Annotated in this window: 192 protein-coding genes, 1 tRNA gene, 2 pseudogenes and 1 riboswitch (2 of these 196 only partly in view); of the genes and pseudogenes, 78 read left to right on the forward strand and 117 right to left on the reverse strand. The window is 57.4% G+C overall.

Features of this window, described 5'->3' with window-relative positions:
- The 3 genes from baeR to yegS form a co-directional block, all read left to right on the forward strand.
- Positions 1-144, forward strand: the 3' portion of a protein-coding gene (gene baeR / locus MT962_RS18255) for a two-component system response regulator BaeR (protein WP_247366177.1). 579 nt of this gene lie to the left of the window's left edge; only the last 144 of its 723 coding nucleotides appear in the window; the start codon falls outside the window, past its left edge; its stop codon occupies positions 142-144.
- Between the two features lie 618 nt (positions 145-762).
- Positions 763-2,124 carry a tRNA 5-hydroxyuridine modification protein YegQ gene (yegQ, locus tag MT962_RS18260; RefSeq protein ID WP_024560734.1) on the forward strand — a complete coding sequence of 454 codons (1,362 nt, stop codon included), beginning with the start codon at positions 763-765 and terminating at the stop codon, positions 2,122-2,124.
- A gap of 247 nt (positions 2,125-2,371) precedes the next feature.
- Entirely contained in the window at positions 2,372-3,271 is a 900-nt protein-coding gene (gene yegS / locus MT962_RS18265; RefSeq protein WP_247366178.1) for a lipid kinase YegS, read from the forward strand.
- 140 nt (positions 3,272-3,411) lie between these two features.
- Here yegS and fbaB read toward each other — a convergent pair whose 3' ends face one another.
- The 3 genes from fbaB to thiM form a co-directional block, all read right to left on the reverse strand.
- On the reverse strand, positions 3,412-4,464 hold the full coding sequence (fbaB, locus tag MT962_RS18270) for a class I fructose-bisphosphate aldolase (protein ID WP_188724302.1): 1,053 nt from the start codon (positions 4,462-4,464) through the stop codon (positions 3,412-3,414).
- Positions 4,465-4,608: 144 nt separating this feature from the next.
- Positions 4,609-5,409, reverse strand: a complete 801-nt coding sequence (gene thiD / locus MT962_RS18275) for a bifunctional hydroxymethylpyrimidine kinase/phosphomethylpyrimidine kinase (RefSeq protein ID WP_247366179.1) — start codon at positions 5,407-5,409, stop codon at positions 4,609-4,611.
- Positions 5,406-6,194, reverse strand: a complete 789-nt coding sequence (thiM, locus tag MT962_RS18280; protein ID WP_247366180.1) for a hydroxyethylthiazole kinase — start codon at positions 6,192-6,194, stop codon at positions 5,406-5,408. The genes thiD and thiM overlap by 4 nt, the downstream gene beginning before the upstream one ends.
- Positions 6,195-6,228: 34 nt before the next feature.
- Positions 6,229-6,325: riboswitch (TPP riboswitch) on the reverse strand.
- 278 nt (positions 6,326-6,603) lie between these two features.
- Here thiM and MT962_RS18285 point away from each other — a divergent pair.
- The 3 genes from MT962_RS18285 to MT962_RS18295 all read left to right on the forward strand — a co-directional run bounded on the left by MT962_RS18285 (position 6,604) and on the right by MT962_RS18295 (position 8,211).
- On the forward strand, positions 6,604-6,930 hold the full coding sequence (locus tag MT962_RS18285; RefSeq protein ID WP_024556355.1) for an RcnB family protein: 327 nt from the start codon (positions 6,604-6,606) through the stop codon (positions 6,928-6,930).
- A gap of 169 nt (positions 6,931-7,099) precedes the next feature.
- Positions 7,100-7,705, forward strand: coding sequence for a hypothetical protein (locus tag MT962_RS18290; protein WP_024556354.1), 606 nt, complete (start codon positions 7,100-7,102; stop codon positions 7,703-7,705).
- Positions 7,702-8,211: a surface-adhesin E family protein gene (locus tag MT962_RS18295; protein ID WP_029697003.1), complete on the forward strand. Its 510-nt coding sequence runs from the start codon at positions 7,702-7,704 to the stop codon at positions 8,209-8,211. The genes MT962_RS18290 and MT962_RS18295 overlap by 4 nt, the downstream gene beginning before the upstream one ends.
- 38 nt (positions 8,212-8,249) lie before the next feature.
- Here MT962_RS18295 and MT962_RS18300 read toward each other — a convergent pair whose 3' ends face one another.
- The 3 genes from MT962_RS18300 to MT962_RS18310 form a co-directional block, all read right to left on the reverse strand.
- Entirely contained in the window at positions 8,250-8,714 is a 465-nt protein-coding gene (locus MT962_RS18300; protein ID WP_024556352.1) for a DUF1456 family protein, read from the reverse strand.
- A gap of 69 nt (positions 8,715-8,783) precedes the next feature.
- Positions 8,784-9,512: a two-component system response regulator BtsR gene (gene btsR, locus MT962_RS18305; RefSeq protein ID WP_024561007.1), complete on the reverse strand. Its 729-nt coding sequence runs from the start codon at positions 9,510-9,512 to the stop codon at positions 8,784-8,786.
- The gene (locus tag MT962_RS18310; RefSeq protein WP_024556350.1) at positions 9,509-11,194 is read right to left on the reverse strand and encodes a sensor histidine kinase; all 1,686 of its coding nucleotides are present in this window, start codon (positions 11,192-11,194) and stop codon (positions 9,509-9,511) included. Before MT962_RS18310 ends, btsR begins: the two co-directional genes overlap by 4 nt.
- Before the next feature lie 113 nt (positions 11,195-11,307).
- On the opposite strand from MT962_RS18310, the gene MT962_RS18315 reads away from it, so the two are divergent.
- Entirely contained in the window at positions 11,308-11,733 is a 426-nt protein-coding gene (locus MT962_RS18315) for a GNAT family N-acetyltransferase (protein WP_024556349.1), read from the forward strand.
- 20 nt (positions 11,734-11,753) lie between these two features.
- Here MT962_RS18315 and apbC read toward each other — a convergent pair whose 3' ends face one another.
- Positions 11,754-12,863 carry an iron-sulfur cluster carrier protein ApbC gene (gene apbC / locus MT962_RS18320; protein ID WP_024556348.1) on the reverse strand — a complete coding sequence of 370 codons (1,110 nt, stop codon included), beginning with the start codon at positions 12,861-12,863 and terminating at the stop codon, positions 11,754-11,756.
- 221 nt (positions 12,864-13,084) lie between these two features.
- Here apbC and metG point away from each other — a divergent pair, with 221 nt between their 5' ends.
- The 3 genes from metG (at position 13,085) to MT962_RS18335 (ending at position 16,173) form a co-directional block, all read left to right on the forward strand.
- Positions 13,085-15,118, forward strand: coding sequence for a methionine--tRNA ligase (metG, locus tag MT962_RS18325; RefSeq protein WP_024556347.1), 2,034 nt, complete (start codon positions 13,085-13,087; stop codon positions 15,116-15,118).
- 139 nt (positions 15,119-15,257) lie between these two features.
- Entirely contained in the window at positions 15,258-16,004 is a 747-nt protein-coding gene (locus tag MT962_RS18330; protein ID WP_024556346.1) for a MerR family transcriptional regulator, read from the forward strand.
- Between the two features lie 58 nt (positions 16,005-16,062).
- Positions 16,063-16,173, forward strand: a complete 111-nt coding sequence (locus tag MT962_RS18335; RefSeq protein WP_024556345.1) for a membrane protein — start codon at positions 16,063-16,065, stop codon at positions 16,171-16,173.
- On the opposite strand, the gene MT962_RS18340 is transcribed toward MT962_RS18335, so the two are convergent.
- From MT962_RS18340 to bglX, 5 genes are all read right to left on the reverse strand, one after another.
- Positions 16,151-16,882 (reverse strand): ABC transporter permease, encoded by a 732-nt coding sequence (locus MT962_RS18340; RefSeq protein ID WP_024556344.1) that lies wholly within the window; start codon positions 16,880-16,882, stop codon positions 16,151-16,153. The two genes, MT962_RS18335 and MT962_RS18340, sit on opposite strands and share 23 nt — an antisense overlap.
- Entirely contained in the window at positions 16,866-17,819 is a 954-nt protein-coding gene (locus MT962_RS18345) for an ABC transporter ATP-binding protein (RefSeq protein WP_024561006.1), read from the reverse strand. Before MT962_RS18345 ends, MT962_RS18340 begins: the two co-directional genes overlap by 17 nt.
- Entirely contained in the window at positions 17,812-18,969 is a 1,158-nt protein-coding gene (locus MT962_RS18350) for an ABC transporter permease (RefSeq protein WP_247366181.1), read from the reverse strand. Before MT962_RS18350 ends, MT962_RS18345 begins: the two co-directional genes overlap by 8 nt.
- Before the next feature lie 22 nt (positions 18,970-18,991).
- A complete protein-coding gene (locus MT962_RS18355; RefSeq protein ID WP_024556341.1) occupies positions 18,992-19,903 on the reverse strand; it encodes an ABC transporter substrate-binding protein in 912 nt (303 codons plus the stop codon).
- Positions 19,904-20,086: 183 nt separating this feature from the next.
- On the reverse strand, positions 20,087-22,384 hold the full coding sequence (gene bglX / locus MT962_RS18360; protein ID WP_024556340.1) for a beta-glucosidase BglX: 2,298 nt from the start codon (positions 22,382-22,384) through the stop codon (positions 20,087-20,089).
- 197 nt (positions 22,385-22,581) lie between these two features.
- Here bglX and dld point away from each other — a divergent pair, with 197 nt between their 5' ends.
- Together dld and MT962_RS18370 are read left to right on the forward strand one after the other, a co-directional pair.
- The gene (gene dld / locus MT962_RS18365) at positions 22,582-24,333 is read left to right on the forward strand and encodes a D-lactate dehydrogenase (protein WP_024556339.1); all 1,752 of its coding nucleotides are present in this window, start codon (positions 22,582-22,584) and stop codon (positions 24,331-24,333) included.
- Positions 24,334-24,442: 109 nt separating this feature from the next.
- On the forward strand, positions 24,443-25,000 hold the full coding sequence (locus MT962_RS18370; protein WP_024556338.1) for a GNAT family N-acetyltransferase: 558 nt from the start codon (positions 24,443-24,445) through the stop codon (positions 24,998-25,000).
- Here MT962_RS18370 and pbpG read toward each other — a convergent pair.
- Both pbpG and MT962_RS18380 read right to left on the reverse strand, forming a co-directional pair.
- Entirely contained in the window at positions 24,997-25,944 is a 948-nt protein-coding gene (pbpG, locus tag MT962_RS18375) for a D-alanyl-D-alanine endopeptidase (RefSeq protein ID WP_247366182.1), read from the reverse strand. The two genes, MT962_RS18370 and pbpG, sit on opposite strands and share 4 nt — an antisense overlap.
- Before the next feature lie 170 nt (positions 25,945-26,114).
- Positions 26,115-26,702: a Yip1 family protein gene (locus tag MT962_RS18380; protein WP_024556336.1), complete on the reverse strand. Its 588-nt coding sequence runs from the start codon at positions 26,700-26,702 to the stop codon at positions 26,115-26,117.
- 167 nt (positions 26,703-26,869) lie between these two features.
- On the opposite strand from MT962_RS18380, the gene MT962_RS18385 reads away from it, so the two are divergent.
- Positions 26,870-27,445, forward strand: coding sequence for a DedA family protein (locus tag MT962_RS18385; RefSeq protein WP_024561004.1), 576 nt, complete (start codon positions 26,870-26,872; stop codon positions 27,443-27,445).
- Here the strand turns inward: MT962_RS18385 and MT962_RS18390 are convergent.
- Together MT962_RS18390 and MT962_RS18395 are read right to left on the reverse strand one after the other, a co-directional pair.
- A complete protein-coding gene (locus MT962_RS18390) occupies positions 27,436-28,209 on the reverse strand; it encodes an SDR family oxidoreductase (RefSeq protein WP_247366183.1) in 774 nt (257 codons plus the stop codon). The genes MT962_RS18385 and MT962_RS18390 overlap by 10 nt on opposite strands.
- Positions 28,210-28,290: 81 nt before the next feature.
- A complete protein-coding gene (locus MT962_RS18395) occupies positions 28,291-28,860 on the reverse strand; it encodes a TetR/AcrR family transcriptional regulator (protein WP_024561003.1) in 570 nt (189 codons plus the stop codon).
- 105 nt (positions 28,861-28,965) lie between these two features.
- Here MT962_RS18395 and MT962_RS18400 point away from each other — a divergent pair, with 105 nt between their 5' ends.
- Complete coding sequence (locus MT962_RS18400) at positions 28,966-29,433, forward strand: nuclear transport factor 2 family protein (protein WP_024561002.1); 468 nt, start codon at positions 28,966-28,968, stop codon at positions 29,431-29,433.
- A 282-nt stretch (positions 29,434-29,715) separates the two neighbouring features.
- On the opposite strand, the gene MT962_RS18405 is transcribed toward MT962_RS18400, so the two are convergent.
- Positions 29,716-30,669, reverse strand: a complete 954-nt coding sequence (locus tag MT962_RS18405; protein WP_188724310.1) for an MBL fold metallo-hydrolase — start codon at positions 30,667-30,669, stop codon at positions 29,716-29,718.
- A gap of 76 nt (positions 30,670-30,745) precedes the next feature.
- Here MT962_RS18405 and MT962_RS18410 point away from each other — a divergent pair, with 76 nt between their 5' ends.
- A complete protein-coding gene (locus MT962_RS18410) occupies positions 30,746-31,660 on the forward strand; it encodes a LysR family transcriptional regulator (RefSeq protein ID WP_024556330.1) in 915 nt (304 codons plus the stop codon).
- Here MT962_RS18410 and dusC read toward each other — a convergent pair.
- On the reverse strand, positions 31,657-32,589 hold the full coding sequence (dusC, locus tag MT962_RS18415) for a tRNA dihydrouridine(16) synthase DusC (protein ID WP_024556329.1): 933 nt from the start codon (positions 32,587-32,589) through the stop codon (positions 31,657-31,659). The two genes, MT962_RS18410 and dusC, sit on opposite strands and share 4 nt — an antisense overlap.
- A gap of 365 nt (positions 32,590-32,954) precedes the next feature.
- Here dusC and MT962_RS18420 point away from each other — a divergent pair, with 365 nt between their 5' ends.
- From MT962_RS18420 to sanA, 4 genes are all read left to right on the forward strand, one after another.
- Positions 32,955-33,350, forward strand: a complete 396-nt coding sequence (locus MT962_RS18420) for a CidA/LrgA family protein (RefSeq protein WP_024556328.1) — start codon at positions 32,955-32,957, stop codon at positions 33,348-33,350.
- Positions 33,350-34,045, forward strand: coding sequence for a CidB/LrgB family autolysis modulator (locus tag MT962_RS18425; RefSeq protein ID WP_024556327.1), 696 nt, complete (start codon positions 33,350-33,352; stop codon positions 34,043-34,045). Before MT962_RS18420 ends, MT962_RS18425 begins: the two co-directional genes overlap by 1 nt.
- 130 nt (positions 34,046-34,175) lie before the next feature.
- The gene (gene cdd, locus MT962_RS18430; RefSeq protein ID WP_247366184.1) at positions 34,176-35,060 is read left to right on the forward strand and encodes a cytidine deaminase; all 885 of its coding nucleotides are present in this window, start codon (positions 34,176-34,178) and stop codon (positions 35,058-35,060) included.
- Between the two features lie 125 nt (positions 35,061-35,185).
- The gene (sanA, locus tag MT962_RS18435; protein ID WP_024559675.1) at positions 35,186-35,899 is read left to right on the forward strand and encodes an outer membrane permeability protein SanA; all 714 of its coding nucleotides are present in this window, start codon (positions 35,186-35,188) and stop codon (positions 35,897-35,899) included.
- Positions 35,900-35,992: 93 nt separating this feature from the next.
- Here sanA and MT962_RS18440 read toward each other — a convergent pair whose 3' ends face one another.
- The 8 genes from MT962_RS18440 to MT962_RS18475 form a co-directional block, all read right to left on the reverse strand.
- Entirely contained in the window at positions 35,993-38,926 is a 2,934-nt protein-coding gene (locus MT962_RS18440) for an autotransporter outer membrane beta-barrel domain-containing protein (RefSeq protein WP_247366185.1), read from the reverse strand.
- 507 nt (positions 38,927-39,433) lie between these two features.
- On the reverse strand, positions 39,434-40,444 hold the full coding sequence (gene mglC, locus MT962_RS18445; protein ID WP_024556324.1) for a galactose/methyl galactoside ABC transporter permease MglC: 1,011 nt from the start codon (positions 40,442-40,444) through the stop codon (positions 39,434-39,436).
- A gap of 15 nt (positions 40,445-40,459) precedes the next feature.
- Positions 40,460-41,980: a galactose/methyl galactoside ABC transporter ATP-binding protein MglA gene (gene mglA / locus MT962_RS18450; RefSeq protein WP_024556323.1), complete on the reverse strand. Its 1,521-nt coding sequence runs from the start codon at positions 41,978-41,980 to the stop codon at positions 40,460-40,462.
- An 84-nt stretch (positions 41,981-42,064) separates the two neighbouring features.
- A complete protein-coding gene (gene mglB, locus MT962_RS18455; RefSeq protein ID WP_024556322.1) occupies positions 42,065-43,060 on the reverse strand; it encodes a galactose/glucose ABC transporter substrate-binding protein MglB in 996 nt (331 codons plus the stop codon).
- Positions 43,061-43,348: 288 nt separating this feature from the next.
- Positions 43,349-44,374 (reverse strand): HTH-type transcriptional regulator GalS, encoded by a 1,026-nt coding sequence (galS, locus tag MT962_RS18460; protein WP_024556321.1) that lies wholly within the window; start codon positions 44,372-44,374, stop codon positions 43,349-43,351.
- A gap of 154 nt (positions 44,375-44,528) precedes the next feature.
- A complete protein-coding gene (yeiB, locus tag MT962_RS18465; protein ID WP_247366186.1) occupies positions 44,529-45,686 on the reverse strand; it encodes a DUF418 domain-containing protein YeiB in 1,158 nt (385 codons plus the stop codon).
- 18 nt (positions 45,687-45,704) lie between these two features.
- A complete protein-coding gene (folE, locus tag MT962_RS18470) occupies positions 45,705-46,373 on the reverse strand; it encodes a GTP cyclohydrolase I FolE (RefSeq protein WP_024556319.1) in 669 nt (222 codons plus the stop codon).
- A 104-nt stretch (positions 46,374-46,477) separates the two neighbouring features.
- Entirely contained in the window at positions 46,478-47,626 is a 1,149-nt protein-coding gene (locus MT962_RS18475; protein ID WP_247366187.1) for a YbfB/YjiJ family MFS transporter, read from the reverse strand.
- Positions 47,627-47,755: 129 nt separating this feature from the next.
- Between MT962_RS18475 and fghA the strand changes: the two genes are divergently transcribed.
- Complete coding sequence (fghA, locus tag MT962_RS18480) at positions 47,756-48,586, forward strand: S-formylglutathione hydrolase (RefSeq protein ID WP_247366188.1); 831 nt, start codon at positions 47,756-47,758, stop codon at positions 48,584-48,586.
- Positions 48,587-48,638: 52 nt separating this feature from the next.
- Here the strand turns inward: fghA and MT962_RS18485 are convergent, their stop codons facing one another.
- On the reverse strand, positions 48,639-50,108 hold the full coding sequence (locus MT962_RS18485) for an amino acid permease (RefSeq protein WP_247366189.1): 1,470 nt from the start codon (positions 50,106-50,108) through the stop codon (positions 48,639-48,641).
- Positions 50,109-50,289: 181 nt separating this feature from the next.
- On the reverse strand, positions 50,290-51,156 hold the full coding sequence (gene yieE / locus MT962_RS18490) for a DNA-binding transcriptional regulator YeiE (protein WP_024556315.1): 867 nt from the start codon (positions 51,154-51,156) through the stop codon (positions 50,290-50,292).
- Positions 51,157-51,273: 117 nt separating this feature from the next.
- Between yieE and MT962_RS18495 the strand changes: the two genes are divergently transcribed.
- Positions 51,274-52,323: a YeiH family protein gene (locus MT962_RS18495; RefSeq protein ID WP_024556314.1), complete on the forward strand. Its 1,050-nt coding sequence runs from the start codon at positions 51,274-51,276 to the stop codon at positions 52,321-52,323.
- Positions 52,324-52,397: 74 nt separating this feature from the next.
- Positions 52,398-53,255, forward strand: coding sequence for a deoxyribonuclease IV (nfo, locus tag MT962_RS18500; RefSeq protein WP_024556313.1), 858 nt, complete (start codon positions 52,398-52,400; stop codon positions 53,253-53,255).
- Between the two features lie 59 nt (positions 53,256-53,314).
- Here the strand turns inward: nfo and fruA are convergent, their stop codons facing one another.
- The 3 genes from fruA to fruB are packed head-to-tail and all read right to left on the reverse strand — an operon-like array spanning position 53,315 to position 57,100.
- Positions 53,315-55,015: a PTS fructose transporter subunit IIBC gene (gene fruA / locus MT962_RS18505; protein WP_024556312.1), complete on the reverse strand. Its 1,701-nt coding sequence runs from the start codon at positions 55,013-55,015 to the stop codon at positions 53,315-53,317.
- A 16-nt stretch (positions 55,016-55,031) separates the two neighbouring features.
- Positions 55,032-55,970 (reverse strand): 1-phosphofructokinase, encoded by a 939-nt coding sequence (gene fruK, locus MT962_RS18510; RefSeq protein WP_024556311.1) that lies wholly within the window; start codon positions 55,968-55,970, stop codon positions 55,032-55,034.
- Positions 55,967-57,100, reverse strand: coding sequence for a fused PTS fructose transporter subunit IIA/HPr protein (gene fruB / locus MT962_RS18515; protein WP_048888127.1), 1,134 nt, complete (start codon positions 57,098-57,100; stop codon positions 55,967-55,969). The genes fruK and fruB overlap by 4 nt, the downstream gene beginning before the upstream one ends.
- 369 nt (positions 57,101-57,469) lie before the next feature.
- Here fruB and setB point away from each other — a divergent pair, with 369 nt between their 5' ends.
- Positions 57,470-58,651, forward strand: coding sequence for a sugar efflux transporter SetB (gene setB / locus MT962_RS18520; protein ID WP_024556309.1), 1,182 nt, complete (start codon positions 57,470-57,472; stop codon positions 58,649-58,651).
- Here the strand turns inward: setB and MT962_RS18525 are convergent.
- Positions 58,648-58,902 (reverse strand): YkgJ family cysteine cluster protein, encoded by a 255-nt coding sequence (locus MT962_RS18525; RefSeq protein ID WP_247366190.1) that lies wholly within the window; start codon positions 58,900-58,902, stop codon positions 58,648-58,650. The genes setB and MT962_RS18525 overlap by 4 nt on opposite strands.
- A 169-nt stretch (positions 58,903-59,071) precedes the next feature.
- On the opposite strand from MT962_RS18525, the gene yeiP reads away from it, so the two are divergent.
- On the forward strand, positions 59,072-59,644 hold the full coding sequence (yeiP, locus tag MT962_RS18530) for an elongation factor P-like protein YeiP (protein ID WP_024556307.1): 573 nt from the start codon (positions 59,072-59,074) through the stop codon (positions 59,642-59,644).
- 108 nt (positions 59,645-59,752) lie between these two features.
- Here the strand turns inward: yeiP and uxuA are convergent, their stop codons facing one another.
- Positions 59,753-60,943, reverse strand: coding sequence for a mannonate dehydratase (gene uxuA, locus MT962_RS18535; RefSeq protein WP_048888128.1), 1,191 nt, complete (start codon positions 60,941-60,943; stop codon positions 59,753-59,755).
- A gap of 206 nt (positions 60,944-61,149) precedes the next feature.
- Between uxuA and MT962_RS18540 the strand changes: the two genes are divergently transcribed.
- The 9 genes from MT962_RS18540 to yejF all read left to right on the forward strand — a co-directional run bounded on the left by MT962_RS18540 (position 61,150) and on the right by yejF (position 72,816).
- Complete coding sequence (locus tag MT962_RS18540; protein ID WP_247366191.1) at positions 61,150-62,616, forward strand: fructuronate reductase; 1,467 nt, start codon at positions 61,150-61,152, stop codon at positions 62,614-62,616.
- 116 nt (positions 62,617-62,732) lie between these two features.
- Positions 62,733-63,719: a GTP-binding protein gene (locus tag MT962_RS18545; RefSeq protein WP_247366192.1), complete on the forward strand. Its 987-nt coding sequence runs from the start codon at positions 62,733-62,735 to the stop codon at positions 63,717-63,719.
- A gap of 35 nt (positions 63,720-63,754) precedes the next feature.
- Complete coding sequence (locus tag MT962_RS18550; protein ID WP_035895805.1) at positions 63,755-64,459, forward strand: phosphatase PAP2 family protein; 705 nt, start codon at positions 63,755-63,757, stop codon at positions 64,457-64,459.
- A gap of 424 nt (positions 64,460-64,883) precedes the next feature.
- Positions 64,884-65,453 carry a bifunctional murein DD-endopeptidase/murein LD-carboxypeptidase gene (mepS, locus tag MT962_RS18555; RefSeq protein ID WP_247366193.1) on the forward strand — a complete coding sequence of 190 codons (570 nt, stop codon included), beginning with the start codon at positions 64,884-64,886 and terminating at the stop codon, positions 65,451-65,453.
- A gap of 171 nt (positions 65,454-65,624) precedes the next feature.
- Positions 65,625-67,187 (forward strand): cyclic di-GMP phosphodiesterase, encoded by a 1,563-nt coding sequence (locus MT962_RS18560; RefSeq protein WP_024556301.1) that lies wholly within the window; start codon positions 65,625-65,627, stop codon positions 67,185-67,187.
- Between the two features lie 110 nt (positions 67,188-67,297).
- A complete protein-coding gene (locus tag MT962_RS18565) occupies positions 67,298-69,103 on the forward strand; it encodes an extracellular solute-binding protein (protein ID WP_247366194.1) in 1,806 nt (601 codons plus the stop codon).
- An 8-nt stretch (positions 69,104-69,111) separates the two neighbouring features.
- On the forward strand, positions 69,112-70,209 hold the full coding sequence (locus MT962_RS18570) for a microcin C ABC transporter permease YejB (protein WP_048888130.1): 1,098 nt from the start codon (positions 69,112-69,114) through the stop codon (positions 70,207-70,209).
- Complete coding sequence (locus tag MT962_RS18575; RefSeq protein ID WP_024559663.1) at positions 70,206-71,228, forward strand: microcin C ABC transporter permease; 1,023 nt, start codon at positions 70,206-70,208, stop codon at positions 71,226-71,228. The genes MT962_RS18570 and MT962_RS18575 overlap by 4 nt, the downstream gene beginning before the upstream one ends.
- Position 71,229: 1 nt before the next feature.
- On the forward strand, positions 71,230-72,816 hold the full coding sequence (gene yejF / locus MT962_RS18580; RefSeq protein WP_247366195.1) for a microcin C ABC transporter ATP-binding protein YejF: 1,587 nt from the start codon (positions 71,230-71,232) through the stop codon (positions 72,814-72,816).
- A gap of 5 nt (positions 72,817-72,821) precedes the next feature.
- Here the strand turns inward: yejF and MT962_RS18585 are convergent, their stop codons facing one another.
- The 3 genes from MT962_RS18585 to rsuA form a co-directional block, all read right to left on the reverse strand.
- Complete coding sequence (locus MT962_RS18585) at positions 72,822-73,166, reverse strand: YejG family protein (RefSeq protein WP_024556296.1); 345 nt, start codon at positions 73,164-73,166, stop codon at positions 72,822-72,824.
- Between the two features lie 346 nt (positions 73,167-73,512).
- Entirely contained in the window at positions 73,513-74,703 is a 1,191-nt protein-coding gene (locus MT962_RS18590; RefSeq protein ID WP_024556295.1) for a Bcr/CflA family multidrug efflux MFS transporter, read from the reverse strand.
- A gap of 15 nt (positions 74,704-74,718) precedes the next feature.
- A complete protein-coding gene (gene rsuA / locus MT962_RS18595) occupies positions 74,719-75,426 on the reverse strand; it encodes a 16S rRNA pseudouridine(516) synthase RsuA (protein WP_247366196.1) in 708 nt (235 codons plus the stop codon).
- 172 nt (positions 75,427-75,598) lie between these two features.
- On the opposite strand from rsuA, the gene MT962_RS18600 reads away from it, so the two are divergent.
- The gene (locus MT962_RS18600; protein WP_247366197.1) at positions 75,599-77,353 is read left to right on the forward strand and encodes a DEAD/DEAH box helicase; all 1,755 of its coding nucleotides are present in this window, start codon (positions 75,599-75,601) and stop codon (positions 77,351-77,353) included.
- 8 nt (positions 77,354-77,361) lie between these two features.
- Here the strand turns inward: MT962_RS18600 and MT962_RS18605 are convergent, their stop codons facing one another.
- The gene (locus tag MT962_RS18605) at positions 77,362-78,261 is read right to left on the reverse strand and encodes an SDR family oxidoreductase (RefSeq protein ID WP_247366198.1); all 900 of its coding nucleotides are present in this window, start codon (positions 78,259-78,261) and stop codon (positions 77,362-77,364) included.
- 103 nt (positions 78,262-78,364) lie between these two features.
- Here MT962_RS18605 and MT962_RS18610 point away from each other — a divergent pair, with 103 nt between their 5' ends.
- Both MT962_RS18610 and rplY read left to right on the forward strand, forming a co-directional pair.
- Positions 78,365-79,189, forward strand: a complete 825-nt coding sequence (locus MT962_RS18610; protein ID WP_024556291.1) for a helix-turn-helix transcriptional regulator — start codon at positions 78,365-78,367, stop codon at positions 79,187-79,189.
- A 129-nt stretch (positions 79,190-79,318) separates the two neighbouring features.
- Positions 79,319-79,603 (forward strand): 50S ribosomal protein L25, encoded by a 285-nt coding sequence (gene rplY, locus MT962_RS18615; RefSeq protein WP_024556290.1) that lies wholly within the window; start codon positions 79,319-79,321, stop codon positions 79,601-79,603.
- 93 nt (positions 79,604-79,696) lie between these two features.
- On the opposite strand, the gene yejK is transcribed toward rplY, so the two are convergent.
- Entirely contained in the window at positions 79,697-80,704 is a 1,008-nt protein-coding gene (gene yejK, locus MT962_RS18620; RefSeq protein WP_247366199.1) for a nucleoid-associated protein YejK, read from the reverse strand.
- A gap of 157 nt (positions 80,705-80,861) precedes the next feature.
- Here yejK and MT962_RS18625 point away from each other — a divergent pair, with 157 nt between their 5' ends.
- From MT962_RS18625 to MT962_RS18635, 3 genes are all read left to right on the forward strand, one after another.
- The gene (locus MT962_RS18625) at positions 80,862-81,089 is read left to right on the forward strand and encodes a YejL family protein (RefSeq protein WP_024559658.1); all 228 of its coding nucleotides are present in this window, start codon (positions 80,862-80,864) and stop codon (positions 81,087-81,089) included.
- An 18-nt stretch (positions 81,090-81,107) separates the two neighbouring features.
- A complete protein-coding gene (yejM, locus tag MT962_RS18630) occupies positions 81,108-82,868 on the forward strand; it encodes an LPS biosynthesis-modulating metalloenzyme YejM (protein WP_247366200.1) in 1,761 nt (586 codons plus the stop codon).
- 77 nt (positions 82,869-82,945) lie between these two features.
- A tRNA-Pro gene (locus MT962_RS18635) sits at positions 82,946-83,022 on the forward strand.
- A 179-nt stretch (positions 83,023-83,201) separates the two neighbouring features.
- Here the strand turns inward: MT962_RS18635 and MT962_RS18640 are convergent.
- A pseudogene (locus tag MT962_RS18640) lies at positions 83,202-83,470 on the reverse strand (IS3 family transposase); the annotation flags it as partial.
- Between the two features lie 5 nt (positions 83,471-83,475).
- Positions 83,476-84,015: pseudogene (locus MT962_RS18645) on the reverse strand (IS3 family transposase); the annotation flags it as partial.
- 364 nt (positions 84,016-84,379) lie between these two features.
- On the opposite strand from MT962_RS18645, the gene MT962_RS18650 reads away from it, so the two are divergent.
- The 6 genes from MT962_RS18650 (at position 84,380) to MT962_RS18675 (ending at position 91,512) form a co-directional block, all read left to right on the forward strand.
- Positions 84,380-86,584 carry a M23 family metallopeptidase gene (locus MT962_RS18650; protein ID WP_247366201.1) on the forward strand — a complete coding sequence of 735 codons (2,205 nt, stop codon included), beginning with the start codon at positions 84,380-84,382 and terminating at the stop codon, positions 86,582-86,584.
- On the forward strand, positions 86,581-87,273 hold the full coding sequence (locus MT962_RS18655) for a hypothetical protein (RefSeq protein WP_024556285.1): 693 nt from the start codon (positions 86,581-86,583) through the stop codon (positions 87,271-87,273). Before MT962_RS18650 ends, MT962_RS18655 begins: the two co-directional genes overlap by 4 nt.
- A gap of 151 nt (positions 87,274-87,424) precedes the next feature.
- Positions 87,425-87,826 (forward strand): hypothetical protein, encoded by a 402-nt coding sequence (locus tag MT962_RS18660; RefSeq protein ID WP_152527551.1) that lies wholly within the window; start codon positions 87,425-87,427, stop codon positions 87,824-87,826.
- A gap of 278 nt (positions 87,827-88,104) precedes the next feature.
- Positions 88,105-88,497, forward strand: a complete 393-nt coding sequence (locus tag MT962_RS18665) for a hypothetical protein (protein ID WP_247366202.1) — start codon at positions 88,105-88,107, stop codon at positions 88,495-88,497.
- A 292-nt stretch (positions 88,498-88,789) separates the two neighbouring features.
- On the forward strand, positions 88,790-89,242 hold the full coding sequence (locus tag MT962_RS18670) for a terminase (protein ID WP_247366203.1): 453 nt from the start codon (positions 88,790-88,792) through the stop codon (positions 89,240-89,242).
- 776 nt (positions 89,243-90,018) lie between these two features.
- Complete coding sequence (locus tag MT962_RS18675; RefSeq protein ID WP_247366204.1) at positions 90,019-91,512, forward strand: SulP family inorganic anion transporter; 1,494 nt, start codon at positions 90,019-90,021, stop codon at positions 91,510-91,512.
- A 17-nt stretch (positions 91,513-91,529) separates the two neighbouring features.
- Here MT962_RS18675 and MT962_RS18680 read toward each other — a convergent pair whose 3' ends face one another.
- The 6 genes from MT962_RS18680 to MT962_RS18705 all read right to left on the reverse strand — a co-directional run bounded on the left by MT962_RS18680 (position 91,530) and on the right by MT962_RS18705 (position 107,307).
- Positions 91,530-92,699, reverse strand: coding sequence for an HlyD family efflux transporter periplasmic adaptor subunit (locus MT962_RS18680; RefSeq protein ID WP_024556281.1), 1,170 nt, complete (start codon positions 92,697-92,699; stop codon positions 91,530-91,532).
- Positions 92,696-94,840, reverse strand: coding sequence for a type I secretion system permease/ATPase (locus MT962_RS18685; RefSeq protein WP_024561830.1), 2,145 nt, complete (start codon positions 94,838-94,840; stop codon positions 92,696-92,698). Before MT962_RS18685 ends, MT962_RS18680 begins: the two co-directional genes overlap by 4 nt.
- A gap of 26 nt (positions 94,841-94,866) precedes the next feature.
- Positions 94,867-96,198, reverse strand: a complete 1,332-nt coding sequence (locus MT962_RS18690) for a TolC family outer membrane protein (RefSeq protein ID WP_247366205.1) — start codon at positions 96,196-96,198, stop codon at positions 94,867-94,869.
- A gap of 12 nt (positions 96,199-96,210) precedes the next feature.
- Positions 96,211-105,180 carry an Ig-like domain-containing protein gene (locus tag MT962_RS18695; RefSeq protein WP_247366206.1) on the reverse strand — a complete coding sequence of 2,990 codons (8,970 nt, stop codon included), beginning with the start codon at positions 105,178-105,180 and terminating at the stop codon, positions 96,211-96,213.
- A gap of 138 nt (positions 105,181-105,318) precedes the next feature.
- A complete protein-coding gene (locus MT962_RS18700; protein ID WP_024556278.1) occupies positions 105,319-106,080 on the reverse strand; it encodes a general secretion pathway protein GspB in 762 nt (253 codons plus the stop codon).
- A 9-nt stretch (positions 106,081-106,089) separates the two neighbouring features.
- On the reverse strand, positions 106,090-107,307 hold the full coding sequence (locus MT962_RS18705; protein WP_247366207.1) for a peptidoglycan-binding domain-containing protein: 1,218 nt from the start codon (positions 107,305-107,307) through the stop codon (positions 106,090-106,092).
- Positions 107,308-108,451: 1,144 nt separating this feature from the next.
- On the opposite strand from MT962_RS18705, the gene gspD reads away from it, so the two are divergent.
- The 14 genes from gspD to iagB all read left to right on the forward strand — a co-directional run bounded on the left by gspD (position 108,452) and on the right by iagB (position 124,951).
- Positions 108,452-110,431 (forward strand): type II secretion system secretin GspD, encoded by a 1,980-nt coding sequence (gene gspD, locus MT962_RS18710; RefSeq protein ID WP_024561812.1) that lies wholly within the window; start codon positions 108,452-108,454, stop codon positions 110,429-110,431.
- A gap of 15 nt (positions 110,432-110,446) precedes the next feature.
- Positions 110,447-111,928, forward strand: coding sequence for a type II secretion system ATPase GspE (gene gspE / locus MT962_RS18715; RefSeq protein WP_188724235.1), 1,482 nt, complete (start codon positions 110,447-110,449; stop codon positions 111,926-111,928).
- Positions 111,928-113,133: a type II secretion system inner membrane protein GspF gene (gspF, locus tag MT962_RS18720; RefSeq protein ID WP_024561811.1), complete on the forward strand. Its 1,206-nt coding sequence runs from the start codon at positions 111,928-111,930 to the stop codon at positions 113,131-113,133. The genes gspE and gspF overlap by 1 nt, the downstream gene beginning before the upstream one ends.
- A gap of 10 nt (positions 113,134-113,143) precedes the next feature.
- The gene (gspG, locus tag MT962_RS18725) at positions 113,144-113,620 is read left to right on the forward strand and encodes a type II secretion system major pseudopilin GspG (RefSeq protein WP_024556271.1); all 477 of its coding nucleotides are present in this window, start codon (positions 113,144-113,146) and stop codon (positions 113,618-113,620) included.
- Positions 113,617-114,135 (forward strand): type II secretion system minor pseudopilin GspH, encoded by a 519-nt coding sequence (gene gspH, locus MT962_RS18730; protein WP_247366208.1) that lies wholly within the window; start codon positions 113,617-113,619, stop codon positions 114,133-114,135. Before gspG ends, gspH begins: the two co-directional genes overlap by 4 nt.
- A complete protein-coding gene (gene gspI, locus MT962_RS18735; RefSeq protein ID WP_024556269.1) occupies positions 114,122-114,496 on the forward strand; it encodes a type II secretion system minor pseudopilin GspI in 375 nt (124 codons plus the stop codon). Before gspH ends, gspI begins: the two co-directional genes overlap by 14 nt.
- A complete protein-coding gene (gene gspJ / locus MT962_RS18740) occupies positions 114,489-115,211 on the forward strand; it encodes a type II secretion system minor pseudopilin GspJ (RefSeq protein ID WP_024561810.1) in 723 nt (240 codons plus the stop codon). Before gspI ends, gspJ begins: the two co-directional genes overlap by 8 nt.
- Positions 115,208-116,260, forward strand: coding sequence for a type II secretion system minor pseudopilin GspK (gspK, locus tag MT962_RS18745; RefSeq protein ID WP_028020005.1), 1,053 nt, complete (start codon positions 115,208-115,210; stop codon positions 116,258-116,260). The genes gspJ and gspK overlap by 4 nt, the downstream gene beginning before the upstream one ends.
- A gap of 13 nt (positions 116,261-116,273) precedes the next feature.
- The gene (gene gspL / locus MT962_RS18750; protein ID WP_247366209.1) at positions 116,274-117,440 is read left to right on the forward strand and encodes a type II secretion system protein GspL; all 1,167 of its coding nucleotides are present in this window, start codon (positions 116,274-116,276) and stop codon (positions 117,438-117,440) included.
- Entirely contained in the window at positions 117,437-117,916 is a 480-nt protein-coding gene (locus tag MT962_RS18755; protein ID WP_028020006.1) for a type II secretion system protein M, read from the forward strand. The genes gspL and MT962_RS18755 overlap by 4 nt, the downstream gene beginning before the upstream one ends.
- Positions 117,913-118,716, forward strand: coding sequence for an A24 family peptidase (locus MT962_RS22255; RefSeq protein ID WP_281732752.1), 804 nt, complete (start codon positions 117,913-117,915; stop codon positions 118,714-118,716). Before MT962_RS18755 ends, MT962_RS22255 begins: the two co-directional genes overlap by 4 nt.
- 213 nt (positions 118,717-118,929) lie before the next feature.
- Positions 118,930-121,650, forward strand: coding sequence for a glycosyl hydrolase family 18 protein (locus MT962_RS18770; protein ID WP_247366210.1), 2,721 nt, complete (start codon positions 118,930-118,932; stop codon positions 121,648-121,650).
- Between the two features lie 229 nt (positions 121,651-121,879).
- Positions 121,880-124,459 (forward strand): glycosyl hydrolase family 18 protein, encoded by a 2,580-nt coding sequence (locus MT962_RS18775; protein ID WP_024556262.1) that lies wholly within the window; start codon positions 121,880-121,882, stop codon positions 124,457-124,459.
- A 57-nt stretch (positions 124,460-124,516) separates the two neighbouring features.
- Positions 124,517-124,951, forward strand: a complete 435-nt coding sequence (gene iagB, locus MT962_RS18785; RefSeq protein WP_024556261.1) for a type III secretion system invasion protein IagB — start codon at positions 124,517-124,519, stop codon at positions 124,949-124,951.
- Between the two features lie 94 nt (positions 124,952-125,045).
- On the opposite strand, the gene MT962_RS18790 is transcribed toward iagB, so the two are convergent.
- From MT962_RS18790 to MT962_RS18815, 6 genes are all read right to left on the reverse strand, one after another.
- Complete coding sequence (locus MT962_RS18790; protein ID WP_247366211.1) at positions 125,046-125,495, reverse strand: type II secretion system protein N; 450 nt, start codon at positions 125,493-125,495, stop codon at positions 125,046-125,048.
- A 278-nt stretch (positions 125,496-125,773) separates the two neighbouring features.
- On the reverse strand, positions 125,774-127,420 hold the full coding sequence (locus tag MT962_RS18795) for a multidrug ABC transporter permease/ATP-binding protein (RefSeq protein ID WP_024556259.1): 1,647 nt from the start codon (positions 127,418-127,420) through the stop codon (positions 125,774-125,776).
- Positions 127,421-127,498: 78 nt separating this feature from the next.
- Complete coding sequence (gene alkB, locus MT962_RS18800; protein WP_247366212.1) at positions 127,499-128,146, reverse strand: DNA oxidative demethylase AlkB; 648 nt, start codon at positions 128,144-128,146, stop codon at positions 127,499-127,501.
- Entirely contained in the window at positions 128,146-129,216 is a 1,071-nt protein-coding gene (gene ada, locus MT962_RS18805) for a bifunctional DNA-binding transcriptional regulator/O6-methylguanine-DNA methyltransferase Ada (RefSeq protein WP_247366213.1), read from the reverse strand. The genes alkB and ada overlap by 1 nt, the downstream gene beginning before the upstream one ends.
- Before the next feature lie 73 nt (positions 129,217-129,289).
- Positions 129,290-130,333, reverse strand: coding sequence for an FAD:protein FMN transferase ApbE (gene apbE, locus MT962_RS18810; protein WP_247366214.1), 1,044 nt, complete (start codon positions 130,331-130,333; stop codon positions 129,290-129,292).
- 107 nt (positions 130,334-130,440) lie between these two features.
- Complete coding sequence (locus MT962_RS18815; RefSeq protein ID WP_247366215.1) at positions 130,441-131,562, reverse strand: porin OmpC; 1,122 nt, start codon at positions 131,560-131,562, stop codon at positions 130,441-130,443.
- Positions 131,563-132,409: 847 nt separating this feature from the next.
- Here MT962_RS18815 and rcsD point away from each other — a divergent pair.
- Both rcsD and rcsB read left to right on the forward strand, forming a co-directional pair.
- Positions 132,410-135,079: a phosphotransferase RcsD gene (gene rcsD / locus MT962_RS18820; RefSeq protein WP_024556254.1), complete on the forward strand. Its 2,670-nt coding sequence runs from the start codon at positions 132,410-132,412 to the stop codon at positions 135,077-135,079.
- A gap of 16 nt (positions 135,080-135,095) precedes the next feature.
- On the forward strand, positions 135,096-135,746 hold the full coding sequence (rcsB, locus tag MT962_RS18825; protein WP_024554072.1) for a response regulator transcription factor RcsB: 651 nt from the start codon (positions 135,096-135,098) through the stop codon (positions 135,744-135,746).
- Between the two features lie 77 nt (positions 135,747-135,823).
- On the opposite strand, the gene rcsC is transcribed toward rcsB, so the two are convergent.
- Together rcsC and gyrA are read right to left on the reverse strand one after the other, a co-directional pair.
- Positions 135,824-138,673 carry a two-component system sensor histidine kinase RcsC gene (gene rcsC, locus MT962_RS18830; protein ID WP_024556253.1) on the reverse strand — a complete coding sequence of 950 codons (2,850 nt, stop codon included), beginning with the start codon at positions 138,671-138,673 and terminating at the stop codon, positions 135,824-135,826.
- Positions 138,674-138,800: 127 nt separating this feature from the next.
- Positions 138,801-141,446, reverse strand: coding sequence for a DNA topoisomerase (ATP-hydrolyzing) subunit A (gene gyrA / locus MT962_RS18835; protein WP_024556252.1), 2,646 nt, complete (start codon positions 141,444-141,446; stop codon positions 138,801-138,803).
- Positions 141,447-141,604: 158 nt separating this feature from the next.
- On the opposite strand from gyrA, the gene ubiG reads away from it, so the two are divergent.
- The 4 genes from ubiG to yfaE all read left to right on the forward strand — a co-directional run bounded on the left by ubiG (position 141,605) and on the right by yfaE (position 146,496).
- Positions 141,605-142,339: a bifunctional 2-polyprenyl-6-hydroxyphenol methylase/3-demethylubiquinol 3-O-methyltransferase UbiG gene (gene ubiG / locus MT962_RS18840; protein WP_048888501.1), complete on the forward strand. Its 735-nt coding sequence runs from the start codon at positions 141,605-141,607 to the stop codon at positions 142,337-142,339.
- A 343-nt stretch (positions 142,340-142,682) separates the two neighbouring features.
- Positions 142,683-144,968 carry a class 1a ribonucleoside-diphosphate reductase subunit alpha gene (gene nrdA, locus MT962_RS18845; protein ID WP_024556250.1) on the forward strand — a complete coding sequence of 762 codons (2,286 nt, stop codon included), beginning with the start codon at positions 142,683-142,685 and terminating at the stop codon, positions 144,966-144,968.
- A 141-nt stretch (positions 144,969-145,109) separates the two neighbouring features.
- Entirely contained in the window at positions 145,110-146,240 is a 1,131-nt protein-coding gene (gene nrdB / locus MT962_RS18850; RefSeq protein ID WP_024556249.1) for a class Ia ribonucleoside-diphosphate reductase subunit beta, read from the forward strand.
- 1 nt (position 146,241) lies between these two features.
- Complete coding sequence (yfaE, locus tag MT962_RS18855) at positions 146,242-146,496, forward strand: class I ribonucleotide reductase maintenance protein YfaE (protein ID WP_024556248.1); 255 nt, start codon at positions 146,242-146,244, stop codon at positions 146,494-146,496.
- A gap of 38 nt (positions 146,497-146,534) precedes the next feature.
- Here yfaE and glpQ read toward each other — a convergent pair whose 3' ends face one another.
- The 4 genes from glpQ to MT962_RS18875 form a co-directional block, all read right to left on the reverse strand.
- Entirely contained in the window at positions 146,535-147,593 is a 1,059-nt protein-coding gene (gene glpQ / locus MT962_RS18860) for a glycerophosphodiester phosphodiesterase (protein ID WP_048888502.1), read from the reverse strand.
- A gap of 9 nt (positions 147,594-147,602) precedes the next feature.
- Positions 147,603-148,955 (reverse strand): glycerol-3-phosphate transporter, encoded by a 1,353-nt coding sequence (gene glpT, locus MT962_RS18865; protein ID WP_024556246.1) that lies wholly within the window; start codon positions 148,953-148,955, stop codon positions 147,603-147,605.
- A 348-nt stretch (positions 148,956-149,303) separates the two neighbouring features.
- Entirely contained in the window at positions 149,304-150,500 is a 1,197-nt protein-coding gene (locus tag MT962_RS18870) for a nicotinamide mononucleotide deamidase-related protein YfaY (RefSeq protein WP_247366216.1), read from the reverse strand.
- A 92-nt stretch (positions 150,501-150,592) separates the two neighbouring features.
- Positions 150,593-151,135 carry a YfaZ family outer membrane protein gene (locus MT962_RS18875; protein WP_024556244.1) on the reverse strand — a complete coding sequence of 181 codons (543 nt, stop codon included), beginning with the start codon at positions 151,133-151,135 and terminating at the stop codon, positions 150,593-150,595.
- A gap of 279 nt (positions 151,136-151,414) precedes the next feature.
- On the opposite strand from MT962_RS18875, the gene MT962_RS18880 reads away from it, so the two are divergent.
- Positions 151,415-152,863, forward strand: coding sequence for a catalase (locus MT962_RS18880; protein WP_024556243.1), 1,449 nt, complete (start codon positions 151,415-151,417; stop codon positions 152,861-152,863).
- 18 nt (positions 152,864-152,881) lie between these two features.
- On the opposite strand, the gene menE is transcribed toward MT962_RS18880, so the two are convergent.
- The 8 genes from menE to MT962_RS18920 form a co-directional block, all read right to left on the reverse strand.
- Positions 152,882-154,261, reverse strand: a complete 1,380-nt coding sequence (menE, locus tag MT962_RS18885) for an o-succinylbenzoate--CoA ligase (protein ID WP_247366217.1) — start codon at positions 154,259-154,261, stop codon at positions 152,882-152,884.
- Complete coding sequence (menC, locus tag MT962_RS18890; RefSeq protein ID WP_247366218.1) at positions 154,258-155,223, reverse strand: o-succinylbenzoate synthase; 966 nt, start codon at positions 155,221-155,223, stop codon at positions 154,258-154,260. Before menC ends, menE begins: the two co-directional genes overlap by 4 nt.
- The gene (gene menB / locus MT962_RS18895; protein WP_024556240.1) at positions 155,223-156,080 is read right to left on the reverse strand and encodes a 1,4-dihydroxy-2-naphthoyl-CoA synthase; all 858 of its coding nucleotides are present in this window, start codon (positions 156,078-156,080) and stop codon (positions 155,223-155,225) included. The genes menC and menB overlap by 1 nt, the downstream gene beginning before the upstream one ends.
- Positions 156,077-156,859, reverse strand: a complete 783-nt coding sequence (gene menH / locus MT962_RS18900; protein ID WP_247366219.1) for a 2-succinyl-6-hydroxy-2,4-cyclohexadiene-1-carboxylate synthase — start codon at positions 156,857-156,859, stop codon at positions 156,077-156,079. The genes menB and menH overlap by 4 nt, the downstream gene beginning before the upstream one ends.
- The gene (gene menD, locus MT962_RS18905; RefSeq protein WP_247366220.1) at positions 156,856-158,526 is read right to left on the reverse strand and encodes a 2-succinyl-5-enolpyruvyl-6-hydroxy-3-cyclohexene-1-carboxylic-acid synthase; all 1,671 of its coding nucleotides are present in this window, start codon (positions 158,524-158,526) and stop codon (positions 156,856-156,858) included. Before menD ends, menH begins: the two co-directional genes overlap by 4 nt.
- Positions 158,527-158,608: 82 nt before the next feature.
- Positions 158,609-159,898 (reverse strand): isochorismate synthase MenF, encoded by a 1,290-nt coding sequence (gene menF, locus MT962_RS18910; protein ID WP_024560393.1) that lies wholly within the window; start codon positions 159,896-159,898, stop codon positions 158,609-158,611.
- Between the two features lie 111 nt (positions 159,899-160,009).
- Positions 160,010-160,318, reverse strand: coding sequence for a stress response protein ElaB (gene elaB / locus MT962_RS18915; RefSeq protein ID WP_024556236.1), 309 nt, complete (start codon positions 160,316-160,318; stop codon positions 160,010-160,012).
- 70 nt (positions 160,319-160,388) lie between these two features.
- Positions 160,389-160,838, reverse strand: a complete 450-nt coding sequence (locus MT962_RS18920) for a GNAT family N-acetyltransferase (RefSeq protein ID WP_028020009.1) — start codon at positions 160,836-160,838, stop codon at positions 160,389-160,391.
- Positions 160,839-160,911: 73 nt separating this feature from the next.
- On the opposite strand from MT962_RS18920, the gene rnz reads away from it, so the two are divergent.
- Positions 160,912-161,826 (forward strand): ribonuclease Z, encoded by a 915-nt coding sequence (gene rnz, locus MT962_RS18925; protein WP_024560394.1) that lies wholly within the window; start codon positions 160,912-160,914, stop codon positions 161,824-161,826.
- A 52-nt stretch (positions 161,827-161,878) separates the two neighbouring features.
- On the opposite strand, the gene nuoN is transcribed toward rnz, so the two are convergent.
- From nuoN to lrhA, 14 genes are all read right to left on the reverse strand, one after another.
- Entirely contained in the window at positions 161,879-163,366 is a 1,488-nt protein-coding gene (nuoN, locus tag MT962_RS18930; protein ID WP_024556234.1) for an NADH-quinone oxidoreductase subunit NuoN, read from the reverse strand.
- A 6-nt stretch (positions 163,367-163,372) separates the two neighbouring features.
- Positions 163,373-164,902 (reverse strand): NADH-quinone oxidoreductase subunit M, encoded by a 1,530-nt coding sequence (gene nuoM, locus MT962_RS18935; protein WP_024556233.1) that lies wholly within the window; start codon positions 164,900-164,902, stop codon positions 163,373-163,375.
- A 116-nt stretch (positions 164,903-165,018) separates the two neighbouring features.
- Positions 165,019-166,857 (reverse strand): NADH-quinone oxidoreductase subunit L, encoded by a 1,839-nt coding sequence (gene nuoL / locus MT962_RS18940; RefSeq protein ID WP_247366221.1) that lies wholly within the window; start codon positions 166,855-166,857, stop codon positions 165,019-165,021.
- A complete protein-coding gene (nuoK, locus tag MT962_RS18945; RefSeq protein ID WP_024556231.1) occupies positions 166,854-167,156 on the reverse strand; it encodes an NADH-quinone oxidoreductase subunit NuoK in 303 nt (100 codons plus the stop codon). The genes nuoL and nuoK overlap by 4 nt, the downstream gene beginning before the upstream one ends.
- On the reverse strand, positions 167,153-167,716 hold the full coding sequence (nuoJ, locus tag MT962_RS18950) for an NADH-quinone oxidoreductase subunit J (RefSeq protein ID WP_247366222.1): 564 nt from the start codon (positions 167,714-167,716) through the stop codon (positions 167,153-167,155). Before nuoJ ends, nuoK begins: the two co-directional genes overlap by 4 nt.
- A gap of 10 nt (positions 167,717-167,726) precedes the next feature.
- On the reverse strand, positions 167,727-168,269 hold the full coding sequence (nuoI, locus tag MT962_RS18955; protein WP_024556229.1) for an NADH-quinone oxidoreductase subunit NuoI: 543 nt from the start codon (positions 168,267-168,269) through the stop codon (positions 167,727-167,729).
- A gap of 14 nt (positions 168,270-168,283) precedes the next feature.
- Positions 168,284-169,261 (reverse strand): NADH-quinone oxidoreductase subunit NuoH, encoded by a 978-nt coding sequence (gene nuoH / locus MT962_RS18960; protein WP_024556228.1) that lies wholly within the window; start codon positions 169,259-169,261, stop codon positions 168,284-168,286.
- The gene (gene nuoG / locus MT962_RS18965) at positions 169,258-171,984 is read right to left on the reverse strand and encodes an NADH-quinone oxidoreductase subunit NuoG (RefSeq protein ID WP_024556227.1); all 2,727 of its coding nucleotides are present in this window, start codon (positions 171,982-171,984) and stop codon (positions 169,258-169,260) included. Before nuoG ends, nuoH begins: the two co-directional genes overlap by 4 nt.
- Positions 171,985-172,112: 128 nt before the next feature.
- Positions 172,113-173,450 (reverse strand): NADH-quinone oxidoreductase subunit NuoF, encoded by a 1,338-nt coding sequence (gene nuoF, locus MT962_RS18970; protein ID WP_024556226.1) that lies wholly within the window; start codon positions 173,448-173,450, stop codon positions 172,113-172,115.
- On the reverse strand, positions 173,447-173,947 hold the full coding sequence (nuoE, locus tag MT962_RS18975; RefSeq protein ID WP_024560395.1) for an NADH-quinone oxidoreductase subunit NuoE: 501 nt from the start codon (positions 173,945-173,947) through the stop codon (positions 173,447-173,449). The genes nuoF and nuoE overlap by 4 nt, the downstream gene beginning before the upstream one ends.
- 2 nt (positions 173,948-173,949) lie before the next feature.
- The gene (nuoC, locus tag MT962_RS18980) at positions 173,950-175,761 is read right to left on the reverse strand and encodes an NADH-quinone oxidoreductase subunit C/D (RefSeq protein ID WP_024556224.1); all 1,812 of its coding nucleotides are present in this window, start codon (positions 175,759-175,761) and stop codon (positions 173,950-173,952) included.
- Between the two features lie 88 nt (positions 175,762-175,849).
- Positions 175,850-176,524 (reverse strand): NADH-quinone oxidoreductase subunit B, encoded by a 675-nt coding sequence (locus MT962_RS18985; protein WP_024552772.1) that lies wholly within the window; start codon positions 176,522-176,524, stop codon positions 175,850-175,852.
- 15 nt (positions 176,525-176,539) lie between these two features.
- Positions 176,540-176,986, reverse strand: coding sequence for an NADH-quinone oxidoreductase subunit NuoA (gene nuoA / locus MT962_RS18990; protein WP_034882306.1), 447 nt, complete (start codon positions 176,984-176,986; stop codon positions 176,540-176,542).
- Between the two features lie 640 nt (positions 176,987-177,626).
- Positions 177,627-178,562, reverse strand: coding sequence for a transcriptional regulator LrhA (gene lrhA, locus MT962_RS18995; RefSeq protein ID WP_024560396.1), 936 nt, complete (start codon positions 178,560-178,562; stop codon positions 177,627-177,629).
- Positions 178,563-179,521: 959 nt separating this feature from the next.
- Here lrhA and alaA point away from each other — a divergent pair.
- Together alaA and yfbR are read left to right on the forward strand one after the other, a co-directional pair.
- Positions 179,522-180,736, forward strand: coding sequence for an alanine transaminase AlaA (gene alaA, locus MT962_RS19000; RefSeq protein ID WP_024556220.1), 1,215 nt, complete (start codon positions 179,522-179,524; stop codon positions 180,734-180,736).
- A 79-nt stretch (positions 180,737-180,815) separates the two neighbouring features.
- Positions 180,816-181,415: a 5'-deoxynucleotidase gene (gene yfbR, locus MT962_RS19005; RefSeq protein WP_024556219.1), complete on the forward strand. Its 600-nt coding sequence runs from the start codon at positions 180,816-180,818 to the stop codon at positions 181,413-181,415.
- Positions 181,416-181,428: 13 nt separating this feature from the next.
- On the opposite strand, the gene MT962_RS19010 is transcribed toward yfbR, so the two are convergent.
- From MT962_RS19010 to yfbV, 4 genes are all read right to left on the reverse strand, one after another.
- Positions 181,429-183,258: an SLC13 family permease gene (locus MT962_RS19010; RefSeq protein ID WP_024560399.1), complete on the reverse strand. Its 1,830-nt coding sequence runs from the start codon at positions 183,256-183,258 to the stop codon at positions 181,429-181,431.
- 139 nt (positions 183,259-183,397) lie between these two features.
- On the reverse strand, positions 183,398-184,063 hold the full coding sequence (locus MT962_RS19015; protein WP_024556217.1) for a sugar phosphatase: 666 nt from the start codon (positions 184,061-184,063) through the stop codon (positions 183,398-183,400).
- Between the two features lie 12 nt (positions 184,064-184,075).
- Complete coding sequence (locus tag MT962_RS19020; RefSeq protein WP_024552764.1) at positions 184,076-184,570, reverse strand: YfbU family protein; 495 nt, start codon at positions 184,568-184,570, stop codon at positions 184,076-184,078.
- A gap of 89 nt (positions 184,571-184,659) precedes the next feature.
- Positions 184,660-185,115, reverse strand: a complete 456-nt coding sequence (gene yfbV, locus MT962_RS19025; RefSeq protein WP_024556216.1) for a terminus macrodomain insulation protein YfbV — start codon at positions 185,113-185,115, stop codon at positions 184,660-184,662.
- A gap of 334 nt (positions 185,116-185,449) precedes the next feature.
- On the opposite strand from yfbV, the gene ackA reads away from it, so the two are divergent.
- Entirely contained in the window at positions 185,450-186,652 is a 1,203-nt protein-coding gene (gene ackA, locus MT962_RS19030; RefSeq protein WP_024556215.1) for an acetate kinase, read from the forward strand.
- A gap of 84 nt (positions 186,653-186,736) precedes the next feature.
- Positions 186,737-188,875, forward strand: a complete 2,139-nt coding sequence (pta, locus tag MT962_RS19035; protein WP_024556214.1) for a phosphate acetyltransferase — start codon at positions 186,737-186,739, stop codon at positions 188,873-188,875.
- Between the two features lie 65 nt (positions 188,876-188,940).
- Here pta and yfcD read toward each other — a convergent pair whose 3' ends face one another.
- The 3 genes from yfcD to yfcF are packed head-to-tail and all read right to left on the reverse strand — an operon-like array spanning position 188,941 to position 190,794.
- Positions 188,941-189,483 (reverse strand): NUDIX hydrolase YfcD, encoded by a 543-nt coding sequence (yfcD, locus tag MT962_RS19040; RefSeq protein ID WP_024556213.1) that lies wholly within the window; start codon positions 189,481-189,483, stop codon positions 188,941-188,943.
- 55 nt (positions 189,484-189,538) lie between these two features.
- On the reverse strand, positions 189,539-190,090 hold the full coding sequence (gene yfcE / locus MT962_RS19045) for a phosphodiesterase (RefSeq protein WP_024556212.1): 552 nt from the start codon (positions 190,088-190,090) through the stop codon (positions 189,539-189,541).
- A 59-nt stretch (positions 190,091-190,149) separates the two neighbouring features.
- Positions 190,150-190,794 (reverse strand): glutathione transferase, encoded by a 645-nt coding sequence (yfcF, locus tag MT962_RS19050; protein ID WP_024556211.1) that lies wholly within the window; start codon positions 190,792-190,794, stop codon positions 190,150-190,152.
- A gap of 153 nt (positions 190,795-190,947) precedes the next feature.
- On the opposite strand from yfcF, the gene yfcG reads away from it, so the two are divergent.
- The 3 genes from yfcG (at position 190,948) to MT962_RS19065 (ending at position 192,932) form a co-directional block, all read left to right on the forward strand.
- Positions 190,948-191,577 (forward strand): GSH-dependent disulfide bond oxidoreductase, encoded by a 630-nt coding sequence (yfcG, locus tag MT962_RS19055; protein WP_247366223.1) that lies wholly within the window; start codon positions 190,948-190,950, stop codon positions 191,575-191,577.
- Between the two features lie 77 nt (positions 191,578-191,654).
- Entirely contained in the window at positions 191,655-192,020 is a 366-nt protein-coding gene (gene folX / locus MT962_RS19060; protein WP_024556209.1) for a dihydroneopterin triphosphate 2'-epimerase, read from the forward strand.
- Positions 192,021-192,038: 18 nt separating this feature from the next.
- Positions 192,039-192,932, forward strand: coding sequence for a TIGR01777 family oxidoreductase (locus MT962_RS19065; protein ID WP_048888511.1), 894 nt, complete (start codon positions 192,039-192,041; stop codon positions 192,930-192,932).
- A 28-nt stretch (positions 192,933-192,960) separates the two neighbouring features.
- Here the strand turns inward: MT962_RS19065 and MT962_RS19070 are convergent, their stop codons facing one another.
- The 3 genes from MT962_RS19070 to dalD all read right to left on the reverse strand — a co-directional run bounded on the left by MT962_RS19070 (position 192,961) and on the right by dalD (position 197,186).
- Complete coding sequence (locus tag MT962_RS19070; protein ID WP_024556207.1) at positions 192,961-194,241, reverse strand: MFS transporter; 1,281 nt, start codon at positions 194,239-194,241, stop codon at positions 192,961-192,963.
- 69 nt (positions 194,242-194,310) lie between these two features.
- Positions 194,311-195,780: a xylulokinase gene (gene xylB, locus MT962_RS19075; protein ID WP_247366224.1), complete on the reverse strand. Its 1,470-nt coding sequence runs from the start codon at positions 195,778-195,780 to the stop codon at positions 194,311-194,313.
- An 11-nt stretch (positions 195,781-195,791) separates the two neighbouring features.
- A complete protein-coding gene (gene dalD, locus MT962_RS19080; protein WP_024560403.1) occupies positions 195,792-197,186 on the reverse strand; it encodes a D-arabinitol 4-dehydrogenase in 1,395 nt (464 codons plus the stop codon).
- Between the two features lie 191 nt (positions 197,187-197,377).
- Here dalD and MT962_RS19085 point away from each other — a divergent pair, with 191 nt between their 5' ends.
- On the forward strand, positions 197,378-198,325 hold the full coding sequence (locus tag MT962_RS19085) for a sugar-binding transcriptional regulator (RefSeq protein ID WP_188724211.1): 948 nt from the start codon (positions 197,378-197,380) through the stop codon (positions 198,323-198,325).
- Positions 198,326-198,358: 33 nt separating this feature from the next.
- Here MT962_RS19085 and hisP read toward each other — a convergent pair whose 3' ends face one another.
- The 15 genes from hisP to pdxB form a co-directional block, all read right to left on the reverse strand.
- A complete protein-coding gene (gene hisP / locus MT962_RS19090) occupies positions 198,359-199,132 on the reverse strand; it encodes a histidine ABC transporter ATP-binding protein HisP (protein ID WP_024556203.1) in 774 nt (257 codons plus the stop codon).
- 10 nt (positions 199,133-199,142) lie between these two features.
- Positions 199,143-199,862, reverse strand: a complete 720-nt coding sequence (locus MT962_RS19095) for an ABC transporter permease (protein ID WP_024556202.1) — start codon at positions 199,860-199,862, stop codon at positions 199,143-199,145.
- On the reverse strand, positions 199,859-200,545 hold the full coding sequence (locus MT962_RS19100; RefSeq protein WP_024556201.1) for a histidine ABC transporter permease HisQ: 687 nt from the start codon (positions 200,543-200,545) through the stop codon (positions 199,859-199,861). Before MT962_RS19100 ends, MT962_RS19095 begins: the two co-directional genes overlap by 4 nt.
- A gap of 115 nt (positions 200,546-200,660) precedes the next feature.
- Entirely contained in the window at positions 200,661-201,443 is a 783-nt protein-coding gene (hisJ, locus tag MT962_RS19105; protein ID WP_247366225.1) for a histidine ABC transporter substrate-binding protein HisJ, read from the reverse strand.
- A 280-nt stretch (positions 201,444-201,723) separates the two neighbouring features.
- A complete protein-coding gene (gene argT / locus MT962_RS19110; RefSeq protein WP_024556199.1) occupies positions 201,724-202,506 on the reverse strand; it encodes a lysine/arginine/ornithine ABC transporter substrate-binding protein ArgT in 783 nt (260 codons plus the stop codon).
- 301 nt (positions 202,507-202,807) lie between these two features.
- Complete coding sequence (locus MT962_RS19115; RefSeq protein ID WP_024561364.1) at positions 202,808-203,377, reverse strand: UbiX family flavin prenyltransferase; 570 nt, start codon at positions 203,375-203,377, stop codon at positions 202,808-202,810.
- A 126-nt stretch (positions 203,378-203,503) separates the two neighbouring features.
- Positions 203,504-205,021 carry an amidophosphoribosyltransferase gene (gene purF, locus MT962_RS19120; RefSeq protein WP_024556197.1) on the reverse strand — a complete coding sequence of 506 codons (1,518 nt, stop codon included), beginning with the start codon at positions 205,019-205,021 and terminating at the stop codon, positions 203,504-203,506.
- A gap of 39 nt (positions 205,022-205,060) precedes the next feature.
- Complete coding sequence (gene cvpA, locus MT962_RS19125) at positions 205,061-205,546, reverse strand: colicin V production protein (protein ID WP_024556196.1); 486 nt, start codon at positions 205,544-205,546, stop codon at positions 205,061-205,063.
- A 230-nt stretch (positions 205,547-205,776) separates the two neighbouring features.
- Entirely contained in the window at positions 205,777-206,496 is a 720-nt protein-coding gene (gene dedD / locus MT962_RS19130) for a cell division protein DedD (protein ID WP_247366226.1), read from the reverse strand.
- Positions 206,486-207,754, reverse strand: coding sequence for a bifunctional tetrahydrofolate synthase/dihydrofolate synthase (folC, locus tag MT962_RS19135; protein WP_188724210.1), 1,269 nt, complete (start codon positions 207,752-207,754; stop codon positions 206,486-206,488). The genes dedD and folC overlap by 11 nt, the downstream gene beginning before the upstream one ends.
- Positions 207,755-207,825: 71 nt before the next feature.
- A complete protein-coding gene (accD, locus tag MT962_RS19140) occupies positions 207,826-208,749 on the reverse strand; it encodes an acetyl-CoA carboxylase, carboxyltransferase subunit beta (protein WP_024556193.1) in 924 nt (307 codons plus the stop codon).
- A 151-nt stretch (positions 208,750-208,900) separates the two neighbouring features.
- Positions 208,901-209,560, reverse strand: coding sequence for a DedA family protein (locus MT962_RS19145; RefSeq protein ID WP_028020010.1), 660 nt, complete (start codon positions 209,558-209,560; stop codon positions 208,901-208,903).
- Between the two features lie 25 nt (positions 209,561-209,585).
- The gene (truA, locus tag MT962_RS19150; RefSeq protein ID WP_247366227.1) at positions 209,586-210,398 is read right to left on the reverse strand and encodes a tRNA pseudouridine(38-40) synthase TruA; all 813 of its coding nucleotides are present in this window, start codon (positions 210,396-210,398) and stop codon (positions 209,586-209,588) included.
- Complete coding sequence (locus tag MT962_RS19155; RefSeq protein WP_024561728.1) at positions 210,398-211,411, reverse strand: aspartate-semialdehyde dehydrogenase; 1,014 nt, start codon at positions 211,409-211,411, stop codon at positions 210,398-210,400. Before MT962_RS19155 ends, truA begins: the two co-directional genes overlap by 1 nt.
- 67 nt (positions 211,412-211,478) lie before the next feature.
- Positions 211,479-212,615 carry a 4-phosphoerythronate dehydrogenase PdxB gene (gene pdxB, locus MT962_RS19160; protein WP_024558234.1) on the reverse strand — a complete coding sequence of 379 codons (1,137 nt, stop codon included), beginning with the start codon at positions 212,613-212,615 and terminating at the stop codon, positions 211,479-211,481.
- A 121-nt stretch (positions 212,616-212,736) separates the two neighbouring features.
- On the opposite strand from pdxB, the gene flk reads away from it, so the two are divergent.
- Positions 212,737-213,738, forward strand: coding sequence for a flagella biosynthesis regulator Flk (flk, locus tag MT962_RS19165; protein ID WP_024561727.1), 1,002 nt, complete (start codon positions 212,737-212,739; stop codon positions 213,736-213,738).
- Positions 213,739-213,788: 50 nt separating this feature from the next.
- On the opposite strand, the gene MT962_RS19170 is transcribed toward flk, so the two are convergent.
- Positions 213,789-216,620: an autotransporter serine protease gene (locus MT962_RS19170; RefSeq protein ID WP_247366254.1), complete on the reverse strand. Its 2,832-nt coding sequence runs from the start codon at positions 216,618-216,620 to the stop codon at positions 213,789-213,791.
- Between the two features lie 799 nt (positions 216,621-217,419).
- Positions 217,420-218,637 carry a beta-ketoacyl-ACP synthase I gene (gene fabB, locus MT962_RS19175; RefSeq protein WP_024558231.1) on the reverse strand — a complete coding sequence of 406 codons (1,218 nt, stop codon included), beginning with the start codon at positions 218,635-218,637 and terminating at the stop codon, positions 217,420-217,422.
- Positions 218,638-218,793: 156 nt separating this feature from the next.
- On the opposite strand from fabB, the gene mnmC reads away from it, so the two are divergent.
- Positions 218,794-220,794, forward strand: a complete 2,001-nt coding sequence (gene mnmC / locus MT962_RS19180; RefSeq protein WP_247366228.1) for a bifunctional tRNA (5-methylaminomethyl-2-thiouridine)(34)-methyltransferase MnmD/FAD-dependent 5-carboxymethylaminomethyl-2-thiouridine(34) oxidoreductase MnmC — start codon at positions 218,794-218,796, stop codon at positions 220,792-220,794.
- A 112-nt stretch (positions 220,795-220,906) separates the two neighbouring features.
- On the opposite strand, the gene MT962_RS19185 is transcribed toward mnmC, so the two are convergent.
- The 6 genes from MT962_RS19185 to prmB form a co-directional block, all read right to left on the reverse strand.
- Positions 220,907-221,185, reverse strand: coding sequence for a YfcL family protein (locus MT962_RS19185; RefSeq protein WP_024558229.1), 279 nt, complete (start codon positions 221,183-221,185; stop codon positions 220,907-220,909).
- Between the two features lie 28 nt (positions 221,186-221,213).
- Positions 221,214-221,762 carry an elongation factor P hydroxylase gene (locus tag MT962_RS19190; protein WP_024558228.1) on the reverse strand — a complete coding sequence of 183 codons (549 nt, stop codon included), beginning with the start codon at positions 221,760-221,762 and terminating at the stop codon, positions 221,214-221,216.
- Complete coding sequence (locus MT962_RS19195) at positions 221,762-222,559, reverse strand: sulfite exporter TauE/SafE family protein (protein ID WP_024558227.1); 798 nt, start codon at positions 222,557-222,559, stop codon at positions 221,762-221,764. Before MT962_RS19195 ends, MT962_RS19190 begins: the two co-directional genes overlap by 1 nt.
- A 10-nt stretch (positions 222,560-222,569) precedes the next feature.
- A complete protein-coding gene (gene mepA, locus MT962_RS19200; protein ID WP_247366229.1) occupies positions 222,570-223,394 on the reverse strand; it encodes a penicillin-insensitive murein endopeptidase in 825 nt (274 codons plus the stop codon).
- A gap of 4 nt (positions 223,395-223,398) precedes the next feature.
- Positions 223,399-224,484 (reverse strand): chorismate synthase, encoded by a 1,086-nt coding sequence (aroC, locus tag MT962_RS19205; protein ID WP_024561607.1) that lies wholly within the window; start codon positions 224,482-224,484, stop codon positions 223,399-223,401.
- A gap of 73 nt (positions 224,485-224,557) precedes the next feature.
- Positions 224,558-225,490, reverse strand: coding sequence for a 50S ribosomal protein L3 N(5)-glutamine methyltransferase (gene prmB, locus MT962_RS19210; protein ID WP_247366230.1), 933 nt, complete (start codon positions 225,488-225,490; stop codon positions 224,558-224,560).
- A gap of 165 nt (positions 225,491-225,655) precedes the next feature.
- On the opposite strand from prmB, the gene smrB reads away from it, so the two are divergent.
- Positions 225,656-226,207: an endonuclease SmrB gene (gene smrB, locus MT962_RS19215; protein ID WP_024561606.1), complete on the forward strand. Its 552-nt coding sequence runs from the start codon at positions 225,656-225,658 to the stop codon at positions 226,205-226,207.
- Positions 226,208-226,312: 105 nt separating this feature from the next.
- Here smrB and sixA read toward each other — a convergent pair whose 3' ends face one another.
- The 4 genes from sixA to MT962_RS19235 all read right to left on the reverse strand — a co-directional run.
- Entirely contained in the window at positions 226,313-226,801 is a 489-nt protein-coding gene (gene sixA / locus MT962_RS19220; RefSeq protein ID WP_024558222.1) for a phosphohistidine phosphatase SixA, read from the reverse strand.
- Between the two features lie 193 nt (positions 226,802-226,994).
- Positions 226,995-229,157, reverse strand: a complete 2,163-nt coding sequence (gene fadJ, locus MT962_RS19225) for a fatty acid oxidation complex subunit alpha FadJ (protein WP_024561605.1) — start codon at positions 229,155-229,157, stop codon at positions 226,995-226,997.
- A complete protein-coding gene (fadI, locus tag MT962_RS19230) occupies positions 229,157-230,467 on the reverse strand; it encodes an acetyl-CoA C-acyltransferase FadI (RefSeq protein WP_048888519.1) in 1,311 nt (436 codons plus the stop codon). Before fadI ends, fadJ begins: the two co-directional genes overlap by 1 nt.
- Before the next feature lie 174 nt (positions 230,468-230,641).
- Positions 230,642-230,686 carry the 3' portion of a YfcZ/YiiS family protein gene (locus MT962_RS19235; RefSeq protein WP_024558506.1) on the reverse strand. Its footprint extends 240 nt past the window's final position, so 45 of the gene's 285 nt are visible here — the last part of the coding sequence; its start codon lies beyond the right edge, outside the window — the gene reads right to left on this strand; it ends in the stop codon at positions 230,642-230,644.

The raw sequence follows: 230,686 nt of genomic DNA on the forward strand, positions 1-230,686 counted from the left end.
CGCGTGGTAACGGACCGCACCATCGACAGCCACATTAAAAACCTGCGCCGCAAGCTGGAGGCGCTGGACGCCGAGCAGTCGTTTATTCGCGCCGTGTACGGCGTGGGGTATCGATGGGAGGCGGACGCCTGTCGGATGGGGTGACGCGCCCTCTTCGACAGCGGTGCTTCAAAGGCGGGCAGCACGGTACTACCCGCCCCTCCCCCTCTCAGCCCTTCCCCCTTTCAGCCCTTCCCCCTTTCAGCCTTCAGCGAAAACTTCGGCCTGTTCATTATCGGCCCTTGAAGCGCGGACGTTATCCGGCCTCAAAATTGCCTCAGCTTTTTTACGGTGGCCGGGTCACGCCGGCTGGACCCGGCGTGAGGGCATGTCGGCACAAGGATGTGCCGTCATGCCCGACCCGAAGCCAACGAAAAAAAGATGAGGTTTCCCGCTTAGCGGGCAATTTTGCGAGCCGGGAGCCGGGGTCGCCAGGGGGCTGGCGGCGAAGCCCCCTGGCACGTTCGCAGGAGTAGCACTTACATAGTGAAACAGCGCATCGCGAACGTAACACTAACTGCCCCAGCATAGAGTGATAGCCCCATAGCCCCATAGCCCCATAGCCCCATAGCGTTATAAATCTACAACAACCGTGGCTAACCGAAGCCCCGTTTGCACCGCGCTGCGCCTGGCGCTACAATTCCCGCCCTTAACGTGGGGGTAAAGGTGCCCCCGTCCGCCTTATTTCAGGCGGGTCTGACCTGTCATCAGAACGAGAACGCCATGTTTAAACCGGAACTCCTTTCGCCTGCGGGCACGCTGAAAAATATGCGTTACGCCTTCGCTTACGGCGCCGACGCCGTCTATGCGGGCCAGCCGCGCTATTCCCTTCGCGTGCGCAATAACGAATTCAACCACGAGAATTTACAGCTCGGCATTAATGAAGCGCACGCGCTGGGCAAGAAATTCTACGTGGTGGTGAATATCGCCCCGCACAACGCCAAGCTGAAAACCTTTATCCGCGATCTTAAGCCAGTGGTGGATATGGGTCCGGACGCGCTAATCATGTCCGACCCGGGGTTAATCATGCTGGTGCGCGAGCATTTCCCGCAGATGGATATTCACCTCTCGGTGCAGGCGAACGCCGTTAACTGGGCGACGGTGAAGTTCTGGAAACAGATGGGCCTGACCCGCGTTATTCTCTCCCGCGAGCTTTCGCTGGAAGAGATTGCCGAAATCCGCGAGCAGGTGCCGGATATGGAACTGGAGATCTTCGTCCACGGCGCCCTCTGCATGGCCTACTCCGGCCGCTGCCTGCTTTCGGGTTATATCAACAAGCGCGACCCGAACCAGGGCACCTGCACCAACGCCTGCCGCTGGGAATATAAAGTGCAGGAAGGCAAAGAGGATGAGATTGGCAATATCGTGCATATCCACGAGCCGATTCCGGTACAAACCGTTGAACCGACGCTTGGCGTCGGCGCGCCTACCGATAAGGTTTTCATGCTGGAAGAGGCGATGCGTCCGGGCGAGTACATGACCGCATTCGAAGACGAGCACGGCACCTATATCATGAACTCCAAAGACTTGCGCGCTATCCAGCACGTTGAGCGGCTGACGAAAATGGGTGTGCATTCGCTGAAAATCGAAGGTCGCACCAAGTCGTTTTACTATTGCGCCCGCACCGCGCAGGTTTATCGTCGCGCTATCGACGACGCCGCCGCTGGCAAGCCTTTCGACCCAAGCCTGCTCGAGACGCTGGAAGGGCTGGCGCACCGCGGCTACACCGAAGGTTTCCTGCGTCGTCACACCCATGACGACTACCAGAACTATGAATATGGCTACTCGGTTTCCGACCGTCAGCAGTTTGTCGGCGAATTTACCGGCGAGCGCAAAGGCGACCTCGCCGCCGTGGCGGTGAAAAATAAATTCTCCCTGGGTGATAGCCTGGAGTTGATGACGCCGCAGGGCAACGTGAGCTTTACGCTGGAGCACCTGGAAAACGCGAAAGGCGAGAAAATGGAGGTGGCGCCGGGGGATGGTTATACCGTCTGGCTGCCGGTTCCGCAGGATATGACGCTGGAATATGCGTTATTAATGCGCAATCTCGCTGGACAGACCACCCGCAATCCGCACGGTAAATAATTAATCTTAGTTATTTTTTCGGCGTGAATGATTTTAGAATCGGATCACACACGGTTACGATTGATCCGGTTATTATCCCAGCGCTGAAAAACATAACCGATAAATGCCAGCAGTACCAGGAACCACCTCCTTCGCCTGCGTAATCTCCCTTACGCAGGCTTATTTTTTTCTTCCATTTTCAGCCTCTTCTGACTGGCTGCGATAAACTCTGCGGTAGACTCTTTTCAGTGGGCTTTCAGAGGTCGCAATGGAAAATTACCCGGTGTCACTCATTATTCTTAACGGCAAGAGCGCCGATAACGACCTGCTGCGCAGCGCCGTTGAAATGCTCCGTGAAGAGGGCTTTACGCTGCACGTTCGCGTAACGTGGGAAAAAGGCGATGCTATCCGCTTTGTCGCCGAGGCGGCCAGGCTCGGCGTCGATACCGTTATTGCCGGCGGCGGCGATGGCACTATCAACGAAATCGCCACGGCGCTGGCGAAGCTCCCTGCGGATAAGCGTCCGGCGCTGGGCATCCTCCCGCTCGGCACGGCCAATGACTTCGCCACCAGCACCGGTGTTCCCGCTGAGCTGGATAAAGCGCTACAGCTGGCGATTATCGGCAAAGCGACGCCGATTGATATCGTGCAGGTTAACGACGACGCCTTTTTTATCAACATGGCGACCGGCGGCTTTGGCACCCGCATCACCACCGAAACGCCGGAAAAACTCAAGGCCGCGCTGGGCGGCGTCTCTTATTTAATCCATGGTCTGATGCGCATGGATACCCTTAAGCCGGACAGTTGCGAGATTCGCGGCGATAACTTTCAGTGGCAGGGCGACGCGCTGGTGATTGGCATCGGCAACGGGCGTCAGGCGGGCGGCGGCCAGCAGCTTTGCCCACAGGCGCTTATTAATGACGGCCTGCTGCATCTGCGGATTTTCACGGGCGAAGAGTTGCTGCCGGCGCTGCTGACGACGCTTACCCGCCCGGAAGAGAGCCCAAATATTATTGATGGCATATCGTCGTGGTTTGAAATCACCGCGCCGCATGAGATTACCTTTAATCTCGACGGCGAGCCGCTAAGCGGCCAGCATTTTCGCATCCAGGTGCAGCCCGGCGCGCTGAGCTGCCGTCTGCCGCCTGATTGCGAACTGTTAAAGTAATCCTGTTGTCTGGCGGGTGGCGCGTCTGAATACCCGGCCGCTTTCCCCGTCGGGAGGAGCGCTGCGCAGGCGCGTAACGCATCCTGTTTCATCGCCAAAAAAAACGCGCCCACAGGCGCGTTTTCTTCTGAGCAGGTCTGTCAGGCAATCGTTACTTTAGCGTCGAGGTAAACATCCTGCACCGCGTTAATCAGCTTCACGCCGTCGGCCATCGATTTCTTAAACGCTTTACGGCCGAGAATAAGGCCCATGCCGCCCGCGCGTTTATTGATAACCGCCGTACGCACCGCCTCTTCCAGGTCGGTATCGCCGCCTGCCGCGCCGCCTGAGTTAATCAGCCCCGCCCGGCCCATATAGCAGTTCGCCAGCTGGTAGCGCACCAGATCGATAGGGTTATCGGTAGTCAGCTTGCTGTAGACGCGCTCGTCGGTGTAACCGAATTTGACCGCATTGTAGCCGCCGTTATTTTCGGCCATTTTCTGCTTAACGATATCGGCGCCGATAGTGGCGGCAAGGTGGTTCGCCTGGCCGGTGAGATCGGCGCTCACATGGTAATCCACGCCATCTTTTTTAAACGATGAGTTACGCAGGTACGCCCACAGCACCGTCACCATGCCAAGCTCATGCGCGCGCTCGAAGGCGCTCGCGATCTCTTCAATCTGGCGGCGGGATTCTTCAGAGCCAAAATAGATGGTCGCGCCTACCGCCACCGCGCCCATGTTGAACGCTTGCTCAACGCTTGCATACAGCGTCTGGTCATACTGGGTCGGGTAGCTCAGGGTTTCGTTATGGTTAAGCTTCACAAGGAAGGGAATGCGGTGGGCGTAGCGGCGCGATACGGAGGCCAGCACGCCATAAGTGGACGCGACGCAGTTACAGCCCGCCTCGATAGCCAACTCAACAATGTTCTTCGGGTCGAAGTAGCGGGGGTTAGCGGCAAACGACGCGCCTGCCGAGTGTTCCACGCCCTGGTCGACCGGCAGGATTGAAAGGTAGCCGGTTCCCGCCAGGCGGCCGGTGTTGTACAGCGTTTGCATGTTACGCAACACCGCGGGCGGACGGTTGTTGTCGATCATTACCCGGTCAACATAATCCTCGCCAGGCAGGTAAAGCTGATCTGCCGGAATAGTCATACAACGATGCTGTAACAGGCTTTCGGCATCTTTGCCGAGCAACTGCGCAATATCTGTCATAACTCTCTCCCGTAATTTCGACGGGCTCCATACCCGTCGGCATGATGGTTCCCGCCCACGCAATCATGGGCAGAATCATCATGATACTGAACAGCAAGAATTGCCATACGAAAGAAGTTTTTCAGTTCATTCTGCTGGCACGCTTCACCACCAGGCATGAAAATGATGAACAGGCCCGATGCCTTCGCCGACTTCCAGCGTGTCCGCCTGCGCGAGCGCTTGCGAAAGCCACGTTTTCGCGGCCGCCACGGTCTCTTCCCAGCGTGGATAGCGCGGACGCAGCGCCGCTAACGCGCTGGAAAGCGTGCAGCCGGTGCCGTGCGTATTTTTGGTAACAATGCGTGGCGCGGTAAACCGGCGGGCGCCTTCGCGGGTAAACAGCCAGTCGGGACTTTCCGCATCGTCCAGATGCCCGCCTTTCATCAATACCGCTTCGCAGCCCAGCGTGAGCAGCGCCTCGCCCTGCTGATGCATCTCCTGTTCATTGCGCGCATGCGTGGTGCCAAGCAAGGCGGCCGCCTCCGGCAAATTCGGCGTGATGATTGACACATGCGGCAGCAGACGCTCGCGCAGCGTTTTCACCGCTTCAGCCGAGAGCAACGGATCGCCGCTTTTCGCCAGCATTACTGTATCCAGCACCACGTTTTTCACCTGATAGCGCGACAACCGCTCCGCCACGGCTTCCACAATATCGCTTTGCGCCAGCATGCCGATTTTGGTGGTATCGATACGCACGTCGCTGAACACCGAATCAAGCTGGGCGGCAACAAACGCAGGCTCGATACGGTAAACGGACTGCACGCCGCAGGTGTTTTGCGCCACCAGCGCGGTAATGACCGAGCAGCCGTAAGCGCCCAGCGCGGAAAAGGTTTTCAAATCGGCCTGGATGCCCGCGCCGCCGCTCGGGTCGGTGCCGGCGATAGTTAAGGCGTTGATGCGTTTCATGCGCAGGCCTCCCTATTCAACTGGTATAGCGCGTCGAGGAAAGCGGGTGTGAACGAGCCGGGCCCGGCGCAGCGTGTAACCGCCAGGCTGCCAGCGCGCTTCATCATCCAGCAGCCTGCTGCCACGTTTTCAAGCTGGCTGCCGGGCAGCGACGCGCAGGCGGCGACCACGGCGGAAAGCGCGCAGCCGGTGCCGACAACGCGCGTCATCAGCACATCGCCGCCGCGTACTGCCAGCGTGCGTTCGCCGTCTGTCACATAATCCACCTCGCCCGTCACGGCGACGACCGCGCCGCTGCGCCCGGCCAGTTCCCGCGCGGCGTTTAGCGCCGCTTCTGCGCGGTGCGTGCTGTCAACGCCGCGTCCGCCGCCGCGCTCCCCCGCCAGCGCGAGGATTTCAGAGGCGTTGCCGCGTATCGCCGCCGGGCGCAGCGCCAACGCTTCGCGGGCGAAACCGGTGCGAAAATCGAGCGCGCCGACGGCGACCGGGTCCAGCGTCCAGGGTCGGCTCGCCTGGTTTGCGCTCTCGATAGCCGCGAGCATCGCCCCGGCCCGCTCGCGGGTAAGCGTGCCGATGTTAATCAGCAGGGCGTCGGCAAGACGAGCAAACTGCGCGGCTTCATCAGGTTCAATGACCATCGCCGGCGACGCGCCAAGGGCGAGCAGCACGTTTGCGGTAAAGGTTTGCACTACCTCATTGGTCATGCAGTGAACGAGCGGGGAACGGGTACGAAATTGGGTTAAAACCGCGGCCGCTTGCGGGCCGGACAGCAGGTCAGGTTGCATCACGCTCTCCTGCCAGGCTTAAAAGAAGGGATACCGGGCAGGCATCTGACTTCCCTACGCTGGCATTATCCAGATCAGGTGGTACGGGTATTTCTCAGCCTTCACAAAGAAGGGCACCCCGAGTCATTAAAACAGCTTATTGTTCCGGCTTTTTGCCGTGGTGAATCAGGATATTCGCGAAGACCCGGGAAGTAAAGGCGCGGTCGCGGCTGGCACTCGTCCGCCGCCAGGATAACTCTCAAAAGGGAGCGACAGCGCAGCGCAGAGCCCGCCGGCCGTGGTAAATATCCCTTTCACTTTTTTATGTCATATTTCTATACACAGAAGCCCTTGCAACGCTTTGGCATGGCAAGGAAAGATACGCTGTCTTGCGAACCGTGAAACAAGCCCTGTACAACGTGGAGAGTATATGAACAAAACTAAAATGATGATTCTGGGCGCGCTGCTGACCGTAGCGGGAACCACTTTTGCCGCGCAGCCTGCGGCGCCAAAGGGGCTGGACGCCTATGAAGTCAAAGAATTTCATTCTGACTCGCGCAAGTTCGTCATCGGCGACATTGTGCCGGACATGTATCGCACCGAAGAGTACAACATCAAAAAATGGCAGCTTCGCAACCTGCCTGCGCCGGAAGCCGGAAGCCACTGGACCTACATGGGCGGCAACTATGTGCTGATAACCGACGCCGAAGGCAAAATCCTTAAGGCGATGAACGGTGATATTTTTTATCACCACTAACCGGGCCAGTCTGGCTTTACGCGTTTAGCCTCCCTCCTCAGGCCGCGCTCATTAAAGCGCGGCCTTATCGTTATCCTCTCTCCTCCTTCGCTGCTGCACCTTCCTTTTCCATTAAAGCAAATCGTTAAAATGCCGATACGTTTTAAATGATTAACAGTAAGGATGCTCTATGAAACGCGTGCTCGTTTTCCTTGCGCTGCTGTCTGGCGCTGCCAGCACCGCCGCCGCGAAACCGCTTACCGAAAGTTTACTGCGCTGCGACAGCCAGTTTTTTAATGCGCTTTATGCCGAACAGGCGAAATTCACCCATGCCGCCCCGCTCGTAAAAGACAACCAGGGCCACGCCTGGTTTGCCCCGCCCAAAGATAACGCCGGGATAGTCTGGTTCGCCCAGCCAGTCCACCTACAGCAGTTAACGCTTTCGGGCTACTACACGCAGCAGTCCGATCTGGATGAGTTTGGCAAATATTTCTTCTGGGGATGGGTTATTGAAGAGTCGCCGCAGGCGGTGATGGCGGCCCTTCCCGCGGCGCACTGGCAATCGGCAGGCGACGATTATATCACCAACGCAATGATCAAACGCCCGGGCGACAGCGCATGGCAGGTGAACAACACGGCGGTAAGCGGCATCGCGCCCGCTAAAGGCAGCGTGGAGAAACTGGCGATGTTGAGCGTGACCAAAGGCAAAACGACGCTGCTGTGTTCGTTGCAGGGAAGTGTTACCGAGGAAATTTTACTGCCGCTACGCCCGGATTTAACTGGAGGCAAAAAATGATTAAACCCCTTTTACTCTGTAGCGCCGTCGCGTTACTGACCGCGTGCGCAGGGGCAGGCAAACCGCAGCCGGTCGTGGCAGGCGATCCGCCGCACGGCGTGATTAAACTGCTGCTTGATGATAAAGGCGGCACGTACGCCGATCTGCGCGCCGTCTCCACCTGGCAGGGCAACGCCCGCCTGCGCCGGTTTTATCTTATCAATAATTACAGTGAGCAGACCGTTCTCAACAAGGACCCACGGCTTGTTATCACCAGCTCACGCGCAAATAACGTGATTAACTGCGATACGCAGGAGCGCACCCTGTTTGAGCGTATCTATTTTTCACAACCGTATGCGCAGGGTGAAGCCATCGCCGCGTCCAGTAAAGACGCCATCGGACAGTGGCGTTCTTTTCCTAAAGAGTCGCTTATCGGTATCGTCGCGGAGATGGTTTGCCAGATTGATCCCTCTCGGCTGAAGCCTGAGCCTGCGAAAAGCGAGCCGACGCTGTTGGGCGAGCTGTAAAAAATGCGATAAAGCCGCTAAACAGCGGCTTTATCGTCTCAGGCTGGCCGTAGCCGCGCCGCCAGACCGCGCAGGAAGTTACGCAGGAACTGGTCGCCGCACTCACGGTAATTTTTGTGGTCTTCAGCGCGCATCATGGCGGTCACTTCAGGCAGGGAGATACGGAATTTCTGCTCCAGCATGATAGCGACGATATCGTCGGTTTTCAGCGCGAACGCCACGCGCAACTTCTTGAGAATGAGGTTGTTATTGGTCTTACGCTCGGCGCGCAGCGCCGGTTTGCTCTCATCTTTGCCGCGGCGGGAGTAAATAAGCCCGTTGAGAAAGGCGTTCAGCACCACGTCCGGGCAGCGCAAAAAGCCGGGCTCTTCCTCTTTTTTGGCAAAGCCGACCATCTGCTCCACCGGCACGACGCTGTCCGCCAGCGCCAGAATAGCGACCATGTCATTGTTGTTGAGTTTCAGCATGTAGCGCAGGCTACGTATTACATCGTTATTAATCATTGCGGGCGTGTCTCACCGTTTTAGCTTTGCCGGGGGGCGGCAGTATAGCCCCATGACAGCGAAATACTACTACGCCGTTTTTAGCCCCAGCGTCTCTTTGAGCTTTTTCAGGTAGCGACGGCTTACCGGCACCGTCTGCCCATGGCGCAGCAGCAGCTCCGCCTGGCCGTTCTCCTCAAGGCGAATCTCTTTCAGGTGCGACATATTCACCAGATACTGACGATGGCAGCGCAGCAGCGGCGTGCGGCTCTCCAGCGTGCGCAGCGTGAGTTCGGTAAACCCCTCCTGCCCTTCGCTGTTAGTGACAAACACGCCGCTCATCCGGCTGGTGACAAACGCCACCTCTTCCATTTGTAGCAGGTAAATGCGGCTGTGTCCGGTACAGGGAATATACCTAAGCCCCTCTTCGCCAGGGCTTAGCAGCGAAATATCCTGCGTATGACGCTCGCTGCGCAGCCGGTTCAGCGTGCGGGAGAGTCTTTTAGTCTCAATCGGTTTCAGCAGATAATCAAAAGCGTGCTCTTCGAACGCTTGCACCGCGTACTCATCGAACGCCGTTAAAAAGACGATATAGGGGCGCTGCTCCGGGTCGAGCATGCCGACCATCTCCAGCCCTGAAATGCGCGGCATCTGGATATCCAGAAACAGCACGTCCGGGCGCAGGCGATGTACTGCGCCGATAGCCTCCACCGCGTTGGCGCATTCGCCGACGATGTCGATATCGCTCTCGTCCTGCAGCAACAGGCGCAGGTTCTCGCGCGCCAGTGGTTCATCATCCACGATCAGCACTTTTATCATGCTGTCTCCTCCAGAGGTAAACGTAGGGTAATACGGGTAAAACAGTCGGTTTTATAATCCACTGAGATGCCGCACTCGTCGCCGAAGCGCGCGCGCAGGCGTTTATCCACAAGGCTCATCCCAAGGCCGCTCTGGCCGGGCGTTGGCTGATAAAGCCCGGCGTTATCTTCTATTTCCACCAGCAAGTGGCCGCCTTCGCAGCGGGCGTTAAGCCTGATCTCTCCCGGCCCGAGCAGTTGCGACGTGCCGTGCTTGATGGCGTTTTCCACGATCGGTTGCAGCGTAAAGGCCGGCAGCCGCACATGGGCGTGTTCCTGCGGCAGGTCGAGCCGCACTTTGAGATGTGACTGAAAGCGCGCCTGCTCAATTTGCAGGTAAGCGTTCACATGCTCAATTTCATCGGCCAGCGTGACGATTTCCGCCGGACGCTTAAGGTTTTTACGAAAGAAGGTCGAAAGATACTGCACCAGCTGGCACGCCTGGTTGCTGTCGCGGCGGATAACCGCCATGAGCGTGTTGAGCGCGTTAAACAGGAAATGCGGGTTCACCTGAGCGTGCAGCAGCTTAATTTCAGACTGCGCCAGCAGCGCGTTTTGCCGCTCATACTGCCCGGCCAGGATCTGCGCGGAAAGCAGCTGCGCGATGCCCTCACCCAGCGTACGGTTGATAGAACTAAACAGGCGGTTTTTCGCTTCATAAAGCTTGATGGTGCCGATAACCCGGCGGTTTTCGCCGCGCAGCGGAATAACCAGCGTCGAGCCAAGCTTGCAGTTCGGGTGCAGCGAGCAGCGGTACGGCACTTCGTTGCCGTCAGCGTAAACCACCTCGCCGGTTTCCAGCGCGCGCTGCGTCCAGCGCGAAGAGATGGGGTTGCCGGGAAGGTGGTGATCGTCGCCGATGCCGGTGAAGGCGAGCAGCTTTTCGCGATCGGTGATAGCCACCGCGCCGATATCCAGCTCCTTATACAGCACCTGCGCCACCTTCATGCTGTTCTCCACGTTAAACCCCTGGCGCAAAATCCCCTCGGTGGAGGCGGCGACCTTCAGGGCGGTGGCGGAAAAAGCGGTAGTGTATTTTTCAAACATGGCGCGCTTGTCGAGCAGGATGCGCATAAAAAGCGCCGCGCCGACGGTGTTAGTGACCATCATCGGCGCGGCGATGTTTTTCACCAGTTCCAGCGCATCGGCCCACGGACGGGCTATCAGCAAAATGATCCCCATCTGCACCAGCTCCGCCACGAAAGTGATGGCGCCCGCGGTCAACGGCGTAAAGACTTTGTCGCTGCGCCCGCGGCGCACCAGAAAGCTGTGCACCAGCCCACCGAGCAGCCCTTCTACAATGGTGGAGACCATACAGCTCAGCGCCGTCATGCCGCCCATGGAATAACGATGCAGCCCGCCGGTCAGCCCGACCAGGCCGCCCACCAGCGGGCCGCCGAGCAGGCCGCCCATCACGGCGCCGATGGCGCGGGTGTTGGCGATGGAATCCTGAATATGCAGGCCGAAATAAGTGCCCATGATGCAGAAAATGGAAAAGGTGACATAGCAGAGCAGCTTGTGCGGCGGGCGTACCGTCACCTGCATCAGGGGAATGAACAGGCGGGTTTTGCTCATCAGCCAGGCGATGACCAGAAAGACACACATCTGCTGAAGCAGCAACAGCACCAGATTGAACTCGTACATCATCCCACCCCTTCGTTCGAAAGGGCGTAAAATACTCCGCCGCGCTATAACTTTCTATGAAGGTATACAAAAAATTGATGTCATTACGCCTCACTTAAGAAAAAGGAGTGGTTGTGGAGATAAGAGCCTGGCAGGAGAGCGACAGACCTTTTTTACGCACGCTTTATCTGCATGCGCGACGTGAAAGCTGGCCCTGGCTTCAGGGGGAGCGCTGGCGGCTTGAGGATTTTGATGCCGAAACGCTGGGAGAGAAAATTTGGGTGGCGCTGGACGAGGGGCGTCGGGTGGGGTTTGCGTCCGTGCTTGAAAGCGACAATTTCCTCCACTGCCTGTTTGTCGACCCGGACGCCCAGCGTCGCGGCGTGGGCAGCGCGCTGCTTAAACACGTGCAGCGCCAGTTCAGCGGCACGGGCGCGCTGAAGTGCCTCGCGAAAAACGAACGGGCGCTGGCTTTTTACGAACGACACGGCTGGCAGCCGCAGGCGCGGGGGGAGAGCGAACAGGGAGAGTATGTGCTGATGCATTACCGGCTGCCCTGAAGCCAGGGCAGCCGCGAAGGTTACACCGCGCGGAAGGCGATATCGCCGGGGATGACTTCCCCCTGCCAGTAAAGCTGAGCCGCCACGCGTCCCGCCAGCTGGCGGTAGAGGGTGGTGAACTCGCTGTCCGGACGGGCGATAACGGTCGGCGTGCCGTTATCGAGATCTTCACGCAGCGAAATGTGCAGCGGCAGCTGGCCGAGCAGCTGCGTATGGTAGGTTTCCGCCAGCTTCTGCGCGCCGCCGGTGCCGAAAATCGGCTCGTGGTGGCCGCAGTTGCTGCAAATGTGCATGCTCATGTTCTCGACGACGCCGAGCACCGGCACTTCTACCTTTTCGAACATCACGATGCCTTTTTTGGCGTCGATCAGCGCGATATCCTGCGGCGTTGTCACTACCACCGCGCCGGTGACCGGAATATTCTGCGCAAGCGTCAGCTGAATGTCGCCCGTGCCCGGCGGCATATCCAGCACCAGATAGTCGAGATCCGGCCACATGGTTTCCTGGAGCAGCTGCATCAGCGCTTTGCTCGCCATCGGCCCGCGCCACACCATGGCGTTGTCGTCGGTGACCAGATAGCCGATGGAGTTAGTGGCAAGCCCATGCGCCACGATCGGCGCCATGTGCGTGCCGTCCGGCGACGTCGGGCGTTGTCCTTCCGCGCCAAGCATCGTCGGCACGGACGGACCGTAGATATCGGCATCAAGAATGCCGACTTTCGCCCCTTCCGCAATAAGCGCCAGCGCCAGGTTAACGGCAGTGGAGGATTTCCCCACCCCGCCCTTGCCGGAGCTGACGGCGATGATATTTTTCACGCCGTTCACGCCCGGCTGGTTTTTCACTCGCTTTAAGGTGGCGATGCTGTGAGAAAGCTTCCAGTCGATAGCTTTCGCACCAGTCATGCGCAGCAGTTCGGCGCTGCATTGCTCTTTGAGATCTTCAAAAGCGCTGTTCCAGGCGAAGGGCATTTGCAGCTCGATGTGAATGGTATCGTCGAGCCATGCCACATGGTGCAACGCTTTCAGCGCCGTGAGGTTGTGCTTCAAAGTCGGGTGTTGAAAATTGGCCAGCGTCCCGGCAACCATGGCGCGCAGGGCTTCCGGTGAAGTGGTCTGGGATTGCGAACTCATCCCGTCTCCTTTGTTTTAGGCTTGTTCTGGGGTTGTGCTACGAATTTGTTAAGCATACCAAAGAATGCGCCAGGGTCTGGAGAGAAAAAAGTGCCGCGTCGAGGATAACATCGCCCGCAAGGCACGCCGCGACGCATTTTCCCCTCGCTTTGCATACCCAACGCGCCCCTTTTCGGGTAACATCGAAAGCCCTTTTTACAACTGAAGATGCAATATTCACTATGGATCAGGTCGCAAAAAAAATTCTGGTAACGTGCGCGCTGCCGTACGCCAACGGCTCCATTCACCTCGGTCATATGCTGGAGCACATCCAGGCTGATGTCTGGGTGCGTTACCAGCGAATGCGCGGCCATCAGGTGAATTTTATCTGCGCGGACGATGCCCACGGCACGCCAATCATGCTCAAAGCCCAGCAGCTTGGCGTTACCCCCGAGCAGATGATTGCCGAAATGAGCCAGGAGCATCAGACCGATTTTGCTGGCTTCAACATCAGTTACGACAACTATCACTCCACCCACAGCGACGAAAACCGCGAGCTGTCGGAGCTTATCTACTCACGCCTGAAGGAGAACGGTTTTATTAAAAACCGCACCATCTCCCAGCTTTACGATCCGGAAAAAGGGATGTTCCTGCCGGACCGTTTCGTAAAAGGCACCTGCCCGCGCTGCAAATCGCCGGATCAGTATGGCGATAACTGCGAAGTGTGCGGCGCTACCTACAGCCCGACCGAGCTTATCGAGCCGAAGTCGGTGGTCTCCGGCGCGACGCCGGTGATGCGTGAATCTGAGCACTTCTTCTTCGACCTGCCCTCCTTTAGCGAAATGCTGCAGGCGTGGACCCGCAGCGGCGCGCTGCAGGAGCAGGTGGCGAACAAAATGCAGGAGTGGTTTGAATCCGGCCTGCAGCAGTGGGATATCTCCCGCGACGCGCCGTATTTCGGTTTTGAGATCCCGAACGCGCCGGGCAAATATTTCTACGTCTGGCTCGACGCGCCGATTGGCTACATGGGTTCGTTCAAAAACCTGTGCGACAAGCGCGGCGATACCGAAAGCTTCGATGCGTACTGGAAGAAAGAGTCCGACGCCGAGCTGTATCACTTTATCGGTAAAGATATCGTCTACTTCCACAGCCTGTTCTGGCCGGCAATGCTGGAAGGCAGCGGTTTCCGTAAGCCGACCAACCTGTTCGTTCACGGCTACGTGACGGTGAACGGTGCGAAGATGTCTAAATCGCGCGGCACCTTCATCAAGGCCAGCACCTGGCTGAACCATTTCGACGCCGACAGCCTGCGCTACTACTATGCGGCGAAGCTCTCTTCCCGCATCGACGACATCGACCTGAACCTGGAAGATTTCGTGCAGCGCGTGAATGCCGACATCGTTAACAAAGTGGTGAACCTGGCGTCGCGCAACGCAGGCTTTATCGCCAAACGTTTTGACGGCGAGCTGGCGGCTGAACTGGCCGACCCGGCGCTCTACAAAACCTTTACCGACGCCGCGTCGGTGATTGGCGAGGCGTGGGAGAGCCGCGAGTTTGGTAAGGCTATCCGCGAAATCATGGCGCTTGCCGATCTCGCTAACCGCTATGTCGATGAGCAGGCGCCGTGGGTCGTGGCGAAGCAGGAAGGCCGCGACGCTGACCTGCAGGCTATCTGCTCCATGGGCATTAACCTGTTCCGCGTGCTGATGACCTACCTCAAGCCGGTGCTGCCTTCCCTGAGCGAGCGCGCAGAAGCCTTCCTCAATACCACACTTGAGTGGAACGCCGTGGCCGAGCCGCTGTTGAACCACAAAGTCAACAGCTTTAAAGCGCTCTATAACCGTATTGATATGAAGCAGGTGGAAGCCCTGGTGGACGCGTCCAAAGAAGAAGTGAAAGCGGCGGCGGCCCCGGTAACCGGCCCGCTGGCGGACGATCCTATCCAGGAAACCATCAGCTTTGACGATTTCGCCAAAGTGGATCTGCGCGTTGCGCTGATTGAAAACGCCGAGTTTGTGGAAGGATCCGACAAGCTGCTGCGCCTGACGCTGGATCTTGGCGGCGAGAAGCGCAACGTCTTCTCCGGCATCCGCTCCGCCTATCCGGACCCGCAGGCGCTGATTGGCCGTCTGACGGTGATGGTGGCGAACCTTGCGCCGCGTAAAATGCGCTTCGGCATTTCTGAAGGCATGGTGATGGCCGCAGGCCCCGGCGGGAAAGATATCTTCCTGCTGAGCCCGGACAGCGGCGCGCAACCTGGTCAACAGGTGAAATAAAACCGTCACATTCTTGCCAGCGCCCCCATTCCGGAGGCGCTTTTTTGGCACTTCTTACAAAAAATTAAGCTTTTTTCCTGGTACACAAACAACCGTCTACAGTTAAAGAGGGGTGTCCCGGGCGAAACGAGAAACCAATATGGCGCTTTACACCATCGGTGAAGTGGCGGAACTTTGTGAGGTCAATCCTGTCACCTTACGCGCGTGGCAAAGGCGTTATGGCCTGCTCAAACCGCAGCGAACGGACGGCGGTCACCGGTTATTCAACGACCAGGATATTGACCGCATCCGCGAAATCAAACACTGGATCGATAACGGCGTTCAGGTCAGTAAAGTCAAAGCCTTGCTCAGCAGCGAAACCCAGGACGCCCACGATGACGGCTGGCGCGAGCGCCAGGAAGCGTTGTTGCACCTGCTGCGCGAAGGCAGCCCCGCTCAACTGCGCCACTGGATAAGCGACATCGGGCGCGATTATCCCGCCGATGCGCTGGTCAACCATCTTTTTAACCCGCTTCGCCGCCGCCTGCAGTGCCAGCAAGGCACGCTGCTGGCGCTGCTGAGCCTGCTTGACGGCGCGCTTATTAACTACATCGCCCTGTGCCTTAACTCCTCACGCAAGAAGCCCGGCAAAGACGCGCTGGTGGTGGGATGGAATGTTAACGACGGTACGCGACTGTGGCTTGCGGCGTGGGTCGCCGCGCAGCAAGGCTGGCGCGTTGATGTGTTGGCCAATCCCCTTTCGCAGTTACGCCCGGAGACCTTTAACGGCAGAACGTTGCTGGTATGGTGCGGCGAAGCGCCAAACCAGCAGATGCTCGTCCAGCTCGAACGTTGGCGCGAAAAGGGCCATGCGCTGATCCCGTTGCATGAGCTGAGCGCCATTTAAGGGTTCATTAACAGCCCCGCTTCACCTTATAATCATCCGGCTAACAAAGGAGCACAGGATGAAATTAGTCAGAATGAGCCTGGTCACAGGCATGGTCCTCATGGCCATTGGCGGTATCGGCGGCGTAATGCTGGCAGGCTACACAATTATCCTGCATTCCGTGTCATAACCCGCTCCAGCCGGTCAAAGGCGCGGTCGACGATAATCGCCGCCAGCCCTACCAGAATCGCTCCCTGCACCACATAAGCGGTGTTAAAACCGCTTAAGCCCATGATGATTGGCGTGCCAAGCGTATTCGCCCCCACGGTAGAGGCAATGGCGGCGGTGCCGATATTTACAATCGTAGAGGTGCGAATCCCCGCCAGTATCACCGGCGCGGCGAGCGGCAACTCAACCTTAAACAGACGCTGCGTATCGCTCATGCCCACCCCTTTCGCCACCTCTTTTACGCCTTGCGGCACGCTGGCAAGCCCGGCAAGGGTGCCCTGTAGCACTGGCAGCAGCCCGTAGAGGATAAGCGCGATGATCGCAGGCTCGCGGCCAAAGCCCATTACCGGTACCGCGATAGCAAGCACCGCCACCGGGGGAAAAGTTTGCCCCGCCGCCGCGATGGTCTCCACCAGTTGGCGGAATTCCGCCCCGGCCGGGCGCGTGACCGCCACGCCAAGCCCCACGCCGAGAAGCGTCGCCGCCAGACTTGAAACGCCCACCAGCAGCAGATGCGCCAGCGTCAGCGTGACGAAACTTTCCTGCTGATAGAGCGGACGCGGCTGTTCAGGGAACAGCCAGCCAAACAGCGCGCCGCTGTGCGGTAGCAGGAAAAGCAGCGCAACGTAAGTCGCAATAAGCCATAACAGCGGATCAAGATAGCGGCGCATCGGCGTTCTCCCGCTCGTCTTTCAGCAGATCGCGAAAATGCAGCACGCCTGCGGGTTTGCCCGGCGCGGATAGCACAGGCAGCTGTTCACTCTGACGTTCGACAAAAACGGACAGCGCCTCGCGCAGGGAGAGGCTTTGCTCAATAGCGTCTCCGGCGCAAACGCCGGGCCTCATCGCGTCGCCCACCGTGCGCAAAGAGAGCAGCCGCACGCCGCGTTCGCTGCGGCCAAAAAAGTCGCTGACGAAGCCGTTGGCGGGGCGCAGTAATATCTCCAGCGGTTTTCCCTGCTGCACCACCTGGCCTTTATCCATCACCACCAGATGTTCCGCCAGCAACAGCGCCTCGTCGATATCATGCGTCACCAGCACGATAGTGCGGCCAAGCAGCCGGTGAATGCGGCGCATCTCCTGCTGCAGCGCACTGCGGGTGACCGGGTCGAGCGCGCCGAAGGGCTCGTCCATCAGCAAGACTTCCGGGTCCGCCGCCAGCGCCCGCGCCACGCCGACGCGCTGCTGCTGTCCGCCGGAGAGCTCATGAGGCGCGCGATGGCGAAACGCATCCGGCGCCAGGCCCAGCAGGTCGAGCAGTTCATCCACCCGCGAGTTGATGCGCGCCTTCGGCCATTTCAGCAACTGCGGTACGGTGGCGATATTCTGCGCCACCGTCCAATGGGGAAAGAGGCCGATAGACTGAATGGCGTAGCCCATCCGCCTGCGCAGGCTCTCGGGCGAAAAGCGGCGGATCTCCTCGCCCGCAAAGCGTATGCGCCCTTCATCGTGTTCCACCAGCCGGTTGATCATCTTGAGCGTAGTGGATTTGCCGGACCCGGAGGTGCCCACAAGCACCGAAAACGCGCCTTCGCGAAAGGTGAGCGACAGATCTTTTACCGCAGGCTGGCCCTGAAAATATTTACTGACGTTATCAAACTCAATCATGGCGCTTCGCCTCCAGCCCTGCGATCAGCAGGTTAAATAGCGCATCCACAATAACCGCCAGCGCGATCGTCGGGATCACGCCGAGCAACACTAAATCAAGGGCGCTGCTGAGCAGCCCCTGGAAGACCAGCGCGCCGAAGCCGCCTGCGCCGATAAGCGCCGCTACCACTGCCATGCCGACAGTTTGCACTGCCACCACCTTCAGGCCGCGCAGCAGCACCGGCAGCGCCAGCATAACTTCTACCTGCCAGAATATCTGGCTGCGGGTCATGCCCATGCCGCGCGCGCTTTCGCGCACCGTCTCCGGCACCTGATTCAAGCCCGCCACCACGCTCCTTGCCAGCGGCAGCAGCGCGTAGAGCACCAGCGCAATCAGCGCCGGCGCCATGCCGATGCCGGAAACGCCCAGTTCGCCAAGCCAGGGCAGCGCCCGCGCAAGCCCGGCGAGCGGCGCGATAAGCAAGCCAAACAGTGCGACCGAAGGCACCGTCTGAATCACATTCAGCACGCCGAAGATGGCGGGTCGCAGGCGTCGGTTGCGATAAGCCGCAAGTCCCAGCGGCACGCCGAAAAGCAGCCCCGGGATAAGCGTGCCGAAAAGCAACGTAAGGTGGCGCGCCAGCGCGTCATTAAAAACATCCTGACGGTTGGCATACTCTTTTAGCAGCGACAGATCGTGAAAGTGACCAGACAGCAGCAAGAAGGTGGGAATAATCCAGAGCTGCGCTTGCAGCAGCCAGCGCCGCAGCGGCCGCGTCGTCAGCCGGGCAATAGCGTCGCTGCACAGTAAAAGCGTCAGCGCGAGCATCAACCACAGCCCGCTGCCAAATGAGGTGCGCGCCAGCGCGCTGCCCTCCTGCGCAAGCCTGGTCGCCGACGCGCCGCCGAGAAACAACAGCAGGATAAAAAGCAATTGCGAGACCCCAAGCGTTGCCGCGAGCGCCGCCCGGCCCGGCGTAAAAGCGAGGACCAAGAGCAGCGCCACGGGTATCGCGAGCCCGCCATAAAAAGCGGGAAAAGCCTGCGGCAAACTTAAGGCGGCGCCGGAGACCAGCCGGTTCGGCGCGTAAGTAAGAATGGGCAACAGGGCGGCTGCGGCCAGCAGTAAAGCCAACAGCAGCGCCACCCGGTTATAGCAGCGTAAAGACAAAAGCCGTTCCTTGTACGTTCGCTTACTTCACGAAGCCTTTCTGTTTCAGGTAATCCGCCGCCACTTTTTTCGCATCCAGCCCTTCCACCGCGATGCTGGCGTTAAGCTTCTGCAGCGTTTTTTCATCCAGCGACGCGAAAACCGGGTCCAGCCACGTCGGCAGTTCCGGATAGGCTTTCAGCACCGCATCGCGTACGACCGGCGCCGGCGCGTAAATAGGCTGAACGCCTTTCGGGTCGGTCAACGTTTGCAGCCCCAGCGCCGCGACCGGGCCGTCGGTGCCGTAGGCCATCGCCGCGTTAACGCCGGACGTTTGCTGCGCGGCGGCTTTAATGGTCACCGCCGTGTCGCCGCCGGCGAGCGACAGCAGCTGGTTCTGCTTAAGATCAAACCCGTAGGCTTTTTCAAACGCAGGCAGCGCGTCGGGGCGTTCGATAAATTCCGCCGACGCGGCGAGCTTAAAGTCGCCGCCCGCTTTCAGGTAGCGGCTTAAATCGTCAAGGGACGTAAGCTTGTTTTTCTTCGCCAGATCGTCGCGCACGGCGATGGTCCAGGTGTTATTAGCGGGCGCCGCGGCAAGCCAGGTCAGCTTATTTTGCTGCTGGTCGAGCTTTTTCACTTTTTCATAGCCCTGCTGCGCGTTCTTCCACGCCGGGTCGTTTTCATCTTTGAAAAAGAAAGCGCCGTTGCCGGTGTACTCCGGGTAGATATCCAGCTCGCCGGACGTAATAGCGCCGCGCACGACAGGCGTCGTGCCAAGCTGGACCTTATTAACGGTTTTAACGCCGTGGCTTTCCAGCACCTGCAAAATGATGTTGCCGAGCAACGCGCCTTCGGTGTCGATTTTAGAGCCAACCTTGACCGGCTCCGCCGCCTGCGCGCTCGCAGCCAGCATCAGCAGTCCTGCCGCGCTCCATTGCTGAAGTGATTTCATGTCGATTCCTCTTTGTTATTGTCTCCCCTGGATTCGGGGCTTTGCAAAAAGCGTAGTTGAGAATCGCACGGGAAGATATTTTCAGCTCATAATTTGCGGTTTCAGGTTAGACGAAGCGGTTATATCGCTGAAAAACCGCAATAAAAAAGGCCGGATTAACCGGCCTTAACGTTGAGCGTGAAATTAAAGCAACTCGAAAGCGCCCTGCTTCACGCGGGCGGAATCCAGCCCGATGAAGACGTTGAATTTGCCCGGCTCGGCGTCGTACTTCATGCGCGCATTCCAGAACTTCAGCGCTTCGACGTCAATCGGGAAGCTGACGGTCTGGCTTTCGCCAGGCTTCAACGTCACTTTCTCAAAGCCGCGCAGCTGCTTGACCGGACGGCTGATAGAGGCGGTCACGTCCTGCAGATACATTTGCACCGCCGTCGCCCCTTCCCGTTTGCCGGTGTTAGTGACCGTGACGCTTGCGGTAATGCTGCCGTCGCGCTTCATGGTCGGTGCGGAGAGCTTCACGTCAGAGACGCTGAAAGTGGTGTAGCTCAGGCCGTAACCGAACGGATAAAGCGGACCATTGGCTTCGTCAAAGTAGCGCGAGGTGTATTTGTTGGGGTTCTCCGGGTTATACGGGCGACCGGTGTTCAGGTGGCTGTAGTAAACCGGGATCTGCCCGACGGAGCGCGGGAAGGACATCGGCAGCTTGCCGGAAGGGTTGTAGTCGCCGAACAGCACGTCGGCGATAGCGTTGCCGCCTTCAGTGCCCGCAAACCAGGTTTCCAGAATGGCGTCCGCCTGCTGGTTCTCTTTCACCAGCGCCAGCGGGCGGCCGTTCATCAGCACCAGCACCAGCGGCTTGCCGGTCGCTTTCAGGGCCGCTATCAGGTCGCGCTGGCTTTGCGGAATAGTAAGGTCGGTGCGGCTCGACGCTTCATGCGCCATGCCCTGCGCCTCGCCCACAGCGGCCACTACCACATCCGCCTGCTCAGCCGCTTTCACCGCTTCGTCAATCATCGCCTGTGGCGTGCGCTCGTCCACCTTTACCGCCTCTTCATATTTGTTGAGGAAGGCGACGATGTCTTTATCGTTGGTCAGGTTGGCGCCCCTGGCGTAGATGATTTTCGCCTTGTCGCCCACCGCATTTTGCATCCCGGTCAGCAGGGTCACGGACTGATCGACCACGCCCGCGGCGGACCAGCTGCCCATGATATCGCGCTTGCTGTCGGCAAGCGGCCCGACGAGCGCGATGGTGCCCGATTTTTTCAGCGGCAGCGTTTCAAGACGGTTTTTCAGCAGCACCATGCTTTCACGCGCCACCTTGCGGGCGTCGTCACGGTGCAGGCGGCTCTCCGCATTGGTGTCCTGCGGGTCGGACGCTTTCGGCCCGAGGTGGCTGTAGGGGTCGTTAAACAGGCCCATATCATATTTTACGTTCAGCACATGGCGGGCGGCTTCGTCCAGCTCCGCCATGGTGACTTTTCCGCTCTTGATAAGGTTCGGCAAATACTTGCTGTAGTACTCGTCGGCCATGCTCATGTCGACGCCCGATTTAATCGCCACGCGCACCGCGTCTTCCGGGTCGGAGGCAGTACCGTGCTTGATGAGTTCTTTAATAGCGCCATGATCGGAAATGGTGATGCCCTTAAAGCCCCACTCGCCGCGCAGCAGATCTTTAAGCAACCACGGGTCGGAGGAGGCAGGCGAACCGTTCAGCGAGTTAAGGGCTATCATCACCCCGCCGCTGCCCGCGTCCAGCGCCGTTTTGTAAGGCGGCATGTAGTCATTGAAAAGGCGCTGCGGACTCATGTCTACCGTGTTGTACTCTTTCCCCCCTTCCACCGCGCCGTAGGCGGCGAAGTGCTTCACGCTGGTCATGACCGAGTAGCGGTCCGCCGGGCTTTTGCCCTGCATCGCCTCAACCATAGTTTTGCCCATCATGGCGGTAAGGTAAGTGTCTTCGCCAAATCCTTCCGAGCCGCGGCCCCAGCGCGGGTCGCGCGAAACGTCCACCATCGGCGCCCAGGTCATGTTCAGGCCGTCGTCCGCCGCTTCATAGGCAGAAACGCGGCCTACATTTTTCACCGTCTCCAGGTTAAAGGTGGAAGCGAGGCCAAGGCTAATCGGGAAAACGGTGCGCTGGCCGTGCACGACGTCATAGGCGAAGAAGAGCGGAATTTTGGTGCGGCTCAGTTCCATCACCTGGTCCTGCATCACGCGAATATCCGGGCGGGTGACGGTGTTGAAAATCGCCCCCACCTGGCCATTTTTAATCATTTCTCGAACGGCTTCTTTTGGGGTATCCGGACCGACGCTGATTAACCGCAACTGGCCGATTTTCTCATCGACCGTCATTTTTTTGAGCAAATCGGTTACAAACGCATCCCGCGCTTCGGGCGTCAGCGGGTGGTTGCCGAACATATCGGAAGCCAGAGCCGGTTGCAGCGCAAGGCTTACGGCCACACCTACAGAACAAAGCCATTTCATAGGATTAACTCTCTTAGGTAAACATCCGCCTCGCGAACCGAGGCGGTGAAAATCAGACACGCAGTGTGCCATAAGCATAACAAGGTAAGAAGATTCCTCTCGATTTGTACGCTGATTTTTCGACGTTTTAAGACTCCTGACCAAATTCAGCGCTATGCTTAGAGACGATGATTTTTACCCGCCACAAGGAGTGGAACATGTCCCTTAGCGCACAGCACAATCCGCATCCCTTTATCACCGAATTAACCCGTCTCGTTGGCGCCAACCAACTGTTGACCGACCCGGCGAAAACCGCCCGCTATCGCAAAGGCTTCCGCTCAGGCCAGGGCGACGCGCTGGCCGTGGTTTTTCCGGGTACGCTGCTCGAATTATGGCGCGTTCTGAACGCCTGCGTGCAACATGACAAAATTATTCTTATGCAGGCGGCCAATACCGGCCTGACGGAAGGCTCCACGCCGAACGGCAACGACTATGACCGTGAAATCGTCATTATCAGTACGCTGCGCCTGGACAAACTGCACTTGCTGGATAACGGCAAACAGGTTCTGGCTTACCCCGGCACCACCCTCTATCAGCTGGAAAAAGCCCTGAAGCCGCTCGGGCGCGAGCCGCACTCGGTGATCGGTTCCTCCTGCATCGGCGCGTCGGTGATTGGCGGGATTTGCAATAACTCCGGCGGCGCGCTGGTGCATCGCGGCCCCGCTTATACTGAAATGTCGCTTTACGCGCAAATCGACGCGCAAGGGAAACTGCACCTGGTCAACCATCTTGGCATCGATCTGGGCGCGACGCCGGAGCAGATCCTCGGCGCACTGGATGACGATCGCCTGAAAGAGGACGCGGTGCGCTATGACAACCGCCAGGCGTCGGATCATCACTATATCGAGCGCGTGCGCAACATTGAGGCTGACACTCCGGCGCGCTACAACGCCGATCCGGATCGCCTGTTTGAAGCCTCGGGCTGCGCCGGCAAGCTGGCGGTTTTCGCCGTGCGTCTGGACACGTTTGAAGCCGAGAAGCGCCAGGGGGTCTTTTATATCGGCACCAACCAGCCGGAAGTGCTGACCGAAATTCGCCGCCATATTCTGGCGAACTTTAAAAACCTGCCGGTGGCCGGCGAATACATGCATCGCGACATCTATGACATCGCCGAGCGTTACGGCAAAGACACGTTCCTGATGATAGACAAGCTCGGGACCGACAAAATGCCGTTCTTCTTTACCGCCAAAGGCCGCACCGACGCCTGGCTGGAAAGGGTGCCGTTCGTGAAGCCGCACTTCACCGACCGCGTGATGCAGACGCTTGGCAATCTCTTCCCGCGCCATTTACCGCCGCGCATGAAAAGCTGGCGGGATAAATATGAACATCATCTGCTGCTGAAAATGGCGGGCGACGGCATTACCGAAGCGCGCGACTGGCTGGCGGACTATTTCAAAACCGCCGAAGGCGACGTGTTCGCCTGTACGGCGGAAGAAGGCAGTAAAGCGTTCCTGCACCGCTTCGCGGCGGCGGGCGCGGCGGTGCGCTACCACGCGGTACATGCCGATGAAGTGGAGGATATTCTGGCGCTGGATATCGCCCTGCGGCGTAACGATACCGACTGGTTTGAAACCCTGCCGCCGGAAATCGACAGCAAGCTGGTGCATAAGCTCTACTATGGCCACTTTTTCTGCCACGTTTTCCACCAGGATTACATTGTGAAAAAAGGGGTGGATGTGCATGAGCTTAAAGAGCAGATGCTCGCCCTGCTGCGCGAGCGCGGCGCGCAATACCCTGCCGAACATAACGTTGGCCACCTTTATGAAGCTCCGGCGAGCTTAAAACAATTTTATAAGGCGAACGATCCGACAAACAGCATGAATCCCGGCATCGGCAAGACCAGCAAACAGAAATACTGGGGTGAAGAGGCTACAGGCTCTGAAGGTGCTGAGAAAACTGGGGCGATATAGTGCTCCCGGCAGCGTTCGCGCTGTTTTCCGCGTATTTTTCATACTAGAGTAACTGCTCCTGCCGCAGACGCCTTGTCTGCGGCTCACACAGCAAGGGAAGGAGCATAATATGTCCGTTGTCGAAATCCTGCCGACGACTGAGATAGCAATCCGCGACGTTACAGCGGAAGACGTAGATGCTATTACCGCAATTTATGGCTGGCACGTACGCCACGGGCGCGCCTCGTTTGAAGAGATGGCGCCGGACGCCGTGCAGATGGCCGAACGCATACAACAGATCCAGCGTCAGGGGCTGCCCTGGCTGGTCGCCACCCTGCACGGGGTGGTGGTAGGTTACTGTTACGCTACCCTTTACCGTTCCCGCCCCGCCTATCGCTATACGGTGGAAGAATCCATTTATGTGGAAAACAGTATGCGCGGACGCGGAATCGGCAGCGAGCTGCTGGCGGCGTTAATCCACCGCTGCGAGCAAGGCCCCTGGCGGCAAATCATTGCCGTTATTGGCGATGGCGAGAACAATCACGGATCGCATCGTTTACACCTGCAGCAGGGGTTTGAGGTGGTGGGACACCTTAAGAGCGTAGGGTTCAAGCATGGCGACTGGCGCGATACGCTTATCATGCAGCGTCCACTCAATAAAGGCGACTGGACGCTGCCGGGCAATTAATCGTCCTGGGCGTCACCACCCGCGGCGCTGTTGCTTGCCATCTGCGCCGCTTTTTGCCGTTTATAGCTGAGGGCCGAGGCGGGAACCGGGGTCGCCTTGCCGGTTTCAAGCCAGGTGCGCAGGCGGCTGGCGTCGGCAAAGTGGGTATATTTGCCAAAGGCGTCCATGACCACCAGCGACACCGGTCGGCCTTTAATCACCGTACGCATCACCAGACAGTGGCCCGCCGCGTTAGTAAAGCCGGTTTTGGTCAGCTGAATATTCCAGTTCGGGCGATACACCAGGTGGTTAGTGTTGCGAAACGGCAGGGTATAGGCCGGATTCGAGAAGGTCGCCATATCTTCATGCGTGGTGCTGAGCTGGCCTATCAGCGGATACTGCTTGCTGGCGATTAACAGCTTAGTCAGGTCGCGCGCCGTAGAGACGTTATGAATGGAAAGGCCAGTAGGCTCCACATAGCGGGTGTGCGTCATCCCCAGCGCTTTCGCTTTGGCGTTCATGGCGCGGATAAACGCGTCATAGCCCCCCGGGTAATGGTGCGCAAGGCTCGCCGCCGCGCGGTTTTCCGAGGACATCAGCGCCAGCAGCAGCATATTCTTGCGGCTTATTTCGCTATTGAGGCGCACGCGGGAATAGACCCCTTTCATTTCCGGCGTATGGCTGATGTCGACCTTAAGCTTCTCATCCAGCGGCAGACGGGCGTCCAGAACCACCATCGCGGTCATCACTTTGGTAATGGAAGCTATCGGGCGAACCAGATCGGGATGGCTCGAATAGAGCACCTTATTGGTATCAAGATCGATGATCATGGCGCTGCCGGAGGCGATCTCCGGCTGGGCCGCCGTTACGGCGGCGGGCGTTTTAGCGGCAACAGCTTGCGGCGCAAAAGGCGCGGCCAGCATCAGCGTCAGTGTAAACAGCGAAAGGCGAAATTTTATCGGCATGGTGTTTGTTCAGATTATTATTCACAAGCGTAATGACGCACACCGCAACCGTTTAGAAAATCAATAACGGCAGCAGGCGCCGCATGATACTCCGGCGTACCGCTACACCGCTACTGGAGAATCGTGTCGAAAGCTTACGTTGCTGGCGATGAAGCCAGCAACGCGCCCCCTCAGAATAGCCGATAGCCGTAACCCCACAGCACCACGGTTAACGCCAGCAGAACTTCCAGTACCAGCACGCCGATGGCGAGCGTCGAACCGGAAAAATTAAGCCCCTCTTCCCGGTTGATATTAAGGAAGGTTGGAATGCCGACATAAAGCAGATAGCCGGTATAAAACAGCGCAACGGTGCCTACCAGAGCGCACAGCCATACGACCGGATAAAGCGCCACTATGCCGCTTAAAAAGAGCGGCGTGGCGACATAGCCGGCAAAGACCATGCAGCGCGCCAGCGAAGGACGTTGCGGCAGGCTGCGCGCCATCCACCAGATGACGCGGCCCATGACAGCCACGCCCGCCAGCATCAGCGCGTAGAAGAGAATCGCCAGCGCGAAGCCGGTGCCGAGCGAGAGCCGTACGATGTTGCCATCGTCAAAATCCCAGCCAATCTGCGTCGTGCCGATAAAGGCGCAGACCACCGGGATTGCGGCCATTAACAAAACATGATGGGTGTAGTGATGCGAAACGGTTTCGTTTTCGCGCCGGATACTTTGCATTTCACGATCGGGATGGGAGAAGAGTCCCCAGACATGGTTCATATAGCCCCCTTAGTTGCTTAAGCAACGCGCTGTTAAGTATAACGCACGCGGCGATTAAAAAATAAACAGAGCGCATTTTCCAGGCGGGCAGACCCTTCGTTGAAGGCGCAGTGAATATCAGGGTGTATGCTTTAAAGAAAGCCTTACGAGGAGAGCTGATTACACTCATGGATATCAACGCGTTAATTGCCCAGTACGGCTACGCGGCGCTGCTGATTGGCAGCCTTGCGGAAGGCGAGACCATTACGCTTTTAGGCGGGGTGGCCGCGCATCAGGGATTGCTTAAGTTCCCGCTGGCGGTGCTGGCGGTGGCGCTTGGCGGCATGATTGGCGATCAGGCGCTTTACCTTTTCGGCCGCCGCTTCGGCAACCGCGCGCTGACGCGCTTCTCACGTCATCAGAAAAAGATCGATCGCGCCCAGCGGCTGATTTTGCGTTATCCGGTGTGGTTTGTTATCGGCACGCGCTTTATGTATGGTTTTCGCGTTATCGGCCCGCTATTGATTGGCGCCAGCCGCGTGCCGCCGAAGCTGTTTATTCCGCTGAATATTGCAGGCGCGCTGCTGTGGGCGCTGATTTTCACCACGCTTGGCTACCTGGGCGGCGAGGTGATAGCCCCCTGGCTTGCGCGTGTCGACCAGCATCTGAAGCATTATATCTGGGTGGCATTGGCGGTCGCGATTGTGGTGCTGCTGCGCCTCTTCTTAAAGCGGCGCAGCAGACGGCGGGAAAATCAGGACTGAGGTTTGAACTGCGGGTTGGCGAGCATAAAGCCGCCATCGACGATAAACGACTGGCCGGTGGTATAGCTGGCGTCTTCAGAACAAAGCCATGCCACCAGACTTGCGATTTCTTTGGTCTCGCCCGGACGCGCCAGCGGCACGTTCGGCAGCGAACCCGGTTCGGCGTCCCCTTCATCCATGTCGTTCATCGGCGTCGCAATCGCGCCCGGCGCCACCGCGTTCACAAGTATGTTGTAACTAACAAGCTCCAGCGCCATTGATTTGGTCAGACCGCCAAGCGCATGTTTCGCGGCGGTGTAAGCGCTCGCCTCCGGCAGCGGCGTATGTTCATGCACCGAGGTGATGTTAACGATACGACCGCCCTGCCCCTGCTTCACCATCGCCCAGGCGGCAATTTGCGAGCAAAGAAAAGCGCCATGCACGTCTACGGTAAATATTTGCTGCCAGTCGTTGAAATCCACCTCAAGGAAGGGCGCTTTGTTCATGGCGCCAGCGTTGTTCACCAGCGCATCAATGCGACCAAAGCGGTCAATCAACTCCTGAATGGCGTTCGCCCCTTCCGGCAGGTTGCTCAGGTTGAGCTGGATAAGCTCGGCGCGCCGACCAAAGCTTTCCACTTCTTTCGCCGTCTCCTTCGCCCCGGCGTCATCTTTATGCCAGGTGATGCCAACGTCATACCCCTGCTTTGCAAGGTAAATCGCGCACTTCTTGCCTATACCCGAATCTGACGCGGTAACAATCGCCACCTTGTTTGCAGAACTCATTGCGACCTCCGGTGTTTTCCATAGAAGGAGTAAGTATAGGAGAGCGATGAGAACTGACCGGGTAAAGGGAAGATACGCGTTTCAGCCCGCCTGCAGCAGGGGCTCAAGCGCCAGCCATTCCCGCAGCAGAGCGACGGCCGCGTTGCCGTTACCCTCGCGCTGCGCCATGACAATGGCTCCGTCCACCAGCAGAGCCACACGCTGCGCCAACTGCCTGCCCTGCGGCGTATCCGGCAGGTGAGCGGCAAGCGCCTGCGTCATCTCTTCTTTATGAGCGCGTATCAACGCGAGGCTCTCCGGCAACGCCTGGGCAAGCTCGACCGTCGTGTTAATAAAGGCGCACCCCCGGTAGTGCTCGTCGGCAAACCACTGTTCCAGGGTTGCAGACAGCCCGGCGGCAAGCGAGCCGCCTTGCTGTCGCTGCGCGGCAAGCGACTGGCGAAACCAGCTTATCCAGCGCTCGTGGCGATACTGCAAAAAAGCGAGGATTAAGTCATTTTTTGCCGGAAAGTGCCGGTAAAAAGTCACTTTTGTTACGCCCGCCTCTTTAATGATGCGGTCGATGCCTGTGGCGCGAATGCCTTCACGGTAGAAGAGATCGTGCGCCGTTGCGAGGATGCGCTCGCGAGCGCTTACGTTTTCACTGGTCATTTTGGCTCCTTGTGTAAAGAGTATCACGCATGTAGACAATTCTGTCTACATGTGCCAGATTAGATGTAGACAGACCTGTCTACCACACTAAAGAGGAGCACCATCATGGAAATCCGCCCGCCTTTGCCGCCTTTTACCCGCGAGTCGGCTATTGAGAAAACCCGTCTGGCGGAAGACGCCTGGAATAGCCGCGATCCGCTGCGCGTTTCCCAGGTTTATACGCCCGATACGCGCTGGCGCAACCGCAATGAAACCGTCATCGGTCGCGATCGGGTTGTCGGGTTTTTACAACGCAAATGGGCCCGGGAACTGGAGTACCGGCTGATCAAGGAGCTCTGGGCGTTCGAAGGCAACCGCATCGCGGTGCGATTTGCTTACGAATGGCACGACGACTCCGGCACCTGGTATCGCAGTTATGGCAACGAAAACTGGGAGTTTAACGAGCAAGGACTGATGGCGCGCCGCTTCGCCTGTATCAACGACCAACCGATAACAGAAAGCGAGCGCCGCTTTTTCTGGCCTCTGGGTCGTCGCCCGGACGATCATCCGGGCCTGAGCGAATGCGGGTTTTAATACCGGAGCGCGTAAAAACAGACGTTAATCTGGCAGGGCAGCGTGGGTCAGATCTGTCTGTTTTTCGCGCAACCAGGCCGCACCGACACGGCAAGCTCGCCATGAAAGACTACGCTTTCCTTGTAGCATCAATATTTTGCTCATTACCACAAGGAGAATTAGAGATGATGAAGCTACTGCTGTGGGCCATTCTGATTATTTTTATTATCGGGTTACTGGTGGTCACAGGCGTCTTTAAGATGATCTTCTGACCCGAAGGGCGCCGCCTGCGCGGCGGCGTCCTTACTCCTTCACCTGCAGGCTGCTGTAGTTAACAGGCACCCAACGGTATCCCTCCTGCGCTTTCTTCACTTTGCCTATGCCCGGGAACGCGATATGCGCCGAGGCTACCCAGGCGTTGCTCCGTGCGGCCATGTCGAGCGCTGTCTGGCGTTGCTCCACCGCTTTTGCCTGATCGACATCAAAGTGAATAGCCACTTCCGGTTGCGGCATCTGCACCGCCTGTACATGGATAATATCGCCCCATAGCAGCAAGGTTTCACCGCCGCGGCTGACTTTATACATTACGCTGCCAGGCGTATGCCCTCCTGCGGGCAGCGCTTCGATATCCGGCATAATCTTCGCAGGCGCCGTGAAGGGTTCAAGCTTTCCGGCATCGATAACCGGACGCAGCGACCGTTCCGACTCCTCAAACGTGTGCCGCTGGCCTGGCTCCACGTCACTCGCATGCGCCGGATCCAGCCAGAAATCGACGTCGCGCTTATCCACCCGCACCGTTGCGTTAGGGAAAGCGGGTTTACCGTCGTGCTGTACGCCGCCGGAATGGTCGGCATGAATATGGGTCAGCAGCACAGTATCAATCTGTTCAGGCGGAATGCCCGCCGCCCGCAGGTTTTCCAGCAAATGGCCGCCCGCCTTGCCAAAGAGCGGCCCGGCGCCGCTGTCGACCAGGATAAGCCGCTTGCCGGTATTAATGACGTAAGCGTTGATGGAGGTTTCGGTGCGGGGCGTCATCGCCTGCTCCGCCATCCGGCGCGACAGGGTCGCCGGGTCGATGTGCGTGAGCAGTTTTTCACTGTCAATAACCACCGTGCCGTCGGAAACGGCGGTTATCTGCCAGTCGCCCAGCATCATCCGGTAATAGCCTGGCGCCTGTTTATCCGCAATCGGCACCGGTTGCGCGCTGGTGGTGAAGGCGCAAAGCAGAAAAGTGGAAAGCGCTATCGCAAGCTTCATTGGGGTTCTCCGGGTTGATTTACCTTGTCGAAGTATCTGCCCGGCGCTAATATCAATCCAATTGATTGGAGAGATTATGACTATCAAAGAAAATGATTTTCGTAAAATCGACCTGAACCTGCTTATCGCTTTTGCCGTGCTTTTTCGTGAACAAAGCGTTTCGCTGGCGGCGGATAAGCTGCATCTCGGCCAGCCGGCGGTAAGCGGCGCGCTGTCGCGGCTGCGGGAGATGTTCGACGATCCGCTGTTTGTGCGCAGCGGCCACCGCATGCAGCCTACCGCCCGGGCCCAGGCGCTGCACAGCGAACTAATGCCCCTGCTGGAGCAGCTTCAGAGCGCGCTGTTTCAGCAGGCGGAGTTTCATCCGCAACAGGCCAACGCCACCATCACGCTTGGCATGACCGACTGGGTAGAGATGTGGCTGATGCCGCAACTGATTCCGGCATTACGCGACGCCGCGCCAGGGCTGCGCCTGAACGTGGTGGCGAGCGATCCCTTCACCGACGCCCAGCGTCTGGAAGGCGGCGAACTGGATATGGCGATAAGCGTGGCGCAGGCTTCCGCCCGCTGGCAGGAGCGCGAGGCGCTGACGCAAATGCCGTTCGTTACCCTCTGGCACCCGGAGCAAATTACGCTGAACGCCCCGCTCTCGCTGGAAAGCTATGCCGCTCATCCTCATCTTTTAGTCACCTATCGCGAAGCGTCCAGCAGTCAGATAGATACGCTGCTGGCTAAACAGGGGCGGCGGCGCACGGTGTGCTATACCACGCCGCACTTCGCCGCTCTGCCCGGCCTGCTGCGCCAGATGCCCGCGCTCGCCACCGTTCCCGCCGGGCTATCGGAAAACTGGCAGCGCAGTTGGGGCCTTGCCGCAAGTCCCGTGCCGCTGGACGTGCCTTGCATCGAGGTGGCGATGCTCTGGCATCAGCGGCATAACAGCGACCCGGCGCTAATGTGGCTGCGGGAATTTATTCGCCAGCGTTTTGGTTAATGGCGGTTGATGGCGTCGGCAATGGCCGTTGACGTGGTTAAGGTGCGAATTTCGCGGAAAAGCGTGGTCGCTTCGCTGTATTCCTGACGCAGATAGCCGAGCCACTGCTTGATGCGCGCAACGTGATACATGCCGGTGTCGCCCTGCTTTTCCAGCCGGGTATATTTTTGCAGCAGCTTTACGACGTCCGGCCAGGCCATACGCGGCTCGTTATATTTAATGACCCGGCTCAGGTTAGGCACGTTCAGCGCGCCGCGTCCTATCATCACCGCGTCGCAGCCGGTAGCCTGCATGCACGCCTGAGCGCTTTGCCAGTCCCAGATTTCGCCGTTGGCGATAACGGGAATGGCAAGCCGCTCGCGAATTTCGCCAATGGCCTGCCAGTTAATGCGCTCGGCACGGTAGCCATCTTCTTTTGTACGGCCATGCACCACCAGCTCGCTGGCCCCCGCCTGCTGCACGGCGTCAGCGATTTCAAAACGCCGCTCGCCGCTGTCCCAGCCAAGACGCACTTTTACCGTTACCGGCAGGTGCGCTGGTACGGCTTCGCGCATCGCTTTAGCGCCGCGGTAAATCAGTTCCGGATCTTTTAAGAGCGTCGCCCCGCCGCCGCTGCCGTTCACGAGCTTTGACGGGCAGCCGCAGTTTAAATCAACACCCCAGGAGCCAAGCTCCACCGCCCGCGCCGCATTTTCGCCCAGCCACTGCGGATGTTGGCCAAGCAACTGCACCCGCACCCGGGTGCCGGAAGGCGTACGGCTTTGCTGATGCAGCTCCGGGCAGAGTTTATAGAAGGATTTCACCGGCAGCAGCTGGTCCACCACCCGTAAAAACTCGGTGATGCAGAGATCGTAATCGTTCACTTCCGTCAGGAGTTCGCGCACCAGCGAATCGAGCACGCCTTCCATCGGCGCCAGTAAAACACGCATATCGTTACCCGTAAGAAAAAGAGGCGCTATGGTAGCGCCTGCGGCGGCTGGCTGAAAGAGGCTAACCGCGCCGCGTTGCGGTTGCTCAGACCGTTAAGCCAGCGTGTTTGCCATCAGAAAATCGCCCGTCCAGGCGCAGCGTACCGCCCAGCGCTTCTACGTAACGCTTTTTTCGGTTTCGTTTGTTGTAATAACGAGTGCGAAGAGACACGCTTTGCACACCTGTCGCGATTTAGCGAAGCCGTAACGCTGTTCACCACTGTGCCTTGCGGGAATATCAAGTATGCTGACAATTCATGGTGTGATCGGTAGCACAGTTTACGCTTTAATTGTATGATGAATGCATTCCGCAAAGGGTGACTTTCATGAGTATTACGCTGACGACTCTCTGGCAATTCATACGCGCTTTTTTGTTAATTTACGCCTGCTTATATGCGGGCATCGCTATCGCCGCCCTGCTGCCGATAACCATTCCCGGCAGCATTATCGGCATGCTGATTCTCTTCCTGCTGCTCTCTTTGCAGATCCTTCCCGCGAAGTGGGTTAAGCCTGGCTGCCATGTGCTTATCCGCTATATGGCGCTGCTGTTTGTGCCGGTCGGCATTGGCGTGATGCAGTATGTGGATGTGCTGCGCGCCCAGTTTGGCCCGGTAGTCGTCTCCTGCTTTATCAGCACGCTTCTGGTGTTTCTGGTGGTGAGCTGGAGCTCGCACCTGGTCCACGGCGAGCGCAAGGTCATCGGGCAGAAGGAGAAAAAGTGATGCTTGAGAATATCTGGTGGTCGCTGCCGCTGACGCTGGTGGTCTTCTTCGGCGCACGCAGGCTGGCGGCGAAACTCAAATCGCCGCTGCTTAATCCGCTGCTGGTGTCGATGGTTATTATCATTCCGTTTCTTGTGGCGACCGGCATCTCCTATGAACGCTATTTCGCGGGCAGCAAGATCCTGAATGACCTTCTGCAACCGGCGGTGGTGGCGTTAGCGTTTCCGCTTTACGAACAGCTGCACCAGATCCGCGCGCGCTGGAAATCGATTATCACCATCTGTTTTATCGGCAGCGTGGTGGCGATGATAACCGGCACCTCTGTCGCTCTGCTGATGGGCGCAACCCCCGAAATCGCCGCGTCGGTACTGCCGAAATCCGTAACGACGCCTATTGCGATGGCGGTAGGCGGCAGCATCGGCGGCATTCCGGCTATCAGCGCCGTGTGCGTTATCTTTGTGGGGATTCTCGGCGCGGTATTCGGCCACAGTTTGCTGAATTTAATGCGTATTCGCACCAAAGCCTCCCGCGGACTGGCGATGGGCACTGCCTCGCACGCCCTGGGTACGGCGCGCTGCGCGGAGCTGGATTACCAGGAAGGGGCGTTCAGTTCTCTGGCGCTGGTGATCTGCGGCATTATCACCTCGCTCATCGCGCCCTTTTTATTCCCGGTTATTCTGGCCGTTTTTGGCTAAAAGTTGCGATACGTCGCGCAAATTCATTTTAAATTTCATTTGTTGCATAGGCAGTGAGACGAAAATCACATATAAAGCCCAGCGAGGCCCGTAAACTACGGCTCCAGTAAACTGATAAGAGGCTTAGCCCATGCATTCACGTTTTGAATCTGCTTTTGCACAGCTTCCCGCCGCGCTCCAGGAGTCCCTGGCGCCGTGGCTCGCCGATGCGCATTTCCCGGCCATGCTGAGCGCAAGTCAGGTTGAAGAGGTAAAACGCCACAGCGGGCTGGATGATGAAGCGCTCGCCTTCGCGCTGCTGCCGCTGGCGGCCGCCTGCGCGCAGACTGACATCTCCCATTTCAATGTCGGCGCCGTAGCCCGCGGCCTAAGCGGCGCGCTCTATTTCGGCGCGAACATGGAGTTCTCCGGCGTGGCGATGCAGCAGACCGTGCATGCGGAGCAAAGCGCAATTACCCACGCCTGGATGCGCGGCGAAAGCGGCCTTTGCGCCATCACCGTGAACTACACCCCTTGCGGCCACTGCCGCCAGTTTATGAACGAGCTGAACAGCGGCCTGACCCTGCGCATTAACCTGCCGGGACGCGCCCCTTCTAAGCTTGGCGACTATCTGCCCGACGCTTTCGGCCCACGCGACCTTGATATTAAAACGCTGATTTTCGACGCCGAGGATCATGCATTCGCCTTAAAAGGCGAAGCGCTCGGCGACGCGGCGATAAAAGCGGCTAACCGCAGCCACGCGCCTTACAGCCAGTCGCCTTCCGGCGTCGCCCTGCAAACTCATGACGGGCAGATTTTTACCGGCAGCTATGCTGAAAACGCCGCGTTTAATCCCTCGCTGCCTCCCCTGCAGGCGGCGCTGAATCTGCTGAGCCTGAACGGCTATGGCTGGCGTGATATTCAGCGGGCGTCGCTTGCAGAAAAAGCGCAGGCCAATATCGTTCAATGGGACGCAACCGTTGCTACGCTTCGCGCCATTGGTTGCAACGCCGTCGAACGCATCGAACTCGCCTGATGCCCACCCTGCGGATAAAACATCCGCAGTGGTGAAAATTGCTTCAACCGATACGCTGATTCTTGCTCTTGTCCAACGGGTAAAGTAGCCTTGGATGAAATTTCACCCCTGCTCCGAGTACCTGAATGTTGAAGCGTTTGTTATACAGCCTGCTGGTTCTGATTAGCTTATTGCTGTTAACTGCGCTGGGGCTTGACCGCTGGATCAGCTGGAAGACCTCTCCCTACGTTTATGATGAACTGCAGGACCTGCCCTACCGTCAGGTTGGCGTGGTGCTGGGCACGGCCAAGTATTACCGCACCGGGGTCATCAACCAGTATTACCGCTACCGCATTCAGGGCGCGCTGAACGCGTATAACAGCGGCAAAGTGAACTACCTGCTGCTTTCCGGCGATAACGCGCAGCAGAGCTATAACGAGCCGATGACGATGCGCAAAGATTTCATCGCCGCAGGCGTCGACCCGGCGGACATCGTGCTGGACTACGCGGGCTTTCGTACGCTGGATTCGATAGTTCGCACCCGCAAAGTGTTTGATACCAACGATTTCATCATCATCACCCAGCGCTTTCACTGCGAGCGGGCGCTGTTTATTGCGCTGCATATGGGCATCCAGGCGCAGTGCTACGCCGTTCCCTCGCCTAAAAATATGCTCCCGGTGCGCATTCGCGAGTTCGGCGCTCGCCTCGGCGCGCTGGCGGACCTCTATATCTTCAAGCGCGAACCGCGCTTCTTAGGGCCGCTCATCCCGATTCCTTCGCTGCATGAAGTCCCGGATGACGCGCAGGGATACCCGGCGGTAACGCCGGAGCAGCTGTTAGAGTTACAAAAGAAGAAGTAACGACGATAATCGCAAAAAAAGAGGCCGCAATGCTATGCACTGCGGCCTCTTTCACAACGTTAACGCCCTGGTATTAGCGGAACACACGCTTTCTTACCAGACGTATTTCACACCAGCCATACCGGTAACTTCGCTGAAGTCATTACCACCCGTCTGGTAGCCGACATTTACCCATGAATGGAAATTATCGCTGATTTTACCTTCCACGCCGCCTTTAACTTCATAACGGTTGGCAGGCGTTTTATCATTCAGCTTATCTTCATTCATTTTAATCGAGTTTTCTGCAGTATCGTGCCACCAGTTCGCTTCAACAAACGGCTCAATTGCCGTGTTATTGTTCAGTACACGTCCAAATACACGCATCCCTAAACGAGTGGTATAGCCTGAAGCATCCGCATCATGAATCCGGGTACCATTTGCTTCATGGAAGTCATCTGTATTCATCGATGAATAAATGACCTGTGCCTGAGGTTCTACATACAGTGATTTTTCAGCTTTCTGAAGAGCAAGCATGGTGTAACCCGCTTCCATAGAAGCCTGTAACAGATCGCTGTTGTATTTTTCTGATGCCAGTTGCTCACCTTTGGTCTCATTATCGAACCAGGAATATTGCAGTGAAGAATCAAGATACAGTCCCTTCATCTCTTTTGCATCGGCATACCAGGTGCCGTAAAGCCCGGCGTTATATCCTTTTACTTTACCGGTCGCGTTGCGAGAGCCAGCCTTAGATTTAGCGGAATAAGAGTCTGTTTTCGCATAACCATAACCGAACATAAACCCAAGGTGGCCTCTGTCCGAACCATTCGCAGACCATGCGGTAATATCATTACCTAACTGGAACATCGTTGAATCGGTTGAGTTATCGATATTGCCAGCAGTCTTACTCTTAGTACGAGAGCCGGAGGTACGAACCCATGTCGACGGCATTACATCGTCAGATGATTGAGCTTGCATAAAGTTTTGCTCACCCATTCGGTCATGCATGGTGCTCATAAACATTGATTTTGCTGCAGCCTGGTTGCCCATATAAGCGCCAGCTTCTGGGCGAACCGGTACCGGCTCAGGCGCCGGAGTTGGCGCTGGCTCAGGTGCCGGAGTTGGCGCTGGCTCAGTTTCAGAACGAAGATACCAACTACCATCCTCTGGATTACTGGTCGTTCCTTTAGTCAGGTAATAATCATAAGCACCCGCAACGATACGGCCTTGCTGTATAAAATCACCGTTTGACTGACCATTGACATCAATGACTTTGATGCCTTCGATAGTCTGGCCACCCATTCCGCCAGCATTATTCACAGTGACATACGTCGTCCCTGCGGTATCTCCTTCAACCACCATCAGATCGCCGCTAGAGGTCGTGTCGTCATTAAGCACCATGTCCATGGTCAATAAGCCATTATTACCGGTGTAATTACCTTGCACCGTTAATGTACTGCCCGGATTAGCGCTGCCCAAGCGCAGTTCACCATTGTTGGTTAAGTCACCACCAATAATGAAATTACTGCTTTGATCATTTTCATAACCAGGCGCTGCATCAGCGACGGCAATTAAACCGTTGTTAATAACATTACCGGCAAGGCTACCATAACCGCCTAACGTGGCATTGCTGTCGACAGTGACATTTGCCGATTGAAGCTCAATATCATTAGTGAGGATCATCGCGCCCGATTTAATTGTCGTGTCGCCAGTATAAGTCTGATCTTTTGTCAGAATTACGTTGCCTGCGCCTTGTTTTTCAACTGCACCGGTACCGCTAATGACGTTGTCATAGGTATAGTTATCAGCGCGATCGAAGACTAAAGTACCATTGTTAGTGACATCGCTAGCAATCGCGCCACCCGTACCTTCCTGGCCATCACCAATATAAAGGGTGCCCTTATCAATATTGACTGCCTGGTCAATTGCGCCAGTACCCGTTAAATAAACGTTACCCGCACCGACTTTTACCCCGCCTTTGCCAAGAGAGGCACCGGTATTATAAATAAGCTGGTTATCTGTGTTGCTTTCAAAATCAATCGCGGCGTCATCACCGTTATCAATTTTACCGTTCATTTCCAGAGTGGTATTTTCAGTCACGTCTTTGGAAACCAGAACACTGCCTTTTACAACCGCATCTTTTGCGACCTTAAGCGTACCCGCGTTCAAGTTCCAGTCTGAAGTCTCACCTGACGCATTTGTGCCGGTCAACTCCCAAGTTCCTTTACCATTTTTATTGAAGGTTTCGAAACCCGTGTACTGGGAAAGATTAATAGACCCTTCACCTGTATCACCCTGAAGGGTCAGTTTGTCTGTACCGCCACCAGCTTTAACGTTACCTGTAATTTGTGACGTCGTTTCAAGCTGTAATTCGTCATTCTGACTACCTAACACAATAGCATCAGTACCAGAAATTTTCCCCGCGTTATGGATAGTTGTTTTACCCTGGGATTTAATCGCGGTATTTCCAGAGCTAATTTCCCCAAGGTTATCAATAGCGACAACTCCAGAAGAGTTTGAGTAATCCAAAACCGTTCCGGTTTCTGAAGATATTTTGCCTGTAGCGGTATTATCAAAGTTTAAAGTCGTACTTCCCGAGGTTCCAATCTCGAATAATGTTGCGCTTTTACTTGTTATTGTACCACTATTCGAAATATTGAAATTTTGGGAGGCTGCAGTGGCATCTAAAAAAGTTTTCCCGCCGGTAATTTCTATAGTGCCAGTGTTAACAATATCATAATCACCCGACCTACGAATGTGTAACGAATGGCCACTGGCCTCAGAACTTTTAAATGTACCATTATTAGTAAATGACCAACTCGCATCAACGTCATACATACAGTTATTTGTATTATCTGTTAATACGCCATCCTCGGTAATAATAAGCGATGAAGTGGTATCGCTAATGGTAACCGTAGAGGTTTGATTGGTATTACTATCAATTACGGTTTGGGAGGCCATAGCGCTAACAGAAAACAAACCGGCAAGCAATATGGGAAATTTAACACATAATGATTCAGTTAAGGCATTAACCTTAAAATTTTTCTTCATAAAAATCTTAGCTCTACTATTAATTTAAGTGAACAAACACAAAACCTTTATTAATTACCTTAGAAATCACAGCTCAATAACAAAGCATTTAGAAATGCCATGATTTATAAAAGCGATTATAGACATACAAAATTGACTATCAATTTAGCAATGCTAAAACATCTTTTTAGATTAAAAAACCATCTAATGTGGTATAGCCTCTAAAAATACTTAAAGAGAAAGGCACAATAAAATTATGACGCTTCATGAGATGTATTTTTATAATATCATCGATCTTATCTCATAAAAAACTGGGCAGTACTATCTTGTTTTTGACTTGTGATAAACCAGGAAGGAATTGATGAAACGGGTTCAGAGCGCCACGGAAAATTTCTGGCGTAATGTTCGAGCAGGCATAGAGGTGATCACCTGGAATTTGTCAGCGTAATCAGTAGATCACAAAACTCTATGCCGGTCTTTTTTCTGAGGATGCCTCAGCCTTTCGGAGGCTGGACGAATAATGCCTTATTACTTCTTACGGGCGTATTTCAATGAATCCAGCGCTACCGCGAAGATAATGATGGCGCCCTTGATGATGTACTGCCAGTACGGGTTCACGCCGATATAAGTCAGGCCGTAGTTGATAACGGTGAAGATTATCACACCAGTTACCACGCCGAGCACCGTACCCACGCCGCCGCTGAAGGAAACCCCGCCCACCACGCAGGCTGCGATGGCGTCGAGTTCGTACATGAAGCCGAGGTTGTTGGTGGCGGAACCGATACGGCCCGCTTCCAGCATCCCGCCGAAGGCGTAAAACACGCCGGAGAGCGCATAAATCATCAGCAGGTTCAGCGCCACGTTCACGCCGGAAACCTTCGCCGCTTCCGGGTTTCCGCCGATGGCGAAGATATTTTTACCGAAGCGAGTTTTGTTCCACAGGATCCAGACAAACACGACGGCGATCAACGCATAGAAAGTGATGTAAGAGAGCCTGAAGCTGCCTATCGCCAGGAACCCTTGCGTAAAGGTTGAGAAACCGCTGTCGAAACCAGAGATCGGCGAAGCGCCCACAAAATCGTAGTACAGGGAGTTGATGCCGTACACGATGATCATGGTGCCGAGCGTGGTGATAAACGGCGTTACGTTCAGGTAAGCGATAACGATGCCGTTAATCAGGCCGATGATGGCGCCGATAGCGCAGACAATCAGGATAACCAGCGCAATCGGCATGGTCGCCATTTCCGGGAACACCTTGTTGGCGTTTTCCATTGATTGCAGCAAGGTCGCCGCGACTACCGCCGCGAGCCCTACCTGACGACCGGCCGAAAGGTCCGTGCCCTGGGTAACAATAAGCCCCGCGACGCCCAGCGCGATAATAATACGCACCGAGGATTGGGTCAGAATGTTACTTAAGTTAAGCAGACTTAAAAAAGTGGGATCCTGGAAAATAATAATGGCCAGCAACACTAAAAGAACGACGTAAATACCGCCTTCTTTCAGATAAGTGAGAAAACTCTTCTTATTTAACGCACTCATGAGGAGCCCCTGATATTAAAGGTGCAAAGACGCAAGACGTAAAATTTCGTTTTGCGTTGTCGTTTTAGTGTCAACAATTCCAGCGACGAGGCCATTGCTCATTACCAGAATACGATCGGTTATCCCTAACAGCTCTGGCATTTCGGAAGAGATAATAATGATCCCTTTGCCTTTTTTCGCCAGCTCAGCGATAAGCTGATAAATTTCGAACTTCGCGCCTACGTCAATACCGCGCGTCGGTTCATCCAGCATTAATATTTCCGGTTGCGTCAGCAGCCAGCGACCGATAATCACCTTTTGCTGGTTGCCGCCGGAAAGCGAACCGATTTGCGTCCGGTGCCCTGGTGTTTTCACGCGCATGGAATCGATAACCCACTGGGTATCGCTTTTCATGCGGGAATTATCCAGCAGACCGACTTTATTTTTGTAGTTGCGAATATTGGAGATCAGGGAGTTAAAACCGATATCCAGATAAGCGTAAATCCCCGTTGAGCGACGCTCCTCGGTCACCAGCGCGAAACCGTGGTTAATGGCTTCGTTGGCGGTGTGGTTATTAATCTGTTTGCCGTGCAAGGTAATGGTGCCCGCCGATTTTTCACGGATACCAAATAACGTTTCCACAATATCAGTGCGCTTGGCGCCCACCAGTCCCGCGATGCCGAGAATCTCCCCTTTATGCAGATCAAAGGAGACGTCACGGATAGAGGGCTGGCGCAGCGAGGTCAGGTTGCGCACTTCAAGGATAACTTCACCCGGTTTGTTTTCTTTATCCGGGAACCGCTGATTGAGCGAACGGCCCACCATCATGGCGATGATCTTATCCATATCCAGCCCTTCAAGCGGCTGGGTGGCGATCCACTGCCCGTCGCGCAGGATAGTAATTTCATCGCACAGCTGAAATATCTCTTCCATTTTATGGGAGATATAAACAATACCGCAGCCGCGCTCTTTCAGCTTACGGATAATTTTAAAGAGATGATTCACCTCTTTTTCCGTTAGTGAAGAGGTGGGCTCATCCATAATGACGATTTTCGCGTCATAGGAGAACGCTTTGGCGATTTCAATCATCTGCATCTGCGAGACAGAAAGCGTCCCCACGCGCGCGCGCGGATCGATATCAATATCCAGCTCGTCGAAAATCGCTTTGGTATCGCGATACATTTTGTCCTGATCGACAAATACCCCTTTGGTGGGGTAGCGACCAAGCCACATATTGTCCATAACAGAGCGCTGCAAAACCAGGTTTAACTCCTGGTGCACCATGGAAATACCATTTTCCAGCGCTTCTTTGGCCGAATGAAAATCAATTTCTTTTCCCTGGAAAAGAATGCTGCCGGAATCTTTCTGGTAGATCCCAAAAAGGCACTTTAATAACGTTGACTTGCCTGCGCCGTTCTCCCCCATTAACGCGTGGATGGAGTGAGGACGAACTTTTAAATTTACGTTATCGAGTGCCTTAACGCCGGGGAATGACTTGTTGATATTGGTCATTTCCAACAGGTATTCGCCTGACGTCTGCGTAGTATTGCTGACCATAATTACACCTGGCTGCGAGAGTATTGTCTGAGCATGGCACGGTTTAAAAGGGGCGCTTGCGCGCCCCGGAAAAGCATTTAACTATTATTTATCGCTGAACTGCGCCAGGTTGTCTTTATCAACGCCGACGTAAGGAATACGAACCACTTTGTTTTCAATTTTCCAGTTCGTGCCGTCAGCGGCGCCTTTACCCTGCGCCAGGTTTTTCGCCAGATCGAACGTCGCTTTCGCCTGGTTGTTGGCGTCGTTCAGCACGGTACCGGCCATCGCACCGGATTTCACCAGCGCCAGCGCTTCCGGCAGGGCGTCAACGCCGAATACCGGGATTGAAGATTTGTTATGCGCCTTCAGCGCTTCTACCGCGCCCATCGCCATCGCGTCGTTGTTGGCGATCACGACTTCAATTTTGTTGGCGTTCGGACCAGAGAGCCAGGCGTCCATTTTGTCTTTCGCCTGAGCGGTATCCCACATGGCGGTATCTAACTGCAGCTGCTGAGTTTTGATGCCTTTATCGTTCAGCTCTTTAATCACGTAGGTAGTACGCGCTTCGGCATCCGGGTGGCCCGGCTCGCCTTTCAGCAGTACGAACTGGATCTGGCCGTCTTTGTTCAGGTCCCAGTTTTTGTTCGCAGCCCAGTGCTTGGCGATCAGGTCGCCCTGGATAACGCCGGATTCTTTGGAGTCGGTCCCTACGTAGTAAGCTTTGTCGTAGCTGTCGAGCGCTTTGCGTGAAGGTTCTTTGTTATAAAACACAACCGGTACGTTCTGCCCGCGCGCTTTTTCGATGACGGTACCCGCAGCGGCCGGGTCAACCAGGTTGATGGCAAGGGACTTCACGCCTTTCGCCAGCAACACGTCAATCTGGTCGTTCTGCTTGGACTGGTCGTTCTGCGAGTCGTTCATCAGCAGCTCAACGTCTGGCGTGGCTTTTGCTTCTTTCTCAATGGCCTTGCGTACTACGGACATGAAGTTATCGTCATACTTATAGATAGTCACGCCGATACGGTCAGCGGCCTGGGCTGCGGCGCCAAACAGCATGCAGGACATAACGGCAGACAGAGTAAGGACCTTCTTATTCATGGTATCTCCGGTTTTATGCAGGGTAGTTCTTGTGAAAAACGGGCGGCGGGGTAGTAATGTTAGAAAAGTGTTACTGACCACCGAAGCTCACTTTAAAATTTTCTTCCTTGATCGGTAACGCTCCAGTACTGCGTCTTTTTGTTTGTTTTCGGCCCTTAACCCATGCTCTTAGCGCAACGTTGCTGTTACATAGTGTTTCAGCCTTTAAAACGCTGACATCATAGACCAGCGCAATGTTAATATACTGTGAATTTACTCACAGATTGAAAGCGGTTACATCACTCTCATTTATAAACTAGTGATCGGCCCCACACTTTGCTTTCCGGCGACGGAATGGCGGCGCACCAGCGTCGGCATAAAGCAGTGACTGGCCTGCAAATCGAGCTCTCCTGCGGCGCCCTGCAGCGCCAGCTCGGTCGCGAGTCGCGCCATGGAAACAATGGGATAGCGCACCGTGGTGAGTTGCGGATCGGTGTAGCGGGCGATTGGAATATCATCGAAACCAATGAGTGACAAATGCTGCGGCACGGCGATGCCATTATCTTTAAGCGCCGTTAGCGCGCCTGCCGCCATGCTGTCATTGTAGGCAAACACCGCCGTGAGCTGCAGGTTGCGCCCCAGTAACTCCACCATTGCCGCCTCGCCGCCCTGCATGTCGGGGCTGCCCGTACCGACCCAGCTTTCCGGCGGCGTTATCCCCTGCTCCGCCAACGCCCGCAGCCAGCCCTCTTTACGCTGGTCATCATCTTCAATACGGTGAGCGGAAGCCAGATAGCCGATGCGCTGATGGCCATTGCTTTGCAGCATGCGGGTCGCCATCATCGCGCCGGTGACATTGTCCAGACCGACGCAGCGATGCGCGTAGCCGGGCACGATACGGTTAATCAGCACCATGCCGGGGATTTGGTCGAGAAAGCTTGCCAGCTCTGCGTCGCCGAGCGCTTTGGCATGAACGATTAAAGCGGTGCAGCGCTGGCGAATCAGCACTTCTATGGCATGGCGCTCTTTTTCCGCTTCATGGTAGCTATTGCCGATGAGCACATATTTTTGATGCTGCTGGGCCACAGTATCCACCGCTTTTACCAGCGCGCCGAAGAAGGGATCGGAAACGTCCATCACCACCACGCCAATGGTATCGCTGACCTGGGTGGCCAACGCCTGGGCATTGGCGTTCGGCCGGTAGCCTAGCTGACTGACCGCCTGCATAACGGTTTCACGCGTTTCAGGGCTTACCAGCGCGCTGTTGTTCAGAACGCGGGAGACCGTAGCGACAGAGACGCCCGCAAGTCTTGCGACGTCACGAATAGTGATCATAACGATCACCTTTAAGTAGTTGGCAGCAGTTCACAAATACCCCCTGTGTAAGCCTGGGGGCTATTCTGGCAGCGAGCAGAAAGGCGCTACGTGAAGCACATCACAGCGCTGGAAACGGTTACATACGAAATGTTAACGATTGTGATCCAGATCGTTATCTTGTTGTTTGCGATAACGGCACGCCTGACGCTCTGGCCGTGAGCTGCCGCCAGAGCCACTCCACCGGCCCCTGGCGAAAGCGACGCAGCCAGAGTACGGAGATCAATATGTTAACCGCCCAGACGGCGGGAACGAAGGCGAGCAATTGCAGGCGGTCAAACTTCATAAACAGCCCGAAGCGATGAAACAGCGTAATGCAGATTAACGATTGCAGCAGGTAGTTGGTGAGTGCCATGCGGCCAACGCAGGCCAGCGCGCCGGTTAACCTGAACCTGGCAAGTGATGGCCAGAAACCATAAATCAGCGCCGCGTAGCCGATGGTCTGCAAGGGCGCGCTGAGTTCACGCGGCGCCTGCAGATAAAACGCGGTCCAGCGGTAATCCCAGCCGATTCGCCACTGCGCGATAACCGCAGGCAGGTTAATCAACAGCCCAGCCAGCACCAGGATGAGGCCCGTACGGCGATAGTGCTGCAGGCTGAACTCGCCGCGCAGCCAGCCGCTACGCATCAGCGCCGCGCCGATAAGCATCATTCCCGCCAGCTCCCAGCCGTACTGCGCGCCGAGCGCCAGCAGGCTTGAAGAGAGAAGATCGAGCCGATTATCGATAGCTTCCGCTCCGCCGTTCAGCTTCCAGAACTGCTCATATTGCAGGTGCGCGACGTCCGGCACCCACGAACGGTTGATCTGGTCGCCAGTGATAGCGCCGAGCAGAAGCAGCACGCCCACGCCCATCAGGTACAGCAGCACCCCGGTGTTAAACAGCGATTTAACGCCCGAGGCGTCGCGCACTATTCGCCAGCTGATAAGCCCTACCAGCCCATAGGCAAGCAGGATATCGCCATCCCACAGAAAAACCGCATGCAAAAAACCGAAAATCACCAACAGGCTCAGGCGCGCCTGAATCCAGCGTTTGCCACGGACGAGCAGCATTTGCAGGCCGGCGCCAAACAGCAATGCGAAAAGCGTGAGGAATTTAACCTGCGCGAAGAGGTCCAGCAGCGCCCAGGTCCAGGCGTCGCGCAGGGTCGCTTCGCCATACCAGGCAGGGTTGAGGTAAGCCGCCTTCGGCAGACCGAAGGCGGTGATATTCAAAAGCAGGATGCCCAGGATGGCGACGCCGCGAACCACGTCCAGCGTGACGTTTCTTGCCATGGCGGCCTGCCTTATCAATTAGCTGGGGTGGCGTACCGCGCGCAGGAATTCCTGGCGCGTATTCTGGCTGGACTTAAACAACCCGCCAAGCGACGTCGTCGTGGTGGCGCTGGTTGCGTCGCGAATGCCGCGCGCTTTTACGCAATAGTGCACCGCGTCAATGGACACCGCCACGTTGCTCGTGCCAAGCAGCGTTTGCAACGCCACCAGGATCTGCTGCGTTAAACGCTCCTGCACCTGTGGGCGCTGGGCGAAAAACTGCACAATGCGGTTAATCTTCGACAACCCAATCACCGAGTCTTTCGGAATGTAGGCCACCGTGGCTTTGCCGTCGATGGTTACAAAGTGGTGTTCGCAGGTGCTGGTCAGCGTGATGTCGCGAACCGTGACCATCTCATCCACTTTCATCTTGTTCTCGATGACGGTGATTTTCGGGAAATTAGCGTAGTCCAGGCCGGAGAAAATCTCGTCGACATACATCTTGGCGATGCGATGCGGCGTTTCCATCAGGCTGTCATCGCTCAGATCAAGATTAAGCAGCTGCATAATCTCGGTCATATGACCGGCGATAAGGCGCTTGCGGGTTTCGTTATCAAGCTCGTGCAACGGCGGACGCAGCGGCGTCTCCAGGCCACGCGCAACCAGCGCCTCATGTACCAGGGCAGCTTCTTTTGAGAGTAATGACATCTTATTTTTTCTCCAGCAGGTGTAACCAGCCTTTACCGCAGGGGGCAAAGTGAGCGTTCATTGTGCGTGAGCGGGCGCACATAATCCAGTAGCGGGACCGATAATTATTGGGATTGTTGATTCCTTTCTTCGTCGCGCCGCCAGACCAGCGCGCCGCCGATAACCAGCGCCACGCCAGCTATCCACAGCGCCGGCTCCAGCCTGCCGGTGAGAAAGCTGGCAACCGCAGAGGTCATCGGGCCGACAAGCTGCCCCACGGCATAACCGGTCGTGAGCAGCCCGGCCAGATAGCGGGTGTGCTCCGGCGCCAGCTCTCGCCCGTAGTGCAACGAAAGCTGCACGGCGCAGAGAAAGCCGCCGCCTACCAGCAGCGCGCCGATAACCAACCCGTTTATACCCGGCAGCCATGCGGCGGCCACCACGCCTGCGGCCTGCAGCCACAGCACTATTGCCAGCCGCTGATTGCTTTGCAGCACCCCGCGAAGCAGGATGCTAAGCGCAATGCCGATAACCGAAGCGCCGCCAAAAACAGGCCAGACAAACTGTGCAAACAGGCTGCCTGGAAAGCGCGCCGCCGCCATTTGGGAAAGAAACGTCGCGGGCAGAATATAACCAAACCCGGCGAGACTGTAGCTCCAGACCAGCTTTTTCAGTCCGCGCGTCAGGCGCAGCGGCTCAGGCTGGTTGCCCGGGCGGTGGAGATGCCCCCGGCGCGGCAGGTTGCGGGCAATCAGCGCGATAAACAGCAGCGCCAGCGCGCCGTAGATAAGCCAGCCCTGCTGCGCGCTGAGCCCGGCGCCGTGGATCCAGACCGCCAGCAGGCCGCTGATGGCGATGCCGGCGCCCGGCCCGGCGAACACCGCGGCGCTAAGGCCCGGCCTGCCGAAATGGGCGAGCTGTTCGTTGGTCCAGGCGGCCATCAGCACCAGCCCCCAGCCGCTCATGCAGCCGATAACGAAGCGCAATACGGCGTGCGGCCAGGGTCCGTCGACAAAAGCGGAAAGCAGCGTCAGCAGCACCGCGCCGCCGACGCCCGCCCAGAGCCGAAGCTCAACGTGACGCTGCGCGCGCATCGCATCCCATGCGCCGACCAGATAGCCAAGATAGTTTGCAGCGGCGACCAGTCCGGCGCTGGTGAGCGTTAACTGCCCCTCCCCTACCATCAACGGCACCTGAGGCGTAAACGCGAAACGCCCAATCCCCATTACCACAATCAGCGCGAGAAACCCGGTCAGTGCAATACGCAGCGCCACAGCGCCTCCATTTGTTAAAATAAAGTTATGGCTATGATGCGGCATGAGTTTTCTAAGGTGAAGTGAAACTTGTTCACTCGTTAATGCGCGTTTGCGCTATTCTGTTCAGCCAATTATAAGGAGCCGCCTATGGAACTGCTCGACGAGCATCGCTGTTTTTCCGGCCAGCAGCAGCGCTGGCGACATCATTCTCAGGCGCTCAATTGCGCCATGACCTTCAGCATTTTTCTGCCGCCTGAAACCGACGCGCCGCCGCCTGTGCTTTACTGGCTCTCCGGCCTGACCTGTACCGATGAAAACTTCACGACCAAAGCGGGCGCGCAACGCGTGGCTGCTGAACTGGGCATTGCGTTAGTGATGCCGGACACCAGCCCGCGCGGTGATGAGGTGGCGGACGCGGAAGGGTACGACCTCGGCAAAGGCGCCGGTTTCTACCTTAACGCCACCGTTGCGCCCTGGGCATCCCACTATCGCATGTATGATTACCTGCGCGATGAACTGCCCAAAGTGATTGCGGAAAACTTTAAGGTAGCGGACCGTTGCGCCATCAGCGGCCACTCAATGGGCGGCCACGGGGCGCTTATCATGGCGCTAAAGAACCCCGGGCGTTTCCGCTCGGTTTCCGCCTTCGCGCCAATCGTCAACCCGTCTGCCGTGCCGTGGGGGAAAAAAGCGTTCACCGCGTATCTTGGCGAAGATGAAAGCCAGTGGCACCAGTGGGACAGTTGCGCATTGCTGGAAAAGGCCGATCCGGCGCACGCTATCCCCACGCTTGTCGACCAGGGCGACAGCGACCCGTTCTTTGGCGAGCAACTCCAGCCGGAGCGGCTTGATGACGCGGCGCGCAAGGCAGGCTGGCCGCTGACGCTGCGCATGCAGCCGGGCTATGATCACAGCTATTATTTCATCGCCACCTTTATTGAAGAGCATTTGCGCTTTCACGCGCAGCATTTGCGCTGATGCATCCATGCCAAACCGGCAATAAAAAAGGGCGCTTAAGGCGCCCTTTTCGTTATTTCTTCAGATGGTCAGGAAACGTCATTTCGCTGTAACGCACGAAATGCGTGCCTCTGGTCCACTTGTAACCAAACCAGATTATCAGGAACAGCGGAATGCCGATGTAGGTTGCCGCAACGGCCGTCCAGTCAATCGTATCTTCCAGGAATGCCTGATAGTTCTGGCCGAGCGTGATAATAAGACACAGCACGAAGGCGAAAATCGGGCCCAGCGGGAAGAAGCCGGAGCGGTACGGCAGGTCGTTGATATCGTTGCCCTGCATGACATAACCGCGACGGAAGCGATAATGACTAATGGCAATACCGAGCCAGGCGATAAATCCGGTCATCCCCGAGGTGTTCAGCAGCCACAGGTAAACCGTCTGGTTACCGAACATGGAGGTGAGGAAGCACAAGCCCGCGACCACGGTCGTCGCATAAAGCGCGTTGCGCGGCACGCCGCCTTTAGACAGCGTTGAGAAAATACGCGGCGCTTTGCCGTCGCAGGCCAGGGTGTAGAGCATGCGGGTGGAAGCGTACATGCCGGAGTTGCCCGCAGAGAGCACTGCCGTCAGGATCACCGCGTTCATGATGGCCGCCGCAGAGAGCAGACCCGCGTGCTGGAACACCAGAGTGAACGGGCTGACGCTGATATCTTTCACGTCGTTGCGCAGCAGGCTCGGGTCGGTGTAGGGGATAATCAGGCTGATAATCAGAATGGCGAACACATAGAACAGCAGGATACGCCAGAAAACCTGACGCACCGCGCGCGGAATATTCTTCGCCGGGTCTTCCGATTCGCCCGCCGCGATGCCGATAAGCTCGGTGCCCTGGAAAGAGAAGCCGACAATCATCGCCACGCCAATCATCGCCGAGAAGCCGCCCGCGAATGGCGCCTCATCAATGCTCCAGTTGCTCCAGCCTGCCGGTTCAGCGCCTTTGAAAATGCCGACAATCATCGCGATGCCGACCAGAATAAAGATAATCACGGTCGCCACTTTAATCAGCGAGAACCAGTACTCCGCTTCGCCAAAGCCTTTTACGGAAATGTAGTTCAGCAGGAACATGATGCCGAGGAAGATGGCGCTCCAGATCCAGCCTGGCGTATCCGGGAACCAGTAGCTCATCACAAGCTGCGAGGCCACAAGGTCGACCGCGATGGTGACCGCCCAGTTGTACCAGTAGTTCCAGCCCAGCGCGAAGCCGAATCCCTCTTCTACGTAGTTCTGCCCGTAGGTAGCGAACGAGCCGGAGACCGGCATATAGGCCGCCAGCTCGCCAAGGCTCGTCATCAGGAAATAGACCATCAGGCCGATAAGAATATAGGAAAAAAGCGCGCCGCCCGGGCCCGCCTGAGAAATCGTCGCGCCGGATGCGACAAACAGCCCTGTGCCGATAGAGCCGCCGATGGCGATCATCGTCAAATGACGCGCCTTTAATTCGCGACGTAGCGCAGGCGCTTGTGTGGTTTTAGATTCGGAAACCATATAAAAATAATGCCCATCCATCAAAAGAGGCGCGATTGTAGCAGACTCAAACCGAAGCGCCTGGTGGAAATACGCAGTTATAAGAGACGTTCATGATAGCCGCTGGATCATAAGTAAAGCAGCGGGCCTGCGGGAGAGCGAAAATTTTTTCTTATGACTGACGCCCGATTTGCCGACTCGCTCAGGGTTCGCAGTAGCGTAAAAAACGCTGCAGGGCGTTGGACAGGTGCTTCTGGCGATGATGGATCCGGTAGAGCGTTCGCGTCAGCCGCGGCAACGGGGCCTTCACTTCGACCAGCGAGCCGGTTTCCAGCTGCTCGGCTATCACCCTGCGTGAAAGACAACTGATGCCCAGCCCGTGGCGCACCGCATGTTTAATCGCTTCAGAGTTGCCAAGCTCCATCGCCAGCACAAACTGCGGCAGGTGCGAAAGCAGAAGGTAATCGACAATTTCCCGCGTGCCGGAACCTTTCTCACGCAGGATCCAGGGCGCGGCGGCAAGGCGTGCCAGCGTTACTTCCCCGTTTAAAAGCGGGCTTGCGGGAGAGGCGAAGACCACCAGTTCATCCTCAAGCCAGGGTTCAGTGACGATTTCCGCCATATGGCACGGCCCTTCGATAAGCCCGATATCGACGCGAAAATCCGCGACGGCGTTAATCACATCCTGACTGTTGCCAACGCTCATTTCCAGCGGCAATGACGGAAAGTCGCGGCGGTAGCGGGCAATCACTTCCGGCAAAATATAGTTGCCGATAGTGCTGCTGGCATAAACGCGGATAGCGCCGTTATCTTCACGAAAAAGCTGCTCTATCTCTCCCGCCTGCTCCAGCAGCGCCACGGTGCGCGGGTAAAGCAGCCGCCCGTGCTCATTGACCACCAGCCGTTTGCCCACCCGGTCAAAAAGCTGCACGCCAAGCTGGCCTTCCAGATCGGTTAACGCTGCGCTGACCGCCGATTGCGACAGCGCCAGCATTTGCGATGCCTGGGTGGTGGAACCGCTTTTCAGCACTTCGGCAAACACTTCCAGCTGACGCAGGGTGATATGCATGACTCGCCTCAATAGTAAGAGCTCTCTTACCACTTATGATGATTAATTATAAATATATAATCAATTTTATTTTTAAGTCGCCTCGCCTTACGCTTTCCACACAGTAAGGAGAAGGCTATGACAATACTCACACTACGCAAACCGCAGCATCACCTGATGCATTATGCGCCCGGTCTGGCGCTCACTGCCCTGGTGGCAGGCGCAGCCCTGTGGGCTGGTGCTATCCCGGCGGTCGCTGGCGCAGGGCTTAGCGCGCTGACGCTTGCTATCCTTGCCGGCATGCTTGTCGGCAATACGGTTTACCCTCGCCTCTGGCAATCCTGCGACGGCGGCGTGCTGTTCGCCAAACAGCATTTGTTGCGACTGGGCATTATTCTTTATGGCTTTCGCCTGACATTCGCGCAAATCGCGCAGGTGGGCGCAAGCGGCCTGCTGGTGGATATGCTCACGCTCAGCAGTACTTTTTTTCTTGCCTGCTGGCTTGGTCAGCGCGTTTTTAAGCTCGATCGCGAAACGAGCTGGCTGATTGGCGCCGGCAGCAGCATTTGCGGCGCGGCGGCGATTCTCGCCACCGAACCGGTTATCAAAGCGCAAGCCAGTAAAGTGACCGTGGCGGTGGCGACGGTGGTAATTTTCGGCACGCTGGCGATTTTTCTCTATCCTCTGATGTGGCCGTGGCTAAACGCCTTTTTCTCGCCAGAAACCTACGGCGTCTATATGGGTTCTACCATGCATGAAGTGGCGCAGGTCGTGGCGGCGGGCCATGCGGTGGGGCCGGATGCGGAAAATGCGGCGGTTATTGCTAAAATGCTGCGCGTGATGATGCTCGCCCCGTTCCTGATTTTTCTGGCGGCGCGGGTAAAACAGCTGGCGCCGGCAAATGACGGCAAGCGCAGCGCCATCACTATTCCCTGGTTCGCTATCCTGTTTATTCTGGTGGCGGTGTTCAACTCCTTCCATCTGCTGCCGAAACCGCTGGTGGATGCGCTGGTGACGCTCGATACCGTTCTGCTGGCAATGGCGATGGCGGCGCTTGGCGTGACAACGCACCTCAGCGCGCTGAAAAAAGCGGGCGTACGGCCGCTGCTGATGGCGCTCCTCCTCTTTTTCTGGCTGATTGTAGGCGGCGGGGTGATTAACGTTATCGTTGAGCGGCTAATGGCATAAACCGGCACGCGCTTTCCTGGACGTTGCCGCTATGATAAAACGTTCCCCCTTTGCGGGTATGACAGGAGAGAAAGATGAAGTTTATTGGAGCGCATGTCAGCGCCTCCGGCGGGCTCGCCAATGCCGCCACCCGCGCCGCCGAGCTGGAAGCGACAGCTTTCGCGCTGTTCACCAAGAACCAGCGTCAATGGCGTGCCGCCCCGCTCACCCCGGCGATTATCGATGAATTCAAAGCCGCCTGTGAAAAACATGGCTACGGGCCGGGGCAGATCCTGCCACACGACAGCTTTTTGATTAACCTCGGCCATCCGGAAGCGGAAGCGCTGGAGAAATCCCGTAAGGCTTTTATTGACGAGCTGACGCGCTGTCAGCAACTTGGGCTGACGCTGCTGAACTTTCACCCGGGCAGTCACTTACAGCAAATCAGCGAAGAGGCCTGCCTCTCGCGCATCGCCGAATCGGTGAACATCGCGCTGGAGCAAACGGAAGGCGTGACGGCGGTCATTGAAAACACCGCAGGCCAGGGGAGCAACCTCGGCTTTCGCTTCGAGCATCTGGCGGCGATTATCGACCAGGTGGACGACAAGAGCCGTGTCGGGGTCTGTATTGATACCTGCCACGCCTTCGCCGCGGGTTACGACCTGCGCACGGAAGAGGCGTGCGAAGAGACTTTCGCTGAGTTTGACCGTATTGTCGGCTTTCAGTATTTACGCGGCATGCACTTAAACGACGCGAAAAGCGCTTTCGCCAGCCGGGTGGACCGCCACCATAGCCTCGGCGAAGGGAACATCGGCCATACGCCGTTCCGCTGGCTGATGCGCGACAGCCGCTTCGACGGCATCCCGATGGTGCTTGAGACCATTAACCCGGATATCTGGGCTGAAGAAATCGCCTGGCTTAAGGCGCAGCAAACGACTACGGCAACGGTATAACCGCTGTTTTCAGCAATAAAAAAAGCTCCCCGCAGGGAGCTTTTTTCTTACCGTAACGCTCAGGCGGTTTTCGCCGCCAGTTCCGCTTCCGGACGCTTAAGGAAAGCGTAAGCCAGACCCGCCACCAGCGTACCGGCGACGATAGCAAGAAGGTAGCCCAGCACCGGCGTGATAGCGCCAGGAATCAGCAGCACGAACAGACCGCCGTGCGGCGCCATTAGCTTCGCGCCTACCGCCATAGAGATAGCGCCGGTGATAGCGCCGCCCACGATGCAGCAGGGAATAACGCGCATCGGGTCGCGGGCGGCGAACGGAATCGCCCCTTCGGAGATAAAGCACAGGCCCAGCACCAGCGCCGCTTTGCCCCCTTCCTGCTGGCCTTTGTCGAATTTACGACGCGCCACCATCGTCGCAATGCCCATCGCCAGCGGCGGAACCATACCGGCCGCCATGATAGCCGCCATCGGCGCGTAAACCTGGGAACTCAGCAGCCCCACGCCAAAAGCGTAAGCCGCTTTGTTCACCGGGCCGCCCATATCGGTACACATCATGCCGCCAAGAATGGCGCCCAGCAGCACCGCGTTGGCGGTTCCCATCCCCTGCAGCCAGGCGGTCAGGCCCGCCAGGATTTTCGCGACCGGCGTGCCGATAACGTAAATCATCGCCAGACCGACAATCAGGCTGGAGAAGAGCGGAATAATCAGGATAGGTTTCAACGCCTCCATGCTTGGCGGCAGCTTCAGCTTGCCGCTGATCGCTTTGGCAACATAGCCTGCGAGGAAGCCCGCAAGAATACCGCCGATAAAACCGGAGCCGGTGCTGACAGCGAGCATGCCGCCAATCAGGCCCGGCGTCAGGCCCGGACGGTCAGCGATAGAGAAAGCGATGAAACCAGCCAGTACCGGCACCATCAGGGCGAAGGCGGAACCGCCGCCGATTTTCATCAGCGCCGCGGCAAGCGTGCCTTCCTGTTTAAACGCTTCGATGCCGAACACAAAAGAGAGCGCGATTAACAGACCGCCCGCCACCACCATCGGCAGCATGTAGGAAACGCCGGTCAGAAGATGACGATAGGCGCCTGCCCCGCCCTGCTCTTTCTGGCCTGCGGAAGCGGAAGCCGCCTGGCCGGAAGGCTGATAGGGCTTAGCCTCGGCGAGGGCTTTATCGAACTCCTGCGCGGTTTTCTTCAGCGCGAGGCCGGTAGAGGTGCGGTACATTGGCTTGCCGGCGAATTTCGCCAGGTCCACTTCGATATCCGCCGCCACGATAACCAGATCCGCCTGCGCCACCTCTTCCGGCGTGATGGCATTGCCTGCCCCCACGGAGCCGCGGGTTTCCACTTTCGCCCACCAGCCGCGTTTTTTCGCTTCGGTTTCGATAGCTTCCGCCGCCATAAAGGTGTGCGCTACGCCAGTCGGGCAGGCCGTAACCGCCACAATGCGTTTTTGACCGCCCGCCGTCGGCGCGCCAATCGGAGCCGCCGCAACCGGCGCGCTGTACGACTGCGCTTTCTCTTTGGCTTCGCCAAGGAACAGCTCCGGGTGCGCTACGGCGCGATCGATTTCGCCAACAAACACCTTTTTGCCGTTGAGCGCGCTATCCGCCGGCAGGTTTTTGCCCAGCGCAATGACCAGCTCCGCGTCGTTCGGGTTATCGGTAAGTTCCAGATGCGCTTTCTGCGCCGCCGCACCGAGCAGGGTCTTCGCCATATAGGCGCGGGCCTGGCCGAGCGCGGAGTCAATAATCAGCAGCGTTTTCATTATGCCTCTCCTGCTGTCAGTTAAAAGGTTGTAAGTCGACGCGCGCCATCATCGCCGCCAACTGTGTCCTGTCGGTGATGCCGACATTGCTCTGGCTGACCGCCAGCGCCGCCACCGCCGTAGCAAGACGTAGCGTGTGCTCGCTGGATTCGCGCATCAGCAGGCCGTAGATGAGACCGCCGACCATTGAATCCCCGGCGCCTACCGTGCTGACCACTTCACAGGCGGGCGGTTTGGCTATCCATTCGCCAGAGGCGTTGACCCACAGCGCCCCTTCTGCACCCAGTGAAATCACCACGTGGGCGATGCCTTGCTCGCGCAGCGCGTGGGCGGCATCAATAACATCTTTCATTTCCGGCAGCTTGCGGCCTGCCCAAATTTCCAGCTCGCGGCGGTTCGGTTTCACCAGCCACGGCGCGGCTTTCAGGCCCGCCACCAGCGCCTCGCGGCTGCTGTCGAAAATAATGCACGGGCACTGGCTGCGCAGGCGCGTCATCCAGTCGGTGAACGCTTCCGGGCTGACGCCCGCCGGCAGGCTGCCGCTGACGCAGACCATGTCAAACTGCCCAAGCCAGCTCAGGGAATCGTTAACAAAACGTTCCCAGTCCGCCGCGGTGACTTCAAAACCGGAGAAGTTAAAATCGGTCACTTCGCCATCTTTTTCCGTCAGCTTCACGTTAATGCGAGTACGGCCCTGCACCACCTGAAAACGGTTGGCGATGCCAAGCTCGCTGAAGAGTTGCTGAAAGCCATCCTGATTATCTTTGCCGAGGAAACCACCGACGGTGACATCAATCCCTAAATCCTTGAGCACCTTCGCAACGTTAATGCCTTTGCCCGCAGCGTGCAGGCCGGTGGTGCGTACGAGGTTGACTTCGCCGCGTTCGATTTCCGGCGTAAAGCCGACCAGGTCATAAGCCGGGTTTAGCGTAATGGTGGCAACACGTCTGCTCATGCTGCGCCCTCCCCAAGACCGGCGGCGATGGCTTCGCCAATCGCTTTCAGCGCCGCTTCAGCATCCGCTCCCTGTGCGGTAAAGCGCAGGCGATGCCCCTTCTTAACGCCGAGCGCCACCACTTTCATCAGGCTGCGGCCGTTAGCCGGCTTGCCGGTGCCGTCGAGGTTAGCGACGGTGATATCGCTGTTAAATTGCTTGATAGTGTTTACCAGCATCGTGCCGGGACGAGCGTGCAGGCCGTGCTCGTTGCGCACGGTAAACTCGGCGCTCAGCACGTCTTCGGTTAACGCCTCGTCGCTGGTCAACAGCGCAAGCAGCGTAGAAGCGTCGGCGCTAAGCAGGCGGTCCGCTTTCTGATTCAGCAGGAGGTCGCCCAGGCGCTTGAGCACCGGCAGCGGCTGCTGGTCAACCATGGCGACGGTCATCAGCAGGCCAACTTTTTCGCCATTCGCTTCAAACGCGTTTGCCGGGCGGCTCACCGCGACGGCGCTCGCAAGGTTGCCCTGCGCGCTGTCAGCCAGCCACACGCCCTGCCCCAGATTCAGCGGCGCGTCGACAATCGCCTGGCTGACGAAAGCGGCGTCCACCGCGCCCGCCGCCTTCAGACGACCGGCGTTCAGCGCCTGCAGCGTAACCAGGTCGCTTGCCGCTACATCAAGGCTGAACATTTCGTTATCCAGCTTCAGCGCATCGCTCTGTTTTTCGCCCATCAGCAGCGCGCGCAACTCTTCAGCGCTGTTGGTGGTTTTAAGCTGTTCGGCGATGGCGTCATCGCTCAGCACGTGCGTTAACTGACGCAGCAAGCCGAGGTGTTCGTCTGAACTGGCGGCGATGCCGATAGCCACATACGCCACCTGATCGTCGCCCCAGCGGATCCCCTGCGGGAACTGGAAGACCTGCACGCCGGTTTTCAGCACCTGGTCGCGGGTATCGGTGGTGCCGTGCGGAATGGCGATGCCATTGCCTAAGTAGGTGGAGGTTTGCTGTTCGCGAGCAAGCATGCCGTTAACATAGCCGTCAGCTACATTGCCCGCTTTCACCAGCGCGTCAGCAACCTGACGGATGGCTTCTTCTTTATTGTTGGCGCTGGCGCCGGGATGGATATCCTGAACAGATAACTGGAACATGGTCTCCTCGCTTGCTGAAAGTGAATCGTTTCAGCCTTTCTGAGAAAAAAGGCGTTACCTGACGGCTGAAAAAACCCGAAGATAACGCTGAAACGTTTCAAGAAGTGTGAGGACTTCTGCTGCGCGGCGCAAGAAAAGCCGTAAACGGGATGTACATTTTTAGATGTGTCGCACATTTCATACCTTTCAGGTCCCATTTGCTGAAGTTACTTCTGCCTTTTTCAGGCTGGTCAGCTCCGGGTTCAGCGCTCCGTCAGCAAAAAATAAAACAGCTTTTTGATTATTCGTGTGGCGTTTAATACAGGCCGCTGTTTATTTGCGCACGAGGCGCGTAAACTTCGCCTTCCCTTTTGAAAGCGTTCATTTGTTATGCAAAACCTTCCTGCTGCGTCCCGCTTGCGAATGCCTGACATGGCTTCCGCCTCTTTTTTAATTGTAGCTTTTTTAACCGGCATCGCCGGGGCGCTGCAAACGCCTACGCTCAGCCTGTTTCTCACTGAAGAGGTGCATGCGCGACCAGCGATGGTCGGCTTCTTTTTTACCGGCAGCGCCATTATCGGCATTCTGGTCAGCCAGTTTCTGGCGGGCCGTTCGGATAAAAAAGGCGACCGCAAATCCCTTATCTTCGTCTGCTGTCTGCTGGGGGCGCTGGCCTGCGTGTTGTTCGCCTGGAACCGCAACTATTTCATTCTGCTGTTTATCGGCGTGTTCCTGAGCAGCTTCGGCTCTACCGCCAACCCGCAGATGTTTGCCCTGGCGCGTGAGCATGCCGACCGCACCGGCCGGGAAGCGGTCATGTTCAGCTCAATTCTTCGCGCTCAGGTTTCACTGGCGTGGGTTGTCGGGCCGCCGCTGGCGTATGCCCTGGCGATGGGCTTTGGCTTTCAGGTGATGTACCTGAGCGCGGCGGCGGCGTTTATCGTCTGCGGCCTGATGGTGTGGGGCTTCCTGCCTTCGATGCGCAAAGAGCCGGTAGCCACCTCCACGACGCTTGAGGCGCCGCGCCGCAACCGTCGCGACGCCCTGTTGTTGTTTGTCATCTGCACCCTGATGTGGGGCACCAACAGCCTTTACATCATCAATATGCCGCTTTACATCATTAATGAGCTGCATCTGTCGGAGAAGCTGGCTGGCGTGATGATGGGCACCGCCGCGGGGCTGGAAATTCCGACCATGCTGGTGGCGGGCTACTACGCAAAGCGGTTCGGCAAACGCTTTTTAATGCGTGTGGCGATTGTGGGCGGCGTGCTGTTTTATCTCGGCATGCTGATGCTCAGCAGCCCCGTCATGCTGCTCGGCCTGCAGTTGCTTAACGCCATTTACATCGGCATCCTGGCCGGCATCGGCATGCTCTATTTTCAGGATCTGATGCCGGGTCAGGCGGGCGCCGCGACCACGCTTTATACTAATACGACGCGCGTGGGCTGGATTATCGCCGGTTCGCTTGCGGGTGTGATTGCGGAAATCTGGAACTATCACGCTGTGTTTTACGTGGCGTTGGTCATGACGGCCGCCGCTGTCTGGTGCCTGTGGCGGATTAAGGATGTTTAGGGCGCGGTAAGCGCCTCGAGATGGATGAGGTAGTCCATCGCGTGCTGGCGATGTATGCCGCACATCTCGGGGGAGGGTTGCAGGCCGCCGCACACTTTTGGCCGCAGCGGCGAGCCGAACAGCTTGCAGCGCTTATGCTCATCAAGCTGCACGCAAGGCGTGTTCGCCGGCTTGCCGTCTGGCATGCCCGGAATGGGGCTCGATATTGAAGGCGCGGTACAGCAGGCACCGCAGTCGGGACGACATTCCATAATGACCTCGGCCAGGCAGACAGGCGCGGACTTTATCAGGCGCCGCCTGGAAACACTAACGACTTTTTCGCGCCATGCAGCGAAAGCGGTGAAATCCGCTTGCCTGGCTGACGCCTCGCGAGTAATTTGTCGCGATATTTTTGCTATCCCAAATTAACAGGACACTTCGATGCCAAGAGCTAACGAAATCAAAAAAGGTATGGTGCTCAATTACAACGGCAAACTGCTGCTCGTAAAAGACATTGATATTCAGTCACCCAGCGCTCGCGGCGCGGCCACGCTTTATAAAATGCGCTTCTCCGATGTGCGCACCGGCCTGAAGGTGGAAGAGCGTTTTAAAGGCGACGACATTGTCGATACCGTTACCCTGAACCGCCGCTTTGTGGACTTCTCCTACGTAGACGGCGACGAATATGTGTTCATGGATAAAGAAGACTATACGCCCTATACCTTCACGAAAGATCAGATTGAAGAAGAGCTGCAGTTCATGCCGGAAGGCGGCATGCCCGATATGCAGGTGCTGCTGTGGGACGGCCAGCTGCTGGCGCTGGAGCTGCCGCAGACGGTAGACCTGGAAATCGTGGAAACGGCGCCGGGCATCAAAGGCGCTTCCGCAAGCGCGCGCAACAAACCGGCGACGCTGACGACCGGTCTGGTGGTGCAGGTACCGGAATACCTCTCGGCGGGCGAGAAAATCCGCATTCATATCGAAGAGAAACGCTATATGGGCCGCGCAGACTAACAGGCCTGCTCACCTGGCGGCGCTTCGCTGTCAGGCCCCCAAAAAAACCGGCAAGCATGCCGGTTTTTTTATCTGCGTTAACGGCGAGCTACGCCGTTCCCATCAGAGTTACAGCAACTCAGGGTATTTCGTCATCTTCAGCGCCAGCTCAACGCCGCGCACTTCCGCCATGCCTTTGAGGCGGCCGATTGCCGAATAACCCGGGTTGGTTTTCTTGCGCAGATCGTCAAGCATCTGGTGGCCGTGGTCCGGACGGAACGGGATAGGACGCCGATCGCCCGCCTTTTTACGACGCAGCTCTTCACTCAGAATAGCGTCAACTACCGCCACCATGTTCACGTCACCCTGCAGATGCGCCGCTTCGTGGAAGGTTTTCGGGTTCGCTTCACGGCAGGTGGAGCGCAAATGGGTAAAGTGAATGCGATCGCCGAACGTTTCTATCATCCGCACCAGGTCGTTATCAGCGCGCACGCCGTAGGAGCCGGTGCACATGGTGAAGCCGTTGTTAATGCTGTTCACCGTCTCTTTCAGCCACTGCATATCGTCGATGGTAGAGACAATGCGCGGCAGCCCAAGAATAGGACGCGGCGGATCGTCCGGGTGCACCGCCAGCCGCACGCCCACCTCTTCCGCTACCGGTACAATGGCGCGCAGGAAATAAGCCATGTTTTCACGAAGCTGGGCTTTATCGATGCCGTGATATTCCGCAAGGCGCGCGCGGAACTGGTCAAGCGTATAGCCCTCTTCCGCGCCTGGCAGGCCGGCGATGATGTTGCGCGTCAGCTTCTCAATCTCCGCTTCGCTCGCGTTAGTGAAATAGTCCTGCGCCTGACGCTGCTCTTCTTCGCTGTAATCCGCCTGCGCCCCTTCACGTTTGAGAATATGCAGTTCAAACGCAGCAAAGGCTATCTGGTCAAAGCGCAGCGCTTTTGAGCCGTCCGGCAGGACGTACTCGAGGTCGGTGCGCGTCCAGTCGAGAATAGGCATAAAGTTATAGCAAACGGTGTCGATGCCGCAGGCTGCGAGATTGCGGATGCTTTGCTGATAGTTAGCGATGTGCTTATCGTAATTACCGGTGTGGGTTTTAATTTCTTCATGCACCGGAATGCTTTCCACTACCGACCAGACCAGCCCTTTTTCCGCCAGCAGCGCCTGGCGCGCGCGGATCTCTTCCACCGGCCAGACGTCGCCATTTGCAATGTGATGCAGCGCGGTAACGACGCCGGTCGCGCCTGCCTGACGCACATCATCCAGTGATACCGGATCGTTTGGGCCATACCACCGCCAGGTTTGTTCCATGACCATCCCCTCGTTAAGTTGTTATACCAATCATACCAGAACCAATGACGACTACCATACAGGTTTCCACTAAGCGATCAAACCGCCCGCCACCATTGATTGATCCAGCTCACAAACCCCGGATATTTACGGCATACCAATTCAATTTGCTGTCATATAACTTTACACTGGTTTTGTTAAATGATGGTTAATAAGGTATGTACTAAATGAATACAATTGCCTCCGTAACGCTGCCCGATTCGGTTAAGCGCCCCCGCTACGATCGTCATCGTTTACAAAGCCGCATCGTGCATTTCGGCTTCGGCGCTTTTCACCGCGCGCACCAGGCGCTGTTAACCGATCGCGTGCTGAATCAACAGGGCGGCGACTGGGGAATTTGCGAAATCAGCCTGTTCAGCGGCGACAAGCTAATGAGCGATCTTCGCGCCCAGGACCATCTTTATACCGTGCTGGAAAAAGGCGCGGACGGCAACCAGGCATACCTCATTGGCGCCGTGAAAGAGTGCCTGAACGCAAAGCTTGACGGTATGGAAGCGATTGTCGAAAAGTTCTGTGAACCGCAGGTGGCTATCGTCTCCCTGACGATTACCGAGAAAGGCTATTGCATCGACCCGGCGACCGGCAAACTGGATACGCGCAATGAGCGCATCGTTCACGATCTCGAAAACCCGCACCAGCCGCATTCCGCACCCGGTCTACTGGTGGAAGCGCTGCACCGCCGCCGCGAGCGGGGTCTCGCGCCGTTTACCGTGCTTTCCTGCGACAATATCCCGGATAACGGCCACGTCGTGCGTCAGGCGGTGCTCGGCATGGCGCAAAAGCGCAGCCCCGAACTGGCGCAGTGGATAGGCGAACATGTGACATTTCCGGCGACGATGGTGGACCGTATCGTGCCTGCCGCCACGCCGGAGTCGCTTGCGGAAATCGCCGACGCGCTGGGCGTGGAAGACCCGTGCGCCATCAGCGCCGAGCCGTTTATTCAATGGGTTATCGAAGATAATTTCGTCGCCGGCCGGCCCGCATGGGAAACGGCGGGCGTCCAGCTTGTTGAGGATGTGCAGCCCTGGGAGCAGATGAAGCTACGCATGCTGAACGGCAGCCACTCTTTTCTGGCCTATCTGGGCTACCTGGCGGGTTATCAGCATATCAGCGATTGCATGCAGGATGCGCGTTTTCGCCAGGCGGCGCGCCAGTTAATGCTCAAAGAGCAGGCGCCGACGCTTCGCATCACCGGCGTGGATTTAACGGCCTATGCCGACAGCCTGATTGCCCGCTTCAGCAATCCGGCGCTTAAACACCGCACCTGGCAGATTGCGATGGATGGCAGCCAGAAGCTGCCGCAGCGCATGCTGGAGAGCATTCGCTGGCATCTGCAACACGGCGGCGACTGGTCGCTGCTTGCGCTGGGTGTGGCAGGCTGGATGCGCTACGTCAGCGGCGTGGATGAACAAGGCGACGCCATCGACGTGCGCGACCCGCTGAGCGAAAAAATTCGCGGGCTGGTTGAGAACTGCCCGCAGGAAAACCGCGTTGAAGCGCTGCTCTCTTTACAGGAAATTTTCGGCGCCGACTTACCGCAGAACCCGATTTTCGTGCATAGCCTGAAAGCGGCCTGGCAAAGCCTTTCCCGCAATGGCGCGAAAGAGGCGGTCGCCCGTCTTGCCGGTCGTTAAGTTTTAACTATCCATGCTTTATAGGGGGCGGCGCTCAGCGTCGCCCCCTCTTCTTTCTTCTCTTTGCTAAGGTTTTTAGACACTATTGGCGTTTTCTCTTTTGTCCGGGAGCGCGCGTGACTAAAACCAATCTCATTACCGGTTTTCTCGGTAGCGGTAAAACCACCACCATTTTGCATCTGCTGGCGCAAAAAGATCCGGCGGAAAAATGGGCCGTGCTGGTCAATGAATTTGGCGAAGTGGGCATTGACGGCGCCCTGCTCGCCGACAGCGGCGCGCTGCTGAAAGAAATTCCCGGCGGCTGCATGTGTTGCGTCAACGGCCTGCCGATGCAGGTAGGGCTTAACACGCTGCTGCGCCAGGGCAAACCGGATCGCCTGTTGATAGAGCCCACCGGCCTGGGACATCCCAAACAGATTCTGGATATGCTGACCGCGCCGGTCTACGAGCCGTGGATAGATTTACGCGCCACCCTTTGTCTGCTCGACCCACGTCAGTTGCTGGATGAAAAGTGCCTGAGCAATGAAAACTTCCGCGATCAGTTAGCGGCGGCGGACATTATTATCGCCAATAAAAGCGATCACGCGGACGAGGATAGCCGTCAGGCGCTGGATAAATGGCGGGTGGAACAGGGAGAGGGCCGCGAAGTGGTTTTCGCCACGCAGGGAAATATCGACGGCGCGTGGCTCGATAAACCGCGCGAAAACCAGCGTGAATTGCCGGCAAGCGTGGAACACAGCCATGCTCATCCCAGCAGCCGGGGGCTTGCGGCGTTAAGCCTCGCACAAAACCAGCGCTGGCGGCGCAACCTTAATCATGGCCAGGGCTATCACGCCTGCGGCTGGATTTTTGATGCCGACACGGTGTTCGATACCATTGGGCTGCTGGAATGGGCGCGGCTCGCGCCAGTAGACCGCGTAAAGGGCGTGCTGCGCATTCCTGAAGGGCTGGTGCGAATCAACCGACAGGGTCTCGACTTGAATATTGAAACCCAGAACGTAGCGCCGCCTGACAGCAGAATTGAACTGATTACGCAGAATGAAGCGGACTGGAACAGCCTGCAAGCCGCTTTGTTGAAGCTTCGTTTAAGTTCACAGGTCTAACGTTGCCCTTTTTCTAATAAACTGTGACTCCGATCATGAAGATTCGTTTGCCGCTTATCCTGCTGCTGAACGTCGCGGGCGTAGCGTTATTCCTTTCCTGGTTCCTGCCAGCTAACCATGGTTTCTGGTACGCCATTGATACGGGCGTCTTTACCTTTTTTAACCAGCAGCTGGCGGTGAACCGACCGTTTCTGTGGTTTGTGGCTATTACCAATAACCGGGCTTTTGACGGCTGCTCATTGCTGGCGATGGGGGCACTGATGCTCTGGCACTGGCGCCGCGCCGCGCCTGCGCAGCAACGCCGCATCGTACTGATGGGTCTGGTGATGCTGCTGACGGCAGTGGTGCTAAACCAACTCGGTCAGCGTTTACTGCCCGTTACCCGTCCCAGCCCGACGTTAACGTTTACCGGCATTAACCGCGTCAGCGAACTTTTATCTATTTCGACCAAAGATGCGTCGACGGACAGTTTCCCTGGCGACCATGGCATGATGCTGCTTATTTTTGCGGGATTTATGTGGCGATATTTTGGTCAAAAAGCGTTTGCTATCGCCTTACTTATTTTTGCCGTGTTTGCCCTTCCCCGCATGATGATTGGCGCGCACTGGTTTACCGATATATTTGTAGGTTCACTTTGTGTGGTGCTGACAGGGTTGCCCTGGTGTTTATTAACCCCTGTTTCCGACAAGGTTATTGCGTGGTTTGACCGCACGCTCCCCGGTAAAAAACAAACAATTTGATAACATTTAATTAAAATATTAAAACCGTTTCATCAGGGATCGTTTTCGATCCCTGATTGTTTCCGGGAGGTTAATTTCGGTTAAATATCATTACCAGCGTAATGATTATTTAATAACGCAATGAATAGCCTGTTTTTTACCCTTTTCAGGCCATTGTTACACAACTACACACTTTCCTCTTTTCACATCACAATTTCTTATAAAAAAAGCGATAAAACCACTCGCCATACAGGGTTTGATCGGGTAATCTCGGTCTCGTTTTGCTTTCAAGACCGCGTCCGCGGCGCTGAAAATAAAAATGTGCGTTTCTGCACAATTTCGTTCATTCGGAATTGTCTCAACACGCGCGGGTATTTAGTCTCGTCACGTTTGGCATTTTTATAACGATATTTATCGTTAAGGACATCAAGGGAAAATAAATAATATGGTCAAATCTCAGCCGATTTTGAGATATTTTCTGCGGTTCGTACCCGCAGTCGCAGTCGCGGTACTGCTGTCAGCATGTAGCTCCACTAACACCGCAAAAAATATGCATTCTGAGACGCATGCAGTTGGCAATAATGATGGTTTTTTACTGCAAGCCTCTCAGGATGAATTTGAAAATATGGTTCGTAATCTCGATGTTAAATCGCGACTTATGGATCAATATGCCAGCTGGAAAGGCGTCCGCTACCGTCTGGGCGGCAGCACCAAAAGCGGCATCGACTGTTCCGGTTTCGTACAGCGTACTTTTCGTGAACAGTTTGGCTTAGAATTACCGCGTTCTACTTACGAACAGCAGGAAATGGGCAAAAGCGTTGACCGCACAAAATTGCGGACCGGCGATCTGGTGCTGTTCCGGGCAGGCTCTACCGGCCGCCACGTAGGTATTTACATTGGCAATAACCAGTTTGTACATGCCTCCACCAGCAGCGGCGTCATGATTTCCAGCATGGACGAACCGTACTGGAAGAAGCGCTACAATGAAGCGCGAAGAGTATTAAGCCGCAGTTAATGTTGCTTTCCCCCTTGATGGCCAACGTTGACGAACAATAAAAAAACGCTGCTCCGGCAGCGTTTTTTTATTATTTGCGGCTGTGTAAGATGGTCCGCACGTCCCTTTATCCGGCCACAGTCATCAGCATTACGCTAAGCGCCAGCCTTGTCTTTGCGGGAGCCAGACCCAATGCCGTTACCCCACTTTTCTTCAAGGCTGTCGACGCCAAAAAAGATAGCAGCGACCAGCCTGGCCGCAGGGTTGCTTATCGCCCTGCTGGTGAGCAGCCTTTACACAATCTATCTTCATCATAAGCGTGAACAAGCCTGGACGCTGCTGACAAGCGACATTCAACATTACCTCGCCCATTATTTTCACGATCTTAAAACCACCGCGGACAGTTTACAGCCGCTGACGCTGGCTGACTGCTCGATGGTCTCAGCCGACCTCACCTCCCGCGCCGCGTTTAACGTCAACGTGCGGGCGTTCTTGTTGATTCGTGACGAAATCGCCTACTGCTCTTCGGCTATTGGCGCGATACGCGTACCTCTGATGGACCTCATGACGGATATCGATCCTGATAAAGAGGTTGATATGGATATCGTTAAAGGTACGCCAATGTTGCCCGGCAAACCGGCCATCGCCATGTGGTTTCGCAATCCGACGGACAGCGGGCGCGGCGTTTTCACTATCCTTAACGTTAACCTCACCCCCTACCTGCTCTTTACCGCTCGCCAGCGCGACATTACCGGCATCGCGCTGGTGGTGGGCAACGAAGCGCTGACCACGTTCGAAAACGGACTCAGGGGCACCAAAGACCTTCCTCCTGAGCCCTTGCGTACCGCCAGCATCGCAGGCTATCCCATGCAGATTTACCTCTACGGCAACGTCTGGCCTGCGCAGGACATTCAGCTTTCCGTGCTGCTCGGGATCCTGAGCGGTCTGCTCGGTGGCGTGCTGACCGGCTATTTGCTTTACACCCGCTCCCGCTCGGGCAAAGAGATTTTAATCGGCATCAAACGTCACCAGTTCTTTGTGATGTATCAGCCGGTGGTGGAATCCCGTGAATTGCGCATGACGGGCGTGGAAGCGCTGATGCGCTGGGAGCATCCCGAAGCGGGCATGATCCCGCCAGACGCATTCATCAGCTTCGCCGAAGCGCAGCAGCTGATTGTGCCGCTCACTCGCCACCTGTTTAAGCTGATTGCCGCCGATGCGCCGCAGCTGCAAAAAGTGCTGCCGCGCGGCGCCAAGCTTGGCGTAAACATCGCGCCAGGTCATCTGCACTCCGCCACTTTTAAAGAGGACATACGCCAGTTTGCCGCCTCGCTGCCGCCCGATTACTTTCATATCGTCTTTGAAATTACTGAGCGCGACATGATTCAGGAAAAAGAGGCGCTGGGCTTGTTTCAGTGGCTGCATGATGAAGGTTTTGAGATTGCGGTGGATGATTTTGGCACCGGCCACAGCGCCCTGATTTATCTTGAGCGCTTTAAGCTTGATTACTTAAAAATTGACCGTGGTTTTGTTAATGCCATCGGCACGGAGACCGTTACTTCACCCGTGCTGGATGCGGTGATTACCCTTGCGAAACGGCTTAATATGAACACCGTAGCCGAAGGGGTTGAAACCGCAGAACAGGCGAAATGGCTACGCGAGCAGCATGTAACCTATTTACAGGGTTACTATTTCAGCCGCCCGCTGCGCCTTGCGCAGCTTACCGAAGGCGTGACATTCTCAGAAGACGATTAACCGTCAGAGTATTTCCCTCATCCGCGCCCTCCCTTATTATGCTCAGACCCGCCAGTCTGCGGTTAAGGCCCCGGGCTGGCGATAATAAGGATTTTTTAACAGGCTATCTCATGTTTGCACGCGCGCTTGTAGTACTGCTGATCCTGTATGGTGCGGTTTGTCAGGCCGAACCGATAAAAGAGAGCTACTCCCTGGCCATTCTGGGAGAGCCTAAGTACGCCGTAAATTTTACCCACTTCGATTACGTCAACCCGGCAGCGCCTAAAGGCGGCAACGTCACGCTTTCAGCCATCGGCACCTTTGATAACTTCAACCGCTACGCCCTGCGCGGCAACGCGGCCATACGCACCGAGGCGCTTTACGATCCGCTGTTTACCACCTCGGATGACGAGCCGGGAAGTTACTATCCGCTGGTCGGCGAAATGCTGCGCTACTCGCCTGACTTCGCCTGGGCGGAGGTGGAAATTAACCCGCGCGCGCGCTTTCATGACGGCTCGTCCATCACGGCGGATGATGTCGCCTTTACCTTTCACAAATTCATGACTGAAGGGGTGCCGCAGTTCCGTCTTTATTATAAAGGGGCGACGGTAAAAGCCATCGCGCCGCTGACGGTGCGGATTGAGCTGGCGAAACCGGGCAAAGAGGATATGCTGGGACTGCTTTCGCTGCCGGTAATGCCGCATAAATACTGGAAAGATCATAAGCTCAGCGACCCGCTCTCCCGTCCGCCGCTGGCAAGCGGCCCCTATCAAATCACCGATTTTCGCATGGGCCAGTACGTGGTTTATTCACGCGTAAAAGATTACTGGGCGGCAAACCTGCCGGTAAACCAGGGCCGCTGGAACTTCGATACCCTGCGCTACGACTATTACCTGGACGATAACGTAGCGTTTGAAGCGTTCAAAGCGGGCGCCTTTGATTTTCGACTTGAAAGCAGCCCCAAAAACTGGGCGACACGCTATAACGGCAAAAACTTCGACAGCCGTTATATTGTCAAGGAAGAGCAAAAAAACGAATCGGCGCAGGATACCCGCTGGCTGGCGTTTAATATCCAGCGCCCCCTGTTCGCCGACCGTCGGGTGCGGGAAGCGATAACCCTCGCCTTTGATTTTGAATGGATGAACAAGGCGCTGTTTTATGGCGCTTACAGCCGCCCCGTCAGCTATTTCCAGAATACCGAATACGCCGCGCGAAATTACCCGGATGCCGCCGAACTCACCTTACTCGCGCCGCTGAAAAACGACGTGCCTCCGGAGGTCTTTACTACCATCTACCAGCCGCCGGTTTCTCACGGCGATGGCTTTGACCGCAACCATCTGCTGAAAGCGCTTACATTGCTGAAGGCGGCAGGCTGGACGCTGAAAGATCAAAAGCTGGTTAACGAGAAAACGGGGCAGCCTTTCAGCTTCGAGTTATTGCTTTCGGCGGCAGGCAATAACCAGTGGGTGCTGCCCTTCCAGCACAACCTTGAGCGGCTTGGCATCACCATGTCTATTCGTCAGGTGGATAATTCACAACTTACCAATCGCCTGCGCAAGCGCGATTACGACATGATCCCCACGCTTTATCGCGCCATGCCATGGCCGAGCGGCGACTTGCAGATCTCATGGGCTTCCGCCTACATTGATTCCACCTATAATTCCCCCGGTGTTCAAAACCCGGCGGTGGATAAACTTATCGCGCAAATTCTCGAAAACCAGGGCAACAAAGAGAAACTGTTGCCGCTGGGCCGCGCGCTGGACAGGGTGCTGACCTGGAACTATTACATGCTGCCGATGTGGTATACCTCCGCCGACCGTTTTGCCCGCTGGGATAAATTCTCCCGTCCCGGCATCCATCCTGTTTATTCGCTGGGTTTCGATACCTGGTGGTATGACGTAAACAAAGCGGCGAAGCTGCCTGCGGCGCGGCGCTAAGGAACGACATGGGCGCATATCTGATTCGGCGTTTACTACTGATTATCCCGACGCTGTGGGCCATCATTACCCTTAACTTTTTTATTGTGCAGATAGCCCCCGGCGGACCGGTGGACCAGGCTATCGCCGCAATTCAGTTTGGCCACGGCAGCGGCGTGCCGGGGGTGAGCGCGGAAGGCGCAGGCGCCACGCATGCGCAAACGGGCGTCGGCAACATTGGGGATAGCCAGTATCGCGGCGCGCGCGGGCTGGACCCGGAAATCATCGCGGAAATTACCCATCGTTACGGATTCGATAAGCCGCTTCACGAGCGTTACCTGAAGATGCTCGGCGATTATCTGCGTTTCGACTTTGGCGACAGCTTGTTTCGCAGCGCGTCGGTGGTGCAACTGATTGGCGATAGCCTGCCGGTTTCCGTTACGCTTGGGTTATGGAGCACTTTGATTATCTACCTGGTTTCCATTCCGCTTGGCATTCGCAAGGCGGTGCATAACGGCAGCGGGTTCGATATCTGGAGCAGCGCGTTTATTATCGTCGGTTATGCCGTACCGGCATTTCTGTTTGCCATTCTGCTGATTGTGCTGTTTGCGGGCGGCACCTGGTTTGATATTTTCCCGCTGCGCGGCCTGGTGTCGGCGAATTTCGATACCCTCCCCTGGTATAAGAAAATCGCCGATTATCTCTGGCATATCACCCTGCCGGTGCTGGCAACGGTCATTGGCGGCTTCGCGGCACTGACGATGCTGACGAAAAACGCGTTTCTGGACGAGATCCGCAAGCAGTACGTAGTGACCGCCCGTGCGAAGGGCGTAGGGGAAAAGCAGATCCTCTGGAAACATATCTTTCGCAACGCCATGCTGCTGGTCATCGCGGGCTTTCCGGCCACCTTCATCAGCATGTTTTTTACCGGTTCGCTGTTGATTGAAGTGATGTTCTCGCTCAACGGCCTGGGGCTGCTGGGCTATGAAGCCACCGTCTCACGCGATTATCCGGTGATGTTTGGCACGCTTTACATCTTCACGCTGATCGGCCTGCTGTTGAATATCCTGAGCGATATTACCTATACGCTGGTCGATCCGCGCATCGATTTCGAGGGACGCGGATGAGTCGATTAAGCCCGGTAAACCAGGCGCGCTGGGCGCGGTTTCGTCGTAACCGTCGCGGTTACTGGTCGCTCTGGATCTTTGCAATACTCTTCACCCTGAGCCTGTTTTCTGAACTGCTCGCCAACGACAGACCGTTGATAGTCCATTTTCAGGACCGCTGGTATTTCCCGGTAGCGGTGGATTACAGCGAAAGCGATTTCGGCGGCCCGCTCGCCACCCGCGCCGACTATCAGGATCCCTGGCTCCGCCAGCAGCTGGCGTCCGGCTGGACCCTGTGGGCGCCTGTCCGCTTTGGCGCCAACGCCATTAATTACGCAACCACGAGCCCTTTCCCCTCGCCTCCTTCAGCGCAAAACTGGCTGGGCACTGACGCGAACGGCGGCGACGTGCTGGCGCGCATTCTTTACGGCACGCGCATTTCGCTGTTGTTCGGTCTGATGCTGACGCTAAGCTCAAGCGTTATCGGCGTGCTGGCGGGCGCGGTGCAGGGCTATTACGGCGGCAAGGTGGACCTGTGGGGCCAGCGCTTTATTGAAGTCTGGTCCGGCATGCCGACGCTGTTTTTAATTATCCTGCTTTCAAGCGTGGTGCAGCCGGGTTTCTGGTGGTTGCTTGCCATCACCGTGCTGTTTGGCTGGATGAGCCTTGTGGGCGTGGTGCGCGCTGAGTTTTTACGCACCCGCAATTTTGACTATATCCGCGCAGCCCAGGCGCTGGGCGTCAGCGACAGAGCTATTATGTGGCGGCATATGCTGCCTAACGCGATGGTGGCGACCCTCACTTTTCTGCCGTTTATCCTTTGCGGGTCGATTACCACCCTCACCTCACTCGATTTCCTCGGCTTCGGTCTGCCGCTCGGCTCTCCTTCGCTGGGTGAACTGCTGCTGCAGGGCAAAAACAATCTGCAGGCGCCCTGGCTTGGCATTACCGCCTTCTTTTCGCTGGCGATTTTACTTTCGCTGTTAATCTTTATTGGCGAAGCGGTGCGCGACGCCTTCGATCCGGGCAAGGCGGTCTGATATGGCGCAACCTTTACTCTCCATCGAACAGCTTTCCATCGCGTTTCGCCAGCAGGAAACGGAACGTCGGGTGGTGAATACGCTCTCCTTGAGCATCAACGCCGGTGAGACGCTGGCGCTGGTGGGGGAATCGGGCTCCGGCAAGAGCGTGACCGCGCTTTCCGTGCTGCGTTTGCTCCCCTCGCCGCCCGTTGTTTATCCAGAAGGCGATATTCTCTTTCACGGCCAGTCGCTGCTTACCGCTTCTGAACAACAGCTGCGCAGCGTGCGGGGCAACCGCATCGCAATGATTTTTCAGGAGCCGATGGTTTCACTCAACCCGCTGCACAACGTCGAGCGACAGCTTTATGAGGTGCTTTCGCTGCACCGGGGAATGCGCCGCGAGCCGGCGCGCGCGGAAATTATCACCTGTCTTGAGCGCGTCGGCATCCGTCAGCCTGCTAAGCGGCTCAATGATTTTCCACACCAGCTTTCAGGCGGCGAGCGCCAGCGCGTAATGATAGCGATGGCGCTGCTGACCCGTCCCGAGCTGCTGATTGCTGACGAACCCACCACGGCGCTGGATGTGTCTGTGCAGGAGCAAATCCTGACGCTGCTGGATGAGCTGAAGCGCGAGCTGAATATGGGGCTGCTGTTCATTACGCATAACCTCAATATCGTGAAGCGGCTGGCGGACAATGTGGCGGTAATGCAGAGCGGCGAATGTGTGGAGCGTAACCGCACTGCCGCACTCTTTCTTGCGCCGCAGCACGACTATACGCGCCGCCTGCTGGATGCCGAGCCCGCAGGCGAACCGGTGCCGGTGGCGCCAGCCGCGCCGCTGTTAACCGTGGATAAGCTTCAGGTCGCCTTTCCCATCCGGCGCGGCTTGCTAAAGCGAGTGGTGGATAATCACTACGCGGTAAAAGAGATTAGCTTTACGCTGCGCCCCGGCGAGAGCCTTGGGCTGGTGGGCGAATCGGGTTCTGGTAAAAGCACTACCGGGCTCGCGCTGCTGCGGCTGCTGCCCTCTAAAGGAGAAATTATTTTTGACGGCCAGCCGCTGCATGCGTGGAATCGCAAACAGATGCTGCCAGTGCGCCATCGCATCCAGGTCGTGTTCCAGGATCCTAATTCCTCACTCAACCCAAGGCTTAATGTGCTGCAAATAATCGAAGAAGGATTACGCGTACATAAGCCCGGTTTATCCGCCGCTGAGCGGGAAGCGCACGTCACAGCCGTTATGCAGGAAGTGGGGCTGGACCCGCAAACGCGTCAGCGCTACCCGGCGGAATTTTCCGGCGGACAGCGCCAGCGTATCGCGATTGCAAGGGCGCTTATTCTTAAACCCGACCTGATCGTACTCGACGAGCCGACCTCTTCGCTTGACCGCACCGTGCAGGCGCAGGTGCTGGCGTTGCTCAAAACGCTGCAGGCCCGGCATCGCCTGGCTTACATTTTTATCAGTCACGATCTTCAGGTGGTGCGCTCGCTATGCCATCAGGTGGTGGTGCTGCGCCAGGGTGAAGTGGTGGAACAAGGAAACTGCCAGCAAATTTTTACCGCCCCGCAGGCGGACTATACGCGTCAGCTGCTTACGCTGCGCTGACGCGTTCAGAAGGGATTCTGGCCAGAAAACGTCTCTGCAATAGCCACGCCGAAATTCTTCAGGCGGCAGGTAGCGGCAAATTCATCCTGACCGTTTACAAACAGCGTAGGTTCGCCTTCGCACTCCACTACGGAGCAATCCACTTCGATATCGCTCAGCGCCTGGCTTAACTTGTGCATCACCGGCCAGGCTTTTTCGCCATCCGGACTCAGCAGCTTCAGACCCACAAGGCAATTTTCGCACGGGCCGTTTTGCTGCGGAATCGGTTCAACTTTTGAACCCGTAAAACCTGCCCGCCAACGATAGCTTTGCGGCAAGCGATGGACGATGGAGAGTTGTAACATGTTCAAATTTTGTTCCCCGAAGCCAGTAAATTTCACAAACGGTTTACATACAGGTTAACACAATGTTGAAAAAAGGTGATCAAATCAACAAAGAAACCGCTTACATGTCTTACCGCTGCGACATTACTCTTTCATTCATAAGTACTATTTTATGTGCGACAGATCGCATTTTGGCGCTATATGTACCCCTTTCTGCGATCTAACTCAACCTTTTTTACTACAGGGTTGTGACTTTTTCACCGCTTTACTTTTACATTCGCGAAACAAATTACCGCATACAAAAGACGCGCGCGTTGATATCAAATAAAAAAGGGCGCGTTTCGCGCCCTCTGTGTCACTTTGATGAAGCCGTTTACGTGCGGCGCGGCCGGCTGGCGTAAAGGTAGAAAAGCATGGAGCAGGTCGCGCAAAACGCGATAGACCAAATCATCGGCCAGGCGGAGGTAAAGGTTGATAAAGAGAGCAGTGCGCCGGTAATGGCGCCAATGCCAAAGCGGAAGGTGCCCGCAAGCGAAGAGGCGGTTCCCGCCATATGAGGAAACTCATCCAGAATAACCGCCATCGCGTTAGAGGCCACCAGCGATACGCAGCCGACAAAGGCCGCCACGCCCAGCACCAGCGCCCAGAAACCGAGGTTCAACTCGGCGCTGACCACCATCCACAACGCCATTAAGAACTGCACGTACAGCCCGTTGCGAAACATTTTAACTGCGCCAACGCGGCGAACAAAGCGGCTGTTAACGATGGTCATCAGGAACAGAAAGACGATATTCAGCGCGAAATAGTAGCCAAAGTGCTGCGGCGAAACATGGTTAAGCTCAATGTAAACAAACGGCCCGGCGCTTAAAAACGAGAACATTCCCGCAAAGCTGAAACCGCTTGCAAGCATATAGCTAAGCACGCGCTTATGGCGAAACAGCGTAGCGAAATTACCAAGCGTGGTGCGAAAGTGAAACTTCTGGCGACGTTCGACAGGCAGCGTTTCGCGTATAAGAAAGAAGATGGCGACGGAGGCGAGCAGCGCCAGTAGCGCCAGGATCCAGAAAATTGCATGCCAGTTAAACCAGACCAGCACCGCCCCGCCCGCCATCGGCGCCACCAGCGGCGCGATAGTGGTAACCAGCATAACGAAAGACATCATGCGCGAGAACTCTTCTTTCGGATAGATATCGCGCATCAGGGCGTTTATCACCACGCTTGCCGCCGCCGCAGCCAGACCGTGCAGCAGACGCATGGCGATAAGCTGGTCAACGGACTGCGACAGCGCGCAGGCGACCGCCGCCGCGGCGAAAATCAGCGTGCCGCCGAGAATCACCGGCTTGCGCCCGATACTGTCGGCCATCGGCCCGTAAAAGAGCTGGCCGATAGCGAAGCCCAGAATATAAGAGCTTAGCGTCATCTGCGTCCTGCCTGCGTCAACGCCATACTCCTGCGCAATCACCGGCAGCGCAGGCAGGTACATATCGATAGAAAGCGGCATCAGCATGGCCAACAGGCCAAGGATCAGCACAATACCCAGCGATGAATTTTGCCTCGCGGTCACAAGGTTCTCCTGAAATTAGCGTGTCGGCGCGCCGACGCTGGCGATTTCTTCTTCGGTAAGCGGGCGGTATTCGCCAGGCTCCAGCGCCGGATCCAGCGCAATCTCGCCGATGCGCTCGCGGTGGAGCGCCACCACATGGTTGCCAACCGCCGCAAACATCCGCTTCACCTGGTGATAGCGCCCTTCGCTGATGGTCAGCCGCACTTCGGTGGGCGTGATGACCTCAAGCTGCGCCGGTTTGGTGAGATCTTTTTCATTGTGCAACTGGATGCCTTGCGCAAAGCGCTCGGCCGTATCGTCCGCGACCGGCGATTCCAGCGTTACAAGATAGGTTTTCTCACAGTGATGGCGCGGCGAAGTGATGCGGTGCGACCACTGACCGTCATCGGTCATCAGCACCAGCCCGGTGGTGTCGATATCCAGGCGGCCTGCGGCATGCAGCTTGTGGGCCACCGGCACGTCAAGAAAATAGAGCACCGTCGGATGATCCGGGTCATCCGTTGAGCAAACGTAGCCCTGGGGCTTGTTGAGCATGAAGTAACGCGGGCCGGTCTGCTGCGTTAGCGCATTGCCGTCATACTCCACATCATGGTCGGGGGAGAGTTTAAAAGCGCTGTCTTTGATGATGTCGCCATCTACCGTTACCCGGCTGGCGCGAATTTCACGGCCAGCAATAGCGCGGCTGACGCCAAGCTGCTGGGCGATAAACTTATCGAGTCGCATGCGTTTTAATTGCCTGTCTTATCTGGAAAATCCAGCCTGGGCTGGTTGAGCTAACGCCTGTTGGTGAGTGAGCGGCGGAGCAAGCCGCTCAGTATAACGGGCTGTAACCGTCTCACAAGACGAAATTAATTCATGGCATAATATTAGCGTGATTCCTTTATTCAGTAAGCCAATGTTTACCCTACGCCCCTATCAGCAAGAAGCGGTGGACGCCACCCTCAGCTACTTTCGCCGTCGTCGCGATCCCGCCGTGATTGTCCTGCCGACCGGCGCAGGCAAAAGCCTGGTTATCGCCGAACTGGCGCGCGTTGCCCGCGGCCGCGTGCTGGTGCTGGCGCACGTTAAAGAGCTGGTGGCGCAAAACCACGCCAAGTATTGCGCGCTCGGACTCGAGGCGGATATTTACGCCGCCGGCCTTGCCCGTAAGGAGAGCCATGGCAAGGTGGTCTTTGGCAGCGTGCAATCCGTTGCCCGAAACCTGGACCATTTTCAGGGCGAATTTTCACTTTTGATTGTCGATGAGTGCCATCGCATCAGCGACGATGACGAAAGCCAGTATCAGCAAATCCTGACGCACCTGAAAAAGGTGAATCCTCACTTACGTCTGCTGGGGCTGACTGCGACGCCTTACCGCCTCGGCAAAGGCTGGATTTACCAGTTTCACTACCACGGCATGGTGCGCGGCGCCGAAAACGCGCTGTTCCGCGACTGCATTTATGAGTTGCCGCTGCGCTATATGATTAAGCATGGCTACCTCACGCCGCCGGAGCGGCTTGATATGCCCGTGGTGCAGTACGATTTCAGCCGCCTGCAGGCGCAGTCCAACGGCCTGTTCAGCGAGGCGGATCTCAACCGCGAACTGAAAAAGCAGAAGCGCATTACGCCGCATATCATCAGCCAGATTGAGGAGTTTGCGCAAACGCGCAAAGGGGTCATGATTTTCGCCGCCACGGTGGAGCATGCCAAAGAGATAACCGGCCTGCTGCCCGCCAGCGACGCGGCATTGATTACCGGCGAAACGCCCGGCCCGGCGCGCGACGAGCTTATAGAGGCGTTTAAAGCGCAGAAATTCCGCTATCTGGTTAATGTGTCAGTGCTTACTACCGGTTTTGATGCGCCGCACGTGGACCTGATAGCCATTCTCCGCCCTACGGAGTCTGTGAGTCTTTACCAGCAAATCGTCGGGCGCGGCCTGCGCCTGGCGCCGGGCAAAACCGACTGCCTGATACTGGATTACGCCGGCAACCCGCATGACCTTTACACGCCCGAAGTGGGAAGCCCGAAGAAAAAGAGCGACAACGTGCCTGTGCAGGTGTTCTGCCCCGATTGCGGCTTCGCCAATACGTTCTGGGGTAAAACGACCGCCGACGGCACCATCATCGAGCACTTCGGCCGCCGCTGCCAGGGCTGGTTTGAAGATGACGACGGGCGCCGGGAACAGTGCGATTACCGCTTTCGCTTCAAAAACTGCCCGCAGTGCAATGCGGAAAATGACATCGCCGCCCGCCGCTGCCGTGAATGCGATCACGTGCTGGTGGACCCGGACGATATGCTGAAAGCGGCGCTGAAGCTTAAAGACGCGCTGGTGCTGCGCTGCGGCGGCATGCAGCTGCAGCCGGGCGGCGATGAAAAAGGCGAATGGCTGAAAATTACCTATTACGATGAAGACGGCGCGGACGTTTCTGAGCGTTTTCGCCTGCAAACGCCCGCCCAGCGCACGGCTTTCGAACAGCTCTTTATCCGCCCTCATACCCGCGCGCCGGGCATCCCGCTGCGCTGGAATAAGGTAGCGGATATCGTGGCCCAGCAGGCGCTGCTGCGCCACCCCGATTTTGTGGTGGCGCGTCTTAAAGGCCAGTACTGGCAGGTGCGTGAAAAAGTCTTCGATTACGAAGGGCGCTTTCGGCGGGCAAACGAACTGCGTTGACAGGCTGATTAACGCAGCGCGGCGGTGTAATCCATCGCCTGCAAATCCTCGATAAGCGACGGCCCCTGCGGCGTCCAGCCAAGCTGTCGCTGCGTCCAGTCGCTGCTGGCGCGAAGATCGAGCGAGGCGAAGGCGGCGAACCAGCCAAAATGTTCCGCCGCCGCGGCTGGCGGCAAGGAAACCGCCTCAACGCCGAGCCCTTTCGCCACCGTCCGGGCGATATCGACAAACGCCACCGCCTGCTCCGCCACGGCGTGATAACGCTCGCCGCGGCGCCCCTGCTCCAGCGCCAGCCGGTAAAGGCGCGCCACATCGCTTACGTGCGCCGCCGACCAACAGTTTGCGCCGTCGCCGCTGTACGCCGCTACGCCTTTCTCCTTCGCCAGCGCAATATAGTAAGAGATAAGGCCTTGCCTGCGCGTATCATGCACCTGCGGCAGGCGAACGACGCGCACATCTACGCCGCTCTCCAGCGCCGCTTTGCCCGCCTGTTCCGATGCAATGCGCGGGTTAGGATGCGCAGGATTAAATACCGCCTCCGTCGCCGGGCGCCCATCGGCCCCGTCGCCCATGCCGGTGCCGGAGGTAATGATTAACGGACGGGAGCTGTCTTTCAGCGCCGCGCCAAGCGTTGTAATCACGCGCCGGTCTTTTTCGCAATTTTCAGCGAAACGGCTGAAATCGTGATCGAAAGCGGTATGAATAACGGCGTCGGCGCTTTCAAGGCCAGCAAGCAGGCTTTCGGGCTGCTCCAGCGTGCCGAGATGCACCCCAGCGCCCGCCGCCCTGAGCGCCCGGGCGCTGGCATCCGTTCGCGCCAGGCCCGTTACCTGATGTCCGGCCTTTTGCAGTTCAGGGATAAGATGGGAGCCGATAAACCCTGTCGCTCCGGTGATGAACAGACGCATAGCAGACCTCCTGAAGGAATCGTCAGGACAGGCTATACCACCGCTGATACGATAAAAGTAGTGACATTATCAGGGTATAAAACTTAACAGGATAACGAAGCCTATGGATAACCAGAATCCACTCGGCCATTTTCTTAAGGCCTGCCGGACGCGGCGCGACCCCATAGCGTTCGGCTTCCAGGCGCAACGCCGCCGTACGCCTGGCCTGCGTCGTGAAGAGGTGGCGCTGATGGCGAACATCAGTCCCACCTGGTATACGTGGCTTGAGCAAGGGCGCGGCGGCACGCCGTCGAGAGAGGTGCTTAACCGCATCGCCGCCGGCCTGCGGCTCACCGAGGCCGAGCGTGAGCATCTCTTTCTGCTCGCCTTCGGTCATCCGCCTGAATCGCGCTACCCGAGCTCAGAAACGATAACGCCCCGCCTTCAGCGCGTGCTGGATGCGCTGCCGACAAGCCCCGCCATTATCAAAAACGTGACCTGGGATGTGCTGGCATGGAATCGCGCCGCCGCCGTCATTTTGACCGATTACGCCAGGCTTACGCGGGAACAGCGCAATATTTTGCGCCTGCTGTTTAGCGACTCTCGCGTCCGGCATGGACAAAAAGAGTGGGAGCGCGTCGCAGGTCTGGTCGTCAGCGCTTTCAGAGCCGATATCGCGCGGGCCGGAGACTCGCAAGCCATGACGAAGCTGGTGGATGAGCTGTGCCAGAGCAGCGCTGAATTCGCCGCCCTGTGGCGCCGTAATGATGTGACAAGCCACGGTGAAGGCCTTAAGCAATTGCAGCATCCCGATATCGGCGAGATTGCGCTTGAGTTTTCCACCTTTGTGGTCGAAAGCCGTCCCGACCTGACAATGATGGTTTTTAATCCCGCGTCGCAAGAGAGCCAGCGGCGCATTGAAGCGCTGATAGCCGCCGCGCAGAGGTAACGAAACCGCTGTTTTGATTGTCACCGGCGTCGTTCGCGGCTATAATGCCGCCCGCTTTTGCATCCGCAAAGCCGATCATCTACCTGTTGCTGGGTCGCCTGTAACAGGATTATTTATAGAGAGACAGTCATGTTTACTATCGAAGCACAAGCACGTAAAGAGCAGGGTAAGGGTGCGAGCCGCCGCCTGCGCACAGCTAACAAATTCCCGGCCATCATCTATGGCGGCGAAGAAGCTGCAATCGCTATCGAACTGGATCACGACAAACTGATGAACATGCAGGCTAAACCTGAGTTCTACAGCGAAGTTCTGACCCTCGTTGTTGATGGCAAAGAAGTAAAAGTTAAAGTTCAGGCTGTTCAGCGTCACGCTTACAAGCCGAAACTGCAGCACATGGACTTCGTTCGCGCTTAATTGCCGCAATGATGTTCAGAAAAAACGCCGCTTAATGCGGCGTTTTTTTATGGCTGCGGTTTAGCTTACCCGCCTTGCGGCGGATAAGGCTGGTTACGATTTGCCGCTGGTGCGGCGCTGTAGCTGGTCGCGCAGGTTCGGCGGCGTGCCTTTAATGGTCAGCGTGTCGGTAGCCGGATCCCAGAAAATCCGCTCGCCAAGCAGCGTCGCATCAAAATTGATCGTCAGCCCGCCGCCGCTGCCGGCATATTTCGTCAACTGGCGCAGCGTGCTGCGATCCGCCGGGAAGCTCTCTTCCAGCTCATAACCCTGCTCGGCGGTAAACGCCTCAAAGCTCTTCTCGCCGAAATTGGACAGCTCTTTTGACAGCTCGGAAAGCGTGATTTCTTCACCCGCCTGCAGCTGCTCGTTGCAGTAGGTGTACACCTGCGCCCGCACGTTTTGTCGCTCGTTTTTATCCAGCTGCGCTTCGGCGGTGAAATCGTCCACCGCCTGCAACAGGCCGCGGTTTTGCGCTTTGGCGTTAAGCCCTTCGCTGGCGCCGAGGAAATCCATAAAGAAATCGGCGACTTTGCGCCCTACCCGCCCTTTCAGGAACGTCAGATAACGGGTCGACTCCGGATTGGTTTCCCACTCGGTCAGATCGATGCGCGCCACAATATCGGCATGGTTGATATCCAGATAATGCGTGGAGCTGATATCCAGATTTTCATTGACCCGCATGCTGCTTAAGTTATTCAGCACGGCAACCAGCAGATACTCCACCGCCAGATAACGATACTGGCAAAACAGCACTACGCCGCCGTCGGCAAAGGGGTATTTCGCCAGCTCGTCGCGCAGGCGGCCGGTGGCCGCGCGGCTGAAGGCGAGAAAATCATCTTCCCCCTTGCGGCACTGACGCAGCGCCTGGGCAAGCTCGCTCTCTTCGTTAAACAGACCATAAGCTTTGCTTTTCGCGCTATAGACGCGGTGCAGCTCGGCCATCATCTCGGAAACCGTTACGTTTGGCTCAAGCAGCGAGTCGCGCAGCACCAGCTCCAGGTTCTGCTCGTCGCGCTTAATTAACTGATGTAAGGCAATCTGGTCGATATCCAGACTCATGATAAACTCTCCTGTCAGACAGGACGGTATTCAACCACTGCCTGTCGCGCTGCGCAACCGCAGATGTTTCCTGACGTCCACCGTTGATAAAATGCGGGAAAAATGGCGGTTGCTACGGTAAGATATCGCACTTTACTGATTAAACTGATGTCGAGTTATGCCACAACTGTCCCGCTATAGTGATGAACGCGTTGAAGAACTGCTGAGTGAACTGGTGAATGTGCTGGAAAAGCACAAAGCGCCCACCGATCTGTCTCTGATGGTGCTTGGCAATATGGTCACCAATCTGATTAACACCAGCGTAGCGCCTGCGCAGCGTCAGGCGCTGGCTCGCTCCTTCGCCGAGGCGCTGCAGTCCTCCGTCCGCGAAGATAATGCGCATTAAGGGATACCGTAAACAAGCATGGTGACTAACCGTCAGCGCTACGCCGAAAAAGTCTCCCAGATGATAAGCTGGGGGCACTGGTTCGCCCTGTTCAACATTCTGTTGGCCATGGTGATGGGTAGCCGCTACCTGTTTATCGCCGACTGGCCGACTACGCTTACGGGTCGCGTTTACTCTTACGTAAGCCTGGTCGGCCACTTCAGTTTTCTGGTTTTCGCCACCTATCTGTTAATTCTCTTCCCGCTCACCTTTGTGGTGATGTCGCAGCGGCTGATGCGGTTTCTCTCCGCCCTGCTCGCGACCGTCGGGATGACGCTGCTGTTAATCGACAGCGAGGTCTTTACCCGCTTCCACCTGCACCTGAACCCGGTGGTGTGGCAACTGGTGGTCAACCCCGAACAGGGCGAAATGGCCCGCGACTGGCAGCTGATGTTTATCGGCGTGCCGGTTATTTTCCTTATTGAGATGCTCTTCGCTACCTGGAGCTGGCAGAAGCTTCGCAGCCTTACGCGGCGGCGGCGCTACGCAAGACCCGTGGCGGGACTATTCTTCGCGGCGTTTATCGCCACTCATGTGATGTATATCTGGGCGGACGCCAACTTCTACCGCCCCATCACCATGCAGCGCGCTAACCTGCCGCTCTCTTATCCTATGACGGCGCGCCGTTTTCTGGAAAAACATGGTCTGCTGGACGCGCAGGAGTACCAGCGCCGCCTCGTGGAACAGGGGGATCCGGAAGCGGTGTCGGTGCAATATCCGCTAAGCGACCTGCGTTATACCGATATGGGCGCAGGTCATAACGTGCTGTTTATTACCGTGGATGGTCTTAACTATTCGCGCTTTGAAAAGCAGATGCCAGGGCTTGCGCAGTTCGCCCAACAGAACGTGAATTTCACCCAGCACATGAGCTCAGGCAACTATGTCGATAACGGCATCTTCGGCCTGTTCTATGGCATTTCGCCGTCTTATATGGATGGCGTGCTGTCGGCGCGTATTCCGGCGGCGCTGATTACCGCGCTGAACCAGCAGGGCTACCAGCTTGGCCTGTTCTCGTCGGACGGCTTCAACAGCCCCCTCTATCGCCAGGCGCTGCTTTCAGATTTCTCGCTGCCTGCGTCCCGTCGCCAGAGCGATGAGCAGACCGCCTCGCAGTGGATAAGCTGGCTTGATAAATTCGCCTCCGAAGATAACCGCTGGTTCTCCTGGGTCGCGTTCAACGGCACGGCGATTGAAGATACTCAGCAGGCTAACTTCACGCGCCGCTATAGCCGCGCGGCTGAAAACGTCGATGCGCAGATTCAGCGCGTGCTGTCGGCCCTGCAGAGCACCGGCAAGCTTGATAATACGGTGGTGATTATTACCGCCGGGCGCGGCGTGCCGCTGGGCAGTCAGCAGGAGAGCTTCGGCTGGAGCCGCCCGCGCATTCAGGTGCCGCTGGTTATCCACTGGCCGGGCACACCTGCCCAGCGCGTAACCAAGCTCACCACGCATCAGGATGTGATGACAACGCTGATGCAGCGTCTGCTGCATGTGCGCACGCCCTCTTATGAATATTCACAGGGTGAAGACTTGTTTGCGCCGGTGCGCCGCAATAACTGGGTCGTAAGCGCCGACAGCAACACGCTGGCGGTGACGACGCCGCAGATGACTTTAGTGCTGGATAATAACGGCAACTACCGTCTCTATGACCTGAGCGGCGAGCGCATGAACGAAGATAAACCGCAGTTGGGCTTGCTGCTGCAGGTGCTGACGGAAGAAAAACGCTTTATCGCTAACTGATTGATTATTTATAAATCAGTCAGCCAGCCGCACCCTTGCAATCAGCGAAGAAACGGGTAGTATAAGCCTCCACGTGTCGGCACGTAGCGCAGCCTGGTAGCGCACTGTCATGGGGTGTCAGGGGTCGGAGGTTCAAATCCTCTCGTGCCGACCAAAAAATCCCAAAAAAAACCAACCCATTGCGGTTGGTTTTTTTATGCCTGCGATTTGGCAATGGCAAAATGATGGTAACACCTCTGTAATTTCTTCCTGAATACCCCGTATTTAGAACTTGCTTAGTTGCCACACGCACAGCAGGTGAGATGATCGAAGCGTCTTTAGAATGCGGCGCTAGCCAAAACGCCTGCGCTCCAGTGCCAGCTCAATAATGCGCCCTGATATATCCGGACGCTGAGCCTCGTAGCGGCAGGTCGGCAGAGACAAAGCTGTAAGCCTGCAGGCACGACGTTGCGACAGACCGGTCGCATCACACATAAATTCAACGGCTTCCCGCTTCTGGTCTGTCGTCAGTACTTTCGCCCCAGAGCCATCTAAAGTGCCTCCTTATCCGGCATGGCTTCGGCAAGCAGCTTCCTGAGTCTGGCGTTCTCTTCCTCAAGTGAAGTGGTCAAGTAATATTGGCCACGGTTTTACAGTAAAAATGGTATCCGTTCTCTGACTCTTCCGGCGTCAGCCCACCGTTATAATGGTGAGGTCTGACGCTATTGTAGTAGTTCAATATATAATCATTGATCTGCTGCCGGGCCTCGTCCTTACCTGCGTAACCAGTCACTGGTACCCATTCTGTTTTCAGGCTGCGGAAGAAGCGCTCCATGGGGCTATTATCCCAGCAGTTTCCCCGTCGACTAACGCTTTGTTTTATTCTGTAACGCCAGAGAAGTTGTTGATATTGCTAGTCTGTATACTGGCTTCCCTGACCGCTATGGAACATGACATCACGTGGTTAACCACGCGTCTCATATGCCATCCGCAGAGCGCTGCTTATCAGTGCGGTATCGGCATTTGCTGACAGACTCCAACCGATAACTCTGCGGGCAAAAAGATCCATGACAACCGCCAGGTAGCACCAGCAGTTTCCGGCCTGGACATACGTAATATCTCCGCACCACACCCGGTCTGGTTCCGGTACAGGGAACTGACGCCCGAGCCATAAAGCAGGTCGCAAAGGAATACCGCAGCCAGTATCTGACCTGGCGCATCAAAGGCAGAACGCAGACCAATGTGAATCTGAATGACCAGGCGGACGAATTTTTACCCCGCGGAATTAAAAAATTCCACTAGATATATTCATTGAAAATATGAACGACGCGTTAAACATAATTTAATTCAATTCCTGTTAATTTTCATTACAGTAAAGCCATTGTACATTCTTTCGGCACGGCTAATGTATTGACTGTTAATGCTTTCTGAAAGGAATACAGAATGAGCCATTCGTACATATACAACCGCGTTCCCCCTTCCCGAAATATCTCCTGGCAATACATCCTGCTGCAACTTGCAGGGAGGGGATTATGATAATCAGCCCGCCATTTATCCGCGAACAGAATGCCAGTGACAGTGATTATGCCTGGGTAAACAGTATGCTTCCCATCGATGCACGCCGGAGTTTTCCGCTCAACGCGCATGGCTCCTGGCATGGTGGCGTACACGTCACTCATACCGACGCGACCAGCCGCCCGGAAATGCTTCGGGCTATTGCCGACGGGGTGGTGGTCTCCTTTCGCAAACCTTCAGCGCTGGAAAAACGCGATGCGTTCCCGCTGAACTACAACGGAAAAACCGATGACGGTTATGTGCTGCTGAAGCATGAAACCGCCATTGGTAGCGGAGACAGCGGCAGCATTGTTTTCTATTCCCTTTACATGCATCTTCAGAACCGGCTGGATCCGGCCATCGTGGAAGGGGCCAAAATCTGGCGTAAGGATGTTATTGGACAGAGTGGCATGGTGGACGGCGCGAATGCCTTCCATTTTCAGGTATTCTGTGACGACGAGAACATGATGAAGCTGACCGGACGAACCACTCCGGGGCTGAATATTGCGGCAGATGGCAGAACGGACACCGTATACGGTGATATTCATTTTTATCTGCCTGCCGGGACGGTATTTTACGATCAGATCCCGGACATGGCTTCCCCGAATGTTTCTCAGCTCAAAGTCGTTTATATCAGCACCGAGCCGCTGTACGTCAGTATGACCTTCGAAAAAGGTAGCTGTACGATGGTCACACGCAGGAAAAATGCGACCTATGATTTTGTTTATGACAAAGTTGGCGATCCCTTAGTGGATACTGACTACGTTAAACATAGCGGTAACTCTGAGGGATACGAATACAGCCTATACCGCACAGCGCTTCATCTATACCCGCAAAATCCATCTGCCGGGTTTGAGTTACTACGCTTTGGTCGAGTTATCAGCACAGATACCACTCTGACACCCGTAAATGCCCCGTTATGGCGAACCGTTAGCTTCCCCGGTGGCACAGGCATGGTCAATCTGGCCGTCCCTGAGATAAAAAAATTCAGCGATGCGGATTTCCCCCACTGGACAGGGTGGTGGATGGTGGACGACGACACCGACAACAACAGCCAGTGCAATTCGTTATTTGTGAAGTCATTACAGAAAGACGGGCATTTCAGTGCGATAAGCAGCCGGCTGGTTTGCCGGTTCCCGCTGGAATGGAACGCAGCCACCTTTGACCAGCGTTATTCGTGGTTAAAATCAGGTAATGACGATATTCCGGCCATGCAGGATGCGGACTATGAAAAAATTAAAACCCATGCATCCGCGCTGTGTTTCGACCCGGGAGCGCTTGGCTCAGGTCACTTGTGGCATTTTCACCCGGCAGAATTTATCAGCCACTTTCGCAAATGTGGCTGGCTGAGCAAACAGGAGCTGAAACAGCTTGTTCCCATGCACGGCATCCGCAACGCAGGGAAAGCAAAAGGCATGGTATGGGAGTCCATCCCTTATCATGACGGGGAAAAAAATCTGGCTGAGCGCATCAATGTCCCACTTAATCAGGCGATGCAGAAATACCTTATAACTACGCCTCTGCGTGTCGCCTGTTTCCTGGGAAATGCCATTCAGGAGACCCAATGGTTAACCCGTACGGAAGAAGGTGGAAGCACCCAACTCTGGTACTACCCGTGGCACGGCCGCGGACTGCTACAACTGACGAACCCGCGCAACTATTTCCGTTATTTCACCTTCTGCGGTAAATCATATCCGGAAAAGGTCAGTCAGGACCTGATAACGGAATACATCCGATTATCGAGACTGTCGGGAGAACAACGACATAAAGGTAATAAGCTGGCTGATACAGATCATCCTGCCTTACCTGTAAATGTGATTGAGTTGAGAGATACAGTAGCCAGTTCTGACGAAACAGTGGCAGATAGTGCAGGGTTCTACTGGTCTATGAATCCAATGGCTTCTTACGCAGATGAAGAACACACTCTGGAACGATGCATCGTCAGCGCCGGTATGCGAACACGAATTTACTACCGCAGCCCGGCATTCTGGAAAGCCTGCGCCACGGTGAATCTACCCGGAAAGAGAGATGATTTATATTCAACCGCCCTGAATGGTTTTGAAGCCCGTTGCTGTGTGTATGGTAATGCCATATCGGTACTAACTGAAATGAAGCTCCCAGCAGAAAATCAAAAGACAGTGAATGACCAGCCAGAATCTGGTCAGCTAAGGAGAGCAAAATGAATAAACAACTTCTACTACTTATACTGGTGATTTGTCCTTCTGTTGTATGGGGAGAAATAACACCAGAAGTAAATATGCCGGATAACATCAGCGAAACGCAACCTGTCATGAACAGATTAGAGGAACAGTATAGCGATTATAACGCTATTACTAACAGCGGTTGCGGCGATGTCACCTTCAAAGACTTCACGCCAGAACCCTATCGCTCCCAAAAAGATAAGAAAAATAACCCTGTATATAAGGGGATAACTTTTTGGGTCTGCGATTTTGAGAACACTGTGAAAGAAGATGGTTTCGGCCCTGGCCGACTGCTCCCGGAAAAGGTCTATTTTGATAAAAAAAGTGGGACCTGGAAGAAAAAGAAATACCACCTGAGCAAGGACGAAACGAAAGAGTCATTACGCCGTTACGGGATCAGTAATATAAGCGACCTGCAACCAGTGGCTTTGTACAACATCGAGTCCGTAAACGCCAAAGGGTATGCCGTCATTAACAGCAACATCCCCAAAGAAGACAGGGACCACGGAGTAAAAGGCAAAACAATTTCATTCTGCCTGATGCACGATGGTGATGCTCTGTGCGGCTCTGGCCCGATGGTTTACACGTTTGACGGCAAGGATGTTGATTTCAGCCCCTATGTGCTCAAATCCCTTGAGACTATTGAAATGGGCCTCCCGTCAAATCTGTAAGCAAGTCGCTCCGATAGAGTCATTATTAAAAAGCCCTGCGGGGCTTTTTTGACGGTGGTGTTATTTCAATACCTACTGAACAGAGGTTCCCCAACGTTCGTGGTGAATTAGCAAATGAAAAACCAGAATCAAACTAGCTTCGGAGAGAAATATGAAATTATTAATCTCATTAATTGCAATACTTGCATCTTCCTTATCGATTAATGCAAGAGCGAATGAGCTAATATTTAAATGCTCAACACAAAATAATAAATCAATCTCTATCTATCAAGATGGGTATAACTTAACGTATAAATTCGGAAAAAAATTCCAAACCAGAAATGGATTTAACAAAAAACACCTAAGTATTACGCAAGAAATTCCTGTTGGTACGGGGCTAAACAGCTCAGTAGAGTTTAAAAATGGTATCTATAGCTACACGATAAACGAAAGTTTAAACAGAGTTAGTGATGAACATGAGGCATCTGCATGGCTGGATGTATCGAAAAATAAAGACATTATTAGTTCAATAGACTGTAACATCGACTACGGCTCGCTTTCTGATATCAAGTAAATTGATGTAGCCCCCTTATCGCGAGGGGATTAAAGCCGGTATTGCGGATGTATCCGCCGTTGAATCCTAAAGCCCTGCGGGGCTTTTTTATGCCTTTCACCGGATACTATTTAACATAGCCCCCGCGCTCTCTGGCCGTTCTTCATACAGCGCGTTAAGCTGACAGAAAGGCAACCCGGAGCAATTACATGCTAATGACTAAAGCCGCCTACGCCCGCCACAAAGGTGTAAGCCGCCAGACCGTCTAGGACTGGATAGCTAAAGGTGAGGTTGTGCTGGTGGGCAGTAAAATCGATGGTGCTGCCATACAACAAAAGGCAACAGGATTAGTTGCCCCTGCTGCATGGTGTGACGATAGCAAGCGGGTAAACATTTCATCGAAGGCTGCGCTGTTTTCTCAGGATAGCGATTATCTGGAAGAGAAAAATCAGATGATCCCCGTTAACCCTGACGAAGCGGCGGCAATCGTGCTGGCGCTCGATGACATTTATCCACCAGCAACGGACTACGAGGAACTACAGGCCCGCATTTTTGATGCTGTGGACGCGCTTGGGCTTGGGATCAAAACGCTGGATATTAAAGGCGATGAAGAACATATCACAGGGATAGCCATTTATGACCCTGAGCAGTGCCGCGAAGTGCAGACATTGCGCTGGTCCAGCAGCCGGTGAAGGTCGCTCGAGGTGCGCCGCCTGTCAGCATCGCATGAAAAACCCCGGTTTTATGCCAGAGTGAAGCACCCCGCGAGCGAGAATTACGCCGGGTGCGGGGGTTGTGCACTGCCCTGTGGGGCGAGGATGAACCGGAAGTAAATAATCTGTTACGTAGACCAAGCTCTTTCCCGAAGCCCAAAGGGATGCACTGGCGCGCCTATGAGAAAAAGTGCAAACAGATAGTACAGAGTGAAGACCATTATTTTCGTGGTCTGCTGGTGGTGCTGGATCGTCATTACTGGGGCAGACGATGAGCAGACCGACAAAATACCGTGATGAATTTGCCGATATGGCGTTGAGGTTGTGCCGTATGGGGCTGACCGATGCGGAAATGGGTACAGTGCCTGGTGTCGATGAGCGCAAGATAAATCACTTTAAAAAGCGCTTTCCACAGTTTTTTTTCAGTCCCAAAAGAGGAAAGTTATTTGCAGATGCGCTCGTGGTCGAGGCGCTGTACCAGAAAACCACAGGCTACCAGCATCCGGAAGACGATATACGGGTTATCAATGGTAAAGTGGTGAAAACGCAAACCGTCCGGCACTACCCGCCAGATACCGCCGCCTGTATTTTCTGGCTGAAGAACCGCCGGGGTGAATACTGGCAGAACAAGCCCCAGCCACCGGAGCGGGAAATTGTTATTGTCCACAATGCGCTGCAAATTTCCGAAGCCGTGCAACCACCAGCCCCTACAGGCGAAGATTAAAACAGCAAGAATTTCGGGGTTTAACGGGTCTGACCGGTTTTTTCCGAATCTTTTGCGTGTTTTAACTTACGGTTGTGCAATGTTTTCAAAGGTACTTCTGGTGAGATGGCCTCGCCACGGAGGCACGGACGCGCGGGGAAAGGCTGATTTTTCGTGTTTCATCGTCATCATCATCTGACTAATTGTTTGATTCTGTGGAGATTGGTTTTACCCGGATGATGATTTATATATTTTTTGTTCATTATCATTTGCTAGTACAGGAGGAGGTGATCATTTTCGCAGGGCAGTAGTGCGAAAACCAAAGTGATCAAGATTGCAAAAAATGCCCGGATTCTGGTCAAGATTGATCATTCAGTCCATGAAAATGTGCAAAGTGCGACGCCCATTTCATCGGATCACGGACGAATTTTGCACGAAAGGCTGCAGGCGATAACTGGAGCGAAAGAGAGATGACTTTTTGCTGATGTTATACGTTAAGTTATATCTAACAATATCGAAAAATATTTGTTGCATTTAAAAGAGTTGGTTATGCGATTGATTCAAGCCTTTTCATGCCGACCAAAAACGCCCAACGACACTCACCCGTTGCGGTTGTTTTTATATCTGCGATGCGGCCGAAAAGCGGCTATCGGCGCGCGGATGAAATTCGTCCGACCGCTTTCGCCAGTATCTAAGCGTGGATAACCGCTGGAAATCGCCCGCCTGTGCCGCTACTATCCCTACCCTTCACGCCGCCCCACAGAATGGGCGTTTGACAACAACACCTGCGAATTCCTATGGCTGAAACTCATACTGTCGCGCCGCACGCGCGCGAGCTTTCCTTTGCGCACGTAGTGCGTACACCGCGCCTGCTGCTGCGCGAAACCCTGGCGGGGGTGATTACCGCGCTGGCGCTGATCCCGGAAGTTATCTCCTTTTCGGTTATCGCGGGCGTCGACCCGAAAGTGAGCCTTATCGCCTCGATTGTGCTCTGCTTTTGCATGTCGCTGCTGGGCGGCCGCCCGGCGATGGTGACCGCCGCCGCGGGTTCGGTTGCGCTGGTGATTGGGCCGATGGTGCACCAGCACGGCGTCGGCTACATTCTGCCCGCGGTGGCGCTGGCCGGGATTATCCAGATCCTGTTTGGCGTACTCGGCCTTGCGCGCATGATGCGCTATATCCCCCGCTCGGTGATGACCGGCTTTGTGAACGCGCTCGGTATCCTCATCTTTATGGCCCAGGTGCCGCACGTATGGGGACAAAACACCACCGTTCTGCTGCTGTTCGCCCTCACGCTGGTTATCGTGCTGCTGCTGCCGCGCGTGCTGAAAAGCGTCCCCTCCCCGCTGGTCGCCATTGTCGCCGTTACGCTTATCGCCGTATATGGCGGCTATACGCTGCCGACGGTTGGCGACGAAGGGCCGATGACGGCAGGTCTGCCAGGCTTTACCGAACTGCTGGTGCCGCTGAACCTGCAAACGCTGCAAATTATCTGGCCCTGCGCGCTCAGCGTGGCGTTTGTCGGGCTGATGGAGTCGCTGCTGACGGCAAAGCTTGTGGATGACATTACCGATACCCCATCGAGCAAGCGTCGCGAATGCTGGGGCCTGGGCATCGCCAATATTCTCGCCGGCTTTTACGGCGGCATTGCGGGCTGCGCGATGATTGGCCAGACGGTGGTGAACGTGGAGCTTGGCAAAGCGCGTTCGCGCTTTTCCACCATCGCCGCAGCGCTGGTGCTGTTGCTGCTGGTGACCGGGCTCAGCGCCGTGATGGCGAAAATCCCGATGGTGGTGCTGGCGGGCATCATGATGATTGTGGCGGTGAAAACCCTTAACTGGCACAGCATTGCGCCAGCCACCCTCAAGCGCATGCCGCTTTCGGAAACGCTGGTGATGGCGACGACCGTAGTCGTCACCGTCTGGACCGGCAACCTCGCGGTGGGCGTCGCAGGCGGGGTTATCTTCGCCATGGTGCTTTTCGCCCGCCGCGTCGCGCATGTGGTACATGCCGACCGCGAAGTGGTCGACGAGGATAAAGCGGTGCGTTATACCGTGCGCGGCCCGCTGTTCTTTGCGAGCAGCAACGATCTCTACGAGCATTTTCGCTATGCCGACGATCCCTCGTGCGTAACCATTGACCTCACCCACGCGCAAATCTGGGACGCCTCCACCGTCGCGGCGCTCGACGCCATTGAAACCCGCTATCGCCACCACGGCGCAAAAGTAAAAATCGAAGGGCTGGATTTGCGCAGCCACGATTTCCACCAGCGCCTGAGCGGCAAAATCTAATCAGCAGCCCGGCGGCGCTAGCGTTCGCGCAGCGCCTCCCGGGCCTTGTTGAGCGGTTTGATTAAGTAATCCAGCACCGATTTCTGGCCGGTTTTTATCTCCACGTCCGCCACCATGCCCGGCAGTATCGGGAAGCTTTTGCCCGCTTTATTGATCAGCGCCGCGCGTTGGGTGCGGATATAGACGCGATAAAACCACTGGTCGCGCTTGACCTCATCCTGCAGCGTGTCGGCGGAAACCATCTCTACCTCTCCTGGCAGCGCGCCGTAAATCGCCGGATCGTAGGCCGTAATCTTTACGCTTGCTGCAAGCCCCGGGCGAATCCAGGCGATGTCGCGCGGGCTGATGCGCGTTTCGACTAAAAGCCGGTCTTCCACCGGAACGATCTCCATTAGCTTGTCCCCCGGCGCCAGCACGCCGCCTGGCGTATTAAGCTGGATATCTTTGACGATGCCGCGCACCGGCGAATGGAGCGTCGCCCGTGTAAGTTGATCGCGCTTGCCCGCCACGATCTGCCGCTGGGCGTCGAGATCAGCGTTGTTTTTCACCTGCTCCTCACGGGCGCGCACCGCGTAGTCGTTACGCGCTTCGTCCATTTTGCCCTGCAACGCGCTGAGCTCTTTACGCAGCCGGATAACCTCCACCTTGCCCGCTGCGCCCTGCGTCACCAGCGGCTCGGTCATGCGCAGCTCATCCTCCACAAGCCGTGCCGACTGCTGAAGATGGCTTAGCGTCTCCTCAAGGTTGCGGCGGCGTGATTCATAAAGCTGCCGTTCACGGGCGACCAGCGCGGCGTCCTGCTCAATCTCAGGACTAAAGCGCAGCGGTTCGCCGCTTAGTTCGGCGCGCAGCCGCTCGGCGGAAGCCTGCAGGTTGCGCGCTCGCGCTTGCGCCTCGCCAAAATTTGACTGAAAGCGCACCGGGTCCAGCCTCGCCAGCAGCTGACCCTGCGCCACCATCTGCCCTTCCTGAACAAACACCTTGTCGATAACGCCGCCGTCCAGGCTTTGAATAACCTGCGCTTTGCTGGAAGGCGTAATTTTGCCGCTGCCGAGCGTCACCTCGTCGAGCACCGCAAACCAGGCCCAGACCAGAAACAGCGCAAGCGTCAAACTGCACGCCCAGATGATGCGCGTGGCGTTGCGCCTCTCATGGCGCAGCTTACGATAGAGAATAAATTTGCTCATGCTGCATGCTCCTTGCCGGTGGGCTTCGCAGGCAGGAAGCTGTTCAGCACCTCCTCGCGAGCGCCATCGGCGATAATGTGACCGTTATCCATCACCACCACCCGGTTGGTAAGCCGCAGCAGCGCGGGACGGTGCGTTACCAGCACCAGCGTGCGCCCTTCAAGCCAGCCGCCAAGGCGATGGATCACCTGCTGCTCCAGTTGCTCATCCATAGAAGCCGTCGGCTCATCAAGCAGCACAATGCGCGGGTTGCGCAGTATCAGCCGGCTTAACAAAATCATCTGCCTTTGCCCCCCGGAAAGCCCGCGCCCCCCCTCCAGAATCATGCGGTCGAGGCTTGCGGCGTCTTGCTCAATCAGGCTCAGCGCGCCGCTGATGCGCAGCGCGTCGAGAATCGCCTGCTCGCTGGCGCAGGGGTTGCCAAGCAGCAGGTTCTGGCGCAGCGTGCCGAAAAAGAGCCGCGACTCCTGCGACAGCCAGCCTACCGCCTGGCGCACCTCCAGCGGGTCGAGGCAGCGCATATCCACGCCGTCAAGCAACACCTTGCCTTGCGTCGCCTGCACCTGGCCTGCGAGCAGCTTCAGCAATGTGGATTTGCCCGCGCCGACGCGCCCCAGGACCGCCACGCGCTGGCCGGGAATAATTTGCAGTTGATTGATATGCAGATCCTGCTTACCGCTTTCCGGCGCCCAGGCGTACTGCACCTGACACAACCGATAATGACCGGGCAGCGCCGGACAGTGCGCCCGCCGCTCTTCTTCCGGCGTATCGAGGGGTTTTTTCAGCAGTTCATCAAGCCCCTGCAGCGCGCTGCGGGCGTGCTGCCAGCGCGAGAAGAGCAGCGTGAGTTGTAATAAGGGCGCGATAGCGCGCGAAGAAAGCAGGCTGCAGGCCACCAGCGTTCCGGTGGTTATCGTGCCGTCGATAATCAGAAATACGCCGTAAACCAGCATCGCCGCGTAGGTCATCTGCTGCACCGCCGACACCCAGCCATTAAAACGCGCCGCCCATTCCCGCTGCCGAATGGCTATCTGCGCGCTCACTTCATGGGTCTGCTCCCACTGGCGCTGAAACCACGGCTCCGCCTGGAGCGCTTTGATATCCTCAACCCCTTCGACGGCCTCCACGAGCACCGCGTTGCGAATTGCCCCTTCGCGCATCCCCTCGCGTGTCAGGCGCGCCAGCGGCAGCTGGATGAGCAACCCGGGAATGAGAATAAGCGGCAGCGCCAGCAGCGGGATCCACGCCAGCCCGCCGCCGATAAACGCCAGCAGCAGTAAAAACAGCGCGATAAAAGGAATATCCGCCACGGCGCCCAGGGTGGTGGAGGTCAGCAGTTCACGCAACTGGTCGATTTCCCGCAACTGGGAGATAAAAGAGCCGGTGGCTTTGGGGCGATGTTCGTTACGAATAGCGAGCGTGCGGGCAAACAGCATCGCCGAAATGCGCAGATCTATCTGCTTGCCGGTGACGTCCGCAAGGCGATTGCGCATCAGCCGCAGGACAAACTCCATTATCACGGCGCACAGCACGCCGCCCGCCAGCACCCACAGCGAAGGCCAGGACTGCGCCGGGATCACCCGGTCGTAAACCTGCATAGAAAAGAGAATGCCCGCCAGCGTCAGGGTATTGGCGACCAGCGAGGCGAGCACAATATCGCCCATGACCCCGCTCATGGCGCGAAAATGCTTCCAGAACCAGTGGCGCTGCCATGGCTTAAGAAACGCATCGATACGCTCATCGCGCACGCGCTGCACCAGCCCTATCAATACCACTTCGTCCCGGGCGTGGCTCAATAGTTTACGCAGCGGCGCCTGGCGCACCACATCGCCACCCCGGCAGAGCCAGTAGCTGACCAGCCCCTGGCGGTTTATGCTCTCGATAAGGACAGGCGTGCCGTCGTTCAGCATCAGCACGGCGGGCAATATTTCATCGTGCCAGCTTATCTCACCCGGGCTTACCTGGCTTAGCTGCAACCCCATTAGCGCCGCCAGCTTTTCCCGCGCCTCGCCATCATGCGGCGCGTGGTGCCAGCGCATCTGCTGGCGAATAAGTTCAGCATTCACCGGACGACCAAAAGCGGCGGCGCTTCGGGCGAGCAGTTGCAGCCAGCATTCGTTTTCATTTATGGATATCGTCATAATCCATCCTCATGCTCTCGCCTGGGTCAGAGTGAAGGCAGCGTGTCGCCGCTCTGCGCGCTTCTGTCGATGTCGAACCAGTCGAGCAGCGTGTCTGCCGCCGCCGCATAGTTAACGCTCGCCACGGCGGCGTCAAAACGCGCCTCTTCACGGGTGATTTGCGCCTGAAAAAGATCCTGTTCGCTACTGAGCAGGTCGTTCAGGCTGCGCTTGCCCAACTGATATTCGTTCCGGTAAACCTCCCGGGTACGCACGGCGCTCTGGTATTGCCGCTCGCCCGCTCGCAGACGGGCCTTAGCGCCGGTCAGCGCCGCATTCGCATTTGCAGCGCTCTGATCGATAAGCCGCTGCGCCTGCTCTACCTCGGCCCGTGCCGCTTCCCGCTCGCCTTCGGCCGCCTGCACCCGCGCGTTGATGGCGCCGCCCTGATAGAGGGGCGCGTTGACGCGCAGCTGCACGCTGTCATCCCACCAGCCATCACCGTTATTGATGTAGCGGGTGCGTCCCGCCTCCGCTTTTAACGTCGGCCAGCGGTCGGCCTGCGCCTGGCGCACCCGTTCGTCGCTGGCGCGCTGTTTTTCGCGGGCGCTGCGCACCGCCGACGTGCTTTCGTAATCAATACGCTTTAGCGGTTCGCGGGCGAACAGCGGCGGCAATGGCCCGAGCTGCGGGTTCGCGTCGCCGGTCAATACCGAGAGGCGCGCCAGCGCCGCCTGTTCCAGCGCCTGATACTGCGCTTCACTGGCCCGCATGCCGTCGATGCGCGTCTGCGCCTGGAGTTTATCGGAGTCGGAGTTAAGCCCGGCCTCGGCGCGCAGCGTCGCCAGCCGTGCAATATCCTCAAGCCCGCTGAGCTGCTCGCGGCTGGCCTGCGCCAGCGTCTGCTGCCGCTTAGCATCAAGCCAGGCGAGCAGCGTCTCCTGCGCCACGCGGGTAAGCGTGTCGTAGAGGGCGAAGCGGTTCGCTTCCGTCAGCCGTTCCTGTTCGTCAACGCGGCCGCGAGTTTTGCCAAAATCATATAAAAGCTGGCTGAGCGTCACGCCGCCGGCGCCGTCGCTGCGGGTGCTGTCGGCGTGTCCGGCGCTGCCCTGCAACGCTATCTGCGGGTACCAGCCGCTTTTCGCCTCATCGAGCCGGGCGCGGCTGACTTGTATTTGCGCCGCCGCCTCGGCAATACGGGGATGCCGGGCGAAGGCGCGCAGGATAGCCTCGCGCAGGCCGCTGTCGTCGGCGCGCATTGGCTCTGCCGGCGGCGCGCTGAAAGCGGGTTCAGCAGAGGTCGTCAGCAGGCCGCTCGCCGCTGGCAGCGGCAGAGCCAGCAGAAGCAGCCAGAGGGAAGAAAGAGGTAGCTTCATCATACGCCTCGCCCTTTACTGGACTCGCACATGCATGTTCTGCTCCAGGAGCGCGTCGCCCAGCGGATCGCCGTTGCTTAACGCGCCGTTATGCCAGACGTCGGTCAACTGAACGTCCACCGTCCGCTGGCTGCTGAAGTCCCACATTCCTTCCGGCGCATTCAGCAGCGTCACGCTCTCGCCCTGCGAGGCGCTGAACGTCGGGCTCTGGCTCTCTTCTTGCGCGCTGTCCCCCCCAGGCGCGATCGCGCCGCTTTCCTCTGTGGCGCTTTCCAGCCCCAACAGGCTGAAGCCATAGCGTTGCGCGGCCGTTTGCGGCTCGTCCGGCATAAAAACCGCGTCGTCGGCGCCTGCCGCTGTCGAAGCGCCGTCGGCCTGGATAACACTCATCCCGCCGATGCTGTAGCCAGGATTTTGCGGCGTAATCGCCTGGTCGGATTCGCTTGTGGGGAGCGCCTCAGCCTGCCAGTCCTCCTGCGCGAGAGCGCTAACGCTCTCAATCGCAGGCGCGGCCGCCGTGCGGTCAATCGTCACATTCCGCGCAGGCGAAATGCTGTTGCCCGCTTCATCGGTCAAAGAGGCTTGCAACGGATAGGTGCCATCAGCCAGGGCGTTCAGACTGGCGGCAGGTATGATGGTGCTCCAGCTGCCGTCACCCTGAATAGTCGCGGTCCATGACTGGCCGTTTAAGGTAACGACGACCTCGCCGCCTTCATCCACCGGCGAAGCGCTGCCGCTCACCGTCACATCCGCCAGGCTTTCCGCCTGGTTGATAAGGTCGTCTGAGGCGATGGGATCGATAGCAAGCGTTATCTGCGTGTCTACGGTAAAACCGCCCCCAGCATCAACAGCGTTGCCGCTGGCGTCGCTGACCGAGCCGACCAGCGTGTAAACGCCATCGTCCAGAGCGGCGATAACATCCGCAGGGATAACGGTGCTCCAGACGCCAGCCGCGCCAACCGTCGCGGTATACGTGTTGCTATTTAAAGAGAGCGTAACCGTTTGTCCTTCTTCTACATTAAAGGCGATGCCGGTGACGGCCAGCGGCTGGTTCGCTTCGATAGCATTGATGTAATTATCGTCAGAAGCCGCATTGATAAGCAGCGTCGGCAACGTGGCGGCGGCGGCGTCCAGGGTAAAGCTATGAGGCACGCTAATGCTGTTGCCGACGACATCGGTGAGCGAGGCGTTCAGCGTATAAGACCCGTCGGCAAGCGTGGCTAAATCTGTGGAAGGCAGCGTTGCGCTCCAGCTGCCGTCACTCTGCACCGTTGCGGTATAGACGAAACTGCCGAGCGATACGGTGACGGTGCGGCCGACATCCGCACTGTCCGCCGTACCGGTTATCGCCACATCAGATCCCGCTTCAGCGGCATTGATGATGTCATCCGACGCCACAGGATCGACCGTGAGCGTTACCGTTTTGTCGACTATAAGATTGGGTTGTACCTCGCCCGTATTTCCCTGGTTATCCGTTAAATCGACAGTAACCTGATATGCCCCGTCGGGTAATGCCAGCAACACTGAAGAAGGAAGCTCAATACGCCATGTGCCGTCGGCTTGCAGCGTTGTCGTATAAGTCACGCCGTTTAGCAGGAGCGTTATCGGCGAACCGACATCTTTCGTTTCTCCGGTGCCGCTTATCGTTATCCCGGCCTGCGCTTCCGTGGCGTTGATAATGTTATCGGCTGCAATAGCATCAATATTCAAACTGGCATGCGTATCTATCTCAACGTCGCGTGAAACCGTTATGCTGTTGCCCACCGCATCCGTCAGCGCGGCGGTAAACTGCCATAGCCCATCCGCCAGTAAACGTAGATCCTGCCCCGCTACGCCAACGCTCCAGCTCCCGTCCGGCTGCACCACCGCGGGGTAATCAACGCCTCCCACGTCTACCGTTACCGTTAGTCCGGCATCGGCAGGGCTTGCCGTACCGCTGATCGTAATACCCGCATCCCTCTCAGTCGCGTTAACAATGTCATTGGTGGCGACCGTGTTGATGGCGAGCGCAACCGTAGCGTCAAGCGTAATAGTGCGCGGCACAGAGATGCTGTTGCCAGCGGCATCGGTCAGGCTGGCGTTCAGCGTATAAGGCCCGTCGGCGAGCGCGGTTAAATCAGCGGCCGCAAGCGTGGCGCTCCAGCTGCCGTTGCTTTGTACGGTGGCGGTGTAGGTTTTACCGTTCAGGCTTATGTTCACCACCCGCCCTGCATCCAGAATCCCCGCCGTACCGCTTACTATGACCCCGGCCCCGGCTTCAGCGGCATTGATAATATCGTCCGTAGCGACTGGATTGATGGTCAGATCGGCGGTGAGATCGACAATAAATCCGCCTGTTGCGTTTGACTGGTTGCCGCTGGCATCGCTCACCAGCCCCATCACCAGGTGAACGCCAGGCGTCAGCGCGCTGACGATGCTCGCCGGCACTTCCACGCTCCATGCGCCATTCGCCCCCACCACAGCGGTTAAAGGGTTGCCGGAAAAGGACAGCGTTACTATCCGGCCAGTTTCCACATTGGTGGTGTTGCCGCTCAGAATCAGCGGCTGGCTGATTTCGTTGCCGTTAATGTAGTTATCAGTAGAAACGGCATTAATGGTCAGCGTGGGTAACGCAGCGGCGGCGTCCAGCGTCACGGTATGCGGCACGGTAGTACTGTTGCCTGCGGCATCGGTAAGAATGGCGTTCAGGGTGTAAGCACCATCAGAAAGCGCCGCGAGGTTAGCGGCGGGGATCGTGGTGGCCCACGTCCCGTTCGCCTGCACCGTGGCGCTGTAAATCACGCCGTTCAGTACGATGGTCACCGTCAGCCCGGCGTCCGCCGGGTTTGCCGTACCGCTCACCGCCACGCCCGCCCCCGCCTCAGCGGCATTAATAATGTCATCGCCCGCCACCGGGTTAACGGTGAGCGTCACCTCGGTGTCCACCGTCAGGCTGTCGTTAAGCTGCGCCGGGTTGCCGGCGATATCGGTGGAAGAGACGGTGAACGGCACATTCCCCTGCGCCAGCGCCTGGGCGTCCGCCGCCGGAATGTTCACGCTCCAGCTGCCGCCTGCGCCCACCGTGGCGCTGTAAGTGATGCCGTTCAGCACCACGCTGACTGGCTGGCCGGGCTGGAGGTTAACGCTGGCGCCGCTGAGCGTGACGCCTGCCCCCGCCTCGCTGGCGTTGATGACGTCATCGGCAGTCACCGCATTGACCGTCAGCACCGGCAGGCTGGCGGCATCGGTAATCAGCGTGATGTCGCCGCTCGCCGTCGCCGGGTTACCGGCGGCATCCGTGACGCTGCCCTGCACCGTCTGCAGCCCGTCCGCAACCGCGTCCAGGTCAGCCACCGGCACCTCCACGCTCCAGCTGCCGTCCGCCTGCACGGCGGCGCTGTAAGTGATGCCGTTCAGCGTCAGCGTCACGGTCCGCCCCGCCTCCACGTTGGTGGTGACGCCACTTAAGAGCAGCGGCGAAGCGGCTTCCGCCGCGTTCAGGTAGCCGTCGCCGGAAAGCGGCGCGATGGTGAGCGTCGGCAGGGTCGCGGCGGCGGCGTCGAGGGTCACGCTGCGCGGTACGGTCGTGCTGTTGCCCGCCGCGTCGGTGAGGCTGGCGTTCAGGGTGTACGCGCCGTCGGCAAGCACCGCCAGATCCGCCGCCGGAACCGTGGTGCTCCACGTTCCGTCCGCCTGCACCGTGGCGCTGTAAATCACGCCGTTCAGCGCAAGGGTCACCGTCAGCCCGGCGTCCGCCGGGTTTGCCGTACCGCTCACCGCCACGCCTGCGCCCGCCTCGGCGGCGTTGATAATGTCGTCGCCCGCCACCGGGTTAACGGTGAGCGTCACCTGGGTGTCCACCGTCAGGCTGTCGTTAAGCTGCGCCGGGTTGCCGGCGATATCGGTGGAAGAGACGGTGAACGGCACACTCCCCTGCGCCAGCGCCTGGGCGTCCGCCGCCGGAATGTTCACGCTCCAGCTGCCGCCTGCGCCCACCGTGGCGCTGTAAGTGATGCCGTTCAGCACCACGCTGACCGGCTGGCCGGGCTGAAGGTTGACGCTGGCGCCGCTGAGCGTGACGCCTGCCCCCGCCTCGCTGGCGTTGATGACGTCATCGGCAGTCACCGCGTTAACCGTCAGCACCGGCAGGCTGGCGGCATCGGTAATCAGCGTGACGTCGCTGCTCGCCGTCGCCGGGTTACCGGCGGCATCCGTGACGCTGCCCTGCACCGTCTGCAGCCCGTCAGCAACCGCGTCCAGGTCAGCCACCGGCACCTCCACGCTCCAGCTGCCGTCCGCCTGCACCGTGGCGCTGTAAGTGATGCCGTTCAGCGTCAGCGTCACGGTCCGCCCCGCCTCCACGTTGGTGGTGACGCCGCTCAGGAGCAGCGGCGAAGCGGCTTCCGCCGCGTTCAGGTAGCCGTCGCCGGAGAGCGGCGCGATGGTGAGCGTCGGCAGGGTCGCGGCGGCGGCATCGAGGGTCACGCTGCGCGGTACGGTCGTGCTGTTGCCCGCCATGTCGGTCAGGCTGGCGTTTATCGTATAAGGTCCGTCGGCAAGCGCCGCCAGATCCGCCGCCGGAATGGTGGTGCTCCACGTTCCGTCCGCCTGCACCGTGGCGCTGTAGTTCACGCCGTTCAGCGTCACGGTAACGGTTTGCCCGACGTCGGTGTCCGAGGCCGTGCCGCTCACCGCCACGCCTGCGCCCGCTTCGGCGGCATTAATAATGTCGTCTGTGGCGACAGCATCGATCGTCAGACTGATCGTGGTATCGACGATAAACTCGCCCGTCGCGCTGCTCGGGTTGCCGCTGGCATCGCTGACCTGCCCAGTCACAGCGTATAAGCCTGGCCCCAGCGCGCTGATAATGATCGCTGGCACCTCCACGCTCCAGGTCCCATCCGCGCCGACTACCGCGCTCAGGCTGTTACCCGCAAAATCGAGCGTGACCGTCTGTCCTTCCTCAACGTTCGTTGCCGTGCCGCTGAGCGTCAGCGGCTGGCTGATTTCGCTGCCGTTAATGTAGTTATCGCCAGAAACGGCGTTGATAAACAGTACGGGCAACGTCGCGGCGGCGGCGTCGAGGGTCACGCTGCGCGGTACGGTCGTGCTGTTGCCCGCCGCGTCGGTGAGGCTGGCGTTCAGGGTGTACGCACCGTCGGCAAGCACCGCCAGATCCGCCGCCGAAATGGTGGTGCTCCACGTTCCGTCCGCCTGCACCGTGGCGCTGTAAATCACGCCGTTCAGCGCAAGGGTCACCGTCAGCCCGGCGTCCGCCGGGTTTGCCGTACCGCTCACCGCCACGCCTGCGCCCGCCTCGGCGGCGTTGATAATGTCATCGCCCGCCACCGGGTTAACGGTGAGCGTCACCTCGGTGTCCACCGTCAGGCTGTCGTTGAGCTGCGCCGGGTTGCCGGCGATATCGACGGAGGAGACGGTGAACGGCACATTCCCCTGCGCCAGCGCCTGGGCGTCCGCCGCCGGGATGTTCACGCTCCAGCTGCCGCCTGCGCCCACCGTGGCGCTGTAAGTGATGCCGTTCAGCACCACGCTGACCGGCTGGCCGGGCTGAAGGTTGACGCTGGCGCCGCTGAGCGTGACGCCTGCCCCCGCCTCGCTGGCGTTGATGACGTCATCGGCAGTCACCGCATTGACCGTCAGCACCGGCAGGCTGGCGGCATCAGTAATCAGCGTAATGTCGCCGCTCGCCGTCGCCGGGTTACCGGAGGCATCCGTGACGCTGCCCTGCACCGTCTGCAGCCCGTCAGCGATAGTGTCCAGGTCAGCCACCGGCACCTCCACGCTCCAGCTGCCGTCCGCCTGCACCGTGGCGCTGTAAGTGATGCCGTTCAGCGTCAGCGTCACGGTCCGCCCCGCCTCCACATTGGTGGTGACGCCGCTCAGGAGCAGCGGCGAAGCGGCCTCCGCCGCGTTCAGGTAGCCGTCGCCGGAGAGCGGCGCGATGGTGAGCGTCGGCAGGGTCGCGGCGGCAGCGTCAAGGGTCACGCTGCGCGGTACGGTCGTGCTGTTGCCCGCCGCGTCGGTGAGGCTGGCGTTCAGGGTGTACGCGCCGTCGGCAAGTGCCGCCAGATCCGCCGCCGGAATGGTGGTGCTCCACGTTCCGTCCGCCTGCACCGTGGCGCTGTAGTTCACGCCGTTCAGCGCGACGATAACCGTCAGCCCGGCGTCCGCCGGGTTTGCCGTACCGCTCACCGCCACGCCTGCGCCCGCCTCGGCGGCGTTGATAATGTCGTCGCCCGCCACCGGGTTAACGGTAAGCGTTACCTCGGTGTCCACAAGAAAGCTGCGGGCGGCCACCCCCGGGTTGCCGCTGGTGTCGCTCACTTGCGCTGAGATGGTCTGCTCCCCCTGGCCAAGCGCACTGACAATAGCGGCGGGCACTTCCACGCTCCAGCCGCCGTCGGCCCCTACGACGGCGGTGAACGTAGTGCCAGCCACATTAAGCGTCACAATCTGCCCCGCCTCCACATTGGTGGTCGTGCCGCTTAAGAGCAGCGGCAGGCCCGCCTCGGCAGCATTAATTATGTTGTCGCCTGAAACCGGGTTAAGCGTGAGCGTGGGCAAGGTTGACGGGTCAGCATCCAGCGTAAAACTATGCGGCACGGTGAGCGTATTGCCGGCAAGGTCGCTGAGCGTTGCATTAATGGTGTAAACGCCATCTGTCAGCCCGGCCAGATCTTCTGCCGGCACGACGGTGCTCCAGGTGCCATCGCTCAGCACGCTGGCGGTGTAGTTCACGCCGTTCAGCGTCAGCGTCACCGTGCGTCCCGCCGCATCCGCCGACGCTGCGCCGCTAATGGTAATGGGGGAATTGCTTTCCACCGCGTTGATGATGTCATCGCCCGCTACCGGGTTAAAGCTCAGCGACAGTTCGGTATCGACGGTAATTACGTGATTCAGGCTGCTGGCATTGCCCGCCACATCCTGGGTGGCGAGCACTATCTCCATTACCCCTTGCGGCAAACTGGCCAGAGCGGCGTTGGGCACCGTCACGCTCCAGTTGCCGCTGGCGTCCACGGTGGTGTTGTAAACCACGCCGTTAAAGGTGACCGTCACCGGCTGGCCGCTCTCAAGATCGATGCTGCCGCCGCTGAGAAGAAGGTCGCTCTGACTCTCGGCGGCGTTGAGGATATCGTCGCCGGTAACGGGGTTAATGGTGAGTTCCGGCGGCGTGGTGTCGACCTCAAACTCAGCTTGCGGCGCCGCGCCGAGGTTGCCCGCGCCATCCGCCGCCACCACCGTAATGGAAACCTCGCCATTGTTTAGCTGCTGCAACACGTCAGGCGGCAGCTCCAGCACCCAGTTGCCGTTAGCGTCTACGGTAGCGATATAATTATTTCCGCCTGCCGCCACATCCACCACCAGCTGCCAGCGGCCGTCGCTGCCCAGCAGCGACGAGGTATGCTCGCGCACGTTAAACCCGCCGATATTGACCAGAACCTGCTGGCTGTCGCCAAACGCCCCGGAGGTGCCAGTCAGCAACTGTGGCTGTTGCACCTCGGCGCTGTTAAGCGCGCCGTCGCCAAAGGGCGTGTTCAGCGTGGGCTCAGGCGGCGTCAGCGCCATAGTAATGGTTTCGCTGACCGCGGCGCGGTTGCCTGCGGCATCGGTCGCACTCACGGTTAAAGGATAAAGCCCGTTGGCCATCTCACTCAGCGTATCGGCCGGTATGGTTACCAGCCAGTTGCCTTCGCCATCCGCCGTAGCGCTCCAGCTCTGGTTGTTATAGCTGACGACAACCTGCGCCCCGGGTTCAGCGGTGCCGGTAACATCAATGGGCAGCCGCGTTTCAACAAGATTGAGCAGGTTATCATTGGTGAGCGCCGTCACCGTCACCGGCGGCGGCAGGGTATCTACCAGCAGCGAGGCGCTGTTGCCCCCGCTGTTGCCAGCGGCGTCGGTTGCGGTCACGCTCACCGCGAGTCCTCCCTGCGCCAGCTGGCTCAGCACCTCTGGCGGCAGCGTTAGCGACCAGCGGCCGTCGTTATCTACCGTGGCGGTATAGGTTGTCCCGTTCAGGGAAACAAGCACCGTCTGCCCCGCGCCGCTGACGCCGGTCGAACCGGTGAGCGGCTGCGCCGTCTGGCTCTCCGCCAGGTTTAAAAGGTTATCGCCAAATGCGGTATCGATGGTGGGCGCCGGTAGTGTATGGGTTATCACCAGCAGCGAGCTTTCGGCAGTCACCGTTTTGCCCGATTCATCGGTGGCGCTGACGATTACCGGTAACGTGCCATCGGCCAGTGCCTGCGCATCCTCAGGCGAGATGGTTACTTGCCAGTCGCCATTTTGCTGCACCGGCGCGGTATAGGTTTTATCGCCAAGCGTAATGGTCACCAGCGAACCGGGTTTGAGATTTGCGCTGGTGCCGCTGATAACGAACCCGCTCGCCGCTTCCGCCGCGTTAAGGGCGTTGTCGCCAGCAATAACGCCAGGGGTGAGCACGCCTGCAGGCGTTGGCGGTTCAGGAGCAGGCGGCTGCGGCGTAGGGTTGCTGTCTCCATCGCCGCCTCCCCCGCCGCCGCCCGAGCCTGCCGCGGCGGCGATGCCGCCAAGCGCGAGCGCGCCCAGGGCGCTGGTCAGGTACGTCATCGTATGGCTGTGAGAGATAAGCAGAGGCTCGATGTTGGGCAGCACCTCAAACTGCGGTGTGACGACGCCCTCGCCTGCGGTCGGAAACGTCGCATGAGCGACTGACGTGCCGTCGTCAAAAACCAGCTCGCTGGTTTGCCCTTGCGCTTCCAGAAAATAGTTTTTACAGATGACCGTAGAGCCATCCTGCAAATGCAGGATCAGGTCGTCGCCCTGTCGCTCATAGCGCACCACACTTTGCGACGTGGCGTGCACGCGAACAATGGAGGGCTGCGTCAACAGCAACGTCCGCGTGCCGCCGCTTTGCAGCGTGCTGATAGTCTGCCCCCCGTCGCGGGCCAGCGTCTCGATGGTTACAGGGGAAGGTTGAACTGCATCACTCACAAAGGTCGCCATAGATCTCTCCTTAAAATCGCACCGGGCCGCCTGGCGCGGTGCGTTATGCCGCTAATTTTTAGTGACGCCAGCACGCGAGCCCGATACGTCCGCAGCCGCTATGCGCGTTTAACTGTTGTGTTCGTAACGGTTGACGTTTTAAGGCTTCCAGTCCTTCAGCGAAGGCAGACTATAGGGTTTGCCGTCGATGTTAACGATGAGCTTGTCGGTGGCGATTTTGCTTATCACCACGTTGCGCGCGAGGCTGTCGCCTTCTTTATAAAAATGGTTATTGAGCTTCACGCGGCTGTTTACGCCGTCAGATGAATACATGTGCTGTTGATATTTGAGGTAAGGCAGACGCTGGCGCAGCACCGTCTGGTCGTCGTCGCGCGCTTTGTCCGGTTCACGCTCCGCCTGCGGCTGCGATTCGTCCATCGCCCCTGGCGGGACATCAGAGTTGAATTCCCGGCTCTGCTCGCGCAGCGCCATCGCCAGTTTTTCCCGCAGCTTCGCCGCGTCTGCGCCCCCTTCCGGCGGCAGCATCAGCGCGCTTTCCTGGAACAGCGGTTCGCTCTCCGGCGGCGTGTTAAGCGGGTTTTGCAGCGGCGAGCGGGCGAAAAGCGCGTTTTTCAACTCATCGACCTGCGGCTGCGTGGTGGGCAGCGCTTTGGTGGTGTAGACGTAGTGAACCTCAGAAATAAACGTTTCCGGCTGCTCCACTTTCACCACCGGCGCAGGCGGGGGATTGCGAAAATTCCAGTAAAGATGGAGATAACTGCCCCCGACGCCGGCGGCGATAGCGCCAGCGCCAAACGCCAGCAGCGCCAGCGCCAGACGCTTAACGGGACGGCGGCGGCTTAAGCGCACGCGCTGGTTGGTTTGCACGCTCTCATAGGCGGCGGTGAAAATTTCAGACATGGTGGCTCCTCACTGCCTGGTGGTCATAGCGACCGTGGCCTTTTGCAAGGGCAGCGCTTCTGCGAGCGCCGTGCCGGGCGGCTGCGCTGCGGGTTCGCGGTTCTGCACTTTCTGAATAGTGTTTTCGGTTTCTTTATCGCGGATAAGCCCCGGCGATTCGCCAGACAAAATAAGCAGCCGCATTAGCGTGCTTTCGCCAATCTGGCCATCCGCTTTTAACCCCACCTTGCGTTGAAACTCTTTAATGTTGTCGACCAGCGCTTGCGACCAGCCGGGCGCGCTGTTTTTCGGCTTCATCAGCGCCCGGCTGAGCATTTTGTTAAGCCAGTTGATTTCGCTGGCGTCGCTTTTCGCGTCTACTTTGCTGTTGCCCTGCGGGGTAAGGCGATAAAGCAGCACATAGTTGCCGGTGGCGGCGTTTTTGAACCAGTCGCGAGAGACCTGCCAGGTTTTGTTGCCCATCAGCAAGTCCATATCTTGCGGCCCGCTGCGTACCACGCTTGCGTAGCCGATGCGACCACCCACCTTCAGCTCCGCAATCCACGGATAACCGTTTTTCTCCAGCGTCGAAACAGGGCTCTCCCCTCTCTTGCACTGCAGCTTCGCGCGGTTCGCCTCTTCGCAGAACGCCTCTTCCAGCGGCACGTCATAGCCCCAGACGCGGTAAAGCTGGCGCATGGCGTTAACGGGCTTGTCGAGGGAATCTTCAATTCTGACCAGCGGTTTTTCTTCCGGCGGCGCGGGCCTCTGCGCCCAGGCGGCGGGGAGCGGCAGCAGCGGCGAGGTATGCGGCAGCGTCTGCCAGCCGACGGCGATAAACACACCCAGCCACAGTGAGCCCGCCAGCAGAGGCAGCGCAACGTTCCGCCGCGGCGCGGTGAGTTCCGCAAGCGCCATTTTTACATGGCGAAATTTCACCTTCCTGCTGCGTTCAGCGAAAGCGGCGAGCAGCGCGTAGTGCGCCACCTGGGCCATTTGTGAAAGCCGTCCCTCGCAGCGTGAAGCGATCCTCATGATTTGCAGCGTGGAAAAGCGCGAAGTGGTGGCCCCGTTCCATAACTGCTGATGATGAAACCAGTCGCGTATTTCCTGATAAGTGGGGGGCCGGATAATAATCTGCGAGCGCAGCGGTCCGATGCCTGCCAGACTATTTATTTTTTCTGCCAATAAAGGATTTCCCGCCAGCAATAGCGTTATCTCAACGCCCTGCTCCTGCGCTTTATCCATAACTTTTCGTAAAATGCGCCTGTGCAACGACGTAAGCTCATCCTGTATCTGTAATATCAGCAGTTTTTTTGGCTTTGCATTTTTGTCACGTTTCATTACATCAAGTAAAAACTCGGAAATACGTTTTTCAAACTCCCGAATCTGCAACCCTTTATTGATAACCATCAAGCAGCTTTGCTTATCATTTTGCTGGCGAAGCATTGTAATGAAGGCGGAAATAACCTCATCATCATTACTAAAAAGCCCAACAGCGCCTGGATTATTGCAGGCGTGCGCCAGCATCAACTCCACACCCGCAAAATAATTAATAAAACAGCGCTGCTTAAGATTGTGATAAACCAGTTCTTTGAATGGCGTATCAGTAAAACCGAAATGTGTAAGATACATAATCGTTTTTACCTCGCGAACATTTATTGAAAACGACGAATAACAAAACGCTAAATTAACGCGCTTAATTCATTTTGTTTTCTACAGGCAAAGCCTCCCCCTCCCATTCTCAGAAGAGAAGAACAGCCAGGCCGGGTGATGTTTTGAAAGCGAAACCCCTTGTACCTATAGGAGCAATGAAAAGGTGTGTCAAGAAATGTCACGTCAAATAAAAATTGATAATTATCAATAAACTATACAAATACGTGATTTATATCACTGGCCGTAACGCCTTTTTTCAGGTTTATTTTTTTGTTAAAAAAGCGCGGCAAACCCCTTATAAACCCAGCCTTAGGCCGCTATTTTTCGTCCTTTTTAGAAAGATCGAAAAAAAAACTGCGCATGTCATTAAAAAAAACTTGCCGTCTCGCCAGACGCGGTTAATTAATCATCAACTTAAACGTTAAGATATCTATTAACCGTCTAAAAAAACACACTTGAAAACTATTTAACCCGCTTATAAAGCTGAATAAAAAACAGTTATACAACGTCTTTTTGTTGTACAAGTTAATTTTTTATCGTGATATTAATAAGCAGAGAAAGTAAAAAATCCGAAAATTTAATTTCGTTTAAATCAGCAAGATAGCGCGTAAGCGAAGCGAAAGTTAATTTATTAAGTAGACAGCCAAATAAACTTCAGCTAGAAAAATCTTTACATTCAACTTACGCAATGTCACCCATTATGAACGGTAAATTCAGACGAATTACTCTGTTCTGCATGGCGGCGCTTTCCTGCTCTTCGCCCGCCTTTGCAGCTGACTTTAGCGCCAGTTTTAAAAACACTGACATTCATGAATTCATCGATATTGCAGGCCGCAATCTGAATAAAACGATTCTGGTCGACCCTTCAGTTCAGGGAACCATATCCGTGCGCACTTATGATTTATTAACGGAAGAGCAGTATTACCAGTTCTTCCTGAGCGTGCTGGATCTCTACGGTTTTACCGCAATTCCGATGGATAACGGCATGCTGAAAGTGGTGCGCTCGTCAATGGCGAAAACCGCCGGGGTGCCGATTGCCGACAGCCAGAACCCGGGCAAAGGGGATGAAATTATCACTCGCGTCGTGCAGATGGTAAACGTCCCGGTTCGCGATCTGGCGCCGCTGCTTCGTCAGCTTAATGACTCTTCCGGCATCGGCAACGTGGTGAACTACGAGCCTTCGAATGTGCTGCTGCTCACCGGTAAAGCCTCGGTGGTAAACCGACTGGTGGATCTGGTCAGGCGCGTCGACGCCTCCGGGGTACAGCAACGGGAAACGTACACCCTGCGCTACGGCACGGCGAAAGAAATTGCCGATATGCTCAACAACCTCACCAACGAAGAGCAAAAAGGCCAGAGCGCGCCGCAGCTTGCCGCCAAAGTGGTGGCCGATAACCGTACCAACACGCTGATTTTAAGCGGTTCGCAGCAGGCGCGTGACCGCACGCGGCGGCTGATTACGCAGCTTGACCGCTACGAAGTGAGCGAAGGCAAAACCCGCGTCTTCTACCTTAAGTACGCAAACGCCACCAAAATCGCCAACGTGCTGAACGGCATCGGCGACAAGATCCAGGCGGAGAAAGGCAAAGCGGGCGGCGCCAAAGGGCCGGGCTCCCCGGCGGGTGGTACTGCGGGAAACGACTTAAATATCACCGCCGACGATCAGAACAACGCGCTGGTCATTAGCGCCCAGCCGGATGTCATGCAGTCGCTGGAGCAGGTCATCGCCCGTCTTGATATTCGCCGGGCGCAGGTGCTGGTGGAGGCAATTATCGTCGAGGTGCAGAACGGCGAAGGGCTCAACCTTGGCGTGCAGTGGATCCAGAAGCACGGCATCGCCCAGTTCACCGGCACCGGTCTTGGCATTAATCGCGTGCAGATGGGGCTTGATCAGCGCGATCAGGATGGGCGGCTGACGGTCACCAACCCCTTAACCAACGTACTGAACAACTATAACGGCATCGCCACCGGCTTTTTCAACGGCGACTTCGGCGTGCTGCTGACCGCTATCGCCTCCGACAGTAAAAACGACATTCTTTCCACCCCAAGCGTGGTGACGCTCGATAACAAAGAGGCGTCGTTTAACGTCGGCCAGGATGTGCCGGTGCTCTCTGGCTCGCAGGCCAGCACCACCGGCGACAATGTCTTCAACACGGTTGAGCGTAAAACCGTCGGTACCAAGCTGAAGGTAACGCCGTTAATCAATGACGATAACTCCGTGCAGTTGAAGATAGAGCAGGAGGTGTCGAGCGTAGACCCCACCTCCAGCAACAGCGCGCTCGGACCGACGTTTAACACCCGCACCATTAGCAACGAAGTGCTGGTGCGCGACGGCCAGACGGTGGTGCTGGGCGGCCTGGTGGAAGACCTCACCACCCAGACGGTGCAAAAAGTGCCGCTGCTTGGCGATATCCCTTTGATTGGCCAACTGTTCCGCTACACCAGCAACACCAAGGGCAAGCGTAATCTGATGGTATTTATCCGCCCGACCGTATTGCGTAACGACACCGATTACCGCACCTCTTCCCGTACCCAATACAACAGCACGCGTGATGCGCAGCTTCAGCGGCTGGAAGATCGCAAATTAGGCATTCTGCCGCCAACGGATCCGAAAACGCTGCCGACTTACCCCGACAACGCGCCTGCTACCGTTTCACCCACGGTAACGCCGACGTCGTCCGCGACGCCGCGCGGCCGCAACCCGTTCCGTAACTAGCTTTCTGGGGGAGATATGGAGACGACCAGCAAATCATTCTGCTCTTACGGCTATGCCCGGGAGCACGGGATAGTGATGGCCGATGAGCAGATCTACATCCGCGAGAACACGCCGCTTAGCGCCGTGCTGGAGATGCAGCGCATGATCCACCGCCCTTTCGCACCGGTCACACTCAGCGCCGAAGCGTTTGATGAAATGCTCTCGCGCATCTGGCAGCAGAGCAGCGGCATGTCGCAACAAATCATGGAAGACATGGATGCCGACATCGATCTGATGGCGCTTACGGAGGAGATCCCGGATAACGAAGATTTGCTGGAAAACGACGAAAACTCGCCGGTTATTCGCCTGATCAACGCCATTCTTGGCGAAGCGGTAAAAGAGAACGCGTCGGACATCCATATTGAAACCTTTGAGAAAACGTTAAGCATCCGCTTTCGCGTGGACGGCGTATTGCAGTCGATCCTGCAACCGGCGCGCAAGCTCGCCCCGCTGCTGGTATCGCGCATCAAGGTAATGGCGAAGCTGGATATAGCAGAAAAACGTCTGCCGCAGGACGGGCGCATCTCGCTGCGTATCGGCAAACGCGCCATCGACGTGCGCGTCTCCACCATCCCCTCGCAATATGGCGAGCGCGTGGTCATGCGTCTGCTCGATAAATCGAAAATGAAGATGGATTTGAATCAGCTCGGGCTGTCGGAGCAGGACCTGAACTACATGCGCGGGCTTATCGACAAACCGCACGGCATTATTCTTGTCACCGGCCCGACCGGCTCCGGGAAAAGCACCACGCTTTACGCCGTGCTCTCCTCGCTCGACCGCAACCAGCGCAACATTCTGACGGTGGAAGACCCTATCGAATATGAACTGGAAGGGGTCGGCCAGACGCAGGTCAACCCGCGCGTGGATATGACTTTCGCCCGCGGCCTGCGCGCCATTTTGCGCCAGGACCCGGATGTGGTGATGGTGGGGGAAATCCGCGACAGCGAAACGGCGCAAATCGCGGTGCAGGCTTCGCTTACCGGCCACCTGGTGATGTCGACGCTGCATACCAACAGCGCCAGCGGCGCGGTCACCCGCCTGCGCGATATGGGCCTTGAGTCCTTTCTTATCGGTTCATCGCTGCTGGGGGTCGTCGCCCAGCGTCTGGTCCGCCGCCTCTGTCCGCACTGCAAACAAGAAGTGGAACTCACGCCCCAGGAGGCGGAGATGTTCACCTTTTTGCCCAATCCGCCCGAACGCGTCTGGGGGCCAGGCGGATGCGAGAAGTGCCGCAACAGCGGCTATGCAGGCCGCGCCGGCATTCACGAACTGCTGGTGATGGACCCGGAACTGCGGCGCGCCATCAACGACAACCTGGATGAGATGTCCATGGAGCCGATTCTGCGCAAAAGTACCCGCAGCCTGCGCCAGAACGGGCTGCTTAAAGTGGTCCAGGGCATCACGTCGCTTGATGAAGTGATGCGCGTTACCACCACCGGCCAGGGAGATGAAGCGTAATGGCCTGGTATGCGTGGCGAGCCACGGCGCCGAACGGCAAAGCCGAGCGCGGAACGATGCAGGCGGACACGCCGCGCCAGGTGCGCCAGCAGCTGCGCGAGCAGGGTTTAACGCCGGTCAGCATTCAGGAGAGCAGCGCGCCCGGTGCAAGCAAAGCGGGCAGCGGCAAGAAGTTTTCCAGCAATTCGCTGGCGCTTTTTACCCGCCAGCTCGCCACCCTGACCAACGCCGCGCTGCCGCTGGAGAGCGCCCTGCGGGTTATCGCCCGCCAGACCGAGGATAAGAAGCTCGCCCAGGCGCTCACCCTGATCCATGAAAAGGTGGTGGAAGGCCATTCGCTCTCCGAAGCGCTGGGAGAATATCCGCAGGCGTTCGACAACCTGTACCGCACGCTGGTCACCGCCGGGGAAAAAACCGGCCATCTCGGCGGCGTGCTGGATAAGCTTGCGGATTACAACGAAATTCGCCAGCAGATGAAAAGCAAACTGACTCAGGCGATGGTCTACCCCATCACCCTGACGATAGTGGCTATCACGGTTATCTCCATATTGCTGGTGGCAGTGGTGCCGCAGGTGGTGGGCCAGTTTGTGCAGATGAAGCAGACGCTGCCGGTCACCACCCGCACGCTTATCGCCGTGAGCGACTTTTTGCAGGCGTACGGGCTGTTCATCGTGGCGGCGATTGTCGGCTCGCTGGTGGGCTTTCGCTTCTGGCTGAAAAAAGGAGATAACCGGCTGCGCTATCACCGCTGGCAGATCCAGTCTTCGCCCCTGCAGAAGCTCTCCCGGGCGACCAACAGCGCCCGCTATATCCGCACCTTGAGTATCCTGCAGGCCAGCGGCGTGCCGCTGCTGGAGGGGATGATTATCTCGGTGGAGGGGCTTGAGAACCTCTTTGTCCGCCAGCGGCTGATGGAGGCCGCCGACAAAGTGCGCCAGGGGGCGACGCTCAACGCCTCTTTAGAACAGACCCAGCTCTTTCCGCCAATGATGCTTTACATGGTCGCTTCCGGTGAGGAGAGCGGCGAGCTCGGACCGCTGATGGCGCGGGCGGCGGATAACCAGGACAAGGCGCTGCAACACCGCATTACCCTGACGCTCTCTATCTTCGAGCCGGTGCTGGTGGTCTCGATGGCAAGCATCGTGCTTTTTATCGTGATGTCGATTCTGCAACCAATACTGCAACTTAATAACATGGTGGGGTGAGAGAAACGGTATGAACAGAGAAACAGCCAGCCTTCAGACAATGTTCCGCCAGCGCGGCTTCACCCTGCTGGAGATCATGGTGGTCATCGTCATCCTCGGCATTCTCGCCAGCATGGTGGTGCCGAACCTGATGAGCAACAAAGAGCGCGCGGATAAGCAAAAAGCGGTGAGCGACATCATCGCCATGGAAAACGCGCTCGACATGTACAAGCTCGATAACCATCGCTACCCCACCACCGAACAGGGGTTGCAGGCGCTGATAACCAAGCCGGAGCTGTCGCCGGTGCCGGAAAATTATCGCCCGGACGGCTACATCAAACGGCTGCCGCAGGACCCCTGGGGCAACGATTACCTGATAGTCAGCCCCGGCGAGCACGGCCCTATCGACATTTTCTCCGCCGGTCCCGACGCGGAGCCAAACACCCCGGATGACGTTTCCAACTGGACGCTGGATAAGAAGTCCGCTGATGAATCGCAGCAAAAATGATGCGCGCGCGGCAACGGGGCTTCACCCTGCTGGAGGTGATGCTCGCCATCATGATTTTCGCCAGCAGCGCCCTGCTGGTGGTGATGACCCTGCCGGAGCGCAGCGGGCCTGGCATCTTCGGCCAGCAGTTTAAAACGCTGCTGGAGTATGCCTCCACCCGCGCGGTTATGGAGGGGAACGTGATTGGCATGGTGATAACCGACCGCGAGTTCCGGCTGGTTGTGCTTAACGCCAGCGAGGCGTCGGCGGAACAGCCCGCGGCGTGGAAGCCGCTTGATGCCGGACGCGTTACCACCCGGGGCGATTTTCCGGAAGAGTTGCGCGTATCGCTTGCGCCGCAAAGGCTCGCGGAGTCGCTGGTATCGCCGCCGCAGATCCTCTTTTTGCCGGATGGGGAGAGCAGCGTTTTTACCCTCACCCTGAGCGCGACTGGCGATCAGCAGAGTTTTGATGTGATTTCAAAAGGGGCGATGCCGGTAACGCTGGCATTAAGGAATGAACATGGCACACCGTGAAACGGGCATGACGCTGCTGGAGGTAATGGTCGCGCTGGCCATTTTCTCAACCGCCGCGCTGGCGCTGATGAACACCATCAGCGTGAGCAGCAATTACACCGGGCGGCTTGGCGACGTGCTGCGCGCAAGCTGGGTGGCGGAGAACGTCATTGCTGAAGCCCACCTTGCCAGCAACCGTTTTAGCGAGCAGCCGCAGGAGGGGACGGTGAAAATGGGCGGACAAATGTGGCTGTGGCGCACGCAGGCGGTAAAAGACGCCGACGGCGCCAGCAAAAACCAGGTCACGGTTTATATCCCGGAGGAGAAAACGCGCCCGCTGGCGACGTTAACGGACGCCTCCGTCTGGAGCAGCGATGAATAGCCGCCTGCGCCTGCAACAGGGTTTCACCCTGCTGGAAGTGATGATCGCCCTGATGGTGTTCGCGCTTATCAGCATGATGGCCTGGCAGATTATCCATGGCGCGATGGAGAACTCGGCGTTCACCGATAAACAGACGGCGAACCTGAGCCAGCTGCAGCTGACCTGGAGCCGCCTTGAGCGCGACCTCACCCAGATGCTGCCGCGCGCCGTCAACGGCGATGACCAGGCGCTGCGTCTTAGCGAAAACGCACTCTCCTTTACTACCCAGGACGGGCTGGCGAGTTTTGGCAGGCCGCAGGAGCCAGATATTTTGCGCGTCACCTGGCGGCTGAAAGACAACACGCTGTGGCGCGAGGTTGCGCCGGCGCTCGACTTAGCCAGCCCCGTCGAAGGGGTGCAGGTGCCGGTGCTGGAGCATGTGAAAAGCGGGCAATGGCGCTTTTTCGCCGAGGGCTGGCGTAGTGACTGGACCTCGAAAACCGCCATTCCGCAGGGCGTGGAGTTGACCGTCACGCTGGAAAATAACGAAGAGTGGCGCTGGGTGTTTGTCGTCACCGACGGCTGGCCGATAACGACCGAGGCGGCAGGCGCGCAAGGGGATACGCCGACAGAGCCTGCGCAGGATCCGAACGCCAGCCCGCAGGAAACTCAACAGCCAGATGCCGCGGGCAACGCGCCCGCTCAACCCACCACCAACACAGGAGCGCAACCATGAAGCTGAGAAGCGACCGGCGCCAGCGCGGCGTGGCGCTGCTGGTAGTGCTGATCCTGCTGGTGTTGATGTCGGTAATGGCGGCGAAAATCAGCCAACAATTTAGCGGCAATCTGCAGCGCATTCAGTATCAGCTGAGCCAACAGCAGCTGCGCTGGGCCATCCTCGGCGCGGATAAACAGGTGCTGAACGCACTGGCGAAAGATATCGCCGACCCGCAAAAAGCGGGCTCCATCCAGCAGCTTTGGAAAGAGCCGCTGGAACGTATCGACGGCGAAGTGACGCTGAAGAGCGAACTGGTGGACGGACAAAACTGCTTTAACGTGAATTCGCTGCTGGCGACCGATAGCGCCGCGCCCGCCGCCAGCGCCGCTGGCGAAGCGTCCGGCGCGCCGAACGATGCGGGGGCGCTAACGCCCGAAGCGCAGCAGGCGAAAATCGTGCAGTCCCTGCTCACCAGCGCCGGCATTAACCCGGCGAGCGCGGAGACGGTTTATCAACAGCTGGAGGATTACCTGGGTGTGGAGAACAGCGCCCCGAACGCCGCGCCGCGGGATTTCGCTCCGGCCTACGCCGCGCGCAAGCCGCCCCGCGTTCCGGCGCGCCAGATGATGTTTTCCATCAGCGAGCTGAAGCTGTTGCCCGATTTTCCGCTGACCTATTACGCGAAAGTCAAAACGCTGCTGTGCGCGCTGCCCGCCACCAAAACGGCGATTAACGTCAATACGCTGACGCGCGACGAAGCCCCTCTGCTTTCGGCGCTCTTTTTCGGCAGCCTGACGGCGGAAGATGTGATGCGCCTTATCGACCAGCGCCCGGAAGCGGGCTGGGAGTCGCTCGAGGCGTTTAAGACACAGCTTGAACAGCAGTTTCCGGTGAAGAGCCAGGCGGCGAGCCTTGATAAGTACCTCACCTTAAACAGCCAGTTTTACACCCTGTATCACACGGGGAACACAGAGGCGTTAACGCTTCGCAGCGCGGACGCCCTTTATGTCGATACCGCCTCGGGCAACCAGCTGCTCTGGTCCCGCCGCTATCGCCTCGTCGATTAAAAGGAATGCGCTGATGAAAAACGCATTAATAATAAGAGCGGGCTCCAACCCTGAACAGGCCGTCTGGTGGTGGCCTATGGGCGCGGCGGACGAACCCGCTAAGCTTGCAGGCTGGGCGCAGCTTAGCGAACTGGCGTCCCATCCGCTGGCGAACGCGGTCTGCTTGCTTATTCCGGCAAGCGAGGTGGTGTTTCGCGACTTCACGTTGACAAAAAAAGGCCCGTTCGCCCAGCTGCCGCAGTTTAGCTGGCTGGCGGAAGAGTCGCTGATGGGCGACGTGGAAGACCTGCACTGGACGGTGGTGCGTAAAGTGGGCAATGAAGTCACCGCGGCGGCCATCAACGCCACCCTGCTCCAGCAAATGCTGGATGCCTGCCATGACGCCGGTTTGCAGGTAGTGAAAGCCGTGCCAGACGCCCTGCTGCTGCCCTTTAATCCCGATGGCGCAACCTTTGCTTCACTGGAAGAGGAGTGGTGGATCCGCCCGGGCGAGGCGCAAGCGACCGTAGTCAGCGACACGCTGTTGCCCGCCGTCATGGCGCGCCTTGGCGAGGGAAATCACCAGTGCTATGGCGACATGATCCCCGCCTGGCGCGACTCGGTAGAGCCGCAGCCCTGGCAGCACCCGCTGCGCCTTATCGTCCCGGAACTGCGGGCGAAAAAATTTACCCTGCTGCACGGCGCGTTCAGCCAGCAGGCGGATATTAAAGAAGAGGTGCGCCGCTGGCGCAAACCGCTTATCGGCGCGGTGGCCCTCGCGCTGCTGTTAAGCCTGCTGCCGCAGCTTGCCAACTTATGGCAGATAAAAACGCAGCAAAAAGCGGCGGAAGCGAGCGTGCAGGCGCTGTTCAAGGCTTATTTTCCCCAGTCGTCCTTTACCAGTAATTTGAAGTATCACTTCACACAGCAACTTAAAACGCCGCAACACGATTTCTTTCAGCATATTGCGCAGCTGGATCAGATAAAAAGCGCGTTTAACGACATCGAACTGGGCGTGGTGCGCTATGACGCCGCGCAGAGCGCCTTTACTCTGAACGTGACCGCCCCCGGCAAGGCGCGCGTCGAGGCTTTCGTCAACCAGGCGAAACCCGCTTTCGCCTTCGCCATTACTGAAGAAAAAAGCGCGGCGGCGGGCAAACCGTTCTCCGCCGTACTGAAAGGGGAGGCGGTGAAAAAATGAAGCAGAAACTTATCGCCTGGTTTAGCGCGCGCAACGCGCGCGAGAGAACCCTGGTGCTGCTGATGGGCTTCGCCCTGCTGTGGCTCATCCTGTGGTACGGGGTCTGGCTGCCGCTGCAAAACGCCATCGACGAGGGCAAAGCGGCCATCAATCGCGCCCGCGATACCCAGACCTGGATGCTAACTCAGGCGCAGCAGCACGACCTGCGGGTGCGCCGGGCGCTGGTTGAAAACCCCCAGCAGGCGTTGACCGAAAGCCTGAAGGCAAACAAGCTCGCGCCGAGCCAGCTCGCCATTCAGGGACAAAAAGCGACGCTTACGCTTGAGCCTGTCGCCTTCGCCGCGCTCTTTCAGTGGTATGTCGCGCTTAATCGCGCAAGCGGCATTCAGCTTGAGTCGATTACCCTGACGCCGCTTGCGAAAAACGACAACGCGCTAAAGGTAGAGATGACGCTGTTCTGGGGGAAAGGCTCATGAGTACGCCGCAGCAACTCTTCTTCCTGATGCGCGAAGAGTACACCCTGCTTTTTTATATGCAGTGCCTGTTGCTGGGGGCGATTGTTGGCAGTTTTCTCGGCATGGTGATTTCGCGAGGGCCGCGGCTTGCGCAAGCGGACAGCGCGGTGCTGTATCACCTGAGCTTTCCCGCTTCCCACTGCCACCACTGCCATCATTCATTGAGCTGGTGGGAAAATATTCCGGTGGTGAGCTGGTTTATTTTGCACGGACAGTGCCATCACTGCGGCGAGCCTATTCCGCGCTGGCTGCCCGGCGTGGAAATAAGCTGCGGGTTGCTCTTTGTTTTAATGGCGATGGTATTTCACCACCCTGGCGATATTATGGCCGGATGGTTATTGGTGAGCTTCCTGATTATTTTAAGCGTGCTTGACTGGCAATATTTATTATTGCCCGACTGCTTCACCCTGCCGCTATTATGGCTCGGCTTATTGTTTAATACCTTTTCCGACAGCGTCGCGCTGCATGACGCTATTCTCGGCGCAGCGGCAGGTTACGGATTTTTATGGGCGCTTTACTGGTTTTTTCGCTTAGCGATGAACAAAGAGGCGCTGGGCTATGGCGACTTCAAGCTGCTGGCGGCGCTTGGCGCCTGGCTGGGCTGGCAGTCGCTGCCTTACATCTGCCTGATAGCAAGCTGCATCGGGTTGCTGTTCGCGGCGAAAGAGAGACGGCTTAATACCGCACTGCCCTTTCCTTTCGGCAGTTATTTAAGTTTCGCCGGACTGTGGGTTTTTATCTGTTATCACTACGGCGGGTAATAACGCTTCGACTTATTACGGCTTTATTACGACATGGGCCACGAACCTTGTCTTAATAATGCCTCACCATCTTTATATTAAGGAGGCCAGGCACCACTAAATTAAGAACTTCCGTTTTATAGCATTTATCAGGCAAGTCGTTAGGATGCATGCTTTTTCTGAATCCCTCAGAAAATGGCAGGCCGGTAACTTATCTGAATATGGGGCTTACTAATGAAACGAATGAAGTTAACTCTGCTGGCGATGGCTATCGCTTCCGTCACCGGGCCTGCCTGGGCGGCTTTACCCAGCAAGCCGATCATCAGCAGCGGTACGGATAAATTCGCCCTGGTGGAGGTGGACCAGTCCGCCACCGCCTATAACCAGTTGGTCAAGCGAAACGACTCCGTCAACGTGGTTATTGAATGGAATATCTGGAGCGGCGATACCGGCACCAGCGCAAAAGTGCTGATGAACGGTAAGCAGGTGTGGAGCGGCGCAGCCGGCGCCAGCGGCAGAGCCTCCTTTGCGGTAAACAAAGGCGGACGTTACCAGACGCAGGTTGAAGTCTGTAACGCCAGCGGCTGCACGAAGAGCGACAGCAAGCTGATTCTCGTGGCGGACACCGACGGCAGCCACCTGACGCCGCTCGTCGCCACGCCGGGTGAGAAGAACAAAAAATACTCGACTCACCCCAATAAGATAGTCGGCGCCTATTTCCCGGAATGGGGGGTCTATGACCGCAACTATCCCGTGGACAAAATTCCGGCGGATAACCTGACCCACCTGCTGTACGGCTTTATCCCGATTTGCGGCGGCGACGGGATTAACGACAGCCTGAAATCTATCAGCAACAGCTTCGAAGCGCTGCAGCGTTCCTGCTCCGGGCGTCAGGATTTCCAGGTTTCGATTCATGACCCCTGGGCGGCTATTCAGAAGCCGCAAAAAGGCGTCACCGCCTGGGACGACCCCTACAAAGGCAACTTCGGTCAGTTGATGGCGCTGAAACTCGCCCATCCTAACCTGAAAGTCTTGCCTTCCATCGGGGGGTGGACGCTTTCCGACCCGTTCTTCTTCCTGAGCGATAAAACCAAGCGCGATCGCTTTGTCGCCTCCGTCAGAGAGTTCCTGCTGACCTGGAAATTCTTTGATGGTGTGGATATCGACTGGGAATTCCCGGGCGGCGGCGGGGAGAACCCCAACCTTGGCGGGCCACAGGATAAAGAGACTTACACAGCGCTGATGCGCGAACTGCGCACCATGCTTAACGGTCTGACGTCGCAAACCGGCAAAACGTATATGCTCACCTCTGCAATCGGGGTGGGTAACGACAAGATTGCCAATGTCGATTACCGTACCGCCAGCCAGTATCTCGATAACATCTTCATGATGAGCTACGACTTCTACGGCGCCTGGAGCATGACCGACCGCGGTCATCAGACAGCGATATATGCGCCGTCGTGGAAGCCGGATACGCAGTACACCGCCGATAACGGCCTGAAACTGCTGCTCGACCAGGGCGTGGACCCGAAAAAACTGGTGCTGGGCGTGGCGATGTATGGCCGCGGCTGGACCGGCGTTTCCGGCTACACCAACAACAACCCGTTCACCGGCGGCACCGCAACCGGCGCAGTGAAAGGGACCTGGGAAGCGGGTGTGGTGGATTATCGCCAGATTGCTAATGAATACCGTAATGGCTCAGGCTGGGAGTATAACTACGATGCGACTGCCGAAGCGCCTTACCTGTTCAAAAAATCAACCGGCGATTTGATTACCTATGACGACGCCCGTTCCGTGGCCGCGAAGGGTAAATATGCCCTGAGCAAAGGCCTGGGCGGCCTGTTTGCCTGGGAAATTGACGCCGACAACGGCGATATCCTCAACGCAATGCAGGAAAGCCTGATGAGCAGCAGCGGTGGCGGCGGAACGCCAACCCCGGCCAACCAGCCACCGGTAGCCAGCGCTACCGACCAGCAGGTGACTGGCCCGGCGCAGGTTACGCTTGACGGTTCTGCATCACACGATCCGGAAGGCGGCGCGCTCACCTATCTGTGGAGCCAGACTTCCGGCACGACCGTGACGCTTAACAATAAGAACACGGCCACAGCGACCTTTAACGCCCCTGCCACCACCACTGACAAGACGTATGGTTTCCAGCTTAAAGTCACTGACAGCGGCGGCCTGAGCAGCACCGCCAATATTCAGGTGCTGGATAAGGCGCCTGCGCCAAACCATGCGCCAACGGTGAATGCGTTTGAGGCTGTCACGCTTCAGGCGGGCCAGCAGTTGAACCTCCATGCTCAGGCGCTGGACGAAGACAACGATCCGCTGACTTACCAGTGGACCGTACCGTCTGAGTTTGCGCCGGAAGGCAACAATACGGCGGATCTGAGCATTACCGCGCCGGATGTGACTGCCAACCAGTCGTTTAACATCTCGGTTAACGTCAGCGACGGTAAGACCAGCACTCAGCAGTCGGTCAGCATTACCGTTACGCCACGCCAGAACGATGAAGAGCCGTTGCCATCGCCGGATCCGACCCCGGGCCCGTCGCCAGAACCGACACCTGAACCGGAACCGACCCCGGATGACGGTACAGGCACCGGCGGCACCGGAGGCTCCGGCGGCAGTTGCGCTACCCCAACCGACCCGAACGCCAGCAAGTACCCGGCCTGGTCTGCCAGCAAGGTGTATAACGGCGGCGAAACGGTCAGCTACAACAACCTGGTCTGGAAAGCTAAATACTGGACGCAGAACAACGCGCCGGGCTTTGACGCCGACCAGTGGCAGCTGGTTAGCCAGGTGAAAATGTCCTGGCGGGCAGATGTGGTTTACAACGGCGGCGAGACCACCGACTACGCCGGTTCGCAGTGGCGTGCTAAGTGGTGGACCAAAGGGGACGAACCCGGCAAAGCTGATGTCTGGGTGAAAACAGGGACGTCGGAGTGTCAGTAACCTGCCAGCCGGGCGTGTTGCGCCACGAAGCACACGCCTGAACGTTGGCACGCCGGCGCGAAGACGCGCTCGCGCCGGCAAAGGTGAATGACAGGTCTGACGCGGGCGGCGCTGCGGAAGTCTCGCAGCGTTGCCTGTCACCCTGCCGCGTATAGCCCCCTTCGGGCGGACTACGCACAACACCTCAGCCAACCCCGCAGTTAAGTCAACCAAACAAAGGTCATTCGCTATGAAAAGAAAACTATTAGCCCAGGCCATTGGCATACTGAGCCTGTGCGGCGCGGCGGCCCCGGCGCTGGCGCTGGAAGCGTGGAATGGACAGGAAGGCGGCGATACGTATCAGGTTATTTTCGCCGGCAACGTGTATAGCAACGCCTGGTGGGTCGGCGCCAGCAACTGCCCGACCTCCGACGACCCGAGCAACCCGTGGCGTCAGGTACGCGCCGCGACGGCCATTGAAATTACCCAATTCGGCAACCCTTCAAACTGCGATATTGCAAGCGGCGCGCCCGCGACAAAGCTGCCCGATTACAGCAGCGCCCAGAGTTACCAGAAAGATGACAAAGTTTCTAAAGATGGCGTGAGCTATAAAGCGCTGATGCCCATTCCGCCCTCCTCGTTCGCGCCCGGCGAACCGAACCCGTGGATGGCGTATGTCGCCGTGCCGCAGTGGCAGGCGGGCAAGGTGTATCAACAAGGCGATGTGGTGATGGTGAACGGCCAGGGCTACAAAGCCTGGTTCTACAACGTCGACCAGGATCCGTCAAAAGAGCAAAACCAGAACCCCACCGGCGACAACAGTCAGCCCTGGAAGCCGCTTGGCACGCTGAAGGTATGGACCGATCAGGAGCTGGCGAGCGCGCCGACGCTGGATGTACAAAAACTGTACCCGGCCGGATCGCTGGTGAGATTCCAGGGGCAGCCTTACGTTTCGCTCGCCACGGTGCAGCATGTGCAGCCGAGCGATCCTTCCCCGTGGGGCATTTTCATTGACTGGGCAGGCACCAAAGAGCGGGTCGGCACGCCGAAGTCGGAGTGGCCTGCGCACGTTTACGCCCCGTATGTCGACTTCACCCTGAATACCATTCCCGATCTCGCCTCGCTGGCGTCGAGCAAAAAGATAACCCACTACACGCTGGCGTTTATCGTCGCCAAAGATGCGAACACCTGTCTGCCCACCTGGGGGACAGCCTATAATATCAACGATTACACGCAGTACAGCAAAATCAAGGCGCTGCGCGACGCAGGCGGCGACGTGCAGGTCTCTATCGGCGGCGCCAACAACTCGCCGCTGGCCGCAGCCTGTAAGAACGTCAACGACCTGCAACAGCACTACTACGATATCGTCGATAACCTGAATCTGAAGGTGCTGGATTTCGATATCGAAGGCAACTGGGTCGCCGACCACGAATCTATCCAGCGGCGCAATACCGCGCTGAAGATGGTTCAGGAGCGCTGGAAACAGGAAGGCCGCAAGGTGGGGCTGCTGTTTACGCTGCCTATTTTGCCGACCGGCCTGACGCCGGAAGGCATCTATGTGCTGGAAGACGCGAAAGCCAAAGGCGTGGAATTGACCGGCGTAAACGTCATGACCATGGATTACGGCAACACCGTTTGTCAGTCTTCCGGTAAAGAGGGGCAGAATATTCACGGCAAATGCGCCACCTCCGCTATCGACAACCTGTTCCAGCAGGTGAAGAAGATCTGGCCGGAGAAGAGCGACAGCGCGATTAACGCGATGCTCGGCACCACGCCGATGATTGGCTACAACGACGTACAGGGTGAAACTTTTTACCTCTCCGATGCGCGCCTCGTCATGCAGCAGGCGCAGGAGCGGCAGCTTGGGATGATAGGCATCTGGTCGATAGCCCGCGACCAACCGGGACAGCAAGGTTATGTCGGCCCGGAAAACAGCGGCCTGACCGCCCAGCAGGCGCCGCTCTATGCCTTCAGCGACGTCTTCTCGCCGTTCACTTCGGCAAGCAGCAGCAGCGGCGGCGGTAGCCAGCCGACACCAACCCCAACGCCAACACCGTCTAACGTTGCGCCTGTGGCTAACGCCGGGGTTAGCCAGACGGTGCAGGGCGCGCAGGCGGTTACCCTTGACGGCTCCGGCTCAGCCGACGCGGACGGCGATACGCTGACCTACCAGTGGCAGCAAACCAGCGGGCCGAGCGTAACGCTCAGCAATGCGAATCAGGCGCGCAGCACCTTCACGCCGCCTTCTTCGCAGCATGCCGAGTATGGCTTCCGCCTGACGGTCAACGACGGGCAGCACAGCGCCTATGCGGACACCTCAGTCACGGTGCTGGAAGCGTCTCAGCCCGTCGCACCCACGATTAATCTGGCCTCCTCCTTCCAGGGACAAAGCGGCAGTACCATTGTGGTTACCGCCACCGCCGCCGACCCGGACAGCAGCAGCGAACAATTGCGCTGGAGCTGGACGGTGCCGAGCGGAATTGGCCAGGTTACGGGGCAGGACAGCAATACGCTGACCATCGTCGCTTCGAACGTCACCGCCACGCAGTCGTTCCCGCTGGCGGTAAGGGTAACTGACCAGAGCGGCCTGAGCGCTAACGCGTCGACCACGCTGCAGATAAACCCGCTGCCGCAGCCTTCAGGCGGCGACTTCCAGTACGTTTATCCGCAGAACATCAGCCAGTACAAGGCGGGCACTCGCGTGAAAGGTAAAGACGGCAATATTTACGAGTGTAAACCGTTCCCTTATGCCGGCTGGTGTAAAGGCGCAGCCTGGTCATACGCGCCGGGCGCAGGTCTGAACTGGGCTGATGCCTGGATCAAACGTTAATCAGAAGTCTGCCCAGGGCGCCGCGCGCGGCGGCGCCCTGTCAGTCAGGAGAAAAGCATGAAAGCCTGTTTCGCATTGCCGCTTTACGCCGTGAGCCTGATGGCGCAGGCTACCTGCTGGGACGAGGCGGCTTACTATTTTAATCTCGACCCGAAGCTGCTTAACGCCATCGCGCAGGTGGAATCGGGCATGAACCCTGAAGCGATAAACGTCAACACGAACGGCAGCTATGACGTGGGGCTGATGCAAATCAACAGCACCCATTTTGCGCGATTGCGTAAGCTTGGCGTTGATGAAGTTTTGCTGATGCAGGATCCGTGCGTGTCGGTGCTGGTCGGCGCCTCCATCTTATCGCAGATGGTAAAAACCTACGGCTATACCTGGGAGGCCATCGGCGCGTATAACGCAGGCACCAGCGAAAGCCGCCACGGTTTGCGTATGCGCTATGCCTGGAAAGTGTGGCAGCGCTATCAGCGCTTGAAGGGATTATAACCGGCAAGCATTTCCCCACCGGTTATGTTATTAACAGGCTCGCTAAAACCCACTCTCTGAATTTTCTGTCGCCACCAGTTTTAGCGAGAAGCGATTATGCGCTCTGTTTTTGATAGTCCGGCGCCGGCAATTTAATATCCTGATCGACGCCCTGATAATTCACCTGAATATGATCTTTGCTGATGCCGGTCACCCGGGCATTTTCGTACCCTTTCAGCGTTTCCCCGACATGATAAATAACCTGCTCGTTTCCTTGTTTAACCACCGTGGCGGAAAGATCTTTATCATCGCTGAAAATAATACCGCTGATATCCAGCGCCAGCTGCGGCGCACTTGCCTGAACGTCAGGCGTGGTCGGCGCCGCGTTAAAGAGCGCAAGCGTGACGGGCGATGCGGGTGTACTGGCCACGACCGGGGCGGCTGCAAGCTGCTCGCGCGTCTGCGACCAGCTCAACCAGCCGCTGGCGGTCTGCGCCACTCCGGCCAGAGCGATAATGCCGCATAATGCCGGCGCGAAATATTTTTTAATAGCAGGGGTCATCATATTCTTCACTATTTAAATTTAAGCTGGAATTATTGCCGTAATTCACTTGAGGATTTACGACGTCATATTTAATGAGAGAATTCTAACAACCCCGAATTTTATTAGCCAGCGAATCATTCACCAGCACAATAAATCAAAAAAGGACCTTTTCCCTAATTAATAGAAGAAGTTAACCAAAAAGGAACAATTAAGCAGCGCAGAATTCGTCTTTCAGAAAGAGTGAATAAATAAATCGGGATGATATTGCGGCCGGTTAACAGCCAGCCGCCTCGTTACGATTAACTGCCGGTGCGCGCCACCGCATCGCGGCTCGCCAGCGCCCGCTCGTCGCCGGTCAACTCGCTTAAATGGCCCTGGCGCATCTCCAGCAGACGGTCTGCGTGAATAAAATAGTGATCGTCGTGGCTGATGGCGAAGATGGTTTTACCCATCTGCTGCATCAGCGGCAGCAGTACCTGATAAAACTCGCGGCGGAAATGAGGGTCCTGATCCGCCGCCCATTCATCCAGCAGGATAATATCGCGATCTTCCGCCAGCGCCAGCAGCAGCGCCACGCGCTTTTTCTGCCCTTTCGAAAGCTTAAGGTTAAGAATTTTGCCGTTATCCAGCTCCAGCTTCCCGGCCATTTTCAGCCGGTTCAGCCACGCGTCCACCAGCGCCGGGTCGGCCTCTTCGCCCTGCGGCCCCAGCAGCTTGTCGAAAAGCCAGACGTCGGTGAAGACCGCCGAGAAGTGCTGGCGATAAGCCTCCATTTCGCTTGCGGCAATCACCTCGCCATCGAGCAAAATGTCGCCGCTGGCAGGCTCATAAAGGCCAGTGAGCAGCATGGCGAGCGTGGATTTGCCGCTGCCGTTGCCGCCAATCAGAAACAGCAGTTCGCCGCGCTTGATCGTGAGATTCAGCGGCCCAACGCCGAAGCTGCCGTCGCTGTATTTAAAGGTGACGTCGCGAAGCTCAAGCGTTTGCCAGTCGGCAAACTTTTGCGGGCGTTTAAAGGCGGGCTCGTAATCAGCCAGCTGGAACTGCTTCAGTTTGTTAAACGCCACCTGAGCGGTAAGCAGCGTCGGCAGCGCCCCCATGGCGGAAAGCAGCGGCGTGCGTAAAAAGAGCAGCGCCAGCGAGTAGGTCGCCGCTACGTTGGTATCGGCCCAGCCAAGGCCGTTCGCCATCCAGAACACCAGCCCAATCACGCCAAGCATCATGATGTTGGACCAGTTCACTGCGCTCAGGTGGAAGGTGTCGGCGCGAATAATGTGCTGGCGGTAGCTTTGCGCATCCGGCTTGTAAACCTGGTCGAAAATGTATTCGGCGCGCTCGCGGTTGAGCGCCAGCTCCTTACGCCCTTCCAGCAGGGTCTGGAAGTCGTTGTAAAGGCTCTCTTCCACTTCACGAAGCGTGGCGATGTGCTTATAAACGCGCTGCACCAGCAGGTAGCCTATCCACAGCGTGATAGCTATCCAGACGGCGGTGACCAGCAGCATTTTCGACGACAGCCAGCCTAAGTAAACGGCGCTGCCGATCGTCAGAATTATCCCCTGCACCAGCTCCGGCAAACGCACAAAGGCGACCGTGATATTACGAACGTCGCTGGTAAGCCCCGCCAGCAGCGTGGCGCTGCCGAGCTTTTCCACTTGTTCAACCGGCGTATCCATAATGCGCTTGATGAATTCGCTGCGCAGGCGATAAACAAAATGGTGGCCGAGCATCGTTAACGCCAGCTGCGAGGCGAGCGTCACGGCCATCAGCAGCAACAGCAGGCCGAGAAACGCCGGCAATACCGCAAGCGATAAATCGACGGTCGCGATGAGACGTTGGTTAATAAAAGCGATAAGGCCAATACCCAGCGCGGCGCTGGCGAGGCTTAACGCCAGCACCAGCACAAACGGCAGACGGTACTGGCGCCAGACAAGGCGCAGAAGTTCCATAAAAGCGGCTACCCACAGAAAACAAAACAGCGAGCAGTTTAAACGGCGTGAACGCGACGGCAAGAATAATTCTTATTTTTATTCGCCGTCGCCCGCCTGGCGGAAGGTAAGGTTGTAACGCCAGGGCCCGGTATCGGGATGGCAGCCAGGCTTCAACGGCTGGACGCCATGATAATAAAGGCGCGACGGCCCGCCCCACACCACGACGTCGCCGTGCTCAAGCAGCAGCCTTTTAAGCGGATCGCTGCGCTTGAGGCCGCCCCACTGAAACACCGCAGGCAGCCCAAGCGAGACGGAAACAATGGGCGCGCGCAGGTCAGGCTCGTCCTTATCCTGATGCAGCGAGAGCTTCGCCCCCGGCGCGTAGCGGTTAATCAGACAAGCGTCCGGCTGGAAATCGGGATAGCCTGCCGCCCGGGCCGCGTCGTCGCAAAGCGTGCGAAAGGCGGGCGGCATTTCAGGCCAGGGTTTACCGGTAAGCGGGTCGTGATGCGCGTAGCGGTAGCCGCTGCGGCTGCTGGTCCAGCCGAGCGGGCCGCAGCTGGTCATCGCCACCGACATGGTATAGCCGCCTGGCGTAACCATCTGGCGAAACGGCGACTGCGCCGCCACCTGCGCGATAGTCGCCAGCAGTTCAGCGGCGTTGGCGAAGGCGAACCGGCGCAATATCACCGCGCCGTCATCAAGCGGCTCCCGCCAGGGTGGCTGGTCGGCAAACAGATCCATTAGCTCTCCTTTTTCTTTATTTTTGCTTCGCGCGCCAGCAATGCGGCCTTGCGCTCAACGCCCCAGCGGTAGCCCGAGAGCGCCCCGTCGCTGCGCACAACACGGTGACAAGGGATCGCCACCGCCAGTTTATTGGCGGCGCAGGCGCTCGCCACCGCCCGCACGGCGCCAGGCTTGCCAATCTTTTGCGCCAGTTCGCTGTAGCTGACCGTGCTGCCGGCGGGAATGGCGCGCAGCGCCTGCCAGACCTGCTGCTGAAAGGCGGTGCCGCGAATGTCGAGCGGCAGCGTCCACTCTCCTGCCGGTGCGTCAAGAAACGCCACCACCTGCGCGACGCGCTGGTGAAAATCGGCGTCCTGCGAAGGTTGCGCATGGGGAAAGAGCGTTAATAGCTCAGACTCAAGCCGCTCGCGGCTTTCGCCAGGCAAAATAGCGCAGACTCCCCGTTCGCTTTGCGCCACCAGACACAGGCCCAACTGGCAGGAAACTATCGTCCAGTCGACCGGGGCGCTTTCGCCGCCGCGTAAATATTGCCGCGGCGTCATGCCAAGCGCCGCGTCGGCTTCGCGATAAAAAGCGCTGCCGGAGGCATAGCCGGAGGCGTAAATCGCCCCGGTCACGCTCTCACCGTCGCGCAACGCCTTACGCAGCTTTTGCCCCCGCAGCGCCTGCTGCCAGGCTTTGGGTGTAAGCCCGGTTACCGATTTAAACAGCCGATGAAAGTGGTAAGGACTCATCGCAGCGCTTTGCGCCAGCTCCGCGAGGGTTAACGGGGCGATGCTCGTCTCCATTTGTCGGCAGGCGGCGGCGATACGCATCGCCTTCTGCTGCTGCGGCGGCGACTTATCGGGCTGGCAGCGCTTGCAGGGACGAAACCCCGCGGCCAGCGCGCCGGCGGCATCGGGGTAAAAACGAACATTGTCGCGCAGCGGGCGACGGGCGCGGCAGGAGGGACGGCAGAAGATGCCGGTGGTCACCACCGCGAAGACAAAGCGCTCGTCCGCACGGGCATCGCGGCTTTCCACCGCCTGCCAGCGCGCCTGCTCAGACGTAAAATCGTCGCGTTTCATAACAGACTCCTCTTTTATAAGGTAGCCCTACTCTGCCCTTACGGCACGCGTGAAAAACCCGCCTTCTTGCTTTTTAATTTTTATCACTCAGCAGAAAAGCGTGAAACGACGGCGACATCCAGGCCGAGAACCCGTCCTCCTCTTTAGTGACCAGATAGACCGCAAGGCCCTCTTTCAACGCCACCGCTTTGGCTTTCTCCGGCCCCAGGACCATGAGCCCGGTATCCCAGCCATCCGCCTCCAGCGCCGTGGGCGCGATAACGGTCGCGGAAACCAGCTTATGGGTGATTGGCCGTCCGGTGGCGGGGTCGATAACGTGCGAAAGCCGTTTACCGTCGAGCTCATAGTAGTTGCGGTAGCTGCCGGAAGTGCTGATGCCGTGGCCGTTAATATCGACAATCGCCTGAACGGCGTTTTGCTGGTCGGTCGGCTTCTGGATAGCCACGCGCCACGGCTGCCCCTGCGGGTTGTCGCCCCGGCTTGAGAGCGCGCCGCCGACAGAGACCAGATAGCGGCTTATCCCTTCGCGCTCCATCAGGCGCGCCAGGCCATCGGCCGCGTATCCTTCGCCGACGGTTGAAAGGTCCACATAAAGATCCGGCAGATCTTTTTGCAGATACTGCTGTCCTGCGCGGTTTATCACCGAAAGATGCTGCAGGCCGGTGCGCGCCTTCGCCGCCGCGATTTGTCTGTCATCCGGCGTTTTCACCGGCTGCTTGTCGGGGCCGAACCCCCATAAATTCACCAGCGGGCCGACGGTGATGTCCATAGCGCCATCGGTTTTTGCGCCGATGCGCAACGACAGCGTCACGATATCGCTCATCGACTCGTCCACCGGCCAGGGCTGCGTGCTGCGGGAATGGTTAAAGCGCATCAACGCCGAGTCGTTTTTCCAGGTAGAAAGCCGCTGGTCGTCGCCGTCGAGCTGCGCCTGGATTTTCTTGCGCAACTCTTCTGCGCGTGCGCGCTCAACGCCCGCCAGACTTACGCGCCAGAACGTGCCCATGGTTTTGCCTTCCAGCACAAGGGGCTGCGCTTCGGTTGATGATGAATTGTCGCAGCCGGCAAGAAGTAATGCGCAGGCCATAAGGCTCGCGCAAAGAGAGTGAAACTTCATTTTATATCCTCAAACTTACGCGGCGACAGGGTACAACAAAAGTGGGCGACGTTGGCGGCGGAGCAATAAAAAAGGGGCCCGCAGGCCCCTTACGCAGATATACAAGCTTAGAACTGGTAAACCAGGCCCAGCGCGACGATATCGTCAGTACCAATGCCGGTGGCACGGGTAAAGTCGTTGTCGTCCACCAGGTTGATTTTGTAATCCACATAGGTGGACATATTTTTGTTGAAGTAGTAGGTCGCGCCCACATCAACATATTTCAGCAGATCCTGATCGCCGTAACCGCCTTCGATGTCTTTACCTTTGGACTGCAGGTAAGCCACGGAAGGACGCAGACCGAAGTCGAACTGGTACTGCGCAACCACTTCGAAGTTCTGCGCTTTGTTAGCAAAGCCGTAACCCGCAGTACGACCGCTGCCGTTAGACGTACCAAAACGGGTAGCGTTGTAAGTCTGAGAGTACTCCGCCGCCAGGTAGATGTTGTTAGCGTCGTATTTCACGCCGCCGCTATACACATCAGCACGGTCGCCGTTACCGTAAACGCCCGCCGCATTCTGGTCAGAGGTACGCTTGGAGGAGGTAGCTGCAGCGCCGATGGCGAAGCCTTCGCCCAGATCGTAGGTCAGAGATGCGCCGTAGCCATCGCCGTTCTGTTTCAGCAGGCTGCGGCCGCCAGCCGCGTCGTTCTCACCGCTGACGCTGCCGTTTTTACCCTGATACTGCAGCGCGAAGTTCAGACCATCAACCAGACCGAAGAAATCGGTGTTGCGGTAGGTTGCGAAGCCGTTGCCGCGCTGCTGCATGAAGTTATCCGCGCCGTACGTGTCGCCGCCGAATTCCGGCAGAACGTCGGTCCAGGAAGTCACATCGTAGATAACGCCGTAGTTACGACCGTAGTCGAAAGAGCCCGCGTCGCCGAATTTCACGCCCGCGAAAGCCACACGCGTCCAGGAACGGTTACCGGTTTCCGCATCGTTACCCTGAACCTGGTACTCCCACTGGCCGTAACCGGTGATCTGGTCGTTAACCTGGGTTTCGCCTTTGAAACCAATACGCATGTAGGTCTGATCGCCGTCGTTACCCGCGTCGTCAGAGAAATAGTGCAGACCGTCAACTTTACCGAACAGATCTAATTTGTTGCCGTCTTTGTTATAAATTTCAGCCGCCTGTGCGGTACCTGCTACCAGCAGAGCTGGGATCAGGAGGGATAGTGCTTTAACTTTCATCTTATTAACCCTCTATTGTTATATGCCTTTTTATTTGCCACTGCGTACTGACGCTTTTTAGGTCAGCCGGCGAAACCATTCTCCGCAAAAAATCGGAAGAATCCAACGCGAATATGATACGAAAACTTTGAAGATGTATCTTTTGTGCCTGCAGGTGTAACTAAATATTAATAAGAGGGAACTTTTTATTCGCACTAATTGCTAAAAACATCCGCACTAAATATCAAAAAACATAAAATAAAATATATAAATCATGAGCATAGTGCATGATATTTTTTACCGCACTGATTGCCAAAACATCTGGCGCGTTCGCGACTAAAATTACTCTCGCTATCATCATTAACTTTATTTATTACCGTCATTCAAATCTGAATGTTCGTTTTACCCCTATTATATCCGGATGCACGCATCCGGTTTTTTTTTGCTGAATTTACCCGCCTCGTTATTTCCCCGCCATATTGAGATAAATCTTAACGACTATTAAACAATCAACTTAGGGTTTAAGGTAAATTTCCTGCACATACTCTATAATTGCTTGTTTGTTATTTAGTGCTTTTCCGTCTGGCTTAATCGCAACCGCTCGCTTTTCATCCTCACTTTGTTTTTTTATTGCGCAACGTGCCAAGGCGTTACACCTTGCGCAGCCGCTTTTTATTTAGCGCAGTTATCATCCATCTGGAAAATCATACGTTTCGCTTTATACTGCATGATTTGCGATACTGGCGAACGTCCGGAAACGCCCTGCCCTTTGCCGCCCCGTGCTGTAACAGTGAGACGTTTTCCCGATACAGGCAGCAAGCAGAGTTCTTTTTGATGACGGCGTATGGCCGGTGGATTGCACACAACGATGAGTCAGTCAGACGCGATGATCCCCAACAAGTTTTCCCTGATGCCGGGCAGCATTACCCGTTTCTTTTTATTGCTGATCGTGGTGCTGCTGGTCTCGCTGGGCGTGATGGTGCAGAGCGCGGTTAACGCCTGGCTGAAAGACCGAAGCTATCAGATAGTGGATATCACCCGCGCCATGCACAAACGGGTCGATACCTGGCGTTACGCCACCTGGCAGATTTATGACAATATCGCCGCCTCGCCTTCCGCCCCTGAAGGCGCCAATCTTCAGGAAACCCGGTTACGTCAGGATGTCTATTATCTGGAAAAGCCGCGCCGGAAGACCGAAGCGCTGATTTTCGGCTCTCATGACAGCTCTACGCTGGAGATGACTCAGCGCATCTCAACATACCTTGATACGCTGTGGGGCGCTGAAACCGTGCCCTGGTCGATGTACTACCTGAACGGCCAGGATAACAGCATGATCCTCATCTCTACCCTGCCGCTGAAAGATCTCTCCTCCGGCTTTAAAGAATCTTCTGTCGGCACTATTGTCGATTCTCGCCGTGCGGAAATGCTGCAACAGGCTAACGCGCTGGACGAGCGAGAAAGCTTTTCGCCGCTGCGCCGTCTTGCCTGGCAAAACGGCCTTTACTTTACGCTGCGCACCACCTTCAACCAGCCCGGGCACCTCGCGACCGTGGTGGCGTTTGATTTGCCCATCAACGATCTGATCCCGCCGGGCATGCCGCTGGAAAGCTTCCGCCTTGAGCAGGACAACAGCCAGGCCACGTTGTCCGGTACGGACAAAGAAACGCCCGATAGCGTCACCATTAACTTCAACAGCTCGCGCATCGAAATCGCCTCGCCGTTGAGCTCCACCAGTCTGCGGCTGGTATGGGAAGTGCCGTTCGGCACGCTGATGATGGACACGCTGCAAAACATTTTGCTGCCGCTGCTGCTGAACCTGGGCCTGCTGGCGCTGGCGCTGTTCGGCTACACCACGTTTCGCAACCAGCCTGCGCCCCGCGCCCAGGAAACGCCGGGTGGCAATAATAAAGAACTGCATATGCTGCGCGCGTTAAATGAAGAGATTGTCTCTTTGCTGCCGCTCGGCCTGCTGGTGCATGACCAGGAAACTAACCGTACGGTTATCAGCAATAAGATTGCCGATCACCTGTTACCGCATCTTAACCTGCAGAACATCACCTCAATGGCGGACCAGCACCAGGGGGTGATTCAGGCGACGGTGAATAACGAACTTTATGAGATTCGCCAGTTCCGCAGCCAGGTCGCTTCGCGCACGCAGATTTTTATCATTCGCGATCAGGACCGCGAAATTCTGGTGAACAAAAAGCTTAAGCAGGCGCAGCGTCTGTATGAGAAAAACCAGCAGGGCCGCGTTGCCTTTATGCACCACATGGGCGAGGCGCTAAGCGCGCCGGTGAAGCAACTGGCAGAGCAGGCTACCGCGCTGCATACCCAGGAAAGCCTGGCGCTTGCGGATCAGGCCGACCGCATTGTGCGCCTGGTGGACGAAATCCAGCTGGCGAATCAACTGGAGGCGGATAACTGGAAGAGCCACAGCAGCGCCTTCGTCATTCAGGATCTTATTGACGAAGTCGTGCCGGAAGTATTGCCCGTTATCAAACGCAAGGGGTTGCAGCTGCTTATCAATAACCAGTTGCCCGCCAATGAAGAGCGCCATGGCGACCGCGAAGCGCTGCGTAAGATCGTACTGATGCTGCTGCACTATTCCGTGACCACCACGCAGATGGGCAAAATCACGCTGGAGATTAGCGCCGAAGAGCATGAGAAGGAGCGGCTGCTGCTGCGCATTCTCGATACCGGCGACGGCATTCATAACGCAGAAATCGATAACCTTCACTTCCCGTTCCTGAATGACACCACGGGCGACCGCTTCGGCAAGGCAAACGGCCTGACCTTCTGGCTGTGCAACCAGCTGGCCCGCCGTCTTGGCGGCAGCCTGAACATTAAATCGCGTCAGGATCTCGGCACCCGCTATTCACTGCACGTTACGATGGCGGCGGAGCCGGTTGATGAAACCGAGCGTGAAGAAGGCCTGCTGGATGACGTGGTAGCGATGGTGGATGTCACCTCCAACGAGGTGCGAAATGTGGTGGTTCGCCAGCTTGAACAGTGGGGAGCGACCTGCATCACGCCAGATGAAAGACTGGCAAGTCAAGAGTTTGATATCTTTTTAACAGATAATCCGTCTAATCTTACTGCCAATGGCCTGCTTTTAAGCGATGATGAGGACGGCGTGAAGCGAATCGGTAACGGTAAGTTCCGCGTCAATTTCAACATCAGTAATGCTATGCAGGAAGCAGTGCTACAACTTATAGAGGAGCAGCTGGCACAGGAAGAAGTTCCCGAGTCACCTTTGGGCGGCGATGAGAATACGCAGCTCCATGCCAGCGGCTATTACGCGCTGTTTGTCGACACGGTACCGGACGATGTTCAGAGGCTGTATACTGAATCAGCAGCAGGCGACTTTGCTTCGCTTGCGCTGACAGCGCATCGCCTGAAAGGGGTGTTTGCGATGCTGAATCTGATACCCGGCAAGCAGCTATGTGAAACGCTGGAGCATCACATTCGCGAGAATGATGCACCAACCATAGAAAAATATATCAGCGACATTGACGCTTACGTCAAAAGCTTGCTGTAGCAAGGTAGCCTAATACATGAACAATATGAACGTAATTATTGCCGATGACCATCCGATTGTTCTGTTCGGCATTCGTAAATCTCTTGAACAAATCGAGTGGGTGAACGTTGTCGGTGAGTTCGAAGATTCCACAGCATTGATCAATAACCTGCCAAAGCTTGACGCACACGTCCTTATCACCGATCTCTCTATGCCGGGCGATAAATATGGCGATGGCATTACTCTTATCAAATACATTAAGCGCCATTTCCCGAACCTGTCCATTATCGTTCTGACCATGAACAATAACCCGGCTATCCTGAGCGCCGTACTGGATCTGGATATCGAAGGCATCGTGCTTAAGCAAGGCGCGCCGACCGATCTGCCGAAAGCGCTGGCTGCGCTGCAAAAAGGCAAAAAGTTCACGCCGGAAAGCGTTTCCCGTCTGCTTGAGAAAATCAGCGCGGGCGGCTATGGCGATAAACGCCTGTCGCCGAAAGAGAGCGAAGTGCTGCGCCTCTTCGCAGAAGGTTTCCTGGTGACGGAAATCGCCAAGAAGCTAAACCGCAGCATCAAAACCATCAGTAGCCAGAAGAAATCGGCGATGATGAAGCTTGGCGTTGATAACGATATCGCCCTGCTTAACTACCTCTCTTCCGTAAGCCTGACGCCTGCGGACAAAGACTAAAAAAAAGCCCTCGCTACTCTGCGAGGGCTTTTTTATCGAAGCGCGACGTTCACCCGCCGCGCTTTTTTTATTCCCGCTTATCCTCGCGCCCGGCGCACCCGCTCGGCATAGACGGCAAGCGTCTGCTTAAGCACATCCAGCGTAACCGGCTTGGACAAACAGCTGTCCATGCCCGATTCGATACAGCGTTGCTTCTCTTCCGCCAGCGCGTTAGCGGTCACGCCAACTACCGGCAGCGTCAGCCCCAACTGGCGGATGCGCTGCGTCAGGCGATAACCATCCATGTTCGGCATGTTAACGTCGCTCAGCACAATATCGATATGATTTTTACTGAGTACGTTAAGCGCATCCACGCCGTCATTGGCGGTTTTGCACTGATAGCCGAGCGAACCAAGCTGGTCGGCCAGCAGGCGACGGTTAATAGGATGATCGTCAACCACCAGAATCATCATATCGTCGTTCTGCTCGGTATTGCTGGCGGCAGCCTGCAACGCAGACGCGCCCGCAGGCACCGCGACATTAATGCTGTAAATGCGCCCAAGCAGCGTGATGACTTCATGCGGCGAAGCGACGCTGTGCAGCCAGACGCCGGCGGCTCGCTCAAGCGGGATGCCGATATGGCGACGGCAGAAGATAATCGCGGCGCGGCCGCGCCAGGCGCCGTCAAGCTCATCGTCGGTAATCAGCACGTCTTCTTTATCTGGCTCTTCGCCTTCATAGCACTGCACCCGAATCCCGTTTTGCTCAAGCAGCGTCTGGAGATAGTGGTTCAGCGAGGCGTTTCGCACGGCGAGCCAGCAGCGTTTATCCGCCAGACCGTCGATGCTCGCTTTCGGCGGCGTCTGCGCGTCATAAAGCGGAATGCGCACGGTGAACTGGCTGCCCATGCCAGGTTCAGTATCTACCGAGATATCGCCATCCATCATGCTGATGAGTTTTTCGCAAATCGCGAGGCCCAGCCCGGTGCCCTGGAAGTTGCGCTGCACGCCCGTGCCGACCTGGAAGAACGGGTCGAAAAGACGCACCACCTCTTTCGCCGGGATGCCGACGCCGGTATCGCGCACGCGGAAGCTCAGGTAATCCCCTTCGACCTGCACATGCAGAATAATGCAGCCGATGTCGGTGAACTTGATGGCATTGCTTAACAGGTTGGAGATGACCTGTTGCAGACGCATCGGGTCGCCCTGCAGCGTCAGCGGCACATCCGGCTCGATAAAACAGTAAAGGCCGAGCTGTTTGCGCACCACCAGCGGCAGATAGTTGGCGGTGATATGGCTCATCACTTCCCGCGGGGAGAACTCGCGCGGCTCGATTTTCAACTGCTCGGACTCAATTTTCGAGAAGTCGAGAATATCGCTGATGATTTTAAGCAGCAGGCTCGACGAGTTGTTCATCGCCGTCACCAGCCTGTCGACCCCTTTCGGCAGCGCTTTGGTTTGCAGCAGGTCGAGGTTACCGATAATGCCGTAAAGCGGGGTGCGCAGTTCGTGGCTCACCGTCGCGAGGAACATCGATTTCGACTGGCTCGCCTGCTCCGCCGCCTGCGCCATATCCTGCAGCGACTCTTCCATCTTCACGCGTGCGGAAACATCCACCAGTACGCAGATAGCCACGTTCTCATTACGGTAGCGCGAATGCACGAAGCTGATTTGCAGGTTGGTGTTATTGCTGGTCAACACGTCGACGAAGTTAACCTGCTGGCCGCAAATAATCTGCGTAAGGCGCTGGCGGTCTTCATGAGTGAGCATGTTGAGGTAATTGTGCGCCAGTTCGTTCGAAAGAATATTGGTGCCGTCTACGGTACGGAGAATGCAAATCCCCACCGGCGCGGAGGCGACAATCTTACGGTTGAATTGCTCATGCTCCTCCAGCCGCTGGGCATCGTTTTCCGCCGGAATGAAAATGCGCCGTTCATACATGCGCGCCAGCGTAAAGAGCACAATCCCCACCAGCACGTTCAGCAATACGGCGTTAAGGATAAGCATGCGGATGCGCTCCAGCACCATATCCACCGGCACGGAGTAGATAATGCTGAGCGAAGACGGCGGCAGCGTTTTCTTGAGGATGAGCTGCTTAAAGCGGGCGGTATAGCCAAACCAGGTGCGTTCCTGCACCCAGCGCGGGTCCGGCTCGATGCGCGTTTCCGGCCCGGTTAAGGAAAGCAGCGGATGGCCGCTCTCATCCAGGATAGTCACGCCCATCGGCAGGCTGCCGGGAGTGTAGAAGTTCTCCATGCGGATGGTTTGCTCAATGCCAAGCAGCGCCTGCAGTCGGTTGCCCGGATAGACCGGCGTCAGGGAGTAGAAATAACCGATGCCAGGACGCGGCCCCTGCCCTACCCAGTAAAGGCTGTTGCCCCGCTCTTCCTGCGGCGCGTTGCGATACTTCATGATGCGCTCGTGCAGCGCCTGCAACGTTTTGTCGCGCTCAAGCGGCATATCGCGCAGCCCAAAATCGGCCATACAGAGATTATCTGAGCCAATCAAAAAGACGCGATTGAGATCGTAGGCCGCTGAAAAATTATCGTGCCAGTAACGTAAAAACCAGGAGAGCGACTGCAGCGAGCCGCGCCAGGCGTTGCCCAGGGTATTGCAGTCTGAATCGGGAAAGAGCGGCACAAAGGTCGGCGTGTCGAGCCGGTCGTCAGACCGCTGGGTCATTTTCAGGGTTTTATCGTCGTTCTGGAGCTGGTTTTCCGCAATGTACTTCAGCTCTTTCATGACGTCCGAGGTGCGCTGAATATAGCGCTGCGCCTGGTCGTAGCTGAGGTTGAATTCCTGATGGATTTCCGCCTCTTTATCATGAAGCGCGCCAACAATATAAAACACGGAAAACAGCGCGATAAGCAGCCACAGCAGTAAGGCTAAAGCCCGGAACAGATAGCGCGAGACTTTAAGCGTCGTGCGAAAAGAGACGAAGTATTTCAAGGTGGCACCGGTAGCCGTCGACAGGTGATAAAAAAAGAATGTCGTTTAAGGTAGCCGTAAAAACCCAAGGTCGCAACGGCAAAGCAAAGGGCCGGTTTCCCGGCCCTTATGACACAGAACAAATGAATTACTCGTCTGCGTCGTCTTCTTCCGCGTCGTCGATATCGTCTTCTTCAACTTCAGATGCGATTTCGTCGTCGCCTTCCGCGACGCTGCCGTCGATGGAGTCGAGCTCTTCGTCATCCACCGGCTCGGCCACGCGCTGCAGACCCACCACGTTTTCCTCTTCCGCCGTGCGGATGAGGATAACGCCCTGGGTGTTACGGCCCACTTCACGGATTTCCGAAACGCGGGTGCGCACCAGCGTACCGGCATCGGTGATCATCATGATCTGGTCGCACTCGTCTACCTGCACCGCGCCGACCACCGCGCCGTTGCGCTCGGTCACCTTGATGGAGATAACGCCCTTGGTGGCGCGGGATTTGGTCGGATACTCTTCAACCGGCGTACGTTTGCCGTAACCGTTCTGCGTGGCGGTGAGGATAGCCCCTTCGCCGCGCGGCACGATAAGCGAAACGACGCTGTCGCTGTCCGCCAGACGGATGCCGCGCACGCCAGTGGCGTTACGGCCCATCGGACGCACGGCGTCTTCTTTGAAGCGCACCACTTTACCCTGCGCCGAGAAGAGCATCACTTCGTCATCCTTCGCGGTGAGGTCGACGCCAATCAGCTCGTCGCCCTCTTTCAGGTTGACGGCGATGATGCCGGCGGTACGCGGACGGCTGAACTCAGTAAGCGCCGTTTTCTTCACGGTGCCGCTGGCGGTCGCCATAAAGACGCTGACGCCTTCTTCGTATTCGCGCACCGGCAGAATGGCGGTGATGCGCTCGTTCGCTTCCAGCGGCAGCAGGTTGACGATAGGACGGCCGCGCGCCCCGCGGCTCGCTTCCGGCAACTGGTAGACCTTCATCCAGTAGAGACGGCCGCGGCTGGAGAAGCAGAGGATCGTGTCATGGGTGTTGGCCACCAGCAGACGATCGATAAAGTCCTCTTCTTTAATACGCGCGGCGGATTTGCCTTTCCCGCCGCGGCGCTGCGCTTCGTAATCCGAAAGCGGCTGATACTTCACATAGCCCTGATGAGACAGGGTGACCACCACATCTTCCTGGTTGATCAGATCTTCAATGTTGATATCGGCGCTGTTCGCGGTGATTTCGGTACGGCGCTCGTCACCAAACTGGTCGCGGATCGCTTCCAGCTCTTCACGAATGACTTCCATCAGACGATCGGCGCTGGAGAGGATGTGCAGCAGCTCGGCAATCTCATCCAGCAGCTGCTTGTACTCGTCGAGCAGTTTTTCGTGCTCAAGACCGGTCAGTTTCTGCAGACGCAGGTCGAGGATCGCCTGGGCCTGCTGTTCGGTCAGGTAGTATTTGCCATCGCGAATGCCGAACTCCGGCTCCAGCCACTCCGGACGCGCGGCGTCATCGCCGGCGCGCTCGAGCATGGCGGCCACGTTGCCAAGATCCCAGCCTGCGGAAACCAGGCCCGCTTTCGCTTCCGCTGGCGTCGGCGCACGGCGGATAAGCTCGATGATCGGGTCGATATTCGCCAGCGCGACCGCCAGACCTTCAAGGATATGGGCGCGTTCGCGCGCTTTGCGCAGTTCGAAAATCGTGCGACGCGTCACCACTTCACGACGGTGACGGACAAACGCGGCCAGAATCTCTTTCAGCGTCATGATCTTCGGCTGGCCATGGTGCAACGCCACCATGTTGATGCCAAAGGAGACCTGTAGTTGGGTCTGGGAGTACAGGTTATTCAGCACCACCTCGCCCACTGCGTCACGCTTAATCTCAATGACGATGCGCATGCCGTCTTTATCAGACTCGTCGCGCAGCGCGCTGATGCCTTCAACGCGTTTTTCTTTCACCAGCTCGGCGATTTTCTCAATCAGGCGCGCTTTGTTCACCTGATACGGAATTTCATGCACGATGATGGTTTCGCGGCCGGTTTTCGCATCCGCTTCCACTTCCGCGCGGGCGCGAATGTAGATTTTGCCGCGACCGGTGCGGTACGCCTCTTCGATGCCGCGGCGGCCGTTAATCAGCGCAGCGGTCGGGAAGTCTGGCCCTGGAATGTACTCCATCAGCCCTTCTACGCTGATGTCTTCGTCCTCGATATAAGCGAGGCAGCCGTTAATCACTTCGGTAAGGTTATGCGGCGGAATGTTGGTCGCCATCCCAACCGCGATGCCGGACGAGCCGTTAACCAGCAGGTTCGGGATCTTCGTCGGCATGACTTCAGGAATTTTTTCCGTGCCGTCGTAGTTATCAACGAAATCGACCGTCTCTTTCTCAAGGTCGGCCATCAGTTCATGGGCGATTTTCGCCAGGCGGATTTCGGTATAACGCATCGCCGCTGCGGAGTCGCCGTCGATGGAGCCGAAGTTGCCCTGGCCGTCGACCAGCATGTAGCGCAGCGAGAACGGCTGCGCCATACGCACGATTGTGTCGTAAACCGCGGAGTCACCGTGGGGATGGTATTTACCGATTACGTCGCCGACAACACGGGCGGATTTTTTGTAGGCTTTGTTCCAGTCGTTGCCCAACACGTTCATGGCGTAAAGTACGCGGCGGTGAACGGGTTTGAGGCCATCTCGGACATCCGGAAGCGCGCGGCCGACAATAACCGACATCGCGTAATCCAGATAGGAGCTCTTCAGCTCTTCCTCAATGTTGACCGGTGTAATTTCTCTGGCAAGGTCGCTCATCTGACCGTTATCCCTCTACTGTGTCCCGGATTCAAAGGTCGGAAATTATAACACAAGCGGGTGATTATCAGTAAGCGGAATAGACCCGCAGAGCGCTTTATTCCCCTGTTTTGCCTGTTATACTCGACGCTCTTGCGAAGAAAGGAGTAAATGCGCTGATGAATGCTGAAAAACCCCCCGTTGCGCGCAACGTTGACCACGAAGAAATTGCCAAATTCGAAGCCGTAGCGTCGCGCTGGTGGGATCTGGAAGGCGAGTTTAAACCGCTGCATCGCATCAATCCCTTGCGCCTTGGCTATATCGTCGAGCGTTCAGGCGGCCTGTTCGGCAAAAACGTGCTGGATGTCGGCTGCGGCGGCGGCATTCTGGCTGAAAGCATGGCCCGCGAAGGCGCATCGGTGACCGGACTCGATATGGGCTTCGAGCCCCTGCAGGTGGCGCGCCTGCATGCGCTCGAAAGCGGCGTTCAGGTGGATTACGTTCAGCAAACGGTGGAAGAGCACGCTCTCCAGAACGCGGGCGCTTATGACGTGGTGACCTGCATGGAGATGCTTGAACATGTGCCGGACCCGCGCTCGGTAGTTCAGGCGTGCGCGAAGCTGGTTAAACCCGGCGGCCACGTTTTCTTCTCTACCTTAAACCGCAACGGCAAAGCCTGGCTGATGGCGGTAGTCGGCGCGGAATATGTGCTGCGCATGGTGCCGAAAGGCACGCACGATGTGAAAAAATTCATCAAACCTGCGGAATTGCTCGGCTGGGTGGACGAAACCCAGCGATTAAAAGAGCGCCATATTATCGGCCTGCACTACAACCCGATAACCAACCGCTTCAAGCTCGCGCCTGGGGTTGATGTAAATTATATGTTGCATACTGAAGCCAAAAACCCTGCCTGATATAAGCTTTTCGTATTAAAAATTGCGCAGCGTTCTGTTGCGCAATTTTTTGGCTGACCAGGAAATCGGCGTTCGATCATATTTTCATTTTTTTTCTTCTGATATTGACACGACCTTCAGCCCTTATAAGACGCGCACTTAGATAATTTCATCGTTTCGTAACCGCAAATTAACGTTGAAATCAAGCCTTGTTCTCAAAAGAATCCAGACTAGAATACTCACCATATAGCGTTTCACTTATCTCAAACCCCCTATATATAGTATTTATCCACAGAGTTAATCACAAAGTTAGCCCTGTGAATAAGCGGGGGATATTTCTATTTCACGGACAGGTATATTTCACATGAATCAGAGTCTGCTGGTGACAAAACGTGATGGCCGTAAAGAGCGCATCGATCTGGACAAAATTCATCGTGTTCTCGACTGGGCGGCTGAAGGGCTGAACAACGTATCCATCTCTCAGGTGGAACTGCGTTCTCACATTCAGTTCTATGATGGCATCACAACCTCCGACATTCATGAAACCATCATCAAGGCCGCGGCGGATCTTATCTCCCGCGACGCCCCGGACTACCAGTACCTGGCCGCGCGCCTGGCTATCTTCCACCTGCGTAAAAAAGCCTACGGCCAGTTTGAGCCGCCGAAGCTTTATGCTCATGTCGTCAACATGGTTGAGCTGGGCAAATACGACAGACATCTGCTGGAAGACTACACGGAAGAAGAGTTCCAGCAGATGGACGGTTTTATCGACCATCATCGCGACATGAACTTCTCCTATGCGGCCGTTAAGCAGCTGGAAGGGAAATACCTGGTTCAGAACCGTGTCACCGGCGAAATTTACGAGAGCGCGCAGTTCCTCTACATACTGGTTGCGGCCTGCCTCTTCTCCGGCTACCCGCGTGAAACCCGTCTGGATTACGTGAAACGCTTCTACGACGCGGTCTCCACCTTTAAAATTTCGCTGCCGACGCCGATCATGTCCGGCGTGCGCACCCCGACTCGCCAGTTCAGCTCCTGCGTGCTTATCGAGTGCGGCGACAGCCTGGACTCCATTAACGCCACCTCCAGCGCGATTGTGAAATATGTTTCCCAGCGCGCGGGCATCGGCATCAACGCCGGCCGCATTCGCGCGCTCGGAAGCCCCATTCGCGGCGGCGAAGCGTTCCATACCGGCTGCATCCCGTTCTACAAGCATTTCCAGACCGCGGTGAAATCTTGCTCCCAGGGCGGCGTTCGCGGCGGCGCGGCGACCCTCTTCTACCCGATGTGGCATCTGGAAGTGGAAAGCCTGCTGGTGCTGAAGAACAACCGCGGCACCGAAGCGAACCGCGTGCGTCACATGGATTACGGCGTGCAGATCAACAAGCTGATGTACACCCGTCTGCTGAAAGGTGAAGAGATAACCCTGTTCAGCCCGTCCGACGTACCGGGCTTGTACGACGCGTTCTTCGCCGACCAGGATGAGTTCGAACGTCTGTATGTGAAATATGAAAAAGACGACAGTATTCGCAAGCAGCGCATCAAAGCGTCCGAGCTCTTCTCGCTGATGATGCAGGAGCGCGCCTCCACCGGCCGCATCTACATCCAGAACGTTGACCACTGCAACACCCACAGCCCATTTGACCCGGTTGTCGCGCCGGTGCGCCAGTCTAACCTGTGCCTGGAAATCGCGCTGCCGACCAAACCGCTGGAAGATGTCAACGACGAGAATGGCGAAATCGCGCTCTGCACCCTCTCTGCCTTTAACCTTGGCGCGATTGAGAACCTGAACGAACTGGAAGAGCTGGCTATTCTTGCGGTACGCGCCCTTGACGCCCTGCTCGACTACCAGGATTACCCGATCCCGGCCGCAAAACGCGGCGCGATGGGTCGCCGTACGCTGGGTATCGGCGTTATCAACTTCGCTTACTACCTGGCGAAGCACGGCGTGCGTTACTCCGACGGCAGCGCCAACAACCTGACGCACAAAACGTTCGAGGCTATTCAGTATTTCCTGCTGAAGGCGTCTAACGAGCTGGCGAAAGAGCAAGGCGCCTGCCCGTGGTTCAACGAAACCACTTACAGCAAAGGCATCCTGCCAATCGACACCTACAAAAAAGACCTGGATGCGATTGCTAACGAACCGCTGCACTACGACTGGGAAACCCTGCGCGAATCGATCAAAACGCACGGCCTGCGCAACTCCACCCTGTCGGCGCTGATGCCTTCGGAAACCTCTTCGCAGATTTCCAACGCCACCAACGGCATTGAACCGCCGCGTGGCCACATCAGCATCAAAGCGTCGAAGGACGGCATTCTGCGTCAGGTGGTGCCGGATTACGAACACCTGAAAGAGCAGTATGAACTGCTGTGGGAAATGCCGAACAACGACGGCTATCTGCAACTGGTAGGTCTGATGCAGAAATTCATCGACCAGTCGATTTCGGCGAACACCAACTACGACCCGCAGCGCTTCCCGTCAGGCAAAGTGCCGATGCAGCAGCTCCTGAAAGACTTGCTCACCGCGTACAAGTTCGGCGTGAAAACGCTGTACTACCAGAACACCCGCGACGGTGCGGAAGATGCCCAGGATGACCTGGCGCCGTCCATTCAGGACGACGGCTGCGAAAGCGGCGCTTGTAAGATTTAAGAAGGTCGTTGACCTGAAGCAGCCCTCTTCCCGGTGAAGAGGGTTTCTCTTTTCCCCCTCGCCCCTGCGGGGAGAGGGCCGGGGTGAGAGGCATACTCAAATCGCCTCTTATCAACAAAGCCGTTTCACAGGATTTACGTCATGGCCTACACCACTTTTTCACAGACGAAAAACGACCAGCTTCTTGAACCCATGTTCTTCGGCCAGCCGGTCAACGTAGCGCGCTACGATCAGCAAAAATATGAAATTTTCGAAAAGCTTATCGAAAAGCAGCTTTCGTTTTTCTGGCGTCCGGAAGAGGTGGATGTCTCCCGCGACCGCATCGATTTCCAGGCGCTGCCGGAGCATGAAAAGCATATCTTCCTGAGCAACCTGAAATACCAGACGCTGCTGGACTCCATTCAGGGCCGCAGCCCGAACGTCGCGCTGCTGCCGCTTATCTCTATTCCGGAGCTGGAAACCTGGGTTGAAACCTGGGCCTTTTCCGAGACTATCCACTCGCGCTCTTATACGCACATCATCCGCAACATCGTGAACGACCCGGCGCTGGTGTTTGATGATATCGTCACCAACGAGCAGATCTTAAAGCGCGCCGAAGGCATCTCTCATTACTATGATGACCTGATCGAGCTGACCAGCTACTGGCATCTGCTGGGCGAAGGCACCCACAGCGTGAACGGCAAAACCGTTACCGTGAACCTGCACGAGCTGAAGAAGAAGCTCTACCTGTGCCTGATGAGCGTGAACGCGCTGGAAGCGATTCGCTTCTACGTCAGCTTCGCCTGCTCCTTCGCTTTCGCCGAGCGCGAACTGATGGAAGGCAACGCCAAAATTATTCGTCTGATTGCCCGCGACGAAGCGCTGCACCTCACCGGCACCCAGCATATGCTGAACCTGATGCGCAGCGGCGAAGATGACCCCGAGATGGCGCAGATAGCCGAAGAGTGCAAACAGGAGTGTTACGACCTGTTCGTGCTGGCGGCGCAGCAGGAAAAAGAGTGGGCGGAATACCTGTTCCAGGGCGGCTCGATGATCGGCCTGAACAAAGATATCCTCTGCCAGTACGTCGAGTACATTACGAACATCCGCATGCAGGCTGTGGGTCTGGATCTGCCGTTTAAGACCCGCTCAAACCCGATCCCGTGGATCAACACCTGGCTGGTTTCCGATAACGTGCAGGTGGCGCCGCAGGAAGTGGAAGTGAGCTCTTATCTGGTCGGCCAGATCGATTCTGAAATCGACCACGACGATCTCAGCAGCTTCCAGCTCTGATATGTGCCGCGTTACGCTTCGCCTCACCGGTTCACAGCTTGAGTGTGACGAGGAGCATCCTTCGCTGCTTATCGCGCTCGAATCGCACAAGGTGGCGGTGGAATACCAGTGCCGCGAAGGCTACTGCGGCTCATGCCGCACGAAGCTGGTGACAGGCCAGGTCACCTGGCTTACCGAGCCGCTGGCGTTTATTCAGCCAGGCGAAATTCTCCCCTGCTGCTGCAAAGCGCAGGGGGATATAGAAATAGAAATGTAATCTCGTACAGAAAAGCAAAAGGGGCCGAAGCCCCTTTTTTATTGGTTTTTGTGCAGGTACTGCACCGCTTTGTCCGGGAAGTCGGTAAACACCCCTTCCACATCGGCCTGGCGGTAAAGCACTTCATAAAGCTGATTCACATCGCTGACGTAGTCCGGAAGCTTATCGGCGCGCACGGTATAAGGATGAACAGGCAAGCGGCTGGCATGCGCTTCCTGCGCCATCGCCGTGAGCTTCACGTTCCCCTTTGTCGACCCTGGCGCCACCAGCATGTGGTAATCAGGGCCAATGCCGTCGGCATATTTCGCAATCTCTTTCATTGCGCCAGGTTTGAACATCCAGTCGTAGCTGTAGTTAACCCAGGTGCCGTCTGGCTGCTTCTGCTGGGTTTCGTTCCAGTCGGTGTACGCGATAAGCTGCACCAGCTTCAGATCCATCCCCATCTTCGGCTCAAGCTCGGTTTTAATGCGCTTAAGCTCATTAGCGTCAAAGCATTGCAGGTAAACAGCATCTCGCTTTGCAACATAGCCATACTGCTTCAGCACCCCGAGCACCTTCGCCGCGATATCTTTCCCTTCCTGATGGTGAAACCAGGGGGCTTTAATCTCCGGGTAGATGCCGATGCGCTTGCCGGTTGCGTGGTTCAGCCCCTGAACGAACTCAATTTCCTCTTCAAAGGTGTGCACGCGGAAATCTGATTTGCCCATCGGAAAACGGCCCGGGAAGGTCTGCACCTTTTTGCCGTTTTCGAGATCAAACCCCTCGGTGAATTTCAGGGATTTGATCTCCGCGAGCGTAAAGTCGATGGCGTAATAGCGCCCGTCTTTACGCGCCCGGTCGGGAAAACGTTCCGCCACGTCGGTGACGCGATCCAGGTAGTGGTCATGCAGCACCACCAGCTGGTCATCCTTTGTCATCACCAGATCCTGCTCAAGGAAATCCGCCCCCTGGGCATAGGCCATCGCTTTAGCCGGCAACGTATGCTCCGGCAGGTAGCCGCTTGCGCCGCGGTGCGCAATCACGATTTTATCGCTCGCCGCCGCGCTCCCCGCCACGGCGCAAAGCGCCAGCGTCATAAGCGTTGTTTTAAGCTTCATCTGTGCCCCTTAAGCGCGTTTTTCCTGCAATTCCTGATGGCGTTTACGCTCGCCAATCATGACAACCACCAGCAACAGTACGGCGAGAATGCTGCCGCCCACCATCACCATAAAGCCGCCATCCCAGCCGAAGAAATCAACGGTGTAACCGACAATCGCGCTCGCCGCCACCGAACCGCCGAGGTAGCCGAAGAGGCCGGTAAAGCCCGCCGCCGTACCCGCCGCTTTTTTCGGCGCCAGCTCCAGCGCATGCAGGCCAATCAACATTACCGGGCCGTAAATCAAGAAGCCGATGATTATCATGCAGGCCATATCCACGTTCGGGTTGCCCGGCGGGTTCATCCAGTAAACGACAGTCGCGATAGTAACCAGCGTCATAAAGAAGACGCCGGTCGCGCCACGGTTGCCTTTAAAGACTTTATCGGACATCCAGCCGCAGAGCAGCGTCCCCGGGATCCCGGCATATTCATACAGGAAATAGGCCCAGGAAGATTTATCCAGCGCGAAGTGCTTCACCTCTTTCAGGTAAGTCGGCGACCAGTCGAGGATGCCGTAGCGCAGCAGGTAGACAAACACGTTAGCGATAGCGATATACCACAGCAGCTTGTTCGGCAGCACGTATTGCATGAAGATCTGCTTCGCTGTCAGCTCCTGCTCATCTTTTTCGCTGTAGTCGTCCGGGTAGTCGTTTTTGTACTCTTCAATCGGCGGCAGACCGCAGGATTGCGGCGTGTCGCGCATTAAAGCGAAGGCGATAATTGCGACCAAAATAGCGCCGAAAGCAGGCATATAGAGCGCCGCATGCCAGTCGTTAAACCAGGCCATGCCGAGCAGGAACAGCAGCGGCGGAATGCCGCCGCCCACGTTATGGGCGCAGTTCCAGACCGAAACAATACCGCCGCGCTCCTTCTGCGACCACCAGTGCACCATGGTGCGCCCGCACGGCGGCCACCCCATTCCCTGGAACCAGCCGCAAAGAAACAGCAGCACAAACATCACCATTATGCTGGAGGTCGCCCAGGGCACGAAACCCATAAACAACATCACCGCCGCCGCCAGAATAAGCCCGGCCGGCAGGAAAACGCGCGGGTTTGAACGGTCCGAAACCGAACCCATGATGAACTTCGAAAAACCATAAGCAATGGAAATACCGGAAAGCGCAAACCCGAGGTCGCCGCGGGAAAAACCCTGCTCCACCAGATAAGGCATGGCAAGCGCGAAGTTTTTGCGCACCAGATAGTAGGCTGCGTAGCCAAAGAAAATTCCCATGAAGATCTGCCAGCGCAGGCGGCGATAAACGGGATCGACACGATCCGCGGGAAGCCGCGCCTGATGGGCGGCAGGTCTGAAAATACTTAGCATTACATTCTCCTGGCAGGTATTGATCTGCGGACACGAAGTCATTTGCGCCGCTTATGTTTGTTTTCGCGCAGGAGAATACGGGAGCTTTGTCATAATTGCTGTGAAACATCGCACATATTGTTACAGTTTTATGACAAACGAAGATTTATTGCCTTTTTTATGTTCTTTTGTTTTCGCTTGATGGTCGAATACGCTCGCTAACCAACATAAAAATTTAGGTTTGTGATTCTGATCGGCAAAAAATGAAAAGCACTGTAATGCGTGAGCGCATGCTGAGGGGCGGAGAATAAAGCAATGTCACGCAGCAGGCTTCCGCCCGCTGCGTTTTACAAGGGTAAGCCGCAGGCGTTACTGACTGAAGGCTTCCACCACCTGCACCCAGCCGTGCTCTGAAGTAACAGGCGCGTCGTTGAGCCAGCGGCGCAGCATGTTCAGCGCCATCATGGCGCAGACTTCCTGACGAGTGCGCAGCTCATGGCGGTTAGCGCTGAATTTGAGGCGCACCGCGTGCAGTCCGACCGGCGTGCACAGCACAATATTTAATTGCTCGTCGCGCATGGCGCCCACCACCAGCGTCAGCTCGCTGCCCGCCTTCTGCACCAGCGCCGCAGCCCGCTGTGCGGCTTCCTGCAGCGTTTCATCGCGGTCCGTCAACACCTCGCTATCCAGCAGCGGCGCGCCCGCAGAACGCAGTTGCAGCGCCAGCAGCCCGGCGGTGAACTGTTCGCTGAGCGACAGACGCAGCGGTTTTTCCTGCAAGCGGCGGGCAAGCTGGGCTGGCAGCCCTTCCGTTCCTTCGAAAATCAGACTTTCTCCCGCCACCTCGCGAACCTTCGGCCACACCGCTTCCATCGCCTCGCGCGCCTTCGCAGGGCCGGTCAGTTTCAGTTCGATAATCGGCATGGAGGAGCGGTAGCCCATCACCACACCCGGCGGCAGCGTAAGCGAGTCAAGGCTCTGCGCGAGATCGCTTTCCGAACGGCCAAAGGTCGTGAGACGCAGACAAACCGGCGGCTCGACTTCAGGGAAGCGCTGACGCAGGCGCGGCACTATCTGCTGCTGCACCATCTGGCGAAACTCCGAAGGCACCCCAGGTGTGAAGAAAATGACTGCGCGGTTAAGCGTCATGGCGAAACCGCAGGCGGTACCGACGGGGTTGTCCACCATCTCGCTGCCTGCCGGGATCATCGCCTGTTTGCGGTTGCTCGGGGCCATCACGCGCCCGCGGGAGGAGAAAAACTGCTCCATATGCGCGAGCCACTCTTCATGTAGCTCCAGCCCGACGCCCGCCGCTTTCGCTGCGGCTTCGGCGCTAAGATCGTCGCTGGTCGGCCCGAGACCGCCGTTCACAATCACGATGTCCGCCTGCTGGCTGCGCTCCTGCAAAATGGCCGCCAGCGCCTCAAGATTGTCGCCCACCGTGTTGCGACGGGTCATGGGAAAGCCGTTCTCAAAGAGGTAATCCGCAAGCCATGCGGCGTTGGTATCGACTATCTGACCGTGCAGCACTTCGTCGCCCGTCGAGAGCATTTCTACTTTCAGCATTATTTTCTCCACACAAAGGGAACGCTTCACTATAGCGCAAGCGGGCGGGAGAAAGGGGAAGAAAAGGCGCGACGGACGCCGCGCCTGGAGGATCAGAAGGCTGCGCTGACGCCGACGTACGGGCCGTCGGCCAGTTTGCTGTCGCGGTCGCCGTCTTTACCGCTGACGTTAATGTAACGATAGCCCGCTTCGATGCTGAGCGGACGCAGAACAGAGAGGCGCGCGCCGACGTTCGCTTCCTGATAATCATCAATGCTGCTGGAGAGCGAATCCGGAGAGTAGTAATAATCGCCAAACAGCGAGAAGCTCTGGCCGATCGGCAATTTCACGCCGCCGCCGACTGCCGCCGCGTAACCTTCGCTACCCGCTTTCGGATTCAGGTAAACGCCTCTTACGCCAGGAGAGAGCATAAACGGCCCCAGCGGCAGGTTGAAGTTAAGTCCGAGACCGGCGATATCGCCGTGGTCATCGTTGTGCGCCCAGTTGCCGTTCAGCGCAAGGCCAGTGCTTTCGGTGCCGAAGCCGCCGGTAATATTGGTGTAATGCTCGCCCACTTCGCCGCCCACGCTCAGCGCGTTCGCCTGGGAAGCCACGAAGAGCAGCCCGCTCACGCCCGCAATCAGTAATTTTTTCATTCCGTGTATCTCAAATAAGCAAATAAGGATCCCAAAAAAAGCAGCGGCATTGTACCGCTATCCGGCGGGGAAGCAATGTATCAGGGCTTTAGCGTTAGCCTGGACTTGTAACCAGGTGAAAATGAATCTTTTTGCTTAACGAAAGGTGGCAAAGATAACTGCAATAGGAACAGCCAGATTGCCCAAGATCAACGATTAATCTAAAAATATCGCCGAGGATAATTCAGTAATCAATAGACAATTACAATCAAACGACTTACCTGTTGCGGGAGAAAAACGATGAGTAAAAAAGGATTAACCACGGCGTCAGGCGCACCGGTGGCCCATAACAATAACTCCATGACGGCGGGACGTCGTGGACCTATGCTGCTGCAGGATGTCTGGTTCCTGGAGAAACTGGCGCATTTTGATCGCGAAGTGATCCCGGAGCGCCGCATGCACGCGAAGGGTTCCGGCGCCTATGGCACCTTTACCGTAACCCGGGATATTACCGATTTCACCCGTGCGAAAATCTTCTCGCAGATCGGCAAGAAAACGGATCTGTTTATCCGCTTCTCAACGGTGGCGGGCGAACGCGGCGCGGCCGACGCCGAACGCGATATTCGCGGCTTTTCCATTAAGTTTTACACCGAAGAGGGAAACTGGGATCTGGTGGGCAACAACACCCCAGTCTTCTACCTGCGCGATCCGCTGAAATTCCCCGATCTCAACCATGTAGTGAAGCGCGACCCGCGCACCAACCTGCGCAACCCGACCTACAAATGGGACTTTTTCTCGCTGCAGCCGGAAACGGTGCACCAGTTGACTATCGACTTCTCCGACCGCGGCCTGCCGCGCTCGTACCGGGAAATGCACGGCTTCGGCAGCCACACCTTTAGCTTTATCAACGCCAATAACGAACGTTTTTGGGTTAAATTCCACCTGCGTTCCGAACAGGGCATTCATAACCTGATGGACGACGACGCGAAGCGCCTGATTGCCGAAGACCGTGAAAGCGCCCAGCGCGACCTGTTCGAGTCCATCGAAAAAGGCGATTTCCCGCGCTGGAAGTTTTATGTGCAGATCATGCCGGAAGCGGAAGCCTCACAGACGCCGTATAACCCGTTCGACCTGACGAAAGTCTGGCCGCACGCCGACTATCCGCTGATTGAAGTGGGCGTGCTGGAGCTGAACCGCAATCCGGACAACTACTTTGCGGAAGTGGAGCAGGTCGCCATGTCGCCGGCGAACGTCGTGCCGGGCATCGGCTTTTCTCCGGACCGTATGCTGCAGGGACGTCTCTTCTCGTATGGCGACGCGCACCGTTATCGCCTTGGGGTAAACCATCACCAGATCCCGGTGAACAAGCCGCGCTGCCCGTTCCACAACTACCATCGCGACGGCGCGATGCGCGTCGACGGTAACAGCGGCAACGGCCCGACCTACGAGCCGAACAGCTTTGGCGTATTCCAGGAGCAGCCGGACTACAGCGAGCCGCCGCTGAGCATTGAAGGCGCGGCGGATCACTGGAACCACCGCGAAGATACCGATTACTTCACCCAGCCGCGCGCGCTGTTCAACCTCATCGGCGAGGAAGAGCGTCAACGCATGTACAACCGCATCGCGGAGGATATCCAGAGCGTGCCGGCGTTTATTCAGGAGCGCCAGATAGGCATCTTCAGCGAAGTTCACCCGGAATATGGCGCGGGCGTGGCGGCCGCGCTGGCGGCGCTGAAAGCGAAACGCTAACCGCGCTGGCCTCCTCCATTAATGGCTGGGGGAGAGTTCGTTAACCACCCATTCTGAAAGCTGACGGCGGGAGATTTTAATCCCGCCGTTTTTTATACTCTCGGGCAGCGGGAGCCAGCGCACCGGCTGCTGAAAGCGCGCCAGTTTATCTCGTACCCATGACGCAAGCGCCTCTGGGCGCGCCTCTTCGTCGCACTCCACCACCGCCACCGGACGGTGGCCAAACTCTTTGTCTTCCAGCGGCACTACGAAAGCCTGCCGCACATGCGGGTGTGCAGCGATGACCCGCTCCACCTCTTCCGGCTGAATGCCTTCGCCGCCGCTGAAAAAGAGATTATCCAGACGCCCCAGCACGCGCAGCCTTTCGCCAAGCCAGGCGCCGCGATCGCGGGTGGCGAACCATCCTTCGCGATTTGTCAGCGGCTGTAGGCCACCTTCGCGCCAGTATCCCGCCGCCATGCTCGCGCCGCGCAGCCAAATCTCGTTGTTGACGATTTTCACTTCCCGTCCTGCCAGAACAAAACCGACGTCGCTCTGCCCGTCCGCTTTTTTCGCGCAGACGGTAGAAGCGAATTCGGTCAGGCCGTAGCCGCACCAGCAGGCAATGCCGCGCTTATGCGCCGCTTCGGTTAACGCCACCGGAATCGCCGCGCCGCCCAGCAACACCGCTTTAAGGGACGGGATAGCCAGCCCTTCTTCCAGCAGCCGCCACAGCTGAGTAGGCACCAGCGAAGCGTGGGTACAGCCCGCCAGCGCCTGCGCCAGCGGTTGCGATTCGCGCGTCGCAAGGCCCGCTCCCGCCAGCAGCCAGCGCCAGAAAATGCCCTGCCCGGAGACATGATAGAGTGGCAGGGAGAGCAGCCAGCAATCGCCGCTGGCAAAGGGAATTTCACCCAGCACCCCGGCAGCGCTGGCAAGGTGCGCGCCGGCGCTGTGCACCGCCGCCTTCGGCAAGCCTGTCGAGCCGGAAGTGAGCGTCATGGACGCAAAGCGTTCAGCCTGCCAGCCAACCGCATGCGCAGCGGCGGCTTCTTCGCGCATGGCAAGCAGCGGCAGGCCCGGCGGCGGCGGCGCGTCGCCGCAAACCAGCGCGTAGTCCAGTGAAAGCGCAGGCAGTAGTTGCGCGAGCATAGGCGCAGGGAGCTGCGGGTTAAGCGGCAAGACCCGCACGCCGCACTGCAACAACGCAAGCCAGGCGAAGAGCGCTTGCGGACTGTTTTTAGCGCACAAAGCGACGCCCGCGCCTTCTCTGACGCCTTGCTGATGAAAGCCCGTCGCCAGCGCGTCGACACGCTCGCATAATTGTCGCCAGGTAAAGTGCTCCCTGGCTGTGCGCAGGGCTATCGCTTCCCCGCGCTCTGCTCGCCAGTGGCGCCACGGCCATGTGGTGAAGCTCATAGCAGCGGCTCCAGATTTTCCACCGGCCAGCAAGGCAGCGCGCTGCCCGGCCACTCGCGCACCAGTTGCGCCTGCATTAAAGAGAGCGTATCCAGCCCCGGTACGGTCATCGGCGTGAGCCAGGCGGCCAGGCGCGCCAGTTGCGTTAACCCGAGACTCGATTCAATAGAAGAGCTTATTACCGCCTCAAGCCCCAGCGCGTGCGCCTGCGCGATTTGCTCGCGCACGTTAGTGAGGCTTCCGGTCAGCGTGGGTTTGATAACTACCGCGCTCAGGCCGGGTTCGGCGTCAAAAGTAAAATCCGCTTCCCGCAGGCTTTCGTCCCAGGCGATGGCGATGCCCGTTTCGCGGGCGAACTCGCGCGACTGCTCGCGGCGCTGGCAGGGTTCTTCAATAAACGCAATGCGGGGGCGGTTCGCCGGGTTGACATATTTTGCGAACTGTCGGGCCTTAAGCGGCGTCCAGCTGCGGTTGGCGTCAAGGCGCAGACGCAGGTCGGGCAACGCCTCCAGCAGCAGATTGACTACCATGCCGTCGCGCACCGCTTCATAAAGCCCGACTTTTACCTTGGCGATTTTCTCGACCGGCATCGCGGAAAGCGTGGCGAAGAGTTCGTCCGGGTCGCCGCTGCACAAGGGCGCGACGCGGAAATCCGCCTTCAGCGGCAGTTCGCCGCCAAGCTCCGCCAGCGCGCAGCTTACGCCGAAATCGGCGGCTGGCAGACCGGGCAGCGAAACCGCCTGACCGCTGCGCCAGGCTTGAGCCCAGGCAACGGTTGCCGCCTGCGCCTCTTCCAGCGTCTCCCGGCTGAAGCCTGGCAGCGGCGCCACCTCGCCCCACCCTTCACGCTCGCCTTCGCCAAGGCGAACCAGCAACCCTTCACGACATTTCAGCCGCCGTTCGCGCAGCACTACGCCTGCGTCCATCGGCAGCGAATAGCGGTAAACCTGAGCGCGTCGCATTACGGGTTACGCTTAAACTTGCTGAAGTCCGGCTGGCGCTTCTCGTTGAACGCGTTGCGCCCTTCCTGGCCTTCTTCGGTCATATAGAACAGCATGGTGGCGTTGCCCGCCAGTTCCTGCAGGCCCGCCTGGCCGTCGCAGTCGGCGTTGAGCGCCGCTTTCAGGCAGCGCAGCGCCATCGGGCTGTTTTGCAGCATTTCACGACACCAGCGCACCGTCTCTTTTTCCAGCTCCGCCAGCGGTACTACCGTATTCACGAGCCCCATATCCAGCGCCTGCTGCGCGTCGTACTGACGGCAAAGGAACCAGATTTCCCGCGCTTTTTTCTGCCCGACGATGCGCGCCATATAGGAAGCGCCCCAGCCGCCGTCAAAGGAGCCGACTTTAGGTCCGGTCTGGCCGAAGATGGCGTTTTCCGCCGCAATGGTCAGGTCGCACATCATATGCAATACGTGACCGCCGCCGATGGAATAGCCCGCCACCATTGCCACCACCGGCTTCGGGCAGGTGCGGATCTGGCGCTGAAAGTCGAGCACGTTAAGGTGATGCACGCCGGAATCATCCTGATAACCGCCGTAGTCGCCGCGCACCTTCTGGTCGCCGCCCGCGCAGAACGCTTTTTCCCCTTCGCCGGTGAGAATAATAACGCCGATATTATCGTCATAGCGCGCGTCCGCCAGCGCCTGCAGCATTTCTTTAACGGTGAGCGGGCGAAACGCGTTGCGTACTTCGGGACGGTTAATGGTGATTTTCGCGATGCCGTCGATGGATTTATGGTAACGAATGTCGCGATAGCCTTCTGAGCAATCCCGCCATTCGACCGGCGCATAGAGCCGCTGTTCATCAGGGTAAATCATGGTTCTTCCTTAGCATGTTGCAGCAAAATGTCAGTGATGCAGTTCGCCACCGCTTGCGGATTTTCCCGATGGGCGTTGTGGCCGGCTGCGGCAATAGGGTGGCGCGATGCGGTAAGTTGCGTCGCAAGCGCGCCGAATTTGTTATCTTTTTCACCGTACAGGTAATGAAACGGCAAGCCGAGCTTTGCCAGCGGCGCGTGCAGATCGGGCTGGCGGCCAAGCGACGTTGCCTCCAGCATGGCGGCAAGCGCCTGCGGATTATTGCGGCTGCGCAGCGTAACTAACGCGGCGCGCTGCGCTTCGGTGAGCGAAGCGAAAACCGGCTGGCGATACCAGGCGTCCAGCACCAAGGAGAGCGGCTGCTCGCGTAAACGCTGCGCCCAGCGGCCGTCCGCTTCGCGCCTCGCTTCCCGCTCAGCGGCGCTTGTCAGGCCGGGATGACCGCCTTCGACAATCACGCCCAGTAATCCGCTTATCTCTTGCTGGCAGGCGTACTGCATCGCTATCCGCCCGCCAAGCGAATAGCCTGCCAGCCAGTATTTAAGGATGTTGTAACTACTTACAGTTTCAGCGAGCCATTTGCTCACCTGCTGGTTATTCTGCGCCGCTATGCACGACGACTCGCCGTGCCCGGGAAGATCGATAAAAAGATGCGACCACTGCGGCAGCAGGGTCGCTACAGGCAGCCACTCTTCATGGTTACCCAAAAAACCATGCAACCAGACCAGCCATGGCTGATTGGCGAAAGCGCTCCGCTTAACTTTTGCGTGAAGCTTCATGCCTGGCTTACCTGCGCAACCAGCCGCTGCAGCGTTTGCGCGCCTTCAGTGGGCGACACGATAAGTTCAACAATCGTAGCACCCGGCGTGCGCCACCCCTCCTCCACCGCATCGCATAACGCCTGCCAACTTTCGGGCCGGGCGTAGTTGAGCCCGAACATTGCCGCAGCATGCCCGAAGGTGACGTTTTGCGGCATGCAGTAATATTTTTCACGCTCGGCGGCGGGCGTCGGCAGCAGCGAGAAAATCTGGCCACCGTTATTGTTAACGACAATAAGGACGACTGGCGCAGAGGCCTCACGCAACAGGGCAAGGGAGTTGAGATCGTATAGCGCCGAAAGGTCGCCGAGTATGGCAAGCGTCGGGCGCGCGGTGGCGCGCTGAACCCCGGCGGCGGTAGAAATGAGTCCGTCAATGCCGCTCGCGCCGCGGTTGCTGAAGACCGGGTAACCCGCCGGAAGCTGTGCAAACGCGTCCACCAGCCGCACCACCAGGCTATTGCCGACAAAAAGCTGGCCCGCCTGCGGCAGCAGTTCCGTAATGCGGTGCGCCAGCTGCGCTTCGCCGAAGGCGTGCGTCGCCTGCTCAACGCTCTGACTGGCCTCTTGCGCTATCGCCTTAAGCGCCATCGCCCAGGGGGCGCGTTTCTGCGCGGCATGAAGCTCAAGCCAGTCGCTGATATTGGCCGTCAGCCTGCGGCCGCGGTGGTGCGCCGGGTCAAGTCGTCCGGGCAGCGAGTCCACCAGCCAGTACTCGTCCGGCGTGCAGGCCGCCTGCCATTGCAGCAGCCGTTTACCGGTAAGGCTGGCGCCAAACTGGATAACCAGCTGCGCCTGCGACAGCAATTCGGTCGCCCGGCGATTGCTCAGCCACAAATCCGCGCAGGGTAGCGGCTGCCCCGTCTGCGACAGCACGTCGCCAATCAGCGGCCAGCCGAGCGTTTTCGCCCAGGCGGCGACCAGCTCGCCTTCGCCGGCCGAGAGCCTGCCCGCAATAACCACGCCACGCTTTTGCCGCCAAAAAAACCAGTCGCGCTGTTTGAGGCACGCCTGCCCCTCGCTCACACGCAGCCAGGGCTGGTCGCTCTGCCACCATTCCCCCAGCGCCTGCTGCCAGGCCAGCCCCGAGTCGTCCAGCTCGCCGTAAAGCGGCTCGGCAAACGGGCAGTTAATATGCACCGCGCCCGCTTTCACGCCGCTCATCGCTTCATCAAGCGTAGAAACGAGCCAGCGGGCGGGAATATCGGCCGTGGGACGGGGCAGCGCGACAGAAACGCCAGGGTGAGAAGCAAAAATATCCTGCTGACGAATGGCCTGATTCGCGCCGCAGTCGATAAGCTCCGGCGGCCTGTCGGCCGTCAGCATAATGAGTTTTTCACCGGTAAGCCCGGCTTCGATGATGGCCGGATAAAGGTTCGCCACGGCGGTGCCGGACGTCACAATCACCGCTACCGGCTCGCCGCTCCCCTTCGCCAGCCCCAGCGCCAGGTGGCCAAGGCCGCGTTCGTCAAAATGGGTATGGGCGATAAAGGCGCGATTTTCCGCCGCCGCCAGCGTCAACGGCGTGGAGCGTGAGCCGGGAGCGATACAGATATGACGCACGCCGTGGCGCGTCAGCGTCTCAAGGATGACCGCAGCCCAGCGTCGGTTGAAGGAGCTTATCGACATGATGTTGTCCGGTATCAATTTTGCCCGGTTATTATAAGGATTATGGCATCATGTATTTTGATATGAATCGGGATTGTGGCGCTTAGCGGCACAGCAGCGTATGCAAACCTGCCGCTTTGTTCTCAATCTCCTGCCACTCCTGCTCCGGGTCGGACCCCGATACGATCCCGGCGCCTGCGTAGAGGCGTACCGTATCGCCCGTCACCTGCGCCGAGCGCAACGACACGCAGAACTCAGATTGCTGAAGGGAGAGATAACCTGCGGAACCGGCATACCAACCGCGCGTGAAAGGTTCATGTTCGCCAATAAAAAGCCGCGCCGCTTCGCGTGGCAGCCCGGCGACAGCCGCAGTGGGTTGCAACTGTTGCAGACACAGCGCATCGTCCGGCTGAAAGAGCGTGCTCCAGATACAGCGGCGCAGGTGTTGCACCTTGCGCAGGCGCAGCACCTGCGGGGGCAGCACGTCGTAGCCGTCTCCGAGTTTTTCTATACGCTGGCAAATATCTTCCACTACCAGCAAGTTTTCGCGCTGGTTTTTGTCATCGGCCAACAGCAGCTGGCCAAGCGCCCAGGCGCGATGATCGTCGGGATGATTTTCGATAGTGCCCGCCAGCGCCTCGGTACGCAACGCCCTGTCGATGCGTCGCCAGAGCCGCTCGGGACTAGAGCCAAGAAAGGCGTCGTGCTCACTGAAAGCCATATAGAAATGGTAGCAGTTGAGGTTAACCCGGCGGCTGGCAGCCATCAGCGCCGCCGCGCAGACGGGTCGGCCAAAACGCAGATCGCTGGCGCGGGCCAGCACCACTTTATCCATCTCCTGCTGATGTATGGCGCGGGTAGCGAGACGAACCCGGTCGCACCAGCCTTCTTTATCGGGAATATGACATTCTTCTACCAGCCGTGAATTAAGCGGCGGCAGCAGTCTGGCAGGCTGGAGCGCGTTCAGGAAAGCGGTCGCCTGCCGGGCATCTTCTTTCAGCGACGTTTCGCTCCAGAGGTGCAGGCAGAGCCAGGCCTGGCCTTCATGTCGTCGCCATTCGAGACGAGAGAGAAACAAGTCGCCTTCGTGAGGATTAAAGGCATTCAGGCCCCAGATGCGCAATTCAGGCTCATCCGCCTGTTGGAGAAAAGCCTGCGCTTGCGGCAAAGAATTGAATCGTTTAAGCGCGCCAAGTGCGGCGGCTTCATCGCTGCCACTGCGCTGCTGCCAGTAGAACTGAGGGAAAAACGGTTGGCTTGCAAGCCAGGCGAGCGGGTCACTGGCATCGCTTAGAGTGACAGGCGTACACAAACGGCGCAGACCAGGTTGGTCTGGTAAGGGCGTCGTCAGTCGGTCTGCAAGCCGCTGTAACGCATCTTCTATGGATAACACTACCTACCTCTCCCCTCCCTTAAAAACCCTGCATTATATGTGGCTGCAGGGCCGAATAAAACGACACACCGCCGCAGCGGTGTGATTTCAGGGCGGCTGGAGCGTAAAGAATTAACGACGGGCCAGCAGAAGACCAAATATCAGGCCTGCGGCAGCGCCAATTCCTACGCCCTGCCAGGGTTTTTCGTGCACGTAGTCATCCGCGCGGTAAACCGCTTTTTTCGCGCGATAGTAGTAGTTGTCTGAAGCATTGCTGACGCGAGCTTTAACATCGTGCAGCGCCTGCTCTGCGCGGGCTTTAAGCTCAATATACTTCTGATCGGCTGGGTCGCCCGAGGAGCGTAAGACTTCTTCCAGCGTTTCGCTCAGCAGAGTGAGATCATCATCAAGACGAGGTTCATACGGTTGTGAGTCGGACATAACTGTTCTCCGTGTTTTAGTGAATACCCGTCTGCTAACTATAGACAACGCCACGCTTTTTGCGTAACTGCTATTCCTTCGCCATGCCGATATGAGGAATGCCGTCTTCGTCATAAATTTCCGTCACCGGCCGGAAGCCAAAGCTTGCGTAAAAAGGTTGCAGATGGGCCTGCGCGCCCAGGTATATCGCCCGCTGCGGCCAGTGCCGCTGACAGGAAGCCAGGGCCTGCTCCATCAATTGATAACCCAATTTTTCGCCTCTGGCGGCGCGAGAGACAATGACCCGACCAATGGCTACAGGCGCCTCTTCTTCGACACTTTTCAGAATCCTCGCATAAGCGACCAGCTCGCCGTCGCGCCAGCCCAGCAGATGACGGTTTTCTCCCACCAGGTCATCGCCGTCAATATCGGCATAAACGCAATTTTGCTCAACGACGAAAACGTCGCAGCGCAGTTTCAACAGCGCATATAGGGTGGGCACATCGAGTTCGCTGTGGTGCAGGTCTTGCCAGCGGATCATGAAAAGCTCCTTGGTGACAGGGGGTTCATCGCTATACTAAAGGCTTTTATCGCCAGACGGGAGCACCCTTTCTATGGAACTGACTTTTCTTGGCACTTCAGCGGGCGTTCCAACCCGCAACCGCAACGTAACGGCCATGGTGCTCAACCCTCTTCTTGCCCGGCCCGGTTTATGGTTATTCGACTGCGGCGAAGGCACCCAGCACCAGATGCTGCGCACTGCGTTTAACCCCGGCAGGATCGATAAAATCTTCATTACTCACCTTCACGGCGACCATATTTTCGGTCTGCCTGGGCTGCTGTGCAGCCGCTCGATGGCAGGCAGCGAGGCGCCGCTTACCATCTATGGGCCAGCGGGCATTCGGGAGTTTATTAACATGTCGCTTAAGCTCAGCGGCTCCTGGGCGGGCTTTCCGCTGACCATTCATGAAATCACAGAGGGGCTGGTGTTTGACGACGGGGAAATGAAGGTCAGCGCGGTAGCGCTTGCACATCCCGTCGAGTGTTATGGCTACCGCATTGAAGAACACGATAAACCCGGCAAGCTGGATGCCCAGCGGCTGACTCGCGCAGGGGTTGCGCCAGGCCCGCTCTTTCAGCGCCTCAAACGAGGCGAAACAGTAAGGCTGGAAGACGGCCGCGAGATTGACGGACGCGATTACCTGGGCGAACCGCAAAAAGGCAAAAAGCTGGCGATTTTCGGCGATACCGGCCCGACGCCGGGGGCATTGCGGCTGGCGCAAGAGGTAGACGTCATGGTGCATGAAACCACGCTTGAGGCGGCCATGGCGGAGAAAGCCAACAGCCGGGGCCACTCCACAACCCATCAGGCGGCGGAACTGGCGCGCGAGGCGCGGGCGCTCAGGCTCATCATGACCCATTTCAGCTCCCGCTATGACGCAGCGGCCTGCCTCCGGCTGCTGTCAGAGGCGCGCGCCATTTTCCCGGCGAGCGAACTGGCGGAAGATTTCCTGACTATCACGGTATAGCGCCCATAAAAAAACCGCCGACAAGCGGCGGTTTTTTCTTACATCGACAAGCTTATGGCATAACCTGCGCGGCCTGCACGGCGCCAGCCAGCGGCTGCGCCATTTGCACCAGCGTAATCAGCGGCTGCGGCCATACGCCAAGCACCAGCACCACCAGAGCGGAAAGCAGCACCACTACACCGCCGGCGCTCCACGCCCAATTGGACGGCGCGTCGCGGTTGAGCTGCTGAGGCGCGCTCAGGTAGAGGCTCACCGCCACACGCAGGTAGTAGTAGAGACCAATTGCGGAACCCACCACCACCGCCGCCGTCAACCACCACAGGCTCGACTGCACGCCCACGGCCAGCACGTAGAACTTACCGATAAAGCCAAGGGTCATCGGAATGCCCGCCAGCGACAGCATCATTACGGTCATGACGGCGGAGAGGATCGGACGGTGCCAGAACAAACCGCGGTAGGAGTAGAGTGAATCCGCGTCCGGGCCACGATACGGGCTGGACATCAGGCTCACCACGCCAAACGCGCCAAGGCTGCTGAACAGGTAACCGGCCAGGTAGACCCCAACAGTTTCCATCGACATCTGGCCGCTTTGCAGCGCAATCAGCGCCACCAGCAGGTAGCCCAGGTGAGAAATGGAGGAGTAGCCGAGCAGACGCTTGATGTTGGTCTGGCTCAGCGCCATCAGGTTACCGAAGATGATGGAGATAAAGGCAATAATGCCCAGCACTACGCGCACCGCCTCGCTGTCGCCAACCGGCGCATAGAGGAACAGACGCATCACCACGCCGAAAATAGCGATTTTGCTGGCGGTAGCGAGGAACGTAGAAACCGGCGCAGGCGCGCCCTGGTAAACGTCCGGCGTCCAGAGGTGGAACGGCACCAGAGAGAGTTTAAAGCCAAGACCGACAATCATCAGGCCAAGACCCGCCAGCAGCAGCGGTTCGTGCAGCATGTTGTCCGCCAGGCTCTTGCCGAGGCTGACAAACGACAGGCTGCCGGACTGCGCATACACCAGCGCCATACCAAACAGCAGGAAGGAAGAGGCCGCGGCAGAGAGAATGGTGTACTTGATGGCGGCTTCCAGCGAGCGTTTCTGGCGGAAAGCGTAACCAATCAGGCCAAACAGCGGCAGCGAAATAAGCTCAATGCCGAGGAACAGCGAGGCCAGATGGTTAGCGTTAGCCAGCAGAATGCCGCCGAGCGCGGCAATCAGCACCAGCAGATAAAACTCTTCTTTGTTATCCGGATAAGTCTGCAACCACGGATAGGCGAAGGTGCAAGTCGCAAGGCTCGCCAGCAATACCAGGCCGGTGTAGAGCATGGCGTAGCCGTCAACCCGCATCAGCGGGGTAACATCCATCGGCCCCACCTGGCCGACAAACCAGAGCGACAGCAGCGCGGCGTTCAGGCCGATGACCGACAGCGTGGCATTTAAAAAGTGGTTGCGTCGCCACGCAATGGAGAGCATCACAACCACTACCGTCAAGCCGACGACGAGCAGCGGTAGCAGCGCGATCAATTGTTGGAGTGATATTGTCATGGCGAATTACGGCCTTGTAGTAGAAACAGAATCAGTAAACCACTGCTGGATATTGCTCATCGCGGAATGCGATGTATCCAGAATCGGCTGCGGATAGAAGCCGAGCAGTACCAGAAGCGCCACCAGCAGCAGAATGATGAACAGCTCGCGCAGCGACATTCCGCGGATCTCCTGACGGGCCGCTTCGCTCTTCGGCTGACCGAAGTAAGCGCGGTGCAGCATCGCCAGTGAATAAACAGAGGCGAAAACCAGGCCGAAGGTCGAGATGACGGTGATCATCGGCACCACGTGGAAGCTGCCGAAGAGGATCATGAATTCGCCAACAAAGTTACCGGTGCCTGGCATACCCAGCGTCGCTACGGCGAAGAACATCGACATCGCCGGCAGCCATTTGATCTTGCTCCACAAACCGCCCATCAGACGCATGTCACGCGTGTGCAGACGCTCGTAAAGCTGACCGCAGAGAATGAAGAGGCCGGCGGCGGAAAGACCGTGGGCAATCATCTGGATAACCGCGCCCTGATAAGCCAGCTGGCTGCCGGTATAAATAGCAATCAGCACAAAGCCCATGTGGGAAACGGAGGTGTAAGCGATAAGGCGCTTAATATCGGTCTGCGAGAAAGCCATCCACGCGCCGTAGAAAATGCCAATAACGCCAAGCCACATGGCGATGGGAGCAAACTCCGCCGACGCGTTCGGAAACAGCGGCAGGGAGAAGCGCAGCAGGCCGTAGGCGGCAGTTTTCAGCAAAATGCCCGCGAGGTCGACAGAACCGGCGGTCGGCGCCTGGGAGTGGGCGTCCGGCAGCCAGCCGTGCAGCGGCACTACCGGCATTTTCACCGCAAACGCGATAAAGAAGCCGAGCATCAGCAGCCATTCCACGTTGTGGGACATCGGCGTTTTCAGCAGTTGCTGGTAGTTAAAGGTCCATTCTCCGGTCGCGCTGAAGTGAACAAACACCAGCGCCAGAATAGCGATCAGCATCACCAGACCGCTCGCCTGGGTGTAGATAAAGAACTTGGTGGCGGCGGTAATACGCGTCTTCCCGTCGGAGGCCTTATGGCCCCAGAGCGCAATCAGGAAGTACATCGGCACCAGCATCATTTCCCAGAAGAAGAAGAACAGGAACATATCAATGGCAAGGAAGACGCCGATTACGCCACCCAAAATCCACATCAGGTTGAGGTGGAAGAAGCCCTGATATTTCTCAATCTCGTTCCAGGAGCAGAGCACCGCCAGCACGCCGAGCAGGCCGGTCAGCACGACCATCAACAGGGAGAGCCCATCGATAGCGAGATGGATAGTAATGCCAAAGCGCGGGATCCACGGCAAAACAAATTCTGACTGCCACTGCGGCAACCCTGCCGCCTGCGTCAGTGAATAGCCGCCCTGCAACCAGAGTTGCAGCGAGAGCGCCAGCGTCAGCCCCATGGTAATCAGGGCAATCCAGCGTGGCATTTTTACGCCGAAGCGCTCCGTCTGCCAGCAGAAAAAGCCGCCGATAAAGGGAATCAATATTAGCCAGGGTAATAACATGGCAATCAATATTCCTTGTTAAAGTCCCGGACAGGCTCACTGCCATAGCCGCCTGTCCGCTGGGACCTGATTTTCAACGAATTCTCAGCAAAGAAAATTCACTTATTCTTGCAAACTCAACGCAATACCATCAGCAGCGCCAGCACCACGACCGCGCCGATGCTCATGGATGCCACATACCAGCGCAGATAACCGCTCTCGCTAAACAGCAGACCGCGGCCTGCGAAGCGGGAGAGGATAGCCGGAATGTTCATCAGCGCATTCAACGGATCGCGTTTCAGCAGCCAGGCGATACCGAGGAAAGGTTTGACGAAGACTTTGTCATACAGCCAGTCGAAGCCCCAGGCGTGGAACCACCATGTACCGAAGAAGCGGCCCGGCGCGCTGTTGGCCACAGAAGCGACCAGCGTGCGTTTGCCAAGCCACAGCCAGGCGGCAATCAGGATGCCGATGATGGCGATGGCGCCCGAAGCGATTTCCACTGTCATTTTGCCTTCGTGGCCGAAGTTGCTTTCCGGCAGCACGCCCGCCAGCGGCGGCGTGATCAGCGCACCCACAAAGGTGGAAAGCACCAGCAGAACGATTAGCGGCAGGTGGTGGGTAATCCCCTTCCCTGCATGAGCGTGAATTTTCTCTTCGCCGTGGAACACGATGAAAATCATGCGGAAGGTATAGATGGAGGTGAGGAACGCCCCCGCCAGACCCGCCAGCATTAAGTAGTTATGACCGTTGGCCGCTGCGCCCCACAGAATTTCATCTTTGCTGTAGAAGCCTGCGGTGATGATCGGCAACGCCGCCAGCGCCGCGCCGCCGACCAGGAAGCAGGCGTACACCAGCGGAATGGACTTGCGCAGCCCACCCATTTTAAAGATGTTCTGCTCGTGGTGGCACGCCAGAATGACGGAGCCGGACGAGAGGAACAGCAGCGCTTTAAAGAACGCGTGGGTCATCAGGTGGAAAATCGCCGCATCCCACGCCTGTACGCCAAGCGCCAGGAACATATAGCCAATCTGGCTCATGGTGGAGTAAGCGAGCACACGTTTGATGTCGGTCTGCACAAGAGCGGCAAAACCAGCCAGCACCAGCGTAATGGCGCCAACGATGCCGACCAGATGCAGCACGTCCGGCGTCATCAGGAACAGGCCGTGGGTGCGGGCAATCAGATAAACGCCCGCAGTAACCATGGTCGCCGCGTGGATCAGCGCGGAAACCGGCGTTGGGCCCGCCATCGCGTCCGCAAGCCAGGTTTGCAGCGGAAGCTGTGCAGATTTACCTACCGCGCCGCCAAGCAGCATCAGCGTCGCCCAGCGCAGCATTTCATTGCCGTTAGCAAAGTGCTGCGGCGCCAGTTCCACCATTTCGCGGAAGTTCAGCGTGCCGAGTTCGTTGTAGAGGATGAACAGCGCGAAAGCGAGGAAGACATCGCCCACGCGGGTGACGACAAACGCCTTCATCGCCGCTGCGCCATTCTTCGGATCGGTGTAGTAGAAGCCGATCAGCAGATAAGAACAGAGGCCCACGCCTTCCCAGCCGAGATACATCAGCAGCAGGTTATCAGCCAGTACCAGCACCACCATGCTCGCGATGAACAGGTTGGTATAGGCGAAGAAGCGAGAGTACCCCTCTTCGCCGCGCATATACCAGGAAGCGAACATGTGGATCAGGAAGCCTACGCCGGTCACCACGGAAAGCATGGTCAGCGACAGGCCATCCAGCACCAGGTTAACGCCGATATTAAAATCGCCCACCGACATCCAGGTCCACAGCGGCTGAGTGAAAGCCTGTTTGCCGTTGCTGAAGAAATCAAAGCCAACGATAGCGGTAACCAGCGCCGCCAGCCCGACAGAGCCCACTCCCACCGTGGCGGAAAGGTTTTCCGACCAGCGACCGCGCGAGAACGCGAGCAATACATAGCCAATCAATGGCAAAAGAATTGTTAACCAGAGGAGGTTCATCCACGCATCTCACTTACTGAATCGATATTCAGGTTCTGGCGACGGCGATGGAGTTGCAGCAGCAGCGCAAGGCCGATGCTCGCTTCCGCAGCCGCTAAGCTAATCGCCAGGATATACATCACCTGACCGTCGGTCTGGCCCCAGTAGCTGCCCGCGACCACAAAGGCGAGCGCGGCGGCGTTAATCATGATTTCCAGGCCAATCAGCATGAACAGCAGATTGCGACGGATAATAAGGCCGGTCAGTCCGAGGACGAACAGAATGGCCGCGAGGATGAGTCCATGTTGTAACGGGATCATACGTGCTCCTCCGTTTTTCTTTTCGCCTGTTCCGCAGGGGAACCGCCGCGCACGCTGACGACGTCGCCTGCCGACTCTTCACGACCGAGATGGAAGGCCACAACCAGGCCCGCCAGCAGCAGCATAGAAGCCAGTTCCACCGCCAGCACGTAAGGGCCGAACAGCGCCACGCCAACCTCTTTCGCGCTGACTGGCGTGCCGTCGATGCCTTGATCGTTAACGCCAAGAATGGCGTAGACCATCACCACCAGCAAAACGGCGGAGAGCAGGCCCGGACCAATCCAGAACTGCGGCTTAAGCCAGCCGCGCTCCTGCTCAATAACCGAGTTACCGAGGTTGAGCATCATCACCACGAACACGAACAGCACCATGATGGCGCCCGCATAGACGATGATTTCCAGCGCGCCGGCGAAATAAGCGCCCAGCGAGAAGAACACGCCTGCAATCGCCAGCAGCGAGATTATCAGGTACAGCAGCGCATGCACCGGATTAGTATGGGTAATCACCCGTACGGTGGTCAGGACCGCCACAAGGGCGCAGATATAAAACGCGAATTCCATTCCTGACTCCTTAAGGTAACAGGCTCTTGACGTCGATAGGCTTGGCTTCGTTCTCCGCCTCGCCCTTGTCTTTGCCGTCGATCGCCATACCCGCCATCCGGTAGAAGTTGTACTCCGGGTACTTGCCCGGACCGGAGATCAGCAGATCCTCTTTCTCGTAAACCAGATCCTGACGCTTGTACTCGCCCAGCTCGAAATCCGGCGTCAGCTGGATAGCGGTGGTCGGGCAAGCCTCTTCGCACATACCGCAGAAAATGCAGCGTGAGAAGTTGATGCGGAAAAACTCCGGATACCAGCGACCGTCTTTCGTCTCCGCTTTTTGCAAAGAGATACAGCCTACCGGGCAGGCTACCGCACACAGGTTACAGGCAACGCAGCGCTCCTGACCGTCCGGATCGCGCGTCAGCACGATACGGCCGCGGTAGCGCGGCGGCAGATAAACCGGCTCTTCTGGATACATGCGCGTTTCGCGTTTTGAGAACGCGTGCATGCCGATCATCCAGATACTGCGTAGTTGGGTGCCGAAACCAACCACTAATTCTTTTAATGTCATGGCTTAATCACCCCTTACGATGCCTGCCAGAGAATAACCGCGGCGGTTGCCAGCAAGTTGATAAGCGTCAGCGGCAGGCATACTTTCCAGCCAAAGGACATTACCTGGTCATAGCGAGGACGCGGCAATGCGGCGCGAATCAAAATAAACATCATCATGAAGAACGCGGTTTTGAGCGCGAACCAGATGAAAGGCGGTAACCACGGGCCATTCCAGCCACCGAAGAACAGGGTCACAATCAGTGCGGAAACGGTAACGATGCCGATGTATTCGCCCACAAAGAACAGACCGAACTTCATGCCGGAATATTCGATGTGATAACCATCGGCCAGTTCTTGCTCGGCTTCCGGCTGGTCAAACGGGTGACGGTGACACACCGCAACGCCCGCGATGGCGAAAGTCACAAAGCCAAAGAACTGCGGAATAACGTTCCACAGATGCGCCTGGTTATTGACGATGTCGGTCATGTTGAATGAACCCGCCTGCGCCACCACGCCCATCAGCGAAAGCCCCAGGAACACTTCATAGCTCAGCGTCTGGGCGGAAGCACGCATGGCGCCCAGCAGTGAGTATTTGTTGTTACTGGACCAGCCGGCGAACAGCACCGCATAAACCGCCAGACCCGCCATCATCAGGAAGAAGAGGATCCCGATGTTGAGATCGGCTACCACCCAGGTCGGGCTCACCGGCACGATGGCGAAGGCGAGCAGCAGCGAGGTGAAGGCGATCATCGGCGCCAGAGTAAAGATAACGCGGTCGGTAAACCGCGGAACCCAGTCCTCTTTGAAGAACATCTTGATCATATCCGCTACCAGCTGGAGCGAACCGCCCCAGCCCACGCGGTTCGGTCCATAGCGGTTCTGGAAGAGGCCCAGCAGACGACGCTCGCCGAAGCTCATAAACGCGCCGCAGCTAACCACGACCAGCAGGATGACCACCGCTTTCAGGATCCCGAGCAGGACGGCAATAACGTCCGGTGTTAACCAACTCATTGCGCAGCCTCCTGCAGATTTTCAAGACGAGCGCCCGCCAGCACCGGCGCGATGCCCGGCATCCCCATCGGCAGACCCACCTGCCCCGCCGCCAGCCCTTCGGAGAGTTGCAGCGGCAGGCTTACGGTCTGCCCTTCATAGCTGAAGGAGACCTTCGAGCCCGCGTTAACGCCAAGCTTCGCGGCATCTGCCGGGTTGAGCTTAATGTACGGCTGCGGCATACGCGTCTGGAAGACAGGTGAACGCTGAGACATCTCATCGCTGCCAAACAGGTGGTAGTACGGCGCGATGCGCCACTGCCCTTCCTGCGGCTGGAAGCGTTCCGGTACTACCGTAAAGTACTCCAGTTCGCCCGCAGAGGCCTCGATGAGGCGCACGCCAGGGTCGCCGTGACGCAGATGGCCGCCCACTTCGTCCTGGAATTTGTTCCAGGCCTGCGGGGAGTTCCAGCCTGGCGCCCAGGCGAACGGCACCTGAGAACGCGGCGCGTCCGGATGGTTGTTCCCTTCCATCGAGAAGGAGAACATGGTGTCTTTATCCTGCGGCTGACGCGGCTCGTGCACGCTGATGTTGGCGCGCATTGCGGTGCGACCGCTGTAGCGGTGCGGCTCACGCGCCAGTTTCTGACCGCGAATGCGGAAAGAGGCGTCCGGCGCCGCGTCTTTAATACCCGCCAGCTGCGGCAGCTTCGCGATACAGGCGTCGATAACATGGTCCAGCTGCGTCCAGTCCACTTCACGGCTTTGTACCGTGCTGTGCAGGGAGTGCAGCCAGCGCCAGCTTTCCAGCATAGTCGCTTTGCTGTCGTAGTAGTGCGGGTCGTACACCTGGAAGAAGCGCTGAGCGCGACCTTCGTTGTTAATCACGGTGCCATCGCTCTCGGCGAAGCTCGCGGTAGAGAGCACCAGATGTGCATGTTCCATAATCGCAGTGCGCTGATGATCGATAACCATCACCAGCGGCGCCTTCGCGAGCGCTGCGTTTACGCGGGTCGCGGAAGCGTGACGATGCAGGTCGTTTTCCAGCACGATCACCGCATCGGCGCTGCCGGTTTCAAGCTCGTGCAGCGCTTCATCCAGCGAGCCGCCGCCAATCATGCCAAGGCCAACGCTGTTTACCGCACGGGCAATCATGGTGATGCCGACATCCGCGCCGCGCCCTTTGAGGGCTTTCGCTACGTTTGCCGCCGCCTGGATAATCTCTGCGCTGCCGGCGTTAGTACCGGAAATAATCAGCGGCTTTTTCGCCCCGGCCAGCGCCTGAACGATGATATCCACTTTGTTTTGCAGGTCGCGGTCGAGCCCTTCTACTGCCGGAGCGGCAGCGTCGAGCGCGTTGGCGATAGCAAAGCCCAGACGCGCCTGGTCTTCTACCGGCGCACGGTAAGTCCATGCGGCGATATCATCCAGACGGGTGCTGTCAACGTTCGTGACGAACAGCGGGTGTTTGGCGTGCTGACCGATGTTCAGAATGGCCGCAATCTGCCAGTCGGCTACTTTCTGCGCCGCTGCCATTTCGCGCGCTTTCCCTTTCACCGCCTGACGAACCGCCAGCGCGGCGCGAGCGCCAGTCTGGGTCAGATCTTCACCCAGAATCAGTACGGCGTCGTAAGATTCAATTTCACGCAGCGCCGGCGTATGGATGCCGCTTTCGCGCAGCACTTTCAGCATCAGTTGCAAACGTTCCTGCTCGCCTGCAGCGATACCGGTATAGAAGTTTTCCGCACCCACCAGCTCACGCAGCGCGAAGTTGCTTTCCACGCTGGCGCGCGGCGAGCCGATGCCGATGACTTTCTTCGACTGGCGCAGAATATCCGCTGCGCCCTGCATCGCCTGCTCGGCGTTCAGGGTGATAAGGTCGTCGCCGCGGCGCTGCACCGGCTGACGCGGACGATCTTTCAGGTTCACGTAGCCATAGCCGAAACGACCACGGTCGCACAGGAAGTAATGGTTTACAGTGCCGTTGTAGCGGTTTTCAATGCGGCGCAGTTCGCCATAACGTTCGCCAGGGCTGGTGTTGCAGCCCAGCGAGCATTGCTGACAAATGCTTGGCGCAAACTGCATGTCCCACTTACGGTTGTAGCGCTCGGAGTGCGTTTTGTCGGTGAAAACGCCGGTCGGACAGATTTCTACCAGGTTACCGGAGAATTCGCTCTCCAGCACGCCATCTTCCGGACGACCGAAGTAGACGTTATCGTGCGCGCCGTAAACGCCCAGATCTTTGCCGTCGGCATAGTCTTTGTAGTAACGCACGCAGCGGTAGCAGGCGATACAACGGTTCATCTCGTGAGAGATAAACGGACCGAGATCCTGGTTGCGGTGAGTACGTTTAGTAAAACGGTAGCGGCGGAAGCTATGACCGGTCATGACAGTCATATCCTGCAGGTGGCAGTTGCCCCCTTCCTCACAGACCGGGCAGTCGTGGGGATGGTTGGTCATCAGCCATTCCACCACGCTTTCGCGGAACTGCTTCGCTTCAGCGTCATCAATTGAGATAAAGGTTCCATCGGATGCCGGAGTCATACAGGACATCACCAGGCGGCCACGGGTATCTTCCGCGTTCTGATATTGCTTTACCGCACACTGGCGGCAGGCACCGACGCTCCCCAGCGCCGGATGCCAGCAAAAGTAAGGAATATCAAGGCCGAGGGAGAGACACGCCTGCAGCAGGTTGTCCGCTCCGTCCACCTCGTATTCTTTGCCGTCTACATGAATCGTAGCCATAGTCAGCATGCTTCCAGTTGGCCCGGCTTAGCGCCGGGCGTTAATCAAAATTCTTTTATCCCTTGCCTCTCCCGGCAGGAGAGCGCTGGCGGCGCTTCTTTATCAGAAAAGCAGCCGCCTGAGGGGAATCACCAACGTGTTTTTAACAGGTTTGGCTGAATACCACTGATGCGATGGGTATTGCTGAAATCCTGTTTGATGCCCGCTTCGAATTCTTCACGGAAATATTTAATCGCGCTTTGCAACGGCTCTACGGCGCCTGGCGCATGGGCACAGAAGGTTTTACCTGGCCCCAGGAAGCGGCAAAGCTGCTCAAGGGTTTCGATATCGCCCGGTTGCCCTTCACCGCGCTCCAGCGCGCGCAGGATTTTCACGCTCCATGGCAAACCGTCGCGGCATGGCGTACACCAGCCGCAGGATTCGCGCGCGAAGAACTCTTCCAAGTTGCGCACCAGCGAAACCATGTTGATTTCGTGATCCACCGCCATCGCCAGCGCCGTACCCAGACGGCTGCCCGCTTTGCCGATGCTCGCAAATTCCATCGGCAGGTCGAGGTGAGCGTCGGTGAGGAAGTCTGTCCCTGCGCCGCCCGGCTGCCAGGCTTTAAACTTCAAACCATCGCGCATGCCGCCCGCGTAATCTTCCAGGATTTCACGCGCAGTAGTACCGAACGGCAGTTCCCAGACGCCCGGGTTTTTCACGCGACCGGAGAAGCCCATCAGCTTGGTGCCGTTGTCTTCGCTTTTCGACAGCCCCTGATACCACTCCACGCCGTTCGCGAGGATAGCCGGCACGTTGCAGAGCGTTTCTACGTTGTTTACGCAGGTCGGCTTGCCCCATACGCCGCTGGAGGCCGGGAATGGCGGCTTGGAACGCGGGTTGGCGCGACGGCCTTCCAGCGAGTTAATCAGCGCCGTCTCTTCGCCGCAGATATATCGGCCTGCGCCGGTATGCACGAAAAGTTCGAAGTCGAAACCGGAACCCAGAATGTTTTTGCCAAGCAGGCCCGCTTCGGTCGCTTCGGCAATAGCGCGGCGCAACCGTTCAGCGGCTTCAATGTATTCGCCGCGCAGGAAGATGTAGCCGCGGTACGCTTTCAGCGCGAAGGCGGAAATGAGCATGCCTTCCACCAGCAGGTGCGGCAGTTGCTCCATTAGCAGGCGGTCTTTATAAGTGCCCGGCTCCATCTCATCGGCGTTACACAGCAGGTAACGGATGTTCATGGATTCGTCTTTCGGCATCAGGCTCCATTTAAGACCCGTGGAGAAGCCCGCGCCGCCGCGGCCTTTCAGCCCGGCGTCTTTTACCGCATTAACGATCTCGTCCGGCGCCATGCCGGTCAGCGCTTTACGCGCGCCCGCATAGCCGTTTTTGCTCTGATATTCCTCAAGCCAGACCGGCTGTTTGTCATCGCGCAGACGCCAGGTCAGCGGATGGGTTTCGGCAGTACGAATAATGGTTTTCATTTGTACTGCTCCAGCAGGTCAGGGATAGTTTCCGGCGTCAGATAACTGTGAGTGTCCTCATCAATCATCATGGTCGGCCCCTTATCGCAGTTGCCAAGACAGCAGGTCGGCAGCAGCGTGAAGCGGCCGTCGAAAGTGGTCTGGCCCGGCTTGATCTGCAGGTGCTTTTCAATAGCGGACTGAATGCCCTGGTAGCCGGTGATATGGCATACCACGCTGTCGCAATAGCGAATAACATGGCGGCCTACGGGCTGGCGGAAGATTTGGCTGTAGAATGTCGCCACCCCTTCCACGTCGCTCGCCGGAATACCCAGCACGTCGGCAATAGCGTAAATGGCGCCGTCCGGCACCCAGCCACGCTGCTTCTGGACGATTTTTAGCGCTTCAATGGACGCCGCACGCGGGTCTTCATAGTGATGCTTTTCGTGCTCAATCGCCTCACGCTCTGCCGCACTCAGCTCAAAAGCCTCAGCCTGTGGTTGTTGATTTTCGTGCATAGTTAGCGATCCACATCAGACATTACAAAATCGATACTACCCAGATAGACGATAAGGTCGGAGACCAGGCTGCCGCGGATAACAGCAGGGATCTGCTGCAGATGCGGGAAGCTCGGCGTACGCACGCGGGTGCGGTAGCTCATGGTGCTGCCGTCGCTGGTCAGGTAGTAGCTGTTAATCCCTTTCGTCGCCTCGATCATCTGGAAAGATTCGTTGGCGGGCATCACCGGACCCCAGGAAACCTGCAGGAAGTGGGTGATCAGGGTTTCGATATGTTGCAGCGTGCGCTCTTTCGGCGGCGGCGTGGTCAGCGGGTGATCCGCCTTGAACGGGCCTTCCGGCATGTTGTTGAGGCACTGCTCAAGAATGCGCAGGCTCTGGCGCAGCTCTTCCACTTTCAACATCACGCGGGTGTAAGCGTCGCTGACGCCGCCGCCGAGCGGGATTTCAAAGTCAAAGTTTTCATAGCCAGAGTAAGGACGCGCCTTACGCACGTCGAAATCGATCCCGGTGGCGCGCAAGCCCGCACCGGTGGTGCCCCACTCCAGCGCCTCTTTCGCGCCGTAAGCGGCAACGCCCTGGGAGCGGCCTTTCAGAATGCTGTTGCGCAGCGCCGCTTTTTCATAAGAAGCGAGACGTTTCGGCATCCAGTCGAGGAATTCACGCAACAGGCGATCCCAGCCGCGCGGCAGGTCGTGCGCGACGCCGCCGATGCGGAACCAGGCCGGGTGCATACGAAAACCGGTAATCGCTTCGACCAGGTCGTAAATTTTCTGACGGTCGGTAAAGGCGAAGAAGACCGGCGTCATCGCCCCTACGTCCTGAATGAACGTAGAGATATAAAGCAGATGACTGTTGATGCGGAACAGCTCAGAAAGCATAACGCGAATCACGTTGACGCGATCCGGCACGACAATGCCCGCCAGCTTTTCAACCGCCAGCACATAAGGCATTTCGTTAACGCAGCCGCCGAGATATTCAATACGGTCGGTATACGGAATATAGCTGTGCCAGGACTGACGCTCGCCCATCTTTTCCGCGCCGCGGTGGTGATAACCGATATCCGGCACGCAGTCGACAATCTCTTCGCCGTCCAGCTGCAGAATAATGCGGAACGCACCGTGCGCTGACGGGTGGTTCGGGCCGAGGTTGAGGAACATGAAATCCTCATTCTCTGTGCTGCGTTTCATGCCCCAGTCTTCTGGTTTGAAGGTCAGCGCCTCCATTTCCAGATCCTGCTTGGCTTTAGTCAGCTCGAACGGATCGAATTCGGTCGCGCGTGCCGGGTAATCTTTACGCAGCGGGTGCCCTTCCCATGTCGGCGGCATCATGATGCGCGTCAGGTGCGGGTGGCCGTTAAAGGTGATGCCAAACATTTCCCAGGTTTCACGCTCATACCAGTTAGCGTTCGGGAAGAGTTTAGTAAACGTCGGCACGTTCAGGTCGTTTTCGCTGAGCGCTACTTTCAGCATGATGTCGCGGTTGCGATCGATAGAAAGCAGGTGGTAGAAAACGGAAAAATCCGCGGCGGGTAACCCTTCGCGGTGCGTGCGCAGTCGTTCGTCCATGCCATGCAAGTCATAGAGCATGACATAGGGTTTGGGGAGTTTTTTTAGAAAATCGCCAACTTCCAGTAATTGTTCGCGCTTAACCCACACTACCGGAACCCCGGTGCGGGTAGCCTGAACAGTAAAGGCATCCGGCCCAAAACGGTTACGCAGTTCGCCGATGACCGGGTCATCTAAATGATCCCGGGTTTGCCAGACTGGCTGGGCGGCTTCATGCGCGGTTAAATCGGTCATAGTAATCACCATTGCAATGGTTCTGTGGTGACTGACGGGAGTGGCTTCGCGCTGTTATAGAGTGATATGCAAAGAGAAGAACCACCGCCCGCAGGCGCAATTAAATTTCGTCTGGCGTACGCAAGTTTGTAACAGCAATACGTTCGCCGCGTTTACGTTCGCGCTCTGATTGCATATTGGCGCGATAAACGCCCTGATCGCCAACGACCCAGGACAGCGGGCGGCGTTCTTTGCCAATCGACTCCTGCAGCAGCATCAGCGCCTGCATGTAAGCTTCAGGACGCGGCGGGCAGCCAGGAATATAAACGTCAACCGGCAGGAACTTATCGACGCCCTGCACCACAGAGTAAATGTCGTACATACCGCCGGAGTTCGCGCAAGCGCCCATGGAGATAACCCATTTCGGCTCAAGCATCTGATCGTAGAGACGCTGAATCACTGGCGCCATCTTGGTAAATGGCGTACCCGCGATAACCATCAGATCCGCCTGACGCGGAGAGGCGCGCAGCACTTCTGCGCCGAAGCGAGCGACGTCATGCACTGCCGTAAACGATGTCACCATCTCTACGTAGCAGCATGAAAGGCCGAAGTTATAAGGCCAGATTGAGTTTTTGCGACCCCAGTTCACCATGTCGTGCAGGGCGTTCTCGAGTTTGCCCAGATAGACGGTGCGGTGAACCTGCTGTTCCAGGGGATCGGCGACAATCTCCTGTTTTTGCAGAGGGTAACGGTCGTTCTCACCGTTGGGATCTATGCGGGTGAGCGTGTAATCCATCTTATTGCCTCGCTGTTACTGCGTATGACGATTAGTGAGACCGCTCTGCTCAGGGTTAATACGCTCGCGACGTGAACGCGCGGGCGTCCAGTCCAGCGCGCCGATACGCACCAGATAAACCAGACCAGCCAGTAGCACTAAAATGAAAATTGCGGCTTCGACAAAGCCGACCCAACCGCTTTCGCGAATCGATGTCGACCATGCGTAGAGATAAAGGGCTTCAACGTCAAAGATGACGAAGAACATAGCCACCAGATAGAACTTTGCGGAAAGACGCAAGCGGGCGGTGCCCACCGAATCGATACCTGATTCAAAAGGAATGTTTTTGTGCCTCGCGCGTGCGCGTCCGCCTAAGAACCAGGCGCCTGCCAGCATCAGGCAACACAAACCAATTGCAACAATAAGAAAGATAGCGAATGCCCAGTGATGAGCGATGACTTCAGTGGATGTTGACATACGCATTGCTTAACTCAAAAAGTGGCGCTAAGACCCCTGCTCTTGCTGGCAGATGAACACCACATCGATTTAAAGGGAGGAACAATAAACCTTACAATCACTACCAGAATTGTGATTTAGGCAGCAAATTGATGGGGTTTTTTACTCCTTTCTATAACCTTTTGTCAACTTTAACAAAAGAATCCTCACATTAGTTTACATCCACGCAACCCTATTAACATTTGATGCCGTTTTACAACCCATTTTGTTGCCTGAACGCCATTTTTAGCGCTGTTGAATCGTGTCCGTAAAGTGAGTTGATTAAAATTGCCTCCTTATTCTGGCAGGAAATGGCAACTATTCATCCCCCTTAGCAGGGGTATTTTCTTGATCTGAGACACGCTTTTGTTAATTTCTAGCAAAAAAGAACAACAATGCTGGTCAATTTTTAACAAGGCGACGGGTTTTTAGGCAAAAGTACGTGGAAATGTCAGCCGCAGGAAAGCACAATCAATACCCGTAAAAAATCGCGGGAATTAAACATTCTGCGCACTTGTCTTTGCGGACTATCGATGTGAATTGTGTAAAAATAAGCCCTTTAAGAGTTTAAAGGGCGCTGAAGGGGCTTTCTGACAGTTTACAAATTGTTACCAGTTTATCGCTTCGATTATTCGAAATCGCCGTCAGGCATCATTGAGTCATCGTCGTCATCCGCCGTTGCGGCGTAATTCCATGGGGTGTAGCTGTTTTCCATGGACTGGAATATGACCTGAGCAAGATCGTTCTGCCCTTTCGGATTACGGCACAGCAAGTATTGCGTTTCCGGCATTATCGGCAAGCCTTCAGAGGCGCCGAGCACCCGCAAATCCGGACTCATCATTTCGACTGGCCGCGCAGTAACGCCAAGGCCCGCCTTAACCGCCGCCCGCACAGCAGGAAGCGTAGAAGCGACATAAGCGATGCGCCAGGGAAGTTTCGCCGCGTTAAGACTCTCAAGGATAACGTCACGTGAAGCGCTGCTTTCATCCAGCAGAACCAGAGGAATGGGCTCCCCTTTTTGCAGATTATAATCCGCCGCGCAATACCACATCGTCGGCGACGTCCGCAGCACGAGACTCTCAAAATTTGGGGGACAGGCGGTAGCGACAACAAGGTCGACTTCCTGTTGATTGAGCATTTCTAAAATAAACGGGGTGCGTTTAACGCGCACATCGAGCGCTAACTTCGGATAAACCGAACTAATGCGGTTTAAAAGGAAGGGCAAAATGGTATCGGCTGACTCATCCGAAGCGCCAATCGTCAGCACCCCTTGCAGGCTGCTAAACATTAATGATGTGCATGCTTCATCGTTGAAGCGAAGAATTTTTCGCGCATAGCCAAGCAACTGAATGCCATGTTCAGTCAATAATTTATTACGACCGTGGCGTGCGAACAGCTCTTTTCCCACCAGCTGTTCCAGGCGCTGCATCTGCTGGCTTACTGCCGATTGCGTTCGGCATACCGCCGCCGCCGCCGCTGCAAAGGTATTCAGATCGGCAACCGCCACAAAGGTCCGGAGCAGATCGAGGTCAAGATTAAGGATCGGACGATTTGCATTTATCATATTGTTATTCACTGTCAGGTTACGCTACCAGGCGGCCTTGGTTTAAAAGCTATGTGTCGTAAAGAAGGCAATTCCATTTGGCGTGCGCATCCGGCTTCGATCAACAAGGGCAAACTACTCTTATTTTCCGAGGTTATTGCAGCACGAAAATCCGGCTAAGCTTACTTTTAATAAATAAAGTTAATGCCATACATTCAAATATTTTGCACATTCATCCGGTATATTTAATTAAATTACTGGCGGTGCACTTGAATTTTTACCGATTGGCTACAGCGAGGCCATTAGGGGCTTTCCTCTTATATGAAAGCCACGTTATGCTGAAGCTAAGCACCGCTCGGGAATATCGATAAGAAACAATTAAGTATCACGATAAACTGGCGAAACAGGTGTGATACCCGGCAGAGACGCCAGGGAATCGACATCAGTAACCAGGTCATACTATCTCATATTGAGGATTTTTTTAATAGCCTACGCAAATTATCGAAGTATTCCTAATAAGCTGTTTATAAATACATACTTAATAAAGGCAACGTTAAAAGTTATATTAAATAAACTTTATTATTTCTTATTATTAAAAGCGCAAAACGTAACAAAGGATTCACAACAATAGCCGCTTTTTACCGGTCATTTCCAGGATTGATGAGCAGGGTTAATATTCATTTTTTTAGAGTGATCGCCGCTTAACGTGACCCGAAGAGAGAAAATAGGGCTTGCGTCCGCCGCGATTGTTATAACTTACCATAAAACCATCATTAACCAGGTTAATAATCTGCAAACAAAAAATAATTTAGACATTTAATTCGCAAAATTCAATCGCTAAAGCTTCTTTTTTAAACAAACCGCTTTTGAAGAATAGAAGAAACCTAACGACTTCGCACTTCAAAAGCCGTAACGGGAGGAGTACATTGTCGCCACCCGTTTCCACGGCAGGACGCGGGATAACATTGAAGGTCAGATCCATGTCACCCATCGAAAAATCCAGCAAACTTGATAATGTCTGTTACGACATCCGCGGCCCGGTGCTTAAAGAAGCAAAGCGTCTGGAAGAGGAAGGCAATAAAGTCCTGAAACTCAATATCGGCAACCCTGCCCCATTCGGGTTCGACGCCCCGGATGAAATACTCGTCGATGTGATTCGCAACCTGCCCACCGCGCAGGGCTATAGCGATTCAAAAGGTCTCTATTCCGCCCGTAAAGCTATCATGCAGCATTATCAGGCGCGGGGAATGCGCGATGTGACCGTAGAGGATATCTACATCGGCAATGGGGTGTCTGAACTGATCGTTCAGGCTATGCAGGCGCTGCTTAACAGCGGTGATGAAATGTTAGTGCCGGCGCCGGATTACCCGTTATGGACGGCGGCCGTCTCTCTCTCCAGCGGTAAAGCGGTGCATTACTTGTGTGATGAATCCTCCGACTGGTTCCCGGACCTGGACGACATTCGCGCAAAAATCACTCCCCGCACGCGCGGCATCGTTATCATCAACCCGAATAACCCCACCGGCGCAGTCTATTCAAAAGAGTTACTGCTGGAAGTGGTCGAAATTGCGCGCCAGCATAATCTCATAATTTTTGCGGACGAAATTTACGACAAAATTCTTTATGACGACGCAGAACACCACTCTATCGCCGCGCTGGCGCCGGATCTGCTGACTGTCACTTTTAACGGGTTATCGAAAACTTACCGCGTCGCGGGTTTCCGTCAGGGCTGGATGGTGCTGAACGGACCGAAAAAGCATGCCAAAGGCTATATCGAAGGGCTTGAGATGCTTGCCTCGATGCGACTGTGCGCTAATGTGCCGGCGCAACATGCGATTCAGACCGCGCTTGGCGGCTACCAGAGCATCAGCGAATTTATCGTGCCGGGCGGACGGCTATACGATCAGCGCAACCGCGCCTGGGAATTGATCAATGATATTCCAGGAGTCAGCTGCGTGAAACCGCGCGGCGCGCTCTATATGTTCCCAAAGATTGACGCTAAGCGCTTTAATATCCACGACGACCAGAAAATGGTGCTGGACTTTCTGTTGCAGGAAAAAGTGCTGCTGGTACAAGGCACTGCGTTCAACTGGCCGTGGCCGGACCATGTGCGCATCGTTACCTTGCCGCGTATCGATGAGCTGGATTTAGCCATTACTAAATTCGGCCGTTTCCTTTCGGGTTACCATCAGTAAAACGTTCAGGGGAAGATTTGCATCTTCCCCCGCCTCCCTCCACAATGGTTTTTTGTCGCGGTAACAGACAGAGCCCATTATGAATCAGAGTCACTTCTTCGCTTATCTTTCCCGTCTTAAACTTATCAATCGCTGGCCGCTGATGCGCAACGTGCGTACGGAAAATGTCTCCGAGCACAGTCTGCAGGTGGCGATGGTGGCGCACGCCCTGGCGGTGATTAAGAACCGCAAGTTTGGCGGCGAGCTGAATGCTGAGCGTATTGCTCTGCTGGCGATGTATCACGACGCCAGCGAAGTGTTGACCGGCGATTTGCCGACGCCGGTAAAATATTTCAACACGCAAATCGCCCATGAGTACAAGGCCATCGAGAAGATTGCCCAACAAAAACTGGTGGAGATGGTGCCGGAAGAACTGCGCGATCTTTTCGCGCCGTTGATTGATGAGCACCATTACAGCGATGAAGAAAAAGCAGTAGTAAAACAGGCGGATGCGCTATGCGCTTATCTGAAATGCCTTGAAGAGCTCTCTGCCGGCAACAACGAATTTTTACTGGCAAAAAGCCGCCTGGAAAAAACGCTTGATGAGCGGCGCAGCGCCGAAATGGACTATTTCATTGAGATGTTTGTCCCAAGCTTCCATCTTTCGCTGGATGAGATAAGCCAGGACTCCGCGCTTTAATCCGCTGCCCGCTTCAGAAAGGGAACAACAGCGGGATCATCACTACGCAGATGATCATCACCATCAGCGTAAAGGGTACGCCGAGTTTCACAAAATCGCTGAATGAGTAACGCCCCGGCCCCAACACCAGCGTATTGACGGGCGACGAGACCGGGGTCATAAAGGCGGCGGATGCCGCCATCGCCACCGCCATAGCGAAAGGATAAGGCGATACGCCCATGGATTTCGCCGCCGCTAACGCGACAGGGGCCATCAGCACAGCCGTCGCGGTATTGGAGATAAACAGCCCCGTCGCCGCGCACAAAACAAACAGACACGCCAGCATCGCCTGAGGACCATAACCGCCGCCGAGCTCCATCAGCCCGCGTACCACCAAGTCGACGCCACCGGTTTTTTGCAGCGCCAGCGCAAAAGGCATCATGCCGACGATAAGAATAATGCTCGGCCAATGGATCGCCTTATAAGCGCTTTGCAAATCGATACAGCGAAATTTGCCCATCAGCAGACAGGCGATGATCGCGGCGATGGGGTTGGGAATTTCATCGGTCAACATCATCGCCACCATAAGCGCCAGGCAAAAAATAGCATGCGGCGCCTGGCTATGGGCGGGCGAGGCATCGCTTTCCTCTACCGGCAAATTAAGCACCAGGAAGTCATGGCCCCTGCCCCCTAGCTTGCTGATGAGTTTCCAGTCTCCGACTACCAGCAAGATATCGCCAAGCATCAGCGGCTCATCAACGATGGCGCCTTTCAGCGCCGCGCCGTCTCGCCGCAGCCCTACGACATTCAGCCCATAACGTGTGCGAAAACCGATTTCGCGCACGCTTTTACCAATGATTTCCGATTCCGGTATCAGCGACACTTCCGCCATCCCGACATCCAGCGCCTGGTCAGAGAAATATTCGCCGCGCAGGATCATCGGTTCAAGCTGCTGTTCGCTGCAAAACTGACGCAGGTCCACTTCAGGGTCGGACATATCTATCAGCAGCACGTCGCGGGCGCGAAACTCCGTGACGCCCGTCACGTTTACGATAACCCGGCGAAAGCGCCGCCAGCGCTCAAGGCCAATCACATTCGCACCATAGCGCTCGCGCAATTTCAAATCGTCCAGCCGATGGCCGACCATCGGCGAACCCGGACGAATCGCCAGCCGGCGGGCGCGGCCCGTAAGATGATAATCTTTAATCAGATCGCGAAAGGTGCGGCGTTTCCAGCTTGCCTGGTCTGCGGCGCCGCTCACTTTGAGCATGAAGCGAAACAGCAGCATGTAGACGATGCCGCAAAGCAGAATCGCCAGCCCAAGCGGCGTGACGTCAAAGAACTCAAACCCTTTAAACCCTTCGCGCAGCAGCTCGCTGTTAACCACCAGATTGGGCGGCGTGGCGACCAGCGTCATCATGCCGCTGATAAGCCCGGCGAAGCTCAGCGGCATCATCAGGCGCGAAGGCGAAATTTTCATGCGCGAGCAGACGCTAAGCACCACCGGAATGAAAATGGCCACGACGCCAGTCGAGCTCATAAACGCACCCAGCCCCGCGACGGTGAGCATAAGCAGGATAAGCATTCTGGTTTCGCTGCTTCCCGCCACGCTCATCAGCCACGAGCCCATTTTGGTGGCGACGCCGGTGCGCACCAGGCCATCGCCGATGATAAACAGCGCGGCGATAAGAATGACGTTAGGATCGCTAAAGCCTGCAAAGGCTTCGTTGAGTGTTAAGGTGCCGCTTAAGACAAACGCGATGATAACCAGCAGCGCCACGGCGTCCATACGCACCTTGCCGGTAGCGAAAAGCGCCACCGCTACCGCCAGCAGACTGAGTACCCAAATCAGTTCACCGTTCACAACCTGTCCTTGTTTTCATGGCGCCCGGTTATGCCGGGTTCAGTGGTTTGCCTGAAAGAGAAGCACGGCGAGAAACCATTTCTCGCCGTGATGGAAGGTTAACAATAACCGGTTCGCGCAGAGGCGATCCGGGGTTACATCATGAATGCGTCTTTTTACTGACGCTAACGGTGCCGTCCGGCATTTTTTCAATCGTCAGCTCATCCAGACGCGTAATGACCAGCGCAGCTTCATCCAGACGCGGCGTGGTTTCAGGCGCGTTTACCGCAATGACGGGCGAACCAGCGGCAAGGCCGGAATGAATGCCCGCCGGGGCATCTTCCACAACCGCGCATTCTTCAGGCGCCAGGCCCAGCAGCTGCGCGCCAAGCAAGTAAGCATCCGGCTCTGGTTTCCCCCGCTTAACCCGCTCCGCCGTGACGAACACTTCCGGCAGCGGCAGCTCGCTTGCCTTACGGCGCGCCGAGGCGACCGGCATTGAACCTGAGGTCACAATAGCCCAGGGAATGTCCGCCTCGTTCAATTGCGCGAGCAGCGCCTTCGCGCCCGGGAGCGCCACAATACCTTCGGTATCGGAAGCTTCAATTTGCTCGAGTCGGGAAAACTCGGCGGCAATCTCCTCTTCACTCCGGCCGGGCATAAAATGGCGCAGCGAGGTAATGGCCTGCTTGCCATGAATAAAGCTTAAAACCTCTTCATGGCTGATGCCGAAACGATCGGCCCAGCTGCACCAGGCGCGCTCAACGGTCGCCAGCGAATCCACCAGCGTACCGTCGAGGTCGAACAAAAATCCTTTACACTTCACATGCAGCTCCCGTCAGGCGTTAGTAATTTGCATAATTTCATTGGCGCTCAGGTGATACTGACGCGGGCAGGACTGCCATACCTTCAGCATGCGCTGGTATTTTTCCCACATCGGGGTTTGCGCATTAAAGCCGTGCGTGCCCGCGTCGAAATGCGTGTAGCGTCCTTCGGTGTTGACCATAAAACGTACGTAGCCGAGGTAACGCGCTTCGGTGGCAGCGTCAAAGCCAAGAAACGTCACGCGGCGCTCGTCAATCGTCTGGTTATCTTTCAGGTTTTCCCGGGAGACGCGTAGCGCGTGATACATTTCCATAATGTCGATAACGGTGCGGCAGGTCTCTTCGGGAAGCTGGCCGAAATCACGATCCAGTTCGCGCATTTGCAGGCCGTAGCCGCGCTCAATAATCGTCTGCAGACGACGATAACGCTCGGCATTATCCGGGTCGAGCATGGTCATCATTTTGTACTGATTCGAGAGGATCAGACGTTGGGCGTTGGTCATTTCCATTATTGACTCCTGAGCGCGTAGCGCGCGCATAAAAGGCCTGAGAGCACAGAAAAAGTGTGCCTTCCTTTATATGCGCAACCCGGGGTCAATTACAAATCATCAAGGAAAGTTTTGTCGAGCTGCTTAAACGCGCGCTTTAACGTATCGGCCAGCGCCTGATAGTCGGGCTTGCCTTCGACCGGCGCCAGCGCCTGTCCCGCCTCCTGCAGCTTGCCGCGCACTTCGTAAAACCATTGCAATACCGAAGGTGGCAACGGCGTGACCGAACGTTTGCCAAGCCACCACAGCCCCTGCATCGGCAGGCTCAGGGCGAATAGCGCGGTCGCGACCGCCGGACCCAGCTGCCCGCCAAGGGCAATTTGCCAACATAACGTAAATACAGCAATCGGCGGCATAAAGCGGATTGCATGGCGGGTGGCGCGGATAACGCGGTTTTCAACAAAGACGGGAGCGAGGCGTTTTTCAAGAGGCCACGTCTTCGCATAGTGCTGCCCACGACGGAACAGACTGAAGAAACTCACCGGGCGATTTTCGGGTGTAGACATGGCGTCACCTCAACTTCAAGTATAAAAAATAAAATAATCGTGCAAGATAACAACTGTACATGACAACGTTCAAAATATTTTGTCAATCCTCGCCGCGATCGAGTATCCTGTGCGCGCCTGTGATGGCGTAGACCGGGCGCCGGACGCTGTCAAACTAATTCATAAAACGCCGTTGCCGAAAAAACGCGCAAAATGGCGTAAACTCATGTGTATTTCTTGTCATGGCAGAATTTTCGCCTGGCATGACGTTAATCATAAATGTCGGCGTCATCTTGCGCTACGCTCAGAGACTCCCTGACGTTTTTTTAGCCACGTATCAATAATAGGTACTTCCATGTCGAGTAAGTTAGTACTGGTTCTCAACTGCGGTAGCTCCTCACTGAAATTCGCAATCATCGATGCTGTTAATGGTGAAGAGTACCTCTCCGGTCTGGCCGAGTGTTTCCATCTTCCTGAAGCCCGCATCAAATGGAAAATGGATGGCGGTAAGCAGGAAGCTGCGCTGGGCGCAGGCGCTGCGCACAGCGAAGCGCTGAACTTCATCGTTAATACTATTCTGGCACAAAAACCTGAACTCTCCGCACAGCTGACCGCAATTGGTCATCGTATCGTACATGGCGGCGAGAAGTACACCAGCTCAGTCGTGATTGACGACTCGGTCATCCAGGGCATCAAAGATGCAGCCTCTTTCGCCCCGCTGCACAACCCGGCTCACCTTATCGGCATCGCTGAAGCGCTGAAGTCTTTCCCGAAACTGGCTAAGAAAAACGTGGCCGTATTTGACACCGCGTTCCATCAGACCATGCCTGAAGAGTCTTATCTCTACGCCCTGCCGTACAAACTGTACAAAGAGCACGGCATCCGCCGTTACGGCGCGCACGGCACCAGCCACTTCTATGTAACCCAGGAAGCGGCCAAAATGCTGAACAAGCCGGTGGAAGAGCTGAATATCATTACCTGCCATCTGGGCAACGGCGGCTCGGTCTCCGCTATCCGTAACGGCAAATGCGTGGATACCTCTATGGGTCTGACCCCGCTGGAAGGTCTGGTGATGGGCACCCGTTCCGGTGACATCGACCCGGCTATCGTATTCCATCTGCACGATGCGCTGGGCATGAGCGTTGATCAGATTAACAAGCTGCTGACCAAAGAGTCCGGCCTGCTGGGTCTGACTGAAGTGACCAGCGACTGCCGCTACGTTGAAGACAACTACGAAGCGAAAGAAGACGCGAAGCGCGCGATGGACGTTTACTGCCACCGCCTGGCGAAATACATCGGCTCCTACACCGCGCTGATGGAAGGCCGTCTGGACGCCGTGGTCTTCACCGGCGGCATTGGTGAGAACGCCGCCATGGTGCGTGAACTCTCCCTCGGCAAGCTGGGCGTGCTCGGCTTTGAAGTCGACCACGAGCGCAACCTGGCCGCCCGCTTCGGCAAGTCTGGCTTCATCAACAAAGAAGGCACCACCCTCGCCGTGGTCATCCCGACCAACGAAGAACTGGTTATCGCTCAGGACGCCAGCCGTCTGACCGCCTGATACCCCACCGCCAGCCTGTGCTGGCGGTGTTGTTTTGTGTCGCGCCAGAGGATTCTGGCCGCAACGAACGAAAGAGGATAAACCGTGTCCCGTACTATCATGCTTATTCCTACCGGAACCAGCGTCGGTCTGACCAGCGTCAGCCTCGGCGTTATCCGCGCTATGGAACGTAAAGGCGTTCGTCTGAGCGTCTTCAAGCCTATCGCCCAGCCGCGTACCGGCGGCGATAAGCTCGATCAGACCACCGCTATCGTGCGCGCCAACAGCAACCTGCCGGCTGCTGAACCGCTGCGTATGAGCCACGTCGAATCGCTGCTTTCCAGCAACCAGAAAGACGTGCTGATGGAAGAGATCATTGCTCGCTTCCACGAGAACACTAAAGACGCTGAAGTGGTGCTGGTGGAAGGCCTGGTGCCGACCCGCAAACATCAGTTCGCCCAGTCGCTGAACTATGAAATCGCCAAGACGCTGAACGCGGAAATCGTGTTCGTGATGTCTCAGGGCACCGACAACCCGGAACAGCTGAAAGAGCGCATTGAACTGACTCGCAGCAGCTTCGGCGGCACGAAAAACGGCAACATTACCGGCGTTATCGTCAACAAGCTGAACGCGCCGGTTGACGAGCAGGGCCGCACCCGTCCGGATCTCTCTGAGATTTTCGACGACTCCACGAAAGCGAAAGTCGTCAGCATCGATGCGCAGCATCTGCAGACCGTCAGCCCGCTGCCCGTACTGGGTGCGGTGCCGTGGAGCTTTGATCTGATAGCCACCCGCGCCATCGACATGGCTCGCCACCTGAACGCCACTATCATTAACGAAGGCGATATCAAAACCCGCCGCGTGAAGTCTGTCACCTTCTGTGCGCGCAGCATTCCGCACATGCTGGAACACTTCCGCCCGGGCTCGCTGCTGGTCACCTCCGCAGACCGTCCGGACGTGCTGGTTGCCGCGTGCCTGGCCGCGATGAACGGCGTGGAGATCGGCGCTATCCTGCTGACCGGCGGCTACGAAATGGACGCCCGCATCAACAAGCTGTGCGAGCGCGCTTTCGCCACCGGCCTGCCGGTGTTTATGGTCAACACCAATACCTGGCAGACCTCGCTCAGCCTGCAGAGCTTCAACCTTGAAGTGCCTGCGGATGACCACGAGCGCATCGAGAAAGTACAGGAATATGTGGCAAGCCACATCAACACCGAGTGGATTGATTCCCTGTCTGCCACTTCCGAGCGCAGCCGCCGTCTCTCTCCGCCGGCGTTCCGTTACCAGCTGACCGAGCTGGCGCGTAAAGCGGGCAAACGCGTTGTGCTGCCGGAAGGCGACGAACCGCGTACCGTAAAAGCGGCTGCCATCTGCGCCGAGCGCGGCATCGCGACCTGCGTATTGTTAGGCAACCCGGATGAGATCAGCCGCGTGGCGGCCGCGCAGGGCGTTGAGCTCGGCACCGGCATCGAAATCGTCGATCCGGAAGTGGTTCGCGAAAGCTATGTCGCCCGTCTGGTTGAGCTGCGTAAGAGCAAAGGCATGACCGAAGCGGTGGCTCGCGAACAGCTGGAAGACAACGTGGTGCTCGGCACGCTGATGCTGGAGCAGGATGAAGTCGACGGCCTGGTTTCCGGCGCGGTACATACCACCGCCAACACCATCCGTCCGCCGCTGCAGATAATCAAAACGGCGCCGGGCAGCTCGCTCGTTTCTTCCGTGTTCTTTATGCTGCTGCCGGAGCAGGTTTACGTTTACGGCGACTGTGCGATCAACCCGGATCCGACCGCAGAGCAGCTGGCGGAAATCGCTATTCAGTCCGCTGACTCCGCTGCCGCTTTCGGCATTGAGCCGCGCGTAGCGATGCTCTCCTACTCCACCGGCAACTCCGGCGCGGGTAGCGACGTTGAGAAAGTACGCGAAGCGACTCGTCTGGCGCAGGAAAAACGCCCGGATCTGATGATCGACGGCCCGCTGCAGTATGACGCCGCGGTAATGGCGGACGTCGCGAAGTCCAAAGCGCCGAACTCGCCGGTTGCGGGTCGCGCTACCGTGTTCATCTTCCCGGATCTGAACACCGGCAACACCACGTACAAAGCCGTACAGCGTTCCGCAGACCTGATCTCCATCGGGCCGATGCTGCAGGGTATGCGTAAGCCGGTAAACGACCTGTCCCGCGGCGCGCTGGTTGACGATATCGTCTACACCATCGCCCTGACCGCGATTCAGGCTTCCCAGCAGTAATCTGCTGCGGCAACGAAAAAGGCAGCCACCTGGCTGCCTTTTTTATTTTCTGCAAAACGTCGCGATTACGCTTCTTCCGCCTTGCTGGATTCGGTATTGGCGTTACGGCTGAGCCACAGCGCCAGCGCTTTTAAGGTATCCGGCGTGAACTCATCGCAGCGAGCGGTGATCTCTTCCGGCGACATCCAGCACACCTCGCTGATTTCACTCTCCTGCAGCGCGAACGGACCGTGGGTTACACAGCTGAACAGTCCGCCCCAGACGCGGCAGTTTTCATCTTCGAAATAGAACTGCCCGTGTTCAGCGAAAGGCACGCCTGCGATGCCAAGCTCCTCTTCCGCTTCGCGGCGGGCGCTTTCCAGCAGCGCTTCATCCGCCTGAACCACGCCGCCTGCGGTGGCGTCGAGCATGCCAGGCAGGAAATCTTTGGTTTCTGTGCGGCGCTGCACGAGGATTTTGCCCATCCCGTCGTGCACCACGATATACGTCGCGCGGTGACGCAGCCGTTCGGCGCGCATCTGTTCGCGGCTCGACTGCGCGATCACCTCATTGTCCTCGTTGACAATATCCACCCATTCCGTGCCTGCCAAATGACTCTGCTCCACCATCGGGAAACCTTCTCGCTAAGCGCTCTTACGGCGCGTTTATGATTAATAGCTCAACTTACGGGTTAATTGAAATCTGCGCAATCACCGCAGAATTATCCAGCGCATTAATGCTCAAAACGTCATCTTCCAGCATGCCATAGCTCGCGGCGAAGCCCCCTTTGGGAATGCTGACGGAGCCTGGGTTGAAGAAGATGATATCGTTACGGCGCTCCGCCACCGGAATATGCGTGTGTCCTGAGACAAATACATCGCCTGCCCCCAGCGGCGGCAAGTTTTCCGGGTGATAGAGATGACCGTGAGTCAAAAACAGACGCTGCTTTTCGAGCAGTATCTGCTGCCAGGGCGCGGTAATGGGGAATTGCAACAGCATCTGATCCACTTCGCTGTCGCAGTTGCCGCGCACGCAAAGAATTCTATCCGCCAGCGTGTTGAGCCGTTCGGCCACTTCCGCTGGCGCGTAACCTTCCGGCAGCGCATTGCGCGGGCCGTGATAAAGCAAATCGCCAAGCAGAATAAGCCAGCGGGCGCCGCTCTGCCCGAATAAGGCAAGGAGGCGTTCGGTAGCCGGTAGCGAACCATGAATATCCGATGCAATCATCAGTTTCATAACTCACCTTTGTAAGTCTGTATTCGGTTGGCGAATGATAGCGTATCCCGCCTGGCTTATCAGCCCGGATGCTTCGCAGAGAGTGCGATAAAACGCTGAACGGAAGCCCGTTGCCACTGAAACGCCGCATAATCCGCCAACCGTTCCGGCACCGCATCGCCATTAAGCACGAGGCGGTTGAGCATGAGCGCTAAATCGGTGTCGGCAATCGACCATTCGCCGAACAGGTTCTGCTGCCCTTCCACCAGCAACGACTGGGCAAGCGCGAAGAGTTTGTCCGCCGCCCGGCGACCCGCCTCGCTTAAAGGCGCTTTTTTCTCGCCGGCAAACACCACTTCCGTGGGTCGCTCTTCGCGTATCGGCATCAGATCGCTGCGCAGCCACGCCTGCACCTGCCGTGCGCGGGCGCGCTTTTCCAGCTCATGCGGATAAAGGCGGCTCCAGACCGGCGGGGCGAAACGCTCTTCCAGATATTCAGCAATCGCGGAGGATTCGCTAAGAAAAAAATCGCCCACCTGCAACAGCGGCACCCGGCGGGTTGAGTCAAAGCCTCGCCAGCCGGGCTTGAGATGCTCTCCACTCGACAAATCGATGGTTTTCAGCGAGAAATCAAGCCCCTTTTCCTGAAGCGCCACGTAAACGGACATAACGTACGGACTAAAGTAATTGGCATCGGACCATAGCGTAATAGCAGGTGTGGACATATTTCCTCGCAGGCTTCAGGGGTAAAATTAAAAAATATACAGCAAAACATCGGGCTGTCACCTGCCAGAACCCCCCACGTCACCTGCGTGCGCACGCTTTGCGCCTATACTTGGCGGAAGAGGAATTTTCATTACGTTCTGACGGGAGTTGTTATGATCGATCTGTACTACGCGCCTACCCCGAACGGTCACAAAGTGACGCTGTTTCTGGAGGAAGCTGAACTCGATTATCGCCTGCACCGCGTGGATATCAGCAAAGGAGAGCAGTTCAAACCCGAATTTCTCGCCATTTCGCCCAATAATAAAATTCCGGCCATTATCGACCACGCCCCCGCCGACGGCGGCGGCCCGCTGAGCATTTTCGAATCCGGCGCCATTTTGCTCTATTTAGCAGAGAAAACCGGCAAGCTGCTGAGTCCTGAACTGCGCGAGCGGCAGGCGACCCTGCAGTGGCTCTTCTGGCAGGTAGGCGGCTTCGGCCCGATGCTTGGGCAAAATCACCACTTTAATCATTTCGCGCCGCAACCGGTGCCCTACGCTATTGAACGGTATCAGGTGGAGACGCAGCGCCTGTATGGCGTGCTCAACAAACGGCTGGAGAAGACGCCCTGGCTCGGCGGCGACGGCTACAGCATCGCGGATATCGCCGCCTATCCGTGGGTGATGTCTCACGAGCGCCAGCGTATCGATCTCAACACCTATCCGGCAGTCAATAACTGGTTTACCCGCATTCAGAACCGCCCGGCCACGGAGCGCGCCTGGAAACGCGCGGAAACCGTCTGACAATGCGCGCCCGGCATGGGCGCGCTTCGCTTCCTCCTGTATGATAGGCGCCACTTAGCCCCACGGAGGAAACCGGCATGACACAGCAGCCAGACGCCATTATTCGCGTCAAAAACCTGCGCCTGCGCACTTTTATCGGTATTAAAGAAGAAGAGATAGCAAACCGACAGGATATCGTCATTAACGTGACGATCCACTATCCGGCGGAGAAAGCGCGCGCCAGCGAAGACATCAACGACGCGCTGAACTACCGCACCATTACCAAGCAGATAATTCAGCATGTCGAGAGCAACCGCTTCTCCCTGCTGGAGAAATTAACCCAGGATGTGCTCAATATCGCGCGCGATCACGCCTGGGTCACCTATGCTGAAGTGGAGATAGATAAACTTCACGCGCTGCGTTACGCCGATTCCGTCTCAATGACCATGAGCTGGCGACGCTAAGCGCAACCGGGAGGTTGCATGAATATCCTGATAACTGGCGGCACCGGCCTGATTGGCCGTCACCTTGTGCCGCGCCTGCTGGAGCTGGGTCACCACGTCACCGTCGTCACTCGCGATCTCAACAAAGCCCGCGCCACGTTCGACGCCCGCGTCAATCTGTGGAAGGGGCTTACCGATCATGAAAACCTCGACGAGTTTGACGCCGTCATTAACCTTGCGGGCGAGCCGATAGCCGACAAGCGCTGGACGGAGGCGCAAAAGCAGCGGTTGTGCCAGAGCCGCTGGCAGACAACCCAGCGGCTGGTGGAGATGTTTCACGCCGGCGAAAACCCGCCAGAGGTGTTGATTTCCGGCTCCGCTACAGGATATTACGGCGATCTGGGCGAAGTGGTGGTAAATGAAGACGAGCCGCCGCATAACGAATTCACCCATAAACTCTGCGCCCGCTGGGAGCAAATCGCCTGCGGGGCGCAGAGCGACAAAACCCGCGTCTGCCTGCTGCGCACCGGCGCGGTGCTGGCGCCGAAAGGCGGCATGCTTGGCAAACTGGTGCCGCTTTTTCGCGCCGGTCTCGGCGGGCCTATCGGCAGCGGCCGTCAGTATCTCGCCTGGATCCACGTTGATGACATGGTCAACGCCATCCTCTGGCTGTTGAACAACGACCTGCGCGGGCCGTTCAATATGGTCTCCCCTTATCCGGTTCGCAACGAGCAGTTCGCGCATGCGCTCGGCCACGTGCTGCACCGCCCCGCCTTTATGCGCGCGCCGGCAAGCGCCGTGCGCCTGATCATGGGCGAATCCGCCGTGCTGGTGCTGGGCGGCCAGCGCGCGCTGCCGAAGCGGCTTGAAGAGTCCGGCTTCGGCTTTCGCTGGTATGACCTGGAAGAAGCGCTGCATGATGTGGTGCGGTGAAAAAAGGGCCACTTACGTGGCCCGGCATTCAGATACGTTGTTCAGCGTAGGCGTCGGCGGCTTTCGCCGCTTTTGAGGCGCGTTTCGGCTGTGGAACGTTGATAATGAAAGTCAGCACGCCCGCAAAAACGTACAGCCCGGTATAGGCCCATACTACGCCTTCTATATCGAAGAAAGGCAAAATGAGCGATGCGATCGCGGGGGCGAGAAAGTTACTCATGCCAGCGGACAAGTTATAAATCGATACCGCAGCGCCCTTGTGATGCGGCTCAAGCGTCGGGAACACTGCCGTCATCGGCACAAAGGCGGCGACGAAAATCCCCAACATAACCGCCGGGATCAGCGCCATCGCGAAGTTGTGTCCCGCCCAGAGCGGCAGGTAGTAAAAGGTCAGGCTGGAGACCGCCATGCCCAGACAGCCAAACCAGCGCACCTGACGGATCCAGCCGATATACTCACCGGTAATCCCCCATATAATGTTGGTAAAAATCGTTACGAAGAAGAACACTGCCCAGATTTGCAGCCATTCGGAAATGGTGAAGCCAAGACGGTCAACGAACAGCAGCGGCATAATGATGGCAAAACCGAAAAGCGACAGCGTGTTAATAATACGAATCAGGCAGGCGTAAAAAATGTCGCGGTTGGTAAACAGAATGGTCGCCGCCCGGCTCAACTCGGCCATTTTCTCTTTCATCGGCAAATTTACCCGCGAGCGGTCCACCGGCACGGTGCGCAGACTAATAAACGCGGTGATGCCGCCCAGCGCAACCCAACCAATGGCCATCCACAGCGTGCCGGTTTCGCCTATCATCGGAATGGTAAAACTTGGCAGATAGCTTCCCACCACGCCAATACCGACCGAGTACATCGCCCAGAACCAGCCCGTCGCCGCCGCCAGCTTCTCACGCGGCAGTACCTGTACCAGCATCATCATAAAAGAGTAAATAAACAGCGGATAAGCCAGCCCGCGGATGCCGTAAAACAGCAGCATTAAAGGATAATTGCGCAGTCCTAAGCCGAGCGCCATAAACAACGCATGCATCACAATCCACAGCACAAAGCCGATCAGCATCGCTTTTTGCGGGGTGATAAGCTCCGCGACGACGCCCGATGCCCAGGCCGCCAGCGCGGCGGCAAAGCCGTAAACGGCAAAAACCATCGCCGATTGCGCCGGGCTGAACCCGAGATCGGTAATGTGTTTGGATAAAAACGCCATCTCAAAGCCATCACCGCTCATGAAGATGGCAATAGCGATAAACCCCCACAGCAAATGTCTGGGCAGGCCAAACCAGTATTGTTGAGATTGCATAACACCGTCCTCTTAATTTGGGTACAGGTAGACCGGAAACGACGACGGTTTCCGGGTCGTTTGTCTTAATTAGTCGGGTAATAATTCGCGGGCCTGCTGCTGCTGTTGATAAAGCAGGCGGAACAGAGCCAGCCGCTGCGCAAGCCAGGGATGACGCGCATCATCGGGTTCAAAGGCGTGTAAGACGGGCGGCTTGCGGCAGACCTTTTGCTCTTCGCCTCCTTTCGCCAGCCAGCCGAGCCGCGCCGCGCCAAGCGCGCCCGAGGAGCTTGCAGGATGAGTTACCACGCGCACCTGCAGCACATCGGCGATAAGTTGCGCCCAGAGCGGGCTGCGCGCCCCTCCGCCTGTCAGGCTGCAGCACGTAATGGTATCCCGGGCCGTTCCCAGCACCGCCATGCCATCAGCCAGGCCGAAGGTAACCCCTTCAATCACCGCGTACCCTAATAGCGCGCGACAGGTTTCATGTCGCAGGTTAAAGAAGCTGCCGGTGGCGTGGGGATCGTTATGCGGCGTCCGTTCGCCGCTCAGATAGGGCAGAAAGATCGGCGCCCGCCTTTTTTCCTCATCAGAAAGACGCGCCATCTCCGCCATCAGTTGGCTTTCCGTAACGCCCAACAGGTTACATATCCAACGCAGACAGCTTGCGGCGCTGAGCATAACGCTCATCTGGTGCCAGCGCGCCGGCAGAGCATGGCAAAACGCATGTACTCCGGATGTTGGGTCCGCCTGAAGCGCATCGTTGACGACAAAAATGACACCCGAGGTGCCAAGCGAGATCAGCGCATCACCAGGGTTTATTGCCCCCACGCCCACCGCCGACGTGGCGTTATCGCCGCCGCCGCCCGCTATCACGACATCCGCGCTGAGTCCCCATTCCGTCGCGAGTGAAGCCCGCAACACGCCGCTCACCGCACTGCCCTCCACCAGGCGCGGCATTTGTTCACGACGCAGGTCAGTTGCCGCCAGCAGCGTTTCTGACCAGTCGCGTTTTGCTACATCAAGCCACAGCGTGCCTGCCGCATCGGAAGGATCGGAGACAAATTCGCCGCTCAGGCGCCAGCGTAAGTAATCTTTTGGCAGCAGAACCTTATCAACCTTTTGGAATATTTCTGGCTCATGGCGCGCCACCCAGAGCAGCTTCGGGGCGGTAAACCCCGGCATGATCATGTTGCCGCTTATCGCCATCATTTCCGGGTGGCGCACGCGCAGGTCATCGCACTCCGGGGCGCTGCGCGTGTCATTCCACAAAATGCAGGGACGCAATACGTTTCCACGCTTATCCAGTAATACGGCTCCGTGCATCTGGCCCGAAAGTCCTATGGCGCGCACAGAAGACCAGGCCTGCGGCGCCTGATGACGTAACGCTGCCACAACCTGGCAGGTCGCCTGCCACCAGGCGTGCGGATCCTGTTCCGCCCAGTGCGGGTGCGGACGCTGTACCGTCAGCGTCGCATGCTGCGACGCCACGATTTCCCCCTGCTCATCCAGCAGCAAGGCTTTAAGCTCTGAAGTGCCAATATCAATGCCGAGGTACATAGCGCCTCCCGTCAGGCTGTCAGCGGTTGTCCGGTGGTTTCTTCTACCCATTCCTCTAACCGAGCGACGGTACGTTTCATCAGCGCATGGAACGAGGGCTGATGCGCCAGCTCGCCGAACAGCGCTTCGTTGGCGGTAAACGCTTTTAAGGGATCGGGGCTTGCGAAAAGCGCGGCCATCAGCGCGGGCTGCATTACGCCATCCTGATATTCGTAAGGCAGTTGCCCCTGCGCCCAGCGCCGCAGGAACAGGAAGAAAAGCGCAGGCAACACCGCGCTGGCTCGCGGTTCGTGGCCTCGCGCATAGCAAGCGATAAGCGTAGGCGTCACCATGCCCGGAATTTTTGACAGCCCATCGGCAGCTACGCGTTGGTTGGTGTCTTTGATGTAGGGGTTGCTAAAACGGGCCAGCACCACATCCCGGTATTGCGCTAAATCAAGCGTACCAGGTGTGAGAGAAGGAATGACATCCTGCGAAACATAGTCCCATGCCATTTGCCGTATGGCGGGCTCGCGGGTGCTTTCGTCAATATAAGAAAGCCCTGCCAGCGTTCCCGCCCAGGCGATGCAACTATGCGTGGCGTTAAGGATGCGGATTTTCGCCTCTTCCCACGGCAGGACGGAATCGACGAGCTCAACGCCGGCTTTTTCCAGCGCCGGGCGGCCGGCGATAAAGTCATCTTCTATCACCCACTGGATAAACGATTCGCCCATGACAGGCGCACGGTCTGCCATGCCGGTCGCGGCTTTTACCCGCTCCGCTACATCGGCAGTGGGACGTGGCGTAATGCGGTCGACCATGGTATTGGGGGAGGTCGTCTGGCGATTCACCCACGCATAAAGCGCGGTTTCTTCTTTTGCTTTCAGGAATGAGAGAAAGCCGTGACGAAAACGTTCGCCATTGTGACGCAGGTTATCGCAATTCAACAGTGTGACGGGCGCGCCGCCTTCGGCCATACGCTGTTTAAGTATGCGGGTAAGCGCGCCATACAGAGTGCGGATTTCCCCTTTCAGGTCCGCCTGAATATCGGCCTGCTCGCTATCGAGCTCGTGCTCCGGCGTAAGATAATAACCGCCTTCGGTAACGGTGAAGGCAATAACGCGGGTCTCTTCGCTGGCGCCCTGCTTCACCAACTCGCTAATTTCGCTATCCCACTTCAGTACTTTCCGTACAGAGGTGATTTTTTCGTAGCGGCGGTCGCCTTGCGGGGACACTGTCTCCAGCATGTATTCGCCGTTTTGCGCCGCGAGCCGCTCCAGCAGGTCGCGCGCATCGTCACGCACATTGCCCAATGCGATAGTCCAGCTATCGTCGCCCTGTTCAATAAGCTTATGCAGATACCAGGCCTGATGCGCCCGATGAAAAGACCCGGCGCCAATATGCATCCAGACAGACTGAGCAGCCATACAACCTCCAATTTAAACATTTGCCATCTAATTGAGCATTTGCCCGTTTGTTATATGGTAGTTGCGACCCCGGAAACTATTCAGCGACAACCATCACAAAATGGTCATTTGCTCTTTAACGTGACAATTGCCCGGCTAACAAAACATAGCGTCAGGCCGTAAACTAGCGGCAGAAAAATTGAGGAGCGGGCATGAACAAAGAAGAGAAAAAACAGGAGCTGGCGGCGCGCGCCGCATGGATGTATTACGTGGCGGGATTAACGCAGCAGGAGATTGCTCAGTCGCTGGGGCTTTCTCGCCAGGTCGCCCAGAGATTAGTATCTACCGCCCGCGAGCAAGGCATGGTGAGCGTTAAGATTGCGCATCCGGTTACCCATTGTCTTGCCCTGGCGCAGGCGCTGAGCGCAAAGTTCGGGCTAACGCTTTGCCGCGTGGTTCCTTCAGGCCAGCTTGATGATGACGCCGTACAGCAGATGCTGGCGGTAGAAGGCGCAGAAGTGATGTCGCAGTTTATTAGCGAAGACACACCGCACACCTTCGGCATCGGTTCAGGTAAAACCTTGCGCGCCATTATCGATGCCCTGCCCTGGACAGAGCGCCCGCAGCATCACTGCGTTTCTATGATTGGCGCTATCGCGCGGGATGACTCAGGCACGCGCTACGATGTGCCGCTGAAAATGGCGGAAAAAATGCAAGGAAAATATTTCTTTATTCCCGCGCCGCTCTATGCCGACAGCCCTGACGATCGTGAAATGTGGTGCCGACATCAGGTTTATCAGCGCGTCACTCAACGCGCATTAAACGCCAGCGTCATCTTCCTTGGCATCGGCGAGGTTTCGCCAGGCTGCCCCCTGAATGCGGAAGGATTTATTACCGATCAACAGGTCAGCGACCTGCAAAGCAAAGGCGCCGCAGGCGAAATGCTCGGCCATTTTTTCAACCAGCAAGGAGAGCGAATCTACAGTGAACTGGATGCGCTGTTGACCAGCGTGCCGCTTGAGGCGAACACCACACGAAATATTATCGGCTTCGCGGGCGGCGAGCGTAAGTTTGCCGCCATTCGCGCGGCTGTGGCGGGGCGCTGGGTAAACGGACTGGTGACGGATGAAGCCACGGCGAACCGGCTGCTGTCGCTGTGATAAAGGCTGCCGGGCAAGCCGGCAGCCTGCATATTACTTCAGCGACCCTTTCAGAAACTGTTGCAGGCGCTGGCTTTTCGGGTTGCCGAAGAGTTCGTCCGGCGCCCCCTCCTCTTCAATTTTTCCCTGATGCAGGAAGATAACGTGGGTGGAAACGTGGCGGGCAAACTCCATCTCATGGGTCACCACCACCATCGTTTTCCCCTCTTCGGCGAGTTGCTGCATAATGCGCAACACTTCGCCCACCAGCTCCGGGTCGAGCGCGGAGGTGGGTTCGTCGAACAACAGCACTTCCGGCTCCATCGCCAGCGCGCGGGCGATGGAAACGCGCTGCTGCTGGCCGCCTGAGAGGTGCACCGGGTATTTGCCCTGGGCGCGCTCGTCAATACCTACCTTAGCGAGGTATTTCAGCGCGCGTTCGCGGGCTTCGTGCTTGCTTAAGCCCAACACCTGGATCGGCGCTTCCATTACGTTCTCCAGCACCGTCATGTGGCTCCAGAGATTAAAGTGCTGGAACACCATGGTCAGGCGGGTGCGCAGCAACCTAAGCTGATTTTTGTCCGCCACCTTAAGCTGGCCATCTTTATCGCGCACCAGCGTAATGTTCTGGTTATTAACGACGATAGACCCTTCGCTCGGCTTTTCGAGGAAGTTAATGCAGCGCAGGAATGTGCTTTTCCCGGAGCCGGAAGAGCCGATGATGCTGATAACATCCCCGGCGTTCGCTTTCAGCGAAACCCCTTTCAGCACTTCATGTTCGCCGTAGCGTTTGTGCAGATCGGTAACGTTTAATTTATTCTCAGACATGCGTGATCACTCAGTGCGACGAGGAAACGGGTTTAACGTGCCCCAGCCAGCGCTTTTCCGCCTTGCGGAAGAGGCTAATCAGAACATAAGAAATTATCAGATAGAGCACCGCGGCAATGCCAAAGGCGGTGAACGGCTGATAGGTAGCGGAGTTGATGTCGCGGGCTATCTTCAGCAGGTCCGGCACCGTGGCGGTAAAGGCCAGCGCCGTAGAGTGCAGCATCAGGATCACTTCGTTGCTGTAAGCCGGCAGCGCGATGCGCAGCGCCGAAGGCAGAATAATGCAGCGATACATTTTCACGCGCGAAAAGCCGTAGGCGCGCGCCGCTTCGATTTCGCCGTGCGGCACGGAACGAATGGCGCCGGCGAAAATCTCCGTGGTATAGGCGCAGGTGTTAAGCGTCAGCGCCAGCACCGTACAGTTCAGCCCGCTGCGAAAGAAGGCGTTGAGCAGCTCGGTGCCCTTCACCACCTCAAGCGTATACATGCCGGAGTAGAACACCAGCAGCTGGACATAGAGCGGCGTACCGCGGAACACATAGGTAAACAGCCAGATGGGGAACTGAATAAACTTATTGCTGGAGACGCGGCCAATTGCCAGAAACAGCGCCAGAATGCCGCCCATCACCACGGAAGCGATCAGCAGCCAGAGCGTGATGGCCACGCCGGTAAAGCGGTAACCGTCGGTCCACAGCAAGGATTTCCAGTATTCCTGAATAATCTCGATCACAGGTCTGCCCTCTTCACGCCCACGCTGTAGCGGCGCTCAAGCAGCAGCAGCACGCCGTTTGACACGGTAGTAAACACCAGATAGATAACCCCGCAGACAATCGCGAAGTAGAACGGCTGCCAGGTGCTTTTCCCGGCAAGCTGGGTCGCTTTGACCACATCTTCCAGCCCCAGCAGGGAAACCAGCGCCGTGGCTTTTAAAATCACCTGCCAGTTGTTGCCGATGCCCGGCAGCGCGTAACGCATCATGGCCGGAAACAGAATGCGGCGAAAGGTTTGCGAGCCCGTAAAGCCAAAAGCGGTCGCCGCCTCGATATGCCCTTTCGGCACCGCCATATAGGCGCCGCGGAACGTTTCGGTAAAGTACGCGCCGTAGATAAAGCCCAGCGTAATAATGCCCGCGACCATCGGGTCGATATCAAACTGATCCATTCCCATCGCGTCGGTAACGGTGTTGAGGGCAATCTGCAGGCCATAGAAAATCAGCAGCATCAGCACCAAATCCGGTACGCCGCGAATAAGCGTGGTATAGCCTTCGAACACCAATGCCAGCGGACGGTTGCGGGAAAGCTTCGCGCCCGCGCCGACAAGGCCAATAATAACGGAAAGGATGACGGAGCTTATCGCCAGTTCAAGCGTGACGATGGCCCCCTGTAAAATCACTTCTGAAAACCCATACAACATGCTGCCAGTCCTGTCGTCAGTGCGGTCTTTGCGGGTAACGCGTTTCGCCTTGCCGCTGACGTTAAGAGAAAGGCCCGCAAGCCTTTCTCCTTAAACGTGCTGCTACAGGCGAACGTTAGTCACCGTATACGTTGAAATCAAAATACTGCTTCGCCAGCTTGTCGTAGGTGCCGTCGGCGCGCATTTGCGCAAACGCCTTATTCAGCGCTTCGCGCAGCTCGTTATCTTCTTTACGCAGCCCCATGCCGGTGCCCACGCCGAACAGTTTCTCGTCTTTAATGGACGGGCCGCCGAACTGGTAGTTTTTGCCGATGGGCTGCTTGAGGAAGCCTTCGCTGGCAGCCACCTCATCCTGGAACGCGGCGTCGATGCGGCCCGCCGTCAGGTCGGCGTAAATATTGTCCTGCCCCTGGTAGGAGACAATCTCAACCCCTTTCGGCGCCCAGTGCACATTGCCGTACGTCTCCTGCGTGGTGCCCTGCAGCACGCCCACGCGTTTGCCTTTCAGCGCCTCAAGAGTGGGCTGAATGGGCGAGCCTTTGGCCACCACCAGGCGAGAATCGGCGGCGTAAAGCTTGTCGGTGAAGGCGATTTCCTGCTGGCGCTTCTCAGTAATGGAGAGCGAAGACATGATGGCGTCGATTTTTTTCGCTTTCAGCGAAGGGATGAGCGCATCAAGCGGGTTCTCCACAAAGGTGCACTGCGTCTGAATACGCTTGCAAAGCTCTTTCGCCAGATCGATATCAAATCCCACCAGTTCGCCCTGCGCGTTTTTGGATTCAAAAGGCGCGTAAGTGGGGTCGGTACCGATACGTAATTTTTGGGGGATCGCGGCGAAGGCAATGGAAACGCTGGAAAAAGCCAGCACCAGAGAAAGCGATAACAGCCGTTTTTTCATATTAATCCTCAGTAAACGCGCAATGGACACTTTTTATAACCTGGAAGGTGCAGTTATCGTGCCATTTTTGTGCATTCTAAAGCAAAAAATTATCGGTGCGCATGCACCTTTTCCGCTCTCAAATGCTTAACTATGCAGTATCGCCCCATTCTGGTGCGTCAATTGCACCGCGATGATGCAACTTAGCCAGGCGCGCACCAGGAAAAAGCACGCCTTTACAAGCGAACCGCCAGTTAATCTGACGGCCCGTGTTACCGGGCCGTCGCGTTACCGATGAGTATCAATCGCCATAGACATTAAAGTTGAAGTATTTCTTCGCCATTTTGTCGTAGGTGCCATCTTTACGCAGCTCGGCGAAAGCCTTATCGAATGCCGCTTTCAGCTCGGCGTCATCCTTGCGCAGGCCAATGCCGGTGCCGTCGCCGAAATATTTCTTATCTTTCACCGACGGGCCGGCAAAATCGTACCCTTTACCGGCCGGCTGTTTCAGAAAGCCTTCGCTGGCGGCCACTTCATCCTGCAAAGCGGCATCCAGGCGACCTGCCGTCAGGTCGGAGTAGATCAAGTCCTGGTTCTGGTAAGCCACCACGTCCACGCCCGCGTTGCGCCATTTTTCATTGGCATACGCTTCCTGCGTGGAGCCTTGCAACACGCCCACGTGTTTGCCTTTCAGCGAGTCGATGGTCGGCTGAATGGGCGAGCCTTTCGCGGCGATCAGACGGGAGTCGGCAGCGTAGAGCTTGTCGGAAAACGCGATTTCCTGCTGACGTTTTTCGGTGATGGAGAGTGAGGAGATAATGGCGTCGATTTTCTTCGCCTTCAGAGACGGGATCAGGGAGTCAAAGTCGCTGCCAACCCAGGTGCATTTCACCTGCATGCGCTTGCACATCTCGTTGCCAAGGTCGATATCAAAGCCGACAAAGTCGCCCTTCGCATCTTTTGAAGAGAACGGCGCATAGGTGGCATCCGTACCAATACGAACCGTCTGTGGGAGCGCTGCGAATACGCTCGACGCGCCAGTCAGGCCGAGCAGTAAAGACAGAGCGAGCACCTTCTTCTTCATACATTACCCTCAAGTTTGCTGATTTTATTATCTGTTGCGTTGTGTTGTGTTGTTGTGTGTAACAGCTATCGTATTGCACTTCTCATGCCACTTTTCTGCGCCTGAAAATTGCGCCAAATAATGTTAATGGAAGGTTGCAACAACGTTATCTGAGGGAAAGATAGCACTCCCCGCCTCGGAATCTCAGCGGGAAAAGCAAAAAGGTGGGATTAATTTTGCAGGATATGATCGCTGTTACAGAATCGCCCCAAAATGAGGCGCGCCGCACGGTATTGCACGTTGTTGGCGCAGCTTACCGCGATCAGGCGCCCTGCCAGCGGGCGAAAAGATCTTCCGGCAGCGTAATGTCAAACTGATCCAGCACCCGGTTAACGGTCTGGTTAATCACGTCGTCCAGGCTTTGCGGACGGTGATAAAACGCCGGCATTGGCGGCATAATCACCGCGCCCAGTTCCGCCGCCTGGGTCATCAACCGCAGATGGCCCAGGTGCAGCGGCGTTTCGCGTACGCACAACACCAGCGTCCTTCTCTCTTTCAGCACCACGTCCGCCGCGCGGGTAAGCAGCCCGTCGGTATAGCTGTTAACAATGCCGGAAAGGGTTTTAATCGAACAAGGCAAAATGACCATGCCGTCGGTTTTAAACGAACCGGAAGAGATGCTGGCGGCGATATCCCGGGCGTCATGCACCACATTCGCCAGCGCCTGCACTTCGCGCAGGGAAAAATTCGTTTCCAGCGACAGCGTCTGGCGCGCCGCCTGACTCATCACCAGATGGGTTTCAATTTCCGCAAGGTTCTGCAATACCTGCAACAGGCGCACGCCATAAATCGCGCCGCTCGCCCCGGAAATGCCCACTATGAGTCGTTTCATGCTATCGCCCCTGCTTTGATGTTGCGCTGACTTTGCCGCAAGACGCCGCGAGATGCAAATCTGCCGCCCCTGAAAAACAAAACGCGAACTGAAAAGTTCGCGTTTTATCAAAGTGAAGCGGAAAGCTTAGCCTTCGTTATGCATCTCGAGGTTTTCCACTTCGTTCTGCCGCATCACCGCTTTGGCGTCGTCGTTACGCAAGGAATCCAGGTATTCCAGATAGTTGTGATCCACATCTTTGGTCACATACACGCCGTTAAACACAGAGCATTCGAACTGCTGAATGTCCGGGTTCTCAGCGCGCACCGCCTCGATCAGATCGTTGAGATCCTGGAAAATCAGCCCGTCGGCGCCGATAATCTGGCGAATTTCGTCCACTTCGCGACCGTGGGCGATAAGCTCATTGGCGCTTGGCATATCAATGCCGTAAACGTTCGGGAAGCGAATCTCCGGCGCGGCGGAAGCGAGGTAAACCTTTTTCGCGCCCGCTTCGCGCGCCATCTCGATAATCTGCTCAGAAGTGGTGCCGCGTACGATGGAGTCATCCACCAGCAACACGTTCTTATCGCGGAACTCGGCGCGGTTGGCGTTAAGCTTGCGGCGCACCGACTTACGGCGCAGATGCTGACCCGGCATGATAAAGGTGCGGCCCACGTAGCGGTTTTTCACAAACCCCTGGCGGTACGGCTTGTCCAGAATGCGGGCGATTTCGAGCGCGATATCGCAGGAGGTTTCCGGGATAGGAATAACCACGTCGATATCCAGATCTTCCCACTCGCGGGCGATTTTCTCGCCGAGCTTTTTGCCCATGCCCACGCGGGCGCTGTAGACAGAGATCTTGTCGATGAACGAGTCCGGACGCGCGAAATACACATATTCAAACAGGCACGGGTTGCTCACCGGGTTATCCGCGCACTGGCGGGTAAAGAGCTGGCCTTTTTCGGTGATGTAAACCGCTTCGCCCGGCGCCACGTCGCGCAGGAACTCAAAGCCCAGCGTATCCAGCGCCACGCTCTCAGAAGCGACCATATACTCGGTGCGGCCGTCGCCCACGTCACGCTTGCCCAGCACCAGCGGACGGATGCCGTTCGGGTCGCGGAAAGCGACCATGCCGTGGCCGATGATCATCGCCACGCAAGCGTAAGCGCCGCGAATCAGGCGATTGGTGGCGGCGATGGCGGCGAAAATGTTGTCCGCTTCCAGCGGATAGTGGCGAAAGTTATCTAATTCGCTCGCAAAAATATTCAGCAGAACTTCGGAATCGGAGGTGGTGTTGATATGGCGGCGCTTTTCCTGGAACAGCATTTTGCGCAGCTCATGGGCGTTGGTCAGGTTGCCGTTGTGGGCAAGCGTGATGCCATACGGGGAGTTGACGTAGAACGGCTGCGCCTCGGAAGCGCTGGAGCTGCCTGCGGTCGGATAGCGCACATGGCCGATGCCCATATTGCCCTGCAGACGCTGCATATGGCGGGCTTCGAATACATCATTCACCAGACCGTTTGCCTTACGCAGACGGAAGCAGTTGTTAGCATCAATGGTGATGATGCCTGCGGCATCCTGCCCACGGTGCTGAAGCACCGTTAACGCGTCATAAATCGACTGGTTTACCGGCATAACACCGGCGATACCGACAATACCGCACATGTTGTCTTTTCCTCAATTCAAAGCCTGCCCCCGGCACGATTACCGGGGTAAGAAACTTGACGAGCTTTGCAGGTAATCAAAAAACCACCTGATGATGAAACTGAATTGCGGAATGAGCTGCGACTTTTGCCAGTCTTCGCTTTTCGACAGGCCGGTAAAGGTATCCAGAAAGAACAGAATGGCGGCGACAATCAGCACTCCTCGTAAAGCACCGAAACAGATCCCCAACACCCTGTCTGTCCCCGACAGGCCGGTTTTCTCCACCAGCGCGCCAATCACATAGTTGACCACCGCACCGACGATAAGCGTCGCGATAAACAGCACCGCGATAGCAATCCCATTTCGTACCAGTTCGTCCTCAAAGCCAGTGAACCAGACTGCCAGGTAAGTGTAGTAATGGCTGGCGACAAAGAAAGCACAGCCCCACGTCACCAGTGATAACGCTTCCCGCACAAACCCGCGGATAAGGCTAATCAGACAGGAGAAGCCGATCACCGCAATAATGGCGTAATCTATCCAGACCATGAATGTGTCCCACGATAAATCGCCCTGACGTCCAGTTCGGGGCGCATTCTAACAGAAAAAGAAAACGTTTGCGTAGGGTTTCCTTATCCCACTTCAATAAAAAATGGCGTTGAAAAAAGATTCAACGCCATTATCCCGCGCGCCGCGGTTAAGGCCCGTTTCGCTTACTTATTGCCCTGACCGCTTCGCTGGCGGCTGGCCGATTCACGCGCCTGGCCGGCGCGCTTTTATCAGTTCACGCTATAGTTCATCACCACGCCATTAAGGCCGGAAATCTTATTCAGTTCGCCAAGCGAACCTTTAAGCTTATCTTTTGACGCTTCCGGGCCAACCAGGATGCGGGTGATTTTCCCCGCCACCGGCGTTGAAGGCGAGGTATAAACGCGATAGCCGCTGGCGCGAAGTTTACCAACAATTTCATTTACTTTGTCGGCATTTTTCAGCGCGCCCAGCTGCACCACGTAGGCTTTACCGGCAGGCGGCGCTTCCGGTTTGTTCTGGGTCGGCTTCGCGGCAGGCTTTTCCTCTTCGCTCAGCATCGCCAGCTGCTCATCGGTTTTATCGCGCTGCGGTTTGCCCTGCGGCTTCTCTACCGGCTTAGGTTTCTCAACCGGCTTCGGTTTGGGCTTCGGCTGCACCTCTTCCGGTACTTCGTCAATGCCCGCGCCGGTTTCCGCCGGCAGGCGCGTGGTATCAATAGAAGAGGTCGCCGCGTTGCCCGCCCTCACCTCTTCCGCCGCCCCTTCCGGCGGCTGAGCCGGCAGCGCCTGAGTGGCCGCCGGCAGCATATCGGGTTCGTTCGTGTCGCCTGGTTTCGGCACCAGAGGAATAGCGGCGAACTCATCCTGATAATGCTTTTTCTTTCCGTCAAGCAGCCCGGGCAGCACGATTACCCCGAGCGCCACCAGCACAATGGTTCCCACTAATCGGTTCTGAAACTTACTCGCCACCGGTTCTCCCCGCGTCCATCTCTTCCATTACCTGCGCTACCGTGTGGAACGACCCACACACCAGCACCGTATCTGACGCCTGCGCCTGCGCCATCGCCGCACGCCAGGCCTGGGCCACGCTTGCGAAAACCTCGCCTGCGCCGAGATGCTCAATTAACTGCTCTGCGCTGGCGCCACGGGGCCCTTCCAGAGGGGCACAATACCAGCTATCGACTACAGGCTCCAGACAGGCCAGCGTCCCGGCGATATCTTTGTCATGCAGCATGCCGATCACCGCCAGCACCCGGCCGCGCGTTGGCAACTGACGCAGGCGTTCGGCCAGGTAAGCCGCCGCATGAGGATTATGCGCCACATCGAGGATCAGGCGCGGGGAGTCGCTCACAATCTGAAAACGTCCCGGCAGCGTTGCGCGGGCAATGCCCTCGCGGATAGCCTCTTCGCTTATCGCCAGCCCACTTGCGCGCAGCGCGGCGAGCGCCGTGGCGGCGTTAGGCTGCGGCACCTGCGGCAGCGGCAGGTTTTCAAGCGCGCCCTGAGCGTCAGTAAACCGCCAGCCTCTTTCACTCACCTCATAGTTCCAGTCTGCGCCGAGGCGCAGCAGCAGCGCGCCTTTCTCCGCGGCCACGTCGGCGATGGTGTGGGGCATATCCGGCTCGCCCACCACGGCCGGTTTGCCCTGGCGGAAAACGCCCGCTTTTTCGCGACCGATGCTTTCGCGATCCGGCCCCAGCCAGTCAACATGATCGAGCGCGATGCTGGTGACCGCAGCCACATCTGCGTCCACCAGGTTAGTCGCATCCAGACGGCCGCCCAGCCCGACTTCAAGGATAACCACATCCAGCTGCGCCTGCTTAAAAAGCCACAGCGCCGAGAGCGTGCCGTATTCGAAATAGGTGAGCGAGGTTTCGCCTCGCGCCGTTTCGATTTCCGCGAAGGAGGCGGTATGGCGCGCCTCGGGCAATTCTTTGCCCTGCACGCGCACGCGTTCGGTATACCGCACCAGATGCGGGGAACTGTACACCCCGACCTTGTAGCCGGCCGCCATCAGCACCGCTTCCAGCGTGCGGCAGGTGGTGCCCTTGCCGTTAGTGCCCGCGACGGTGAAAACGAACGGTGCGGGTTTGGTTACGCCAAGCGCGGCCGCCACGCGGGAGACGCGCTCAAGACCCATGTCGATGGTTTTACTGTGCAGGTTTTCCAGATAAGAAAGCCACGTGGCCAGAGGCGACGTGGCTTGCGGAATAGATTGCTGTTCCATGATGCCCGTATCCTGGTTACGGTTCAGAAAAGAAAAAGGGCAGCGCCGGTGCGGCCTGCCCTTCAAGACTATCAGGCCTCTTGCTGACCCTGTTCCGGCGCGGGCGGAACCACGACCGCTTCGCGCGGCGCATCCGGGTTCGGCGCCGGCAGATTCATCAGCTTAGCCAGAATGCTGGCAAGCTTCAGGCGCAGCTCCGGACGGCGGACAATCATATCGATAGCGCCTTTTTCGATCAGAAATTCGCTGCGCTGGAAGCCCGGCGGCAGTTTTTCACGTACGGTTTGCTCGATAACGCGCGGGCCGGCGAAGCCAATCAGCGCTTTCGGCTCGGCGATGTTAAGGTCGCCCAGCATTGCGAAGCTCGCGGAGACGCCGCCCATGGTCGGGTCGGTCAGCACGGAGATATACGGCAAGCCGCGCTCCTGCATTTTCGCCAGCGCCGCAGAGGTTTTCGCCATCTGCATCAGCGACATCAGCGCTTCCTGCATACGCGCACCACCGGAGGCGGAGAAGCAAATCAGCGGGCAGTTATCTTCCAGCGCCTGCTCAACGGCGCGGACAAAACGCGCGCCAACGACAGAACCCATGGAGCCGCCCATGAAAGCAAACTCAAAGGCCGCCGCGACAACCGGCATCCCATGCAGGGTGCCTTTCATAACGATCAGCGCGTCTTTTTCGCCGGTCTCTTTCTGGGCGGTTGCCAGACGGTCTTTGTATTTTTTGGAATCTTTGAACTTCAGCACATCTTTCGGCTCAAGCTCACTACCCAGTTCCACCAGTGAACCTTCGTCCAGCAGGCTGTGCAGACGATCGCGGGCCGCCATGCGCATATGGTGGTCGCACTTCGGGCAGACCTCCAGGTTGCGCTCCAGCTCGGCGCGATAAAGCACCTGGCCGCAGTTGTCGCACTTGGTCCACACGCCTTCCGGAATGTTCGCCCTGCGGGTGGGGGTAATATTGCTTTTATTGAGAATTCGTTCAATCCAGCTCATTGATGACCTTTCTGCCTGAACCTGGTCGATGCCAGTTTTTCTGTGGGGGCGCATAATGCCATTTTTGCCCCCGACAGACCATAAATGCTGTTCATTAAACCATAACGGCCCGCGACTTTGGATAAAAAAGTGGTCGAACCGCTTATGGCCATTATTTTGACTGCCGCGCCGCGGCGCGCTTGTGGCGCACCACTTCATAAACGCCCGGCAAGACAGACGCGAGAATAATCAACACCATAACCACTTTCAGGTTTTCCTGAATCAACGGTATGGTGCCGAAGAAATAGCCAGCGTAGGTAAAGATAAGCACCCACAACAGCGCGCCAATCACATTATAGAAAGCGAAATGGCGGTAGGACATATGGCCCATGCCAGCGACGAACGGCGCGAAAGTACGCACAATCGGCACGAAGCGCGCCAGAATAATCGTCTTGCCGCCGTGGCGCTCGTAAAACGCATGCGTTTTATCAAGATAGCTCTGCCGGAAGATTTTCGAGTCCGGGTTGCTGAAAAGCTTCGCGCCGAACAGACGCCCGATAGTGTAGTTCACCGCATCGCCAAGAATAGCGGCAATCACCATCAGTACGACCATCAGATGCACGTTGAGATCGTTGGAAGGCAGCGCGGAGAGCGTCCCCGCCACAAACAGCAGCGAGTCGCCCGGTAAAAACGGCGTTACCACCAGCCCCGTTTCGCAGAACAAAATCAGGAACAGTATGGCGTAAACCCAGACGCCGTAGGCGGCCACCAGTTCGGCCAGATGCACATCGATGTGCAAAATAAAATCAACGATAAAGCGGATAGCATCCATCATGTTTTGCCTTCCTCAACAGCATTCAGTCAGCTAAAAAAAGGGGTCCCATCGGCGGTCTGGGCAGCGCGAAATGCGCCGGGTAGTCCACCGAAACCAGATAGAGCCCTTCCGCTTTCGCTGTGGCGGCGGCAAGGGTTCTGTCCTTCGCCGCCAGCAGTTCCGCCATCCAGGTTTCCGGCTGGTTGCCGCAGCCGATTTCCATCAGACTGCCGACGATATTGCGCACCATATGATGTACAAAAGCGTTCGCTTTGATATCCACCACCACGTAAGCGCCATAGCGCGTTACATTGATGTGCATCAGGTTGCGCCAGGGCGTACGCGACTGGCACTGCACGGCGCGAAACGAGGTAAAGTCGTTTTCGCCAAGCAGGCACTGCGCCGCCCGGTGCATACGTTCAGCGTCCAGCGGCTGGTGGTAATGGGTTACGCCCTGCTGCAACACCGCCGGGCGCAGGCGATGATTATAGATAACGTAACGATAGCGGCGCGCCGTGGCGCTAAAACGCGCGTGAAAATCTTCCGGCACATCTTTTACCCAGCGTACGGCGATGTCACCAGGTAAATTCGCATTTACGCCCAGCGTCCAGGCTGCGTCCTTACGCTGCGCCGTGGTTTCGAAATGCACAACCTGCCCGGTGGCGTGTACCCCCGCGTCGGTGCGCCCGGCGCAAAAGATGGTGACAGGCTCGTTCGCCACCTGCGAAAGCGCTTTCTCAAGCTTCTCTTGCACGCTTCGCACTTCCTGCTGACGCTGCCAGCCATAATATTTACTGCCGTCGTACTCGATGCCGAGCGCGATTTTCATTACCGGCTTTTCCAGACTTTCCGACATCAGTAGAAATACTCCTGAAGGAGTTTCTCCGCGGTTTTTACCGCCATCAGCGCGCCGCCAAAGCGGACGTTATCCGCCACCGACCAGAACTGGATCTGCTCCGGCATGCCGTAATCGTTGTGCACGCAGCCTACGGAAAGCTGAGCATTGCCGGATGCGTCGCCCACCTGCGTCGGGAACTCGCTCTCTTCAGAAAGGGCGATATCCTCGCCGCGCGCGAAGGCGTCGCGCGCCTCTTCCGCCGCCAGCGGGCGCAGCGCTTCAAAATTCACCATCTGCGCATGGCCGTAGAAAACCGGCGACTGCACAAGGCTTGCAGAGATAATCAGCCCCTCGTCTTGCAATACTTTACGGACTTCATCCACCAGACGGCGCTCCTGACGCACGCTGCCCTCGCTGTCTGGCAGCATCGGCAGCAGGTTAAACGCCAGCTGGCGGCCAAAGAAATCGTCTTCATCAATCGGAATGCCGTTGAGCAGCTTCGCGCTCTGCCCCGCCAGCGCATCCACCGCCGCCTTGCCCTGCGCGGAAACGGAAAGCAGGCTGGTGACCTGAATGCGGGAAAGGCCGCCTTCGTCAATCAGCGGTTTGAGCGCGCACAGCAGCTGGCTGGTCAGGCTGTCCGCCACGGCCACCAGATTACGGTTGCGGTAATCGGCCAGCACAAACGGGTTAACATCCGGCACGACCAGCGGCACATCCGGCTCCAGCGCGAACAGGCCGCTGGAGTCGATAACCAGACACCCCGCGTTAGTCGCCTCCTCCGCATAGCGCGCGGAAGCTTCGACGCCGGCAACGAAAAAGGCGAGCTGCGCCTGAGTCCAGTCAAACGCGTCGGCATCCTGAACCTGCACGCTTTTGCCTGCGAAACGCAGCGTTTCGCCCGCGCTTTCCGCACGGGCCAGAGGATAAAGTTCGCCCACCGGGAACTGACGCTCGGCAAGCAGTTCGAGCAGGGCCTCTCCCACGGCGCCCGTGGCGCCCAGTATGGCGATATTCCAGCCTTCAGACATGGTGGTTTACTCCAGACAATAAAAAAGCATTCCCCGCGCGCTACGGGCGGGGAATGAGAGAAAGTGGTTAACGGGCCGGATGATAAACAGCGTTAAAGCCAAGCTTTTGCAACAGTTCAGCGCTGGCGGCGTCGTCGCACTGCACATACAGAGACGACCATTCGCGGCGCTCAAGGTAGTTCTTGCGAAGCTTATCAAACTCACCCGGGATGCCCGCCACTTTACGCAGCGGCGCATCATCGCGGCGCACATCATACACCAGATGGATAAGTCTTTTTAGCGTTGCCTGATCGAGCGGCCCGTGCAGCGTAATGCGGCCAAACTCCGGCGCGGGAAGCAACGTATCGAGGGCAACCTGCTGCGCCTGGCCGATAAACGCGCTGAATGCTTCAAACACCTGCGTCGTGCCGCGCGCTTTGCCTTCCAGGGTGTAACCGGCGATGTGCGCGGTGCCGATGTCCACTTTATTCAGCAGGTCGAGGTTGAGTTCCGGCTCCGGCTCCCACACATCCAGCACCACGCTTAACTTCTGCCCTTCGTTCAGGCATTTCAGCAGCGCGGCGTTATCCACCACCGGCCCGCGGCAGGCGTTGATAAGAATGGCGCCGGGCTTGAGGCGGCGGATCAGCGCCTCATCGGCCAGATGCAGCGTTTTGTAAGCGCCTTCTTTATAAAGCGGCGTGTGGAACGTCAGGATATCCGCCTCATTAACCAGCTCGTCCAGCGGCCGGAAATCGGCGTCGTCGCCCCGCTCTGCGCGCGGCGGGTCGCACAACAGCGTGCGCACGCCCAGCGCTTCCAGCCGCGCCTGAAGGCGGGAGCCGACATTGCCGACGCCGACGATGCCGACGGTGCGGTCGGTAAGCGCAAAGCCGTCGCGCTCGGCAAGCCCCATCAGCGCGGAGAAAACATACTCAACCACAGCGATGGCGTTACAGCCGGGCGCGGCGGAAAAGGCGACGCCCGCCTCGCGTAAATACGCTTCGTCAACGTGATCGGTACCGGCGGTGGCGGTGCCGACGAATTTTATGCGTTTACCGGCAAGCAGGTCGCGGTTGACCTTCGTCACCGAGCGCACCATCAGCGCTTCGGCGTCGTCCAGTTCACTCTGCGGGATTGGACGGCCCGGCACCGCTTTTACCTCGCCAAGGCGGCTGAAAAGCTCACGGGCGTAAGGCATATTTTCATCAACGAGGATTTTCACGTTTCAGTACCTGTTTTGTGCGGGAGATAACCGGTAAGTGTGCCATAATCTCGCCGCCAGGCATACTTAACAGCCTGGTAATGTTTCGCGACAACGTCCGGTCAGTTAAGGATTATTGATGATGCAACCCATTCAGGGCGCTACGGCGCGCCCTCCCGGCGAGCCGCCCTCCGCACTTCCACCGCAAGAGCAGCCGCTTTCCACTCAGCAGCGCACCGTGCTGGAGCGCCTCATTACCCGCCTTGTTGCGCTGACTCAGCAACAGAGCGCGGAAGTGTGGGCGGGCATGAAGCATGATTTAGGGCTTAAAAGCGACGCCCCCCTGCTCTCGCGCCATTTTCCCGCTGCCGAGCAAAACCTGAACCAGCGCCTGACCAGCGCGCAGCAAACCCATGCCAACCGCCAGGTGTTGTCGCAGCTTACCGAGTTGCTGAGCGTGGGCAACAACCGCCAGGCGGCGAGCGATTACATTCGCCAGCAGTTTGGCCACACGGCGCTGAATCAGCTTACGCCGGACCAGCTTAAAAGCGTGTTGACGCTTTTACAGAATAATCAGCTGAATATTCCGCAGCCGCAGCAGCGCCCGGCCACCGACCGCCCGTTGCAGCCTGCCGAGCACAATACGCTTAACCAACTGGTGACGAAGCTTGCTGCCGCCACGGGCGAGTCGCCGAAGCTCATCTGGCAGTCGATGCTGGAACTCTCCGGCGTGAAAACCGGCGAGCTGATCCCGGCGAAACATTTCGCCCTGCTGACGACCTGGCTTACGGCGCGCCAGACGCTCGCCCAGCAGCCTTCGCCCACGCTGCACAGCGTGCAGGCCGCGCTGCGCCAGCCGATGGAGCCGCGGGAATGGCAAGAGATGAGCGATTACGCCCAGCAGCGCTATCAGGCCACGCCGCAAACTCTGCTGACCACCGCCCAGGTGCAGGATATCCTCAACCAGGTGTTTGTCCGCCGCGCCGAACGTTCGCCGGAAAGCCTTGAAGTGCGTAATATCCAGCCTATCTATAACCCGCTTATCGCCTCGGTTATCGAGCCGATGAAAAACCTCTCGGCCCGCCCGGGGCTAGCGCTGTTCGCGTTTGTCATCGTGCTGCTTCTGCTCTGGCTGGTTATCTAGCCGCAATAAAAAAGGCTCCCCGCAGGGAGCCTTTTGCTTTATTACCGTGATTAAAAGCCGACGCTGAAGCCTGCTTCGAGCTGCGCGTCGCTCCGGCCGTCGCTGAGGGTATGCTCACCGCCAAACGACAGGCTGTAATCATCGTTAAATTGCCACATCACACTGACGCCCGTCGTCCAGACATCCTGCGGCGCCGTGACGCCCGCCAGCGGCATAGCCTGGTCAACACCGGTAAAGCTTGCCTGATAACGGCCGCTTTCCTGGCTGACGGTGCGCTGATAATGCGTCTGGAAACCGACGCCAATGCGACCATATTTCAGCAGTTCCTGCGTATAGCGGGTGCGTAAACCCACGCCCGCCTGCCAGCGGCCGGTGGTCTGGTCATCCGCCTTCAGACCGAAGCCGCTGCGGCTCTGCTCTTCAAAGGCGCTCTGACGCAGGCTGATATACTGCGCGTCCGCAAACGGCGTAACCTGCCACTGCTCGCCGCTGAAGCGGTAACCGCTCTCGCTGCCAAGCGTAAACCAGCTGCCGCTCTGACGGCTGCTGACGCGCTCGGACTGGCTGCCAAGCCACAGCATACGGCGCTGATCGCCATCGTAGTAGCCGGAAGCCATACGGCCGGTCACATAGTAATCGCCAACGATTTTGCCGCCGTAAAGCGCTGCTTCATTCAGCGTGCCGCGACTGCTTTCACCGCCGCTGCTCAGGCTGCCGGAGGTGTCGCCAAACATCAGCGAACTGCCGATAAAGGTATTGCTGTCGATAAAGGTATCCTGCCCCGTTACCCAGCCGTTCGCGGCGTAGTTGACTGGCGCAAAACCGGCGTGGCCAAGGCTGCCGTTCCAGGAGAAACGCTCCGCCCACTGGCGGCTTTGCGGCGCGTCCATCAGTTGCGCGATATGCTCTGCGTCGCGGCGCTGGCTCAGGTTGATGGACTGATAGGCCATCGCGCTGCCCGCCGCCGGAAGCTGCCCGGAAAGGCTCTCAAGCGTCGCCTGCGCCGCCTGCGCCGTTGGCGCTTGCTGAATTTGCGCCGCCGTCGCCGCAAACGCGGTTTGTTGCGCGTCCGCCGGTTGGTTATCCAGTTGCACAAAAGCCTGCTCAAGGCGCGTTGCGCCGGAAGCGGCGGCTGGCGTGTAATTTACGCCGCTCACCTGCGTGGCCTGAAGGCGCTGAATATTCAGCCAGACCTGGTTTGCGCTGTAACCTACCGAAGCGTCCAGGAATACGCCAGGCTCCTGCGTGAAGCTGCTGAATTGCCCCTGCACCGACCCGGCGTTGATCACCTCCTGCTGGCTTTTGGTAACGTAACCCTGAGGCACGCCCAACACATGAAGATCGCCATTCAGCGCGGCATTACCCGCAACGTTAAGCGTAGAGCCCAGCATGAAAGCAAGATGCCCTTCGCCATACTGCGTGTAGTTGCCGCCGAAGCGGGTTTCGCCATCGCGCAGGATCACATATCCACGGTTATCAACATCGCCCTTTACGCCGCGCATGTCGAGAGCGCCTGCGCTGCCGACGCTTGCGGAAGAGGCGATGCTCTTGCCGGAGAGAATGCCGCCCAGTACGCGGGTCGCGCCGGTATAGGTGGCTTCTTCCGTCATCACCAGCGTGCCGGTGCCGTTTTTGATCAGCCCGCCTGCGCCGCTGATGGGGTTGCGCCAGGTCGAGCTGTAACCATCAAACGAGACGCTGACATCGCCCCAGTCGAACTTCGCCGGGCCTTTGATGGCTTTGCCCACGTCGAGCATACCGTAACCATAAACCTCATCCACCCCCGGCGCGCCGAGGTCGGCGGCGGTGCCAAGCAGCGTCTGGCGTACCAGATCGTTTGAGAAATAGGGGAACTGCTGCCAGACCTGCGCGGCCGCGCCTGAGACCTGCGGCGCGGCGAAAGAGGTACCGTTCACCAGGCGCAGCTGCGCGTTGCCCTGCTCGTCTTCCTCAAGCACATAAACGTTACCCGGCGCGGCGAGGCAATTGTATTTGCTGATGCCGCAGCGGTTCGCGTAAGAGGCGATAGCATTCAGGTTGTTGGTCGCCGTCACCACCAGCCAGCCTTTTTCCAGCTCCTGCGAGCCTGAAACGACTGGCAGGCTGGCGATGGTGCTCGGGTTAGCGGCGGAACTGTTGCCGCTTGCAAAAACCACCAGCCCGCCCTGGGCGATAAACGGCTTCCAGGCGTTGACGTAATAGTTGGTTGTCGCGCTATTCGTCGTGTCCCAGTTCGGGATTTCCCATGAATTGTTGATGATTTTCGCGCCCGCGCGCGCCAGGTCGCTGTTCACCTGAGCCAGGGAAAGGCTGTAGGCGGCGTTGCTGCTGTCGGGGATAATACGGGCGCTGATAAGCGACGCGCCGGAAGCGGTGCCGCCGGAGAAAACGCGGGCTGTACGGCCCGCCAGCGTCTGGGCGACCGACGTGCCGTGGCCGCGCACATCTTCTACGTTAAGGTTGTTGGTTGCCGGGTCGACATAATTGAGCACGCCCGTAACGGCGCCCTGCAATGCCGGGTTCTGGCTGTCGATGCCCGTATCCGCAACGCCAACGGTAACGCCTGCGCCATTCACGCCTGCCGCGCGCGCCGCCGCCGCGTTGGTAGTGAAAAGGTTCTGGTTCCATGGCGTGCTGACAACGGTTTCACCTGCGGAAAGCGCAGGCCCACCAGGCTGAGCAACAGGCGCTTTTAAAATCGTCTTGTTGGCCGGCGGGGTTGCCACAACGCCGCTGTCGTTGCCCGGACTGGCGTTATTACCCGCGCCGCCGCTGTTTTGCGCGCTCGTCTTACTGGCGCCGTCGCCCGTGACGCCGTTAACGGTGCCGCTGTGGTCACCGCCACCGCCACCGCCGCCGCCACCGCTGCAAGCAGAGAGCATCACAATCAAAACTGATTTCCCTGTAATCGAAAAAGTCCGTTTACCCAAAGACTTTTTTGAGGGCATAACAACTCCCGGGCGATTTAACGCCTTTATAAAAAAGTTTTCCCTGAATTCCGCAAATTAAAAATTTCGGCTTTCGTATGTCTGCATAAATGCCGCCAGCAGCAGAATGGCACTGCTCATTGCAGGAAGAATTATCAAAATAAACAGGTGATATTTCTTTTTGCTTGCTTTAGTGGCGCTAAACTCTATCGGCCTGATTCAGTAAAACTTTAATTTTAGATATATGCAGCAGAATGTTTTTTATGTAATTAGTTTAAATACAACGAGATAAATTTTGCTTAGGCGGAGGCGACCGCCAGGCCAGGCTCGTCTCCTGAGCCCTTGCCAGGGCTGGGGCGGTGAGGAAAACCGGAGGGTGATACAGACAAAACGAGCATCCAACCCTTTAACAACAAGGGTGATGCAGCCTTATTAATTAGCAGACTAAAGAATTAATCCTCCGACTTATTATTAGCGGTATTTTCCTTTCCTTTTAATATCTAAATCCCGGCGGTTCTCAATATAAAAATAAGGCGTCGGGTTTTAATACCATCTGTCGGGGAGCTATTTCTTTTAAAGAGACACAACCCTGAATTAATAGCCAGTTGAAACAGCCTGTTTATGATTTCCTTTACTATCAGTACCGAAAAATAGCAGGCATTGAGGGGGGCCTGACGCAGCGATGCCGCCGGGCGAAGCTGGTAAAAAGGCAAAAAAAAAGAGCGCTTTCGCGCTCTTTTTATCGGGTAGCGTTTTACGCTTTCAGCTTACGCATAACCAGCGTGGCGTTGGTACCGCCAAAGCCGAAGCTGTTAGACATCACGGTCGTCAGCTCGCGCACGGTCGGTTCCGTTACGATATTGAGACCTTCCGCCTGCTCATCCATCTCTTCAATGTTAATGCTCGGCGCGATAAAGCCGTGCTCCAGCATCAGCAGGGAGTAGATCGCCTCCTGCACGCCTGCGGCGCCCAGAGAGTGGCCGGTCATCGCTTTGGTGGCGGAAATGGCCGGGGTATTGTTGCCGAACACTTCACGGATAGCGCCCAGCTCTTTCACGTCGCCCACCGGCGTGGAAGTGCCGTGCGAGTTCAGGTAGTCGATTGGCGCGTCGAGATCCTGCATCGCCATCTTCATGCAGCGCACCGCGCCTTCGCCCGACGGAGCAACCATATCTGCGCCGTCAGACGTCGCGCCGTAGCCGACGATTTCAGCATAGATGTGAGCGCCGCGCGCCAGCGCGTGCTCCAGCTCTTCCACAACGACCATACCGCCGCCGCCTGCGATAACAAAGCCATCGCGGTTCGCATCATAGGTGCGGGACGCTTTTTCCGGCGTTTCGTTGTATTTGGTCGAGAGCGCGCCCATGGCGTCGAACTCACAGGCCATTTCCCAGCCGAGCTCTTCGCCGCCGCCGGCAAAAACGATATCCTGTTTGCCAAGCTGGATCTGCTCAACCGCGTTGCCGATGCAGTGTGCGGAAGTCGCGCAAGCGGAGCTGATGGAATAGTTCACGCCGTGGATTTTGAACGGCGTCGCCAGGCAAGCGGAGACCGCGGAAGCCATAGCCTTGGTCACAACATACGGACCAACCGCTTTCAGACCGCGCGGGCTGCGCATTGCGTCTGCGCCAAATACCTGTGCTTTGGAAGAGCCGCCGGAACCGGCGATGATGCCAACGCGCGGGTTGTTCTGATAAACCTCTTCGCTCAGGTTTGCATCCTTGATGGCTTCCTGCATCGAAAGGTACGCATAGATAGAGGCATCGTTCATGAAACGAACCACTTTGCGGTCAATCAGGCCCGTGGTGTCCAGTTTTACGTTACCCCAGACGTGGCTGCGCATACCGGAATCGAGAAATTCTTGAGAGAAAGTGATCCCCGAGCGCCCTTCACGCAGAGATGCCAGGACTTCCTGCTGGTTATTACCGATGCTGGAAACGATGCCCAAGCCAGTAATCACTGCACGTTTCATTCAATACCTCTGTAGTCGCACTTTGTAAGATTCGTGTCGCAAGATAGCGTACACTTGTACGCCGAACAAGTCCGATCAGCCAAAATATCAGGAAATTTGCACCGCTTTACACACATCGTTAAGATCGTGCCACCGCCTGTCAGACGAGCAACTTACGTGAAACTTAACGCGATACAACCGGCCAGCCTTGACTTTAATAGTGAGGGTACACCTGTTTCCCGAGATTTTGATGACGTTTACTTTTCTAATGATAATGGGCTGGAAGAAACCCGTTATGTTTTTCTCGGCGGCAATCACTTGCCGGAACGCTTCCTCACGCATCCCCGTTCGTCGTTAGTCGTCGCCGAAAGCGGCTTCGGCACTGGTCTCAACTTCTTAACGCTCTGGCAGGCCTTTGACGCTTTTCGCCATGCCCACCCGCAGGCGCCCCTTCAGCGCCTGCACTTCATCAGCTTCGAAAAATTTCCGCTTACCGCGCAGGATCTCAGGCAAGCGCACGCCCACTGGCCTGAACTCGCGCCGTGGGCGCAAAAGCTGCAGCAGCAATGGCCACTGCCGCTGCCGGGTTGCCAGCGTTTGCTGCTGGACGACGGGCGCATCACGCTCGATCTCTGGTTTGGGGATATCAACTCGCTTGTCGATGAGCTGGATGATTCGCTCAACCAGCAGGTAGACGCCTGGTTTCTGGACGGCTTTGCGCCAGCGAAAAACCCTGATATGTGGACGCCGAAGCTCTTCTCGGCGATGGCGCGCCTGGCGCGTAAAGAGGGCACGCTTGCGACATTCACCTCAGCCGGGTTTGTACGCCGGGGTTTGCAGGAGGCGGGTTTTACCATGCAAAAGCGCAAAGGCTTTGGGCGCAAGCGCGAAATGCTGACCGGCATCCTTGAAGAGCGAGACGACGCCGTTTCGCGCACGCCCTGGTTTGCCCGTTCGCCTGCCTCCGCCCGGGAAGCCGCGGTTATCGGCGGCGGCATCGCCAGCGCCCTGCTCTCGCTCGCGCTGTTACGCCGCGGCTGGCAGGTGACGCTTTATTGTGAAGATGAGGCTCCGGCTCAGGGCGCATCCGGCAACCGCCAGGGCGCGCTTTATCCGCTGCTAAGCCAGCACGACGCCGCGCTGGCGCGCTTTTTCCCCGCTGCTTTTACGTTTGCGCGTCGTCTTTACGACAGCCTGCCGGTGTCATTCGACCACGACTGGTGCGGCGTCACGCAGCTCGGCTTCGATGAAAAAAGCCAGCAGAAGATTGACCAGATGCTGAGCCTGGATTTGCCCCAGCCGCTGGCGCGGGCGGTTACGGCGCAGGAAGTGGAAGCGCGTGCGGGCGTAGGCACCGGCTGCGGCGGCATTGAATATGCGCAGGGCGGCTGGCTGTGCCCCGCCCAACTCACGGCGGGCGTGCTGGAGCTTGCCTGCAAGCTGGGGTTAAAAACGCGTTATCGTCGCCGCGTTACTGCGCTCGCGCAGGAGCAAACCGGCTGGAGGCTCGATTTTGATAACGGCGAGCAGGCTTACCATCAGGCCGCCGTGCTGGCGAACGGCTGGCAGATAAGCCGCTTTGAACAGACGGCGCCGCTGCCGGTTTACCCGGTCGGCGGCCAGGTAAGCCATATTCCTACCGCGCCAGCGCTTGGCAAGCTGCGCCAGGTGCTCTGCTATGACGGTTACCTGACGCCGCAAAACCCGGCCAACGGCATGCACTGTATCGGCGCAAGCTATCATCGCGGACGCGAGCAAATGGTTTATAACGAGGCGGATCAGCAGCATAACCGCCAGCGGCTGATTGACTGCCTGCCGCAAGCTGACTGGACGCAGGAAGTTGATGTCAGCGGCGGCGAAGCGCGCTGCGGCGTAAGGTGCGCAACGCGCGACCATTTGCCGATGGTGGGCAACGTGGCGGACTACGAAGCCACGCTTTCGCAATACGCGACGCTTGCCGCCGCGCCGGAAAACGCCGCCCCCGCCCCGGTTCATGCCAATCTGTTTATGCTGGGCGCGCTTGGCTCCCGCGGCCTGTGCAGCGCGCCGCTGGCTGCGGAAATTCTCGCTTCGCAAATGAACAATGACCCGCTGCCGCTGGATAGCGCAACGCTTGCGGCGCTGAACCCCAACCGTCTGTGGGTGCGAAAGCTGCTGAAAGGAAAAGCGGTGAAGTGAGTGTCGCAGTGGGTGGGAAAGGCGCTATGCTTTTCAGCCCGGGGGCGTTCACGCATACCTGAACCGCTCCTCCCCGTCAGGAAGAGGAGCGATGCAAGTTAAGCCCCGAGGGTTACTTCAACTTCGCCTGCTGGAACAGGTTATCCCACATGCCAAGCACCAGCGCCTGGTCGCGCGGGGAGAGCTCGCCGGCGTGAATGGCGGTTTCAAGGCTGTTGGTCACTTTCGCATACACCGCTTCCGGCGAATGGTCGTCGCCCTGCTCAAGCTCGGCTACCGCCAGCGTCAGGTGCCCGCGCAGGTAGCCGCTGGCGAACAGTTCATCATCGCTGGCATGCGCTACCATGTCGTCAATCAGCGCCAGAATGCGTGCTTCAAATTCCGCGATCATCTTCTTTCCTCTTTCAGTACTATGGCGATCAGCACAAGTCTTCCGGCCATGGAAATTGCTCCGCCGTAAACGGCGGCGTCTGGTAGTAATCTTGCAGAGCAGCGATAAAACGCGCCGGGCGCGTCGGGATCCCCTGCTCCAGATAGGTCATCACCTGAGCGTGCACCCGACGCTGAAAAGCGATGCGATCCGGGTCAAAATTTCCGCTCAGGTTGTCGCAGCTAACGTTAAACGGAAAATTCGCCGCCGCGCAAAAGAGCCATTCCAGCGCCTGCGGCTTCACTTCAACATCTTCAAACTGGTGCTGCGTGGCTTCGTCGCGTCCGTCCGGGCAGTACCAGTAGCCGAAGTCCACCAGCTCGCGCCGCGCTTTGCCCGCAATACACCAGTGCGAAATCTCATGCAAAGCGCTGGCGTAAAAACCGTGGGCGAAAACCACCCGGTTGTAAGGCGCGTCGTCGTCAGCCGGAAGATAAACAGGCTCATCGTCGCCTTTAATCAGACGGGTATTAAATTCTCCGGCAAAGCAGCCGTCGAATATCTCTATTAGCTGTTGGTAATGGTGTTCTTTACTCATTAGTTTATCCCTAAGGCTTGCAGAATTTCCGTTCCATGGCTGTCATATAAAAGTTTGGCGCTCATGACCGCCGAGACAATCACTATCATCGGGCGAATAAGCTTCTGGCCTTTGCTCAGCACCAGTCTTGAACCCAGGCGGGCGCCCAAAAACTGCCCCGCCAGCATAATAAATCCGGTCCCCCACACCACTTTGCCGCCGATAATAAACAGCAGCAGGCCACCAATATTCGAGGTGGCGTTCAGCACCTTGGCGTGAGCGGTGGATTTAGCAAGGTTATAGCCGCAGAGCGTGACAAAGGCCAGCGCGTAAAACGAGCCTGCGCCAGGGCCGAAGAAGCCGTCATAAAAGCCCACGCAGCCCCCGGCCACCAGCGCAAAAGGCAGGCCATAGAGACGACGTTGCCGGTCCTCTTCGCCAAGGCGCGGCATCAGCAGAAAATAGAGGCCGATGCCGATAACCAGCAGCGGCAGGATCTGGCGCAGCACGTCAGATTTCACATGCTGCACCAGCAGCGCGCCGGTGGTCGAACCGATGAAGGTCATCAGAATGTTAAGCTTCTGCGATTTGAGATCCACCACGCCGCGACGGATAAAATAGAGCGAGGAAGAGATTGAACCGCCGCAGGCCTGCAGCTTATTGGTGGCCAGCGCCTGCGCGGGCGACATGCCCGCCGCCAGCAACGCAGGCACGGTCAGCAGCCCGCCGCCGCCCGCCAGCGCGTCGATAAACCCCGCCAGCATGGCGACGAAAAACAACACGCCAAGCAGCAGCGGGGAAACCATAAAGAGATCCATTTACTTATCCTTAAAGTACATGCTCATCCAGCAGCGCCTGACAGGAAGGTGGTGGCGGTGGTGGCGCTTTCTTCACTGGCGCCTGTCCGCCCGGTTTGGCGGGGATAAACCAACTTTGCAGCTCCTCGCCGCAGCCATCGCCTGGCGGCGGCGGCGCTTGCTCTTCGCACTCAAGGCTGTCAGTCGGACAGCGCAGGCGCACATGCATATGGGCGCGGTGCTGGAACCACGGGCGCACTTTGCGCAGCCAGTCGCGATCCGGCCCGGCGTCCAGACAAAGTTGCTGCTTAATAGCCGGATTGACGAAAATACGCGTCACTTCATCATCCAGCGCAGCAAGCTTGATAAGCCCACCGATTTCCGGTTTCCACAATGAAGGCACAACCGATTTTCCGTCGCGCGCCACCAGATCCAGCGCCTGGGGCTTGAGCAGCTGTGCGGCGCTCCAGCGCGTTTTCGGCAGTTGCAGGAAGATATCGACATCAAGCCCGGTCTGGTGGCTGGCGTGACCGCCGTTAAACCGTCCGCCCGCGGGCATTCCCATATCACCTACCAGGACGGTGCCCATACCGAGGCGATGCGTTTCACCGCTGAGGCGCTGGATAAAACGCACCAGATCCGGATGACCGAAATAGCGACGCTGGTCGGTGCGCATCACCTGATAAGCATCGTCGTTAAGCGGCAGCGCTTGCGCGCCCACGATACAGCCGTTGGAAAACGCGCCGATAGACTGGGCGCTGCCGGGAATAGGATGACTGATTTTTTGCCACGGTGTGGCGGCGAAAACCGCGCTGCTGGCACAGAGAGCCAGCAGCGCGCAGAGTGCTTTTTTCATGCGTTTACCAGCGAGGCAGTGTTGTGCTGACGTCGGCGTTCTGGGCGCGCTGACGCAGCAGGTGATCCATCAGCACGATAGCCAGCATCGCTTCGGCGATCGGCACCGCGCGGATCCCCACGCAGGGATCGTGGCGCCCGCGCGTCACCATCTCAACCTCTTCGCCGAAGCGGTTGAGGGTGCGGCCCGGCACCATAATGCTGGAGGTGGGCTTCAGCGCGATATGCGCGACGATCTGCTGGCCGCTGCTGATGCCGCCGAGAATGCCGCCCGCATGGTTGCTCTGGAATCCCGCTTTGGTGATTTCATCGCGGTTCTGGCTGCCCTTGAGCGCCACCGCGCCGAAACCTTCGCCAATTTCCACCCCTTTCACCGCGTTGATGCTCATCAGCGCATGGGCGATATCAGCATCAAGACGGTCGAATACCGGCTCGCCGAGGCCCGGCGGTACGCCATCCGCCACGACAGTCACCTTCGCGCCGATCGAGTCGCCCTCTTTCTTGAGCGCCCGCATCAGTTCATCCAGCGCGTCGATTTTATCCGGGTCCGGACAGAAAAACGGGTTCTGCTCCACCTGATCCCACGCTTTGATTTCCAGCGGAATATCGCCCATCTGCGTCAGGCAGGCGCGGATCTGCACGCCGAATTTCTGCGCCAGATATTTTTTAGCGATGGCGCCCGCCGCCACGCGCATCGCGGTTTCACGCGCTGAGGAGCGCCCGCCGCCGCGGTAGTCGCGCAGGCCATATTTTTGTTCGTAGGTGTAATCAGCATGGCCGGGACGAAACACATCTTTAATAGCGCTGTAATCCTGCGAGCGCTGATCGGTGTTTTCAATCAGCAGGCCGATGCTGGTGCCGGTGGTGACGCCTTCAAACACGCCGGAGAGGATTTTCACCTGGTCCGGTTCGCGGCGCTGTGTGGTATAGCGAGAGGTGCCGGGGCGGCGGCGGTCGAGGTCGTGCTGCAGGTCCGCTTCGGTAAGCGGAATGCCCGGCGGCACGCCGTCCACGATGCAGCCCAGCGCCAGACCGTGGGATTCACCGAAGGTCGTTACGCGAAAGAATTGTCCAATACTGTTCCCTGCCATCACGGCTCCTTACCGTTGTCATCGTTATATGTGAAAGGAGTGAATGCGGGCGCGCAGGCCCGCAAGGTACGGATTAATCCCGGTAAATACTGAAGTGTTCGCGCGCGCTGATAAGCTGCGCTTTGGTCAGCATAAAGACGCCATCACCGCCATTGTCAAACTCAAGCCAGGTGAAGGGGACATCCGGATATTGCTCAATCAGATGTACCATGCTGTTACCCACTTCACAAATCAGAATGCCGTTGTCGGTGAGGTAATCCGGCGCGCAGGCCATGATGCGGCGCGCCAGCTTCAGCCCATCGCTGCCCGCAGCGAGCCCCAGCTCCGGCTCATGGCGGTATTCGCCCGGCAGGTCGGACATATCTTCTTCATCCACGTAAGGCGGGTTGGTGACGATGATGTCGTATTGCACTTTCGGCAGGTCGCGGAAGAGATCGGAGCGGATCGGCGTAACGTGGTGGATCATGCCGTGCTCTTCAATATTATGTTCGGTGACCGCCAGCGCATCGGTGGAGATGTCGACTGCGTCCACTTCCGCTTCCGGGAATTCATAAGCGCAGGCGATGGCGATGCAGCCGCTGCCGGTGCACATATCCAGAATGTGCTGCGGCTGATGGTCAATCAGCCCGGCGAAGCGGTTGGTGATAAGCTCGCCGATGGGCGAACGCGGCACCAGCACGCGCTCATCCACATAAAACTCGTGGCCGCAGAACCAGGCTTTGTTAGTGAGGTAGGCCACCGGAATACGCTCGTTAACGCGGCGAATCACGCGTTCAACGATGCGGTGACGCTCGCTGGAGGTCAGGCGCGCGGTGCGCATATCTTCCGGGATATCCAGTGGTAGCCAGAGCGTGGGCAGCACCAGCTGCACCGCCTCATCCCACGGGTTGTCCGTGCCGTGACCATACCAGATGTTCGCCGCGCTAAACCGGCTAACCGCCCAGCGCAGCATATCCTGAATGGTGTGCAGTTCATTAACTGCTTCATCGACGAAAATTTTATCCACATTGCCCTCCGCAGGCCGCACCGCGTTTACATTCGGCGGCTAGTTTGCCATGAAGACGGCGATAAATCAGCATTCGCCGACGCGGCAGGCCGGGAATTGGGCGTTTTATTTGGCACGCGCACGAAGTCAGGTAAACTGCCCCAAAATGCTTAAGACGAGAACGAGATGAAAAAGAAGCCATCGCTGAGCGAGGAAGAAAGCGCGCTGTTCCGTGAGTTGATGCGCGGAACCCGCCAGATAAAGCAAGACACCATCGTCCATCCGCCGCCGCGTAAGAAACTGAGCGAGGTGCCGCCAAAGCGCCTGTTGCAGGAGCAAGTGGATAACAGCCACTATTTTTCCGATGAGTTCCAGCCGCTGCTGAACAGCGACGGGCCGATGCGCTACGTGCGCCCGGGCGTCGATCATTTCGAACTGAAAAAGCTGCGCCGGGGCGACTACTCCCCCGAGCTGTTTCTCGACCTGCACGGCCTGACGCAGATGCAGGCGAAACAGGAACTGGGCGCGCTTATCGCCGCCTGCCGCCGCGAGCATGTTTTTTGCGCCTGCGTGATGCACGGCCACGGCAAACATATTCTTAAGCAGCAGACGCCGCTGTGGCTTGCGCAGCATCCTCACGTGATGGCGTTTCATCAGGCGCCGAAAGAGTATGGCGGCGACGCCGCGCTGGTGGTGCTGATTGAAGTGGAAGAGTGGCAGCCGCCGCAGTTGCCCTAAGCCGACGTTTGCGCGCTGCAAAGCAGATGGTGGGCATATAAAGATAGCGCCGGGCCAAAAAAGCAGAGAGCCGCACTGAGCGGCTCTTTTTTCATGCGACTGGCGTTAAATCGCTTTTTTCATTCTGAGATTGCAGGGGCTCATCTGCCAGTTGAACACCCCTTTGCCGCTTTCGTTATCCAGCGTAACGTTAGCGATAGCGGAAGTGGTGAACATTGGCGGCGTTTCGCCAGGGCAAAGCTCAGAGACCAGATAACCGACCAGCGGCAGGTGCGAAATCACCAGCACCGAGGCTATCCCCTCTTTCGCCAGCGCCTGCAGATAGTCCCCTACCAGATGAACATCGCCGCAAGGCGTCAGCTCCGGCAGGATGTCTTGTGTTTCCGGCAAATTCATTGCCTCCCGTACGACATCCAGTGTCTGTTCGGCTCGCAGGAAAGGGCTCACCAGAACACGTTCGATATCCACCTTTTGACCTTTTAACCAGGTCGCCATTTGACGGGATTCATCACAACCGCAATGGGTTAGCGGACGAACCGAATCACTGGCGGCATCGAGTGCTGCGTCGCCGTGACGCATGATAAAAACTTGCATATTGCACCGCTTTTGTTAACCAGAATCGCCCTTTTCCCCTTCGGGTATAACACAACCAGTAAGGTTATCAGGGCGGCCGGGCATTGTGCCTGATCCGTACTTCAGATGAAACGCTGTTTTTTACCTTATTGCTGCAAGTATAGTCAATCAACGTTTACAAACTGACCGACCGGCGCTTCATCCGCAGCGGATGTTACTCTTGTTTGACCTCAATTTTTTCCTTCTGGTTCAATTCAGACCAGAAAACGAGGCGTTCTTCGGCCATCCGTATCAGCCTGTCGCAAGGGGCGAAACGCTCCCCATATTGGGCGGTAAGACGTTGCAGCGTCGCGACCACCTCACCCGCGCCCAGCCTATCCATATAGCGGAACGGGCCGCCAAGAAACGGCGGAAAACCAATGCCGAACACGCCGCCGATATCCCCATCGCGCGGCGAGCGCACTACCCCTTCATCCAGACAGCGCGCCGCCTCGTTAAGCATCATCATGACGCAGCGTTCGGCGATTTGCGCCCCGGTAAGCCGGTTGACGGGCTTCACGCCGGTTAACGTATAAATAGCCGGGTCTGGCTGTTTTTTGCTTTTACGCCCTTTCGCAGGATAAAGATAGAAACCGCGGCCATTTTTTCTGCCTTTGCGATCGTCCTTCAATATTGCTGCAACGGCGTCGTGCGGCGCGCTGAAGCGGGAGCCATACGCTTTTTCCAGCACCGGGATAATTTTAGTGCCTACGTCAATGCCTACCTCATCCAAAAGTTGGATCGGACCAACCGGGAAACCAAACTTCACCAGCGCGTCATCAATATGTTCAATGCTCTCCCCTTCCATCAGGCAGCGCATCGCTTCATTCATATAGGGAGCAAGAATACGGTTGACGTAAAACCCGGCGCAGTCGGCCACCACAATCGGCGTCTTGCCCTGCTTTTTGGCAAGCTGCACGGTGGTGGCGATGGTTTCCGCACTGGTGCCGGCGTGCGGAATCACCTCCACCAACGGCATTTTGTCGACCGGGCTAAAATAATGCAGGCCGATGACCTGTTCAGGCCGCGCCGCGTTCGCAGCGATATCGCCAATCGGCAGTGAAGAGGTGTTCGAGGCGAAAATCGTATGCGGCGCGGCGTGCTGCTCCACTTCCTGCACCATCTTTTGCTTGAGCGCCAGGTCTTCAAAGACCGCTTCCACCACGATATCGCGATGATGAAAGCCGCGGTAATCGGTGGAACCGGAAATTAACGCCATCTGGCTGTCGCGCTCTGTTGCTTTGAGATGGCGGCGGCGCACCTTTTTCTCAAGCAGATCCCAGCTGTATTTCAGCGCATGGCTGATGCCTTTTTCATTAATATCCTTGATGCGAACCGGCAGCTTGCCCTTACTGGCGGTGACATAAGCGATGCCGCCGCCCATCAGCCCGCCGCCCAGCACGCCCACTGCGCGAAGAGGCCTCGGCTGCGCCTCGCTGCCAGTCTCTTTTTTAAGCTCGGTGCTGGCGAAAAAAATACCGCGCAGCGCCGCTGACTGCGGCGTCATCGCCAGCTCGCCAAACGCTTTCGCTTCAGCGTCGTAGCCGCTCGCGCTCCCCTGCTCAAGCCCGGTGCGTACGACATCGATGATGCGCCGCGCCGCCGGATAGTTGCCATGGGTTTTCTGCTCGGTTTGCTTTGTCACCATTTTAAACAGCAGCGCACGGCCCAGCGGCCCGGCGAGCACGCGTTCGCGCACCGGCAAACGCCGCCCGTTGCCGCGCCCTTTTTTTACCAGCGCTACGGCGGCATCCAGCAAAATAGAGGATGGCACCACATCGTCCACCAGCCCCACTTTCAGCGCCTGGCGCGGACGCAGCTGCTTGCCGGCGAGGATCATCTCCAGCGCCGTGCTAACGCCAGTCAGCCTCGGCAGGCGCTGAGTGCCGCCGGAACCGGGCAGCAGCCCCAGCTGCACTTCCGGCAGGCCCAGCAGCGTTTTAGGGGAGTCGGTGCAGACGCGGCGATGGCAGGCCAGCGCCAGCTCCAGCCCGCCGCCGAGGCACGGCCCGTTAATCGCCGCCACAACCGGGATCGGCAGCGCATGAATATCCGCCATGATCTGCTGTCCCTGGCGCGCCAGCGCTTCCGCCTCCTGGGCCGTTTTGCAGCTGGCTATCATGTTGATATCAGCGCCGGCGATAAAGTTGTCCGGCTTGCCGGAAATAAACACAACCCCTTCCAGCGCTTTGTTATCGCGAATTTGCCGAAGAATGGCGCGCACCTGCGGACCAAACTCCGCCTTCAGGGTATTCATTTTCTCGTCCGGCACGTCGATAGTTACCACCGCCACGTTATCCGGGCGAACGTGAAGATAAAACGCGGATGTCGATTCCATTATTCGGCCTCCAGCACCATTGCCGCGCCAAGGCCCCCCGCCGCACAGGCGGTCACCAGGCCAAAGCCGCCGCCGCGGCGGCGCAGTTCGTTTAAGGTTTGGGTAATCATGCGCGCGCCGGTGGCGGCAAACGGATGCCCGTAGGCGATGGAGCCGCCCAGCACGTTGAATTTTGACTCATCCACGTCGCCCGTCGCGCGATCGCGTCCAAGCACCTCACGGGCAAAACGATCGCTTGCCAGCATTTTTAAATTCGTGAGCGTCTGCGAGGCGAAGGCTTCATGCATGTCGAACAGAGTTATATCGTTAAGCGTAAGTCCGGCGCGCTCCAGCGCCAGCGGCGTCGACCAGGCGGGGCCGAGCAGCATATCTTCCCACACATCGACCGCGGTAAAAGCGTAGCTTCTCAGGTAGCCCAGCGGCTGCAGCCCCAGCTCTCTGGCGCGGGATTCGGTCATCAGGATAACTGCCGCAGCGCCGTCGGTGAGCGGCGTGCTGTTCGCGGCAGTTACGGTGCCGTGCTGACGGTCGAATGCCGGGCGCAGCTTAGCGTAATCGGCTATTGTCGAGTTTTTGCGAACGTTATTATCTTCGCTAAAGGGTTCGCGGTAAGGCGGTACGTAAGCGGTCATAACCTCCTGCGCAAGTTTCCCCTCTTCCCAGGCCTTTGCGGCCAGTTGGTGCGAGCGGTGCGCCAGCGCATCCTGCTGCTCGCGGGTAATGCCATGGGTTTTCGCCATCTGCTCGGCGGTATCGCCCATCCGCAGGCCCGTGGAGTATTCCGCTACCGCTGGCGGCACCGGCAGCAAGTCGCGCATCCGCAGACGTGAAAAAAGCTTAAGCCGCTGGCTCATGGTGCGCGCTTTGTTCGCATCCACCAGCGTGCGCGCCAGCGTTTTGCTCACACCAATCGGCAGCACAGAAGAGGAATCCGCCCCGCCAGCAATCCCGGCGCGAATCGTCCCCGCCAGCAGGCTTTCCGCGACGTTGGCTACCGCCTGGAAGCTGGTGGCGCAGGCGCGGCTGACGCTGTAAGCGTCGGTATGAACGTTCATCCCGGTGCCAAGCACAATTTCACGAGCGATATTGGGCGCTTCCGGCATTTGCACAACCTGGCCAAACACCAGCTGTTCGATGACGTCTGGTGAGATTTCGCTGCGCGTCAACAGTTCGCCGACCACCATCTTGCCGAGATCGACCGCCGGAACGCCGTGAAACGCCGTCGCCTGACGGGCGAAAGGGGTACGTAACCCACTGATAATCGCTATGCGATCCCCCTGCCGGGTGACCAGCGGTAATGCCTGACTCATAACCTTCCCCTGTAAAAACGTTAAAGCGCAAAAGTGGTCTGACCTGATAACATTCTTAACCAAAAATTTACATTGAGCCAATCGGAGAGAGGAAAAAGTGCGAGGCGAAACACGAATTGAGGGGCAAAAGAAAACGCCTTCCTGGCAAAAAGAAGGCGTTTTAAGAAGAAGGGGTTACCGCAAGCCGAGCTGGAAGATCATGGTTTCCGCCTGGCAGGC

The organism is Franconibacter sp. IITDAS19 (assembly GCF_023079515.1).
Lineage (GTDB): Bacteria > Pseudomonadota > Gammaproteobacteria > Enterobacterales > Enterobacteriaceae > Franconibacter > Franconibacter pulveris.

Bases quoted from the DNA above. Each gene is read 5' to 3' on its own strand.
- MT962_RS18570 (WP_048888130.1), top strand. From the start codon at position 69,112: ATGGGCGCATATCTGATTCGGCGTTTACTACTGATTATCCCGACGCTG.
- yfcD (WP_024556213.1), bottom strand. From the start codon at position 189,483: ATGGTGGAGCAGAGTCATTTGGCAGGCACGGAATGGGTGGATATTGTC.
- nfo (WP_024556313.1), top strand. From the start codon at position 52,398: ATGAAGTTTATTGGAGCGCATGTCAGCGCCTCCGGCGGGCTCGCCAAT.
- yejM (WP_247366200.1), top strand. From the start codon at position 81,108: ATGGTGACTAACCGTCAGCGCTACGCCGAAAAAGTCTCCCAGATGATA.
- smrB (WP_024561606.1), top strand. From the start codon at position 225,656: ATGAAAAAGAAGCCATCGCTGAGCGAGGAAGAAAGCGCGCTGTTCCGT.
- MT962_RS18485 (WP_247366189.1), bottom strand. From the start codon at position 50,108: ATGGTTTCCGAATCTAAAACCACACAAGCGCCTGCGCTACGTCGCGAA.
- MT962_RS18290 (WP_024556354.1), top strand. From the start codon at position 7,100: ATGAAACGCGTGCTCGTTTTCCTTGCGCTGCTGTCTGGCGCTGCCAGC.
- fadI (WP_048888519.1), bottom strand. From the start codon at position 230,467: ATGAGTCAGGCATTACCGCTGGTCACCCGGCAGGGGGATCGCATAGCG.
- hisP (WP_024556203.1), bottom strand. From the start codon at position 199,132: ATGTCTGAGAATAAATTAAACGTTACCGATCTGCACAAACGCTACGGC.
- nuoC (WP_024556224.1), bottom strand. From the start codon at position 175,761: ATGGTGATTACTATGACCGATTTAACCGCGCATGAAGCCGCCCAGCCA.
- sanA (WP_024559675.1), top strand. From the start codon at position 35,186: ATGTTGAAGCGTTTGTTATACAGCCTGCTGGTTCTGATTAGCTTATTG.
- gspL (WP_247366209.1), top strand. From the start codon at position 116,274: ATGAAAAACGCATTAATAATAAGAGCGGGCTCCAACCCTGAACAGGCC.
- nuoG (WP_024556227.1), bottom strand. From the start codon at position 171,984: ATGGCTACGATTCATGTAGACGGCAAAGAATACGAGGTGGACGGAGCG.
- nuoN (WP_024556234.1), bottom strand. From the start codon at position 163,366: ATGACAATATCACTCCAACAATTGATCGCGCTGCTACCGCTGCTCGTC.
- setB (WP_024556309.1), top strand. From the start codon at position 57,470: ATGCAAAACCTTCCTGCTGCGTCCCGCTTGCGAATGCCTGACATGGCT.
- pbpG (WP_247366182.1), bottom strand. From the start codon at position 25,944: ATGCCGATAAAATTTCGCCTTTCGCTGTTTACACTGACGCTGATGCTG.
- MT962_RS18880 (WP_024556243.1), top strand. From the start codon at position 151,415: ATGAGTAAAAAAGGATTAACCACGGCGTCAGGCGCACCGGTGGCCCAT.
- MT962_RS19070 (WP_024556207.1), bottom strand. From the start codon at position 194,241: ATGCAATCTCAACAATACTGGTTTGGCCTGCCCAGACATTTGCTGTGG.
- aroC (WP_024561607.1), bottom strand. From the start codon at position 224,484: ATGGCAGGGAACAGTATTGGACAATTCTTTCGCGTAACGACCTTCGGT.
- MT962_RS18685 (WP_024561830.1), bottom strand. From the start codon at position 94,840: ATGACGATATCCATAAATGAAAACGAATGCTGGCTGCAACTGCTCGCC.
- MT962_RS19100 (WP_024556201.1), bottom strand. From the start codon at position 200,545: ATGTTGTATGGGTTTTCAGAAGTGATTTTACAGGGGGCCATCGTCACG.
- MT962_RS18575 (WP_024559663.1), top strand. From the start codon at position 70,206: ATGAGTCGATTAAGCCCGGTAAACCAGGCGCGCTGGGCGCGGTTTCGT.
- rsuA (WP_247366196.1), bottom strand. From the start codon at position 75,426: ATGCGACTCGATAAGTTTATCGCCCAGCAGCTTGGCGTCAGCCGCGCT.
- MT962_RS18550 (WP_035895805.1), top strand. From the start codon at position 63,755: ATGAAGATTCGTTTGCCGCTTATCCTGCTGCTGAACGTCGCGGGCGTA.
- mepA (WP_247366229.1), bottom strand. From the start codon at position 223,394: ATGAAAAAAGCACTCTGCGCGCTGCTGGCTCTCTGTGCCAGCAGCGCG.
- rcsB (WP_024554072.1), top strand. From the start codon at position 135,096: ATGAACAATATGAACGTAATTATTGCCGATGACCATCCGATTGTTCTG.
- MT962_RS18495 (WP_024556314.1), top strand. From the start codon at position 51,274: ATGACAATACTCACACTACGCAAACCGCAGCATCACCTGATGCATTAT.
- fruA (WP_024556312.1), bottom strand. From the start codon at position 55,015: ATGAAAACGCTGCTGATTATTGACTCCGCGCTCGGCCAGGCCCGCGCC.
- MT962_RS18425 (WP_024556327.1), top strand. From the start codon at position 33,350: ATGCTTGAGAATATCTGGTGGTCGCTGCCGCTGACGCTGGTGGTCTTC.
- MT962_RS18920 (WP_028020009.1), bottom strand. From the start codon at position 160,838: ATGATCCGCTGGCAAGACCTGCACCACAGCGAACTCGATGTGCCCACC.
- MT962_RS18870 (WP_247366216.1), bottom strand. From the start codon at position 150,500: ATGCTGAAAGTAGAAATGCTCTCGACGGGCGACGAAGTGCTGCACGGT.
- gspE (WP_188724235.1), top strand. From the start codon at position 110,447: ATGGAGACGACCAGCAAATCATTCTGCTCTTACGGCTATGCCCGGGAG.
- yfaE (WP_024556248.1), top strand. From the start codon at position 146,242: ATGTGCCGCGTTACGCTTCGCCTCACCGGTTCACAGCTTGAGTGTGAC.
- yegS (WP_247366178.1), top strand. From the start codon at position 2,372: ATGGAAAATTACCCGGTGTCACTCATTATTCTTAACGGCAAGAGCGCC.
- MT962_RS19115 (WP_024561364.1), bottom strand. From the start codon at position 203,377: ATGAAACGACTCATAGTGGGCATTTCCGGGGCGAGCGGCGCGATTTAT.
- sixA (WP_024558222.1), bottom strand. From the start codon at position 226,801: ATGCAAGTTTTTATCATGCGTCACGGCGACGCAGCACTCGATGCCGCC.
- galS (WP_024556321.1), bottom strand. From the start codon at position 44,374: ATGATCACTATTCGTGACGTCGCAAGACTTGCGGGCGTCTCTGTCGCT.
- fabB (WP_024558231.1), bottom strand. From the start codon at position 218,637: ATGAAACGTGCAGTGATTACTGGCTTGGGCATCGTTTCCAGCATCGGT.
- MT962_RS18680 (WP_024556281.1), bottom strand. From the start codon at position 92,699: ATGAGCAAATTTATTCTCTATCGTAAGCTGCGCCATGAGAGGCGCAAC.
- rnz (WP_024560394.1), top strand. From the start codon at position 160,912: ATGGAACTGACTTTTCTTGGCACTTCAGCGGGCGTTCCAACCCGCAAC.
- MT962_RS18690 (WP_247366205.1), bottom strand. From the start codon at position 96,198: ATGATGAAGCTACCTCTTTCTTCCCTCTGGCTGCTTCTGCTGGCTCTG.
- MT962_RS18370 (WP_024556338.1), top strand. From the start codon at position 24,443: ATGTCCGTTGTCGAAATCCTGCCGACGACTGAGATAGCAATCCGCGAC.
- elaB (WP_024556236.1), bottom strand. From the start codon at position 160,318: ATGTCCGACTCACAACCGTATGAACCTCGTCTTGATGATGATCTCACT.
- hisJ (WP_247366225.1), bottom strand. From the start codon at position 201,443: ATGAAAAAACGGCTGTTATCGCTTTCTCTGGTGCTGGCTTTTTCCAGC.
- MT962_RS18705 (WP_247366207.1), bottom strand. From the start codon at position 107,307: ATGGATAAAGCGCAGGAGCAGGGCGTTGAGATAACGCTATTGCTGGCG.
- yejK (WP_247366199.1), bottom strand. From the start codon at position 80,704: ATGAGTCTGGATATCGACCAGATTGCCTTACATCAGTTAATTAAGCGC.
- mglA (WP_024556323.1), bottom strand. From the start codon at position 41,980: ATGGTCAGCAATACTACGCAGACGTCAGGCGAATACCTGTTGGAAATG.
- gspH (WP_247366208.1), top strand. From the start codon at position 113,617: ATGATGCGCGCGCGGCAACGGGGCTTCACCCTGCTGGAGGTGATGCTC.
- MT962_RS18300 (WP_024556352.1), bottom strand. From the start codon at position 8,714: ATGATTAATAACGATGTAATACGTAGCCTGCGCTACATGCTGAAACTC.
- yfcG (WP_247366223.1), top strand. From the start codon at position 190,948: ATGATCGATCTGTACTACGCGCCTACCCCGAACGGTCACAAAGTGACG.
- yegQ (WP_024560734.1), top strand. From the start codon at position 763: ATGTTTAAACCGGAACTCCTTTCGCCTGCGGGCACGCTGAAAAATATG.
- MT962_RS18540 (WP_247366191.1), top strand. From the start codon at position 61,150: ATGAATACAATTGCCTCCGTAACGCTGCCCGATTCGGTTAAGCGCCCC.
- MT962_RS18410 (WP_024556330.1), top strand. From the start codon at position 30,746: ATGACTATCAAAGAAAATGATTTTCGTAAAATCGACCTGAACCTGCTT.
- glpQ (WP_048888502.1), bottom strand. From the start codon at position 147,593: ATGAAGCTTAAAACAACGCTTATGACGCTGGCGCTTTGCGCCGTGGCG.
- MT962_RS18400 (WP_024561002.1), top strand. From the start codon at position 28,966: ATGGAAATCCGCCCGCCTTTGCCGCCTTTTACCCGCGAGTCGGCTATT.
- gspD (WP_024561812.1), top strand. From the start codon at position 108,452: ATGGCGGCGCTTTCCTGCTCTTCGCCCGCCTTTGCAGCTGACTTTAGC.
- MT962_RS18285 (WP_024556355.1), top strand. From the start codon at position 6,604: ATGAACAAAACTAAAATGATGATTCTGGGCGCGCTGCTGACCGTAGCG.
- fbaB (WP_188724302.1), bottom strand. From the start codon at position 4,464: ATGACAGATATTGCGCAGTTGCTCGGCAAAGATGCCGAAAGCCTGTTA.
- mepS (WP_247366193.1), top strand. From the start codon at position 64,884: ATGGTCAAATCTCAGCCGATTTTGAGATATTTTCTGCGGTTCGTACCC.
- nuoK (WP_024556231.1), bottom strand. From the start codon at position 167,156: ATGATCCCGTTACAACATGGACTCATCCTCGCGGCCATTCTGTTCGTC.
- fghA (WP_247366188.1), top strand. From the start codon at position 47,756: ATGGAACTGCTCGACGAGCATCGCTGTTTTTCCGGCCAGCAGCAGCGC.
- MT962_RS18650 (WP_247366201.1), top strand. From the start codon at position 84,380: ATGATAATCAGCCCGCCATTTATCCGCGAACAGAATGCCAGTGACAGT.
- dalD (WP_024560403.1), bottom strand. From the start codon at position 197,186: ATGGCTGCTCAGTCTGTCTGGATGCATATTGGCGCCGGGTCTTTTCAT.
- thiD (WP_247366179.1), bottom strand. From the start codon at position 5,409: ATGAAACGCATCAACGCCTTAACTATCGCCGGCACCGACCCGAGCGGC.
- MT962_RS22255 (WP_281732752.1), top strand. From the start codon at position 117,913: ATGAGTACGCCGCAGCAACTCTTCTTCCTGATGCGCGAAGAGTACACC.
- metG (WP_024556347.1), top strand. From the start codon at position 13,085: ATGGATCAGGTCGCAAAAAAAATTCTGGTAACGTGCGCGCTGCCGTAC.
- MT962_RS18390 (WP_247366183.1), bottom strand. From the start codon at position 28,209: ATGAGTTCTGCAAACAAGGTGGCGATTGTTACCGCGTCAGATTCGGGT.
- MT962_RS18565 (WP_247366194.1), top strand. From the start codon at position 67,298: ATGTTTGCACGCGCGCTTGTAGTACTGCTGATCCTGTATGGTGCGGTT.
- cdd (WP_247366184.1), top strand. From the start codon at position 34,176: ATGCATTCACGTTTTGAATCTGCTTTTGCACAGCTTCCCGCCGCGCTC.
- nuoF (WP_024556226.1), bottom strand. From the start codon at position 173,450: ATGAAAACCATTATTCGTACTGCCGAAACCCATCCGCTGACCTGGCGT.
- folX (WP_024556209.1), top strand. From the start codon at position 191,655: ATGACACAGCAGCCAGACGCCATTATTCGCGTCAAAAACCTGCGCCTG.
- ackA (WP_024556215.1), top strand. From the start codon at position 185,450: ATGTCGAGTAAGTTAGTACTGGTTCTCAACTGCGGTAGCTCCTCACTG.
- MT962_RS19065 (WP_048888511.1), top strand. From the start codon at position 192,039: ATGAATATCCTGATAACTGGCGGCACCGGCCTGATTGGCCGTCACCTT.
- glpT (WP_024556246.1), bottom strand. From the start codon at position 148,955: ATGCTAAGTATTTTCAGACCTGCCGCCCATCAGGCGCGGCTTCCCGCG.
- MT962_RS18605 (WP_247366198.1), bottom strand. From the start codon at position 78,261: ATGCGTCTGTTCATCACCGGAGCGACAGGGTTTATCGGCTCCCATCTT.
- btsR (WP_024561007.1), bottom strand. From the start codon at position 9,512: ATGATAAAAGTGCTGATCGTGGATGATGAACCACTGGCGCGCGAGAAC.
- apbC (WP_024556348.1), bottom strand. From the start codon at position 12,863: ATGAGTTCGCAATCCCAGACCACTTCACCGGAAGCCCTGCGCGCCATG.
- rplY (WP_024556290.1), top strand. From the start codon at position 79,319: ATGTTTACTATCGAAGCACAAGCACGTAAAGAGCAGGGTAAGGGTGCG.
- MT962_RS19155 (WP_024561728.1), bottom strand. From the start codon at position 211,411: ATGTCTGAAGGCTGGAATATCGCCATACTGGGCGCCACGGGCGCCGTG.
- alaA (WP_024556220.1), top strand. From the start codon at position 179,522: ATGTCACCCATCGAAAAATCCAGCAAACTTGATAATGTCTGTTACGAC.
- MT962_RS18660 (WP_152527551.1), top strand. From the start codon at position 87,425: ATGAAATTATTAATCTCATTAATTGCAATACTTGCATCTTCCTTATCG.
- yfbR (WP_024556219.1), top strand. From the start codon at position 180,816: ATGAATCAGAGTCACTTCTTCGCTTATCTTTCCCGTCTTAAACTTATC.
- gyrA (WP_024556252.1), bottom strand. From the start codon at position 141,446: ATGAGCGACCTTGCCAGAGAAATTACACCGGTCAACATTGAGGAAGAG.
- MT962_RS18380 (WP_024556336.1), bottom strand. From the start codon at position 26,702: ATGAACCATGTCTGGGGACTCTTCTCCCATCCCGATCGTGAAATGCAA.
- fadJ (WP_024561605.1), bottom strand. From the start codon at position 229,157: ATGGAATCGACATCCGCGTTTTATCTTCACGTTCGCCCGGATAACGTG.
- MT962_RS18560 (WP_024556301.1), top strand. From the start codon at position 65,625: ATGCCGTTACCCCACTTTTCTTCAAGGCTGTCGACGCCAAAAAAGATA.
- MT962_RS18345 (WP_024561006.1), bottom strand. From the start codon at position 17,819: ATGATTGAGTTTGATAACGTCAGTAAATATTTTCAGGGCCAGCCTGCG.
- MT962_RS18795 (WP_024556259.1), bottom strand. From the start codon at position 127,420: ATGGAACTTCTGCGCCTTGTCTGGCGCCAGTACCGTCTGCCGTTTGTG.
- MT962_RS19085 (WP_188724211.1), top strand. From the start codon at position 197,378: ATGAACAAAGAAGAGAAAAAACAGGAGCTGGCGGCGCGCGCCGCATGG.
- yfbV (WP_024556216.1), bottom strand. From the start codon at position 185,115: ATGTCTACACCCGAAAATCGCCCGGTGAGTTTCTTCAGTCTGTTCCGT.
- MT962_RS18775 (WP_024556262.1), top strand. From the start codon at position 121,880: ATGAAAAGAAAACTATTAGCCCAGGCCATTGGCATACTGAGCCTGTGC.
- nrdB (WP_024556249.1), top strand. From the start codon at position 145,110: ATGGCCTACACCACTTTTTCACAGACGAAAAACGACCAGCTTCTTGAA.
- nuoA (WP_034882306.1), bottom strand. From the start codon at position 176,986: ATGCGTATGTCAACATCCACTGAAGTCATCGCTCATCACTGGGCATTC.
- alkB (WP_247366212.1), bottom strand. From the start codon at position 128,146: ATGGATCTGTTTGCCGACCAGCCACCCTGGCGGGAGCCGCTTGATGAC.
- dusC (WP_024556329.1), bottom strand. From the start codon at position 32,589: ATGCGTGTTTTACTGGCGCCGATGGAAGGCGTGCTCGATTCGCTGGTG.
- MT962_RS18340 (WP_024556344.1), bottom strand. From the start codon at position 16,882: ATGCGCCGCTATCTTGATCCGCTGTTATGGCTTATTGCGACTTACGTT.
- MT962_RS18790 (WP_247366211.1), bottom strand. From the start codon at position 125,495: ATGATGACCCCTGCTATTAAAAAATATTTCGCGCCGGCATTATGCGGC.
- MT962_RS18395 (WP_024561003.1), bottom strand. From the start codon at position 28,860: ATGACCAGTGAAAACGTAAGCGCTCGCGAGCGCATCCTCGCAACGGCG.
- ubiG (WP_048888501.1), top strand. From the start codon at position 141,605: ATGAATGCTGAAAAACCCCCCGTTGCGCGCAACGTTGACCACGAAGAA.
- fruK (WP_024556311.1), bottom strand. From the start codon at position 55,970: ATGAGCAGACGTGTTGCCACCATTACGCTAAACCCGGCTTATGACCTG.
- ada (WP_247366213.1), bottom strand. From the start codon at position 129,216: ATGAAACGCGACGATTTTACGTCTGAGCAGGCGCGCTGGCAGGCGGTG.
- MT962_RS18875 (WP_024556244.1), bottom strand. From the start codon at position 151,135: ATGAAAAAATTACTGATTGCGGGCGTGAGCGGGCTGCTCTTCGTGGCT.
- gspI (WP_024556269.1), top strand. From the start codon at position 114,122: ATGGCACACCGTGAAACGGGCATGACGCTGCTGGAGGTAATGGTCGCG.
- MT962_RS19195 (WP_024558227.1), bottom strand. From the start codon at position 222,559: ATGGATCTCTTTATGGTTTCCCCGCTGCTGCTTGGCGTGTTGTTTTTC.
- gspJ (WP_024561810.1), top strand. From the start codon at position 114,489: ATGAATAGCCGCCTGCGCCTGCAACAGGGTTTCACCCTGCTGGAAGTG.
- dld (WP_024556339.1), top strand. From the start codon at position 22,582: ATGTCCCTTAGCGCACAGCACAATCCGCATCCCTTTATCACCGAATTA.
- MT962_RS18985 (WP_024552772.1), bottom strand. From the start codon at position 176,524: ATGGATTACACGCTCACCCGCATAGATCCCAACGGTGAGAACGACCGT.
- yeiP (WP_024556307.1), top strand. From the start codon at position 59,072: ATGCCAAGAGCTAACGAAATCAAAAAAGGTATGGTGCTCAATTACAAC.
- menB (WP_024556240.1), bottom strand. From the start codon at position 156,080: ATGATTTACCCTGATGAACAGCGGCTCTATGCGCCGGTCGAATGGCGG.
- MT962_RS18405 (WP_188724310.1), bottom strand. From the start codon at position 30,669: ATGAAGCTTGCGATAGCGCTTTCCACTTTTCTGCTTTGCGCCTTCACC.
- cvpA (WP_024556196.1), bottom strand. From the start codon at position 205,546: ATGGTCTGGATAGATTACGCCATTATTGCGGTGATCGGCTTCTCCTGT.
- nuoH (WP_024556228.1), bottom strand. From the start codon at position 169,261: ATGAGTTGGTTAACACCGGACGTTATTGCCGTCCTGCTCGGGATCCTG.
- nuoI (WP_024556229.1), bottom strand. From the start codon at position 168,269: ATGACATTAAAAGAATTAGTGGTTGGTTTCGGCACCCAACTACGCAGT.
- MT962_RS18310 (WP_024556350.1), bottom strand. From the start codon at position 11,194: ATGTACGAGTTCAATCTGGTGCTGTTGCTGCTTCAGCAGATGTGTGTC.
- MT962_RS18600 (WP_247366197.1), top strand. From the start codon at position 75,599: ATGTTTACCCTACGCCCCTATCAGCAAGAAGCGGTGGACGCCACCCTC.
- fruB (WP_048888127.1), bottom strand. From the start codon at position 57,100: ATGTTCCAGTTATCTGTTCAGGATATCCATCCCGGCGCCAGCGCCAAC.
- yieE (WP_024556315.1), bottom strand. From the start codon at position 51,156: ATGCATATCACCCTGCGTCAGCTGGAAGTGTTTGCCGAAGTGCTGAAA.
- menE (WP_247366217.1), bottom strand. From the start codon at position 154,261: ATGAGCTTCACCACATGGCCGTGGCGCCACTGGCGAGCAGAGCGCGGG.
- folE (WP_024556319.1), bottom strand. From the start codon at position 46,373: ATGTCATTACTCTCAAAAGAAGCTGCCCTGGTACATGAGGCGCTGGTT.
- gspK (WP_028020005.1), top strand. From the start codon at position 115,208: ATGAAGCTGAGAAGCGACCGGCGCCAGCGCGGCGTGGCGCTGCTGGTA.
- MT962_RS18695 (WP_247366206.1), bottom strand. From the start codon at position 105,180: ATGGCGACCTTTGTGAGTGATGCAGTTCAACCTTCCCCTGTAACCATC.
- nuoJ (WP_247366222.1), bottom strand. From the start codon at position 167,716: ATGGAATTCGCGTTTTATATCTGCGCCCTTGTGGCGGTCCTGACCACC.
- flk (WP_024561727.1), top strand. From the start codon at position 212,737: ATGCAACCCATTCAGGGCGCTACGGCGCGCCCTCCCGGCGAGCCGCCC.
- gspF (WP_024561811.1), top strand. From the start codon at position 111,928: ATGGCCTGGTATGCGTGGCGAGCCACGGCGCCGAACGGCAAAGCCGAG.
- MT962_RS18625 (WP_024559658.1), top strand. From the start codon at position 80,862: ATGCCACAACTGTCCCGCTATAGTGATGAACGCGTTGAAGAACTGCTG.
- yeiB (WP_247366186.1), bottom strand. From the start codon at position 45,686: ATGGCAAGAAACGTCACGCTGGACGTGGTTCGCGGCGTCGCCATCCTG.
- nuoL (WP_247366221.1), bottom strand. From the start codon at position 166,857: ATGAACCTCCTCTGGTTAACAATTCTTTTGCCATTGATTGGCTATGTA.
- nrdA (WP_024556250.1), top strand. From the start codon at position 142,683: ATGAATCAGAGTCTGCTGGTGACAAAACGTGATGGCCGTAAAGAGCGC.
- MT962_RS18755 (WP_028020006.1), top strand. From the start codon at position 117,437: ATGAAGCAGAAACTTATCGCCTGGTTTAGCGCGCGCAACGCGCGCGAG.
- yejF (WP_247366195.1), top strand. From the start codon at position 71,230: ATGGCGCAACCTTTACTCTCCATCGAACAGCTTTCCATCGCGTTTCGC.
- MT962_RS18330 (WP_024556346.1), top strand. From the start codon at position 15,258: ATGGCGCTTTACACCATCGGTGAAGTGGCGGAACTTTGTGAGGTCAAT.
- purF (WP_024556197.1), bottom strand. From the start codon at position 205,021: ATGTGCGGTATTGTCGGTATCGCCGGTGTTATGCCGGTAAACCAGTCG.
- folC (WP_188724210.1), bottom strand. From the start codon at position 207,754: ATGGAACAGCAATCTATTCCGCAAGCCACGTCGCCTCTGGCCACGTGG.
- MT962_RS18670 (WP_247366203.1), top strand. From the start codon at position 88,790: ATGAGCAGACCGACAAAATACCGTGATGAATTTGCCGATATGGCGTTG.
- nuoE (WP_024560395.1), bottom strand. From the start codon at position 173,947: ATGCACGAAAATCAACAACCACAGGCTGAGGCTTTTGAGCTGAGTGCG.
- MT962_RS18420 (WP_024556328.1), top strand. From the start codon at position 32,955: ATGAGTATTACGCTGACGACTCTCTGGCAATTCATACGCGCTTTTTTG.
- MT962_RS18815 (WP_247366215.1), bottom strand. From the start codon at position 131,562: ATGAAAGTTAAAGCACTATCCCTCCTGATCCCAGCTCTGCTGGTAGCA.
- MT962_RS18610 (WP_024556291.1), top strand. From the start codon at position 78,365: ATGGATAACCAGAATCCACTCGGCCATTTTCTTAAGGCCTGCCGGACG.
- truA (WP_247366227.1), bottom strand. From the start codon at position 210,398: ATGTCGGAAAGTCTGGAAAAGCCGGTAATGAAAATCGCGCTCGGCATC.
- MT962_RS18295 (WP_029697003.1), top strand. From the start codon at position 7,702: ATGATTAAACCCCTTTTACTCTGTAGCGCCGTCGCGTTACTGACCGCG.
- rcsD (WP_024556254.1), top strand. From the start codon at position 132,410: ATGAGTCAGTCAGACGCGATGATCCCCAACAAGTTTTCCCTGATGCCG.
- menC (WP_247366218.1), bottom strand. From the start codon at position 155,223: ATGCGACGCGCTCAGGTTTACCGCTATTCGCTGCCGATGGACGCAGGC.
- thiM (WP_247366180.1), bottom strand. From the start codon at position 6,194: ATGCAACCTGACCTGCTGTCCGGCCCGCAAGCGGCCGCGGTTTTAACC.
- MT962_RS18335 (WP_024556345.1), top strand. From the start codon at position 16,063: ATGAAATTAGTCAGAATGAGCCTGGTCACAGGCATGGTCCTCATGGCC.
- menD (WP_247366220.1), bottom strand. From the start codon at position 158,526: ATGTCGATAAGCTCCTTCAACCGACGCTGGGCTGCGGTCATCCTTGAG.
- xylB (WP_247366224.1), bottom strand. From the start codon at position 195,780: ATGTACCTCGGCATTGATATTGGCACTTCAGAGCTTAAAGCCTTGCTG.
- MT962_RS18440 (WP_247366185.1), bottom strand. From the start codon at position 38,926: ATGAAGAAAAATTTTAAGGTTAATGCCTTAACTGAATCATTATGTGTT.
- argT (WP_024556199.1), bottom strand. From the start codon at position 202,506: ATGAAGAAGAAGGTGCTCGCTCTGTCTTTACTGCTCGGCCTGACTGGC.
- MT962_RS19170 (WP_247366254.1), bottom strand. From the start codon at position 216,620: ATGCTCTCTGCTTGCAGCGGTGGCGGCGGCGGTGGCGGTGGCGGTGAC.
- MT962_RS18385 (WP_024561004.1), top strand. From the start codon at position 26,870: ATGGATATCAACGCGTTAATTGCCCAGTACGGCTACGCGGCGCTGCTG.
- MT962_RS19020 (WP_024552764.1), bottom strand. From the start codon at position 184,570: ATGGAAATGACCAACGCCCAACGTCTGATCCTCTCGAATCAGTACAAA.
- MT962_RS18700 (WP_024556278.1), bottom strand. From the start codon at position 106,080: ATGTCTGAAATTTTCACCGCCGCCTATGAGAGCGTGCAAACCAACCAG.
- MT962_RS19185 (WP_024558229.1), bottom strand. From the start codon at position 221,185: ATGATCGCGGAATTTGAAGCACGCATTCTGGCGCTGATTGACGACATG.
- gspG (WP_024556271.1), top strand. From the start codon at position 113,144: ATGAACAGAGAAACAGCCAGCCTTCAGACAATGTTCCGCCAGCGCGGC.
- mglB (WP_024556322.1), bottom strand. From the start codon at position 43,060: ATGAATAAGAAGGTCCTTACTCTGTCTGCCGTTATGTCCTGCATGCTG.
- MT962_RS18770 (WP_247366210.1), top strand. From the start codon at position 118,930: ATGAAACGAATGAAGTTAACTCTGCTGGCGATGGCTATCGCTTCCGTC.
- yfcF (WP_024556211.1), bottom strand. From the start codon at position 190,794: ATGTCCACACCTGCTATTACGCTATGGTCCGATGCCAATTACTTTAGT.
- MT962_RS18655 (WP_024556285.1), top strand. From the start codon at position 86,581: ATGAATAAACAACTTCTACTACTTATACTGGTGATTTGTCCTTCTGTT.
- MT962_RS18675 (WP_247366204.1), top strand. From the start codon at position 90,019: ATGGCTGAAACTCATACTGTCGCGCCGCACGCGCGCGAGCTTTCCTTT.
- yfcE (WP_024556212.1), bottom strand. From the start codon at position 190,090: ATGAAACTGATGATTGCATCGGATATTCATGGTTCGCTACCGGCTACC.
- nuoM (WP_024556233.1), bottom strand. From the start codon at position 164,902: ATGTTATTACCCTGGCTAATATTGATTCCCTTTATCGGCGGCTTTTTC.
- uxuA (WP_048888128.1), bottom strand. From the start codon at position 60,943: ATGGAACAAACCTGGCGGTGGTATGGCCCAAACGATCCGGTATCACTG.
- accD (WP_024556193.1), bottom strand. From the start codon at position 208,749: ATGAGCTGGATTGAACGAATTCTCAATAAAAGCAATATTACCCCCACC.
- apbE (WP_247366214.1), bottom strand. From the start codon at position 130,333: ATGAAGTTTCACTCTCTTTGCGCGAGCCTTATGGCCTGCGCATTACTT.
- menH (WP_247366219.1), bottom strand. From the start codon at position 156,859: ATGAAGCTTCACGCAAAAGTTAAGCGGAGCGCTTTCGCCAATCAGCCA.
- lrhA (WP_024560396.1), bottom strand. From the start codon at position 178,562: ATGATAAATGCAAATCGTCCGATCCTTAATCTTGACCTCGATCTGCTC.
- iagB (WP_024556261.1), top strand. From the start codon at position 124,517: ATGAAAGCCTGTTTCGCATTGCCGCTTTACGCCGTGAGCCTGATGGCG.
- MT962_RS18525 (WP_247366190.1), bottom strand. From the start codon at position 58,902: ATGGAATGTCGTCCCGACTGCGGTGCCTGCTGTACCGCGCCTTCAATA.
- MT962_RS19190 (WP_024558228.1), bottom strand. From the start codon at position 221,762: ATGAGTAAAGAACACCATTACCAACAGCTAATAGAGATATTCGACGGC.
- mglC (WP_024556324.1), bottom strand. From the start codon at position 40,444: ATGAGTGCGTTAAATAAGAAGAGTTTTCTCACTTATCTGAAAGAAGGC.
- bglX (WP_024556340.1), bottom strand. From the start codon at position 22,384: ATGAAATGGCTTTGTTCTGTAGGTGTGGCCGTAAGCCTTGCGCTGCAA.
- MT962_RS19145 (WP_028020010.1), bottom strand. From the start codon at position 209,560: ATGGATGCTATCCGCTTTATCGTTGATTTTATTTTGCACATCGATGTG.
- MT962_RS18355 (WP_024556341.1), bottom strand. From the start codon at position 19,903: ATGAAATCACTTCAGCAATGGAGCGCGGCAGGACTGCTGATGCTGGCT.